Origin of the sequence: Micromonospora humidisoli (genome assembly GCF_016900955.1) — a bacterium.
Classification (GTDB): domain Bacteria; phylum Actinomycetota; class Actinomycetes; order Mycobacteriales; family Micromonosporaceae; genus Micromonospora; species Micromonospora wenchangensis.
On sequence record NZ_JAFEUO010000006.1, the window covers coordinates 286,150 to 513,696 of the forward strand.

Here is a 227,547-nt window from a genome sequence, read left to right on the forward strand (position 1 = left end):
TGGAGACCATCAACGGATTCCAGGGGTTCACCGCCGCCTTCGTGCTCAGCAACGGCACCGGCGGGCCGGTCGACTCCACCCTGATGTACACCCTGAAGCTCTACATCTCGGGCTTCACCGACCTGGAGATGGGCTACGCCTCCGCGATGGCCTGGGTGTTCCTGCTCGCGATCGGCCTGATCACCGTGGTCTTCTTCAGCACCGGGCGGTTCTGGGTGCACTACTCCGACGGGGAGAAGTGATGGCGGCGGTGACCTCGACGGCGCGGCGGCCCGGCCGTCGCCGGCAGGGCGGCCGGCAGGCCGTACGGCTGCTGGTGCTGATCGTGATCGTGGCGGTGGTGCTCTACCCGCTGCTGTGGATGCTGGGCACCTCGGTCAAGTCGCAGGAAGAGATCGTCAACAACATCGGCCTGCTGCCCGAGCGGTTCACCCCCGGCAACTACACCACCGGCTGGGGCAACTTCGACCTCAGCTTCGGCACGTTCTTCCTCAACAGCGCCATGGTCAGCCTGTTGACCGTGGTCGGCAACGCGGTCTCCTGCCTGCTCGCCGCGTACGCCCTGGCCCGGTTGCGGTTCCGGCTGCGGGGGGTCTGGTTCGCCGTCATGATCGGCACCCTGCTGCTCCCCGGCCACGTGCTGATCGTGCCGCAGTACATCCTGTTCCGCAGCCTCGGCCTGGTCGGCGGGGAATGGCCCTACCTGCCGCTGCTCATCCCGCAGTTCCTGGCCACCGAGGCGTTCTTCGTGTTCCTGATGGTGCAGTTCATGCGGGGCATCCCGCGCGAACTCGACGAGGCCGCCAAGATCGACGGGGCCAGCCCGTACGGCATCTTCCGGCACGTCATCCTGCCGCTGAGCCGCCCCGCGCTGGTCACCACCGCGATCTTCTCGTTCATCTGGACCTGGAACGACTTCTTCCGGCAACTGGTCTTCCTGTCCAGCCTGGACGACTACACCGTGCCCGTCGCGCTGACCCTGTTCATCGACTCCACCAGCCAGAGCGCGGTCGGCCCGATGTTCGCCATGTCGGTGCTGTCGCTGCTGCCGGTCTTCCTGTTCTTCCTGGCCTTCCAGCGGATGCTGGTCGAGGGCATCAACACCAGCGGACTGAAGGGATGACCGCCGCCCCGCTGGCACAGCAGGACGCCGTACCGGCCCGCCGGGACTGGCGCGACACCCTGCGCGACGCCACCGACCTGGCGCTGCTCGGGTTCGCCGTGACGCTGGCCGCGCTGCCGGTGCTCACCCTCGCGCCGGCCCTGGCCACCGCCAGCGCCGCCGTGCACGACCGGTTGACCCTCGGCGGCTGGCCGGACCTGCGTACCACGCTGTCCCGGTTCGGTCGGGCCCTGCCCGCCGGGCTGGCCGCCAGCGCCGCCGGGCTGGCCGTCGCCGCCGCGCTCGGCGTCGACCTGGTCGCGCTGGCCACCGGTCGGGTGCCCGGGGGCGGCGTCGCGCTGGCCGGCACCGCCGTGGTCACCGCCGCCCTGGCCGGGTACGCCGGGCTGACCGTGGTGGCGGTCGGTCGTACCGGCGGGCGGGGCTGGCGGGTCGCCGCCCGGGTCGCCGCCCGGACCGGCCTGGCGCGGCCGGGGACCTGGGCGGCGGCCGGCGGGGTCTGCGCGGTGGCCGCTCTGTTGGGGATACTGGTCACCCCGGTGGCGGTGCCGATCCTGGCCGGCTACGCGCTGGCCGCCCTGCACGCGGTCGCCGCCCGCCGGCCCACCGCCCGGATGGAGGCACCGTGACCGGTCACCCCCACCCCGCCCCGACCGGTCCCGGCCCGGCCCCGACCCGCGCCGCCCCGGACCCGGCCGGCGGCGATCCCCGGTCGCACGTCGACGGCGATCCCCGGCTGCACGTCGGCGACGTCGAGGTGGCCCGGTACGTGCTGCGTCCCGACCTGGACCCCCGGCACGGCCCCCGGCCCTACCTGCACCCGGTACGGACACTGGCCGGCACCCCGGTCACCGACGCCCTGCCCGCCGACCACGTCTGGCACCTCGGGGCGTCGCTCGCCGTGCAGGACGTCGACGGCACCAACCTGTGGGGCGGCCGGACGTACGTCCGGGACGCCGGCTACACCTGGCGCGACGACCACGGCGTCATCGCGCACACGCACTGGCGGGAGCGCGCACCGGACCGGCTGGCACACGCGTTGCAGTGGCGCGACCGCGACGGCGGGGTGCTGCTCACCGAGCACCGCCGGCTCGCCGCGACCCCGGTGACCGCGGACGCCTGGGCGCTCGACGTCGACTACACCCTCACCGCCCCGGCCGGGCGTGACGTCCACCTGGGCAGCCCCGCCACCAACGGTCGGCCCGGCGGGGCCGGCTACGGCGGCTTCTTCTGGCGGGCCGTCGCCGACGGCGAGCCGGTCACGTTCACCGCCGACGCCGACGGCGAGCAGGCCGCCAACGGCAGCGCCGCCCGCTGGGTCGCGCTCACCGGCGTCGCGCCGGGCGGTGGGGCGTACACCCTGGTCTTCACCGGGCTGGGGCTCGGCGACAGGTGGTTCGTGCGGACGGCGATGTACCCGGGTGTCTGCGTGGCCTTCGCCTTCGACCGGCCGGCGGTGGTGCCCGGCGACGGCCGGCGGACCGGCCGGCACCGGGTGCTGGTCGCCGACGGGGTACGCGACCGGGCCGGCGTCACCGCCCTGCTCGCCGCCGCGGAGCCGGGGTGACCGGCGCGACGCCGCCCGGCCCGGAGGTGGCCACCGTCGGCGAGTCGATGGTGGTGCTCGGCCCCGACCCGACGGGGCCGCTGGACCGGGCCGACCGGCTGGGTGTCTCGGTCGGCGGCGCGGAGTCCAACGTGGCCTGCGCGCTCGCCGCGCTCGGCCACCGGACGGCCTGGGTCAGCCGGGTCGGCGACGACCCGTTCGGCCGGCGGGTCCGGCGGCACGTCGCCGCCACCGGGGTGGACACCAGCCTGGTCACCGTCGACCCGGCCGCCCCGACCGGCGTCTACCTCAAGGACCCGACGCCCGACGGCACCGCCGTGCACTACTACCGCTCCGGGTCGGCGGCCTCCCGCCTGCACCCGGGGGTGCTGGACGAGCCGGCGCTGGCCGGGGTCCGGCTGCTGCACCTGTCCGGGGTGACCGCCGCCCTCTCGCCGTCCTGCGCGGCCCTGGTCCGCCGGGCGGTCACCGACCGGCCGCTGCCTGCCGCCCAGGTCACCTTCGACGTCAACCACCGGGCCCGGCTCTGGTCGGCGGCGACCGCCGCACCGGTGCTGCGCGGGCTCGCCGACGCCGCCGACGTGGTCCTGGTCGGCCTCGACGAGGCGCACACCCTGTGGGGTGTCACCGAGCCGGCCGCCGTGCGCGACCTGCTGCCCGGCCCGGAGTTGGTGGTGGTCAAGGACGCCGCCGTCGGGGCCACCGCGTTGCCCCGCGGCGCGGCGGCCGTCTTCGTACCGGCACTGCGGGTGCCGGTGCACGAGCCGGTCGGGGCCGGCGACGCCTTCGCCGCCGGCCTGCTGTCGGGGCTGCTGCGTGGCCTCGACCTGGACCGCTGCCTGCGGCTCGGGCATCTCTGCGCGGCCCCCGCCCTGACCGTCGCCGGGGACACCGCCCCGCCGCCGCGGCGGGCGGTGGCCGATCGGCTCCTCGCGCTGCCGGCGTCGGACTGGGCGAGCCTGGACCTGGTCGCCGCCGGCCTGCTCCCCACCCCCGCCACCGGAAGGAACGGTCGATGACCGCGCACGACTTCGCACCCCTGTTCGGCACCGCACGGGTGATGGTGATCCTGCGGGACCTGCCGCCGACGGAGACCGTCCGGCTCGCCGAACGGGCCTGGAACCTCGGCATCGACGTGGTCGAGGTGCCGATCCGCACCCCGGACGCCATCCTGTCCCTGCGGGCTGCGGTGGAGGCCGGCAAGGACCGGGGCCGCCGGGTCGGGGCCGGCACGGTGCGCACCCCGGCCCAGGTACGGCAGGCCGCCAGCGCCGGCGCGGCGTTCACCGTCGCCCCCGGGCTGGACCTGGCGGTGGCCGACGCGGCGGTCAGCTACGGCATCCCGCACCTGCCCGGGGTGGCCACCCCCACCGAGGCGCAGCTCGCGCTCGACCACGGGCTGATCTGGCTCAAGGCGTTCCCGGCGGTCAGTCTCGGTCCCCGGTGGTTCACGGCGATGGCCGGCCCGCTGCCGGAACTACGGTTCGTGGCGACCGGGGGGATCGACGCGGGCAACGCCGCCGACTTCCTCGCCGCCGGGGTGCGGGTGGTGGCGGTGGGGTCGGCGCTGTCCGACCCCCGGCAGATCGACCGGCTCGCCGAGCTGGCCGCCACGCCGGCCTGAGCTGCGGCGTGCCGGCCCTCGACCCGCGACGGGCCGCAGGGGCGACGAGGGCGCGACGTCGTGCCGGGGGCCGCCGGTCAGGCCGGGGCGGGGCCGAGGCTGTCCCGGACGACCAGGGTGGCCGGCAGCACCTCGACCCGGGACCGGTCGGCAGGCGGCCCCAGGGCCAGGGTCATCGCCCGCGCGCCCAGCTCCACCAGCGGCAGCCGGACGGTGGTCAGCGCGGGGGTGACGTCGGCGGCGACCGGCATGTCGTCGAAGCCCACCACCGAGACCTGGCCGGGGACCGACACGTCGCGGGCGCGCAGCAGGGTCAGCGCGCCGACGGCCATCGAGTCGTTCAACGCCACCAGGGCGGTCAGTCCGGGGACGGCGTCGAGCAGTTCACCGGCCGCGCGGGCACCCCCGTCACGGTCGAAGTCGGCGTAGCGGATCCGATCCTCGGGCAGCGGGTGGCCGCCCTCGGCGAGCGCGGCACGCAGCCCGTCGAGCCGGTCGGTGATCGTGGTCAGCACCTGCGGGCCGGCGACCACGCCGATCCGGGTGTGCCCCCGGCGCAGCAGTTCCGCGCCGAGCAGCCGGCCGCCCTCGGTGTTGGCCGGCATCACCGCGTCTCCGGGGTGCTCGTGCCGGCCGACGACCGCCACCCGGCCGCCGGTGGCCTCGTAGGCGGCCAGCTTCTCGGCGAGCCGGGCGGTGAAGGTGGCGTCGTGGTAGCCGGAGCCGGCCAGCACGATCGCGGCGACCTGCTGGGCGCGCAGCAGCTCCACGTACTCCAGCTCGCGTTCCGGGTCGCGGTAGCTGTTGCAGATGATGACCAGCCGGCCGTGGTCGGTGGCGACCCGTTGCAGCCCCCGGGTCAGCTCGGCGAAGTACGGGTCGGACACGTCGTGTACCACCACGCCGACGACGCTGCGCTGCGGCCGGGCCAGCAGTTGGGCGTGTGCGTTGGGCACGTAGCGCAGGTCGGCGACGGCCCGCAGCACCCGTTCGCGCAGCTCGTCGGCGACCGGCTTGCTGCTGCCGTTGATCACCCGGGAGGCGGTGGCGGGGGAGACCCCGGCGCGGCGGGCGACATCGGCCAGCGTCGCCATGGGCACCCCCGAAAGTGTCCGGGCCCGGTCGGGGCCGCGCGGTAGCGGACAGGTTACCGCAACGGGCGACGGCGGCCTCTTGCCCGTGGTGGAGCGGCCACCTAGGCTGCTAGGAAAGCGCTTACCTATGTGATGTGCAAAGGGGAAGGACGACCATGACCCGAAGGTCGATCGGCATCATCGTCAACGGCGTCACCGGTCGGATGGGCTACCGCCAGCACCTGGTCCGCTCCCTGCTCGCCCTGCGCGAACAGGGCGGCCTGGCGCTGGGCGACGGCACCCGGATCTGGCCCGAGCCGATCCTGGTCGGCCGGGACGAGACCCGGCTCCGGGCGGTCGCGGAACGGCACGGCCTCACCGACTGGACCACCGACCTCGCCGCCGCCCTCGCCCGCGAGGACGTGGAGATCTACTTCGACGCCCAGGTGACCCAGCAGCGGGAGAAGGCCATCCGCCAGGCCATCGACGCCGGCAAGCACATCTACACCGAGAAGCCGCTCGCCGAGTCCAGCGCCGCCGCGTGGGAACTGGTCCGCGCCGCCGACGCCGCAGGCATCCGCACCGGCGTCGTCCAGGACAAACTCTTCCTCCCCGGGCTGCGCAAACTCAAGCGGCTGATCGACGGCGGGTTCTTCGGCCGCATCCTGTCCGTGCGCGGCGAGTTCGGCTACTGGGTCTTCGAGGGGGACTGGCAGCCCGCCCAACGCCCCTCCTGGAACTACCGCGCCGAGGACGGCGGCGGCATCGTGATGGACATGTTCCCGCACTGGCAGTACGTGCTGGAGGAACTGTTCGCCCCGGTCCGGGCGGTCACCTGCGTGGCCGCCACGCACGTCCCGCAGCGCGTCGACGAGGCCGGCCGGCCCTACCCCGCCACCGCCGACGACGCCGCGTACGGGATCTTCGAACTCGACGGCGGGATCATCGCCGCGCTCAACTCGTCGTGGACCACCCGGGTGCACCGCGACGAACTGGTCGAGTTCCACGTCGACGGCACCGAGGGCAGCGCCGTCGCCGGCCTGCGCCGCTGCCGGATCCAACACCGGGCGGTCACCCCCAAACCGGTGTGGAACCCCGACCTGCCCGCCACCGAGGACTTCCGGGCCCAGTGGACCGAGGTGCCCGACAACGAGGAGTTCGACAACGGCTTCAAGGTGCAGTGGGAGGCGTTCCTGCGGCACGTCGTCACCGGCTCCCCGTTCAGCTGGGACTTCCTGGCCGGCGCACGCGGCGTGCAACTGGCCGAGCTGGGGCTGCGCTCGGCCCGGGAGGGCCGCCGGGTCGAGGTGCCGGAGTTGTCCCGGTGACCGCCGTCGTCCGGCTGCCCGACGGCGGCACCCACCGGCTGCGCGGGGGCGCGGGCCACGAGCGCCCCGCCGGCCCATCGACCACCCGGATGGCGTACGCCGCCGCGCACGTCGTCGCCGACCCGCGTGCGGAGAACGTCCCGGGCGCCCCGGCCGCCGTCGACTGGGACACCACCCTCGCCTTCCGCCGGCACCTCTGGTCGTATGGGCTGGGGGTGGCCGAGGCGATGGACACCGCCCAGCGCGGCGCGGGCCTGGACTACCCGGCCACCCGGGAGCTGATCCGGCGCAGCGCCGCCGAGGCCGGTGCGGTCGGCGGCCGGATCGTCGCCGGGGTCGCCACCGACCAGCTCCCACCCGGCCCGGCCACCGTGGACCAGGTGACCCGGGCGTACGCCGAACAGCTCGCCGACGTCACCGCCGCCGACGCCCGCCCGGTGCTGATGTGCAGCCGTCACCTGGCCGCCGCCGCCACCGGCCCCGACGACTACCTGCGGGTGTACGACGACCTGCTCACCGCCGCCGACCAGCCGGTGGTGCTGCACTGGCTCGGCGACATGTTCGACCCGGCGCTGGCCGGCTACTGGGGCTCGACCGACCTCGACGAGGCCACCGAGACGGTGCTGCACCTGATCAAACAGCACCAGCGCAGGGTCGACGGGATCAAGGTGTCCCTGCTCGACGCCGACCGGGAGGTCGCGCTGCGCCGCCGCCTGCCCGCCGGGGTACGCCTCTACACCGGCGACGACTTCCACTACCCGGAGCTGATCCGGGGCGACGGGCAGGGCCACTCCGACGCCCTGCTCGGGGTCTTCGCCGCCATCGCGCCGGCCGCCGCCGCCGCGCTCGCCGCCCTCGACGCCGGTGACCTGGACCGTTACGACGCGGCGTTCGCCCCGACCCTGCCGCTGGCCCGGCACCTGTTCGCCGCGCCGACCTGGTTCTACAAGACCGGCATCGTGTTCCTGGCCTGGCTGGCCGGGCACCAGGAGCACTTCACCATGCTGGCCGGGCAGCAGTCCGGCCGGTCCCCGGCCCACCTGGCCCGGCTGCTCGTCCTCGCCGACGCCGCCGGGCTGCTGCCCGACGCCGACCTGGCCGCCGCGCGGGCCCGGGCCTATTTCACCGTGGCCGGGGTGGCCCAGTGACCGCCGCCCGCACGCCGTCCGACGACCCGGCCCGGGTGGTGGTGACGCCGGGGTTGGAACGGTTCTCGTTCAACCAGGCCACCGCCCAGCACTGGCCGCTGCGGGAGGCCGTCGCCGGCTGCGTGGCGGCCGGGGTGCCCGGCATCGGCCTGTGGCGGGAACCCGTCCAGGAGTACGGGGTCGACCGGGCCGCCCGGCTGGTCCGCGCCGCCGGGCTGACCGTCACCTCACTGTGCCGGGGCGGGTTCTTCACCGCACCCGACTGGTGGGACGAGAACCGGCGGGCGATCGAGGAGGCGGCCACCCTCGGCACCCGCGAGCTGGTGCTGGTCTCCGGTGGGCTGCCGTCGGGCAGTCGTGACGTCGACGGGGCCCGCCGGCAGGTCGCCGACGCCGTCGCTGCGCTCGCCGACGAGGCCGCGGCGGCCGGGGTACGGCTCGCCATCGAACCGCTGCACCCGATGTTCAGCGCCGACAGGTGCGTCATCGCCACCCTCGGCCAGGCGCTCGACATCGCCGAACGGTTCGACCCCGCCGTGGTCGGCGTGGTGGTGGACACCTACCACGTCTGGTGGGACGACACGGTCTACGCACAGATCGCCCGCGCCGGCAAAAGGATCGCCGCGTTCCAGGCGGCGGACTGGGTGACCCCGCTGCCGGAGGGGGTGCTGCTCGGCCGGGCGCTGCCCGGGGCGGGCTGTGTGGAGCTGCGCCGGCTGCGCGAGGCGGTCGACGCCGCCGGGTACGCCGGGCCGGTCGAGGTCGAGGTGTTCCAGGCGGCGCTCTGGTCCCGCCCCGGCCCGGACATCCTCGCCGCCACCATCGACGCCTACCGGGGGCACGTGTCCTGAGCGGGCCCCCGGTGGACCCTGAGCGGGCCCGCCGTGGGGTCCCGTCGGCCTGCCGGACGGAGGGAAGGCGATACCGCGGTGGACTGATATGCCTGTCCGTCATGAATATGACGGACAGGCATATCAGTCGGTGGCACATCATGTCCCACCCCGCCGCAGCCCAGCGGCGCGACCAGCCGGCGGCCGGGCCGAGTCACCGGGCGGTGGCGGTGGCGCGGACGGCCTTGACGACGGAGGGGATGGAGCCGACCAGCAGGACCAGGCCCCAGACGAGGGCCACGACGGCGAAGACCAGCGCGCCGACGTCGTCGAGGATGCTGACCAGGATCACCGGGACCAGCCGGTGCAGGAACTCCAGCAGCACCGTGCAGACCAGGGTGGTCAGCGCCAGCAGGACGAGTCCCTTGTTCTGCAGGAACCGGGGCTGGGCGAGCAGCAGCAGCCCGGCCCAGACCAGCTTCAACGCCAGCACCAGGCCGAGCAGCAGGCTGGCCTCGCCGACCGGGAAGAATCCCCACAGCGCCAGGTAGGCCAGCGTGCCGAAGGGCACGGCCAGCAACAGCGACACCATCACCGTCAGCTCGACGAAGACGGTCACCAGCAGCACCAGCGACGCCAGGATCAGCAGGACGGCGAAGACCAGGGTGGCCACCCCCTGCACCCGGCCCTGCACCCGGTCGGAGAGCAGCAGGCTCAGGCAGAACAGGCCGGTCGTCCAGAGCGCCACCACGTCGACCAGCGCCAGATAGCCGGTGCCCCGGCCGGAGGGCTCACTGATCCGCCCCACCTCGCCGACGTCCACACCCAGGTCCGGGGCACCGCTGAGCAGCGCCCCGCCCGCGTCGCCGCCGCCGGTGAGCAGCGACGAACCCCACTCCAGTCCCACCACCAGCGTTATCGCCAGCAGCGCCAACAGCAGGAACGGTTTACGCAGCTCACCCATGCCGGGTCACCTCCCGGCCCGGCGTCACCGCGACCCGGGGCACCGACCGGCGTCGGGTCACGAGGTGGCGATGGTGACGGTGCACGAGACACCTCCCGGGCAGCCCAGGCCGACCTCGGTGGCCCGGTCGACGGCGATCGTCGCGACGGCGTCGCCCCCGTCGGCCGGCGTGACGTCGTCGCGGATGGTCAGGTCGGCGTCGCCCGGCGCGGGGGCGGTGACCGCGAAGGCCGCCCCGCTGCGCAGCACCAGGGTGCGCAGCCCGCCGGGGTCGTCCACCCGCAGCGCGCAGCCGCCGACGAAGGAGAGCACGTCGCCGGTACGGTCGCAGTCGGCCCGTACCGTCGCCGGGTCCACGGTGGCGCCGTTCCCACCGAGCCGGCCCAGCCAGCCCGGCGCACCGGGGTCGGCCGGATCACCGCGACCGGCGTGACCCAGCCCGAGCGCGCCGACGAACCCGGCGACCAGCAGTACGGCGACCATCACCAGCAGCAGTTTCTGCCGGCCGGTCACGGCCGGCCCGTCGGCTCGGGCAGCTCGGTGAACCGGACCCGGTCCACCCCGGCGAAGTACCGCTCGGTGCCCTGGGTCCGGCCGACCGCGATCAGGGTCAGGGTGTGCGTGCCCCGGCCGAGCCGTACCGTGCCGACCTCCTCGACGTCGCGCAGCGCGGGCTGCTTCGAGAAGCCGAGGAAGGTACCGCCCACCTGTATGCCGTCGATCTGCCAGATGGTGTTGGCGTAGTCCGCCGAGGTGGTCCGGGACGCGGCGAACGACCAGGTGGCGTCCACCGGCAGGGTGACGGTGAGACTGACCCGGTCACCCGCCGCCAGCCCCTGGAGGAACAGTTGCCGGCCACCGGAGAAGGCCAGCCCGCAGCAGTCGGGCTGCTCCACCACCTTCACCGCGGCGCCCGCCGGTGACTCCGTCTTCGCCCCGGCCAACAGGGTCTCCGCCTCCACCGTCACCACCCGGGCGGCGGCCGGTGGTGGGGCGGCGTCCGGCCGGCTGAGCAGGTAACCGACCACCGCGCCGACCAGCACCACCAGCGCCACCGCCGCCGCGATCCACGGCCACGGGGCCCGCCGGGGCGGGGCGACCGCCCTGACCTCGTACGTCACCCGGCCGCTGGCGCGGGAGCTCTCCTCCGGCGCGGTGTTCGCCGAGTAGGCGAAGCCGGTCATGTCGTACCGGCGGGGTGCGGTGCCGGCCGGGACCGCCAGGCGGACCAGGAACGACACCGAGTTCTGCCCCGGCACCACCCGTTGCGGTTCGGCCACCGTGAACCAGCCCCGTTGGCTGCCCTCGCCCGGCGCGACGTCGAAGACCACGGTGTCCGGCGCGCCGCCGGGATTGGAGACGGTGAAGGTCAGCTCGCCCCGGTTGGCCGGGTCGAGGGTGAACTGCTCGGCGGCGGCGACGACGGCCCATTCGGTGGTCATGACGGCTCCTCAGACGACGGTCCGGGCGGGGGAGGGGAACCCGGGGCGGAGCCGTCGGCGAGGACGACCTCGGCGGTCACCGCCGCCGGTTTCTCCGCCGCGACGATCCGGGTCACCACGGTCAGCAGCCCGGCCGCCGCCTGCGGCACCCGGACGACCAGGTGGAACGGCCGGTCGGCCGGCTCGTCCAGGACGAACCCGGTGACCCCGGTGGCCAGTTCCAGCGCGGTCCGCATCCCGTACGGGGTGCCCCGCCAGCGGGCCAGCAGCGCGCCGTGCGCGACCAGGTCGCGTAGCCGGCCCACGGGCAGCGGCGGCGGGGCGTCCGGCCGGGGCGGGCCGAGCACGTGGTCCATCGCCACCCAGCGGGTCAGGTAGCCGGCGAACCCGGCCGGCGTGCGGTACGGGTCGAACAGCACGTCCACGTCGGCGAGCAGCGCCTCGTCCGGGGCGTGCAGCGTCTCCATCACGTCCAGCAGGGCGGCCAGGACGCTGCCCGGCCCGGCGGCCCGCTGGTAGGCCGCCGGCAGCAGCCGTTCAATCGCGGCCCGGCGCATCGTGCCCCACCACCTCGATGTCGTGCCCGCCGGAGCAGAGCAGCCAGGTGTCGGGGACGGTCACCACGTCGGCGGTGGCCTGGTTGGCGCTGGGTGTCCAGTCGACGGCGTCGCCGCTGCGGTACACCCCGCGTTCGCCGCCGGCCAGGATCAACCGGGCGCCGCCGGTACCGGTGGCGCTGCCGGCGATCGCGTCCACCGGCACGAACCGGGTCCGGTCGCGCAGCGGCAGGCCGCAGTTGACCACCACCGGCTGCCACTGCGGCTGCGCGGCCAGGGTGTCGAGGCGGACCACCCCGCCGCTCTGCGTGGCCGCCACCGCCAGGGTGCCGACGAAGGCGAGGTCCCGGCAGGTGCCGCCGACCCAGCCGGCCTGCACCTGCTGCCACTTCACGTCGGACTCGAACAGCCGGGTACGGTGGCAGCCCTGCCCCGGTTTCTTCGGGTCCGGTTCGCCCGCGCCCGCCCACAGCAGGGTGGCCGGGCCGTCGTACTGCACGGCGAGCACCCGGTTGTCCACGTTGGCCAGGCCGACGTGGGTGAAGCTGCCGGGGCGGCCACCGGCGGTGGACAGGTAGACGCCGAAACCCGCCTGCGCCGCGACCGCCACCCCCGGCGCGCCCCGCTCCGAGACGAACGCGCGGACGGCGTAGAAGCCCCGGTCGGCGTCGGCCGGGTCGACCAGGATCTGCAACGGCACCGCCCCGGGCAGCAGCGACACCTCGTACAGGCCGGTGTCGGTGGCCAGCAGCAGCGCGCCCGCACCGTCCCGGTCGATCCAGGCCAGGTCGGTGATCCGGGAGTCCAGGCCGGTCAACGCCGACCAGGTCTCGCCGAGGTCGGTGCTCAGGTGCACCCGGGAGCCGCCTGCGGCCCGGGTGGTCACCACCGCCACCGCGCCGGGTCGGGCCAGCACCCCGGGACGCACCGGAGCCGGGGCGGGGGCGACCCGCAGCACCGTCTCGTCGTCGTCGAACCGGCCCGCCGGCTCCCAGCCCACCCCCGCGTTGGACGAGCGGAACAGCACCGGGCCCCGGCCGGCGTACCAGGTGCCGGGCTGGTACTGGTCGACGGCGACGGCGCGGACCTGCGCGTCGGGTGCCTCGTCCACCACGAACCGGACCGACTCGACGTAGCGCACCCCCGGCTCGGCGTGCTCCAGCATCCGGTACACGTTGGACGCGCGGAGCGGCTCACCGAACGCCCAGCCGGTCGGGTTCAGCGCGGTGGGCAGCGGGCTGAGCGTCTGGTGCAGCCGGTCGTGGATGCGCCGGCGGACCGCCTCGACGTCCTCCTCCGGCCGGACCACCACCCGGGCCCGGATCGACACCGCCTTGTAGCGGGCCCAGCCGGCCCGGCAGCTGGTGCCCAACGCCCGCCGTCGGTCCAGGTCCGCCTCCACCCGACGGCGGGACTCCTCCACCTCGTGCGCGCGCAGCACCGTCACCGGCAGCCGGCCACCCGGCCGGGCCTCGTCCGGCACGTACGGCACCAGCACCACCTCGACCTCACCGGGGCGGGCGAAGCTGTACACCGCCGACCGGGTGAACGCCCGCGCCCGGGACACCCCGCCGGAGCCGGCGGCGAGGATCTCGAAGTCCCGGGCGGTGACCGCGCGTTGCTGGGCGAAGAACTCGTACGGGCCCCGGACCAGCGCCGATTCGAGGCTCTCCAGCTCCCGTCCGCCACCTGCCGGTGCCGGGTTCTCCGCCCGTACCCCGGGCAGCGGGTCCCGCAGGGTGGTCAGGGTGCCGGCGGCGACGTTGCCGGTCCGGCCACCGCCGGCCCGGTACCACAGCCGTATCCGTGCGCCGGCCGGCGGCACCGCCGCGACGGTGACCGGCCCACCGCCCGCCCGTGTGCCGGCGGGCCCCGGGACGCCCGGTCCCACGTCGGCCGGTGCCGGGCCGGGCGGGTCGGCGGCGGGTGGGCGCAGGTCCAGCGCCGGGGCGAAGGTGACCAGCCCCGAGCAGCGGTCCACCAGGTAGACCTTGGCCTGCGGGCCGACCCCGGCGAAGCTGTCCACCGGCCGCCACACCTCGTACGTGGCCCCCTCGTGTTCCCGGGCCACCGCGCCCAGCTCCACCGAGCCGGCCGGCACCTCCACCCCGAGCAGCAGGTCCCGCGGTTCGGCGGTACGCGCCAGCGGCGACCGGGCGGCCCGCAGCGCCTGCCCCGGCTGGCCGGTGCCGACGCCCAGCAGTTCCGCCTCGACCGGTTCACAGTGGTGCATCCGGACGGTCACCTCGTCGGCGTCCGCCGGCAGCAGCGCCGGCTCGGTGGTGACGAAGACGACGGGCCTGGGGTCGACGCCCCGGGCCGCGGCGACCCGGGTGCCCGCCGGGATCCGCACCGCCGCCCGGTCACCGCCGGTCCGGACGAACCGGACGTCGGCCCAGGCCGCCGTCGGGGCGTGCCGGGTGACCCCGAGCAGGTTCAGGAACTGCACGTACGCCTTCTCCGGCAACTGGTTCAGCCGGAAGATCATCACCTCGGTGAGGTGCGCGAACGCCTCCACCAGGGCGATGCCCGGATCGTGTGCGGACAGGTCGGTCCAACCGGGGCAGGACTGCCGGATGCGGTCCCGGGCCTCGGTGACCAGATCGAGGAAGGTGCGGTCGTCGAGGTGCGGCACGGGCAGCGTCATGACCCGTCCCCCTCGGTCGGCCGACCGGCGGCCCGGTGCGCGGGCGGGTCGGCGTCGGCGGGGAGCAGGTCGACGGAGAGGACCAGCTGACCGGGGGAGAGGCTGGCCCGCACCCGGTAGTCCAACCTGATCACCAGCCGCCACGGGTCGTCCGGGTCGGGGCCGGCGTCCACGTCGATCACCTCGATCCGGGGCTCCCACCGGCGGATCGCCTGCCGTACGTAGTGGATGGCCAGCCCGGCGGTGGTCTCGTCGTTCGGCGCGAACACCAGCCGGTGCAGCCGGGAGCCGTACCCGGGGCGCATCAGCCGCTCGCCCGGCGTGGTGGACAGCAGCAGGTACAACGCCTGGCGTACCGTCTCGTCGCCGTCGGTCACGGCGAGCCCGCCGGTCGCGGTCAGTGCCAGGCCCCCGGCGCGGCCGGCGTCGAAGCCGGCCCCGACGAACCGCAACGCCCTCATCGGTCGGCCTCCACCAGGCGCTGCCGGGCGTCGTGCACGGTGTGCCGGACCAGGTTCGGCGGGGTGCCGTCGGTGAACCCGGCCAGGTGCGACAGCACGATCCGCCGCCCGTCGACCCGCAGCCAGCCGCTGTAGCCGACCCGCACCGCGAGGGTCTTCGCGCACGGTTTGACCGTCGGCCCGTAGTTGGGGCAGGCCACGATGTCCCGCCCCACCGGGTCGTCGTCGACCAGCACCGGCGTCCCGGCGACGGTCAGCCAGCCCTGCGACGCCCGGTTGGTGACCCGGCCGTCGTGGTCGCAGGCGATCAGCGAGTCAAGGGTGATCCAGCGCATCAGGCACCTCCGGAGTGGGCGCGGGCGAGCGTGCCGGCCTGTTGCCTGGCGGTCGCCGCGTCCTCGGTCGCGTCGGCGTGCAGGAAGTCGACGCTGCGGGCCCGCACCACCAGCGCCCGGCCCGGCGCGGAGAGCACCAGGTCGGTCGCGGCGTGCAGGGTGGTCAACTCGGGGGTCAGCTCCAGGAAACTGCCGACGTCGGTGGCCAGCCGCAGCGTGCGCGCCGCGTCGTCGACCACGATGGTCTGACCGCTGCCGGTCCGCACCGACCAGCGGCCCGCCCGTCCGTCGGCCACCCCCGCGTCGTACGGGGTGACGGTGCCGAACAGCGAGCCCAGCACCACCCCGGCGACCGGGTCACCACCCGGCAGGGCCAGCAGCACCGTGTCGTCCGGGTCGGGCAGTGCCACGATGCCCTTGTCCCGTCCGGCCCCCGGGCAGAGCACGGCCAGCCAGCCGGCGTCCAGGTCGCCGTACCCGGGCAGCCGCACCCGGACCCGGCCGAGCCGCTGCGGGTCGTCGACGGCGGTGACCACCCCGAGGGTGACCACCGCCCCGCCGGCCGTGACGTGCGGCGGGGAGGGCGGCGGGGCGGTGGCGAACCGGGTGAGGTGGCCGCTGCCGTCGACGGTGTGCACCACCTCGGTGAGGACGTACACCCCGGCCAGGTCGTCGGCCACCCCGCCCAGCGTGACCCGCCGGCCGGGACGCAACGCCGGGTCACCCGCGGCGACGCCCTCGGCGGTGACCAGCGCGGCCACCCGGTCGTCCAGGCCGGCCTGGGCGAGCGCGGCCAACTCGTCGTCGCTGCGGCCGGGCTGGTCCAGCAGGGTCCGTACGCCGTCCGCGCCGACCGCCGCCGGATCCGGGCGCAACGGCACCCGCCGGCCGCTGCGCGCGGCGTCGACCCGGTGGCCGAGCGGCTCGGCCCGCTGCGGATGCCAGCCCAGCGCGGCGCTGCCCCCGGCGGCCCGGTCCAGGTTGGCGGCCAACCGCACCGAGTGCAGCGTCCGGCCCAGGGTCAGCGGCACCGGCTCCCCGTGACCGTCCAACGTGACCAGCCGCATCCGGTCACCGTCGACGGCCAGGTGCAGACCGGCCCGGCCGGCCACCTCCCGCAGCAGCTCCAGGTCGCTGTGCCGGTGCTGGAGCAGCCGGTCCAGCACCGGCCCGTCGGCCTCGGCGTCGACGGCGAGGCCCACCGCGCCACACAGCTCCCGGGCCAGGTCGGCGGCGGTGACCGCCTCGAAGACCCGTAACTGCTGCCGCTTGCGCAGCCGGTGCAGCAGGTCGTAGCCGCGCCAACGGGACAGGGCGGTGCCGTCGGCGGCGTACTCCACCTCGACGCAGGTGACCTCCCCGGTGAACAGCAGGTCGTCGCCGAGCCGGACGGTGAGCGTCGCGCCGGTCGGCACCGCCGGCCCGGGACCGGGACCCCGCGCCCCCGGGCCCGGGTCGGCGGCGTACACCACCTCGCACTGGGTGGGCTGGTCGAGGCGGGCGGCCACCCGCACCGACCGGATCCGGCGGTCCGCCGCGCCGCCCAGCGGCACGCCGTCGAGGGACACCGACGGGCGGGCGCTCACCGCAGACCCCCGTCGGCCGGCGCCGGGCCGGTCCCGCCCGCGCCTGCCACCGCCGGTGCCGGGGCGGGCTGCGGCGCGGTGGGCGGGGGCACCGCGAGGGCGGTCCCGGCCGGCACACCGAACGGGTCGGTGATCCGGTTGTGCTCGGCGAGCAGCCGCCAGCGCAGCGGCGAGCCGAGCGCGTCGTGGGCGAGCAGGTCGAAGCGCACCCCGGAGTAGCCGGGCGTGGCCGTACCGTCCCCGGCCGCCACCACCGCCTGCCCGGGGGGTGTCCCGGGCGGGGTGGCGGCGGCCAACTCCTCGGCGAAGCCCTGCTGCGCCTCGTCGGCCGACTCGGCCACCCGCAGCAGCTTCATCCGCAGCCACGAGCGGCGGGGCGAACCGGTACGGGTGAACACGTCGAACCGTTCGGCGACGGCCACCACCACCCCGGGCACGTTCCACGTCTTGCCCCAGACCAGCCGGACCAGCGGCGGGCGCTGCCAGCCGTGTGCCACGGCGGAGTTCTCGGCCAGCATCCACAGTGGCCGGGTGAGGGTCCGCACGTCCCCGGGCCGGGTCGGCCCCTCCACCAGGTCGGTGTCGAAGAGCAGGTCCAGCACCAGTTCGGTACGACCGCCGCCGGTGAAGGCCAGTGGGTCGTCGGCCAGCCCGACCCCGGTGAGCCGCCCCTCGGCGCTGCCCTGCGGCCGTACCCCGGCGATCCGGGTGACCTGAACGGTCTGCGGGTTGAGCAGGCAGTCGATCCGTACACCTGAGTCGTCGACCAGGAAGGCGACCCGTTCCATCAGCACCCCCGCTGTTCGGCGTCGAGCCTGGCGTCCCGGGCGTCGTCCCGGGCGGTCCCCGTCGGCCGTCGCCACGGCCCGTCGTCGGGCAGGGCCGGCCACGGGTCACCGGCCGGGACCGGCACGTCCTGCGGCCACCGGGTCGCGGTGGTCCGCCGGGTCACGGTGCCGCGCCCGGTTGCGCCGCCGGCGGGGCCCGGGTGGGTCCCGCCACCGCGCCAGCCGCCGGTGACCGGGTCACCCGTCCGGCCGGGGTCCGGGCGGCCCCAGCCGGCCGGGCGGCCGAGTGCCGCGTCGCCGGCCGCCGCCACCGCGTCGGTCCGTCGACCGTCGACCGGCCGTCGCCCGGTGCTGGTTGCGGCCTCCGCCGCACGACCGGGTTCGGGGCGGTCCGGCCACCCCCGACCGGGGGCCGGCGACGGTACGTCCGGGGTCCGGTACCGCCCGCCGCCCGGTAGGGGCGTACCCCGGTCGACGTCGGAAGGCGGACGGTGCCCCGCCCACCCGCGTGGATCAGACGCCTGCGCCCCGGGTGCGGCGGCCCACCCCGGGTCGCGTCCCGTCCCCGACCTCGGGCCGATCTCCGTCACCGGCTGCGGACCGGCCCCCGTCGCCAGTTCCGCACCGGCCCCCGTCGTCGGCTCCGGGCGGGGTCGTGTCGTCGGGGGGCGGGGCGGGGTGGTCCGTCGCCGGCCGGGTCGGCGCAGCCACCCGAGCCCGGCACGTGCCGTCCACTCCGGACCGGGTGGCGTCGCCACCCCGGTGGGCCGCGCTTGCGGGCTTGGCCGGGCCGTCGCCGCCGGATCCGGGTCGTGCGCCGTCGCCGGGTCCGGGTCGTGCCCGGGAGGCTGATGCACAGGGTGCGCCGTCGTCGGATGCGCTGTCGCCGGATCCGGGTCGTGCACCATCGGCGGGTGCACGCGGTGGCCCGCCGATCCGGTGGTCGGGGTGGCCGCCGTCGGGCCGCCGGATCGGGGGAGGTGGGTGCCGGTCACCGGGCTCGGCACCGGCGACGACCCCCACGGCGCGGTGGGCGGGGCGGGAGCGGGCGGCGGCACCGCGACGGGCGGGTGTGCGGGGTGCCGGTCGGCGGTGGGGGCACCGGCGTCGGGCGGGGGCTCGGCGGACGCCGGGGTGGACTGTCCGCGTACCCCCGGATGGGACGCGGGCCACGGGCCGGCGGCCGACGGCGGGCCCGGCGGGTCGTCGGCGGCCGGCCCGACCAGGTCGTGCAGCAGGCCGGGGGCGTGCGCGGCGACCGTCCGCAGCCAGTGGTCCGGCGGCTGCCCCGGCCCGCGCGGCAACCAGTGGTCCGGTGGCCGGGCCGGCCCGCCCGGCACCGGGGCCGGCCCGGCCCACCGGGCGGCGGGGTCGGTGCCGGTGAACGGCGTGGCCGGGGCGGTCGGCTGGGCGGCCGGTGCGGGGGCCACCGCGTCGGCGGCGGCCCGCAGCCGGGTGGCCAGCCAGTCACGCGGTCGTGGACGCCGCGGCACTGCCGTCCTCCAACTCCAGCCCCTCGTACGCCAGGGTCAGCGCCACGATCGCGATCTCCTGGGACAGGGTGTGCAGGTGGGCACCCCGCCACCGCATCGGCCACGCGTTGATCAGGTTCCAGCGCAGCACCTCGGCGGTGCCGGCGGCGTCCAGCAGCACCACGGACACGTTGCGGCGGCTCACCGTCCCGGTCGCCGCGCCGTGCACCCAGTCCCACAGCTCACGCGAGGGGGTGAGGCCGAAGTGCAGGGTCACCGGCGCGTAGTCGACCTGCCCCGGGACCGACCGGACCCGGTCGTTGCCGGCCTCCCGGTAGGACAGCCGGCCGATCGTCATCTCCAGGCCGCTGACCTCGGTGAAGTGCCCGTTGGTGATGCCGTTGATGAGCAGTTTGAAGTGGTACGCCCGGTACGGGTCGACCGGGGCGCCGGGTTGCGGGGTGGCCGGGGTCGGCATGTCAGCCTCCGATCGTCTCGGTGTCGGTGCCGCCGGCCCACTGGCTCAGCTTGAACACCACGAACTCCGCCGGCTTGACCACCGCGATGCCGATGTGCGCGACCACCATCCCGGCGTCGCGGACGTCGACCGGGTTGGTCTCCTCGTCGCACTTGACGAAGAACGCCTCCTCGGGGGTACGCCCGAGCAGCGCCCCGTCGCGCCACACCCGGGTCAGGAACGCGCCGATGTCGCGGCGGATGGACCGCCACAGCGAGTAGTCGTTGGGCTCGAACACCATCCACCTGGTGCCGTTGGCGATCGCCTGCTCGATGGAGATCGACAACCTGCGGACGTTGAGGTAGCGCCACTCGCTGGCCTCGGCGGCCAGGGTCCGGGCCCCCCACACCCGGATGCCCTCCCCGGCGAAGTACCTGATCACGTTGACCCCCCTGGGATTGAGCACGTCGTGCTCCGCACGGGTGACCAGGTACTCCAGGTCGACCGCGCCGCGGACCGGCTCGTTGGCGGGGGCCTTGTGCACGCCGCGCAGCGCGTCGGTACGGGCCCAGATGCCGGCCATGTGACCGCTCGGCGGGGTGAGCACCAGCTCGCCGGTGAGCGGGTCACGCACCCGCAGCCAGGGGAAGTAGTAGGTGCCGTAGTCGGACTGCCGGGCCCGGTGGGCGGTGCCGGTGTCGGCGTCGGCCGGCTCGCCGGCCTTGCCGTCGGCCGGTTTTCCGTCGCCGGGCTTGCCGGCGCGCGCGGGGGTGGCCACCCGGGTCAGCGTCGAGATGTCCTCGATGCCGGGCGGCGGGTCGCAGATCGCCACCATGGTGCGCAACCGCTCGGCCATGCTCAGCAGCGCCTCGTGCGACACCGGGTCGTGGAAGCCGGGCGCGGCGAGGATGGCCACCTCGTCGATGGCCTCCACCAGTTGCAGCCCGGTGCGCCGCTGCCCGGTGCCGGTGAGTCGGCCGTCGACGCCGACGTTGACCACCCAGCAGCGGCTGCCGCCGTTGTCGAGGAAACCGAAGACCGCCCGGGCCAGCGGGGTGCTCTCCAGGTCGTCACCGGCGGCGTACAGCCGCACGAACTCCGACCAGCTGGTGACGGCCAGTGCCCGGTCGACGTGCGCGCCCCGGTCGGGAGCGACCCCGACGAACGCGGCGACGGCCATCCCGACCGGCCCGATCGGCCGGGCGGCGCTGGGCACCTCCTCGACGTAGATGCCGGGGGAGAAGTAGTGGGGCATCGGTCCTCCTGTACGCCGGGCCGGCTCAGCGGGCCGGGGGTTCGCAGACGATGACGATGTCCGCGTCGGCCGGGTCGACCTCGGCGGTGAGGGTGCGGCCCCGGCCGACCAGGCGCAGCCGGACCGGCTGGTCGGGGTGCTCCGGGTCGTGCGGGACCCCGGCGAGCCGGAACCGTCCGCCGGAGTCGGTGTGGGTGGCGTACGGGGTGCCGGCCAGTTCCACCCGCAGCGCCGCCAGGGGCTGCCGCTGCGGGCCGACCACCCGGCCGACGAGGTCACGCAGGGCCAGCCGGTGCAGCCGCAGCGGGTGCAGCACCGGTGGCGCGACCGGCGGCGTGGCGGTCACCTGGGCCGGCACGTCGACCAGCAGCGCCGGCCGGGGGGCGACGCCCAGCGTCACCCACAGCGCCGGGTCGCCGGCCTCCAGCACCAGTTCCGGTTCGCCGGCCGTGGCGGCGGCGGTCAGCACCCGGTCCAGCCCGGCCAGCGCGGCCGGGCCGGCGGCGGCGACCAGGTAGCGGATCGTGAACCGGTACGGCGCGGGCGTGCCGGTGCCCCGGGTCTGCCGGGCCGGCCGCAGGGCCAGCGGCCACAGGGTCAGCCCGACGCCCCCGTCGGCGGGCGGGCCGACCGGGACGTCCTGCCCGGCGGCCCCGGCCAGCCAGGCGGCCAGCTCGGCGGTGGCCGTCTCGACCGGCCCCGGCCCGTCGCCGGTCATCGCGGCGGCGTCCCCTGGACGCGGTACGCGATGGCCTCGTTCCACACGTGCGGGTAGACGCCGATCTCGAAGTACCTGGTGAACCGGTTGATCGGGGCGTTGGCGTGGTCGTGCCAGAGCAGCCACACCGGGGCGATGGTGAACAGCACGTAGTTGAGCGCGACCAGCGGCAGGTAGAGCGGGCCGAGCAGCCGGGCCTGCAGGATGTGCACGTCCTCGTGGCGTTGGATGCCGGGGCCGGAACCGGCGCAGACCGTGCCGATGGTGGTGGCGTACCGGGGGGACACTCCCTCGACCAGGTTGACCCGGCAGCTGTGCTGCGAGGTGGGCCGGTCCAACGAATGGCCGACGACCAGGTGCAGGGCGAGGTAGAGCGCCCCGGCGGCGGTGTTCGGCAGGCTCCAGGTGTGGTCGACGACGAACAGCGCCACCCCCCGGGCGTCCGGGCCGTACACCCGGGCGGCGGCGACCGACCAGCCGAACGGGACGCCGACCAGCAGGCCGACGACCGCGCCGACCAGCAGCCCCACCGGGCCACCGACGGCCAGCCCGAGCGCCGCCCCGCCCAGGACGTGGACGGCGGCGCTGACGATTCCGTAGACCATGACGCGCCTCCTCAGACCCAGGAACGGACGAAGCGGGGCTGCCGGCCCTGGGCGAGCTGGCCGCCGGTGGCCTGGGTGGGCTGCCGGTTGCCGGGCGGTAGCTGGTTGACGCCCAGCGCGGCGGAGAAGATGACCAGGCCGTTGAAGAACGCGATCAGCCACTTCTCGCCGCCCGCGTCGGTGGCGAACGCCGCGGTGGCGTACGACAGGAGCAGCGCCACGCCCAGGGCGATCCACTTGCGGGCCTTGTCGCTGTTCGGGCCGAGCAGGCCGCCGATGACGTTGGCGGTGAGCAGGGTGGCGGCGCTGGCACCGGCCACGGTGCCGAGGGCGGCCCAGCTGAAGAGATCGTTCACGGCGATCCCCCTTCGGGTGGTGCGGGACGGGTGGGGGCGGGCGGGGTGGCGGCGGTGCCGCCCCGACGGCGCAGCAGGACGGCGGTGACCCCGCCGGCCAGCAGGAGCAGGACCAGGACCCCCACGGACACCGGCAGCCACGGGAAGCCACCCGGGTCGTCCGTGCCGCCCGCGGCGGCCGGGCTGGCCGACGGGGTGGGGCGCGGCGGGGCCTCGGCGATCGCCCTCAGTTCGGCCGGTTTGGGCTCGTTGGCGACGACCTTCCAGGTGACCGAGCGCCCGGTGAGCGTGCCGTTGGAATCGATCACCCGACCGGGAAAGGTCACCGAGATCTCGAACGACATGAGATCCAGGAACCGCTGCTGGTTCTGGGGATCCTGTTCGGCCACCTTCCCGCCGTATTTCTTGGGGTCGAGTGGCAGGCTGAACCGGTAGAGATCGCCGTCGCGGCCGAGCTTCACGCTCTCGCTCGTGAAGCTTTTCAGCGGGGTGCGCCGATAAGTGATCTGGGCGCCGTAGAAACGATCGTCCTCGTAGACGGTCTCTTCGCCGGCGGGCAGGGCGGGGATGTTCTCCCGCAGTTCGGCGTAGGCGACCGCGAGGTTCTTGTTGCGGCTGCTGAGCACCGACTTTTCGGCGGTGAGCAGCAGCTGCCCGTCGACGGTGTCGTCGGCGTTGACGGTCAGCCCCAGGTTGAGCTGCATACATCCGGCGAGCAGGGTCAGCAGGGCCAGGCACACCGTGAGCCGTACCGCCCTGCCGTGTCCGCGTCCGGTTCTCATGGGCACATTGTGTGTGATCCACTTCACACCGGGCAGTCGGCGATCGGTCAGATGGCTGTCTCCGATCTTACCGATCCGCTTATCGGTCCGGCCGGTACGGAATGCGTCGACACTCGATATTCTGGACGGTCGGCGTCCATTGTCGACCATTGTTGACGTCTGTCACGTCCCATTTCCGGGCCCGCTAGATCTGCGTTAAATCTCGGCGGCGACGGAAAACGAACACGCCGGCGGCAGCCTGGGGACATGCATGCCGACGCCGAACAGGCAAGCCCGACCGAACGCAGCCGCCATGACCCACGATGGCCCGCTGCCACTCCCGCCCGACCCCGAGCCGCCGCCGACCGCACCCCCACCCCGGGTGCGACGCCGGGCATCCTCGCCACCGGTGCCTGCCTGCCCGAGCAGGTGGTGACCAACGCGTCGCTGGCCGCGGCGCTCGGCGTCACGGCCGACTGGATCGTCGACCGGACCGGGGTCCACGAACGGCGGGCCGCCGCGCCCGGGGAGGCCACCTCCGACCTGGCCACCCACGCCGCCCGGCAGGCCCTCGACCGGGCCGGCGTCGACGCCGCCGAGGTCGGCCTGATCATCCTGGGCACCTCCACCCCGGACCTGCCGCTGCCCGCCACCGCCTGCCGGGTGCAGGCCAACCTCGGCGCGTGGGGCGCGTACGCGATGGACCTGGACGCCGTCTGCACCGGCTTCGTCTACGCCCTGGACGTCGCCCACAAGATCATGCGGTGCGACCCGACCATCAGGTACGCCGTGGTGATCGGCGCGGACACCTACTCGCGCATCCTCGACTACACCGACCGGCGCACCTCGGTGCTCTTCGGCGACGGCGCGGGCGCGGTGGTGCTGGGCCGCTCGGCCGACGCCGCCGGCATCGCGTACACCCGGCTGGGCAGCGACGGCCGGCAGCACGACCTGGTCCGGATCCCCGCCGGTGGCAGCCGCGCCCCGGCCAGCACCGCCACCGTCGCCCACGGCGGGCACCACTTCACGATGGACGGCCGGGCGGTGCGCGCGTTCGCCGAACGCAAGCTGCCGGAACTCGTCGCCGACGCCACCGCCGCCTGCGGGCTGACCGTCGCCGACCTCGACCTGCTCGTCCCGCACCAGGCCAACGTGCGGCTGCTGCGCGAGGTGACCAAGGAACTCGGCTTCGTCGCCGACCAGGTGGCGATCAGCGGCACCCACTACGGCAACACCGGTGCCGCGTCCGTGCCGGTCACCCTCGACGCGGCGATCGACGCCGGCCGGGTCCGCCCCGGGGCCCGGGTCCTGCTCGCCGCCTTCGGCGGGGGGATGACCTGGGGCAGCGCCCTGATCACCTGGCCCGGCGGTACGGCCGGCCAGCCGACCCACGAGGAGCCACCGGCATGAGCATCCTGTCCGACTACGCCAAGCGCACCCCCGGCTCGAAGGAACACTTCGCCCGGGCCGGCGCGATGATCCCGGCCGGGGCGACCCGCAGCCTCAACTCCTGGCCGCCGTACCCGGTCTACCTGGACCGGGGGGTCGGCGGCACGGTCTGGGACGTCGACGGCAACGTCTACCGCGACTTCCTGGCCAACTACACCGGCCTGCCGCTGGGCTACGCCGACCCGGACGTCACCGCCGCCATCCGGGAGCAGCTGCCGCACGGCACCTCGCACTCGTTCTCCCGCACCCTGGAGGCCGAGCTGGCGGCGCTGCTGGTGGCGCGGGTGCCGAGCCTGGAGCGGGTCCGGTTCACCGGCTCCGGCACCGAGGCGGTGATGTTCGCGCTGCGCCTGGCGCGGGCGTTCACCGGCCGCCCGCTGGTCGCCAAGGCCGAGGGCGGCTACCACGGCACCACCGACGACGTGATGATCAGCGTACGGCCACCGGCCGACCTCGCCGGTGACGTCAGGTCACCCGCCTCCGTGCCGGAGATGCGCGGCATCCCCGCCTCCCGCACCCGGGAGACCCTGGTGGTGCCGTTCAACGACGTCACCGCGTCGCAGCAGGTCCTGCGCGCCCACGCCGACCGGGTGGCGGCGCTGGTGCTGGAACCGGTGCTCGGCGTCGGCGGGATGATCCCGGCCACCGCCGAGTACCTGACCGCGATGCGGGCCACCTGCGACGAACTGGGCATCCTGCTGGTCTTCGACGAGGTGATCACGCTGCGGCTGGCGTACGGCGGCGCGCAGCAGGCGTACGGCGTCACCCCCGACCTGACCACCATGGGCAAGATCATCGGCGGTGGTCTGCCGATCGGCGCGTACGGCGGCCGGGCCGACATCATGGGGCTGCTCGAACCCCAGGGCGGCACCGACGTGTACGACTCCCGCTCCGGCGGCCCGGCGCTCTACCAGGGCGGCACGTTCACCGGCAACGCGCTCAGCGTCGCCGCCGGCATCGTCACCCTCGGCAAGCTCGACGCGGCCACCATCGACGCGCTCAACCGCACCGGCGACCTGCTGCGCCGCGAACTGACCGGGGTGTTCGCCGATGCGTCGGTCGACGCCGTCGTCACCGGCGTCGGGTCCCTGTTCAACATCCACGTCGGCCCGCGCCGGGTCGAGGTGTTCCGGGACGTCCGCGCCGTCGACGCCGCCCGCCAGCAGGCCTTCTTCCTGGGCCTGCTCAACCACGGCGTGATCATCGCCCCCCGGGGCATGGGCTGCGTCACCACCTGCACCACCGGAGACGATGTCGCGGCCTTCACCGCCGCCGTCCGGCTCACCCTGCACGACATCACCGAGGCCGGCTGAGAGGGCACGACGATGCAGATCACCTGGACGCAGGAGCAACACGCCCGCCGGGAACGGTTCCGCCGCTTCGCCGCGACGACCGTCGCCCCCGGCACCGCCGAGCGCGACCGCGCCGGGGTCTTCGACACCAAGTCCTGGCAGGCGCTGGCCGACGAGGGATTCTGGACCGCCCACCTGCCCCGCGAGCACGGCGGCGACGGGGGCACCCTGTGGGACTTCCTGGCCGGCCTGGAAGGGCTCGCCCAGGGCGCCGACGACTCCGGTTTCGTACTGTCCGCCGTCGCCCACGCCGGCCTGCTGCACGTACTGTGCGAACACGGCACCCCCGAACAGCGCCGCCGGCTGCTCCCGGCGCTGGCCGGCGGCGCGGTGGGCGCCACCGCCGCCACCGAACCGGCCGGCGGCTCCCACGTCGCCGCCGTCGGCACCCGGGCCAGCGTGCACGGCGTCGACGACTGGCGGCTCACCGGGCACAAGGCACACATCACCAACGCGCCCGTCGCCGACCACCTGCTGATCGTCGGCCGGCTCGACGGCATCGGCAGCCGGGACATCACCCTGTTCGTGCTGGACCGCGACCGGCCCGGTGTCGACACCGGAGCAGCCGAGGACCTGCTCGGCCAGCGGACGAGCCCCACCGGGCCGATCATCCTGGACGGGGTGCCGGTCGGCCCGGCCGACGTCGTCGGGCCACCCGGCGACGGGCTCGCCACCCTCTACTCGTTCCTGGCCTTCGACCGTCTCATGTACGGCGTCGTGGTCGCCGCCCAACTGGAGGCGCTGCTCCCCGTGGTGCTGCGCCGCTGTGCCGAACGCCGGGCGTTCGGCGTCCCCATCGGCGAGCACGAGTTCATCCAGGACAAGGTCGTCGGCATCCGGACCACCATCGAGTCGGCCCGGCACCTCGCCTACGCCGCCGCCGACGCGCTGGTCCGCGGCGACGACTCCTACAGCGCGCTCGCCTCCTGCGCCAAGCTGGCCGCCTCCGAGGGCGCGGTCCGGTCCACCGTGGAACTGGTGCAGATCTTCGGGCACGCCGGCTACGACCGTACCGGCGGCATCGAGCGGCACCTGCGCGACGCCGTGGCCATCCGGATCGCCGGCGGCACCACCGAGATGCAGAAGAAGAACATCTACAAGGACGTGGTACGCCGCTACGCCGCCCCGCTCGACGTACCGGTGGTGCCGGCGTGACCGCCCCGACGGGCCCCGGCCGGGTGACCGGGCCCGACGCCGCTGGCGCGACGGGCGCTGCCGGTGCGGGGGAGGGGCGTCGGGTCGAGGGGGAGCGGACCCGGGTGGTCCGCGAGGAGGACTGCGCCACCCGGTGGGGCAACGAGGGCCTGCTGGTCCTGTCCACCCCGGCCATGCTGGGCCTGATGGAACAGACCTGCGTGGAGGTGCTCGCACCGGTGCTGGCGGCCGGCGAGATGACCGTGGGCGTCGGCGTGACCCTGACCCACGCGGCGGCGGCCGGCTGTGGCGAGCCGGTCACCTACCGGGTCGCCCTCACCGTCGCGGGCCGTGACGTCGACGTCGACTTCACCGTGGTCGGCCCGACCGGGACGGTCCTCGGTCACGGCTCCCACCGACGTCGGGTCGTCGACCGGGACGCCTTCCTCCGCCGACTGGCACCCCCCAACAGCTAGCCCCCGAGACCCAGGCGCGTCCCCACCGACCCCGCGCCCGTCCCCGCCCCCTTGCTCGCGTGATCAAGAGGTTTGCGTCACCGCCACGGCATTTCCTGACGTAAACCTCTTGATCACGCGGGCGGTTCGATCATGCGGGCGCGGGGGGGATGGTGGGGTAACGGAGGTGGTGGTGGTGACTACTGTTCGTCTCTGGTGGGCGGCGCTGTGGAAGGGCGGGTCGGTGGCGACGTCGCAGGTGGACCTCTCGGGTCGGGCCGGCACACCCCTGCGGGCGATCCTGCGTTCGCCGGGTTGGGTGGGCTGGGCGGTCGCCACCTTCGGGGCCCGGCTGCCGGTGGCGATGGCCCCGCTGGCGCTGGTCTTCGCCGGCCGGGCGCTCAGCGACGGCTACCTGCTCAGCGGCCTGCTGGTCGGCGCGCACACCATCGGTGAGGCGGTCGCGGCACCGGCTGCCGGGGCATTGATCGACAGGTGGGACCCGCGTCGCATCCTGGCCGGGTGCCTGGCCGCCGAGGCGCTGCTCTTCCTGGCCGCCGCCGTGGTGGTCGGCACCGGTGGCGGCACGGCGCTGCTGGTCGTCCTCGTCGCGTTGGCCGGTGCGGTGCCGGCCGGCGCCCCGGGCGGCCTGCGGTCGATGCTCACCCACCTGGTCGACGCGGCCGTGCTGCCCCGGGCGCTGTCCCTGGACACGGTGCTCAACCAGGTCTGCTGGGGACTCGGGCCGGTGCTGGTCGGGGTGACCGTCGCCGCCGTCTCGCCCGCCGCCGGTGTGGGCCTGACCGCGTTGCCCGCCGCGATCGCCGCCGGGGCGACCCTGCGCCTGCCCGACCCGACGTCGGCCCGGCCCGCCACCGGGCGCAGCCGGGTCCTGCCGGTGCTGCGCCTGCTGGCCCGCACCCTGGCGTTGACCGCCGCGCTGCGGGTCCTGCTCGGGGTGCTGACGGTCGCGGCAGTACCGCTGTTCAGCGGTAGCGGGCAGGCGTCGCTCGCCGGGCTGGCCCTCGCCGCGTACGCGATCGGGACCGGCCTCGGCAGCGTCCTCTACAGCCTGCGCGGCTGGCCGGGCGGGTACCAGCGGCAGGCCGACGTCGCCCTGCTGGTGCTGGGCCTGGTGGTCGCGCTCGCGGTGGTCGCGCGACCGCACGCCGTCGCGCTGCTGGCCCTGTACGCCGTCGCCGGGTTCTTCGAGGGGCCGACCGTGCTGGCCCGGTCGCTGCACCTGGAACGGGTCCTGCCGGCGGACCGCCGGGCCACCGGTTTCTCCCTCCAGTACGCGGCGATCGGTTGGGGTTTCGCCGTGGGCAGCATGCTGCTGGCGCCCCTGTTGACCCGCTGGGGTGCGGCGACGGTGGTCACCGGGGCAGGGTTGGCGGTGGCGGCGCTCGCCCTCGCGGCGACGCTGCTGCCGTCGCGCCCCGACCGGGGCCGGTGACCCCTTCACCGGTACGTCGACCCTTCACCGGTACGCCGACCCGGACCATCCGGCCACGGCGGACCGGCGGACCGGCGGCTCGCTGAGCGCCGGGTCGCCGTCGAGCACCTGCCGGTGCAGCCGCTGCAACTCCGGCCCCGGCTCGATGCCCACGCCGTCGGCCAGGGTCTGGCGCAGGTCGCGGTACACCGCGAGGGCGTCGGCCCGGCGGCCGACCTGGCACAGCGCCCGCATCTGCATGTCGCGCAGGCGTTCCCGCTCGGGGTGGAGGGTGACCAGCGCGGCCAACTCCTCGACGGCCTCGTCGTACCAGCCGAGACGCAGGTAGGCGTCGGCCCGCATCTCGATGGCGAGCAGCCGCCGCTCACCCAGCCGCCGGGTCTCGGCCAGGATCGAGGGGGACGGGTCGACGTCGGCGAGCGGGTCCCCCCGCCAGGCGGCCAACGCCTCCGACAGGGCCCGTACCGCCTCGTCGAGCCGGCCCGCCGCGAAGGCGGCACGACCCCGTACCACGTTGGCATCGAAGAGATGACTGTCGACGTCGCCGCGCGCCAACCGTAGTTTGTAGCCACCCGGGCCGGTGACGATGGCCCGCCCCACCGACGGGGGCAGACTGCGCCGGAGGCGGAAGACGTACTGCCGGATCAGATTGCTGGCCGAGGCGGGTGGTTCGTCGGGCCACACCTCCCGGGCCAGGCGTTCCACCGGGATGAGCACATTTCCGTTGACTGTCAGAACCGCCATCAGATTGCGTTGCTTGGGAGCATTTATGCAGTAGTTCTGCCCGGGAAGTATCACATATGTTCCGAGTATGCCGAACTTCACGAATCCCCCACGATGCGCATGCCCCCGTACCGTCATTCCCCGTTGGTAATTGAAGCTAGTCGATCAATAATGACGGTGCCGCGCCATCTCCGTTCGGCTGCGCCGCCGGGGTAAGGAGCACATCGCGCTTGTGGCCGTGACGAAAGCGGTGTGAGATCAGCGGTGGGACGTCCGGCCCGGACGGGACACACCGGGCCCGGGAAAACGGCCACACCAGGAAAGCGACCCCAGGGGAAGAGGACCACGCGCCGTGAACGCCGCCACCGAGAACCGAACCGTCGCACCCCGGGTGGTACGGGCCGCCCGTACCGGGGTCGCGGTGGTCTTCGCCCTCAACGGCCTCGCCGTGGCGACCTGGTTCTCCCGGGTCCCGGCGGTCCGCGACGCGCTCGGCCTCAGCGCCGGCCGGCTCGGCCTGCTGCTGCTGGCCATGTCCGGCGGCGCGGTGCTGGCGCTGACCAGCGCCGGCCTGGTGACCCAGCGGCTCGGCCCGGCCCGCACCGTCGTCGCCTCGACCGTGCTGGTGGCGGTGGGGCTGGCCGGGGTGGGGGTCGCCGCCCCGCTCGGCTCGCTGCCCGGCGTCGCGGTCGGCCTGTTCGCCCTCGGCTACGGCTCCGGCACCTGCGACGTGGGGATGAACGTCGAGGGCGCGGCGGTGGAGAAACGGCTCGGCCGCACCATCCTGCCCCGCTTCCACGCCGCCTGGAGCCTCGGTTCGGTGGCCGGTGCCGGGCTGGGCGCGGGCGCGGCCCGGCTCGGTGTGCCGATCACCGTACATCTGACGGTGCTGGCGGTGGTGGTGTTCGGCGGCACCGTGCTCGGTGCGCGCAACTTCCTGCCCACCCCGGCCGCCTCGACCGCCGACGGTGCCGCGTCGACCCGCCGGAGTGGCCTGCTCGCGGCCTGGCGGGAGCCGCGCACCCTGCTCATCGGCGCGCTGGTGCTGGTGATGGCATTCACCGAGGGCAGCGCCAACGACTGGCTGGCGGTCGCCTTCGTCGACGGTTACGGGGTCAGCGAGGCCGCCGGGGCCGCCGTCTTCGGGGTCTTCGTCGCCGGCATGACCATCGGCCGGACCGTCGGCACCGTGGCCATCGACCGCTGGGGCCGGGTGCCGGTGCTGATCGGCACGATCCTGCTGGCCGCCGCCGGCTCCCTGCTGGCGGTGCTGGCCGGCTCCGGTCCGCTCGCCGTCGTCGGGGTGGTCCTCTGGGGACTCGGCGCGTCGCTCGGCTTCCCGGTCGGGATGAGCGCCGCCGCCGACGACGAGGAACACGCCCCCGCCCGGGTCAGCGTCGTCGCGGTGCTCGGCTACACGTCGTTCCTGGCCAGCCCGCCGCTGCTCGGCCTGCTCGGCGACCACGTCGGCATCCTGCACGCGCTGCTGGTGGTGCCGCTGCTGCTGATCCCGACGCTAGCCCTGGTGCCGGCGACCCGTCCACCGGCCGGTGTCGGACCGTCGGCACCCACCGGTCCAGTACAGAAAAACTAACAGTCCCCGACCCGTTCCGGTATCGGGTGCGCGGCCGTTACGCCGGGCCGCCGCCGCTGGCTAGGGTCGCCGGATGCCAACCGAGATCACCGCCGCAGCGGCGGGCCGCTGGACCCTGGGCGACCGCACCGTGCACCGGATGGGCTTCGGCTCGATGCGGCTCACCGCCCACCCCGACCGGGAGCGGGCGCTGCGGGTGCTGCGCCGGGCCGTCGAGCTGGGGATCGACCACATCGACACCGCCGCCTTCTACGTCTCGCCGGGCGGCACCCTCAAGGTCGGCACCGGCCCCGCCCGGTACGCCACCGAGCTGATCCGCGCCGCCCTCGCCCCGTACCCGCAGGGGTTGGTCATCGCCACCAAGGTCGGCTTCCGGGACGACCCGACGACCGGGACACACGAGGAGGCCGGCCCGGCGCAGTTGCGCGCCCAGGTGGAGGAGAACCTGCGCCGGCTGGGTCGCGACCACCTCGACCTGGTCAACCTGCGGATCGTCAAACGACCCGCGCCGGACTCCGTGGCCGAACGCTTCGGCGCGCTGGCCGAGTTGCGCGACGCCGGCCTGATCCGGCACCTGGGTCTGTCCAACGTCCGCCTCGACCACCTCGACGAGGCGCAGACCATCGCCCCGGTGGTCTGCGTGCAGAACAACTACGCCCTGGACAACCGCGGCGACCAGGACGCCATGGTCCGCGAGTGCGCTGCCCGGGGGATCGCCTACGTGCCGTTCTTCTCCCTGACCGGTGGCAACCGCGAGGGCGGGGCCCGCACCGACCACGGTGCGGCGGTACGCGCCGTCGCCCGTGCCCACGACGCCACCCCGCAACAGGTACGCCTCGCCTGGACGCTGCACCAGGGCCCGCACGTGCTGGCCATCCCCGGCACCGGCGACCCGGCCCACCTGGCCGAGAACGTCGCCGCCGGGGCGCTGCGGCTCACCCCCGACGAGCTGGCCGCCCTCGACCGGGCGTGAACGGGCCGCTCAGCCGGCTGTCACCGGGTTCGCAGCGCCCTTCCAGGTGGGGGTGGTCCACTGGAGGGACGCCGAGGAGAGGAACGGGCAGATGGGCTGGTTCAGCCGACGGACCCGGGCTGACGAGGGCATCCCGACCAAGCTCGACCGGGAGGCCACCCGGGACGACCTGACCGCGTTGGCGGACTTCGTGGCCGCCCACCGGGGGGTGGAGTTCTATCTCGAACCCGAGACGACCGCCACCGACACCACCGTGGTGGCGATCGCGCACGACGGGGAGTGGATCCGCCGCCGCACCGGCTCCCCGCGGACGGCGGCGAAGCTGGCCCACCGGCACGCGGTGCCCCTGTACGAGGCGGCCAAGACCGGGTACCCGGAGCGGATGCGGGCCTGGAACCGGGCCCACCCCGAGCGCCGCCTGCGCTGACTGTCCACCAGCCGTGCGTGGGGTGCGGCGGGGTCGTGGGGGTGCTGCGGGTCCGTGGGGTGCGGCCAGGGTGGCGAAGGCGTGCGCTGGCCGCGTGCGCCGGCCTGCGGTCCGCCGGCCACTCGGTGTGGGTATGTCGATGCGGGTCCTTTCGAGCTGATGACGATGACGGATCGGGGCCTGCCGGGTGTGCCGACCCGCACCGCCGCGACGGGCTGGCCGGCGGTGTCGGGGCAGGGTGACCGGTGGCGTCGGGAAGGGATGACCGGCGCTGTCGGTGCGGGATGGTCGCAGGGACGGGAGGGAGTGACCGCAGGGTCGGGGCGGTGTCGGTGCGGGGTGCCGGAGGGCCGGGACGGGGGGGCGATCGCAGCGTCGGGACGGGGTGACCGGTGGCGTCGGAACGGCGCGGCCCGAGGCATCGGGCCGGGGCCGCGCTGCGGCGGCGGTGGGGTGGCCGGGGCTATCCGCCCGACCACCGTCCGGTCGGACCCGACCATGCCGGTCCGAGTCGTTGACGTCATCAGCTCGACAGCGTGTGAAAGAGGTATCCCGACCGCCAGGGGCCGACCAGCCACCGGGGACGATCCACCGGGGACGGGCCGTCTGGGTGCGGGCCGTCCGGGTGCGGGCCGCGCCCCGTTGGACGAGCGCGAACCATCGCCGTCGGCCTCACCATGGGGGCCGACCGGTGCCGTCGTGGGGCCGGTGGCCGCCGTTGACCTCGGGGTGAGGAGTGTGGCAGCATTCGCGGCCTGACGGCAGTGAAGGAAGTCGGTGCGATTCCGACGCGGTCCCGCCACTGTCACCGGGGAGCGATCCCCCCTCGTGGGTCACGACCGTGCGTGCACGGTTGGAAGGCCGGGGGTGAGCGTCGATCCGGGAGCCAGGATACTTCGGCCGTCGGAGAACCCCAGGGCGTGGACACCCGAGGAGGACCCGATGACGCGCAGCGTCACTGCCGACCCGATCACGGTCGGTGATTCCCGCATCACTGTCGAGCCCGCGCCGCCGCGTGCTCCCACCACTCCCACCGTCGCCGGCCGTCGCCGGGGCGGTCGGCCTGCCACGTACCGCTGACGGCCGGTCCGGGTGCCCCGCCGTCGGCGGGGTCGTCGACCTCCGCCGCCGCTGACCGGCGTCCCTCCCGCCCCGCTCGGCCCGGCCCCGTGGTCGAGCCGGACGTCACTCTCCGGAGCTGCACGTGCGCATCCTGCTGCTGTCCACCGCCGACACCGATCTGCTCGCCGCCCGCGCCAGTGCCGCCGACTACCGCCTCGCCAACCCCACCCGGGTCGACGTGGCCGCCGTACCGGCCCTGCTCGACGGGGTCGACCTGGCCGTCGTACGGCTGCTCGGCGGGCGGCAGGCGTGGCCGGACGGCCTCGCGGCGGTGCTCGGCTCAGGGGTCCCCACGATCGTGCTCGGCGGCGAGGCGGTGCCTGACGCGGAGCTGATGGCGGCGTCCACGGTGGCCTCCGGGGTGGCCACCGAAGCGCTGTCCTACCTGGTGGAGGGAGGCGCGGAGAACCTCGCCCAGCTGGCGCGGTTCCTGTCCGACACGGTCCTGCTCACCGGGGAGGGCTTCGACCCGCCCACCCCCACCCCGCCGTACGGCATCCTCGACCGGCGCCGCCCGACCGCCCACGCAGACCCGACCGCCCAGTCAGACCCGACCGACCAGGCGGATCAGGCGGCCGGACCGGACGGGCGGCAGGGCGGCGGTGGGCGGCCCACGGTGGGGATCGTGTTCTACCGGGCGCACGCGTTGGCCGGCAACACCGGTTTCGTGCAGACCCTGGCCGACGCGGTCGACACGGCCGGCGGCGAACCGCTGCCGATCTTCTGCGGCTCGCTGCGCGGGCTCACCCCGGGCGACGGGCCGCTGGACCTCTTCGCCCGCTGCGACGCGCTCGTCGTCACCGTCCTCGCCGCCGGCGGGACGGTCGCCGCCGACGCCTCCGGCGGGGGCGACGAGGACGCCTGGGACGTCGGCGCGCTCGCCGCCCTCGACGTGCCGGTGATCCAGGCGCTCTGCCTGACCAGCACCCGGGAGCAGTGGGCGGCCAGCGACGCCGGGCTGTCCCCGCTGGACGCGGCCATGCAGGTGGCCATCCCCGAGTTCGACGGCCGGATCGTCACCGTGCCGTTCTCGTTCAAACGCATCGACGCCGACGGGCTGTCGGTCTACGCCGCCGACGCCGAGCGGGCCGCCCGGGTCGCCGGGATCGCCGTCCGGCAGGCCCGGCTGCGCCACCTGCCCATCGCCGACAAGCGGGTGGCGATCGTGCTCAGCTCCTACCCGACGAAGCACTCCCGGGTCGGTAACGCCGTCGGCCTGGACACCCCCGCCTCGGCGGTCCGCCTGCTCGCCGCCCTCGCCGCCGAGGGGTACCACCTCGGCGACGCGCCACCACCCACCGACGGGGACGCGCTGATCCACGCGCTGATCGCCGCCGGGGGCCACGACGTCGAGTGGCTCACCCCGGAACAGTTGTCCGCGGCCGAGGCCCGGGTGCCGGGGGAGACCTACCGGCGCTGGTTCGACCAGGTGCCGGCCGACCTGCGGGACCGGATGCGGGAACACTGGGGTGAGCCACCCGGTCAGCTCTACACCGACGACGGGGACATCGTCCTGGCCGGGCTGCGGTTCGGCAACGTCACCCTGCTGATCCAGCCGCCGCGCGGCTTCGGCGAGAACCCGATCGCCATCTACCACGACCCCGACCTGCCGCCCAGCCACCACTATCTCGCCGCGTACCGGTGGCTGGCCGCGCCGGTCGACGACGGCGGCTTCGGCGCGGACGCGGTGGTGCACCTCGGCAAGCACGGCACCCTGGAGTGGCTGCCCGGCAAGGGCCTCGGCCTGGCTGCCGACTGCGCCCCCGACGCCGTCCTCGGTGACCTGCCGCTGGTCTACCCGTTCATCGTCAACGACCCCGGCGAGGGCACCCAGGCCAAGCGGCGGGCGCACGCCGTCGTCGTCGACCACCTGGTGCCCCCGATGGCCCGCGCCGAGACCTACGGCGAGCTGGCGAAACTCGAACAACTGCTGGACGAGTACGCCACCGTGCAGGCGCTCGACCCGGCGAAGGTGCCGGTGGTCCGGGGGCAGATCTGGGAGCTGGTGCGCGCCGCCGAACTCCACCACGACCTGCACACCGAGGCGATGCCGGCCGCCGACGACTTCGACGACTTCGTGCTGCACCTCGACGGCTACCTGTGCGAGGTCAAGGACGTGCAGATCCGCGACGGGCTGCACGTCCTGGCCGGGGTGCCCACCGGTGAGGCCCGGGTCAACCTCGTCCTGGCCGTGCTGCGCGCCCCGCAGGTGTGGGGCGGCAGCCGGGCCCTGCCCGGCCTGCGGCAGGCCCTCGCCGCCGGCTACGGCCTCGACGAGCAGGCGTTGCTCGCCGAGCCCGGGGCCCGGGTGGCGGTGCCGGCGGCGCTGACCGACGTCGTCGACGGGCCGGCGGTCACCGCCGCCGACGCGGTGGACCTGATCGAGGCGCTGGCCCGGCGGCTCGTCCTGGGCATGGAGACCCTCGGCTGGGACGCCGACCGGGCCGACGCGGTGGTCACCGAGGTGACCGGTGACGGCTGCCCCGACGCCGTCGAGGTGCTCCGGTTCGCCGCCCGCGAGGTGGTGCCCCGGCTGGACCGCACCACCGACGAGATCACCCACACCCTCGGCGCGCTCGCCGGCCGGTTCGTGCCGCCCGGACCGTCCGGGTCGCCCACCCGGGGCCTGGTCAACGTGCTGCCCACCGGCCGAAACTTCTACTCCGTCGACCCGAAGGCGATCCCCAGCCGCAACGCCTGGGACGTCGGGGTGGCGCTGGCCGACTCGCTGCTCGCCCGCTACCTCGCCGACACCGGCGAGTACCCGCGGTCGGTCGGGCTGACCGTGTGGGGCACCAGCGCCATGCGTACCCAGGGCGACGACATCGCCGAGGTGCTGGCTCTGCTCGGCTGCCGGCCGGTGTGGGACGACAGGTCGCGGCGGGTCACCGGCGTCGAGGTCGTGCCGGTGGCGGAACTGGGCCGGCCCCGGGTCGACGTCACGGTCCGCATCTCCGGCTTCTTCCGCGACGCGTTCCCGCACGTCGTCGCCCTCCTCGACGACGCGGTACGGCTGGTCGCCGCCCTCGACGAGCCGGCCGGGGACAACTATCTGCGCGCGCACGTGGCCGCCGACCTCGCCACCCACGGCGACGAGCGGCGGGCCACCGCCCGGATCTTCGGCTCCAAGCCCGGGGCGTACGGGGCGGGGCTGCTGCCACTGATCGACGCCCGCAACTGGCGCACCGACGCCGACCTCGCCGAGGTGTACGCCGTCTGGGGCGGCTACGCCTACGGCCGGGGCCTGGACGGGCGGGAGGCGCGGGCCGACATGGAACGCTCCTTCGCCCGGATCGCGGTGGCGGCGAAGAACCAGGACACCCGCGAGCACGACATCGTCGACTCCGACGACTACTTCCAGTACCACGGTGGGATGGTGGCGATGGTGCGGCACCTCACCGGGGCCGCTCCGGCCGCGTACGTGGGCGACTCGGCGATGCCGCACGACGTGCGTACCCGCACCCTCGGTGAGGAGACCCGGCGGGTGTTCCGGGCCCGGGTGGTCAACCCGAAGTGGATCGCGGCGATGCGCCGGCACGGCTACAAGGGCGCGTTCGAGCTGGCCGCCACCGTGGACTACCTGTTCGGCTACGACGCCACCGCCGGGGTCGTCGACGACTGGATGTACGAGCGCCTCGCCGAGGCGTACCTGTTCGACGGGCAGACCCGCGAGTTCCTGGAGCGGTCCAACCCGTGGGCGCTGCGCGGCATCACCGAACGGCTCCTGGAGGCCGCCGACCGGGGCCTGTGGGCGGCTCCCGAGCCCGCCACCCTGGACCGGCTGCGGGAGACGTACCTGGCCACCGAGGGCGACCTGGAGGAGCGACAGTGAGCGCGAGGAGTGAGCCGGGTCTGCGAGCCCCGCAGTCGCGAACCGAGGCCAGCTCAGTGAGCGGGTTTCCCTTCTCGGCCGTGCTCGGCATGGACGACATGCGGCTGGCGCTGCTGCTCAACGCGGTCAGCCCGGCGATCGGCGGGGTGCTGGTGCGGGGCGAGAAGGGCACCGCCAAGTCGACCGCCGTGCGGGCGTTGGCCGCGTTGCTCCCGCCGGTGGACCGGGTCGCCGGGTGCCGGTTCGGCTGCGACCCGGCCGCCCCCGACCCGACCTGCCCGGACGGCCCGCACCCGGGTGCGGGCGGGCACGAGGATCCGGCCGCCGGGCCGGTCGAGCGCCGCCCGGCCCGGCTGGTGGAACTGCCGGTCGGCGCCGCCGAGGACCGGGTGGTCGGCTCGCTCGACCTGGAGAAGGCCCTCGCCGAGGGGGTACGTGCCTTCGAGCCGGGCCTGCTCGCCGCCGCCCACCGGGGGGTGCTCTACGTCGACGAGGTGAACCTGCTCCACGACCACCTGGTCGACCTGCTCCTGGACGCCGCCGCGATGGGCCGCTGCCACGTCGAACGGGAGGGCGTCTCGGTCAGTCACGCCGCCCGCTTCCTCCTGGTGGGCACGATGAACCCGGAGGAGGGTGAGCTGCGTCCGCAGCTGCTCGACCGGTTCGGGCTGACCGTCGAGGTGGCGGCCAGCCGGGACCCGGCCGTCCGGGTGGAGGTGGTGCGCCGCCGGCTCGCCGCCGACGCCGACCCGGTCGGGTTCGCCGCCCGGTGGGCCGCCGCCGACGCCGAGGTCGCCGCCCGGGTGGCCGCCGCCCGGGGCCGGCTCGACGGGGTGCTGCTGCCCGACGCCGCGTTGCGGCAGATCGCCGAGGTCTGCGCCGCGTTCGACGTGGACGGGATGCGCGCCGACATCGTCACCGCCCGGACCGCCGTCGCGCACGCCGCCTGGCAGGGCCGGGACCGGGTGACCGCCGACGACGTCCGGGTCGCCGCCCGGCTCGCTCTGCCGCACCGCCGTCGCCGTGACCCGTTCGACACCCCGGGCCTGGACGAGAAGCGCCTCGATGAGGCGTTGCAGCGGGCCCGCGACGAGCATCCCGACGACGATCCGCCGGACACCGGGCCGGCCGGTCCGGGTGACCCGACCGGCGGGCCGGACGGTGCCGGCCCCGGTGGGTCGGGCGGCCCCTCGGCGGGCGGCCCCGGCGACGGGTCGGGCCCGCAGTCACCCGACGACGCCGGTGGGCCGCAGGATGACACCGGCGGGCCGCAGGACGCCGATGGTCCGCCGGGCCACGACGAGCATTCGCGCGCCCGGACCGGTCCGGCCTTCCCACAGTCCGGGGACGACCGGTGGCCGGACCGCATCGACGACGGCGGGCCGGACGACGACGGCGGGCCCCGCGCCGACGGCCGGTCGGGACGCCCCGACGACGGGTCGGCCGAGCACGCCGGCACCCGTCCCGGGCGACCCGACCAGGGCGGCACCACCAACCCGGGTGACCCGGCGGGCGTCGGCTCGGTGGCCGTACCGCAGCGGGGGTTGACGGCCCGGTTGTTCACCGCGCCGGGGGTGGGTGACGGGGTGCCCGGCCGGCGTTCCCGGGCCCGGACCGGGCGCGGGCGGACCACCGGGACCCGGGTGCCCACCGGTCGGCCGGCGGCGGTGCACCTGCCGGCGACCCTGCGCGCCGCCGCCCCGCACCAGGCCGGGCGGGGCCGGTGCGGCGGCCGGCTGCTGCTGCGCCCCGACGACCTGCGGGAGGCGGTCCGGGAGGGCCGCGAGGGCAACCTGGTGCTGTTCGTCGTCGACGCCAGCGGCTCGATGGGCGCGCGGCAGCGGATGTCGGCGGTCAAGGGTGCGGTGCTGGCCCTGCTCACCGACGCCTACCAGCGGCGGGACACGGTGGCGGTGGTCGCCTTCCGGGGTACCGGGGCGCAGGTGCTGCTGCCGGCGACCTCGTCGGTGCTGGCCGCGTCGGCCCGGCTGGCCGAGTTGCCCACCGGCGGGCGTACCCCGCTGGCGGAGGGGCTGCTCGCCGCCGCCGACCTGCTGCGGGTGCAGCGGCTGCGGGACCCGCGACGGCGTCCGCTGGTGCTGGTCGTCACCGACGGCCGGGCCACCGCCGGGCACCGGCCGCTGGACCGGTCGGCACGCGCGGCGGCCGTGCTCGCGGCCACCGGCGCGCCCTGCGTCGTGGTGGACTGTGAGTCCGGCCCGGTCCGGCTGCACCTGGCCCACCGGCTGGCCGGTCAGCTGGGCGCGGCCCACCACCGCCTGGACACGGTCACCGCCGACCCGTTGGCCGGGCTCGCCACCGTCGGAGCGAATCGGAGCGTGCGCTGATGCCGCAGGGAAAGCCGGAACACGTCCCCGCCGACGGGTTGACCACCCGGCAGCGACGGCACCGCCCGTTGACCATCGTGCACACCGGGCAGATGAAGGGGAAGTCGACGGCTGCGTTCGGGTTGGCGCTGCGGGCCTGGACGGCCGGGCTGCCGATCGGGGTGTTCCAGTTCGTCAAGAGCGCCAAGTGGCGGGTCGGCGAGGAGAACGCCTTCCGGGCCCTGGGCCAGGTGCACGCCGACACCGGGCAGGGTGCGCCGGTGGCCTGGCACAAGATGGGCGAGGGCTGGTCGTGGATCCAGCGCGGCGGCGACGCCGACCACGCCGCCGACGCCCTGGAGGGCTGGCGGCAGATCCAGCGCGACCTGGCCACCCAGCGCTACGGCTTGTACGTCCTGGACGAGTTCACCTACCCGATGAAGTGGGGCTGGGTGGACGTCGACGAGGTGGTCGACACCCTCACCCACCGGCCCGGCTTCCAACACGTGGTGATCACCGGCCGGGACGCCGACCCGCGGCTGGTCGAGGCGGCCGACCTGGTCGCCGAGCTGACCAAGGTCAAGCACCCGATGGACGCCGGCCAGAAGGGCCAGAAGGGCATCGAGTGGTGACCGGACCGAGCCGCCGCACCGACCAGCGCCGCCCGCCGGGCAACGCGCCGGCCGGTCATCCGGGTGGCACCGCGCCGGGCGTGCCGCCGTCGGCCCCACCGACCGGCCCGTGGGTGCTGCCCCGGCTGGTGGTCGCCGCCCCGGCCAGCGGGCACGGCAAGACCACGGTCGCCACCGGGCTGCTCGCCGCGCTGCGCCGTCGGGGTCTCACGGTCAGCCCGCACAAGGTCGGCCCCGACTACATCGACCCCGGCTACCATGCGCTCGCCGCCGGCCGTCCCGGCCGCAACCTCGACCCGTGGCTGGTCGGGGAAGAGCTGATCGCCCCGCTGCTGCGGCACGGCGCGAGCGTCCCCACCCCCGCCGACGTCGCCGTGGTGGAGGGGGTGATGGGGCTGCACGACGGGGCGGTCGGCCGGGGCGGCTACGCCTCCACGGCGCACGTCGCCACGCTGATCGACGCGCCGGTGCTGCTGGTCCTGGACACCACCGCGCAGGGCCGCTCGGCCGCCGCGCTGGTGCTCGGCATGCGCGCCTTCGACCCGGCGGTACGCGTCGGCGGGGTGATCCTCAACCGGGTCGGCTCGCCCCGGCACGAGTCCCTGTTGCGCGACGCGCTCGCCGAGGTGGGCGTACCGGTGCTGGGGGCGGTGACCCGGGCCGTCGAGGTGGCCGCGCCGGCCCGGCACCTGGGGCTGGTGCCGGTCGCCGAACGGGCACCGGAGTCACTGGCCGTCGTCGACGCGCTCGCCGGGCTCGTCGCGTCCACCGTCGACCTCGACGCGGTGGTCGACCTGGCCCGCAGCGCCCCACCGTTGACCGTGGACGCCTGGGACCCGGGCACCGCCGTCGGCGGCCCGGCCGGCGGGGGCCGTCCGGTCGTCGCGGTCGCCGCCGGAGCGGCCTTCACCTTCTCGTACGCCGAGACGGCCGAACTGCTCACCGCCGCCGGCGCGACCGTGGCCCCGTTCGACCCGCTGCGTGACCCGGCCCTGCCCGCCGGCACCCGGGCGGTGGTCATCGGTGGCGGCTTCCCCGAGGTGCACGTCGAGGCGTTGAGCGCCAACACCGGGCTCCGTGCCGAGCTGGCCGGCTTCACCGGGCCGGTGGTCGCCGAGTGCGCCGGGCTGCTCTACCTCGGCCGATCCCTGGACGGGGTGCCGATGTGCGGGCGGCTCGACCACCACGCCCGGATGTCCGGCCGGCTCACCCTCGGCTACCGCGACGCGGTCGCCGCCACCGACTCCCCGGTCCACGCCGCCGGCGACCGGGTACGCGGCCACGAGTTCCACCGCACCGTCACCGACCCCGGGCACGGCGACCGGCCCGCCTGGCACTGGGACGACACCGCCCACGGTTTCGTCACCGGGCAGGTGCACGCCTCCTACCTGCACACCCACTGGGCGGGTCACCCCCGGGCGGCCCGCCGGCTGGTCGAGGCGGCGGCCCGGTGACCGGCCTCGGTGCGGACCACCCGCCCGTCGCCGCCACGCTGACCGGGGTGGGGGTCGGACCGGGGGACCCGGAACTGCTCACCCTCAAGGCGGTGCGGGTGCTGGCCGAGGCCGACCTGGTGGTCGTACCGGTGCTGGACCGGCTGGCGGCGGACCCGGCGACGCCCCCCGGCCGGGCCGAGACGACGGTCCGCGCGCACGTGCCGGCGGACCGGCTGCGCCGACTGCCGTTCGCCCTGGAGGACCGGGGCGGGGTGACCGCGCGCCGGGAGGCCGCCTGGGACGCCGCCGCCCGCGCCGTCGTCGACGCGTTCGACGCCGGGGCCCGCTCGGTCGCGTTCGCCACCATCGGCGACCCCAACGTCTACTCCACCTTCACCTACCTGGCCGACGGGGTCCGGGCGCTGCGGCCGGCGGTGCGGCTGCGCACGGTGCCCGGGGTGACCGCCATGCAGGAGCTGGCCGCGCGCAGCGGCGTCCCGCTGTGCCAGGGGCGGGAGCCGCTGACCCTGCTGCCGGCCACCGCCGGCGCGGCACCGGTCGCCGACGCCCTCGCCGGGCCCGGCACCGTGGTGGTCTACAAGGGCTGGCGACGGCACCGGGAACTCGTCGACGAGCTGCGCCGGTACGACCGGCTCGACGACGCGGTGCTCGGCTGCGGCCTCGGCCTGCCCGACGAGCGGATCGGGCCGGTCGACCCGGACGACGAGCTGCCCTACCTGTCGACGCTGCTGGTCCCGGCCCGCCGGGACCGGCGGGGAGGAAAACTGTGACGTCCACCGGAAAGGTGTGGTTCGTGGGGGCCGGGCCCGGCGCCGCCGACCTGCTCACCCTGCGCGCCGCCCGGGTGATCGCCGACGCCGACGTGGTGATCTGGGCGGCCAGCCTGGTGCACGCCGACGTGCTGGCCCACGCCCGCCCCGACGCCGAGATCGTCGACTCGTCGCAGCTGCCCATCGAGGGGGTATTGCCGCTGTACCGGCGGGCCGCCGCCGACGGGCTCACCGTGGCCCGGATCCATTCGGGCGACCCGGCGCTGTGGGGTGCGGTGCAGGAGCAGCTCGACCTGTGCCGGGCCCTCGACCTGGCGGTGGAGATCGTCCCCGGGGTGTCCTCGTTCACCGCCGTCGCCGCCATCGTCGGCCGGGAACTGACCATCCCCGAGGTGGCCCAGTCGGTGATCCTCACCCGGCTGGAGGGCGGCAAGACGCCGATGCCGGCGGGGGAGCGGGTGCGCGACTTCGCCCGGCACGGCACCACCATGGCGCTGTTCCTGTCCGCCGCCCGCGCCGGGCAGGCCCAGACCGAACTGCTCGCCGGCGGCTACCCGGCCGACACTCCGGTCGTGGTGGCCTACCAGGCGACCTGGCCTGACGAACTGGTGGTGCGGTGCGCCCTCGGCGACCTGGCGGCCACCGTCAAGGAACACCGGTTGTGGAAGCACACCCTGTTCCTGGTCGGGCCGGCGCTGGCCGCCACCGGCACCCGGTCGCACCTCTACCACCCCGGGCACTTCCACACCTTCCGCCGGGCCGAGCCGGCCGCCCGCGCCGAGCTGCGCCGGTCCCGCGCCGCCGTGGAGGACGCCACCCCGTGACGTACGCCGAGCCGCCGCTGCGCGAGCCGGACCTGCCGCGTACCGCGAAGGTCCGGCCGGTGGCGTTGCGTACCGGCTGGACCACCGGCGCGTGCGCGACGGCGGCGGCGAAGGCGGCGGTGACCGCCCTGGTCACCGGCGTGCCCCCGACGGAGGTGGAGATCGGGCTGCCCGCCGGCCGGCGGGTGACCTTCGCGGTGGCCCGCTGCGACCTGACCGCCCGGCCCGAACCAGCGGCGGAGGCGGTGGTGGTCAAGGACGCCGGGGACGACCCGGACGTCACCCACGGCGCGCACCTCACCGCGACCGTCGGTTGGCGGCCCCGGCCCGGCCTGGAACTCGCCGGTGGGGACGGCGTCGGCACCGTCACCCGCCCCGGGCTCGGCCTCGCCGTCGGCGGGCCGGCCATCAACGACACCCCCCGCCGGATGATCGGCCAGGCCGTCGCCGAGGTGGTCGACCTGGCGGAGGTGGGTGTCCGGGTGGTGATCAGCGTGCCGGGCGGTGAGGTGATGGCCCGCAAGACCACCAACCGGCGGCTCGGCATCGTCGGCGGCATCTCGATCCTCGGCACCACCGGCGTCGTCAGGCCGTTCTCCACCGCCTCCTGGCGGGCCAGCGTGGTGCAGGCGGTGCACGTGATGGCCGCCCAGGGGCAGCGGACGGTGGTGCTGTGCACCGGCGGGCGCACCGAGCGGGCCGCCCGCGCGTTGCTGCCGGAGCTGCCCGAGGTGTGTTTCGTCGAGGTCGGCGACTTCACCGGCGCGGCCGTCACCGCCGCCGTGGGCGACGCGATGACCGGGGTGGTCTTCGTCGGGATGGCCGGCAAGCTGGCCAAACTCGCCGCCGGCATCCTGATGACCCACTACACCCGGTCGAAGGTGGACCTGTCGCTGCTCGGCGCGGTCACCGCCGAGGCCGGTGGCGACGCCGACCTGGTGGCGGCGGTGCTGGCGGCGAACACCGGCCGGCACGCCTACGAGCTGTGGGAGGCCGCCGGGCTGCTGCGTCCCGCCGGTGACCTGCTCTGCGCCCGGGTCCGCCAGGTGCTGCGCCGCTTCGCCGGGCCGACGCTCACCGTCGACGTGGCGATGGTCGACTTCACCGGCGAGCGCCTGGTCGCCTCCTCCGGCCGGTGGCCGGCGTGACGCGCCCGCAGCCGCTCCCCGGCCCGGCCCCGGTCGTCGGGGTGCCGGAGCCGGTCGTGGTGCTGGGGATGGACGCGGCCGGCCGGCCACTGCCGCCACCGGCGCTCGCCGCCCTGGCCGGGGCCGGGCTGGTCGTCGGGGCGGCCCGGCACCTGGCCGCCGTGCCGGTGCCGGCCGGCGTCGACACCGTCACCCTCGGCCCGCTCGCCCCGGCGCTGGCGCGACTCGCCGCCGCGCAGGCCGCCGGGGTTGCGGCCGTGGTGCTGGCCAGCGGCGACCCCGGCCTGTTCGGCGTGGTACGCCGGCTGCGCGCCGCCGGGCTGCCGGTCCGGGTGCTGCCGGCGGTGTCCAGCGTGGCCGCCGCGTTCGCCCGCGCCGGGCTCGACTGGGACGGCGCGGTGGTGGTGACCGCCCACGGCCGGGAGTTGGGCCCCGCGCTCAATGCCTGCCGGGCACTGCCCGCCGTCGCCGTGCTGACCGCGCCGGACGCCGGGGCCGCCGAGCTCGGGGCCGGGCTGGCCGGCTGGTCCCGCCACCTGCTGGTGGCCGAGCACCTCGGTACCCCCGCCGAGCGGGTCACCCGGGTCACCCCGGAGCAGGCCGCCGGCCGCCGCTGGGCCGACCCGCACGTCGTGCTCAGCCTCGCCGCTGCGGCCGACGACGCCGGTACGACGCCTGCCGGTGCGGCCGACGATCCCGGTGCGACGCCCGCCGGTGCGGGTGGTGCGGCCGGGTGCGGTGGCACTGTCGGGCCGGTGCGCCGCGACAACCAGCCGGCCGCCGCGCCCGCCGGGGGCTGGGCGCTGCCCGAGTCCGCGTACCGGCACCGGGACTCGATGATCACGAAGGCCGAGGTGCGGGCGCTGGCCGTCGCCCGGTTGCGGCCCCGGCTCGGTCGACTGGTCTGGGACGTCGGCGCGGGCAGCGGCTCGGTCGGCATCGAGTGCGCGCTGCTCGGCGCGGCGGTGATCGCCGTGGAGCGGGATCCCACCGCGCCGGTCGCCGGCAACGCCGCCCGGCACGGCGTCGACGTCCGGGTGGTGACCGGTGACGCGCCGGCCGTCCTGGCCGGGTTGCCCGATCCGGATGCCGTCTTCGTCGGCGGTGGCGGGACCGACGTGCTGACCGCCGTCACCGACCGCCACCCCGACCGGGTGGTGGTCACCCTGGCCGCCCTGGACCGGGTGGCCCCGGCCGTGCACCTGCTGCGCGCCGCCGGCTACACGGTGACCGGCAGCCAGCTCGCCGCCGCCCGCCTCGCCGACCTGCCCGGCGGGTCCGTCCGACTCGCGGCCACCAACCCGGTGGTCGTCCTCACCGGGGAGCGCCCGTGACCACCACCGCACCACACCGGCACCGGGACACCCCCGGCACCGGCCCGCACCGGGTCGGGCTCGTCGCGGCCACCGCCGCCGGCCGCCGGCACGCCCGTACCCTGGCCGCCGCCTGGCCGCACGCCCGGCTGGTCGAGGCCGACGGGGTCGCCGACGCGCTGCGGACCGCCTGGACGACGTGCGACGCGGTGGTGGCGTTCCTGGCCACCGGCGCGGTGGTCCGGGTGCTGGCGCCGCTGCTCGGCGACAAGCGCACCGATCCGGCGGTGGTGGTGGTCGACGAGGCCGCCCGGCACGCCGTCGCCCTGCTCGGCGGGCACGCCGGGGGCGCGAACCCGCTCGCCGCCGAGGTGGCCGCGCTGCTCGACGCCCGGCCGGTGGTCACCACCGCCACCGACGCGGTCGACCTGCCCGGCCTGGACGCCCTCGGCTGGCCGGTCGAGGGTGCGGTGGCCGCGGTGTCCCGGGCGATCCTCGACGGCGAGCCGGTCCGGCTGGTCGCCGACGCGGTGTGGCCGTTGCCCGCCCTGCCGCCCAACGTCCACCCCGGACCGCCCACCGGGGAACACCCGCAGGACGGGTACCGGGTGCTGGTGACCGACCGCATCGTGCCGGTCGACGACCGCACCGTCGTGCTGCGACCCCCGTCCCTGGTCGCCGGGGTCGGCTCCAGCCGGGGGGTGGCCGCCGCCGAGGTCGACGCGCTGCTGCACCGGGCGCTCGCCGACGCCGGGTTGAGCCCGGCCAGCCTGCGCTGCCTGGCCAGCGTCGACGTGAAGGCCGACGAGGAGGGCATCCGGGCCACCGCCGACGCGCTCGGCGTACCGCTGCGGACCTGGCCGGCGGCGGAGCTTTCGGCGGTGGACGTGCCGCACCCCAGCGAGGTGGTCCGGGCCGCCGTCGGCACGCCCAGCGTCGCCGAGGCGGCGGCGTTGCGCGACGGCGGCACCCTGCTGGTGCCCAAGACCGCCTCGGCGATGGCCACCGTCGCGGTCGCCCGGCACACCCCGCGCGGCCGGCTGGCGATCGTCGGCCTGGGCCCCGGGGCGGCCGACCTGCGCACCCCGCGCGCGGTGGCCGAGTTGCGCCGGGCCGCCGTGGTCGTCGGTCTCGACCAGTACGTCGACCAGGTCCGTGACCTGCTGCGGCCGGGCACCCGGGTGCTCGCCAGCGGGCTCGGCGCGGAGGAGGAACGGGCCCGTAGCGCCGTCGCCGAGGCCACCGCCGGGCACGCCGTCGCGCTGGTCGGTTCCGGCGACGCCGGGGTGTACGCGATGGCCAGCCCCGCCCTGGAGTACGCCGACGAGCGGATCGACGTGGTCGGGGTGCCCGGGGTGACCGCCGCGCTGGCCGCCGCCGCCCTGCTCGGTGCGCCGATCGGCCACGACCACGTCTACCTGAGCCTGTCCGACCTGCACACCCCGTGGGCGGTGATCGAACGGCGGGTCGCCGCCGCCGCCGAGGCGGACCTGGTGGCGCTGCTGTACAACCCGCGTAGCCGGGCCCGGGACTGGCAGCTCGGCGCGGTGCTGGCGACGTTCGCCGCGCACCGCCCGCCGCAGACCCCGGTCGGGGTGGTCCGCAACGCCAGCCGCCCCGACGAGCAGGTCCACCTGGCCACCCTGGCCACCTTCGACCCGACCGTGGTCGACATGTACGGGCTGGTGGTGGTGGGCAGCTCGCAGACCCGGCTGGTCGGTGGCCGGATGGTCACCCCCCGGGGCTACCGGTGGCGCGGATGACGCCCGCCGTGCCGGTGCCCGCCCCGGTCGGGGTGCCGCCGCCGGTGGTGATCGACGCCTGCCAGGGCTGCGGGGCCTGCCTGCTGACCTGCCCCACCCACGCGATCCGCCCGGTGCCCGGGGGCCTGACCGTCCGGTCCGACCGCTGCACCGGCTGCCTGGAGTGCCTGGAGATCTGCCCGGTGGACGCGATCCGGGTCACCACCGACCGTCGAGGAGCACCATGACCAGCATCCACCCGGCCCGCCGCCGGCCCACCCCGGGAGGTGCGCGGTGAGCCGGGTCGTCCACCCCATCGAGCGGGAGTCGTACCGGATCCTGCGGGAACGGGTCGACCTGGGCGGCCTGCCGCCGCTGACCCGGGCGGTCGTCGAGCGGGTGGTGCACGCCAGCGCCGACCTCGACTACGTCACCGACCTGGTCTGCGACGAGGCGGCGTTGGCCGGCGGGCTGGCCGCGCTGCGGGCCGGGGTGCCGATCGTCACCGACGTGGCGATGGTGGCCGCCGGGATCACCGGCGCCGGGCGGGAGATCGTCTGCCCGGTCGCCGAACCGGCCGCCGTCGCGCTGGCCCGGCAGACCGGTCTGACCCGGTCGGCGGCGGCGGTGCGGATCGCGCTGGACCGGGTCGGCCCGGGTGCGGTCTGGGTGGTCGGCTGCGCGCCGACGGCACTGGTCGAACTGATCGGCGTGGCCGCCGACCCGGCGCTGGTGGTCGGATTGCCGGTGGGCTTCGTCGGGGCCGCCGAGTCCAAGGCGGCGTTGCGGGCCAGTGGCCTGCCCGCCGTGTCCAACATCGGCGAGAAGGGTGGCTCGGCGGTCGCCGCCGCCGCCCTCAACGCCCTGCTCTACCTGGAGGAAACATGACCGCACTGGTCATCGTCGGGCACGGCACGCGCAGCGCGGCCGGGGTCGACCAGTTCGCCGCGCTCGTCGACCGGGTGCGGGACCGGGCGGGGGTCGCCGTCGGCGACGTCGAGGGCGGGTTCATCGAGCTGTCCCGCCCGCCGCTGACCGACGCGGTGACCGCGCTGGTCGCGAAGGGTCACCGGGCGCTTGTCGCGTTGCCGCTGGTGCTCACGGCCGCCGGTCACGGCAAGGGGGACATCCCGGCCGCGATGGCCCGCGAGCAGGAGCGCCACGCCGGCCTGACCTACCGGTACGGGCGACCGCTCGGCCCGCATCCGCTGCTGCACAGCGTGCTGGAGGAACGGATCGACGCGGCGTTGGCCGGGGCCGACCGGGCCGGCACCTGGGTGGCGCTGATCGGGCGGGGCGCGACCGACCCGGACGCCAACGCCGAGGTGGCGAAGGTGGCCCGGCTGCTGTGGGAGGGGCGCGGCTACGCCGGCGTGGAACCGGGGTTCATCTCGCTGGCCGAGCCCTCCGTGCCGGCGGTGCTCGACCGGTTGCGCCGGCTCGGCGCCCGCCGGATCGTGGTCGCCCCGTACTTCCTGTTCGCCGGGGTGCTGCCGGACCGGATCGTGGCCCAGTCGCAGGCGTACGCGGCCGACCATCCCGACCTCGACGTCCGGGTCGCCGACCTGATCGGCGACTGCGACGCCCTGGCCGACCTGGTGCTGGAGCGGCACGCCGAGGCGGTGCGGGGGGACATCCGGATGAACTGCGACACCTGCGCCTACCGGGTGCTGATGCCGGGCTTCGCCGACAAGGTGGGCCGCCCGCAGACCCCGCACGACCACCCCGACGACCCGGTCGACGGCCACGGCCACCACCATCACGGCCACCACGGCCACGGCCACCACGGCCACGGCGGCCACGGCCACGGCGGGCACGGCGGCCACGGCCACGGCGGGCACGGCGGCCACGGCCACGACGGCCACGACCACGACCACGTGCCCGGTCCGGGGCGGGCCGCGACCCCGGTCCGCTGAGGGGGCCGCCGGTCAGCCGGCCAGCGCGCGGGCCAGGGCGAAGCCGAGCGCCGCCGCGCCCAGCCCGGCGAGCACGCTGACCAGGACGTTGGCCAGCGCGTACCGGCGGTCGCCGGCCCGGGCCAGGCGTACCGTCTCGTAGCCGAAGGTGGACCAGGTGGTCAGCGCGCCGCAGAAGCCGGTGCCGACCAGCGCGGTCACCGTCGGTCCGGCGGGCACCCCGGCCACCGCGCCGAGCAGCAGCGACCCGGCGACGTTGACGGTCAGCGTCCCCCACGGGAACCGGGAGTCGTGCCGGGCCTGCACGGCCCGGTCGGTGAGGTAGCGCAGCGGCGCGCCCAGCGCCGCGCCGAGCGCGATCAGCAGCACGGTCACCGGGCCTCCCGCCGGCCGGTCCGCCCCGCCGCCGGGCCGCCCGGCCCGCCGCCGGGGCGGCGTCGGTCGGCGCGGTCCAGCAGCCGGCCCGCCAGGGCGTCACCGGCGGCGACGGCCGTGAGCCCACCGACCAGGGTGGCGGCCAGGTAGGCCAGCGCCGTCGTGGCGGCCCCGGCGGCCAGCGCCAGGTGCACGTCCATGGCGTACGCGGAGAAGGTGGTGAACCCGCCGAGCACGCCCACCCCGAGCAGCGGCCGGACCAGCGGGCCGGCCCGCCGTCGGCCGAGCACCGCCATCAGCGCCCCGATCAGCAGGCACCCGGTGACGTTGACGGTGAAGGTGGACCAGGGGAAACCGGTCGGGGAGTGCGGCAGGGCGGCCTGCACCCCGGCGCGGGCGAGCGCCCCGAGCGCCCCACCTGCGGCGACCACGCCCAGCACGGCGGCCGGGTGCGCGGCCAGCTCGCCCCGGTCGGCCGGGACCCGCAGGTCGACGTCGGGATCGACGCGCCGCGACGACGGTGACGTCACCGGGACCTCCCACCAGTTCGGGAGCACTGGCAGGGACCGTTGGCGCGTCCGCGCGGTTCTCCCGGTCGGGCCGGGACGGCGGGCCCCACCGCCGACTCGTCCGTGAGCATAGCCCGGCCGGCCCGGGTGCCGTGGCGGGTGCCCGCCGACGGCGTACGGTCGGCGGGGCGGCCGGTGGTCGTCGTGCCCCGACCGTCAGCGGCACGACGGTCGGCGTGCCCCGATCGTCAGCGTGCCCCGACCGTCTCAGGAGGAGCAGTGCCGGAGCGTAGCCCGTACCCCCGTGAAGCGGACCTCGCCGGGGGGACCGACGGCGCTGCGGTGCCGCCGGCCCGGACCGCGGCCCACGACATGTTCGACGCCGACGTGGCGTCCCGGGGGCTCGGCATCGAGTTGGTCCATGCCGCCGACGGCACGGCGGTGGCCCGGATGCGGGTGACCGCCGGGATGCTCAACGGTCACCGCATCGGCCACGGCGGGTTCGTCTTCCTGCTCGCCGACACCGCCTTCGCGCTGGCCTGCAACACGCACGGCCCGGCCACCGTCGCGGCCGGCGGCGAGATCAGCTTCCTGCGCCCGGTCCGCGAGGGCGATCTGCTGACCGCGTCCGCCACCGAACGCGTCAGCTACGGCCGCAGCGGCATCTACGACGTCACCGTCACCCGTGACGGCGAGGTGGTGGCCGAGTTCCGGGGGCGCAGCCGCACCCTCGCCCGCCCCGCGACGACTGACGGGGTTTGCCGGACGTCCGACGGGAAACAGGGTCGGTAGGGGACGGTCCGCTGTGCACCGTCCACGCACGACGGCCGACGATCGCAGTGATTTCCGGTATTTCGCCCTGCTTTGGCTGGGTTTTATTGACATCGCCCTGCCCGGCGGAGAAGACTCGCCCTTCTGATCTGCCAGGCGACGAAGGGTGACCGAGTCCATGACCAGATCGACGATCGTCGCGGCGGTGCTCGCCGTCGCCCTGACCGCGCTGGCCGGCTGCGACGCCGGTGAGAGCGTCGACGTCGACGGCGGGTCCACCGCCGGAGGATCGACGGGCGGCACGCTCACCGCCGCCATCGGCGGGGAACCCGACCAGCTCGACCCGCACAAGACGTCGGCCTACCACAGCTTCCAGGTGCTGGAGAACGTCTACGACACCCTGGTCGAGCCGGACGCCGACCTGAAGATGGGGCCCGCGCTGGCCACGAAGTGGACCACCAGCAGCGACCAGCTCACCTGGACGTTCACCCTCCGCGAGGGGGCCCGCTTCTCCGACGGCTCGCCGCTGACCGCACAGGACGTCGTCTACTCCTACCGGCGGATCATCGACGAGAAGCTGAACGCGGCGTACAAGTTCGCCACCGTCAAGACGGTGACCGCGCCCGACCCGGCCACGGTGGTGGTCACGCTGACCGCGCCCACCCCCAACCTGCTGGCCAACCTCGGCGGTTTCAAGGGCGTCGCGATAGTTCAGAAGGCCAACGTGGAGTCGGGCGCGATCACGACCCGGCCGGTGGGCAGCGGCCCGTTCGCCGTCGCCGCCTACACCTCCGGCGACACCATCAAACTGACCCGCAACGACGCCTACTGGGGGCCGAAACCGAAGCTCGACGGGGTCACCTTCACCTTCGTCAAGGACCCGACGGTGGCCCTGCAGAACCTGCGCGGCGGCGAGGCGCAGTGGACCGACAACCTGCCACCCCAGCAGGTGCCGACCCTCAAGGAGGACGGCTCGGTGACCGTCGCCACCACCCCCTCCACCGACTACTGGTACCTCGCCCTCAACGAGGCACGCAAGCCGTACGACGACGTGAACGTGCGCCGCGCCGTCGCGTTCGCCCTGGACCGGGAGGCGATCACCAAGGCCGCCAAGTTCGGCCAGGCCACCGCCAACCAGACCGCCATCCCCAAGGGCAGCTCCTGGTACTACGACTACGCGCCGTACCGGCACGACCCGCAGCAGGCCCGGCAACTGCTCGGCGGGGCCGGCGTCACCGGCCGCACCATGGACCTGATGGTCACCAGCGAGTACCCGGAGACGGTCACCGCCGCCCAGGTGATCGCCGCCCAGCTCGCCGAGGTCGGGATCAACGTCAAGATCCGTACCCTGGACTTCGCCCAGTGGCTCGACGAGCAGGGCAAGGGCAACTTCGACGCCTTCCTGCTCGGCTGGCTGGGCAACCTCGACCCGGACGAGTTCTACTACGCCCAGCACCGCACCGGCGGCACGTTCAACTTCCACAAATACAGCAACCCCGCCGTCGACACCCTGCTCGACCAGGGCCGCACCCAGACCGACGAGGCCGCCCGCAAGCAGACGTACGAGCGGGCCGCCAAGCAGATCGTCGACGACGCCAGCTACATCTACCTCTACAACCCGGACGTGGTGCAGGGCTGGTCCCCCAGGGTCACCGGCTACCAGGTCCGCTCCGACCGGGCGATCCGGTTCCGCGACGTCGCCCTGAACCGCTGAGGGGGCGAGGTGGGACGCTTCGTCCTGCGGCGGCTGCTCCAGTCGGTCGTCGTCCTGCTCGGGGTGACCCTGGTGGTCTTCCTGCTGCTGCAACTGGTCCCCGGCGACCCGGTCCGGGTCTCCCTGGGCACCCGCTTCGACCAGCAGACCTACGACGCGCTGCGGGAACGCTCCGGGCTGGACCGCCCGCTGGTCGTGCAGTACCTCAGCTACGTCGGCAACGCCCTCACCGGTGACCTCGGGGTGAGTTTCCGCAGTGGTCGGCCGGTCACCACGATCGTGCTGGAACGGCTGCCGGCCACCGGATCCCTGGCGGTGACCGCCGTGCTGCTCGCCCTGCTCGTCGCCTTCCCGCTCGGGGTGCTCTCCGCGGTGCGCAGCGGATCGTTCGTCGACCACGCCGCCCGGGTGTTCAGCCAGTTCGGCGTCTCCGTCCCCGACTTCTGGACGGGCATCATGGGCATCCTGCTCTTCGCCGGGGTGCTCGGCTGGCTGCCCCCGTCGGGGTACGTGCCGCTCACCGACGACCCGGTGGGCTGGGCCTCGCACGTGGCGTTGCCCGCCGCCGCCGTCGGCCTGGTCACCGCCTCCATCCTCACCCGGTTCATCCGGTCCTCGGTGCTGGAGGTGCTCGCCGAGGACTACGTCCGCACCGCCGAGGCCAAGGGGCTGCGCCCCCGGGTGGTGGTCGTGCGGCACGTGCTGCGCAACGCGCTGATCCCGGTGGTCACCGTGGTCGGGGTGCAGGTGGCCAGCCTGATCGGCGGGGTGATCGTGATCGAGGTGCTGTTCGCCTGGCCGGGCGTCGGCCGGCTCACCTACGACGCCGTCCAGGCCCGCGACTATCCGGTGCTGCAGGGCGCGGTGCTCTTCGTGGCCACCCTGTTCCTGCTGGTGAACCTGCTGGTGGATGTCCTCTACGCCCGCCTCGACCCGAGGATCACGCTGCGATGAGCGCCGGGGACCGGGCGTCGACCCCCGCCGCCCTGCCGCCTGTCGACCAGGTCGACGACCGCCCGTCGGCAGCGGCCGTCGAGGCGGGTGCGCTGCGCCGTGCGCTGGCCGCGCTGCGGCACGACCCGCCGGCCGTCGCCGGCACGGTGGTGCTGCTGGTCCTGCTGGTCGTCGGGCTGGCCGGGCAGTGGCTCGCGCCGGCCGGGATCAACGACGTGGACGTCGAGGAGATGCTGCGTCCACCCAGCGGCGCGCACCCGTTCGGCACCGACGAACTGGGTCGCGACGTGCTCAGCCGGGTGCTGGTGGCGGCCCGGGTGTCGTTGCAGGTGGGCCTGGTCAGCGTCGGCATCGCCCTGGCCGTCGGGGTCACCGTCGGCCTGCTCGCCGGCTGGTACGGCGGCTGGGCGGACAACGTCCTCATGCGCGCCATGGACGTGCTGTTCGCCTTCCCGGTGCTGCTGCTCGCCGTGGCGATCGTCGCGGTCCTCGGCCCGGGGCTGGTCACCGCGATGACCGCCATCGGGGTGGTCTACACCCCGATCTTCGCCCGGGTGACCCGGGGGAGCGTGCTGGCCGTACGGGAGCAGGTCTTCGTCCGGGCCGCCGTCTCCATCGGCACCTCCGACCTGCGCATCCTGCGCCGGCACGTGCTGCCCAACATCGCCGCCCCGCTGATCGTGCAGACCTCGCTGTCGTTGGCGTTCGCGATCCTGTCCGAGGCGGCGCTGTCCTTCCTCGGATTGGGCGTCCAGCCTCCCGCGCCGGCCTGGGGCCGGATGCTCTACGACGGGCGCGGGTTCGTCACCGACGCCTGGTGGCTGGGGTTCTTCCCCGGCGCGGCGATCTTCCTGACCGTGTTGGCGTTCAACCTGGTCGGGGACGCCCTGCGTGACGTGCTCGACCCCCGCCAGCTCACCGTCGGCGAAGCCCGCAGGAGCACCCGATGAGCGGAGGCGCCGTACCGTCGCCCCGGGTCGCCGGGGACACGCCGGTGCTGGAGATCAGCGACCTGACGGTCACCCTCGGCACCCGCAACGGCCCGGCCCGCGCGGTCGCGGGAGTCGACTGGTCGGTGGCCCCCGGCGAGACCCTCGCCCTGGTCGGGGAGTCCGGCAGCGGCAAGAGCATGACCGTGCTCGCCGCCACCGGGCTGGCCCCGCGTTCCGCCACCGTCACCGGCCGGGTCCGGCTGCTGGGCCGGGACCTGACCGACATGTCCGGGTCGGACCGTCGCCGGTGGCGGGGCCGGCACGTCGGTTTCGTCTTCCAGGACCCGATGACCACACTCAACCCGGTGCTGACCGTCGGCCGGCAGGTCGCCGAGGCGTGCGAGGAACACCTCGGGATGAGCCGGCGGCAGGCCCGTTCCCGCGCCGTCGAGCTGCTCGACCTGGTCGGTATCCCGGCACCCGGGCGGAGGGTGGACGCCCACCCGCACGAGTTCTCCGGCGGGATGCGGCAACGGGTCGTCATCGCGATGGCGCTGGCCTGCGAACCGGCCCTGCTCATCGCCGACGAGCCGACCACCGCGTTGGACGTCACCACCCAGGCGCAGATCGTGGAACTCGTCGCCGACCTGCGCCGCCGGCTCGGCACGGCGGTCGTCTGGATCACCCACGACCTCGGGGTCGTGGCGGGGATCGCCGACACGGTAGCGGTGATGTACGGGGGCCGGATCGTCGAGCAGGGCCCGGTCGACGCGGTCCTCGTCGCGCCGGGGCACCCGTACACCCGGGCCCTGCTGGCGGCCCGGCCCCGGCCCGGCGCGGCGGGGGAGGAACTGGCGGCGATCCCGGGTGCGCCGCCCAGCCCACTCGACCTGCCGCCCGGGTGCGCGTTCTGGCCCCGCTGCCCGGTACGCGGGGACGCCCGCTGCGCCCACGAGCTGCCCCCGCTGGTCCCGATCACCCCCGCCCACCTGGTGCGCACCTTCTGTCCCACAGTCGCCGGGGACGACCCGGACCAGGCCGTCCCGGAGGACCGATGAGCACGGGAACCATCGCCGAACTCGACGACCTCACCGTCTGGTTCCCCAATCCCGGTGGCCCGCCGGTGCGGGCGGTGGACGGGGTGTCGCTGACCGTACGGGCGGGCGAGACCCTGGGCCTGGTGGGGGAGTCCGGCAGCGGCAAGTCGACAACCGGCCTGGCGTTGCTGCGGCTGGTGGCCCCGACCGGCGGCCGGATCGTCGTCGGCGGCCAGGACGTCACCGACTGGTCGCGTCGCCGGCTGCGCGGGCTGCGTCGCCGGGTGGCCATGGTCTTCCAGGACCCGCAGGCGTCGCTGGACCCGCGCCGCACGGTCGGCGCGAGCATCGCCGAACCGTTGGTGGTGCACCGGCTGGCCCCCTCGGCGCAGGCCCGCCGGGACCGGGTCGCCGAACTGCTCGACCTGGTGGGCCTGCGACCGGAGACGGCCGGCCGGCACCCGCACGAGCTGTCCGGCGGGCAACGCCAGCGGGTCGGCATCGCCCGCGCGTTGGCCGGGGAACCCGACCTGATCGTCCTCGACGAACCGATCGCGTCGCTCGACCTGAGCGTGCAGGCGCAGATCATGAACCTGCTCCGGCGGTTGCAACGGGACCTCGGGCTCACCTACCTGTTCATCGCGCACGACCTGGCCGCCGTGGAACACCTCAGTGACCGGATCGCGGTGATGTACCTGGGCCGGATCGTGGAGACCGGCACCCCGGCGCAGCTGTGGCGGGAGCCGGCCCACCCCTACACGGCGGCGCTGCTGTCGGCGGTCCCGGTGGCCGACCCCCGGGTGGAACGGAACCGGCGGCGGATCATCCTCACCGGTGACCTGCCCAGCCCGACCGACCCGCCGAGCGGTTGCCGGTTCCGCACCCGCTGCCCGCAGACCCGTCCCGCCTGCGCCGACACCGACCCGCCCCCGGTCGAGGTGACCCCCGGCCACCGGGCCGCGTGCCTGTTCGCCGGGGAGGCGGTACGCGCCATGCGCGCCGACCCACCCGCCGACGGACCCCGGTAGCGGCGGGTCAGGCGGCGCGCGCCGGTAACGGCACGGCGGGCGGCGGCAATCCCTTCCCCCGTCGTCGCCGCCCGGTCGGCGGCCCCTGGACAGCGCGGACGCCTGCCGGTCGGGTCGGCAGCGGCACGACGACGGCCAGCCGTCGGGCGGCCCGCCCCGGCAGCGCCGTCGGTCGTCCGGCCCCGGCCGGCGTCCACGCCGGCCGCCCACCCTCGGCGTGCCCGGACCACAGGCGTGGCCCGTGACGCCTGGCGGTCCCGGCCCCGGCCGCTCGCGGCCGGGATTCCCGGTCGGGTCCGCCGCCAGCCGTGGCATGACCCGTGCCGACCCCCGTGGCCAGGCTGCGCGGGAGGTGCCCGGCCACCCCGGCCGCGGCCGCCGCCCGGCCCGCCCCGGGCCGCTGACCGGCGGACCCCGCGCGGTGGGCCCGGCCGGCGGACCCGGCCCGGCGGCCCGGTGCCGCCGCCCGGGTGGCCCCGGTCTGCTGGCCCGGTGCGGCCCGGTGCGCGGGCGTCACCCGCCCCGAGACCCCGACCCGCCAGGTCACTGCGACCCGTCCGGCGACGGTGCCGACCGGTCCGGCGGTCCCGGCCCGTGCGGTACCGGTGCCGGCCTGCCCGGCGGACGCGGCCCGGCGGGTGAAGTCGGCGCGGACCGAGCGGGGCAACCGGTCGGACGCGCAGCGCCGCAGGACCGGGTCGGCCACCACCAGCCCGCCCCGGGCCGAAGGCGTCAGGAGGCCGGCGTCGGTGAGCCGGCGCAGCGCCCCGGCGACCCGCTCCGGTGCCCAGCCGAGCAGCACGGCCACGGCCGGGGCGGTGACCGGCACGTCGAGCGTCGCGGCGGCCATCAGCACCGCCCGGTGGACGCCGTCGCACCGGTCCAACCGGGCGGCGGCGCGCCGACGCAGCGACTCGGGCAGCGCCGGCTCCACCACCGGGCCGGCCGGCGGACCACCGTCCGGGTGCGGGCGGGGCACCGCCTCGACGTAGGCGGCGGCGTGGCCGGGCCGGCCGGCGACCAGCGGCAGCAGGCGGGCGGCGGCCGCAGCCGGCCGGCCGGAGCCGACGAGCAGCCGGCGCAGCAACCGGCCGGTGTGCAGGGCGCCCAGCGGGGCCAGCGCGACCCGGTGCCGGCCGGCCGGCGCGGGCAGCGGGTCGGTGCGGTCCGGCCGGTGGGTGGCCAGCACCGCCAGCGGCAGGCCGCGGTCGGTCGCGGCGGCGAACAGCGCGTGCAGGAAATGTCCCAGCTGCGGGGCCGCCCGGTCCAGGTCGTCCACGCCGACCACCACCGGCCGGCGGGCAGCCAGGGCGAGCAGGATCCGGCGTACCGCCGCCGCCCCGGCGACCGCCGACCGGTCCGGTGCGTCCAACAGCGCGGCGAGCGCCGCCACGGTCGGCCCGACCTGGCCCGCCGGGACCAGCCCGTCGACCAGGGCGGCCAGCCGGGGGCGGACCGCGACCGGCGGGTCGCCGGCGGGCAGCCCCGCCAGGTCCCGCAGCAGCTGTGCGACCGGTCCGAACACCTGCTCCGGGTACGGCGGGCAGTGCGCCACCGCCCAGCGCACCGCCCGGCCGTCGACCTCGGGCAGCCGGTGGCGCAGCTCGGCCAGCAACCGGCTGCGGCCGATCCCGTCCGGGCCGGTGAGGGCCACCCACCGTGGACGATGCTCACGGACCGCCCGGGTGAGCTGGTCCAGGACGGTGGCGACCTCCCGGCGTCGACCGATCAGCGGGCCGTCGTGCCGGACCGGCAGGTGGCGGGTCGGCCGGGTGACCCGCCAGACGTCCACCGGCAGCGCCTTGCCGGTGAGGCTGGCCGGGGCGAGGGCGTGCTGGTCGACCAGGCCGGCGGTGGCCCGGTGGGTGGCCGCGCAGACGACGACACCGCCCGCCGGGGCGTACTCCTGGATGCGGGCGGCGGTGGTGAGGACCGCGCCGGAGGCCATGCCGTGCCCGCCGTCGCGGGCGGCGGCCAGGTCGACCACCGCCTCGCCGGTGGCGACCCCGACCCGGACCCGCAGCGTCACCCCGCCGGGCAGCGTCCGCCGGTCCAGCGCGGCCTGGATCTCCAGGGCCGCCCGCACCGCCCGGTAGCCGTCCAACCCGTCGGAGGTACGCGCACCGAACAATGCCATCACCGCGTCGCCCACGTACTTCTCCACCGTGCCCTGCCAGCGGCGCAGCACCCCGGCGACGGTGTCGAAATAGGCGAACTGCACCGCCCGGACGTCCTCCGGGTCGAGCCGTTCGGTCAACCCGGTCGACCCGACGATGTCGGCGAAGAGGACGGTCAGGGTACGCCGCTCCTGCGGCACCGGCCAGGGCGTCGCGGTGGCGTCTTCCCGACCGGTGCCGACCGTGGACAGTGGCATCACACCCACCCCTTTCCTGCGCGGTGCTGCTGATGACGACGATCGGAGACTGTCACCACCGGGCTGACGGGGGATCTGCCGAACGACGTATGTCTGCCGCTCGCCGCCTTTAGTCGCAATGTCGACGCGAGAGGTACCAATGCCGGATCAATCCCGTAGAACGGTGCGGGAACCTGTGACTAGGCTGCGGACATGGCCAGCGATGTGGACAGCGCACCGCTCGTCGGCCGCGCCGACCAGCTGGCGGTGCTGCGCGCCGCGCTCCACGACGAGATCGGCCCCGGGCAGACCGCCGCCGTCTTCGTCACCGGTGAGAGCGGGGTGGGCAAGACCCGGTTGCTCACCGAGGCTGCGGCGCGGCTGCGGGACGCGGGAGCGGTGGTGCTCACCGGCTCCTGCCTGGACATCGGCGACGCCTCCCCGCTGCACCCGGTGCTCCAGGCGTTACGCCGCTTCGACGCCGACCTCACCGCCGGCCAGGCCCGCACCTCGTCGGCGGTGCGGGGTCTGCTGCGGACGTTCGCCGCGGACAGCGGCGGCGCGGACAGCGCCGGGGCGCTGCTGGAACGGGTCTCCCGGGGGCTGAGCCTGATCGCCGAGGGCCGTCCGCTGGTGCTCGTCCTCGACGACCTGCAGTGGGTGGACCGGACCACCCGGCAACTCCTGCTCTATCTGCTCGCCGGCCTGGGCGAACTGCAACTGTCGGTGCTGGCGGCGGTCCGGGCCGAGTCGTTGCAGGGGGCCCACCCGCTGCGCCGGGTGCTCACCGAGCTACGTCGGTTGCGGTCGGTGCGGGTGCTCGACCTGGCCCCCCTCGACCGGACCGGCACCGACCTGCTGGCCGCCCGGATCGTCGGCGCGCCGCTCGCCCCGGAGGCCGCCGACCAGGTCTGGCAGCGCAGCGGCGGCAATCCGTTCGTGGTCGAGGAACTGGCCCGTGACCTGCGCGACGGCCGCGACGGGCTGTCCGACACGCTGCGCGAGATCTTCCTGTCCCGGGTGGACGCGCTGCCCCGGCACGCGCACGCCGCGGTGCACGCGGTGGCGGCGGGCGTCGAACCGGTCGAACACTGGCTGCTGGCCGAGGTGCTCGGCCTGCCCGAGGCCGAACTCATCGAGGCGCTGCGTGAGGCGGTCGCCCACCGGCTGCTCGTCGGCGCGGACGACGGCTACCGGCTGCGGCACCGGCTGGTCGCCGAGGTGCTCGCCCACGAGCTGCTCCCGGCGGAACGCGCCGGCCTGCACCGCCGTTACGCCGAGGCGCTCACCCGGGCTCCGGCGGAGCTGCACCAGGCCCGGCTGGCCCACCACTGGCGGCTGGCCGGTGAACCCGGTCGGGCCCTGCCGGCGGCGATGGCCGCCGCCCGGGAGGCCGAACGGCTGCACGGTTTCGCCGAGGCGCACCGACACTGGACGGCGGCGTTGCAGTTGGCCGCCACACCGGTCACCGGGCCGGCGGACGCCCCACCCGAGGTGGACCGGACGGCGCTGCTGGAGCGGGCCGCCGAGGCCGCCCACAAGAGCGGCGAGCACGCCCGCGCGCTGTCCCTGCTGGCTGAGCTGACCGGGGGTGAGCCGCTCGACCCGTCCTGCGCGGTACGTATCCAACGGGCCCGCTACCTGGCCGCCGCCGGCCGGTCCGCCCCCGCCGAGGCGGAGTACCGCAGCGTGCTGGAGTCCGTCGACTGCACCGCCCGGGAACGGGCTGCCGCCGCCGCCCAACTGGCCCACCTGCTGGTCCTGCAGGGCCGGTACGCCGATGCCGGACAGCGCGCCCGTACGGCGTTGGAGCTGGCCGCGTCCGTCGAGGGCAGCACCACGGAGGTGGTGCTGGCCAGCTCCGCGCTGGGCTTCAGCGAGGCGTTCCTGGAGGACCCGGACGCCGGCCTGGCCGTGGTGCGTCGGGCCCTGGAGACCGCCGAACGCTCCGGCGGCCCGGAGGACGTGGCCTGCGCGTACCTGCACCTGGCGGAGCTGCTGACCGGGCCGCTGAACATCCTCGAGGAGGGTGTGGTGGTGGCCCGCCGGGGTGCCGAGCGGGTCGCCGAGTTGGGCCTGGGCCGCACCTACGAGACCCGGCTGCTGGCCATCGCCACCAACGGGCTGTTCCGGGTCGGCCAGTGGGCGGAGGCGGAGAAGGTGGTCGCGGCGGCGCTGCGGCACCGCCCGTCCGGCGCCGACGCGGTCGAGCTGCTGCTGGCCCGCTGCCGGCTCTCCGTCGGGTACGGCGACGTCGCCGCGTCCGACCGGGACCTGGAGGCGGTGGCGACGATGCTGGCCGGCGGTGGCGCGCCCCGGCACGTCCTGCCGATGCTGATCCTGCGGGCCGGGTTGGCGATGTGGCAGGGCCGGCACGACGTGGCCCGGCAGGCCGTGCAGCGGGGCCTGACCGAGAGCCGCTCCGACGACGTGGTGCTGCTGGGCACGCTGGCCTGGCACGGGCTGCGCGCGGAGGCGGAGGCACACGCGAGCCGTACCGTGGCGGTCGACGAGACTGCCCTCCGCCGGCTGCGTGACGCGGTCGACCGGGTGGCGGCCAAGAGCGCGACGGCCGCCGGGCCGGTACGGGTCATCGCCGACGGCTTCCTGGCGTTGTGCATGGCCGAGCTGAGCCGCCTCGACGGCCGGGGCGACCCGGACGCCTGGGCCCGGTCGGCGGCCGAGTGGGACAGGCGCAACCACCCCTACCCGGCGGCCTACTCCCGGCTGCGGCAGGCCGAGGCGTTGCTGGCCCGGCGCAGCCGCAGCGGTGCGGCGAGCACCCTGCTGCGGCAGGCCCACGAGATGGCGTCGAGCCTGGGTGCGGTGCCGCTGACCAGCGAGATCCGGACGCTGGCCGGCCGGGCGCGGGTGGAACTGACCGGGCGGGTCCAGCCTGCGGGGCGGGTCCCGACGCCCCGCACGGGCGGCTCCCGGTCGCCGGGCGCGGGCCGCAGCCGTGCCGTCGCAGCGGGGGAGGCCGCCGTCCCGCCCGGGCCCGACGAGCTGGCCCTGCTGACCGCGCGGGAACGGGAGGTGCTTGCCGCGGTGGCCGAAGGGTTGACCAACAGGGAGATCGGCCAGCGGCTGTTCATCAGCGAACGCACCATCGGCGTGCACGTGTCGCACATCTTCGACAAGCTCCAGGTGCGGACCAGGGTCCAGGCCAGCGCCATCCACCTGCGTAACCGGGGCGAGTGAGCGTACGTCCGACGCGGGCGAATACGTCGTTCTACTGATCCCCGCTGCGGCCGGGGCTGACAGGCTGTCTCTCGGAAACGACGGCGCGGCGCTGCCCCGACCACTGTGGAGGAGACATGACGGAACCGGTCTGGGGGCCCGTCCACGCGGACATCGTCGATCTCCTCGCCGACCACCCGGAGGACGTCCCGGCGGTGGTCGACCACCTCACCAAGCTCCAGGACCTGCTGGTGCGGCTGCCGCCGCTGGAGCGCAGCTGCCCGCTCGCCGACTTCAACCGGCTGTACCTGACCATCACCAGCCGGGTGCTGGAGGGGCTCTACGACGACTACTTCGCCGACCCGGTGTTCCTGTCCCGGCTGGACGTGGAGTTCGCCGCCCGCTACTTCGACGCGATGCGGCTGTGGACCGAGTCCAGCCCGACCACCCCGCGCGCCTGGGCGTGCCTGTTCAAGCGGATGCGTGGCCCGGACGCCCGGCCGTTGCCGTCGGCGGCGGCGGGGGTGAACGCGCACATCAACTTCGACCTGCCGTTCGCCCTGGTGACCACGTTCGACCACCTGGAGTCCGAGCCGGTGGACGGCACCGAACAGCACCGCGACTACCTCAAGATCAACGACATTTTCGCCGACAAGATCCCGTCGCTGCGGCGGGGTTACCTGGAGCGGTGGCAACTGCTCCTGGACATGCTCAACGGCGACATCGACGACTGGTACCAGGGCGAACTGGTCGAATACACCAGGGACGTGGCCTGGCGCAACGCGCAGAAGATCTGGCGTTGCCGGCACGATCCGCAGGCCCGAGACGGCGAGCGCACCCGGCTGGACGACAATGCCGCTGCGCTCGGCCGGCTGCTGCTGTCACCGCTGGGGGCGTTCCTGCAGTAGCAGCCGGGACGGGGGGTCCCCGCGCCCCGGGAAACCGGGGCGCGGGGACGCGTCCGTTACGCCAGGATGACCGGATGCGCCCGACCGAGGAACCGCTGCCCGGCAACGTCACCACCGGCGTGGTGCGGGTCGGCGACACCGTCCGCCGGCCGGTCGGCCCGTGGACCGACGCCGTCGATGCCCTGCTGACCCACCTGCGCGCCGTCGGCTTCGACGGCGCGCCCCGGCCGCTGGGCCGCGACGAGCAGGGCCGGCAGGTGCTGGAGTACGTGCCGGGGGAGCCGGGCCACCCCTCGGGGCTCTACCCGACGGCGGACCTGCCCTCGATCGGCCGGCTGCTGGCCGACCTGCACCGTGCCACCGCCGGGTTCGTGCCCCCCGAACCGGCCCGCTGGCAGGTGCCGATCCGCCCCGACGGCACGGACCTGATCTGCCACCACGACCCCGCCCCCTGGAACCTGGTCCGCGCCCCCCGGGGCTGGGTGCTGATCGACTGGGACGGTGCCGGCCCCGGCACCCGCCGCTGGGAGTTGGCGTACGCCGCGCAGGCCATGGCGGGGATGCGCCCCGACCGGCCGGTGCCCGACTCGGCCCGCCGGCTGCGCGCCCTGATCGACGGGTACGACCTGCCGGCGGCGCACCGGCCCGCGCTCGCCGCGACCCTCGGCCCCCGGGCGCGGGCCATGTACGACCTGCTGTGCGACGGTGCCCGGCGTGGTGTGCAGCCCTGGGCCCGGATCCACGCCGAGGACGGCCCCTACTGGCGGGCCGTCGCCGAGCACCTGTCGGCCCACGTGGACGACTGGACCCGCGCCCTGACGTGACCCGGCCGGCCGGCGTGCGCCACCCCGGCCGGTCACGTCACCCGTGGGCGCGCGCCTCGGTCGCACGGCACCCGTGGGCCCGCCCCCGTCGCAGGGCACCCACGGGGCCGCCCCGGTCGCAGGGCAGCTGTGCGGTCGGCCCGAGGTCGCCGTGCCGGTTGGCGGCATCCGGGTGTCGGACGGCCCGCCCGGGGTACCCGTCGGTCATGCCCGCACACCGGTTCGCGTTCCGGTTCGATCCGCCGTTCCGGGTGCCGTTGGCGCTGCTCGGCATCCGGCCGCAGACCTGCGACGTGCTGCTCGACGATGCGGAACTGGTGATCCGGTTCGGCCGCTGGCGGCTGCGGACCGGCCGGGCGAACGTGGTCGACGCCCGGCGCGGCGGGCCGTACCGCTGGTGGCGGGCCGTCGGGCCGCACCTGTCCCTGGCCGACCGGGGGGTCACCTTCGGCACCGGCACCGCGGCCGGGGTGTGCCTGCGGTTCGGTACCCCGGTGCCGGCGCTGGCCCCCGGCCGGTGGCTGCGCCATCCGGCGGCCACCGTGACGGTGACCGACCCGGACGCCCTGCTGGCGGCCCTGCACGGCATCCCGGTCGACCGGCCCGGTCCCGCCTGACTGCCCGCCTTCCCCTGTTCCGGCCGGCCCGCCCGACCCCGGCTTCCCCTGTTCCGGCCGGCCGGACCGCCTCCAGCGCCTACCGTCGGGGAGAGGGGACACGAGGGCGGTCGGCGGATGGCGGACGGGCGGGACGGGACGCGGGGACGGCGGACCCGGGAACGACGGGGGAACGCGCCGCCACCGGGGCACGGGCGGGCGCTGCGCGAGGCCCGGGACGCCGGCCAGGGTGAGCGCACCCGACCCGGGCCGGTGGGCCTGCCGGAGTGCGTGAACAGTCACGCCCGGCCGGCCCGGCCCGGTGGCGCGCTGCGCCGGTGGCTGTTCGCGTACCGGGTGCAGCCGGTCGGCCCGGAGACCGAGGAGGGCAGCCAGCGCCGGCATCCCTGGTGGCAGGTGATGTGCCTGACCGGGGTCGACTACTTCTCGACCCTGTCCTACCTGCCGGGCATCGCGGCGCTGGCCGCCGGGGCGCTCTCCCCGCTGGCCACCCTGCTGATCGTGGCGCTGACCCTGCTCGGGATGCTGCCGATGTACCGGCGGGTCGCCCGGGAGAGCCCGCACGGGCAGGGCTCGGTGGCGATGCTGGAACGGCTGCTGCCGTTCTGGCGGGGCAAGATCTTCGTCCTGGTGCTGCTCGGGTTCGTCGCCACCTCATGGATCATCACGATCACCCTCTCCGCCGCCGACGCCACGGTGCACCTGCTGGAGAACCCGTACCTGCCGTCGTCGGCACCGCACGGCGAGGGGGTGGCCGTGCTGGTGACGGTGGCGCTGCTGCTCGTCCTCGGCGGGGTGTTCCTGCTCGGGTTCAGCGAGGCGGTGCTGGTGGCCGTACCCCTGGTGGTGGTCTTCCTCGGTCTCAACGCGGTGATCGTGGCCGACGGCCTGGCCGGGATCGCCGCCGACCCGGGCACCGTGCGGAACTGGACGGCCGCCCTGACCGCCGGGGGTTCCGGCGTGGGTGACCTGGTCGGCCCGGCGGTGCTGGCCTTCCCGCTGCTGGTCCTCGGCCTGTCCGGCTTCGAGACGGGGGTGAGCATGATGCCCCTGGTACGCGGGGCGGGCGAGGACCGTGGGCAGCGGCTGGCCGCGCGGATCCGCAACACCCGCCGGCTGCTCACCGCCGCCGCGCTGATCATGTCGGTGTACCTGCTGACCACCACGTTCGTCACCACCGTGCTGATCCCGCCCCGGGAGTTCCAGCCGGGCGGCGCGGCGAACGGCCGGGCGCTGGCCTGGCTGGCCCACGCCCGGCTCGGCGAGGGGTTCGGCACGCTCTACGACATCAGCAGCGTGCTGATCCTCTGGTTCGCCGGGGCGTCGGCGATGGCCGGCCTGATCAACATCGTGCCGCGCTACCTACCGTCGTACGGGATGGCGCCGGAGTGGGGGCGGGCGGTCCGGCCGGTGGTGCTGGTCTACACCCTGATCAGCATCGTCATCACCGTCGCCTTCCGGGCCGACGTCAACGCCCAGGCCGGCGCGTACGCCACCGGCATCCTGGCGATGATGGTCTCCGGCGCGGTGGCGGTGACCATCGCGACCGTCCGGGCCCGGCACCGGTTCGCCGCCGCCGGCTTCGCGCTGCTCACCGCCGTGCTGCTCTACGCGCTGACCGAGAACGTCATCGAGAAACCCGACGGGCTCGCCATCTCCGGCATGTTCATCGCCGGCATCGTGGTGGTGTCGCTGATCTCCCGGATCACCCGGACCACCGAGCTGCGCACCGAACGGATCGAGTTCGACGAGCCGGCCCGACGGTTCGTCGCCGAGTCGCTGGCCCACGACGGCCGGCTGCACCTGATCGCCCACAAACGCGACAGCGGCGCGCTCAAGGAGTACCGGGTCAAGGAGCGGGCACAGCGGGGGATGAACCCGGTGCCGGGCGCCTCCGACGTGCTCTTCCTGGAGATCGACGTGGTGGACCCGTCGGAGTTCAGCCAGGTGCTGTGGGTGCACGGGGTCGAGGTGGGCGGCTTCCGGGTGCTGCGGGCCAGCAGCCCGGCGGTGCCGAACGCGATCGCCGCCATCCTGCTGGCGCTGCGCGACGGCACGGGGGTCCGCCCGCACGCCCACTTCGAGTGGTCCGAGGGCAACCCCATCGCCCACCTGCTGCGCTACCTGATCCTCGGTCGGGGCGACACCCCACCCGTGGTCCGCGAGATCATCCGCAAGAGCGAACCCGACCCCTCCCGCCGCCCCGGCATCCACGTAGGCGCCTGACCCACACCCACCCCGTGCTCCCTCGCCCCGCCCGCCCCGCGCTGGCCCCGCCCCGCCCCGCCCCGCCCCCGCCCCGCCGCTGTGCCCCGCCCGCCCCCGGCTTTGCCCGGTGATCAAGAGGTTTGCGTCACCGGAGCACGCTTTTCTGACCGAAACCTCTTGATCACCGGTCCACAACCTCTTGATCACTGCATGACGGTTGTCGATGGAGGGGGGAGGGGCGGAGGGGTGGAGGGAGCTTGTGGGATGGGTTCCTAGGATGCTTAGGGGGTGTGGGGTGGCGGGCGTGGCTGGCGCGGGAGGGGGTGATCTGGAGCGGACATGACGCGGCCCGCGCCCCGAGGGGTGGGCGCGGGCCGGGAAGCTGCGGCTTACTTCGACGGCTCGGGGAGCTTGCAGTCGATCTTCGGGTTGGCGCCGATGTAGTTGAGCGGCCCGGCCACGATCGTCACCAGGATCGTGCCGGCCTCGGCACAGTTGGTGTCGTCGTTCCCGTAATAGCCCCGCTGACCAGCGGCGATAGCGCCGATGACCAGCCAGATGACGACGATGACTCCGAGGATCGACGTACCGCGCATGGGGGTGCCTCCCGGCTTGTGTGATGTTCGAGGTGACGCCCATGTACCCCATGGCCGGGACCGGGTAAACGGTATTCCGGAACGGTCAGCGCTATGGTGCACAATTCACCGACGGTGGCCACCGCGTACCGGACGACGGCGAGGGCTGGTGGACACGCCTCGCACGTGTCCACCAGCCCTCGCCGTCGGTTCGGCGGTCAGTCCTGGCTGTCGGTGCCGGTCGGCGTCGGCAGCACCCGCTCGGCCTCGGCACCCGCACCGGCCAGCACCTGTGCCTGCTGCGGCCAGGTGGCCAGGCTCGCGGTGGCGCGCAGCCCGGCGGCACGGATCGTCTCCCGCAGGCTCGTCTCGTCCAGCGCGGCGAGCTGCCGGTAGCTGCGGATGCCGGCAGCCTGGAGCGCTGCGGCCAGCTTCGGGCCGATCCCCTGGATACGCCGGAAGTCGTCCACCGGCTCGTCCTGCGCCGCCGCGACGTCGGCGACGGAGGCACCCGGTGAAACCGGGGCACCGTCCGAGGCGGGGGCACCGTCCGGAACCGGGGCTTGCTCCGGAACCGGGGTGCTGTCGGCGTCGGGGGTGCGTTGCGTCGGGATCACCGGCTCTGCGGCGACCGGGACGTCGTCCACGTCGGGCACTCGCGGGGAGGTGCGCTCGGACGCACCGGCCGGCTCGGCTTCCGCAACGCCGCCAGTCGGCTCGATCTCCGCAACGCCGGCCGGCTCCGCAACGCCGGCCGGCTCCGCAACGCCGGCCGGCTCCGCAACGCCGGCCGGGGTCGACGCGTCCACCGGCATCGGCTCACCGGCCGGGGTCGGCTCGTCAACCGGCGTCGGTTCATCAACCGGCGTCGACGCGACTGCCGGGGTCGGCTCACCGGCCGAGGCCGGCTCGTCAGCCGGGGCCGAGGTGTCATCCGGACCCGAGGTGTCATCCGGGCCCGAGGTGTCATCCGGGCCCGAAGCGTCATCCGGGCCCGAAGTGTCGGTCGGGGCCGAAGCGTCAGTCGGGGTGACGTCCGAGGCGGTGACCGGGGCCGCGGTGACCGGGGCCGTGGCGTCCGGCTCCGGGGCCACCGGGGCCGGCAGGTCGGCCGCCGCGCTGTCCGGGGTGTCCTCGACGGTGGTCCGGGGCGCGGGAACCGGCGCGGTGGTCTCATCGGTGACGCCGCTTCCGGGCGCGTCGTCACAGGTGGTGCGGCCGGTCAGGTCGATGGTGGTGGGTTCGTCCGCGAGGTCCGGCAGGGGGGCGGTCCGGTCGGTGGCGACCGTGCTGGAGGTGCCGTTGACGGCGGCGTCCTCGACGTCGGCGGTGGAGGGAGCGGCGGAGTCAGCGGCAGCGGAGGACTCGGCGGGGACGGCCGTGCCGGCAGCGGCGGCAGACCCGGTGGTGGTCGGGACGGGGTGGTCGGCGTCCGGCGCGACGCGCGGGGTGGGCTCGTCGACGACGGCGGCGGGTGCCGGGGAGGTGTCGAGGGTGGCGGCCGGGCGCGGGGCGTCGATCGTGGCGGCGGCCTTCTCCTCCGGGGAGAGCCCCACCACCGGGTCACCCTCCACGATGGGCGTGGCGGTGGTCGGCTTCTGCCGCCCCCACAGCGCCCAGCCTCCGGCCAGGCCCACCAGCAGAGCCAAGATCACGACGAGCCACTGCCCGACAGTTGACGGCACGGCTACCTCCCTATCGCGTATGTCGTTGAGATCGCGAGGAAAACGCGAAAACCCGCCGCAGCTTTGCATACGCGAATGTCGGACGACAGGGAGGACCACACCTCGTTGCGCAGGTGGAATGCCCGGTGTCGGGTGGTATCGACGTCACGACAGGGCGTCGACGTCGGGAGGGCTCCGCGCCCCGGCGGCGGTTCAGCGCAGCGGCTCCGGACTGGGCGCGTCGGAGACGTCCCAGCTGTAGAAGCAGCCGGCCGGCGCGTCCCGGGGCGACCGCCAGGTCGGCAGGTACGCCGACGTGTGGGCCGACAACCGTTCGTTGGTCCGCTGGTACAGCGGGTGCCGGCGGGCGGTGACCAGGGTGTCGACGTCCACCTCGGTGGTTTCCATCAGGTGTACGCACAGGTCGTGCAGGCGGTACAGGGAGCGGTGGCGCAGCCCGGTGAGTCCGGGTAGTTCGGTCGCGTCGGCTTCGGCGAAGATCTGGGCGACCCGCCCCTCCGCGCCGGGAATGATCCTGCTGACGATCACCAGACGGCTCATCGGACCCCTCTCGCCGGTGGCGCGCCCCGATCGGTCCAGGGCTCACGGTGGGTCCACCCTGGCGGTGGGGCTGTCACCTCGTCGTCACGCCGTCCGGCCGGATCGTGACGGCGGGCGGCCGGGGTGCGGCGGGTGGCCTGCCGGATCGGGGCGAGGGTCTCGTCGACCAGGGCGCACATCGCGGGGGACGGTTCCAGGCGCAGTTCCCGCATGAGCAGGTCCCGGTAGACGTAGAAGGCGTGCACCGCCTCGAACGCGTTGCCCTCGGCGAGGTGGATGCGCACCACCAGGCGGTGCGGGGTCTCGCGGAGCGGTTCGGCGGCCATCGCCTCCAGGGCGGCCTGTAACGCCTCGCCGTGCCGTCCGGCGTCGAGGTGGTCGACGGCGAGCTGTTCCAGCATGTGCAGCCGGAGCTGGCGCAGCCGTTCCCGGTCCAGCAGGACCCAGTCGTCGTACCAGCCGGGGAGCAGGTCGCGGCTGCCGGCGGCGAGCGCGTCGGCGGCGGCGCGCGGGTCACCCCCGTCGCGGACCCGGGCGGCGGTGGCGACCAGGTCGTCCACGTCGAGCCGGACGGCCGGATCGAGGCGGACGGTGTCCCCGCTGACCAGCAGCGGGCAGCAGGGGTCCTGGCGTAGCCGCCACAGGGCGGTGCGCAGGGACGACAACGCCCGTTCCTCGGGCACCTCGGGCCAGAGCAGCCCGGCGAGGTTGCTGCGGGTGGCGCCGGGGCGCAGCCCGATCAGGGCGATCACCCGTTGCAGCCCCCGGGGGACCACCACGGGGGTGTCGCCGTGCAGCAGCCGGAAACCGCCGAGCAGGTGCAGGCGTACCGGAGCGCCGTTGGTCGGCGTGCTGGCATGACCGGTCACGGGCGCACCCCCTGCACGGAAACCTGGGTCCAGATCGTCCGGTGTCCCGACGGGGTCCCCCGCGACGCCGTGGCCGGTTCCCTGCGCGGCCGGGCCGGGCCGGCCGGCACGAACACTACCAATATGATTACTCTCGGTCAACGAAAGTGTAGGCATGGTGACCGGGCCGCATTGCCCCTGATCTGCGAACCTCCATCACAATGGACAGCTCGCGCATAGCCGGTACACAGCATGCGTCAACGCACCGTCACCATCGTGCGGAGGTGTCGGGGGCCGCTGGGTGACGCCGGGGTGACGGGTCCGGCCGCAGGGTGGCGGCTACCGGGGTGAGTCGCCCGGTGGAGGAGGACCCGAGATGACCGTCACCCACGGCCGACCGCTGACCAGCGAGATCACCGAGATCCTGGTGACCCGCTGCGGTCTCGACGCCGATGCCGCTGCCCGCGCGCCCGCCGCCAGCCTGGAGGAGCTGGGCATGGACTCGCTGGCGTTGCTGGAACTGTCCGCCGTGGTCGCCGACCGCTGGCGGGTACGCATCCCCGAACAGGCCGGGCAGCTGAGCATCGCCGGCGTCGCCGACCTGGTGGCCGACGCCGGACCGGCCGGGCACACCGAGAACAGCATCCTCATCGCCGCCCCGTTGGCGCTGGTCTGGGAGATCACCAACGACGTGGCCCGCTGGACGGACCTGTTCACCGAGTACGCGGTGGTGGAGATCCTGCACCGGGAGGGGGACACGGTCCGGTTCCGGCTGACCATGCACCCCGACGAGAACGGCATCGCATGGAGCTGGGTCAGCGAACGTACCGCCGACCCGGCGACCTGGCAGGTGCGGGCCCGGCGGGTGGAGACCGGACCGTTCGAGTACATGCGCATCCACTGGTACTACGACACGGAACCGGCGGGCACCCGGATGACCTGGGTGCAGGACTTCGCGATGAAGCCGACCGCGCCGGTGGACGACGTGGCGATGACCGAGCGGATCAACACCAACAGCCGGGTGCAACTGGCCGTGATCAAGGAACGGATCGAGCGGGTGTACGCGGGAGGCGGCGATGAGTGAGGTCACCACCGGTCTGGTCGCTGCCCGGGACGTGCCGGCCGACCGGCGACGCGGCGGGGAGCTGCGGGTGCTGCTCGGCCCGCGTACCGTCGGCAGCACCTCGGGGTTCATGGGGGTGGTGACGGTGGCCCCCGGTGACCGGGTGGCCGAGCACTACCACCCGTACAGCGAGGAGTTCCTGTACCTGGTGCGCGGCGCGATCACCGTGGACCTGGACGACGAGCCGGTGCCGCTGGCCGCCGGAGAGGCGCTGTTCGTGCCGCGTAACGTGCGGCACCGGTTGCGCAACACCGGTGACGCCCCCGCCGAGGTGGTGTTCCACCTCGGCCCGCTCGCCCCCCGCCCGGAACTCGGCCACGTCGACACCGAACTGGTGGAGCAGCGGGGTCCGTCGTGACCGGGCGGCGTGCCGTGGTGACCGGGGTCGGGGTGGTCGCCCCGGGCGGGGTGACCCGGGACCGGTTCTGGAAGACCCTCACCGAGGGGCGGACGGCCACCAGGCGGATCAGCTTCTTCGACCCGTCGCCGTACCGGTCGCAGATCGCCGCCGAGTGTGACTTCGACCCGGACGCCGCCGGGTTGACCCCGGCGCAGCGGCAACGCTCCGACCGGTACGTGCAGTTCGCCCTGGCCTGCGCGGCGGAGGCGCTGGCCGACAGCGGCCTGGAGTTGACCGACGCCGAGCGGGACGTCGCCGGGGTGGTGCTGGGCACCGCCGTCGGCGGCACCACCGCGCTGGAGCAGGAGTACGTCCGGGTCAGCGACGCCGGCCGGCACTGGCTGGTCGACCACGCCCTCGGTGGGCCGTACCTCTACCAGGCGTTGGTGCCGAGCAGCCTCGCCGCCGACGTGGCCTGCCGGCACGGGCTGCACGGCCCGGCGCAGGTGGTCTCCACCGGCTGCACCTCGGGCATCGACGCCATCGGGTACGCCCACCAACTCGTCGTCGACGGGGAGGCGGACATCGTGCTGGCCGGCGCGGCGGACTCGCCGATCTCCCCGGTCACCGTGGCCTCGTTCGACGCGATCCGGGCGACCAGCCCGGACAACGACGACCCGGGGCACGCCAGCCGCCCGTTCGACGCCCACCGGCAGGGTTTCGTGCTCGCCGAGGGGGCCGCGGTGCTGGTGCTGGAGGAGTGGGAGCACGCCCGGCGGCGCGGCGCGCACGTCTACTGCGAGGTGGCCGGCTACGCCGGGCGCAGCAACGGTTTCCACATGACCGGGTTGCGGCCCGACGGGGTGGAGATGGGGCTGGCCATCGCGGCGGCGCTACGGGAGGCCCGGCTGGACCCGTCGGCGGTCTCCTACGTCAGCGCGCACGGCTCCGGCACCCGGCAGAACGACAGGCACGAGACGGCGGCGTTCAAGCGGGCGCTGGGCCCTACGGCGTACCAGGTGCCGGTGAGTTCGATCAAGTCGATGGTCGGGCACTCGCTGGGCGCGATCGGCGCCATCGAGATGGCCGCCTGCGCCCTGGCCATCGAGTACGGGGTGGTGCCGCCGACGGCCAACTGGACCACCCGGGACCCGGAGTGCGACCTGGACTACGTGCCGAACGTGGCCCGGGAGACCCCGGTCGACGTGGCCCTGTCGGTGGGCAGCGGGTTCGGGGGTTTCCAGTCCGCGATGCTGTTCCGCCGGCTGGCGGTGGCGCGGTGACGCTCCCCGCCCCCGCCGTCACCCCGGCCCCCGGGGAGCGGGCGCGGGCGGTGGTGACCGGGATCGGGGTGGTCGCGCCCAGCGGCATCGGCGTCGACGCGCACTGGCGGACGGTGACCTCGGGGGTCCGACGGACCGGGCCGATCACCCTGTTCGACCCGACCGGCTATCCCACCCGGGTCGGTGGCGAGGTGCCCGGCTTCCAGCCGGCCGCGTACGTCGACACCCGGCAGCTCGTGCAGACCGACAGGTGGACCCAGCTCGGCTTCGCCGCGACGGCGTTGGCGCTCGCCGACGCCGGGTTGCCCGCCCGCGCCCCGGACCCGTACGCCTGGGCGGTCACCCTGGCCAGTTCGTCGGGGGGGAACCTGTTCGGCCAGCGGGAGCTGCAACGGCTCTGGGGCGGGCCGAGCCGCACCGTCGGGGCGTACCAGTCGATCGCCTGGTTCTATGCGGCCAGCGTCGGGCAGTTGTCCATCCACCACCAGTTCAAGGGGCCGTCGGGGGTGCTGGTCGCCGAGACGGCCGGTGGGCTGGACAGCCTGGCGCACGCGGTGCGCACCATCCGGCGGGGCACGTCGGTGGTGGTCGCCGGGGCGACCGAGTGCCCGCTGAGCCCGTACGCGCTGGCCTGCCAGCTCCGTTCCGGGCTGCTCAGTGCCGTCGACGAGCCGGCGGCGGCGTACCTGCCGTTCGACCGGGCAGCCGGCGGGTACGTGCCCGCCGAGGGGGGTGCGGTCTTCGTGGTGGAGGAGCGGGGGCACGCGCTGGCCCGGGGCGCCCGGATCTACGGGGAGGTGACCGGTTGGGCGGCCACCCACGACGCGGTGCACACCGGCCCGGACACCGCAGGCGACCCGACGGCGTACGCGCGGGCGATGCGGCTGGCGCTGGACCGGGCCGGCTGCCCGCCCGACGAGGTGGACCTGGTCGTGCCCGACGCGCTCGGGGTGCCCCGCTACGACCGCAGCGAGGCGACGGCGCTGCGGACGGTCTTCGCTGACCGGCCGCCGCCGGTGAGCACGCACAAGTCGTTGACCGGCCGGGCCCACCAGGGTGGGTCGGCCCTGGACGTGGCGACCGCGCTGCTCGCCTTCCACCACGACATGCTGCCCGCCTCGGCCGGTCCGGTCGATCCGGCTCCGGGCTGCGAGTTGGGTTTCCTGCGTGCCCCGCGCCGGCCCGAGCGTCGGGTGGCGCTGGTCTGCGCGCGCGGCTTCGACGGCTTCAACAGCGCCCTGGTGCTCCGGGGCGTCGCGCCGACGCCGAGGAGCGCGACCGACTGATCACTGTGCGTGGCGCCTGAGGGTGTGCCCGGCCGGCGGAAGTCCGCCTGCCGGGCACACCCCTGTCCGGGTCCGGCGTGGACACTGCGCCGGGTCGTCGACGGTCCACGGTGACCGGTGCTGACCAGGGGGTGCCGTCGGATCGGCCGGATGCCGGCCGGAGCGTCGGGCACGGCGAGGCCGCCGGTGGTGTCGCGGGCCGGCGTACGCGCCCGATCCTGCCCGGCCGATCGAGCGGCGGCAATCCGGCCGGCCGCCTTTTATGATCTAGCCATTCGCACCTAGTAATGCTCTTCCGGGCTGTCGTAGGGTGCCGTGAGCACGACAAGAGGCATCATCTTTGGGCGCTTTCGCCCCATTCTATGCTGGACGGTGGCCGGCGGTGACCATGTATCGCCCGACGGAAGATCCTGCGGCGCTAGACCCCGGTTGGGTGGACGACGTGTTGTTCGCCGGCCCGCCGACCGACATTTGTCTCCGGCTGCCCGAGCCGGTGGACCGGGGCACTCTGCACCGCCTGGTCGTCGCGGCACAGGACCGGCTGCGCGAGGCGGGGCTGCGTCCCGGCGGGGCCGTCGCACTGCGCCTGCCACCGTCGGTGTCCTATGTGGTCAACCTGTTGGCGACCTGGCGCAGCGGCGGGCAGGCGGTGCTGCTCGACCACCGGCTCACCGACCACGAGGTCGACCGGGCGCTGCGCCGGCTCACCCCGCAGGTGGTCGTCGCGCCGGCCCGTACCGGTCCTGGCGCGCTGAAGGTCTTCCTCGACGTCACCGAGAGCGTCACCGGATACGCCGACCGTCAGGCGGTCAGCGGACACGCCGTGATCCAGCTCAGCTCCGGCTCGACCGGACCGTCCAAGGTGATCGGACGCACCGCCGCCGACCTGGTCGCCGAGGTGCACCGCTACACCCGCATCGACGGGGTCGCGCTGCCCGGCGAACGGATCATCCTGCTACCGTCCATGGTGCACGTACTCGGCCTGGTCGGTGGCCTGCTCTACGGCCTGCACGCCCACGTCGAGCTGGTCCCGCCGCAACGGCTCAGCGGCGACGCCGTGCTGGCCGCGATCGCCGCCCAGGACACCCCGGCCACCGTGCTCGGCGTGCCGTTCCACATCGGTCTGCTCGCCTTCACCCGCCCGGACGGGCCGCTGCCCCAGTTCAGGCGGATGACCACCGGTGGGGAACTGGTCCCGCCGGCCGTCGTGCAGGCGTTCACCGACCGGCACGGCGTGCCCCTGGGCAACATGTACGGGATGACCGAGGTCGGCGTCATCGGCACCGACCTGCACGGCAGCCACCGGCCCGCCATCGCCCCCGCCCCCGGCATCGAGGTCCGCGAGTCCGACGGTGAGCTGCTGATCAGCTGCCCCGCCTCGCCGTACGTCGGGCTCAGCGACCCGAGCCGCTGGGCGGACGGCTGGCTGCGCACCCGCGACGCCGGCACCGTCGACCCGGACACCGGCCTGGTCACCGTGCGGGGGCGGCTCGACTCGCAGGTCTCCGTGGGGGGTCTCAAGGTCGACCTCACCGAGGTCGAGGCCACCCTCACCGGCCTGCCCGGGGTGGCCGCCGCGGTGGTCGCCTACGACGACGGGATCACCGCGTACGTGCAGCCCGACGGCCCACTGTCCGAGGAGGAGCTGGACAAGCTCCTCGCGGAGCGGCTGGCCGGCTACAAGCGGCCCCGCACCCTGCACCTGGTGGCGCAGCTGCCGCGTACCACCACCGGCAAACTGGTCCGCTCACTGGACGTGCTGCGGACGGCGGTGCCGTGACCGGTCCGCTGCACCCCGCCCCCCGGACGGCCCCCGTGGACCGTCGCCGGGGCGTCCCCACCGCGTCCCCACCGGCCGACCGTCGGTGGCACGCCCGAACCACCCCCGCACGGTGCCCCGACCGGGCCCCGGCGACCCGCCCATCGAGAGAGGTAACCGTCATGCGAGACGAGGTCCGCACCTTCGTCATCGAGCAGCTCCAGGACATGAACTACGACGTCGACGGGATCGACGACGACACCACCCTCGGCCCGTCCGGGGTGGACCTGGAGTCGCTCGCCCTGTCCGACCTGTCCGTCCGGGTGGAGGACCGCTACGGGCTGCGGTTCGCCGACGACGACTCGGAGAAGCTGGCCCTGATGACGGTGGGGGAGTTCACCACCATGGTCGCCGACCGGGTCGCCCGGGCGACCACCGACAACCGCTGATGTCCGGTCAGCCCGACCTGGGGCGAGCTGACCTGGTGAGCATGCTCGCCGAACTGACCGGCAAACCCGTCGACCAGGTACCGCACCGGGTCGGCTCGATGGAACTGGCCTGGCTGGTGCACCTCGTCGAACAGCGCTACGACACCCGGATGGAGCTCACCGACGACCAGCTCGCCGGCATCCGCACCCTCGACGACGCCCTGGCCGTTTTCCACACCTGCCTGACCGCCTCCGCTGATGGTTGACCGGGGCACCGTCACGATCTCCGCCACCCACGCGGTCAGCGCCTTCGGCAGGGGCGTGGACGCCCTGCTGGCCGGGGTCCTGTCCGGGGTGCCGGCGTTCCGACCGGTCCGCCGGTTCGACACCACCGGCCGCCGGGTGGCCGTCGCGGCCACCCGCCCCGACGTGGCGACCCTGCCGCAGGAACTGGCCGACGCGGTCGACGCCGCCTGCCACGCGGCCGGGCTCGACCAGGCGCAGCGTCGGGCGTCCGCGCTGCTGCTGGCCACCCACGGCGGGCCGGCGACCCTGCCCGGCCCGTACGCCGACGACAGGCCGGTCGCCGACACCGACGACCCGTGGTGGGCCGGCGGCGAGCGCGACGGCGACGGCCCGGCCTGGCCGGAACTGCCCACCCTGGCCGGCCGGTTGGCCCGGCGCTGCGGGCTCGGCGGACCGACCCGGGTCTACACCACCGCCTGCGTCTCGGCCAGCAACGCGGTCGCCGACGCCGCCGCCATGATCCGCCGGGGGGACACCGACCGGGTCGTGGTGGCCGCCGGCTACCTGGTGGAACCGGACCAGTTCGCGCTCTTCGACGCCGGCCGGGCGCTCGCCGCCGACGGGGCGGTCCGCCCGTTCAGCATCGGACGGCAGGGCCTGCTGCTCGGCGACGGGGTGGCCGCGGTGGTGCTGGAGTCCGCGGCCACGCTGCACGACCGGGGCGCGACGCCGGTGGCGACGCTGGCCGGGTGGGGCCGGGCCGGCGACGCCCACCACCCCTGCCAACCCGATCCGCAGGGGGGCGGGCTGGCCCGGGCGATCGGCGCGGCGCTGGGCCGCGCCGGCCTGCCCGCCGGGGCGGTCGGCTACGTCAACGCCAACGCCACCGGCACCGGGTTCAGCGACGCCTCCGAGGCGGCGGCGCTGCGGCTGGCCCTGGGCGAGCGGGCCGGGCAGGTGCCGGTCAGCTCCACCAAAGCGCTGCACGGGCACGCGCTGGAGGCGTCCGGCCTGCTCGAACTGGTGGTCACCGTGGCGGCGCTGGGGCACGGGAAGCTGCCGGTCAACGCCGGCTGGCTCGGCCCCGACCCGGCCTGCCCGCTGGACGTGGTCACCGCCGCGCCCCGCCCGGTGACCAGCCGGTACGCGCTCAGCCTCAACGCCGCCTTCGGCGGCGCGAACACCGCCCTGCTGGTGGGTGCGCCGTGACCGGCACGCGCGGCCCGGGACCCGGGATCGTCCCGGGCCGTCCGGCCGGTCACGGCGCACCGCGGGTGCTGGCGCAGGCGCGCTGGCCGGAACCGGGCGACGGGCCGCCACCGCCGCTGCCCGGGTTCCTGCACTCGCCGTTCGCGCCGCTGGTCGCCGCGGTGGCCGGGCGCTGCCTGGACCGCCGGCCGGGTGGCCCGGCGGCGGCCGGCACCCGGTGCGCGGTGGTGCTGGTCAGCGCCGCCGGTGACCGGCCCAGCGCCACGCACGTCCGGTCGACCGTCGCCGCCGGGGGGCGGGTCGGTCCACTGTTCTTCTTCCAGTCGGTGCCCAACAGCGTCGCCGGGCAGGTCGCCGCCCGCTTCGGGCTGACCGGGCCGGTGGTGTGCCTGAGCCCGACCGGCGACCCACGGGCCGACGCCACCGCCGAGGGGGAACTGCTGCTGTACGACGGCGACGCCGACGAGGCGTTGCTGGTCCTGATCGACGAGGCACCCGACGCGACGCCCACCGGTGCGGTCGCGGTGCTGCTGGGGGGAGGAGACAGTCAATGAGGACGAAGGGACTGCGGGGGGTGCTCGCCGCCGATCCGCAGCTCGGCGCGGGGAACGTGCTGGCCCGGGTGCTGGCCCACGGCGCGGACCCGCAGGGGCCGGGGCTGACCTTCGACACCCCGGTCGACGGGCACCCCGCCGGGCAGCCGCTCACCCTGGGCCAGCTCGACGAGCGGGTCGCCGCGCGGGCGGCGTGGCTGCACGACCGGGGGGTGCGGCCCCGCGACCCGGTGGCCGTCTGGGCCACCGCCGCCGCCGACATGGTGCTGAGCTTCCTGGCGCTGGCCCGGCTCGGCGCGATCCCCGCGCTGATGAACGGCAAGCTGCGCCCCGAGATCGCCGCCGAGTACATCCGTCGGCTGCGCGGTGCCGGGGTGCTCGCCGACGCCGCGCACACCGAGTTGCTGGCCGGGCACGACCTGGGCGTGCCGCTGCTGGGCACCCCGCAGGGGGCCGGCACCGGCGACCCGGCGCAGGCCCCGGCCGACTACCGGCACCACCCCGACGACCCGATCGTCATCACCCACACGTCCGGCACCACCGGGGTGCCCAAGGCGGTGCTGCACTCGCACGCCAGCCTCTTCGCCGCCACCCGGCACCTGCTGTCCATGCCGCAGGCGCAGGGCACCCGCCGCATCCTCAACGCGCTGCCCGCCCCGCACACCGCGACCGTGCTGATGGTCAACCAGGCGCTGGGCAACCGGGCGGAGATGTTCCTGCTGTCCGAGCAGGGCGGCGAACGGGTCCTCGACGCCATCCAGCGGTGGCGGCCCGACGGGGTCTTCGGCTTCTCGATGACCTGGGCCGAGCTGGCCCGCTTCGACCTCAGCGGGTACGACCTGGACTCGGTGCGGCTGTGGTTCAACACCGGCGACTGCTCGCACGAGCCGCACGTCCGCCGACTCGTGGCGGTCGGCTCCCGCGACGTGGTCACCCGGCAGGGCGTCACCCGCGTCCCCGGTTCGATGTTCATCGACGGCCTCGGCTCCAGCGAGATGGGCCACTCGATGTTCCACATCACGCACACCACCGACACCGACCGGTACGGCCGCTGCGTGGGCCGGCCCTACCGGTTCGCGAAGGTGGCCGTCCTCGACGCCGAGGGCAACGAGCTGCCCCCCGGCCAGGTGGGTTTCCTCGGCATCGACTCGCCGTCGCTGTTCCGCGGCTACTGGAACGACTCGGTCACCAGCTACCGGTTCCGGCTGCGCGGCTGGTACCTCACCGGTGACCTGGTCCACGCCGACGCCGACGGCCGCTACTACCACCTGGACCGGGCGGTCGACTCGGTGACGCTGCCCGACGGGCGGCGCTACTTCACCGCGCTGTCCGAGGAGCGCGTCCTCGCCGCCTGCCCCGACGTCACCGACTGCACCGTGCTGATCGTCGCCGACGGTGACGCGGTCACCACCGACGTGCTGCTGGAACTGGCCGCCGGAGCCGACCCGACGGTCGACCGAACCGACACGATCCGGGCCGCCCTCGGGGCGGACGTGGGGGCGACCCTGCGCCGGGTGGTGCCGGTGAGCGCCGACGACATCCCGGTCACCGTCACCGGCAAGGTCCGCAAGGTGGCGCTGCGGGAACGCTTCCTCGCCGAGTCGTCGTCATGACCGTCGTCATCACCGGCATGGGCCTGTTCAGCCCGGTCGGGCGGGGGGTGGAGGACACCTTCGCCGCGTTGACCACCGGCCGGTCCGGGTTGAGCCGACCGCCCGAGGGACATCCGGCCCGGGAGTCGCTGGAGGTCGCCGGGGTGCTCCCGCCGATCGACCCGCGTACGGTCGCCACCGGCCCGGAGACCAAGGTGCTCGACCGGGTGGTGCTGTTCGCCCTGCTCACCGCCGCCGACGCGCTCGCCGACGCGGGCATCGAGGTGGGCCGGGACGTCGACCCGGCGCGGATCGGCGTCGTGGTCGGCGGGGTCGGTGGCATGTCCACCCTGGAACAGCAGGTGATCGCCCGCACCGAACGCGGCCGGGCGGCGGTCAGCCCGTACCTGCTGACCGGCATCCTGCCCAACATGGCCTCGGCGCGGATCGCCATCGCCCACGGCATCCGCGGCTACAGCTCCTCGGTCGGCACCGCCTGTGCCTCCGGAGCCCAGGCGGTCGCCGACGCGGCCCGGCTGATCCGGGCCGGCGAGGCCGACGTGGTGCTCTGCGGGGCCAGCGAGGCGCCGCTCTTCCCGACCTTCGCCGACACCTTCGGCAACGCCCGCGCGCTCGCCCGGGGCTTCGCCGACCCGACCGAGGCGAGCCGTCCGTTCGACAGGCGACGCAACGGGTTCGTGCTCGCCGAGGGGGCCGCCCTGCTGGTGCTGGAACGGGCCGCCCACGCCGCCGCCCGGGGCGCCCGCACCTACGCGGAGGTGGCCGGCTACGGCAGCACCACCGACGCGCACCACCCGACGATGCCCCGGCCCGACGGCGAGGGTGCGGCCGACTGCATGCGCGCCGCCCTGGCCCGGGCCGACGTCCCACCGGCCGAGGTCGGCTACGTCAACGCCCACGGCACCGGCACCAAGCTCGGGGACATCGCCGAGAGCACCGCGCTGGGCAAGGTCTTCGGCGTCGGCGGGGTGCCGGTCAGCTCCACCAAGGCGCTCACCGGGCACCTGCTGGGCGCGTCCGGGGTGGTGGAGACGGCGGCCTGCGCGCTGGCGCTGCGTGCCGGCCTGCTGCCGCCGACGTACCACCTGGACGACCCGGACCCGGACTGCCCGGCGGACCACGTCCGCGACGTGCCCCGGGCGAGCCGGGCCGAATTCGCGCTCACCAACTCCTTCGGATTCGGCGGGCAGAACGTGAGCCTGCTGCTGCGGCGTACCACCGGGGCTGGCGCCCGGCCTGCCGAGCCGGGGAGGTGATCGACGCTGCGACCCGGGCCGCACGTGCCCGGACGGCAGTCACGGGGGGACATGGGGAAGGGCTGGAGAGATGGACATTCGCGGAATAGATCACATCGAACTGTACGTGGGAGACGCCCGACAGGCGGCCTTCTACTTCGGTACCGCCGTCGGTTTCACCCTGCTCGGGCAGGGCGGGCCGGAGACCGGGCTGGTCGGGCAGCGGTCCCTGCTGCTGGGGCAGGCCGACATCCGGATGGTGCTGACCACCGGCCTGACCGCCGACCATCCCGCCTCGGGGTACGTCACCAGGCACGGTGACGGGATCGCGGTGGTGGCGGTGGAGGTCGGCGACGCCGCCGGGGCGTACGCGGAGCTGGTGGCCCGGGGTGCGACGCCGGTGACCCCGCCGCGCACCTGGACCGGCGCGGACGCCGAGGTGGTGACCGCCGAGGTGGGCGGCTTCGGTGACGTGTTGCACCGGCTGGTGGAACGCCGGGGCGACCGGGCCGACTTCCTGCCCGGCGCGATCGAGGCGACCCCGGCCGGCGGGACCGACGAGCGGCTGCTCGCCGAGATCGACCACCTGGCGGTGTGCGTGCCGCCCGGCCAGCTCGACGACACCGTCGCGCACTACGAGCGGGTCTTCGGGTTCGCGCAGATCTTCGAGGAGCACATCGAGGTCGCCGGTCAGGCGATGAACTCCAAGGTGGTGCAGGACGCCTCCGGGCGGGTCACCCTGGTGCTGCTGGAACCGGACGCCGGACGGCGTCCCGGCCAGATCGACGCGTTCCTCACCGAGCACCACGGGGCCGGGGTGCAGCACCTGGGGCTGCGCACCGACGACATCGTCGGCGCGGTCGGCGCGCTCGGGGCCCGCGGGGTGCGCTTCGCCGGCACCCCGGCGGCCTACTACGACACCCTGGAGCAGCGGGTCGGCAAGGTCGACGCGCCGCTGGACCGGCTGCGGGACCTCAGCATCCTGGTCGACGCCGACCACGGCGGACAGCTGTTGCAGATCTTCACCGAGTCGATGCACGTGCGGCGCACCCTCTTCCTCGAACTCATCGAGCGGCGCGGGGCGCGGACCTTCGGCAGCGGCAACATCCGGGCCCTCTACGAGGCCAAGGAACGGGAGCTGGCCGTGGCGGGGGCGACCCCCGCCGTCGCGGCCGGCACGGCACGAGGAGCAGGTGCATGACCACGACACATCCGACGTTGACCGCCGAGGAGGAGGCGCTGCTCCCGTCCGACGAGGACGTGCGCCACTACGCCGAGCACGGCTGGTACCTGTCCAAGAAGCTGCTCACCGACGACGAGGTGGACGCGCTGACCGCGGCCACCGACCGCTACTACGACGGCGAACGGGACCGCGCCCTGCCGGTGCGCCCGCCGAAGCTCGCCTACTGGGACCCGTCGAAGGGCCCGGTGCAGCGGCACAACGACTACGTCCACTACGAACACGACGGGATCGCCGCGATCCTGCGCAAGCCGCTGATCGGCGCGGTCGCCGCCCGGCTGGCCCAGGCCGACGAGATCCGGGTCTTCCAGTCCACGCTGATCTACAAGCCGCCGATCTCGGGTGAGCCGTCGAACATCGTGCCCTGGCACTTCGACAAGCACTACTGGTCGTCGTCGTCGTCGGAGAAGATGCTGACCGCGTTCATCCCGTTCCACGACTGCGGTGAGGAGATGGGCACGATCACCATGGTCGACGGTTCGCACCGGTGGTCGGAGACCGGCGCGGACGACACCGTCGTGCGGCACTTCGCCGAGCGGGACCGCGACCAGCTGGAGGAGATGCTGGCCGAGAACGCGGCGCACAACGGCGCGCAGATCCGCAAGATTCCGATGGTGATCCCCAAGGGGCACATGAGTTTCCACCACTGCCGCACCTACCACGGCAGCGGCGCCAACGTCAGCGGACGCCCGCGCCGGGCGATCTCGCTGCACCTTCAGGACGGCGACAACGCCTACCAGGAGTTCCCGCTCTCCGACGGCAGCCTCGCCGCGTACAACCACGACGTGCTGGTCCGCCGCACCCACTCCGGCCGGCCGGACTACGCGGACCCCGACTACTGCCCGGTCATCTGGCGCGAACGCGCCCAGCAGGGAGGCTGAACATGTCACGGTACGACTGGGGTAAGACACATCCGGGCATCGAGCGGTTGGAGAAGGCGGTGACCGACCGCCGCGACGTGGTGGTCAAGCACCCGCTCTACGCCAACCTGGACACCCACGAGTCGCTTGTCACCTTCATGGAGCACCACGTCTTCGCGGTCTGGGACTTCATGTCCCTGCTGAAGTCGTTGCAGCGGCAGCTCACCTGCGTGACCGTGCCGTGGATCCCCACCGGGCCCACCGGCAGCCGGCGGCTGATCAACGACATCGTCATGGTCGAGGAGAGCGACGAGCTCGGCGAGGGTTACATCAGCCACTTCGAGCTGTACGTGCGGGGGATGGGGGAGGCGGGCGCGGACACCACCGCCGTCGACCGGCTGGTCGACCTGCTGCGCGGCGGCACGTCGGTGACCGACGCGCTGGTCGAGGCCGGGGTGCCCGAGGCGTCGCGGGCCTTCGCCGCCACCACCTGGAAGATCATCGAGTCGACTCCGGTGCACTGCCAGGCCGCCGCGTTCGCGTTCGGCCGGGAGGACCTGATCCCCGACATGTTCACCCAGGTCGTCGCGGTCAACGAGCGCAGCAACCGGCTGCACACCTTCGTCGACTACCTGGAGCGGCACATCGAGGTCGACGGCGAGCAGCACACCCCGATGGCGATGCAGATGCTCGCCGACCTGTGCGGCGACGACGACGCCAAGTGGCAGGAGTGCGCCGACACGGTCAACCTGGCGCTGACCGCCCGTGCCCAGCTCTGGGACGACATCCTCGCCGCCGTCAAGGAGGGCCGCGACAGGTGACCGACGCCGACCCGGCCCGGCTCTACCGCACCGTACGGCTGATCCGCCGGTTCGAGGAGCGGGCCATCGCCCTGGTCCGCTCCGGGCACATCGTCGGCGGCATCCACCCCTACCTCGGTCAGGAGGGGATCGCCGCCGGCGTGTGCGCCGCGCTCGCCGCGGGGGACCTGGTCACCGGCACCCACCGTGGGCACGGTCACGTGCTCGCCAAGGGTGCCGACCCGGCCCGGATGATGGCCGAACTGTGCGGCCGGGAAACCGGACTGAACCGGGGCCGGGGCGGCTCGATGCACGCCGCGGACCTGTCCATCGGGGTGCTCGGCGCCAACGCGATCGTCGGGGCGTCCCCGGCGATCCTCACCGGCGCGGTGTGGGCGCACCGGCAGCGCGGCAACGCGGTGGTCGGGGCGAGCTTCTTCGGTGACGGCGCGGTCAACGAGGGGATGCTGCTGGAGGCGTTCAACCTGGCCGCGCTCTGGCGGGTGCCGGTCCTGCTGGTCTGCGAGAACAACGGATACGCCACCACCATGCCGGTGGCCGGCGCGGTCGCCGGCACCATCACCGGTCGGGCCGAGGCGTTCGGCATCCGGGCCACCGTCGTCGACGGTCAGGACCCGGAGGCGGTCCGGCAGGTCACCGCCGCCGCCGTCGCGCGGATGCGCGACGGCGGCGGGCCGGAACTGGTCGAGGCCCGTACCTACCGGTTCGACGCCCACCACACCTTCGAACACGCGGTACGCCTGCAGTACCGCACGCCGCAGGAGGTGGCCGACGGCCGTTCCCGGGACCCGGTGACGATCCAGGGGGAGCGGTTGTCGACGGCCGACCGGGAGGCGGTCGACGCCGAGGTGGAGGCGACCCTCGACGCGGCCGTCGCGTTCGCCCTGGCCGGCCCCGAACCGGACCCGGCGGGTGCGCTGGACCACCTCTACGCCAGTGGGCTGACCGCCCGGGGAGGCTCCTGAGATGCCACGGCTGTCGTACCGCAAGGCGCTGACCCGGGCGCTCACCGACGAGATGACCCGGGACGAGGCGGTGTTCCTGCTCGGCGAGGACATCCGGGTGGGCGCGGCCAACGTCACCCCGGGCCTGCTCAAACGGTTCGGGCCGGACCGGGTGCTGGACACCCCGCTGTCGGAGCAGGCGTTCACCAGTTTCGCCACCGGGGCGGCGCTGGCCGGGCTGCGGCCGGTGGTGGAGTTCCAGATCCCGTCGCTGCTGTTCCTGGTGTTCGAGCAGATCGTCAACCACGCGCACAAGTTCCCGATGATGACCGGCGGGCAGTGCGCGGTGCCGGTCACCTACCTGGTGCCCGGCTCCGGTTCCCGCACCGGCTGGGCGGGGCAGCACTCCGACCACCCGTACTCGCTGTTCGCCCACGTCGGGATCGTCACCGTGGTGCCGGCCACCCCGGCCGACGCGTACGGGCTGCTGGCGTCGGCGATCCGGCACGACGACCCGGTGGTGGTCTTCGCCCCGGCCGCCGCGATGGAGGTCCGCGACGACGTCGACTTCGCCACCCTCGCGCCGGTGCCGCTCGGGCGCGGGGTGGTCCGCCGGGCCGGCGACGACGTCACCGTGGTCGCCATCGGGCACCTGGTGCACGACGCGCTCGCCGTCGCCGAGGAACTCGCCGACCAGGTGTCGGTGGAGGTGTTCGACCCGCGCACGATCTACCCGTTCGACCTCGACGGCCTGCTCGACTCGGTGTCCCGCACCGGCCGGCTGGTGGTCGTCGACGACTCCAACCGGTCCTGCGGCATCGCTGCCGAGATCATCACCTCGGTGCTGGAACGGGTGCCGCTGGTCGCGCCGCCGCGCCGGGTCACCCGGCCGGACGGAGCGGTGCTGCCCTTCGCGCCGGTGCTCGACCGGGCCGTGCAGCCGGGCCGCGAGCAACTCACCGCCGCCATCCACATGACCATGAAGGACAGATGATGACCGATCCGAACTACCGCTGGCCCGAGCCCGGTCAGGCGTGGCGCGAGCTGCCGGAGCCGGCCCGTACGGCGATGGTGGCCAGCGGGGCCGCCGCCTGGCGGGAGATCTTCTACGGCTGTGCGACGTACAACAAGCAGTGGCGGTTGGCCCGACCCCCGGTCATGCCGGCGGACGCGTTCCGCGAGCTGAACGAGGTCTGCGACCGGATCGCCCAGCTCATCCTGGACGCCTGCCGGCGGCGGGCCCGCACCGCCGGGGAGTTGCAGCGGCTGCTCGGGGTGCCCGCAGGGGCGACCCGGCTGCTCGACGAGTCCGAGGAACTGTCCGAGGACCTGCTCGCCGCGTACCGGCCCGACGTGCTGATCTCCGGCGGCGTGCCGAGGATCGTCGAGTACAACATCGACAGCAGCCTGGGCGGCGGGTTCGACGCCGACACGGTGGTCCGCCGGTACGCGGCGCTCTACCAGGAGCAGGGCATCCTCGACGGGCTGCCGGTGCGGCCGGCACCGTCCCTGCTCGACCAGCGGTTCGTGGCGATCCGCGACGGACTGTCCCTGCCCGACGGGGCCCGGGTGGCGCTGCTGCTCGACTTCGACGCCGACTACCCCGGCCTGGAGACCCCTGACGACTTCATCAAGATCCTCTCTCCGCTGGTCGACCAGGCCCGCCGGTTCGGCATCGACCTGGTGATCGCCCCGGTCGGCACGGCCACCCTGGACGACGCGAAGCGGCTGGTCGTCGGCGGTGCACCTGTCGACGCGCTGTTCCGCCTCTTCGTGCCCAACCGGGTCACCCCGAGCGCCGGCCTGGATGCGGTGGCCGGCGCGCTCGATGCCGGCACCCTGCCGATGTTCGTCAGCACCGCCGCCTGGCTGCTCGGCAACAAAGTCAACTTCGCCTGGCTCTACGAGGACCTGGACCTGCTCTCCGCCGACGACCAGGCCCTGATCCGCCGGTACGTCCCGCACACCGTGGCGTTCACCGCCGCCGAACTGGAGCGGGCCCTGGCCGACCGGGAGAACCTGGTGGTCAAGCCGGCCGACGGCTCGGCCGGCCACGGGGTGCTCATCGGCCGGGAGTTGAGCGACGCGGACTGGGCCGAGGGCCTGCGCGTCGCCCTCGACCGGGGCGGCGACATCCTGCAGCGGTACTGGCCCGCCGACCGGGTGGAGATGGACTTCGTCCAGATCGAGACCGGCGAGACGGTCACCGCCGAGGTTCCCTACAGCATCGCCCCGTACCTGTTCGGGCGGACCGGCTCCGGTGCCCTGGCCCGGGTCGGCTTCCCCGGCTGCGACGAGGTCCTCAACCTGGCCCGGGGCGTCCTGCTCACCGGCATCCTGCTCACCGACTGACGACCCGCCCTGTCCCTACCGCTCCCACCCCGTCCAACATCCCACCCCGCTTCGTCCCCGCCTCCACGTGCCTCCACCCGGCCCGGCTCGGCCCCTGCTCCGCCTCCGCCCCTGCTCCCGCCGCGTCGATCAAGAGGTTTGCGTGTCGATCAAGAGGTTCGCGTCATCCGGGGCCGATGTCCTGACGTAAACCTCTTGATCGACACTGCCGGGCGGGGCAGGGCGGGCAGGGCGGGGCGGGTGGGGCGGGGCGGGTGGTGCAGGGTGGGGCGGGTGGTCAGGGGTGGGTGCCCAGGTGGGTGCCGAGGCGGCGGATGGTTTCGGCGGCGGCGATGGCGTCGCTGCGGGCGCTGCCGTGCCGGCCGTCGCTGCTGTACATCGACGGATCGGTGCCGGCCGGATGATCGGTCAGGTGCACGTGCAGCGCCCCCAACCGGTCGGCCAGCCGCCTGGTACGCGAGGAGAGCAGCCGCATCCGGGCGCCCAGGCCGGGCCGCAGCGCCGCCGGGACCGCCGGACTGTGCGACACGTCGAACATGCCCACCGTGATCACGTCCACCCCGGCGTCGCGCAGCGCCCCGACGATCGCGGTCAACTCGGTGTCCACCGCGTCCGGGTCGAACGCCGTCCGGAAGGCGTCGTTACCGCCGCAGACCACCAGCGCCAGGTCGGGGGAGAAGGCCAACGCCCGGTCCAGCTGACCCGCGCGCACCTGCTGCGCCCGCAGCCCGCGCCGACCCAGGTTCAGGTACGCCATCCCGGGGCGTACCGCCGACAGTTCGGCGGCGACCCGGTCGGCCCACTGCACGTCCGGGTACCCCTCGACCGGCTCGCACATGCCCTCGGCGACGCTGTCGCCGAGCACCACGAACCGGTGCCACGGATGGTCGCGCAGCAGCGCGGCGCTCTCCCCCTCGCGCAGGCAGTACGGATCGGTGGCCTCGGTCAACATCGATGACATGGCCGGGAATGTAGCCGACCGGACCGGTGCCGTCGATCACACCGACCGCCCGGATCGCCTGATGGTCGTCCCGGTGCGCCAACCAGCGCCGGCCCCGGCCCGGTCTCCCGACCCCGGCCCGCCTGGTCCCCGGCCCGTCCCGGCCGGTCCGGCGGTTGTGTCGGTCGTCGCGGGTAGGTTGTCGGCGTCGGGCGGTGCGGGCGGCCGGGTGGACCCGTCGGGCGTCAGCCCGGTTCGACGGCCGCCGGCGGGGGTGCCGGCCGGCCCATCCGCAGCGGCCCGGCGAACAGCGGCAGCACGGTCAGCACCGCGCACACCACCGCCATCACCAGCAGTGCCGGCCGCAGCCCGAGCACCGTCACCGACCAGCCGCCGAGCAGTGCTCCCACCGGCAGCCCGACGAACGCCAGCGAACCGGAGATCCCCAGCACCCGGGTCTGCAACGCGTCCGGCACCCGTTCGTAGAGGGCCGCGCCGAGCAGCGGGTTGACCGCCGCGATGCCGATCCCGGACAGGAACGTCACCACCAGCACCACCACCAGGTGGTCGGTCAGCGCCAGCGCCAGCAGGCGGGGCGCGCCGCTCAACGCCGCCCCGGCCGCGAAGACCAGGCTCCGGGGCAGCCGGGGGCCGAGCATGGTGAAGACCACGTTGCCGAGCAGCGCGCCACCGCCGAACACCCCGAGCACCAGCCCGAACCCGGCCGGGTCGCCGAGTTCGTCGCGGACCCACAGCGGCACCCAGACGGCCGTGTTGGCGGCGGCGAACATGTTCAGGGCGGAGACCACCACCAGCATGGTCAGCAGCACCCGGTCGGTGCGCAGATAGCCGAAGCCGGTGCGCAACGCCTGGAAGTAGCCCTCCCGGGGCGCGACGGGCGCGTCGCTTACGGGCGGGCGCACCAGCACCCCGACCAGTAGTGCGCAGACCGCGAAGGTGCCCGCGTCGATCCAGATCGCCCGGGTCACCCCGACCCAGTCGATGAGCAGACCGCCGATGACCGTGCCGAACAGCGCCACCCCGCGCGCCAGCCCGTCGTAGGCGGAGGTGAGCCGGATCAGCTCCACCCCGGCCCGCTGCGCGGCCGGCCGGAACATGACGTGCTTGACCCGGTCACCGATGCCGCGCAGGCCGCCGGCCACCGCGACGAGGGCGACGAGCGCCCCGAAACCGAGCCACGGGGCGAGCGCGACCACCGCGATCACGGCCGCGCTCGCCGCGTCCACCGTGATGGAGGTACGTCGTACCCCGAACCGGTCCGCCCACGGCGTCGCCAACGAGCTGGATAGCATGTACGGCAGGAACTCGGCCGCCGCGACGATGCCCATCTTGGCCGGGCTGCCGGTGGTGGTGAGCACCAGCCAGGGGATCGCGATCACCGAGATCCGGCTGCCCAGGTTGGAGATGAGATCGGCGGCGACCAGGGTGACCAGTTCCCGCCGGGCGGCCCGCCGCGCGGGACCCGGCGGTGCGGCGAGCGATCCGGCGTCGCCCGCCCCGGCCCTACCCGCCCCGACGCCGTCCGCTCCGGTGTCGTCCTGACCGGGGGTCGGTCCGGGACCGGTCGGGCCGTCGGCCGGTCGCAGGCCGGATGCCCCGCCGGGAGCCCCGGCGTCGGCCGGCCACGGGTCGCCGTCGGTGGTGGTACGCGGGCCGGTGTCGGCGTCGGCGGTCACGACGGGCTGCCGACCGCGGCGGGCACGCCGGCGGCGTACCGTCCGCGTAGCGCCCGCTTGTCCACCTTGGCCGACCGGTTCAGGGGCAGCGCGTCGACGAATTCCACCGCACCCGGCGCCCAGGTGTCACTCAGTTCGGTGGTGACCAGACCGATCAGTTCCGCTCCGGTCACCGTCGCCCCCGGCGCGCGCACCACGTACGCGTACGGCAGCTCCCCGGCGACCGGGTCGGGCACCCCGATCACCGCCGCCGCGCGCACCTCCGGATGCCCGGCCAGGACGTCCTCGATCGGTCGGGAGTAGATCGGCCAACTGCGCTGCCGGGTGAGGATGCGGTCCTGCAACCGGTCGACCAGGTAGAGGAACCCGTCGTCGTCGAGGTGGCCGATGTCGCGGGTGCGTACCCAGCCGTCGACGAGCGTCTCGGCGGTCAGCTCGGGCTGGCCGTGGTAGCCGTGGAAGCTGAGTTTCGTGCGCACCCACACCTCGCCGTCCGTGCCGGCCGGCAGCACCCGCCCGTCGGCGTCGCGGATCTCCACCGTGACGTCCCCGTACGGCCGGCCGCAGGAACCCAACCGCTCCGGGTGGGCCGGGTCCTCCGTCAGGCCGGGCTGGGCGCAGATCACCACCGCCTCGCTGAGGCCGTACACGATGCGCAGGCACGGGCCGAACCGGGCGATGGCCTGGCGCAGCCGGGCGGGCGCGGCCGGCCCGGCACCCACGTTGAACATGAACATGGCGGAGAAGTCCGCGTCGGGCAGGGCCGGATGGTCGAGCACCTCGTAGAGCATCGGCGGGGTGACGAAGGTGGAGGTGAGCCGTTCGGCGTCGACGGTGGCGATGAACGCGGCCGGATCCCACTGCTGGCGCAGGAAGAGCACGCCGCCGGTGAACAGGTTGAACAGGGTGGTGATCTGGCCGCTGGCGAGCCACATCGGGGAGTGCGACAGGTGCCGCAGCAGCGGGAAACCGGCGGCGCGGAAATCCGCCGCCAGGGCCAGCACCTGCCGGTAGAAGCTCTCCCGGTGGTGCACCAGCTTGGGGGTGCCGGTGGTGCCGCTGGTCTGTAGGAACGACTCCGGGGTCGGCACCCGCGCGGGCAGCTCGACCGGCGGGGCGTCGGCGGTCAACTCGACGCCCAGCCGCAGCACCGGCACCCCGGACAGCGAGGCGGCGATCTGGTCGCCCAGCCCGTCCGGGGCCTGCGCGTGGTGCACGAACACGTCGGGACGGGCCAGCCGGACGAACTCGTCGATCTCCCGCCGGGAGGTGACCGGGGCGATCCACATGCTGCGGCAGCCGAGCAGGTGCAGGGCGAGCTGGAGCAGCGGACCCTCTACCGCGTTGCCGAGCATCACCAGCACCGCCGCGCCGGGGCGTACCCCGTGGCCGGTCAGGGCGTACGCCAGACCGCGTACCTCGGCGGCGACCTGCGGGTAGGTCAGCCGCCTGCCGTCGCCGACCAGCGCCTCCCGGTCGCCGAAGCCGGCGAACAGCTCCAGCGCGTCGTGCACGTAGGTGGTGGATCGGTCGGCCCCGTCGGTCATCGCACAGCCCCCAGGTCGATGCGGCGGGTCGCCGGCGGCCCGGTGGGACCCGCCGTGGCGACCGGCCGGGTTGGCGGCCGGGCAGGTCCCCGCCCGGCCCGCGACGGGGGTGCGCGCCATGGGCGGGCGCACCGCCGCCGGTAGCGAGCCTAGGCCGGTGGCCTCGCCCGGTGACAGAGCCGAACGGCGATGAGCTGCCCACCATGGACAATTGATCATGTCTATCGGGTTGATTGACGCCTGTCAGACGTCACGGCTAGGTTTCTGGACCATCGTCCGGGCGGTGCCGTCAATGGACGCCGGCCCTGGGCGGCCCAACATGGAGGTTCAATGTCGACCCCGAAGAGATGGCAGGTCATAGCGTCCGCGGCCGCGTTGCTGGTCGTGAGCGCCCCGGCGGTGGTGGCCAGCGCCGGTCCGTCCGACTCGGACACCGCCGCGGCAGCCGCCCGGCCGCAGTGGGCGGGTACGTGGGCCGCGGCGGTCACCCGCGGCAACACCGTCGGGCTGACGAACACCGGCCTGAACAACCAGAGCATCCGGATGACCGTGCGCACCACCGTGGGTGGCGAGCGGCTGCGGGTCCGGCTGAGCAACCTCTACGGCGAGCAGGCCGTGCAGGTGGGACACGCCACCGTCGCCCGCCCGAACACCGCCACCCTGACCGACAGGTCGGACATCCTGCCCGGCACCGTGCGGGAGCTGAAGTTCGGCGGGTCCACCTCGGCGACCATGAACAAGGGTGCCGAACTGCTCAGCGACCCGTTGACCTACGCGGTCGGCGAGCAGGAGGACCTGGTGGTCACCCTGCACTTCCCGGTGCTCACCGGGCCGGTCACGTTCCACGGCCAGTCCAAGGTCACCACCTTCATCGGGGCGAACGACCTGACCACCGCCGCCGACGGCGCCGGCTTCACCATCCGCCCGGACTGCTGCTGGATGTTCCTGTCCGGCATCGACGTGCTGCGCCCGGCGAGCCCGGGTGCGGTGGTGGTGCTCAGCGACTCGATCGGGGACGCCAACGGCAGCACCGTGAATGCCAACAAGCGCTGGCCGGAACTGCTCGCCGGGCGGCTGGTCGCCGCACGGCCCGAGGTGCGCACCCCCGGGGTGCTCAACCTGAGCCTGGCCGGTAACCGGCTCAACCACGAGGGCACCGAGCCCGGCGCGGGCGGCTTCCCCGGCTACTACGAGCTGGGTCCGAACGCGCTGGCCCGGCTCAACGAGGACGTCTTCCCGCAGACCGGCGTGAAGACCCTGGTGACCCACCTCGGCATCAACGACATCTGGATGTCCGACGACTCCGCCGACCGGATCATCACCTCGCTGCGGCAGATCAACAAGCAGGCCAAGGCGCGCGGCCTGCGCAGCCTCGCGGTCACCCTCACCCCGTACGAGGGGCACGGCAACCCGGGGGTGTGGACGCCCGAGAAGGACGCCACCCGGCAGGCGGTGAACACCTGGCTGCGGGGGCCGGGAGCGGCGGAGTTCGACGGGCTGCTCGACTTCGATGCGGTGCTGCGTGACCCGGCCCAGCCGAGCCGGCTGCTGCCCGCGTACGACGCCGGTGACCACATCCACCCGAACGACGCCGGCAACCAGGCGTTGGCGGACGCCGTACCCCTTCGACTGCTCGGTCTGTGACACCGGTGGGGCGGCGGGGGTGACCCGTCGCCCCCCGGTCATTTCCTGGGGAGGAAGCACCATCGTGGACGTCGACGAGATCCTGTCCGGTCTGTACAGCGAGGCCGGCCGGCAGAACCCCTATCCGTGGTACGCGGCCCTGCACGAACACGGGCCGATCAGCGTCATCCCGAACCGTCCGGAGCACAGCACGGTCAGCGCCGTGGCCGTCGGCTACGACCTGGTCGACCAGGTGCTGCGTGATCCGGAGTGGTACAAGCAACCCCCGCCGGGCTGGGAGGAGCAGGAGATCCTGCGGACCTTCCAGTCGTCGATGATGTTCGTCAACCCGCCCGACCACGGCCGGATGCGGGGCGTGTTCTCCCGTACCTTCACCCCGCGCCGGCTCGGCGCGCTGGAACCGGTGATCGTCCGGGTGGTCGACACCCTGCTGGACCGGATGGCCGACACCGGCTCCGACGGCTCCGAGGTCGACTTCGTCGCGGACTTCGCCTATCCGGTGCCGGCGTTGGTGATGGCCGAGTTCATCGGCCTGCCCGAGAGCGAGCTGGCCTGGTACCGGCAGCGGGTCGACTGGATCGACGAGTTCCTCGACGTGGCCGGCAAGACCCCGCAGCGGCTGGCCCTGGCCAACCAGGCCGCCGAGGAGTTGCGGGCGCTCTACCGGGACCTGATCGGGCACCGTCGCCGCCAGCCGGGTGAGGACCTGATCTCCGGGCTGGTCGAGGCGCTGGACTCCGGCGAGGTCGACCTGACCGAGGAGGAGTTGATCAGCAACCTGATCGTGCTGTTCAACGCCAGCTTCGTCACCACCGTCTACATGTTCAGCAACGGCCTGCCGGTGCTGCTGGAGCACCCCGACACGGTGGCCGCGCTGCCCGGCGACGAGACGCTGGCCCAGGGCTGCGTCGACGAGGTGCTGCGGCTGCAGAGCCCGGTGCACTTCCTGGCCCGCGCCGCGCCCCGGGACACCGTGCTGGGTGGCGTGCCGGTCGCCCGGGACGAGAACGTCCTACTGATCATCGCCGGGGCCAACCGGGACCCGCACCGCTTCCCCGGGCCGGACCGGTTCGACCCGCGCCGCGACGGCCCCCCGTCGCTGGCCTTCGGCGTCGGCCCGCACTTCTGCCTCGGCGCGGCGGTGTCCCGCCTGGAGGGCCGGCTCGGCCTGCCCCGGCTCTTCGCGCGGTTCCCCCGGCTCGCGGTCAGCCAGCCGGCCGACTACAGCGGGAGCCTGTTCCTGCGCGGCATCGACAAGCTCTTCGTCACCACCGGCGGATAGGAGCCGATCCCATGTCCTTCGACCCCCAGGTGGTGGCGTACCGGGCCGCGCGGGCCGCCGCCGGCGTCGCGCCGCTGTACACCCAGACCCTCGCCGAGGCCCGCGCCGCCGACCTCGCCGCGATCCGGGCCGGCGGCGGCGATGTCGAGCCGGTCCACGAGGTACGCGACACGACCGTCCCCGGCCCCGACGGGGACCTGCGGGTCCGCGTGCACCGGCCGGCCGGTGACGGGCCGCTGCCCACCCTGGTCTACTTCTTCGGTGGCGGCTGGACGTTGGGCAGTGTGGAGACCGCCGACGGGATCTGCCGCCGGCTGGCCAACGCCACCGGCTGCCAGGTGGTGACGGTCGGTTACCGGCTTGCCCCGGAGCACCCGTTCCCGGCGGCCGTGCTGGACTGCCACGCCGCCACCCGGTGGCTGGCTGAGCACGCCGCCGAGCTGCGGGTGGACCCGGACCGGCTGGCGGTGGGCGGGGACAGCGCCGGGGGCAACCTGGCGGCGGCGGTGACCCTGCTGGCCCGCGCCGAGGGTGGCCCCCGGCTGGCCGGGCAACTGCTGGTCTATCCGAACACCGACCAGCGGGCCGACCGCCCGCGCCCCGCCACCGACCAGGATGACGCCGACGCCCGGGGCACCGGCGACGAGCAGGACCCGTTGCTGTTCAACAGGCACTCCGTCGACTGGTACCGGGGGCACTACCTGGCCGACCCGGCGGACGCGGCCGATCCGCTGGCCTCGCCGCTGCTCGCCGACGACCTGTCCGGCCTGCCGCCGGCCCTGGTGGTCACCGCCGAACACGACCCGCTGCGGGACGAGGGGGAGCGGTACGCGCAACGACTGCGGGAGGCCGGCGTGCCGGTGCGGGCCACCTGCTATCCCGGGATGATCCACGGGTTCTTCGCCATGCCCGGGGTCTTCGACGCCGGTCGGCGCGCCCAGGACGAGGCCGCCGCCTTCCTCCGGGAGGTCTTCGGGCTGCCCACCCCGCCGGCCGGCGGGGTGGCCACCGCCACGGCGGGGGACGGGCGGTGACCGTCGGGGAGGTCGACCGGCAGCCGGTCAGCCTGGCCGACTTCGCCGAGCTGGCCCGGCGGGCGCTCCCGGCCGGGGTCTGGGACTTCGTCGGCGGGGGCAGCGGGGTGGAGACCACGCTGGCCGCCAACCGGGCCGCCCTGGACCGGGTCGCCGTGCTGCCCCGGGTGCTGACCGGGGTGGAACGTCCGCGCACCGACGCAGTGCTGCTCGGCCGGGAGCAGGCGATGCCGGTGGCGGTCGCGCCGATGGCGTACCAGCGGTTGCTGCACCCGGACGGTGAGCCGGCGCTCGCGGCGGCGGCCGGTGCGGCCGGCGTGCCCTACGTGCTGAGCACGTTGAGCAGCACCCCGGTCGAGCAGGTCACCGCCGCCACCGAGGGACCGGTCTGGTTCCAGCTCTACTGGCTGCGCGACCGGGGGCTGGTCGCCGACCTGCTCGACCGGGCGCACGCCGCCGGCTGCGCCGCGTTGATGGTCACCGTCGACGTGCCGGTGCTCGGCCGGCGGCTGCGCGACGTGCGCAACGGCTTCGCGTTGCCGCCGGAGGTGACCGCCGCCAACCTGCCCGCCGGCCGCGACGACCTGGCCCACGCCGGCACCCCCGGCGTGTCGGCCATCGCCGCACACACCGAGGCCGCCTTCGCCCCCGCGCTGACCTGGGCGGATCTGGCCTGGCTGCGGGAACGCACCCGGTTGCCGCTGCTGGTCAAGGGGGTGCTCGACCCGCGCGACGCGGTCCGCGCCGCCGACGTCGGGGTGGACGCCGTGGTGGTCTCCAACCACGGCGGCCGGCAGCTCGACGGGGCGCCGGCCACCGCCACCATGCTGCCCGAGGTGGTCGCGGCCGTCGGCGGGCGGATCGAGGTGCTGCTGGACAGCGGGGTACGGTCCGGCACGGACGTGCTGCGCGCGCTCGCCCTCGGTGCGACCGGGGTGCTGTTGGGCCGCCCGATGCTGTGGGCGCTGGCGGCCGGCGGGCGCGCCGGGGCACGGGCCGCCCTCGACCTGCTCGCCGTGGAGTTGCGCGACGCGTTGACCCTGACCGGCTGTGCCGACCCGGCGCAGGCCCGGCGGCTGCGTACCCTGACCGGAGGCTGACCCGTTGGAGCATCTGGTGGACCTGGACCTGGCGACCCTGCACCCGGCGGTCGACGACCCGGTGCTGAACTCGATGAACTTCCTCAACGAGGTGTCCCAGCACTGGCCCGACGCGGTGTCGCTGGCGGCCGGGCGGCCGTACGAGGAGTTCTTCGACGACGACGCGCCGGGGCGCTGGCTGGACCGGTTCCGCCGGCACCTCGCCGACGACCTCGGGCAGAGCCCTGACCAGGTCCGCCGCACCCTGTTCCAGTACGGCCGGACAAAGGGGATCATCCATCACCTGATCGCCCGTAACCTCGCCGTCGACGAGGACGTCCACGTCGACGACGAGGCGGTGGTGGTGACCGTCGGCTGCCAGGAGGCGATGCTGCTGGTGCTGCGGGCGTTACGGGCCGGCCCGACCGACGTGCTGCTCGCCGTCGCCCCGACGTACGTGGGGTTGACCGGGGCGGCCCGGCTGGTGGACCTGCCGGTGCGGCCGGTGGCCGGTGGCCCGGCCGGGGTGGACCTGGCGGACCTGCGGGCGCAGGCGCACCGGGCCCGGGACGAGGGGCTGCGCCCCCGGGCCTGCTACGTGATGCCCGACTTCGCCAACCCCTCCGGCACCAGCATCGGGTTGGCCGACCGGCAGCGGCTGCTGGACCTGGCCGCCGAGGAGGACCTGCTGCTGATCGAGGACAATCCATACGGTCTGTTCCCGGCCGGGGACGCCGACCGGGTGCCGACGCTCAAGGCGCTCGACACCCGACGGCGGGTGGTCTATCTCGGCTCGTTCGCCAAGACGGTGCTGCCCGGGGCGCGGATCGGCTACCTGGTGGCCGACCAGCGGGTCGGTGGGGTCGGCGGCGGGGTGGGCTTGTTCGCCGACCAGCTCGCCAAGATCAAGAGTATGGTCTCGGTGAACACGTCGCCGCTGGCCCAGGCCGTGATCGGCGGGGCCCTGCTGGAACACGGCTGCTCGCTGGTCGCCGCGAACCGGCGGGAACGGGAGGCGTACACCCGCAACCGGGACCATCTCCTCGCCGGCCTGCGGCGGCGTTTCCCGGCCGGCTCGCCGGTGCGTTGGAACACCCCGGCCGGGGGCTTCTTCGTCGTGGTCACCGTCCCGTTCCCGGTGGACGACGCGCTGCTGCGCCGTTCCGCCGAGCGGTACGGGGTGCTCTGGACCCCGATGGCGCACTTCTACGACGACGGCCGTCCGGTCGACGCGTTGCGGCTGTCGGTCAGCGCCGTCACCCCGGCGCAGATCGACCTCGGCCTGGACCGGCTGGCCGCGCTGATCACCGACGAGCTGACCCGCGCCGCGATCCCGGCCGGCTGAGCCGACCCCCACCCGGTGTCGTCGAACCGCCACCCCCCGTGCTGTGCAGCGGGCGTGGCGGTGGCCATAATGGACGCATGATCGCTTGGGAGTACGCCCTGTTGGTCCGCCGCTACCAGGGACAGGGACGCCAGTTCCACGTCTCGTTCGTCTGGTACGGCCCGGACGGCTCACGCACCGACGTCACGGCGTACGGCGACACCGCGATCGCCCACCTCAACCGGGTCGGCCGGGAGGGCTGGGAGTTGGTCTCCGCCGCCGAGGACGTCAACAACATCCAGGGCAGCACCGAGGTCCACCGCTACCACCTCAAGCGCCCCCTCGGCTGACCCCCGCCGGCTGTCACCCAGCCACCCCGCCACCCGGTCGTTCGGGTGATCAAGAGGTTTCGGTCACCAGAACGACCTCCCCTGACCAGAACCTCTTGATCACCCCGCCAACCCGCCCCACCCGATGCCTCCGGCCGGGGTTCGGTCGGGTTGGCGGGGGAGGGGCGGGCAGGCGCGGGGGCGGGGCGTGGTCAGTCGAGGGCGACGGTGGGATAGAGGGGGAAGCCGGCGAGCAGGTCGGTGGCCTGCTTGCCGACCGAGTCGGCGACCGCCGGGTCGAGCACGTACTTGGCCTTCGACGGGGTGCCGTCGGCGTTGGCCCCCGGCGTGGTCTGGCTGAGCACGGTGTGGATCAGCTCGGCGGTGGCGTCCATCTCGGCGGTGCCGAGGCCCCGCGTGGTCAGCGCCGGGGTGCCGATCCGGATGCCGGAGGTGTACCAGGCGCCGTTGCGGTCCTGCGGGACGGCGTTGCGGTTGGTGACGATGCCCGAGTCGAGCAACGCCTGCTCGGCCTGCCGGCCGGTGAGGCCGTAGCCGGAGACGTCGAGCAGCACCAGGTGGTTGTCGGTGCCGCCGGTGACCAGGGTGGTGCCCCGGCGCAGCAACCCCTCGGCGAGCGCCTGCGCGTTGTCGACGATCCGCTGCGCGTAGTCGGCGAAGTCGGGCCGCCGGGCCTCGGCCAGCGCGACCGCCTTGGCCGCCATCACGTGCGGCAGCGGGCCGCCGAGCACCATCGGGCAGCCCCGGTCGACCTGGTCGGCGAGCTCCGGGCCGCAGAGCACCATGCCGCCGCGCGGGCCGCGCAGCGACTTGTGGGTGGTGGTGGTGACGATGTGCGCGTGCGGCACCGGGTCGAAGTCGCCGGTGAAGACCTTCCCGGCGACCAGGCCGGCGAAGTGCGCCATGTCGACCATGAAGGTCGCGCCGACCGAGTCGGCGATCTCCCGCATGATCCGGAAGTTCACCTTCCGGGGGTACGCCGAGTAGCCGGCGACCAGGATCAGCGGCTTGAAGTCCCGGGCGGCCTCGGCGACCCGGTCGTAGTCGATCAGGCCGGTGGCCGGGTCGGTGCCGTAGCTGCGCTGGTCGAACATCTTGCCGGAGATGTTCGGCCGGAAACCGTGGGTGAGGTGGCCGCCGGCGTCCAGCGACATGCCCAGCATCCGCTGGTTGCCCAGCTCGCGGCGCAGCGCGAACCAGTCCGCCTCGGTCAGGTCGTTGACCTGGCGTACCTGGGCCTTCTTCAGAGCCGGAGACTCGACCCGGTCGGCCAGGATCGCCCAGAACGCGACCAGGTTCGCGTCGATGCCCGAGTGCGGCTGCACGTACGCGTGGGCGGCCCCGAACAGCTCCTTGGCGTGCTCGGCGGCGAGCGCCTCGACGGTGTCGACGTTCTGGCAGCCGGCGTAGAAGCGGCGGCCGACGGTGCCCTCGGCGTACTTGTCGCTGAACCAGTTGCCCATGGTCAGCAGGGTCGCCGGGGAGGCGTAGTTCTCGCTGGCGATCAGCTTCAACGACTCACGCTGGTCGGCCAGCTCCGCGCCGATGGCGTCGGCCACCCGGGGCTCGACCGCCCGGATCACCTCGAGCGCGCTGCGGAAAGCGGTGGACTCGGCGTTGCGCGACATGCGACCTCCAGGTGACGTGCGGAAGGCCCAGGCGCTCGGCGTGCGTCCTCATGACGGGGCCGCTTCCCGATGGTGCTCCATCCCCACGCGCCAGTCACGGCCCGCCGACGATCCTACCGGGTGGCCGGTGGACCCTCCGGAGCACCTCCGGAGCACCTCGTCGGTCGCGGCCACGCTGCCCGGCCCGACCGGGACGCAGTTCTTCGATCGTGCCGAGATGGGCGACCGGATCGTCGGCGCGGAGGGCAGGGCCGACCCGGCGACCGTGGCCGCGCCGGGCTCCACAGCGACGATGAGGGGCGAGGACAGGGTGGCCGGGCCCGGCTCCGCCGACCGACCCCGGCCGAGGGGTGCTCCCGCGTGCCGCACGCCGGGGAGCCGTCTGCGTACGATCGGCGGATGCTGGGGGAGGACATCGAGGGCAGTCTGGTCGCGATCAGCGACCTGCACGTCGGGTACGCGGAGAATCGTGCCCTGGTCGAGGCGCTACGCCCCGCCTCGCCACGGGACTGGCTGATCGTCGCCGGTGACGTGGCGGAGACCGTCGCCGACATCGAGTGGACGCTCGGCACGCTCGCCGAACGCTTCGACACCGTCATCTGGGCGCCGGGCAACCACGAACTGTGGACCCCGCCGGCCGACCCGGTGACCCTGCGCGGGGTGGAGCGTTACGAGCTGCTGGTCCGGCGGTGCCGGGAACTGGGCGTGGTCACCCCCGAGGACGACTACCGGGTGTGGCGGGGGCCCGGCGGTCCGGCGCTGGTCGCCCCCCTGTTCCTGCTCTACGACTACAGCTGGCGGCCCCCGGGTTTCGACACCCGGGAGGCGGCGCTGGCCGAGGCGTACCGGACCGGGATCGTCTGCACCGACGAGTTCATGCTGCACCCCGACCCGTACCCGAGCCGGCAGGCGTGGTGTGAAGCCCGGCTGGCGCAGACCGCCAGTCGGTTGGAAGCCCGCGACCCGGATCTGCCCACCGTGCTGATCAACCACTGGCCGCTGGACCGCCACCCGACCGAGGTGCTGCGCTACCCGATCTTCGCCCAGTGGTGCGGCACGGAGGCCACCGCCGACTGGCACCGTCGGTTCGCCGCCACCACCGTGGTCTACGGGCACCTGCACATCCCCCGTACCACCTGGAAGGACGGGGTGCGGTTCGAGGAGGTCTCGGTGGGCTACCCCCGGGAGTGGCGACAGCGCAGCGTGCCCCCCGGCCGGGTACGGCAGATCCTGCCCGCGCCCACGGGCGCACCGGTGACCCTGTGGTGAGCCACCGGTTCAGCCGGGGTGCAGGCGGGTGAGCAGCGCGCCGGTCACCGCCCCGAGACGCCGGGCGGTGGCCGGATCGAGCGTCCCGGTCGACGGTGGCACGGGTCGGCCCCGGTCGTTGGCGGTCAGCGCCTCCGACGGCGGGTTCTCGATCCACTCCACGACAGGGCGGACCGACTTTCCGACCGGCCTGGCGAAGACCGACGCCGCCCGGATCACCCCACGGACCGCCGCCGGCATGGTCGACAGGTCGCCGCTGCGGGTGAAGCCGGGGTGGTAGAGCACGTACCGGGCCCGCGCGCCGGAGCGTGCCGCGAAGTCCACCCCGAGCAGGTCGTTCGCCCGGCCGGCCTGCAACTGGGCGTCCACCATGCCGTACCTGCGGGTGAGTTGGAGGTCGTCCCAGTGGATCGAACCCCTGGTGCTGCCGACGCCTGCCACGTTGATGATCACCGGCCGCTCGGCGGCGTCGAGCTGGTCGCGCAGGCCGTGGCTGAGCAGGTAACGGCTCAGGTAGTACAGCGCGAAGGTCTGCTCCAGGCCCTCGTCGGTGACCACCCGCCGGGGTGACTGCCGGTTGGCGCACAGCACCAGGGCGTCCACCGTCGGCCACCGGTCGCGGATGACGTCGATGACCCGGCGGGTCGCCGCCACCGAGCGCAGATCCGCCCGGAGGAAGTGCACCCGGTCGGAGAGCGCCTGTACGGACCGCCCCTTCGCGGGGTTGCTGCCGATGGCGACGACCTCGTCCCCGCGTCGGAGCCGGGCTTCGAGGGTGCCCCGACCCATGCCGTCGGTGCCGCCGCTGATGACGGTGACCCGCATACCACCCCTTCCCGTCGCCCGGTGGCCCCCGTTCGGCACCGGACGTCAACCTCGGCACAATCCTGTTCGGAGGCCGACGGCGGCGGAAGAAGGCAGTTTCATGTCCCCAGCGCACACGGATGTTCCTTCCCTGGTGGGCGCGGCGCTGCCGACGCCCGTTCCGGCCGACGAGTACGACGGCTGCCCGGTCACCGGCCTTTTGCGGCTGCTCAGCGACAAGTGGTCGATGCTGGTGCTGGTCCTGCTGGGCCGTCAGCCGTACCGCTTCAACGAGCTGCACCGGGCCATCGGCGGGATCAGCCAACGCATGTTGACCCGCACCCTGCGTGGTCTGGAGGCGGCCGGCCTGGTGCTGCGCGAGGTCCATCCCACCGTCCCGCCCAGCGTCGAATACCGGCTCACCCCGCTCGGGCAGAGCCTGCTCGGCCCGCTGTCCGCCCTCGCCGACTGGGCGGTCAGCAACGAGGCCGCCCTCGTCGCCGGCCGGCACCGGGCCGCCGCTGCGGCATCGAGCGGCCCATCCTGACCGGCCCCACGCGGGGTGTGGCCGTGGGCCTTCTTTCCGACCGCGCCCACCATGCCACGAGGGGCCCGACCGGACGGTCGGGCCCCTCGTGGCATGGTGCGGGTCGCACGTGGTTCAGGCGGTGGTGGCGTGCCGGGCGCTCCTGACCGCCTTCGGGTCGCTGGGGGAGCGGGGGGCGTCCGGCCGCAGCGCGATCATCCGCTCGCCGATCTCCTGGAGCTGGTTGCGGCCGAGCGCCTCCCGCACCTTCGGGAACCACTCCTGCTCCTCCTCCTCGACGTGGTGCTCGACGTTCTCGATCAGCACCGTGGTCTTGGCGACGAAGTGGTCGTCGGCGGCGTCCATCGCGGCCAGCTCGGCGCAGAGCACGTCCGCGACGTGGTGCTCCTCGTACGACTCCAGGATGTCGTCCTCCAGGTCCGGAAGGAGCTTGCGGACCTCCGGGTACATCACCTCGTTCTCCAGGTAGGTGTGCGTGGTGAGGGCGGCCACGATCTCGTCGACCAGCTTCCGGCGGCGGCTGGCCGGGCCCTCCTGCGCCTTCTCGAACTCGCGGAAGAGGCGGCGCATCTCCTTGTGGTCCTCTTTGAGCAGGACGATGGCATCGGTGGACACCGGCAGACCTCCTTGATCGGCGACGGCAATCCCGGTACCCCGGGACGAACTGCGGAAACGGATCGTGCCCGGCGAACGTCCGGCACCGGCGGACGGCGGCGATGGTGTCGCGGTCCCGGTGCGGCCGGAAACCGCCGTTTCGTCGACCTGGAGTCGATCACGCGGGCGGTCGGCGGTCCGGGGGGCGGGGCCGAGTGGTGAGTGGGTACCCTGCCGGCGTGGACGGTGGGGCGGACGGTGAACGGTTGGCGGCATCGCTCACCTGCTGGCTGGACCGGCTCGAATTCGTCGACCTGGGCACCGACGAGGTGACCGCACGGATCGTGGAGGCGGTGTCGGCCTGGGCCGCCGAGCAGGGCTGGCGGTCCTACCGTCGGGCGGCGAGCGTGCTGCCGTTGCCCCCGCCGATGACCGACCGGCACTCGGTGCTGGACGTGGCGTGTGCCCGCCGCGACGGGCCACCCGTGGTCGTCGAGGTCGACCACACCGACCGGCGGCGTACCTGGGAGAAGCTGACGGCCGAGGCGGCCGCCGGCCGGGTCGCCCTCTGGGTGCGCTGGGGTCCGGGGCGGTTCGCCGTGCCGCCGGCCCCGATCCACCTGGTCACCTGCGAGGTGTCCCGACACTCCGGGCCGCCGGGTGCGGGCCGCCGGCACAGCCGGACGACGGGTCCCGCCCGGCCGGCACCCGTGCACTCCGCCCGTGACGTCGATCCGGTCGTGGAGCCGCTGCCGCTTCCGCCGGCGGACCCCGGTGCGCCCTGACCGGAGGTGGCTACTCGAAGCGGGTCGGGTCGCCCGCGCCGTATCTGACGATCTCCGGTTCGTCCTGCGAGAAGTCGATCACGGTGGTGGGCAGGGTGCCGCACTCGCCGGAGTCGATGACCGCGTCGACGGCGTGGTCGAGCCGTTCCTTGATCTCCCAGCCCTGGGTCATCGGTTCGGTCTCCCCGGGCAGCAGCAGGGTGCTCGACACCAGCGGCTCGCCCAGTGCGGCGAGCAGCGCCTGGGCGACCGGGTGGTCGGGGATGCGTACCCCGACGGTCTTCTTCCTGGGGTGCAGCAGCCGGCGCGGCACCTCCTTGGTGGCGGGCAGGATGAAGGTGTAGCTGCCCGGGGTGGCCGCCTTCAGCGACCGGAACACCGCGTTGTTGATGTGCACGAACTGCCCGAGCTGCGCGAAGTCCCGGCACACCAGGGTGAAGTGGTGCCTGCTGTCCAGCTGCCGGATCTCCCGGATCCGGTCGAGACCGTCCCGGTTGCCCAGCTGGCAGCCGAGCGCGAAGCACGAGTCGGTCGGGTAGGCGACCAGGCCGTCGCCGCGCAGCAGGTCGACCACCCGGGCGACCGTCCGTGGCTGCGGGTTCTCCGGGTGTACGTCGAGATAGATCGCCATGGCGGGGAGCCTAGTGGGGGACCGGCGGCGGTCGCCGGTGAGCCCGCAGCACGTCGCGGGCCCAGGTCAGCATGTGGCAGCCGCCGTCGCGGCACTGGAAGCACCGGCGCAGGGGCGGCGGCCCGTCCGGTGCCTCGTGGTGCTGCGCCAGCACCCGCTGCGCGGTCCAGACGACCAGGGCGGGCGTGACCGGTCCGTCGTCCATCGGCATGGGACCCCTCCCGGGTACGGGCAGATCCGGGCACCGATCCCCGATCAGGTACCCGGACCGCTACCGGCAGCCCAGATGACTGATCGTCACGAGCTGCCACTTACGGTAGTGATGTACAAGCATGAACGTCTAGAGACGTAGCTAAAGAACCTGCCTCGTCTTGGCTCGATTAGTTTCTTGCCATGATCGATCCAGACGGCCCGGTGCCGGTCTACCGCCAGGTGGCAAACATCTTGGCTGGTCGGATCAGCAACGGTGACCTCGCGGCGCATCGACCGATTCCGAGCGAAGCGGCGATCGTTCAGGAGTTCGGGGTGGCCCGGGGGACCGCCCGGCGTGCCGTCGCGGAGCTTCGCGAGCGTGGGCTGGTCTACACCGTGCCGCAGCGCGGCACCTACGTCGGGCAACCCGAGGCGTAGCCCGCCGCGTATCGCTGCGATCCGGTGAGCCGGCTCCGGGTGTCGGGGGTGGCCGTTACCGTGTGAGCGTGGCGACGGCGGCCGAGGAGATCCAGGTGGGGGAGCGGCTGGTCCGTATCTCCAGCCCCGACAAGCCCTACTTTCCGGAGCGCGGGCTGACCAAGCGGGACGTGGTCGGCTACTTCCTGGCCGTCGGTGACGGCATCCTGCGCGCCCTGCGGGACCGGCCTACGATGCTGGAGCGCTGGCCGCGCGGCGTGTTCGCGGGGGCGAAGATCGGCACCCGGCAGGACAACCGGGGTGACGCCTTCTATCAGAAGCGGCTCCCGGCCGGCGCGCCCGACTGGGTGCGCACCGCACACCTCACGTTCCCCAGCGGCCGGACCGCCGACGAGGTCGCGCCGGGCGAACTGGCGGTGGTGATCTGGGCGGCCAACCTCGGCACCCTGCGGTTCCATCCCTGGCCGGTGACGGCGGCCGACGTGGAGCGCCCCGACCAGCTCCGGATCGACCTGGACCCGATGCCGGGGGTCGGCTTCGACCGGGTGGTGCCGGTGGCGCACGAGGTCCGGGCGTTCCTCGCCGAGCTGGGCATGGTCGGCTACCCCAAGACCACCGGCGGGCGTGGCCTGCACGTCTACCTGTCCATCGAGCCCCGGTGGAGCTTCGGGGAGTGCCGGCGCGCGGTGCTCGCCCTCGGTCACGAGCTGGCGCGGCGGCTGCCCGACCTGGTCACCACCACCTGGTGGCGGGAGCAGCGGGACCGGCCGGTCTTCATCGACTACAACCAGATGGCCCGCGACCACACGGTGACCTCGGCGTACTCGATCCGGCCCACCCCGGCGGCGCTGGTGTCGGCCCCGCTGGACTGGGCGGAGCTGGACGACGCCCGCCCGGAGGACTTCGACGTGCTGAGCATGCCGTCCCGGTTCGCCGAGCGCGGCGACCCGCACGCCGGCCTGGACGGCGACCGCTTCTCCCTGGAGCCGCTGCTGGCGCTGGCCGACCGCGCCGGCCTGGCCGCCCCACCGGAGCGCTGACCGGCCGCCCTACTGCCCCGCCGTAACGCTGACCGACCGGGTGCCGGCTCGTCGCCGGGCTGACCGGCCGGGCCGCCACTCAGGCCCAGGGGCTGGCGGCCCCGTCGAACTCGTCGAAGACCAGCCAGGTACGGGTGGACAGCACGCCGGCGATGCCCTGCACCCGGCTGAGCACCACGTCCCGCAGGGTGGCGTTGTCCGGCGCGCGGACCAGGGCCAACACGTCGTGCTCCCCGCTGAGCAGCGCCACGTGCTCGATGTAGCGCACCCGGGCCAACTCCGCTGACACCTCCCGCCAGGTGTTCTGCTGGATGGTCAGCGAGATGTACGCCGAGGTGCCCAGCCCGGCCGGCTCGGGTGCCACCCGGGCCCGGAACCCGGTGATCACCCCCTCGCGCAGCAGCCGCTCCACCCGGGCGTACGCGTTGGTGCGCGACACGTGCACCCGCTCGGCGAGCGTACGCATGGACAGCCGGCCGTCCCGGGTCAGCTCGTCGAGGACCCGTCGGTCCACCTCGTCCAGCGGCGTGACCGAACGTCCCGTTGCGCCCGGTGGGCCCGGCGGCGGGGTGGTCTGCTGGCTCATCAGATACTCCTCGGTAGGCCAATCGTCCCGCGTTCACCGGGAATGTTGAGTCAATCATCCAACGGCTGGAGCATAGGGCCACCACACGTCCAGGAGGTCCCCGCCGTGACGACCACACCCCAGGCGGTCCGCAGGGCATCCCCGCGTACCCGTCGACCGGCCACCCCGGTCGCCCCCGACCCGACGACCGGCCTGCTCCCGCAGGCCGAACCGGTCCGGCTGCTCGACCCCGACGGCACCCCGCTGCCACCCCGCGCCGACCTGCCCGCACCGCCTGTCGAGACGCTGCGCGAGATGTACCGCCGGATGGTCGTCGGCCGTCGCTTCGACGCGCAGTCCACCGCCCTGACCAAACAGGGCCGGCTCGCCGTCTACCCGTCCTCGCGCGGCCAGGAGGCCTGCCAGGTCGGCGCGGTGCTGGCGCTGCGCGACGACGACTGGGTCTTCCCCACCTACCGGGAGTCGATGGCGCTGACCGCCCGGGGCATCGACCCGGTCGAGGTGCTCACCCTGCTGCGCGGCGACTGGCACTGCGGGTACGACCCGACCGTGGTCCGCACCGCGCCGCAGTGCACCCCGCTGGCGACCCAGTGCGTGCACGCCGCCGGTCTTGCCTATGGGGAGTCCTACCAGGGGCGGGACACCGTCGCGCTGGCCTTCATCGGCGACGGCGCGACCAGCGAGGGCGACTTCCACGAGGGGCTGAACTTCGCGGCCGTGTTCAAGGCCCCGGTCGTCTACTTCGTGCAGAACAACAAGTACGCGATCAGTGTGCCGCTGTCCCGGCAGACGGCCGCGCCGAGCCTGGCCTACAAGGGCGTCGGCTACGGGGTGCCCAGCGAGCAGGTCGACGGCAACGACCCCGTCGCCGTCCTGGCGGTGCTCACCCGGGCGGTGGCGCACGCCCGCGCCGGGCACGGGCCGTACCTGGTCGAGGCGCACACCTACCGGATGGAGGCGCACACCAACGCCGACGACGCCAGCCGCTACCGGGACCCCGACGAGGTGGAGGCGTGGCGGGACCGCGACCCGGTGGCCCGGCTGGAGGCGTACCTGCGCAGCCGGGGCGAGTTGGACGACGCGGCGGTGGCGCAGGTCGCCGCCGAGGCCGAGGCGTACGCCGCCGACCTGCGGGAGCGGATGCACGCCCAGCCGGTCGTCGACCCGTTGAGCCTGTTCGAGCACGTCTACGCCGAGCCGACCCCGCAGCTGGTCGAGCAGCGCGAGATGGTCCGGGCCGAGCTGGCCGCCGACGCGGAGGGGGACGCCTGATGGCCACCATGACCATGGCGAAGGCGCTCAACGCCGCGCTCGCCGACGCGATGCTCGACGACGAGCGGGTGCTCGTCTTCGGCGAGGACGTCGGGCAGCTCGGCGGGGTCTTCCGGATCACCGACGGGTTGCAGGCCCGGTTCGGCGACAAGCGCTGCTTCGACACCCCGCTGGCCGAGGCCGGCATCGTCGGGTTCGCCGTCGGGCTGGCCATGTCCGGGCTGCGGCCGGTGGTGGAGATGCAGTTCGACGCGTTCGCCTACCCGGCGTTCGAGCAGATCGCCTCGCACGTGGCGAAGCTGCGCAACCGCACCCGGGGCGCGCTGAGCGTGCCGATGGTCATCCGGGTGCCGTACGCCGGTGGCATCGGCGGGGTGGAGCACCACTGCGACTCGTCGGAGGCGTACTACGCGCACACCCCCGGCCTGAAGGTGGTCACCCCGGCGACCGTCGAGGACGCGTACTCGCTGCTGCGGGAGGCGATCGCCGACCCGGACCCGGTGGTGTTCCTGGAGCCGAAGAAGCTCTACTTCGCCAGCGGCGAGGCCGCGCTGCCGGCCCGGACCGCCCCGTTCGGCCGGGCCGTGGTGCGCCGTCGCGGCACCGACGCCACCCTGGTCGCGTACGGCCCGGCGGTGCCGGTGGCGCTGGAGGCCGCCGAGGCCGCCCGGGAGGACGGCTGGGACCTGGAGGTCGTCGACGTGCGCACCATCGTGCCGTTCGACGACGCCACGGTCACCGCCTCGGTCCGCCGCACCGGCAGGTGCCTGGTGATCACCGAGGCGCAGGGCTTCGCCGGGGTCGGCGCGGAGATCGCCGCGCGGGTGCAGGAACGTTGCTTCCACGCCCTGCACGCCCCGGTGCTGCGGGTGTCCGGGCTGGACATCCCCTACCCGGCGCCGATGCTGGAGCACACCCACCTGCCCGGGGTGGACCGGGTCCTCGACACCGTGGCCCGCCTCCAGTGGGACGACCGGCCCGACCCGCGCTGGCTGGCCCAGGGGAGCGCGGCGTGAGCGCCCGCACCGCCACCGGCACCCGGGTGTTCCTCCTGCCCGACCTGGGTGAGGGGCTGAGCGAGGCCGAGATCGTCGAGTGGAAGGTCGCCGTCGGTGACCTGGTCACCGTGGACCAGAGCGTGGTGGAGGTGGAGACCGCCAAGGCCGTGGTCGACGTGCCCTGCCCGTACGCCGGGCGGGTCGTCGCGCTGCACGGCGCGGCCGGCGAGACGCGCCCGGTCGGCCAGCCGCTGATCACCGTCGCGCCGGCCGACGGCGGCGACGAGCCCGCCGGGCACGCCACCTACCGCGAGGAGGAGCGGGCCGGCTCCGGCAACGTCCTGATCGGGTACGGCACCGGCCACGGCGGCTCCGCCCGCCGCCGGCGTCGCCCCCGGCTGACACTGGCTCCGGAGCCGGTCGCCGGTGGTGCTGCCGCAGCCGTCGCGGAGCGTGCCCCCGAGCCCGCCACCGGCCCGCCGTCCGCGCCGAGGGGCCCGGCCGGCGCGGGTGTGGACGCTGCGGCCTCCGCCGGGGTGGCCGCCGGCGGTGCCGTCGGGCCGGTGGGGGGCGGCACCGCCCCGACCGGCGAGACGGCCGTCCTGGTCATCTCCCCGATCGTGCGTCGGCTCGCCCGCGACCACGGGGTGGACCTGGGCAGCCTGCGCGGCACCGGTCCGGGTGGTGTGATCCGTCGCTGTGACGTGGAGGCCGCCCTGGCCACCCCGCCGCAGCGGCCCGCCGGCCGCGCCGCCGCGCGTGACCAGCACAGCGCAGACCCGGCCCCGCCCGGCCCGGGGCGGCCCGCCGCCGTCGCGGAGCCGGCCCCGGCGCACGTCGGGCTCGCTCCGGCCGACGCGTCCGACGTCGTCATCCCGCTCACCGGCATCCGTCGGGTGATCGCCGACAAGCTCTCCCGCAGCCGTCGGGAGATCCCCGAGGTCACCATCTGGGTGGACGCGGACGCCACCGCGCTGCTGGCCACCCGGGCGGCGATCAACGCGGCCACCCCGGACGCGCCGGTCAGCGTGCTGGCCCTGCTGGCCCGGATCTGCCTCAGCGGCCTGCGCCGGTTCCCGCAGCTCAACGCCCACGTCGACACCGAGGGGCAGCGCATCGTCCAGTCGGCCGGGGTGCACCTGGGCATCGCCGCGCAGACCGACCGGGGCCTGCTCGTGCCGGTGCTGCGCGACGCCCAGCGGCTGACCACCAGGGAGTTGGCCGCCGCGTTGGCGCAGACCACCGCCGACGCCCGCGCCGGCACCCTGCCACCGGCCCGGCTCACCGGCGGCACCTTCACCCTCAACAACTACGGCGTGTTCGGGGTGGACGGTTCCACCCCGATCATCAACCACCCGGAGGCGGCGCTGCTCGGGGTGGGGCGGATCGTGGACAAGCCGTGGGTGGTCGACGGGCAGCTGGCCGTCCGCAAGGTGACCCAGCTCAGCCTCACCTTCGACCACCGGGTCTGCGACGGCGGGGTGGCCGGCGGGTTCCTGCGCCACGTCGCCGACTGCGTCGAACAACCGGCGCTGCTGGTGGCGAACGTCTGACCGGTACGCCCGGAGCCGGTCACCCTGGGCGGGGTGGCCGGCTCCGTCGTGCGGCCCGGCGTTCGTCCGGTTCGCCGGGCAGCACCGGTGGGCGGTCGGGTTTTCCGCCCGACGGGCCGGGAAACCGGCGCAGGTCGCGCGGATGCGCCGCACCGTCGGGTGGGCGTACGCCGGCGGCTGCCGCCCTGCGCGCGCCCGGTCGCGGCCCTGCCGTGTCGGTCGTGGACGTACCGCCGAGAGGAGCCACCCGTGCCGTACCAGGGTCTGCCCGTCGCCGTCCGGGACCGCCGTCCCCCCGTCGCCGGTGCGCCGCTGTGGTGCAACGCCCACGACTACGGGTTGACCGGCGACGGGGTGACCAACGACCAACCCGCGCTGGCGGCCCTGGTGGACCGGCTCGGTGACGGCTACGCGGCCGACGGGCGGGCCCGGGTGATCTGGTGCCCGCCGGGTATCTACTCCATCCGCGACGCCGGCACGGTGTGGCGCAGCGGGGTGTCGCTGATCGGCGCCGGCCCGGCCGCCACCCGGTTCCTGCTCAGCAACGAGGGCAACCGCAGTGACCCGACGCCGCTGGCGTTCTGGACGGTGCTCCAGCACGGCGCGGACCGGGACCGGCACATCGCCGACTGCACCTTCGCCGACTTCGAGATCGACGGCTCCGGGGTGGCCATGGCCGAGTACAACTACCTGGCCAAGGGCCTCGGGTTGCAGTACGTGGTGCGCGGGGTGTTCCGCAACCTCTACATCCACCACACGGCGGCCAGCGGCCTGGGCTGCGACTTCCTCCAGGACACCCTGGTCGACGGGGTGGTGGTGGTCGGCTGCGGCCGGCTGGACAACGGCGAGCAGATGGGCGGCGCGGGCATCGGCATCGGCATCGGCGGCTGGGGCGACATGGAGCGGCTCACCATCGCCAACTGCACCGCCCTGGCCAACGGCACCAACGGCATCTTCCTGGAACTCCAGAAGGACTACTGGACGCCGCCGCGCGGGTACCGGATCGTCGGCTGCCACAGCCAGGGCAACCGGTTCGGCATCTCCGACTGGGGGGCCGACGGGCTGATCGTCACCGGCTGCACGATGACCGGCAACCTGGAGGCCGGCTTCGACGTGTCGGGCAACGGCACCTCCGGGGTCGCCGGCCGCGGTGGTCTGCTCACCGACTGCGTCATCGACGGCAACGTGGGCGACGGGATCAGCGTGGGCAACACCCCGGGCCCGTACACGGTGCGGGGTAACCGGATCAGCGGCAACGGCGGCTACGGCTACCACCAGCACGACCTGGGGCGGGGCTATCCGCACCCGGCGCAGGACGTGGTGGTGGAGAGCAACGAGTTCTGGGGCAACGGCCTGGACGCGATCCGGGTGGACCGCCCGATGACCGACGCGATGGTGCTCGACAACCGGATCCGCAACAACGGCCGGCGGTGCGCCGACGCGTCCCACGGTGGCGGCGAGTCGGTCCGCTACAGCGAACGGTCCCTGGTCGACCGCTCGGCGACCTGGGCGCAGGACAGCCACCGGGGCACGGTGTTGCGGGTCGGCCGGCGGGTCGCCGTGGTCGCCACGAACACCGCCACCGAACTGCACCTCGCCCCGGTACGTCCCGACGCCTACAGCGGGTGGAGCGGGGACACCCCGCTGCCGGGCACCCCGTACGAGTTGCCGGCCGCGCCGCCGACCCGGGCCGGCATCGCGATCAACGCGGCGTTCGACTCGGCGACGGTGCGCGGCAACCGGATCTGGGACAACCACGACGACCGCACCCAGACCCACGGGATGTGGATCACCCCCCGGGGCAGTTGCGTCGACTGCCGGGTCGAGGACAACGACCTGGCCGGCAACGCGGTGGCGGCCCTGCGACTGGACACCCCGCCGGTCGGTGGGCGGTGGCACCGCAACCACGGCGACCAGGACTGGGACTGACCGGTCGGGGTGTCCCGGCACGGCCGATCCCGGACATCGGCGGCACCGTGGCCCCCGGTGGCCCGGCCGGGTCGATAAGCCCGGCCCCGCGCGTCCGGTTCCCCGGAAAGCCCGGCCCGGCCCGAGAAACGCTGTACAGAATGTGGCCAACGGGACTGGAAACGGGGGATGGAATATGGACGTGAGGCGGCGATTGACGCTCATGGCGGTGACCATCGCAGCCACACCGTTGGTCCTCGGCGGGTGTACCGCCGAGCGCAAGCCGTCGGCCGGGGCGGCACCTGGCGCGGCGGCGGCCCCCACGGTGACGGTGACCCCCGCCGACCGGGCGAAGGACGTCCCGGTCAGCGCGGAGGTCGGTGCCACCGTGAGCAACGGCCGGGTGACCAGCGTCAAGCTCACCGACGACAAGGGCCGGGTGGTGGCCGGGGAGCCGCGGGAGGACGGGTCGAGCTGGGTGCCGGCGGCCCCGCTGGGCAGCGGCCGGACCTACACCGCGGAGGTCACCGCGACCGGCGACGCCGGCCGGACGACCGTCGGGCGCACCACGTTCACGACGGCCGCGACGAATACGAACCGGTCGGCGCTGACCAGCGTGCTCTATTTCGCCGGGAACCAGACGTACGGCACGGCGATGCCGGTCACGGTGGCATTCGAACCGGCCGTTCCGAAAGAGGCCAGGGCGGCCGTGCAGCGACGATTGTTCGTGAGGACCGATCCGCCCCAGCCGGGCACCTGGTCATGGCTGGAGGACGGCAGCCAGGTCTACTACCGGGCCCCCGACTTCTGGCGTCCCGGGACGACGATCAGCGTCCGGTCGGCGCTTGCGGGGCTGCCCATCGGCAAGGAGTACGTCGGTGACGCCGACCGGCGGTCCACCTCGAAGATCGGCCGGCAGGTCGCCCTGGACATCGACAACGCCACCAAGCAGATGTCGGTCTTCCAGGACGGTCGGCTGGTCCGCCGGATCCCGGTCAGCCTCGGCAAGCCGAGCACCCCGAGTTCCAGCGGCAAAATGGTGATCATGGAGAAGCACCAGCAGACCCGCTTCGACACCCGGGGGGAGCCCGACGGCGGCTACGTGGTCGACGTCGAGGACGCCCAGCGCCTCACCTGGGGCGGCGAGTTCATCCACGCCGCCCCCTGGTCGGAGGGGGACCAGGGCTACACCAACGTCTCGCACGGCTGCGCCAACGTCTCCTCGGCCGCCGCCGACTGGCTGATGGGCATCACCCAGGTCGGTGACCTGGTCACCGTGAAGGGCACCGAGGTGCCGCTGCGGCCCGGCAACGGCTGGACCGCCTGGAACACGAGCTGGGCCGAGTTCGCCCGGGGCAGCGCGCTGCCCGTACCGCCGGGGTTGAAGCCGGCGCCCGCCACCGCCGCGCCGCACCCGGGGGCGGTCGCCGGTGGCTCGTCGCCGGCCCCCGCGCCGTCGGCCAGCGGCGGCTGACGCAGAAGACCGCACCTGCGACGACCGGCCGTCGGAACGGCCGGTCGTCGCAGGTGCGACTCCACCCTGAGAAGGACTCGGGGTCGGCTCCGGGGCGACCCTGGGACTACCCCGAAACCCGCCCTGGGCAGGGCGGAAACGTCAGAGGTGGGGGCTAGATTCGGGGCATGACGCAGGATGAGGAGCGGTTCCACGTGCGGCTGCGGGTGGCCGACGACGTGGTCGAGGTGCGCGCGGCCGGTGAGATCGACATCGCCACCGTCGGCGCGTTCCGGGCCGCCCTCTGGGCCGCGCCGGCCCGCCCGCTGCTCCGGCTGGATCTCTCCGGGGTCCGGTTGCTGTCCGCCGCCGGGGTGCGGGCGCTGGTCGCCGCCCACCTGCGGGTCCGGGCCCGGGGCGGTGAGCTGGTGGTGGTCGACCCCGATCCGGTGGTCGCCCGGGTGCTGCGGGTCGGCGGCCTGCACCGCGTCATCGCCGTCCGGCACGGCGACGTCCCGGTCGCGACCGGGTCCCGCCCGCTGGCCGCCTGCGCCTGACCGCAGGCCCGGCGACACCCGGCGGTGCCTGGAGCGGCAGGCGACCGGGGCAGCACCGGAGCCCGGCCGGGGCCGCGCCACCGGGTGCGGCGATCAGGCCGTGCGGCGGGGTGCGGCGATCAGGCCGTGCGGCGGCGGGGCCGCCGGGCGGTGCCGGCGGCCCCGACCGGCGTCAGCGCACGCCGAGCAGGTCGACCACGAAGACCAGGGTCTCGTTCGGCTTGATCACGCCGCCCGCGCCCCGGCTGCCGTAGCCCAGGTGCGGCGGGATGGTGAGCCGACGGCGACCGCCGACCTTCATCCCCACCACGCCCTGGTCCCAGCCGGCGATGACCTGACCGCCGCCGAGCGGGAACTCGAACGCCTCGCCCCGGTTCCAGGACGCGTCGAACTCGCGGCCGGTGGAGTGGGCCACCCCCACGTAGTGCACGTTGGCGAGCTGGCCGGGACGCGCCTCCGGGCCCTCCCCGACGGTGATGTCCTCGATCACCAGGTCGGCCGGGGCCGCCCCCTCGATCGGGCCGATCTCCGGCTTGCCTGCCTGGGGCGTGTTCATCTGCTGTTCTCCTCTGTCGTCACCCGGTCGTCCGGACGGTGTCGATCCTGCCCGATCGGGGCACCCCGGCTGCCGTGGGCCCCGCCGACCGGGCCCGCGCGTCGCAGGACCGACGCGCGTCGCGGGCCGCGCGCGACGTGGGACCCGGCACGCGCGCAAGACCCCGCACGTGCGGGGTCCTACGCGCACACGGCAGGGGCGTCACCGTGGCGGTGACGCCCCTGCCGGTCGGTCGACCACCCGGGCTGGGTGGGACCGGTCACCTGAGCCAGCCGAACCGGCGGACCAGCGGGAGGGTGGCCCAGATCCGGCCGAGGCCGAGGGTGTTCCCCGCGCCGACCAGGGCGAGGCCGGCCAGCACCGCGGCGTAGATCAGGTGGTCGTCCATGAAGGGGTTGTTCTCCGGAGGAAGGACGGCGGTCCACATCAGCACCATGAGCAGACCCCCGGCGACGGCGGCGATCCGCATCCCGATGCCGAGCAGCAGGGCCACCCCGATCCCGGCCAGACCGATCATGAACAGCCAGTCGGCCCAGGCCGCCCCGGCGATGTCCTGGTAGAGCCCCTGGAACGGGCCCTTCGCGCCGAAGGCGAGGAAACCCTTGGTCGGGCTGCCGCCGTTGATCCAGGCGTTCTTCGCGGCGGTCTCGTGGCCGAGGCCGAACAGCTTGTCCAGGAACGCCCAGACGAAGATCCAGCCGAGGGCCAGCCGGGTTCCGGCCCAGACGTACCGGGCGGCCCGCTGGCGGGTGGTCTCGGTTCCGGCCACCGGTGCGATGGTCCTGGCGGTGGTGTTCCGCTCGATCGTCGCGGTCATGGTCTCCACGTCCCTTCTCTGCCTGGCACCGCACTTCCCGGTGGCAGTTACATTCCACGCCGCTCGGCGCGGTCCCGGCAGGGCCGACCGGTCCGTGCCGGGCCGGGACCTAAGTCCCCTGGTACGGGCGTCCGGACGGGACCTTCGACCTCGGTGTCACCGGTCCACCCGCCCCTGTACCGGCCGGTCGGCGCGGCCCTAGCGTCGGACGGGAGAACCGGGCGAGGAGGTCGTGATGAGGACGTGGCAGGTGGACGACGTGATGACCCGGGAGGTCGCCACGGTGGGGGAGGAGACCCCGTACCGGGTGATCGTCGACATGCTGATCCGCCGGGGCGTCAGCGCGGTGCCCGTGGTGGACGACTTCCGTCGGGTGCTGGGGGTGGTGTCCGAGGCGGACCTGCTGCACAAGGTGGAGCACTCCGGGGCGCAGGAGGAACGTCGGGTGTTCACCGGGCGGCGGCGTCGGGCGTCCCGGGAGAAGGCCGGGGCGCTGCTGGCGAAGGAGCTGATGACCGCGCCGGCCGTCACCACCTTCCCGGGGGCGTCGCTGCCGGCAGCGGCCCGGCTGATGGACCGGGAGGCGGTCAAGCGGCTGCCCGTCCTGGACGACCTGGGCCGGCTGGTCGGCATCGTCACCCGCAGCGACCTGCTGCGGGTGCACCTACGCACCGACGCCGAGATCCGTGAGGACGTGGTGCAGGAGGTGCTGCGCCGGGTGCTGGCCGTGCGGGACGGGCTGGTCACCGTGCAGGTCCGCGACGGCGCGGTGCGGTTGGACGGCCGGCTCGACCGGCGGACCGCCGCCGAGCTGGCGGAGAAACTCGCCGGCCAGGTCAGCGGCGTGGTCCAGGTCACCAGCACCATCGGGTACGACGTGGACGACGCCGGCCTGGTGGAGCGGGGCATCACCCCGGTGGCCTGACCCGCCTCCCGGCCGCCGGGGTCAGACCGGGGTGGCGAGTTGGGCGGCGAGCAGGGCCGGCGCCTCGGCCAGCGACGGGCCGTACCAGGTGAGGTGGCGGCCGGAGACCAGCGCGCAGCGGACACCGGGGAAGGCGTCCGGCCCGTCGTCGGCGGTGAACGCGTAGGGCTCGTCGGGGAGGACCACCAGGTCGGGCCGGCGGGCCCGCAGCGCGTCGAGGTCGGGACGCGGATACCGGTCCGGGTCGTCGTCGTACACGTTGACCACGCCGAGGCGGCGCAGCACGTCCCCGGCGAAGGTGTCCCCGCCGAGCACCACCCACGGCCGCCGCCACACCGGGACCACCGCCCGCCGGGGGCGGTCGGGGACGGCGGGCGCGGCCCACGCCCGGCGGGCGTCGAGCAGCCAGCCGGGCTCCCCGGTCACCCCCAGCGCGGCGAGCACCCCGGCCAGCTCGTCGAGGGCCTGCGGCACGGTCCGGGGATAGGTGACCAGCACCGGCACCCCGGCCGCGGTGAGGGTGTCCGCGTCGACGCGGCGGTTCTCCTCCACGTTGAGCAGCACCAGGTCAGGCCGCAGCGCCCGGACCCGGTCCAGGTCGGGGTACTTGCTGCCGCCGACCCGGGCGACGTCCAGCCCCGCCGGGTGCACGCACCAGTCGGTCGCGCCGACCAGCAGCTCCGGCGCGGTCACCGCCACCGCCTCGGTCAGCGACGGCACCAGCGAGACCACCCGCACGTCGTCCCCCCGTCCTCAGTGGGCGGCGCTGGCGACGGTCTCCCGGGCCACCGTGGCCACCGGCACGCCCTCCCGGGCCGCCCACTGCACGGCGTGCCGCACCTCGGCCACCGGCAACGGCCGCCGGTCGGTCACGGTGACCGCCGTGTGCACCGCGAAGGACACGAACGGGTACGACCTGGCCAGCCCGGCCACGCAGTCGTGCACCTGACCGGCCACCGCCAGCGCCTCCTCGCGGGTCAACGCCGGCAGCACCAGCAGGTACTCGTCGGGGGTGAGGCGGACGGCCCGGTCGACCGGGCGCAGCGGGGCGGTCAGCGCGGCGATCAGGGCCTGCGCCTCGCGTGCCGCGCTGCGGCGTCCGAACCGTTCCGGGGCGCCGGCCGGCTCACCGACGCGCACCCCGATCAGGGCCACCGGCAGGGTGCCGGTGGCGGTGATCCCGTCCATCCCGGTCCAGCGGCGCAGCGTCGGCTCGTCCACCAGCCCCGACGGGCCGTCCTCCGGCTCGGCGTGCCGGCCCGGCCCGTTGTGGTGGGCCCGCTCGGCGCGGTCGGCCATCAGCCGCAACGCCGCCTCGGCCCGGCTCTCCCCGGGGGTCGCCGGCAGGTCCCGGACCCGGTGCAGCACCTGGTCGACGGCGGTCAAGGCGGCCGGGGGGAGCCGGTCGCCGAGCTGCGCGCGCAGCCGGATCACCTCGTGCAACGCCTCGTCGCGGCGGAACCCCCAGCGGCCGGCGAAGAGCCGCCCCTGCTCCAGGGTGTCGGCCGGCACCACCTCCCGGCGGTCCCGGGCCACCAGGCTCGCCCCGAACCGGGGGGTCAGCGCCACCACGCTCCACTCCCGGGCCAGCTCCTCGGTGTCGTCGATCGTCACCGGGTACGCCCCGGCGGGCAGCTCCGGCGGTGTCTGCCCGACCAGCCCGACCACGGTGACCGCCGCGCCGGCCGCGATCCGGGCGTAGCGTTCCCGCTCCCGCTGGAAGTACGGCATCCGCTGGAACAGGGCGATCACCACCAGCGGGCCGTCCTCGGCGGTGGCCAGCGCCGACCGCTCGATGGCGTGGGAGACCGTGACGAGACTCCGCTTGGTCATCAGTTCCGGGGCCGGTCCGTCGTGCAGCACCCCGTGAGCGTAGAGATCGCGCCCGGGGCGCACCAACCGCCTGGTGCCGGGTCCGTCGTCCGAACCGGCGGGGTGGTGATCGCCCTCGACGTCCTAGACTCGGCCGGTCACCCTCGCCTGCCACGGACGGACCGACCGCACGATGACGCGTACCGCCACCGACGACGACGCCCGGCTACGGCCGGTGCCGACCGGTGCCGCGCCGCTGTTCGTCCGGGCCGGTCAGGCCGTGTACGCCGCCCGCCGGCTCGGCGACCTGGTGACGCGCCGGCCGGCCGGGGTCACCGGGCACCAGTGGAGTTCCGCCCTGCGCGAGGAGTTCGACCACGTCGTCTGCGCGGCCGACACCGGTGTGCCGCTGTTCGCCCTGACCGTCGGACCGACCGCGCCCCCCGGGTCGGCCGGGCAGCGGGCCGGGCGGATGGCCGCCGCGGTGTGCGCCGCCGTGGGCCTGCCGGTGCTGCGGATCGGCTCGCCGACGCTGCGGGCCGCCGGGCACGGCCGGCGCATCGTCACGTACGTCATCGACGCGCGCGCCTACGCCGCCGGGGCTGCCCCGGACGGGTCGGACGACGCCCCGGTGGACTTCCGGGACATCGTCGGGCGGCTGCCGGACGGACGTACCGGGCCGGTCAACGACCTCGGCGCGTTGTCCCGGGCGGCGGCCGTCGAGGCGTACGTGTCGCGGCGGCTCAGCGACCCGATCGTGCGCGGGTTGCACGTGCGCTGGGGCGACGGGACGGCCGAGGGGTGGAGCTGGGTCGAGGTGCGTCCCGGCCGGTGCCTGGTGGAGCGGGTCACGGTGCACGAGGCGCGGCTGCGCTGCGGGGTGGACCCGGGCCGGCTGGCCGAGGATCTCGCCGCGGTGGCGGTGGGCGACCGGCTGGCCGGGGCGCAGGACGAGGAACCGGCCCTGCTCGACCGGGACGACCTGCGTCGGCAGATCCGCGCGTTGCGGGACCAGCGCGACGAGTTGGCCGCCCCGTTCGCGTTCGATCACCTCTGCGTGGACTGACCGCCGTCGAAACGCCCCGCCGCCGAACGACCGGCCGTCATTTTCCGGCGACGGTTGGTGACATTGCGGCCGGCCCGGAAAACGGTCCGGGATTCCTCGATCCGCGTTGAACCTTCGCCGATGCCGGCCCGTACCTAAGCGGGAATGGACAGGATCTTCCCAGCCGCGCCACCCGACGCGGCGGACGGTGCGGAAAGGCATCGTCGGCCATCGACGTGCGACCGGAACGTCGCAGCGTCTCCGGCGGGGGTGACCGACCCGGAAAGGGTCTCCTCGTCGGGGGCGCGAGTCAGGTACCGGATCGAGAAGGAGAGCAATTCGATGCGCAGGTCCACAGGGGCACGCCGGTCATCCGGTAACGCGCGGAGCAAGCGGCTGCTGGCGGCGGTCGGTGCGCTCGTCGTCTTCGGCGGTATCGCCGCCGTCACCCAGATCTCCTCGGCCGGGGACAAGCCGAGGCAGCAGACCCGCAACGTCTCGTCGGCCTGCGTCGCACCGAGCCCCGGTGCCACCTCGCCGAGCGGGCGCGGCAGCACCACCCAGACGTGGCAGAACGGCAGGTGGGTCCGTAACCACTGGGGTGACGGCCAGATGTCCGTCGCCGAGTGCCAGGCGGTCAAGGCCGGCAACGCGCCGGTGACCACGCTGGCCTCGACGGTGGCCTGCCCGGAGGTGACCCCCCGGCTGCCGCAGATCCCGGCCCAGGCCAAGGCCGAGGTGGACAAGGAACTCGCCCTGCTCAAGACCCAGATCGACGACGCCAACAAGCGGTTGGCGGCCGAGGGGCGCAACGGTAAGGCGTTCATCGACAACGCCATCCTCGGCCCGCTGGCCGACAAGCGCCGGTCGGCGCTGAACCGGATCGCCACCGCGATCGGCCGCTTCGCCCAGCGTCCGCAGGGTCTGGAGCAGCTCGCCGGCTGCCAGGTGGCCGCCGCGGCCAACAACGGCGGCAACAACAACGGCCAGAACGGCAACAACGGCGGCCAGAACAACAACGGCGGCAACAACGGCGGCCAGAACGGCAACAACAACGGCCAGAACGGCAACAACGGCAACAACGGCAACAACGGCAACGCCCTGGGCGTGCTGGCCAAGGACTGCGCCAACAGCCGGTTGCAGCCGCACGACGGCTTCCAGAACGGCAACCGGTGCGTCAGCACCGCGTTCGGCGAGGTGGGCGCGGCGGCCAACAACCCGTCGCTGCTGATCACCCAGTTCCCCAACCAGGTGCAGCGCAACCAGGCCTTCACCCTGAAGGTCTCCACCCGCAACCTGGTCCGTGACCGGTTCCTGGCGGCCGGCCAGGGTGGCTACTACCTGGAGAGTTCGGTGCTCAACGGTCAGGGCCTGACCCGCGGTCACTTCCACACCGCCTGCCGGATGCTCCAGAACACCAACCAGGCCCCCTCGAACCCGCAGGACGTGCCGGCGTTCTTCGTGGCCACCGAGGACGGCAAGGGCGGCAACCAGGCCGACGACGTGACCATCCAGATCCCGGGCCTGCCGCAGTCGGGTACGGCGCAGTGCGCGGTCTGGGCCGGTGACGGCTCGCACCGGGTGCCGATGATGGAGCGGGCCAACCAGACCCCCGCCTTCGACGTGGTGCGTATCCGGGTCAACTGACCCGACGGGCGACGACTGCGGGCCATCCCGGAAACCTCCGGGATGGCCCGCAGTTCCGTTCCCGCCGGGTGCGCCGGCGGGCCGGGCAGCCTACCGGCAGATGTTTTCGGTGTGGGGTCGCCGGGTGGAAAATGTGGACACGGCAAAAACGCCGGGGTCACGCTGATATCCCAGCGTGACCCCGGCGTGTCCGTTCGTGGTCCGGCTCGTCGTCAGCGGCTCTTCCACGCCTCCACGACCGAGACCGGGATGCGCCCGCGCTCGGAGATTTCGTGTCCGTTCTTGGTGGCCCATTCCCGGATGGCACGGTTCTGCTCGCGATCCATTCCCGAGACGCCGGGGCGGGCCGGGCGGCGGGCCGGGCGACCGGCCTCGACGGCGCCCCGGCCCATTCGACGGCCAGCGGTGATGTAGGCGTCGAGGGCCTTGCGCAGCACCCCCGCGTTCTCGTCGGAGAGGTCGATGGTGTACGCCGCCCCATCCAGGCTGAACTCGACGGTCCGATCGGCCTTTCCGCCGTCGAGGTCGTCGGTCAGAACGGTGATTACTTTCCTTGCCATCGCCATTACTCCCTGTGGTGATCGGGGTGTGCTAAGAGTTTGACGTATCTGGCGGCAAATCCGCAACAATATGCCTTGCTTTCATTTGGCGGGTCGCGTCAATCCTGGGAAATCCGGGTGCGGCCAATGCTGGCCGGCGGTGGCGGTACGGCTGGGATGTGTCCTGGGTCACAGGTCGGAACACGGGGCACGGTTTGTGACTTGAGTGAGACACGCTCAACCTCAAGTGATGGCAGGTGTCCGATGGCAACCCTTCCGGTACTTCCCCTGACCGACGTCGTCCTGCTGCCCGGCATGGTCATCCCGGTGACCCTCGACCCGACCACCCAGGCCGCCGTCGACGCCGCCCGGGCCAGTGGCGACAAGACCCTGCTCGCCGTACCCCGCATCGACGGCGAGTACGGCCCCGTCGGCACGATCGCCACCATCGAGAAGGTGGGCCGCCTGCCCGACGGTGAGCCCGCCGCCGTGGTGCGCGGCCTCGCCCGCGCCCGGATCGGCTCCGGCGTCCCCGGACCCGGCGCGGCCCTCTGGGTGGAGGCCACCCGGCTCGACGAACCCGCCCCCGCCGGCCGCGCCCGCGACCTGGCCCGCGAGTACCGCGCCCTGATGACCTCGGTGCTCCAGCAGCGGGGCGCCTGGCAGGTCATCGACGCGATGGAGCGGATGACCGACCTGTCCGAACTGGCCGACGCGGCCGGCTACGCGCCGTGGCTCAGCCTGGCGCAGAAGACCGAACTGCTCGCCGCGCCGGACGTCACCGCCCGGCTGGAACTGCTCGTCGGCTGGGTGAAGGACCACCTGGCCGAGCAGGAGGTCACCGAACAGATCAACAGCGACGTCCGGGAGGGGCTGGAGAAGTCCCAGCGGGAGTTCCTGCTCCGCCAGCAACTCGCCGCGATCCGCAAGGAACTCGGCGAGGACGAGCCGGACGGCTCCGCCGACTACCGCTCCCGGGTCGAGTCGGCCGACCTGCCGGACAGGGTCCGCGAGGCGGCGCTGCGCGAGGTCGGCAAGCTGGAGCGGGCCAGCGACGCCTCACCCGAGGCGGGCTGGATCCGCACCTGGCTGGACACGGTGCTGGAGATGCCGTGGAACACGCGCACCGAGGACAACACCGACCTGACGGCGGCGCGGGCGGTGCTCGACGCCGACCACGCCGGCCTGGCCGACGTCAAGGACCGCATCCTGGAGTACCTCGCGGTGCGTAACCGTCGCGCCGAGCGCAACCTCGGCGTGGTCGGCGGACGCGGCTCCGGCGCGGTGCTCGCCCTCGCCGGCCCGCCCGGTGTCGGCAAGACCAGCCTCGGCGAGTCGGTGGCCCGCGCGCTGGGCCGCAACTTCGTCCGGGTCTCCCTGGGCGGCGTCCGCGACGAGGCCGAGATCCGTGGGCACCGGCGCACCTACGTCGGCGCGCTGCCCGGCCGGATCGTCAGGGCGCTGCGGGAGGCTGGCTCGATGAACCCGGTGGTGCTCCTCGACGAGGTCGACAAGCTGGCCGTCGGATACGCCGGTGACCCGGCCGCCGCGTTGCTGGAGGTGCTCGACCCGGCCCAGAACCACACCTTCCGCGACCACTACCTCGAGGTCGACCTCGACCTGTCCGACGTGCTCTTCCTGGCCACCGCCAACGTGGTGGAGACCATCCCCGGCCCACTGCTGGACCGGATGGAACTGGTCACCCTGGACGGGTACACCGAGGACGAGAAGGTCGCCATCGCCCGCGACCACCTGCTGCCCCGGCAGCTCCAGCGGGCCGGCCTGACCGCCGACGAGGTGACCGTCACCGACGAGGTGCTGGCGCTGATCGCGGGGGAGTACACCCGGGAGGCGGGCGTCCGGCAGCTCGAACGGGCCCTGGCGAAGATCCTGCGCAAGGTCGCCGTGGCCCTGGCCACCGACCCGGCCCCGGTCCGGGTCGACACCGACACCCTGGCCCGCTACCTGGGCCGGCCGAAGTTCACCCCGGAGTCGGCCGAACGGACGGCGGTGCCCGGCGTGGCCACCGGCCTGGCCGTCACCGGTGCCGGCGGCGACGTGCTCTTCATCGAGGCCACCGGCATGGACGGTGAGCCCGGGTTGACCCTCACCGGGCAGCTCGGCGACGTGATGAAGGAGTCCGCCCACATCGCGCTGTCCTACCTGCGCGCCAACGGGCGGCGCTACGGCCTCGACCCGAACGTCCTGGCCGGACGCCGGATCCACCTGCACGTGCCGGCGGGCGCGGTGCCCAAGGACGGCCCGAGCGCCGGCATCACCATGGTCACCGCGCTGGCCTCCCTGGTGACCGGCCGACCGGTACGGCCCGAGTTCGGGATGACCGGCGAGGTGACGCTGTCCGGGCGGGTACTGCCCATCGGCGGGGTGAAGCAGAAGCTGCTCGCCGCGCACCGGGCCGGCCTGACCGAGGTGATCATCCCGGCCCGCAACGAGCCGGACCTCGACGACCTGCCCACCGAGGTGCGCGCGGCGCTGACCGTGCACACCCTGGCCGACGTGGCCGACGTGCTCGCCCTGGCGTTGCGCCCGGCCGAGATCGACGCGGACACGCTCGGCGGTCGACCGGTCGGCGCCGCCTGACCGGAACCCACCGCACGGCCCCCGACGTCGCGCCCGGCGTCGGGGGCCGCTGCGGGCCCGTAGCCTGGACCTCTCCCGTTTCCCGCATCCGCCACCGTCCGGTGGCACCCCCCGGAGGCGACCACCCGTGAACGTGTTCCTGTGGATCGTGCAGATCCTGCTCGCCGCGCTCTTCGCCGGCGCAGGCTTGACCAAGCTCACCCAGCCCAGGGAGAAGCTGCTCGACCGGATGGGGTGGGTGCGGAACACCCCGCCGCTTCAGGTCAAGGCGCTCGGCGCGGCCGAGCTGCTGGCCGCGCTGGGGCTGGTCCTGCCCGGCCTCACCGGCATCGCCACGGTGCTCACCCCGCTGGCCGCCGTCGGACTGGTCATCGTGATGGCCGGCGCGATCGTGGTGCACGCCCGCGCCAAGGAACTCCCCGGCACCGTGGTGACCGTGGCGCTGCTGGTCCTGGCGGCACTCGTCGCCTGGGGCCGGTTCGGGCCGTACCCGCTCTGAGCCGCCGCGACCGGCCCGCATCCCGCGTGGGGAGGCGGGCCGGTGTCGCGTCCGGGTCAGCGCCCGTCGACGCCGCGGTCGCGCCGTACGGTCGCCTTGCGGCCCTTGATGGTGCTGTTGCGCAGCCCGGCGATCACCTCGTCGGCGACGCCCTGCGGCACCTCCACCAGCGAGAACCGGTCGGCGATCTCGATCGAGCCGATGTCCCGGCCGCTCACCCGGGTCTCACCGGTGATCGCGCCGACCAGGTCCTGCGGGCGTACCCCGGCCCGGCGGCCCAGGCCGATGAAGACCTGCGCGGTGCCGCCCGTGCGGGGCCGGCCGCCGCCGCGCCGGTCCCCACCCCGGCTGTCGAACCCGGGGCGGGGCTCCCGAGCCGGGCGGACCGGCACCTGCGGGATCTCCTCCTCGTCGTCGGAGCCCGGCAGGGCCGCCTCGTGGGCCAGCTTGACCGCGGCCAGCGCCACCTCCATCAGGTCGAACTCGTCCGACAGCGACTCGACGATCACCCGGAACGGGTCCAGGTCGTCCTCCAGCAGGCTCTCCCGCAGCGCCGCCTGGGTCAGCGCCAGCCGCCGGGTGCGCAGGTCGGCCACCGTCGGGATCTTGTCGATGGTGATCCGCTGGCCGGTGACCCGCTCGATGGTCTTGAGCATCCGGTGCTCCCGGGGCTCGGCCAGGGTGATCGCCACCCCCTCCCGGCCGGCCCGGCCCACCCGGCCGATCCGGTGCACGTACGACTCCGGTGCGGACGGCACGTCGTAGTTGACCACGTGGGTGAGCTGCTCGACGTCCAGCCCCCGGGCCGCCACGTCGGTGGCCACCAGCAGGTCGGCGGTGCCGGCGCGCAGCCGACCCATCACCCGGTCCCGCTGCTCCTGGCTCATCCCGCCGTGCAGCGCCTCGGCCCGGTAGCCGCGTCCGTTCATCGTCTCGGTGAGCCGGTCGACCTCCTCCCGGCTGCGGCAGAAGACGATCGCCGCCGTCGGGGACTCCACGTCCAGCACCCGGCCCAGCAGCGCCGGCTTGTGCGCCCGGGAGACGATGTAGGCGCTCTGCCGGACCCGGGGGGCCTCACCGGCCACCGGCTGCTCCCGCCCGATCTGGATGCGCTCCGGGTCGGTCAGGTGCTGGCGGGCGAGCCCGTCGATCCGGGCCGGCATGGTGGCCGAGAAGAGCACCGTCTGCCGCTGCGCGGGCGCGTGCTCCAGGATCGCCTCGATGTCCTCGGCGAAGCCCATGTCGAGCATCTCGTCGGCCTCGTCCAGCACGACCGTGGCCAGCGAACCCAACCGCAGGGTGCCCCGGGCGATGTGGTCCAGCGCCCGGCCCGGGGTCGCCACCACCACGTCCACGCCCAGGTCCAGGGCACGTAGCTGGCGGCCGATCGGCTGGCCGCCGTAGATCGGCAGCACCCGGGCGCCCAGGTCCTTGCCGTAGCGGTGGAACGCCTCGGAGACCTGCACGGCCAACTCCCGGGTGGGCACCAGCACCAGCGACACCGGGTCGCCGCCCTGGCGGTTCTGCGGCATCCGCTGCAACAGCGGCAGGGCGAACGCGGCGGTCTTGCCCGTACCGGTGGCCGCCTGCCCGAGCAGGTCCCGTCCCGACAGCAGCAGGGGGATCGCCTCCCGCTGGATGGGGGTCGGCTCCTCGTAGCCGAGCGCGGCGAGGGCGCCCAGCAACTCGGCGCGCAGCCCGAGATCCACGAAGGCGGGCCCGCCGTCGGAGTCGCCGGGAGCGGAGAGGTCGGTCGGTGTGGGTGCGGAACTCATGGGCAAAGTTTTCCATCACCCCGGTCGGGCCGTGCCGCCGACCGGCCCCACCGTGCCGACCGGCACAGCCGAGCCCGCCCGCCGGTTAGCCTGACGGGCGTGCGTACGGTGGAACTGCTCTGCTGCCCGGCGCTGGAGCGGACGGTGCGGACCGCCTGGGACCGGCTGGCCGAGGCGGGGCTGCCCAGCCTCGCCCGGCACGGCCATCCGACGAACCGGCCGCACCTGACACTGGCCGCCGTCGAGGCGTTCCCGCCCGGTGTCGCCGACCGGCTCGCCGTCCTGTTCGCCACCGCGTTGCCGCTGCCGGTCGCCCTGGAGCGGGTGACGGTGCTCGACGGCAGCGCCCCGCTGGTGTGGCTGGTCCGGCCCGACCCGGCGCTGACCGCCCTGCACGAGGCCGTCTGGGAGGCGCTGCACGGCGTTCCCGGGCAGCGGCCCTGGCACGCCCCGGGGACCTGGGTGCCGCACCTGAGCCTCGCGCTGCGCTTCCGCGACCGGGATCGGCGGCTGGCCCGCGCCGTGGTCGGCGGCGGGCGGCCGGCGGGCGCGCTCGTGGCGGCGCGCAGCTACGACGGCGACACCCGGACCGTCCAGCCGTTGGGCGGTGACTTTCCGGCGGACTGACGGTGGTCTATGGTGGGCGGAGCGCTCCCGTCGACGGTCCATCCGACCGCCCGGCGGGTCAATGCTGCGTCGGTCCGGTCGGATGGTCACTGCCATCCCCACCGGAAGAGGCCCCATGCCCCAGCATTCCCGACGGCGTCCGGTCGCGCTCGCGGCTGCCGCCTTGCTCGCCCTCGGCGGGCTCGCGGCCGTGCCGCAGCTCGCCTCAGCCGCCCCCGACCCCGGCTCACCGGTCAAGGTCAACCAGGTCGCCTACGTGCCAGGGCTGCCCAAGCAGGCGACCGTCGTGAACTCCGCGAACTCCCCGCTCGGCTGGACGCTGCGCAACGCCGGCGGCGCCACGGTCGCCTCCGGGCAGACCACGGTACGGGGCACCGACGCGCTCTCCGGCGACCCGGTGCACATCGCGGACTTCTCGGCCTACGACACCCCCGGCACCGGCTACGTGCTGTCGGTCGGCGGGAGCAACAGCTACCCGTTCGACATCTCTGCCGACGCGGTACGCCGGCTGCGCGGGGACTCGCTGGCGTTCTTCTACCACCAGCGCAGCGGCACCCCGATCGACGCCCAGTACGTCGGTTCCCGCTACGCCCGCCCGGCCGGGCACGTCAACGTCGCCCCCAACCGGGGGGACAACAACGTGCCCTGCCGCACCTCCTGCGGTTACACCCTGGACGTGCGCGGTGGCTGGTACGACGCCGGTGACCAGGGCAAGTACGTGGTGAACGGTGGCCTGGCCACCTGGCAGCTGCAGAACATCTACGAGCGGACCCTGCACGTCGCCGGGGCCGACAAGTCGGCCGTCGCCGACGGCACGCTGGCCATCCCCGAGCGGTCCAACGGGGTGCCGGACGTGCTCGACGAGGCCCGCTGGGAGCTGGAGTTCCTGCTCAAGATGCAGGTGCCGGACGGCCGGACCAACGCCGGCATGGTGCACCACAAGATCCACGACCAGAACTGGACCGCTCTGCCCACCCGCCCCGAGCTGGACAGCGAGGCGCGGCTGCTCTCCCCGGTGAGCACCGCCGCCACGCTCAACATGGCCGCCGTGGCCGCCCAGGCGTCCCGGCTGTGGCGCCCGTTCGACGCCGCGTTCGCCTCCCGGGCCCTGGCCGCCGCCGAGAAGGCGTACGCCGCGGCGAAGGCCAACCCGAACCGGCTCGCCCCCGCCACCGACAACACCGGCGGCGGCGCGTACGAGGACAACACCGTCACCGACGAGTTCTACTGGGCGGCGGCGGAGCTGTACGCCACCACCGGCACCACCGGCTACCGCAACGACCTCAGCAGCTCCCCGCACGCCCGGGGCACGAGCTTCACCCGGGGCGCGTACGACTGGAGCTGGACGGCCGGGCTGGGTGACACCACCCTGGCGCTGGTGCCGACCGGCCTGGCCAGCGGCGACGTGAGCGCGATCCGGGCGGCGATCGTCTCCTTCGCCGACCGGATGCTCGCCCAGATCGCCAACCAGGGCTATCCGGCGCCGGGCAGCGGCAACGGCACGTACTACTGGGGTTCCAACGGCGCGGTCGCCAACAACGCCAACGCGCTCGCCGTGGCCTACGACCTGACCCGCACCACGAAGTACCGCAACGGTGCCTTCGCCGCCTACGACTACCTGCTCGGCCGTAACCCGCTCAACCAGTCCTACGTGGCCGGCTACGGGGACAAGCCGGTGCGCAACGTGCACCACCGGTTCTGGGCCAACCAGAACGACGGCTCGCTGCCCACCGCGCCGCCCGGCTCGCTCTCCGGCGGACCGAACAGCGAGTTGCAGGACCCGGTCGTGCAGGCCCAGCTCGGTGGCTGCAAGCCGCAGAAGTGCTACGTCGACGACATCGGGGCGTACTCGGTCAACGAGGTGGCGATCAACTGGAACTCGGCGCTGGCGTGGCTGGTGCACTGGGCGGCCGAACAGGCCGGCACCGGCACCGGTCCGGACCCGACGCCGACCCCCACGGTGACGCCGCCGCCGACCACCACGCCGCCCCCGCCGACCACCACGCCCCCGCCCACCACCACGCCCCCGCCGACCACCACCCCGCCCGCGGGTGGCGGGTGCGCGGTGACCTACTCGGCGAACAGTTGGAGCACCGGCTTCACCGGCAGCGTCACGCTGACCAACACCGGCGCGGCGGCCTGGTCGTCGTGGCGGTTGACCTTCCGGTTCACCGGTAACCAGCAGATCAGCCAGGGCTGGTCGGGCCGGTTCAGCCAGAGCGGCAGCGAGGTCACGGTGACCAACGAGAGCTACAACGGCGCGGTCGCGCCGAACGGCTCGGTCAACCTCGGCTTCAACGCCTCCTACACCGGCACGAACGCGACCCCGACCGGGTTCGCCGTGAACGGGACGGCCTGCACGCTGCGCTGACCCGTCCGCCCCGGGCCGTCCGTCGCGCGTCGGCGGGCGGCCCGGTCGCGGTCGGCCACCGGCCCCGGCCGGTGTGGGACCTGGCGACACCGCCGGCACGTGTCGCCCTTTGGGGGTCATGGGAGGAATGCTCGGTCTCCACCGGTTCACCACGGTTACGGTGCCCTCAGGTTCATCCGCACCGTGTCGCACCGGGAGAGGACCGACCATGCGCGTGCCCAGCCGAAGCCCCGGCCCCCAACCCGGCGTCACCCCGCCCGCCCCGGCCCGGCGGACGCCCACCCCGACCCGGTGCGTGCGGCCGGCCGCCCCCGACCTCGACGCGTACCGGCAGGCGGTCGCCGAACTGCTGGTCGAGGTCGGCGCGCTCGCCGGCACCGCCGGCACCGCCGCCCGTCAGGTGCTGCTCGACGAGCGGCTGCGCGAGCCAGCCATCGCCGACGTGCTCGACGCCACCGGGCAGGGGGTGCTGGGCGCCCGGGAGACCCTCCTGCTGGAACTGGCCCGGCACCAGCCCGACCGGCCCGACGCCGGCCCCGACCTGACCGCGCTGGTCCGGATCTACCTGCTCTCCCGCATCGACCTGATGTGGTGGCGGGACACCACCGTCCTGGCGACCGACGAGCAGGTCGACACGCACCCCGACCTGATCGACCTGGAATGGCTGCGCCGCCGGGGTCTGCTCGGCTTCCGCTACCGGGAACAGCCGGCCGGCGTCCTGGGTCGGGGCGTGCGCGCCCTCCGGGGCCGGCTGCGGCCGGAGGCCGCCCCGCCGACCGTCGGAGTGGCGTTCCGCCGGACCCGCCGGGAGGTCGTCGCGCTCCTCAACGACCTGTCCCGGGAGTTTGCCCGGTCCGCCCCGGCGCAGACCCCACCGCTGTGGGTGACCAGCCTGGCCCACAGCACCGAACACCAGTACCGGCTGCGCCGGCTCGGCCGGCCGGCCATGCTGCCCAGCGGTCACTGCCTCGGTTGGGCGGTGGACGTGGAACTGGCCTGGTACGACCGGTTCGGCGCGCGGGACGTGCTGGCCGAGATCCTGCTGGCCCGGCAGGCCGCCGGTGAACTGAACGTCATCGACGAGGGACCCGCCTGGCACGTCTGCCTGGCCCCGTCCGCCCGCGCCCGGCTGCGCTCGGCGTACGAGGCCGAGATGGGGATCTGACGACCCCGCCAGCGGGTCAGCCGGCGACCAGCAGGGCGAGCACCGCGGCGAGGGTACCGAGGACCGCGACCACCGCGCTGGTCGCCACGAACCGGCCCAGCGGCACGGCCACCCCGGCGGCCCGGCACCGCTCGAACCACAGCAGGGTCGCCAGCGACGCCCACGGCACCGCCAGCGGGCCCACGTTGGTGCCGATCAGCAACGCCAACAGCCGGGTCTCGTCACCGGTCGGGAGCACCGCCTCCCCGGCCAGGTAGGCGGGCAGGTTGTTGACCAGGTTGGCCAGCAACGCCCCGGTGCCCCCGGCGCGCAGCGCCCCCGCCGTGCCCCCGGCGTCCCCGAGCAGCACGGACACCAGGTCGTCCAGCCCGTGCCGGCCGAGGGTCTGCACCACCAGGAACAGGCCGGTCACGAAGACCAGCAGCCGCCAGGGCAGCAGCGCCGGGCGCAGGGTCCGCCGGGACCGGACCGCGAAGCCGGCCACCACCAGCCCGGCGGCGACGGCGGCGGCCACGCCGATCTCCACCCCGACCAGGATGCCGGCGACGAGCAGCAGACAGCCGGCGACCGCCGTGCCGAACAGCAGCCGGTCGGCCACCCGGTGCGGCGGGGGAGGGGTGAACCGGTCGACGTCGCGCCGCCCCCGCCGCCAGTACCACAGCCACAACCCGGCCATGGTCACTCCGATCGCCGCGACCTGCGGCAACGCCATCCGGGCCGCGTACGCCGCCGGGGCCAGCGCGATCCGGTCGGCGGCGAGCAGGTTGGTCAGGTTCGACACGGGCAGCAGCAGGCTGGCGGTGTTGGCCAGCCAGACGGTGGTCATCGCCAGCGGACCCGGGGCGACGTCCAACCTCCGGGCCAGCGCGATCATCACCGGGGTGAGCAGCACCGCGGTGGTGTCCAGGTTGAGGGCGATGGTGGTGAGCGAGGCGAACCCGACGCAGAGCAGGAACAGGGCGGCGAAGCTGCCCCGGGCGGTGATCGCCAGCCGGCTGGCCAGCACGTCGAACACCCCGGCGACGGCGGTCAGTTCGGCGAGCACCACCACCGCGCCGAGGAAGAGCAGCAGCGGCAGGATGCGGTGCAGGGTGGCCTCGGCGTCGGCCCGGGGGAGCAGGCCGGTGACCACCGCGCCGAGCCCCAGCAGGGCCAGCCCGATCGCCACCTGGTCCAGCGGGTGCAGCCGCAACCTGCGGGGCCGCTCGGTCGGTACGGGCGGTGTCCCGCCGGCAGGTGTCACGGCGCACGATCCTCGCACAGCCGGCCCGGCGGCGCGGCCGGTTGGCCGCAACTGCCCGCCGGGACCCCCGTACCGACCGGCCCGGCATCGACGTCCGCGGTTACCGCCACGGTGGACATCCCGGCACCGCTGCCCTAGCGTTCAGGAGATATGCGCAGGATGCTGCTGGGGGCCGGACTGGCCCTGTCGCTCGTCGCCGCCGGCTGTGCCTCGGCCACCCCGACGGATCGGGCCACCCCGACCGGCCCGGCGTCGGCGAGCCCGCCGCTCGCCTCCCGGCAGGACCCGGAGCAGGCCCGCCGGACGCTGGACAGCCTGCGCAAGGTCGACGACCTGCCGCTCTACGAGATGACCTACGTCGGCGGCTACGACCCGACGGTGGGCACCGACGCCCGGCCGGACACCGGCCCGTTCGGCTGCTCCCTGTTCGCCGCCTCCGGTGACCCGGCCCGGCCGTTGTTCGCCCGCAACTTCGACTGGGACGCCAACCCGGCGATGGTGCTGCGCACCGATCCCCCCGAGGGGTACGCCTCGGTCTCCCTGGTCGACCTGTCCTACCTGGGGGTGGGCCCGGACCCGACCGGCGACCGCCGGCTGCTCGACGCGCCGCTGCTGCCCTTCGACGGGATGAACGAGCGGGGGCTGGCCGTCGGCCTGGCCGCCGACGACACCGCGACGGCGAAGCCGGTGCCCGGCCGGCCCACCGTCGGGTCGGTGCGCATCCTGCGGCTGGTGCTGGACCGGGCGGCCACGGTGGACGAGGCGGTGGCGCTGTTCGGCCGGCACAACCTCGACTTCGACGGCGGGCCGCCGCTGCACTACCTGCTCGCCGACGCGGGCGGCCGGTCGGCGGTGGTCGAGTTCGTCGACGGGACGATGCGGGTGCAGCGGGGGCAGGGGCGGTGGCAGGCGCTGACCAACGTGCCGGTGGTCGACGTACCCGAGCAGCAGCGTCGCCGTGACCACCGCTACGGCGTCCTCGCGGCGGCGCTGGACGCGGCCGACGGCCGGGTCGACCCGGCGGCGGCGCTGCGGCTGCTGGACCAGGTCCGGCAGGGCCACACCCGCTGGTCGGTGACGTACGGGCTGCGTGACGGTGAGGTCCGGCTGGTCACCGTGGCCGGTGGGGGGCAGGAACGCCGCTACCGGTTGCCGATCAGCTGACCCCTCGCAGGACGGACGGTCCGGCCCCCCGACGCGCGGGGGCCGGGCCGTCCGTCGTTGTGGTGCCGGCTACCAGCTCAGGTAGCCGGCCTGGGTCTGCACGTTCAGCTCGGGCACCCGGACCAGGTCGGCCGTCCAGGTCCGCCAGTCGCTGAGCTTGAGCACGTCCAGGCCCTTCTGGATGTCGCTGGAGTAGATGTACCCGTTGTAGTAGTACGTCGACCAGGCGCCACCTGTACTGAGCTGGGTGTCCGACAGCGGCCCGCGCTCCCAGAAGCCGATCTCCTTCGGCCGGGTCGAGTCGGTGAAGTCCCAGACCGAGACCCCGCCCTGGTACCAGGCCTGCACCATGACGTCCTTGCCGAGCACGGGGATCAGCGAGCCGTTGTGGGCCACGCAGTTCTCGGTGTCGGCGTTGGTCCGGGGGATCTTGTAGTAGCTGCGGAAGACCATCGTGCGGGCGTCGCCCCGGCCGGTGATGTCGTAGACGGCGTCCGCGCCCCGGTTCGGGCCGACGATCTCGTTGCAGGTAGCCGCGCCGCCGCCGCCGAGTTCGTCGGTGAACACCACCTTGGTCCCGGCGTTGTTGAACGTCGCCGAGTGCCAGAACGCGAAGTTGACGGTGTCCCGGACCCGGTTGATCACCCGGGGCGCCTCGCGGTCGCGGATGTCCAGCAGGACGCCGTCACCCATGCAGGCGCCGGCGGCCAGGTCCTTGGTCGGGTAGGCGGTGATGTCGTGGCAGCCGGTGGTGGCCGAGGTCTGCCCGGGGATGCCCTCGTAGCCGCCGTCGGGGAAGAGGTTCGGGGTGGCGACCACGGCCGCGTCGGTGGGCTTGTGCACCGGGACCTTGACGATCGAGATGGAGTCGTGCGGTGGCTGGCAGTCGGGGAAGTCCGCCCGGGGGCTGTACGACGACACGTACAGGTAGACGGTCCTGCGGTCCTTGCCGGGGACGAGGGTGTGGGTGTGCGAGCCGCAGGCGGTCTCCACCGACTTGATGTAGCGCGGGTTGGCCTTGTCGCTGATGTCGAAGACCTTGATGCCCTCCCAGGACTCCTTCACCGTCGCCGGTTGGCTCGCGCTGGCGCACGAGTCGTCGGTGCGGGACGAGTCGGTGGACACGAAGAGCAGGTCACCGTAGACGGAAATGTCGTTCTGCGAGCCGGGGCAGAGCACCTGCGACACGATCTTCGGGGCGTCGGGCCGGGCGATGTCGTAGACGACGAAGCCGTTGTAGTTGCCGACGAAGGCGTACCGGCCCTGGAAGGCCATGTCGGTGCCGAACGCGCTGGTGGTGTCGAACGGCGCCTGTTTGGGCAGGTTGGCGACCTGGCGCAGGTTGGGGCTGCTGGAGATCTCGTCGACGGCGAGGCCCGGGGCTGTCGGCGTCCCGCCCGGCGTCGCGGTGGCGGGTGCGGCGTTGCCCGCCGGGCTGGTGGCGACGCTCGCCACCAGCAGGCCGGCGGCGACCACGCTGACGATCTTCAGGTGCCGTGGCCGGGGCAGGGAGAACCTGATCATCGGCGGAACCCTTCGAAAGGGGGAGATACGTATCAGGCACCTTACCGGCCAGTGATGAGAGTTGATGTGAACTGCGTCACATCAATCAGCCGCAGTGAATGGATACGATCGCGACGACCTCGACCGGAGAGGGAGGCGCATGACCGGCCGACGTGGACGCATCCTGCTCGCCGTCACAGTCGCCGCCGCCGTCGCGGTGCCGGTCGGGCTGGCGCTGCGCCCCGACGGCCCGCCGACCCCGACGGCGGCCACCCCCACGACGACGTCGACCACGGCCGGGCCGACCGACGCCCCCGCGGTGATCGTGCCCGGCCGGCCGGGGGAACCCGCCGCGACCCGGCCCGCCCAGGAGGTCCGCGCCCCCGGCACACCCCGGTACAACACCCCCGACGTCTGGTTCGTGCGGATGATGATCCCGCATCACCAACAGGCCCTCCAGATGGCCGAGCTGGCCCCCGACCGGGCCGCCAGTGCCCAGGTCAAGGCGATCGCCGCCCGGATCCGGGGCACCCAGGCGCCCGAGATCGGGCTGCTGCGCGGCTGGCTCGACGCCCGGGGCCTGGCCGCCGGGGAGCCCGGCCACGACCACGGCCTGATGCCGGGCATGCAGACCCCCGAGGCGATCCGGCAGCTCACCGACGCCCGCGGCGCCACCTTCGACCGGCTCTTCGTACGCCTGATGACCGCCCACCACACCGGCGCGGTGGAAATGGCCACCCAGCTGCTCTCCGCCGGCGTCGACCAGCAGCTCAACGAGTTCGCCAACGCGGTGGCGACCGAACAGACCGTCGAGATCGCCCGGCTGCGCGAGCTGGTCTGAGCCCCGGTCGACCCACGGGCCCGCATCGACCCCGAACGGGGCACTACGCTCGGTCACCGTGAGCCGTACCCTCTTCGGTCGCCCGCTGCGCAGCGTCGCCTTCGACGTCTGCGTCAGCGCGCTGGTGGTGCTCTTCACACTGGTCACGGCGGCGGCCCAGCCCGGCCTGTCGGCCCAACCAGGGGGCTGGCCGTCCGCGCTGGTCGGCCTGGGCATGGCGGTGGCCCTGCTGTTCCGGCGCGGCCACCCGTCGCTGGTCGCGACGGTCGTCGCCGGGCTGGCGTTGATCCAGGTGGTCGCGGGCTGGGGGCCGCTGGCCTACGACGTCGCCGTGCTCATCGCCCTCTACAGCGTGGTCAAGTACGCCGACCGGCTGCGCGACGGCATGCTGGCCGGGGTCGTCGCCGCCGTCGGGGTGCTGCTGGCCGCCTCGCAGGCCCGGACCGCCGTCGCCTGGTGGGGCCCGGCGATCTACTTCGGCCTGATCACCGGCGGGGTGTGGCTGGCCGCGCTGAACGTCCGCACCCGCCGCCTCTACGTGCTCAGCCTGGAGGAGCGGGCGGCCACCCTGGAACGGGAACGCGAGGCCGAGGCCCGCGCGGCGGTGGTCGGGGAACGCGCCCGGATCGCCCGCGAGCTGCATGACGTGGTGGCGCACAGCATGGCGGTGATGATCGTGCAGGCCGACGGGGCCCGGCTGATGTTCGACCGGGACCCGGACACCGCCAGGAACGCGGTCAAGGTGGTGGCCGACACCGGCCGACAGGCCCTGGAGGAGATGCGCCGGCTCGTCGACGTGCTGCGCGAGCCCGACCCGCCGGAGTCGACGACCGGCCCCGGCGCGGACACCCCCGGCACCGAACCGGAACGCCGCCGCGCCACCGTCGCCGAACTGCCCGCGTTGGTGGGCCGGTTCCGCGACGCCGGCCTCAGCGTCGGCTACCGGGCCGAGGAGGTGCCGGCCGCCCTGCCACCCGGGCTCGACCTGACCGTCTACCGGGTGGTGCAGGAGGCCCTGACCAACACCCTCAAGCACGCCGGGGTCGGCGCGCACGCCACGGTCCTGCTCGGCGTCGACGACGGGCTGGTGGTCCGGGTGACCGACGACGGGCGTGGCCGGCCACCGGCCCGGCCGGCCCCCTCCGGCGGGCACGGCCTGGTCGGCATGCGCGAGCGGGTCGGCGTGTACGACGGCCGCCTCACCGCCGGCCCCCGAACCGGTGGCGGGTGGCAGGTCGAGGTACGGCTGCCGCTACCGTCGACCCCGGAGGCGGAGGTGATCGCGGCATGACCGTACGAGTGGTGATCGTGGACGACCAGGCGCTGGTCCGGGCCGGCTTCCGGATGGTGCTCGACTCCCAACCCGACCTGGCCGTGGTCGGCGAGGCGATCGACGGGGCGGACGCGCTGCGGGTGCTGGGCCGGGTCGAGGCCGACGTGGTGGTGATGGACCTGCGGATGCCGACCATGGACGGGGTGGAGGCGACCCGCCGGATCTGTGCCGCCTCCACCGACGGCCGGCCCCGGGTGCTGGTTCTCACCACGTTCGACACCGAGGCGGACGCGTTCGCCGCGCTGCGCGCCGGGGCCAGCGGGTTCCTGCTCAAGAACGTGCCGCCGGAGGAACTGCTGGCGGCCATCCGGGTGGTCGCCGAGGGCGACTCGGTGGTCGCCCCGTCGATCACCCGTCGGCTGCTCGACCGGTTCGCCGACCGGCTCGGCCCGGCACCCGCGCAGGACCCGCGACTGGCCCAGCTCACCGACCGGGAACGGGAGATCCTGCTGCTGGTCGCGCAGGGGCTGGCCAACGCCGAGATCGCCGCCCGGGTGCACGTCGCCGAGGCGACCGTGAAGACCCACGTCGGGCGGATCCTGGCCAAGCTCCAGCTCCGTGACCGGGTCCAGGTGGTGGTGCTGGCGTACGAGAGCGGCCTGGTCACCCCGGGCGGCTGAGGCCGGGTACGACCTGGGTCGTACGGGTCACCCCGGTCGGGGTCGACCTGTGGCGCAGCCGGGTCGCGCGTGCGGGTGGACGCGGGCCGCCGGGGCGCTGCCTAGCGTCGGAGGAGACCCGTACCACGCCGACCGGGAGTCCCCATGTCCGTCCTTGCCGCGCCCCGCCCACCCCGCCGTCCCGCAGCTTCCCGGGCCGGCCGCCGCCGGTGGGGGCGGTGACCGGCATGTGGCGGCTGACCCTGCGTACGCTGCGCGCCGACGCGCTGCGCCTGCTGCTCTCCTCGGTGGCGATCGTGCTCGGCGTCGCCTTCGTCGCCGGCACGCTCATGCTCACCGACGGCATGCAGGCCGGGGCGTACGCGCGGGCCGGCGCCTTCGACAGGCACACCGACCTGGGCGTCTACCCCGACCGGGCCACCCTGCCGCCGTCCCTGGTCGACCGGGTGCGCACGGTCGACGGGGTGGCCGAGGCCGCCGGGGAACTGACCGCCCTGGTCGGGGTGGTCGGCGTCGACGGCCGGCCGGTGCTCGGCGTCGGGTTGCTCGCCGCGATCCCCACCGGACCCGCGTTGCGCTCCTACGACGTGGTCGCCGGCCGGCTGCCCGACCGCCCCGGCGAGGTGGTCCTCGACGCGCCCACGGTCGCCGCGCAGGGGTTCACCCTCGGTAGCCCGGTCGGCGTCGGCGGCGCGACCGGCGCGGCCCGCCCGTACACCCTGGTCGGCACGGTCGACGTGGCCGACAGCACGCGTGACGTCGGCGGCCCGTTCGTCGGGCTGGTCGGCGCGGACGCGCTGGCCGTCGGCGGGAGACCGGGCTACGACCGGATCATGGTGGCCGCCGCCCCGGGGACCGCCGGGCCGGCCCTGGCCGACCGGGTGGCCGCCGTGGTCGGCGGGGACGCCACGGTCAAGTCGCGGCAGCGCATCCTCGACGAGGCCGTCGAGGACGGGGTGCGCGACCTCGACCAGTTCCGCCTGGTACTGCTCATCTTCGCCGGGGTGGCGGTGGTGGTGGCCGGGTTCGTCATCGCCAACACCTTCGCCATCGTGCTCGCCCAGCGGACCCGGCGGACCGCGCTGCTGCGGCTGGTGGGGGCCCGGCGGGGGCAGGTCTTCGGGGCCGCCGTGCTGGAGGCGGCGGTGCTCGGACTGGCCGGCTCGGCCCTCGGGATCGGGCTCGGGGCCGGGCTCGCCGCCGGGGCGGCGGTCCTGGTCCCCCGGCTCGACCTGCCGCTGACCGTCGCCGGCCTGACGGTGACCGGCCGGACGGTCGGGCTCAGCCTGCTGCTCGGCACCCTGGTCACCGTCGGGTCCGCGCTGCTGCCCGCCTGGCAGGGCACCCGGGTGCCGCCGGTGGCCGCCCTCACCGCCGCCGCCGGGCAGCCGGCCCGGGGCGTCGGGCGGGTCCGGCTGACCCTCGGCGCGCTGGTCGGCCTGGCCGGCATCGCCGCGCTGGCCGGGGCCGCCGCCGTCGGGCAGATCGTCCTGGTCGCCGTGGGCGGGGTGCTGTCCTTCTTCGGGATCGTCCTGTTCGGTCCGCTGCTGGTGCCGGTGCTGGTCCGGCTGTTCGGCAGGCCGTTGCGGCAGGTGTTCGGGGCCACCGCGGCGCTCGCCGTGGCCAACGCGGGCCGCAACCCGCGCCGGGTGTCGGCGACCGCCACCGCCCTGGTGATCGGCATCGGGCTGGTCTCGGCGTTCGTGGTCGGCGCGGGCAGCGTCAAGGTGGGCATCGAGCGGGCGGTCGACGCCCGCGTCGGCGTCGACTTCGTGGTCACCGGCGTCGGTGTCGAGCTGCCCGCCCCGCTCGCCGCTGAGCTGGCCGCCCGACCCGAGGTGGGAGTGGTGCACGAGCACCGCAACCGGGTCGTCGACGGTGTCGAGCTGCGCTCGGCCCACCCGGCGCTGGCCCGGCGTACCCTCGACGCGGTCGACGCCGGGGACGTCGCGGACCTGGGGCCGGGGTCGGTGCTGGTGCACCGCGAGCTGGCCGCCGCCCGGGGCTGGCGGGTGGGGTCGACGGTCACCTTCGCCGGGCGTCCGTTCCGGGTGGCCGCCGTGGTCGCCGCCGACGGCCCGACGTCGCAGGGGGTGCCCGCCGGGCACGTGGTCGACCTGGCCGACAGCGACTTCACCGCGCTCTACCCGAACGAACGCGGCCAACTGGCCGAGGTCGAACCGGCCGACGGGGTGCCCGCCGAACGGGCCCGCGCCGCCATCGAGGCGGTGGCCGCCCGGTACCCGACGGTGAACCTGATGGACCAGGCGGCCTACAAGAGGATGCTCACCGGCACGGTGGACATGCTGCTCGCCTTCGTCACCGCGCTGCTCGGCCTGGCCGTGGTGATCGCCCTGGTCGGCGTCGCGAACACGCTCAGCCTCTCGGTGGTGGAACGCACCCGGGAACACGCCGTGCTGCGCGCCGTGGGGCTGTCCCGAAGGCGGATGCGGCTGCTGCTGGCCCTGGAGGCGGTGCTGACCGCCCTGGTCGGGGCGGTGCTCGGCACCGCGCTGGGGGTCGCGGTCAGCGCCGGCGCGGTGGCCTTCGTGGCCCGCCTCGGTGGCGGCTTCACGCTGGTGCTGCCCTGGGGCCGGCTCGGGCTGATCCTCGCCGTGGCGGTGCTCGCCGCGCTGGCCGCCTCGGTGCTGCCGGCCCGGCGTGCCCTGGCCCGCCCGGTGGTCGAGGCACTCGGCGGGCAGTGACCGCCGGCCGTCGCCCCGTCGGTCGGCGGGGCGACGGTCAGAGCCGTTCCACCATCGCGCCCCGGCACCGGTCCCGGGTGTCGAAGACGTACCGGGCGTGCCGGGTGACCAGGTCGTAGTCGAAGCTGTCGTGGTCGGTCACCAGGACCACCGCGTCGGCCGCCGCGACCTCCCGCGCGGTCAGGTCGACCACCACCACCCCGCCCGGGATGTGCTGCGGCTCGGCGTACGGCTCCACCGCGTGCACGTCCGCGCCGAGCGCCTGCAACCGGCGGGCCACGTCGACCGCCGGCGAGTCGCGCATGTCACCCGTGTTCTTCTTGTACGCCAGCCCGAGCAGCAGCAGCCGGGCGCCGTTGACCGGCCGGCCGATCCGGTTCAACCCGGCCATCACCCGCTGGGCCACGTGCTCGGGCATCTGGTGGTTGATGTCGTCGGCCAGCTCGATGAACCGGAAGGGCCGGCCCAGGGTGCGCTTGACCTGCCAGGACAGGTAGCACGGGTCGATCGGCAGGCAGTGCCCACCGACCCCCGGGCCGGGCCGGAACGGCATGAACCCGAACGGCTTGGACGAGGCGGCCTCGATGGCCTGCCAGGCGTCGATGCCCAGCTGGTGGGAGGCCATCGCCAGCTCGTTGATCAACGCGATGTTGACCTGGCGGAAGGTGTTCTCGATCAGCTTGGTCAGCTCGGCCACCCGGGTGGAGTCCACCGGCACGGTCCGCTCGACCAGCCGCCGGTAGAAGCCGTCCACCCGCTCCAGCGACGCCGCGTCCACCCCGGACACCACCTTCGGGGTGTTCTCCAGCCGCCACGTCGGGTTGCCCGGGTCGATCCGCTCCGGGCTGTAACCGAGGTGGAAGTCACCAGGGCTACGCAGCCCGCTCGCCGCCTCCAGCAGCGGCCGGAGCAGGTCCTCGGTGGTCCCCGGGTAGGTGGTCGACTCCAGCACCACCGTGCAGCCGGGCCGGACGTACGGGCCGACGGCGGTGCCGGCCTGCTCGACGAAGCTCAGATCGGGGACCCCGTCGCGTAGCGGGGTGGGTACGGTGATCACGCAGATGTCGAAGCCCTCGGCGTCCGGGTACTCGGTGCTCGGCCGGTACCGCCCACTGGCCAGGGCCCGGCCCAGCCGGTCGGCCGGAATGTCCTCGACGAAGGACTCGCCGGAGGCGAGCCGCTTGACCCGGTCGGCGTCCACGTCCAACCCGACCACGTCCAGCCCGGCCTCGACGGCGCGCATGGCCAACGGCAGTCCGACGTATCCCTGACCGATGACGACCAGCTTCTGTGCGTTCACCCGGTGCTCCCTGCAAGCGTGTCCTTGCAGGGAGCCTAGATGGGGATATGGCGATCTACGTCCGTTTTGGTGTTCCTGGGTCCTGGGTGTTCCGGGTGTCCCGCGACGACCGGTCAGACACCGGGGGGCACCTGGTTGGTGCCGCCCCCGCCGCCCGCCTCGGTCGGGGTCGCCGTCGGGTCGCTTCCGGGCGGCCCGGTGGTGGGCGGGTCCGACGGGGCGGGCTCGCTGGTGACCGGGTCCGTCGGGGCGGGTGTCGCGGACTTCGTCGGCAGCGGCGGGGACGAGCCGTCCGGCAGCGGCGTCGGGCTGACCGAGACCGACGGGGACGGCTTCTCGTACTGGTTGGTCGGCCGGGGCGGACGCGGTGACTCGTCGGAGCCGGTCTCCTCGACCAGCGCCGGGACCTCCGTCCGTTCGGTGGGCGCCACGGCCGGCCCGGTGCTGCGGATGTTCGGCACCCCGTTGTCGAGCGACTTCGCGGCACCCAACGCCGCGCCGAGCGCCGTCAACGCCACCAGCACCGCGGCCAGCGCGCCGACCAGTGAGCCCCGCCGGCCCCGCCGCGGCCCCGAGCCGACCACGGTCCGCTGGTCGGCCACCGCACCGACGCGGACGTCGTCGGCCCCCGACGGGTCGCGCAACGGCGGCGTCACCAGCGCGGTCGTGCCGGCGGTGTCGTCACCGGCGGCGACGCGGGCGGCGGTGGCCATTGCGGCGCCGGTGGCGAAGCGGTCCGCCGGGTCCTTCTCCAGGGCCCGTGCCACCAGGGCCCGGACCGCCGCCGGGATGTCCGCGGGCAGCTCCGGCGGCTCGTCGTCGAGGTGCCGCACGGCCACCTGGAGGGGGTTGTCCCCGGTGAACGGCGGTTGCCCGGTCAGGCAGCAGTAGGCCACCGCGCCGAGGGCGTAGATGTCGGTCGCGGCCGAGACGGGCCGGCCGGACGCCTGCTCGGGCGCCATGTAGAGGGCGGTGCCCGGCACCGCGTTCGTGCTGGTGATGCTCGTCACATTGGTGGAGCGGGCGACGCCGAAGTCGACGAGCACCACCGTGCCGTCCTCCTGCACCAGCAGGTTGCTCGGCTTGACGTCGCGGTGGACGATGCCGCCGGCGTGCGCGGCGTGCAGGGCCTGGGCGGCCTGGGCGACGACCGACATCGTCTCGGCCACGTCCAGGTGGCCGGCGGACTCGATCCGCCGCGACAGCGGTTCGCCCTCGACGAACTCCATGACCAGGTAGTCGGCCCGGCTGCCGTCGGCGAGCCGGTCCTCACCGCAGTCGAAGACCTGCACGATGCCGGGGTGGCGCAGCGCCGCCATGATCCGCGCCTCGGCGCGGAACCGGGCGATGAAGTCGGGGTCCGAGACGAGCGCCGGCAGCAGCACCTTCACCGCGACCTGGCGACCGAGAACCAGGTCGGTGGCCCGCCACACATCGCCCATGCCGCCGGTGGCGACACGTTCGTCCAGGCGGTAGCGACCGCTGAGCACGACCTCGGATGACAACACCCCCATACCGTACCCAGGGTGCTCCCGTCCGGCAGACGCCGATATCCCTTCCGGTTTTTCGGGGGACGACCCGTCCAGGTTCCGGCGGGGACCGATCTGACGGGCGGTCACCGGCAACTGACGGGTGGTCACCGGCAGCGCGTCGTGACCTCGCGGCCGGTCCGACCGACGTCACGGGTGGGCGTCCGGACGGTGATCGGTGTTACTCCGACGCGCCGCCAGCGAGATTGATCTATCTCACCCTTTCCGCCCCGTTGACCGCTTGCCTGCGCCCCGCTCCGCCTCCTAGTGTTGCCCCCTCTGGCGCGTCCCGGTGCCGGTACCGCGCCCAGACCCGACGCCGTACTCTCCCGGCGGCGTGCCCGACGGGTCACCCGACCTCCGGTGTCGGGTGCGAGCGGGGCAGCGGGGGGCTGAAGGTGCGCGAAGGGGTCCGCTGGTCGGGCCGGGGTGGCGGCATGTCCGCCGACCGCCGGCCCGGGTCGGTCGGCGGGGCGGCCCGGCCGTGACCGACGACCTGTCCGGGGCGGTCGCGGCGGCGCAGGCCGGCGACGAGGAGTCGTTCCGGGTCCTCTACCGCAGCATCCAGCCGGGCCTGCTGCGCTACCTCACCGCGCTCGTCGGCCCGGACGCCGAGGACGTGGCCTCCGAGACCTGGTTGCAGATCGCCCGGGACCTGTCCCGGTTCACCGGCGGGGAGTTCCGCGCCTGGGCGGTGACCATTGCCCGGAACCGGGCCATGGACCACCTGCGCCGGCAGCGTCGTCGCCCGTCCCTGCCGGTGCCCGTCCAGGACCTCAGCGACCTGGCCGGCGACGCCGACACCGCCGAGCGGGCCGGCGAGACGATCGGCACCGAGTCCGCGCTGGCGTTGATCGCCACCCTGCCGCCCCGGGAGGCGGAGGCGGTGCTGCTGCGGGCGGTGATCGGGCTGGACGCCGAGAGCGCCGGCCGGGTGCTCGGCCGGCGGGCGGGCGCGGTCCGCACCGCCGCCCACCGGGGGCTGCGCCGGCTGGCCGCGATGCTGGAACGCGGCGACGCCCCCCGGTCGTCCGACGACGAGCGGGTCACCCCGCCCCGCCCCCGGCCGACGCCGCACGCGTCGCGGGCCGAGCCGGCGGACGGCTGACATGAGGGGAGACTGGATGAACATCCGCCGGTCGGCCCGCTCCGGCCGGCGGGTGAGCCGGGCCGAGGCCGAGCGGCTGCTCGGCCCGACCGCGCCCGGGGTCGCGCCGTCCACCGACGATCCGCTCACCCGGTTGCTGGCCGCAGCCGCCGCACCGGCGCGACCCGACGAGTTCGCCGGTGAGCAGGCGGCGCTGGCGGCGTTCCGGGCCGCGCGGGGCGCGCCGGCACCCGGGCCCGACCCGGCCGGCCGGCGGCGTCCCCGGCTGACCACCGGCGTGGTGGCCTGGATCGCCGGCCTGGCCGCCACCGCCACCGCCGGGGTGGCCTTCGCCACCGTGGCCCTCGACCGTCCCGCCGAGCGGACACCCGGACCCGTCCCGTCCGTCACCGGGACCGGATCGGTCCGGCCGTCCCCGTTCCTGTCCGAGCCGTCCCGGCAGACCCCGTCGCGGCGGCCCGGCGGCACCGCGCCCGGCGGCGGCCCCTCGGCCCCACCCGCGCCACCCGGCCCGCCCGCTCCGGGCGGGCCGGCGAACGCCGGCAGGCTGGTCGGGCAGTGCCGGGCGTACCTGGCCAAGCCGCCCGCGCAGCGGGCGAAGGCGTTGACCAGGCCCGGCTTTGCCGACCTGGTGGCCGCCGCAGGTGGGCCCGACCGGGTGGAGGCGTACTGCCGCGCCCTCGTCCCGCAGCGCCCAACGTCCGCTGCGCCCGGCGGTGCGGGCGGCCCGCACGCCACCACCGGTCCACCCGCCACCAGCGGCGGTCCGGCCGGCACCGGCGGCGGGCCCGGCCCCAAGAACTAGTCGAAAAGGCTTCACAATTATTTCTTCCCGTCAGGTCTGCGGGATCGGCCCCCGAGACAGAAGATGGAGGACGGGAGGGCCCACGGCGGCCGTGCCCACCGGCCGGCACGGCCGGACCCTGCGTCGGGAGGAAACCGTCTCGTGGTGACGTCGCCGGGGCTGGACCGGTCGACCGTGCTCGGCGAGGTTGCCGGGGCGGCCGGGCATCTGGCCCGCATCTGCTTCAAGACCGGGCCACCCACCCTCACCGGCGTCGAACTGGAATGGACCGTCCACGACGCCGCCGACCCCGCCCGACCACTGGACCGGGCGCGGCTGCGAGCGGCACTCGGGCCACACAGCCCACCCACCCTGGACGACACCGGCCCGGCCCGCCCCCTGCGGCACGGCAGCACCGTGACCGTCGAGCCGGGCGGCCAGGTGGAGGTGTCCACCCCGCCGCGATCCTCGGTCGCCGCGCTGGTCTCGGCCACCCAGGCCGACATCGACGAACTTGACGCCCTGCTCGCCCGTGCCGGACTGGTGCGCGGGCAGACCGGCATCGACCCGTGGCGGGCCCCCCGCCCGGTGGTCGACACCCCGCGCTACCGCGCGATGCGCTGCGTCTTCGACCGGCGTGGCCCGGCCGGGCAGACCATGATGTACAGCACCGCCGGCCTCCAGGTCTGCCTCGACGTCGGCCCGGCCGCCGGCCTGGCCGAGCGCTGGGCGGCGGTGCACGCGATCGGGCCACCACTGGTGGCCGCCTTCGCCACCGCCGACCGGCACGCCGGCCGGCCCACCGGATGGGCGTCCGCCCGGATGGCCGCCTGGCTGGACATCGACCCGGCCCGCACCGGGCCGGTCTGGTCGGTACACCAGCCGGACCGGGACCCGGTCGCCGCCTGGACGGAGTACGTCCTCGCGGCGCCACTGCTCTGCCTGCGCCACGCCGGCCCGGACTGGACACCCCCGCCCGGGGTCACGTTCGCCGACTGGATCGCCGGGGCGCTGCCCGACCCGCCCACCACCGACGACCTGGACTACCACGTCAGCACCCTTTTCCCACCGGTGCGTCCGCGCGGCTACCTGGAGGTCCGCTACCTCGACGCCCAACCCGGCCGGGACTGGACGCTTCCGCTGGCCGTGCTGACCGCGCTGCTGCGCGACGACCGGACGGTGCGGGCGGCCCGCACGATCGCCGCGCCGGTGGCCGACCGCTGGCGCACCGCCGCCCGGCAGGGGCTGGCCGACCCGGCCCTGGCCAGAGCCGCCGCGGCCCTGCTCGACCTGGCCCGGGAGACGCTGTCGACGTCGGACCTGCCGACCGAGACCCACGACGAGATCGACCGCGGGATCCGCCGACGGATCGCCGCTGCGGAGAGGGGAGAGCGGTGACCACCACCGAACGACCGGACGCGCAGGCCGAGCCGCTGCGCAGCCGGATCGTCGCCGAACTGGCCCGGACCCGGGCCCGTACCGACGCCCTGACCGGCGCGGTCGACGACGACGACCTGGTCCGGCAGCACTCGACGCTGATGTCCCCCCTGGTCTGGGACCTCGCTCACGTGGGCAACCAGGAGGAACTGTGGCTGGTCCGCGATGTCGGCGGGCGGGAGCCGGTACGCCGCGACATCGACGACCTGTACGACGCGTTCAAACAGCCCCGCAAGGACCGCCCCGCCCTGCCGCTGCTGCCCCCGGCCGAGGCGCGGGCCTACGTGGCGACCGTGCGGGACAAGGTGCACGACCTGCTCGACGGGATCCGGTTCACCGACCGGCCGCTGGTCGCCGACGGTTTCGTCTTCGGCATGATCGTGCAGCACGAGCAGCAGCACGACGAGACCATGCTCGCCACCCACCAACTGCGCTCCGGGCCACCGGTGCTCGACGCGCCCCCACCTCCCGAGCCCCGGGCCCGGGTCGCCGCCGAGGTGCTGGTGCCGGCGGGGCCGTTCACCATGGGCACCTCGACCGACCCGTGGGCGTTGGACAACGAACGTCCGGCGCACACCGTCGACCTGCCCGCGTACGTCATCGACGCCGCGCCGGTCACCAACGGGGCGTACCGGCAGTTCCTCGCCGACGGCGGGTACGACGACCCGCGCTGGTGGAGCGCGGCCGGCTGGCGGCACCGCACCGAGGCCGGGCTGACCGCGCCGATGCACTGGCGGCGCGACGGCGACGGCTGGGCGTACCAGCGGTTCGGCCGGTGGGCCCCGGTACGCGACGACGAGCCGGTGGTGCACGTCTGCTGGCACGAGGCGCAGGCGTACGCGCGGTGGGCGGGCAAACGGCTGCCCACCGAGGCGGAGTGGGAGAAGGCGGCCCGCTGGGACCCGGCGACCGGCCGGTCCCGGCGCTGGCCGTGGGGTGACGACGAGCCGACCGCCGAGCACGCCAACCTGGGGCAGCGGCACCTGTGGCCGGCGCCGGTCGGAGCCTACCCGGCGGGTGCCTCGCCGCTCGGCGTACACCAGCTGATCGGCGATGTCTGGGAGTGGACGGCGAGCCCCTTCCACGGCCATCCCGGCTTCGCCGTCTTCCCCTACCGGGAGTACTCCGAGGTGTTCTTCGGCGGCGACTACCGGGTGCTGCGCGGCGGCTCGTTCGGCACCGACCGGGCGGCCTGCCGGGGCACCTTCCGCAACTGGGACCACCCGATCCGGCGGCAGATCTTCAGCGGTTTCCGCTGCGCCCGTGACGCCCACCCCGAGGAGGCCCACGGGTGAGAGGCGGTGTCGCCTGATGTGCCGGCACCTGGCGTACCTCGGCCCCCCGGTGACCCTGCGGTCACTGCTGTACGAGCCGCCGCACTCGCTGGTCCGGCAGTCCTGGGCCCCCCGGGACATGCGTGGTGGTGGGACGGTCAACGCCGACGGCTTCGGCGTCGGCTGGTATCCCGACGGGACGGCCGCTGGCGACGCCGGCGGCACCCGGAACCCGGTGCGGTACCGCCGGGCCGGCCCGATCTGGTCCGACCCGACGCTGCCCGAGCTGGCCGCGGTGACCCGCTCCGGCGCGGTGCTGGCGGCGGTGCGTTCCGGCACCGTCGGTATGCCGGTGCAGGAGAGCGCCGCCGCGCCCTTCGCCGAGGGACGGTGGCTGTTCAGCCACAACGGGGTGGTGCGCGGCTGGCCGGACGCGGTGCTCGGGCCGGCCGGCGGCTTGCCGGTGCGGGACCTGCTCACCCTCGACGCGCCGACCGATTCGGCGCTGCTGTGGGCGCTGGTGCGGCACCGGCTGCGGGCCGGCGCGTCGCCGACCGAGGCGGTCACCGCGACCGTCCGGGAGGTGGCCGCCGCGGCCCCGGGATCACGGCTGAACCTGCTGCTCACCGACGGCGTGTCGGTGGTGGCGAGCGTGTGGGGGCACGCGTTGTCGGTGCGCGCCGACGACCGCACGGCGCTGCTGGCCTCCGAACCGGTGGACGACACGCCCGGCTGGCGGGAGGTGCCCGACCGGCGGTGGGTCCGGGCGGGACCGGACGGCGTGCACGTCGGCGAGCTGGATTGACCCGACCCAACAGCACCTTCGCGATGCAGGGAGAGGACGACATGAGCGCGGAACCGCTGGAGATCTACCTTCAGGAACGGGACCTCGACCGGGCGCTGCGGTCCGACGTGCGGACCGGGCTGGCCGCCGACCCCAAGTGGCTGCCCCCGAAGTGGTTCTACGACGCCCGGGGCAGCGAGTTGTTCGAGGAGATCACCCGGCTGCCGGAGTACTACCCGACAAGGGCGGAACGGACGGTGCTGGCCGTCCGGGCACCCGACATCGCGGCGTCGACCGGGGCGAAGACCCTGATCGAGCTGGGCTCCGGTTCGTCGGAGAAGACCCGGCTGCTGCTCGACGCGTTCACCAGGCACGGTGGGCTGGGCACCTTCGTGCCGCTGGACGTGTCGGTGAGCGCGCTGCGGCAGTCCACCGCGCAGATCGCCACCGACTATCCGCAGCTGCGGGTACGCGGCATCGTCGGCGACTTCACCAGGCACCTCGACCGGCTGCCGACCGGTGGCCGCCGGTTGGTGGTCTTCCTGGGCGGCACCATCGGCAACCTGGTGCCGGCCGAGCGGGCCGACTTCCTGGCGGCCATGCGCGCCGCCCTGGAGCCGGGCGACCATCTGCTCATCGGCACCGACCTGGTCAAGGACCCGGCGGTGATCGTCCCGGCGTACGACGACGCGGCCGGGGTCACCGCCGAGTTCAACCGCAACGTGCTGCGGGTGATCAACCGGGAGTTGGCCGCCGACTTCGACCCGGACGCGTTCGCCCACGTCGCCCACTGGGACCCGACGCAGGAGTGGATCGAGATGCGGCTACGGGCCCGACGCCCGATGCGGGTCCGCGTCGACGCGCTCGACCTGACCGTCGACTTCGCCGCCGACGAGGAGCTGCGCACGGAGGTGTCGGCGAAGTTCCGGCCGGCGGGGATCGGCGCGGAGCTGACGGCGGCCGGGTTCCTGCCGACGGAGTTCTGGACCGATCCGGCCGGCCTGTTCGGGGTGACCCTGGCCCGCGCCGCCTGACCGTCGGCGGTCAGGCCGGCCGGTCCGCCGCCGACCGGGCCCGACCGTCGGTGACGACACCGCCGGCCCGGTGCGTCGGGGCGTCGATGGGCACCCTCCGGGGTGACGTGACGCACCCGGCACACCGGCCGGTCGGGGCGGTCGGTTAGGCTGACCGCGCGAAGGGGAGTAGCCCCCAATGTCGTGGTCGACACACTGGTGCGTTCCGCACCCGGCCACGCGGCCCCACCAACGGTGGGGCGGGCGAGACCTTCGACTCGGGCTGTCAACACAGCCGGGTCGAGGTCGCCCCGTCACCTCCTCCCGGCCTGATCGGGAAGGTTACTCATGGACGGTTTCCTCGTCGCGCTGGTCGTCAGCTTCGGCGTCATCTTCGTCGCCGAACTGGGGGACAAGTCCCAGCTCATGGCGCTCACGTTCGCCACCCGCTTCAAGACGGTCCCGGTGCTGATCGGCATCACCGTCGCCACCGCGATCGTGCACCTGGCCTCGGTGGCGATCGGGGTCGGCCTGAACGCGGCCCTGCCCACCGGGTGGATCTCGCTGGTCGCCGGCCTGGCGTTCCTCGGCTTCGGCGTCTGGACGCTGCGCGGGGACAAGCTCACCGAGGAGGAGAAGCGCAAGGCGGAGAAGACCGGCAAGTCCGCCATCGTCGCCGTCGGTGTCGCGTTCTTCCTGGCCGAGCTGGGCGACAAGACGATGCTCGCCACCATCACCCTGGCCACCAAGTACGGCTGGTTCGGCACCTGGCTCGGCTCGACGCTGGGCATGGTGGCTGCCGACGCGCTGGCCATCCTGGTCGGCCGGCTGCTCGGCCGGCACCTGCCGGAGCGGACCATCCGGTACGGCGCGGCGGTGCTCTTCGCCATCTGCGGCCTGTGGCTGATCCTGGAGGCGGTACGGGAGCTGTCCTGACTAGCCGCGGTGCGGGCGGGTAACGCCACCCGGTGGGGGTCGACGAACTGCTGCGCCACGGCGACGCGGTCGTGGTGGGGGTCGTGGAGACCATCGGCGCGGCCGTCATCGTCGTCGGCGCGCTCTGGGCGGCGCTGCGGATCGTGGTCGAGGGGCTGCGGCACCGCAGCGCCGCCGTGTTCACCCCGATCCGGCTCTCCCTCGGCCGCTTCCTCACCCTCGGCCTGGAGTTCCAGCTCGCGGCGGACATCCTGCGGACCGCGGTCTCACCGACCTTCGCCCAGCTCGGTCAGCTGGCGGCGATCGCCACCATCCGGACCGCGCTGAACGTGGTGCTGCGCCGGGAGATCGCCCAGGAGAAACGGCAGGTGGAAGCCGGTGACGGGCCGCGCCCCGACCCACAGCCGGCGTCGGGCGGCAGTGGCGGGACCCCCGGATGACCGACCTCGCGGTGCTGCTCGCCACGGTGGTGAGCACGCTCGCCCTCGGCGTCGGCGGTGTGGTGCTGCTGACCGTCGGATCCTGGCGGACCGCCCTGCGGGTCCTGCTGGACCTGCTGGTCGCGGCGGGCCTGCTACGGCTGGCCGGCGGGCCGGGCTGGACGGCGCTGGCGTCGGCGGTCGCGGTCGTCGTGCTGCGCCGGATGCTCTGGTCCGGCCTCGCCCCGGCGTCGCCGGCCGCGCCGCCGACTACCGACCCCCCGCCGTGGGTAAGCCGAGCACATCCCCACCGGGGGCAGCAGGGCACGAACCGGATGTGACGGAAGGATTCCGCTATGAGCCGGCACGACGAGCCGAACGAGTACGGCTTCGCGGGCGGGGCGACCGCTCCGCAACCCCCGCCGGGTGGACGCCCCGACGAGCAGGACCGGGCCGAGGCGGTCGCGGTGCCGGGTGACGACCTGACCGGGTCGGCCACCGAGGCGCTGGAGGCGACCGAACCGGACGAGCGGGACGACGCGGCCCGGCGACGCCGCTGACCGGCCGGCCACCGTCCGCCCGGCGGCACACACCGGGCGGACGGTGGGTTCAGCGTGGTGAGGGCAGGGTGGACAACCGGGGGGTGTCGTCGACCCGGGCGAGCTGCCCGTCGCAGCATGCCGCGAGTCGTTTGACCAGTTCGTCCGGGTCGCCGTACGGGTCGAGCCCGGCCAGTCCGGCCGGGTCGAGCGCGGGGACCCGGACGTGGGAGATGAGCGGGTGCAGCGGCCGGCTGTCGATCTCGTCGACGCCGAACAGGTCCTCGTGCAGCTTCTCCCCGGGCCGCAGACCGGTGTAGACGATCTCGGGGGGCTGGGCCGCCTCGGCCGCCAGCCGCTGGGCCACCTCGGCGATGCGTACCGGCTCGCCCATGTCGAGCACCAGCGCCTCCCCGCCCCGGCCGACGACGGCTGCCTGGAGCACCAGGTGCACCGCTTCCTGCACGGTCATGAAGTAGCGGGTCACGTCCGGGTGGGTGACGGTGATCGGCAGCCCGGCCCGGACCTGGGCCTGGAAGGCGGTGAGCACCGAACCCCGGCTGCTGAGCACGTTGCCGAACCGGACGCTGAGGAACGCCGCGCCGTACCGCTCGGCGTAGTGTGCGGTCAGCCGCTCGGTGATCCGCTTGGAGTAGCCCAGGACGCTGATCGGGTTGGCGGCCTTGTCGGTGGAGATGTTCACGAACTCGGCGACGTCGCGGCACGCCTCCAGCACGTTCAGCGTGCCCTGGACGTTGGTCTTGACCGCCTCGCCCGGGTGCCGCTGCAACAGGGTGAGGTGTTTGAGGGCGGCGGCGTGGAAGACGATGTCGGGCCGCCGTTCGGCGATGATCCGGGCGATCCGGTCGGCGTCGCGCAGGTCGGCGAGGATCAGTTCCGGCCCGTCCAGCAGCGCCCGGCCGTGCAGCGACATCTGTAGCGCGTGCAGCGCCGACTCGTCGCGGTCGAGCATCATCAGCTCGCCGGGGTCGCAGCGGGCGATCTGCCGGCACAGCTCGGAGCCGATCGAGCCGCCCGCGCCGGTGACCAGGACCCGGCGTCCGGCGAGCCCGTTGCGCTCCACCGGCAGGTCGGCCACCCGCTGGGCGCGTCCGAGCAGGTCGGTGAGTTGCAGGTCGCGCACGGCGTGCGCGGTGACCGGGCGGTCCAGCAGTTCGCGTACGGGCGGCAGCACCTTGAACGCGGCACCGGCCTGCAGGGTGCGGCTGCGGACGTCGCGCATCAGCTCGGCGTCCGAGCCGTTGATCGAGAAGATCACCGTGCCGGCCCGGGTGCTGCGGACGGCCTGGATCAGTTGCTCCCGGCCGCCGAGTACCCGTAGCCCGGCCACCCGCAGTCCCTGCCGTTCGGGGTCGTCGTCGAGCAGTCCCACCGGCAGGTATCCGCTGGTCGGGTCGCCGAGCAGCACCCGGACGAGGCGTTCGCTGGCCGCGTCGACCCCGTAGATCAGGGTCCGGTCGGCCGAGCGGGCGGGTCGGGCGTCGCGGTCGCGCCGCCACCGGTAGGTGACCCGGCCGGCCCCCATCAGCAGCAACGCCACGGCGGCGCCGAGGATCGGCACGCTGGCCGGGATGGGCCGTTCGGCCATCGGCAGCAGCGCGGCCAGCGCCACGGCGGCGGCCAGCACGACGGTCCCGCCCAGGTCGCGGGCCTCGCCGACGCTGCCGACCGGGTGCCGGCCCCGGGCGGTGAACCGGACCTGTTCGAGCGCCGCGTGGATCACCGCGCACACGCCGGCGGCGCCGAGGGCCAGGGCGCACTGCCGGGGGGTGATGCCGAACTCGTACCGGGCCCAGGAGGCGACCAGGAAACCCGCGCACCAGGAAGCGGTGTCGAGCGTTAGCAAGGACAGGGCCTTCGCGCGTCGCGTGACCCAGTCGCGCCGCTGGCTGGGGTCGTCGTCGGGCCGGGGGTCTACGTGGTTCATTGGCGTCCTCTGCGTTTTGTTCCGTGATTGCGAGGATTCGGCACTGACAAGCGGTTTGTATCGTATACGTTGTTTTTGCAACTTAAGGGACTACTCGCTGCGTTTAGATACTCTCACGCCGTTATAGGAACCTAGGGAGACTTCGTGCTTTTTCACCAGCTGGCCGTTCCGCCGGAACGGAGGGCGTGATGGACGTCCGCACCTGCCTGCGCCTGGTCCGCCGACACTGGTGGATCGTCCTGGTCACGCTGATGCTGACGGTCGGCTCGGCGGCGCTGGTCACGGTCCGCACGGCGCCCCGGTACGTGGCTTCGGTGACCTTCTTCGTCACCGCCCCCAACCAGGGCGTGAGCAACGCCTACCAGGGCGAACTCTTCCTCCAGCAGCGGGTCAAGTCGTATGCCGACCTGCTGCGCAGCGACCGTCTGGCGCAGGCCGTGGTCGCCGACTCCGGCCTCGGCCTCACCGCCGACGACATCCAACGCCGGGTCGCCACCTCGACCGAGCCGGGCACCGTGCTGCTGCGGGCCAGCGTCACCGACACCGACCAGACCCGGGCCATGAAGGTCACCGAGGCGCTGTCGGCCAAGTTCGTCGAGCTGGTCTCGAAGATCGAGACCACCTCGGACGGCAAGGCCGGACCGACCCGGATCGAGGTGGTGGGCGGCCCCCGGGTCAGCGCCAGCCCGGTCTCCCCGCAGCCCAACCGCAACCTCGCCCTCGGCGTCCTGGTCGGGCTCCTGCTCGGCGTGGCGCTCGCCGTGCTGCGCGGCATGGTCGACGTCCGGCTGCGTGACGCCGCCGGCCTGCAACGCGCGACCGGCAGTCCGCTGCTCGGCGACATCCCGTTCGACCAGGGGGCCAAGGCGGCGCCACTGATCGTCGGCGAGGCGGCGACCTCGGCCCGGGCGGAGGCGGTCCGCAAGCTGCGGACCAACCTGCGCTTCGTGGACGTGCACGAGCCGGCCCGGGTGATCGCGGTGACCAGCGCGTTGCAGGGGGAGGGGAAGACCACCCTGTCGTGCAACCTGGCGATCGCGCTGGCCGAGGCGGGCTGGCGGGTGCTGCTGGTCGACGCCGACCTGCGTCGTCCCAAGGTCGCCGACTACCTCGGCGTCGACGGCGGCGTCGGGCTCACCGACGTGCTCGTCGGCGACGTCCAGGTCGGTGACGTGGTGCAGCGCTGGGGCGACAAGTCCCTGCTGGTGCTGCCCAGCGGCTCGACCCCGCCGAACCCGAGCGAGCTGTTGGGGTCCAAGTCGATGGCCGACCTGCTCCTGTCGTTGCGTGAGTCCGCCGACATCGTGGTGATCGACACCGCGCCTCTGCTGGCCGTCACCGACGGCGTGGTGGTGGCCGTGCAGGCCGACGGCGCGTTGCTCGTCACCCAGCAGGGGCGTACCTCGCGCGCCCAGGCCGCCGCGGCGGCCCGGTCCCTGCACTCGGTGTCGGTGCGACTGCTCGGGTGTGTGCTCAACATGGCCAAGGTGGCCCGTGCGGACGCCTACCAGTACGAGGCGTACCGGATCGCCACCGCGTCGTCGGCGTCGGTGCCTGCCGACCGGGCCACCGCTGCCCACCGCGACGACCAGGGGCTGCACCCGGCCGCAGACCGGACGCAGGAACTCACCCGGCTGCCGCGATGAGTGCCGCCGCCGGGCCGGCCGGGTCGCCTGCGGGTGGGGCGACGCGCGGACCCCGCGGGTCGGGGGCGACGGTCCGCCGTCGCCCCCCGGCCCGGGGCCGCGCCGGCCGGCCGGCCGGTCACCACCGCCTCGCTGGTACGCAGGGGGGAGCGCGGCGATGAGGGTCGGAATCCTGTCGTACCACTTCCCGCCGGAACCGGCCTTCATCCCCGGCAGTCTCGCCGAGGAGCTGGCCCGGCGCGGACACGAGGTGCGGGTGCTGACCGGCTTCCCGGACTATCCCGGCGGCCACGTCTATCCCGGGTGGCGGCAGCGTTGGCGGCATCTGACCCACAGTGAGCGGCTGACGGTGCGGCGGGTGCCCCGCTATGCCGGCGGCGACGCCTCGCCCACCGCCCGGATGGCCGGCTACCTCTCGTTCGCCGGCAGCGCGGCGCTCGCCGGACGGCGTTACCTGGCCGGCGTCGACGTGCTCTACGTCTTCCAGTTCCCCGCGACCAGCTTCGCCGTGGCCGGGCTGCTGCGGCTGCTCGGCCGGGTGCCCACCGTGCTGCACGTGCAGGATCTCTGGACCGGGGAGGCCGCGGCCGAACCGCAGCGACCCGGGCGGATCACCACCACCATGCGCCGGGTGCTGCGGGCGGCCGACGCGGTGGCGGTCACCGCCCCCTCGATGCGGGACCTGGTGCTCGCCGACGGGGTCGCCGAAGACCGGGTGCGTACCGTGCCCAACTGGACCGACGAGCGGATCTTCCAACCGGTGCGTGCCGGCCGGGCCGCCCAGGCGCTGGTCCGTGGGGACGCGCGCTGCGTCGTCATGCACGCCGGCACGATCGGTGAACGGCAGGGCCTGGAGACGGCGGTCCGGGCGGCCGCGGCGCTGCCCGACCGGATGGATCTGGTGCTGGTCGGCTCCGGGACGCAGGAGCGGCGGGTCCGGGGGCTGGCCGGCGACCTCGGGGCCGGCAACGTGCGGTTCCTCGACCGGCGGTCGCCGTGGGAGATGCCCGAGTTGTACGCCGCCGCCGACTACCAGCTGGTGACTCTGCGGGATATGCCGGAACTGAACGGGACGGTGCCGAGCAAGGTGCAGTCCGCACTGGCCTGTGCCGCCCCGCTGGTCGCCTCGGCCGGGGGTGACACCGCGGCGCTGGTGGAGCGGGCCCGGGCCGGGCTGTCCTGCCCGCCCGAGGACTGGGCCGCGCTGGCCGACCGGTTCTGGCTGGCCAGCACGATCCCACCGCCCGCGCGGGCGGAGATGGGGCGGCGGGGGCGGGAGACCTACCTGCGGGAGATGTCGCTGCGGGCCGGGGTGGACCGGATCGAGTCGTTGCTGCGGGACGTGGCGTCCCCCCGGGTGCCTGCCGGGAAAACCCTGGCGTAGTGACCCAAGTACGAAAATTCGGTAACAGCATGACAGCGGTATTTTTCGTGCTACAAAGCTCATGAATGGTCATATCGCCCGAAAGTGAGAGCGGGGCAACGGGTGGCGGAGAGCGGTAGGCCGCGCAGCGGCCGACGGAGACTACGGCGGCGGACCCGGCGACGGGTCCGCCGGGCCCTGCTGGTCTGCCTGGTCGTCGGGTCGGTGCTGCTCGGTGCCGCCGGTTGGGTGGGGTTCCGCGGCTGGCAGGCACGCGCCCACCTGGTCAACGCGGCCGGGCTCGCCCGGGAGCTGAGCACCCAGGTGGTCGGTGGTGACCTCGACCGGGCCCGGCGTACGTTGGCGGCGTTGCAGGAGCAGGCCGGGGCGGCCCGGACCGCCACCGGGGACCCCGGCTGGCAGCTCGCCCGGCACACCCCGTACGCCGGGGACGACGTGGCGGCCGTCCGGACCATCGCGGTGGCCATCGACGACCTGGCCCGGGAGGCGTTTCCGGCGCTGCTGCGCACCGACCTGACCACGTTGGTGCCGACCGAGGGACGGCTGGACCTGGCCCGGCTGCGGGCCGCCTCGGCGGACCTGACCGCCGCCGACGCCGCCGTGCGCCGGTCCCGGGCCGGCCTCGACGCGGTACCCGCCGAGGACCTGGTCAGTCAGCTCGGCACGGCGCTGACCGAGCTGCGGGCGGAGATCGACAGACTGGCCGGGCTGACCGGCGCGGCGGACCGGGGCGCCCGGGTGCTGCCCGCCCTGCTCGGCGCGGACGGTCCCCGCAGCTACCTGCTGCTCTCGCAGAACCTCGCCGAGCTGCGCGCCACCGGCGGGATGTTCGGCGCGTACGCGGTGATCCACGCCGACGACGGGCGGATCCGGATGCGCGAGCAGGGCACCAGCGCCCAGTTCGGGCGGTTCACCCCCGCGCTGCGGGTGGACGACGAGGTGCGCCGGCTCTACACCGACCTGCCGGGCATCTATCCGGCCGACGTCAACCTGAGTCCGAACTTCCCGGCCGCCGCGAAGCTCTACCGCGAGATGTACCGACGGCACAGCGGGGTGACCGTCGACGGGGTGCTGACCGTCGACCCGGTGATGCTGTCCTACCTGCTCCAGGCCACCGGCCCGGTGCAGGTGCCCGGCGACGCCACCCTGGTCAGCACCCAGGTGGTGCGCACCCTGCTCAGCGATGCCTACCAGGGCCGCGACGACACCGGGCAGGACGCCTTCTTCGCCGCCTCGGCCTCTGCGGTGTTCGATGCCTTCCTCACGAAGAAGGTCAACCCAAGAGTGCTTTTGTCGGCTTTAGACCGCTCCATCACGGAAAGACGGATACTGTTCTGGAGTGCCCGATCCACGGAACAGCGGACGTTCGCCGACACCCGGCTCGCCGGTGCGCTTCCCGAACAGGAGAGCACCCCGACCGTCGGGGTCTTCCTCAACGACGGCAGCGGCGCGAAGCTCGGCTACTACCTGCGGCCGACGGCGATCCTCACCGCCGGTGACTGTGCCGACGAGGGGCGGCGGCAGCTCAAGCTGCGCTTCACCCTGCACTCCTCGGCCCCCGACTCGGGTCTGGCCAAGTCCGTGCTCGGCCTCGGCATGGCCGGTGACCCGTACACGGCCCGGACCCTGATCTCCATCTACAGCCCGGCGGGCGGCACGGTGCTCAGCGCCCGGGTCGACGGAAAACCGACCTCGCTGGGCAGTGGGATCGAGCGTCGGCGGCAGGTGGTCATCGCCACCGTCGACGTCGCCCCCGGCGCCACCCGGACCCTCGACGTGGACCTGCTCACCGGCAGGAACACCACCGGCACCCCCGAACTGTGGCACACACCGACCGCCACCCCATGGACCACCCAAGTAGTTCCCGCACCTAGCTGCAAACAGTAGGAGGAGACCATCATGCGGCTATCCCGCATTCTCATGGCGCTGACGGTCGGTCTGGCCATCGTGGCCGTGCCGACCGCCGCGGGGGCTGCTCAGCCGCAGCCACCCGCCGACAGCACGCCGCAGCCGCCACCGTATCCGCCCGTCACGCCCTCGCTGACGGCCAACCCGACGACCATCTTCCTCGGTGAGACGGTGGTGCTCACCGGCACCGGCTTCGGGCCGAACGAGATCGTCGACATCGACGTCACCGTGGCGCCCCTCGCCGCGGCCGTTCCGGGGCAGGCCCCGGCCCGACGCAGCGACGGCACCACCGTCGCGATGGTGAAGGTCGACTATTCGCAGCCGCAGCCCGCGCCGCGGCACTTCACGGCGCAGACCGACGCGAACGGCAACTTCACCGTGAGCTACCGGCCGAGCGACGTCGGGCGGATCACCTTCACGGCGACGGGGCGCACCTCGGGCCGTACGGCCAGCACGACGATCACCGTGCTGCCGAAGAAGAAGCCGCACCCGCACCTGCCGGTGACCGGTGACAACCTGAGCACACCGCTGAAGGTCGGCGGCGGGCTGGTCGGCGCCGGTGTGGTGCTGATGCTCACCGCGTTCGGCTGGCGGCGTCGCCAACGGTTCGGCATGACCCGCTGACCCGGAACCGCTGCGGTACCCGGTGCCCGTCGGACCATCCGGTCCGGCGGGCACCGTCCGTCCCGGGTGTGCCGTGACCGCCCCCACGCATGGACCGTCACCCCCGTCCGGTTCACTGGACGGGTGGACGAGGTGATCTGGAACGCGGCCCGTGCCGCCCGCGCCTGGCTGGACGCCGCGAACGGCACCGACCAGACGGAGCTGACCTGCCGCATCCTCAAGCTCGGCGAGGAGGTCGGGGAGGCGGCCGGCGCGTGGATCGGCGCGCTCGGCCAGAACCCCCGCAAGGGGGTCACCCACAGCCACGAGGAGGTGGCCGCCGAGTTGGCCGACGTGGTCTTCACCGCTCTGGTCGCCATCGAGAGCCTGGGCCTGGACGCCCGGTCGGTGGTGGCCGCCTGCGCCGCGAAGGTCGAGTCCCGGATCACCCCGTGACGACCCGCCCGTCCCGGGTGGGCGGTACGCCCCCGGGTGCCGGTGCGACCGTTGTCCGGTATCAACCGGTCCGGCCCCGGTCGCCGTGACCGGCGGCGCCCCCGGGCCGGAATCCCGACCGGGCCCCCGGCGTTACACCATCCGTACGACCGCAGCAGCACCCCCGGGCCGCCCGACGCCCCGGCCGCCGGCGGAATGACCCGGCACCGACGGTCGTTACACCTCGGTACGACCGCAGCAGCACCCCGGCCCACCCCGCACCAGCTGCGGGAATGACCCCGGAACCCCGGTCGTTACCACTGACCCCGGCACGAGCGGCAACCACCCCGGCCGGGAACCCCTGAACCTCCCTTCCCCCGCACGAGCGGCCCCCGACGTGGTGCCCACGCCCCAACACCGCCCGTCCCCCACGGGCACACCCGGCCTCCACCGGCCGGACGGGGCGTCTACCCCCGAAGGAGCTTCCCCCATGAACACCACCATCCTGCGTAAGAGTGTTCTCGGTATCGCCGGTCTCGCCGTCGCCGGTGGCCTGGCCGCCGGCCCGCTCAACCACGACACCCCCACCATCGACACCCGCCCCGTCGCCGCCGTCCAAACCGACAAGCCCGCCGTCGACACCGCCAAGCTGATCCCGCACGGTGTGCAGGGCGACCAGTCCCGCATCGACCTCAACGACGAGCAGACCGGCAACGCCAAGGCCATCATCGCCGCGACGAAGAAGGCCGGCATGGACGAGCGTGCCGCGGTCGTGTCGATCGCCACCGCCCTGCAGGAGTCGAAGCTGGAGAACCTCGGCCACCTCGGCGACCGCAACGACCACGACTCCCAGGGCCTGTTCCAACAGCGCCCCTCCTCCGGCTGGGGCACGGTGGAGCAGATCACCGACCCCGAGTACGCCACCCTGGCCTTCCTCAAGGGCCTCAAGCAGGTCGACGGCTGGCAGGACATGCCCCTGACCAAGGCCGCCCAGACGGTGCAGGTGTCGGCGTACCCGGACCACTACGCCCAGTGGGAACAGCAGGCCGCCGACCTCGTCGCCGAGCACTGGAACAGCTGACCCCACGTACGACACGATGGCCGGCACCCCGCCCGGGGTGCCGGCCATCGGCACGTTCACCGCGGCGGTTCGGCGGGCCGCCGGTGACGGGGGTCACTGGAGGGTGGGGAAGGAGTAGGTGGGGTGCCGCGTTGTGCAGGGCGTCGGTGTGTTCGGTGTCCCCGGGCCTCACCTGAAATAGCCGTCGCGGAGTTCCGTTCGGCTGGAGCCGCGTCGCGCCACGCGCCGAGAGGCGACCCGCACACCGACCACGCGCCGCCCCCGACCGAACCGGCCGGGGGCGGCGCGCTGTGTGCGTAACGGGCAGAATCACGGGGGTGGACTGGTCCAGTTCGGTCGGTGTGATCACCCTGCCCAGCGGCGCGACGGTACGCGGCCGGCGGGTGGCCGACGCCGTGTCCCCGGCCGACTTCGCCCTGATCCTGGCCCCGGGCCCGACCCCGCTCTGGGCGCACCGGCGCATCCGGTGGCCCGACTTCTGGGTGCCGACCGACCGCGCCGACGCCCTGGACGCGTTCCGTGAGGCGCTGCGCCGCGCCCACGCCGGCGACCGGGTCGAGGCGGCCTGCCGGGGTGGGATCGGCCGGACCGGCACCACCCTCGCCGCGCTGGCGATCCTCGACGGGGTGCCGGCCCACGACGCCGTCCGGTGGGTCCGCGAGCGTTACCACCCGAAGGCCGTCGAGACCCCCTGGCAGCGCGCCTGGCTGCGGCGGCTCCCCAGCCACTGACCGCACGCCACGGCGGCTGACCCACCGCCCCGCTCAGCGCGGGGCGACGTACTCGCGCAGGTGTCGGGCGGTACGGGTGTCACCGCGGGCGACCAGGTCGGCGGGGGTGCCGGTGAAGACGATCCGGCCGCCGTCGTGGCCGGCGCCGGGGCCCAGGTCGACGATCCAGTCCGCGTGCGCCATCACCGCCTGGTGGTGCTCGATGACGATCACCGTGTTGCCGGCGTCGACCAGCCGGTCCAGCAGGGCCAGCAGTTGGTCCACGTCGGCCAGGTGCAGGCCGGTGGTCGGCTCGTCCAGCACGTAGGTGGCCGCCTTCTCCGCCATGTGCACGGCCAGTTTGAGCCGTTGGCGTTCCCCGCCGGACAGGGTGGTCAGTGGCTGCCCGAGGGTCAGGTAGCCGAGGCCCACCTCGCTCAGCCGGTCCAGCACCACCCGGGCCGGGCCGGACGGGAAGAACTCCCGCGCCTCGGTCACCGACATGCCGAGCACCTCGCTGATGTTCCTACCGCGCAACGTGTAGGCCAGCACCTCGGGGGTGTACCGCCGTCCCTCGCACGCCTCGCAGACACTGGCGACGGCCGCCATCGTCGCCAGGTCGGTGTAGACCAGCCCGATCCCCTTGCAGGTCGGGCAGGCGCCCTCGGAGTTGGCGCTGAACAGCGCGGCCTTCACCCCGTTGGCGCGGGCGAACGCGGTGCGGATCGGGTCGAGCAGGCCCGTCCAGGTCGCCGGGTTGCTGCGCCGGGAGCCCCGGATGGGGGACTGGTCGACGACCACGACGCCGTCGCGGCGGGGCAGCGAACCGTGGATCAGTGAACTCTTGCCCGAGCCGGCCACGCCGGTGACCACGGTGAGCACCCCCAGCGGCAGGTCGACGTCGACGTCGCGCAGGTTGTGCAGGTCGGCTCCCCGGATCGCCAGGTGGCCGGTGGGCCGGCGGAACGTCGTACGCAGGGTGGCCCGGTGGTCGAGGTGCCGGCCGGTCAGGGTGTCGGAACGGCGCAGCCCGGCGACGTCGCCGGTGTAGCAGATCCGCCCGCCGGCCGAGCCCGCGCCCGGACCCAGGTCGACGACGTGGTCGGCGATGGCGATCGTCTCCGGCTTGTGCTCGACGACCAGCACCGTGTTGCCCTTGTCGCGCAGCCGCAGCAGCAGGCCGTTCATCCGGGCGATGTCGTGCGGGTGCAGCCCCACCGTCGGCTCGTCGAAGACGTATGTCACGTCGGAGAGGCTGGACCCGAGGTGACGGACCATCTTGACCCGCTGCGCCTCGCCGCCGGACAGGGTGCCGGACTCGCGGTCCAGGCTGAGGTAGCCCAGGCCGATCTCCACCATCGAGTCCAGGGTGTCGCGCAGGTCGGCCACCAGTGGGGCCACCGACGGCGCGTCGATCCCGCCGACGAACTCGGCCAGGTCGCTGACCTGCATGGCCGCGCACTCGGCGATGTTCCGGCCGGCGATCGTCGAGGACAGTGCCGCCGGGTTGAGCCGGGCCCCGCCGCAGGCGGCGCAGGTGGCGAAGGCGACCGCCCGGTCCACGAAGGCGCGGATGTGCGCCTGCATGGAATCGCGGTCCTTGGCCAGGTAGAGCCGGCGGACCTTCACCGCCAGCCCCTCGTACGTCCAGCTGTTGGCCCCGATCTTGATCTTCGTGGCGGGTTTGTGCAGGAAGTCCGCCCACTGCTGCGGGGTGAAGTCCTGGAGTTTGACGTCCGGGTCGAACAGGCCGGACCCGACGATCGTCTGCCAGTACCAGGAATCCACGGCGAAGTTCGGCACCAGGATCGCCCCGTCGTTGAGCGAGCGTTCCACGTCCACCATGGCCGACACGTCGAGGTCGGAGACACGGCCCAGCCCCTCGCAGGTCGGGCACATGCCCTCGGCGAGGTTGAAGCTGAACGCCCCGGCCCCGCCGACGTGCGGCTCGCCGAGCCGGCTGAACAGGATCCGCAGCAGCGCGTACGCGTCGGTCGCGGTGCCGACGGTGGAGCGGGAGTTCGCGCCCATCCGTTCCTGGTCGACCACGATCGCCGGGGTCAGGTTCCGCAGCGAGTCGACGTCGGGGCGGGACAGGTTCGGCATGAACGACTGGAGGAAGGCACTGTAGGTCTCGTTGATCAGGCGGCGGGACTCGGCGGCGACGGTGCCGAACACCAGGGAGGACTTCCCCGACCCGGAGACGCCGGTGAAGACGGTGAGCCGTCGCTTGGGTATGTCGACGGAGACTCCGGTGAGGTTGTTCTCCCGGGCCCCCCGTACCTCGATCACGTCGTGCTGGTCGGCGGCGGACTGCGCTGGTTGCTCCATACCTTCGATTTTCTCATTCGTGCTCCTGTAGCGACTTTTTCCGCATCTGGGGCGTCGATGACATGGTTATCGGGCGAGAAGTCTCAAACCACGTGACAACCACTAGGGTGGGCGGGAGCGCGAGCGGTGGGGAGGGCCGGGTGACGGGGCAGCGACGGTGGCGGTTGGTCGACGTCGCGGCCAGTGCCGGCATCTCCGCCCAGCAGGTGCGCAACTATCTGGCCGACGGGCTGCTACCGCCGACCGACCGCACCCCGAGCGGCTACCGGATCTTCACCGACCGCCACGTCCGGGCCCTGTCGGTGGCCCGCCGGATGGCCGAGGGGCACGGCTGGGCGCGTACCCGGGAGGTGCTGGCGGCGGTGCACCGGGGCGAGCTGCCGGCGGCGCTCGCCGCGCTCGACGCCGGGCACGCCGAGCTGGACCGCGAGCGGGCCGAGATCGCCCGGGTGCTGGGTGCCTTCGAGACGGTGCTGGCCGGTCGGCCGGCCGGCGTGCCGCGTCGGGACGCCCGGATCGGCGAGGTGGCGGCCCAGGTGGGCGTGCGGACCTCACAGCTGCGCCTGTGGGAGCAGCGTGGCCTGCTCCGCCCGCACCGGCAGCGGGGCACCGGCTACCGGGTGTACGACGCGGCCGAGGGGCGGGCGGCGCAGGTGGTGGCGCTGTTGCGCCGGGGCGGCTATCCGTTCGAGATCATCACTGCGGTGCTCGACGAGCTGCGCAGCACCGGCCGGCCGGACCGGGTCCGGGCCGAACTCGCCAGGCGGGAGCAGGAGCTGAACCGGCGTAGCCTGCGCCGGCTGCGGGCCTCCGCAGCCCTGCACGACTACCTGGACGCCACCGGCAGCTGAACCGGCCGGCGGCGTCAACCCCGCTGCGCAGGCCGTGCACAGCCGGACGGCCCGGCGGAATCATCCGCCGGGCCGTCGGTGCGCGAAGGGTCAGTTCAGGCCGCAGGCGGCGAAGCTGTCGAGGTTGGGGCGCTGTGCGCCGACGCGGTTGAAGGCGATCTCGATGCGGTCGAGGGCGGCCTGGCGCTTGTCCTTCAGTGGGCCGAGGATGGCGTTGTTGATGAAGTTCGCGCCGCCCTGGGGGTTGGCGGCCTGCTGGGCGAGGCGGGCGTTGGCCTCGTTGATCTGCTTGTCGAGGTTGGCCAGTTCGGCCTGGACGTTCGCGGCGGCCTGGGCCGGCACGGCGGGGATCTGCGGCGTCGGACAGTTCACCGTCCGGGCGGCACCGGCGTTGCCGTTGCCCGCATTGCCGTTGCCCGCATTCCCGTTCCCGGCGTTGCCGTTGCCCGCGTTGCCGTTCCCGGCACCGGCGTTGCCGTTGCCGGCGTTGCCCGCACCCGCGCCGTTGAGCCCGCAGGCGGCGAAGCTGTCGAGGTTGGGGCGCTGTGCGCCGACGCGGTTGAAGGCGATCTCGATGCGGTCGAGGGCGGCCTGGCGCTTGTCCTTCAGCGGGCCGAGGATGGCGTTGTTGATGAAGTTCGCGCCGCCCTGGGGGTTGGCGGCCTGCTGGGCGAGGCGGGCGTTGGCCTCGTTGATCTGCTTGTCGAGGTTGGCCAGTTCGGCCTGGACGTTCGCGGCGGCCTGGGCCGGCACGGCGGGGATCTGCGGCGTCGGGCAGTTCACCGTCTGGGCGGCGGCAGTGGTGTTGTTCCCGCCGGTGGCGGCGTTGCCGGCCTTGACCGAGCTGTTCAGCGCGCTGGCCACACCCGGAGCGTTCAGGCCGCAGGTGGCCAGGGCGTCCAGGTTGGGCCGCTGGGCGCCGGCCCGGTTGAAGTTGATCTCGATGCGGTCCAGCACCGCGACCCGCTTGCTCTTCAACGGGCCGAGGATCGCGTTGTTGATGAAGTTCGCGCCGCCCTGCGGGTTGGCCGCCTGCTGCGCCAACCGCTCGTTCTGCCTGGCGATCTCCTCGTCCAGGTTGGCCAGTTCCCGCTCCACCCCGGCCGCGGCCGACGCGGGGATCGCCGGCAGCTTGTCCCGTACCGTCGGGCAGTTGACGGTCTGCGCGGCGGTGCTGCCGGTGTTCTCGCCGGCGGAGGCGAGTTGCAGACCGCCACCCAGGAGCAGCACCGCCAGGGCGCCCACTCCGCCGAGCTTGAGGACGGCATTCTTCCGCATTGGCCTGGCCATGTACCTCTCCTCTGATCTCCGGCGGGTCGTCGACGGCATCGCGTCCGTTGGCCCGACGGTGGCTGGGGTCAAGGCGGACCGGATGTCCGACGCCCGGCACTGGCGTCCACCCCGATCCGTCCTTGCGGCGATGGATACGGGGACCGGTCGAAGATCGTTCAAGAATTCCGGTGAGCTTCTGATAGCTCTGCGTAGCTGATGAAGAAATCCCAGCTCAAGGGGGCTGGGAGCGGTTCCGGGGCGACCCCGGGAAGCCGATTCCGGCTACCTGGGGTGATCGCATGGTCATCGAAGGTCAGGTCCGGGCGGCCCGCGCCCCCTGGGGAACCCGGTTCCCGCCTCGGTAGGGTGCCTCACCATGAGAGCCCGGGTCCTGGCCGCCGGTGTCGCGGCCGTACTCCTCACCGGTGTGCCGGCCGTCCCCGCCGCCGCGGGGGCCACGGCCCGCGCCGGGTCGGCCGCCGCCGTCGTGCCGTGCCCGAAAACGCCGACGCCGAAGGTGACCCGACCGCCCCGGCCCACCCCGCCCCCGGCGGTGCCCGAGCAGCAGCGGGTGGGCGGCGAGGCGCTGGCCACCCCCGGGCTGACCGTGCCGCCGGGGGTGCCCGCGCCGCCGCCGGTCACCGCGACGTCCTGGCTCGTCGCCGACCTGGACACCGGGGCGGTGCTCGGCGGCTGCGGCCCGCACGAGTACGGCACCCCGGCCAGCGTGCAGAAGCTGCTGCTGGCCGCCACCATGCTGCCGAAGCTGAACCCGAAGCAGGTGGCCACGGTCACCCGTGCCGACCTGGACATCGAGCCGGGCAGTTCCGCCGTCGGCCTGCTCGACGGCGGTCGCTACCCGGTCGAGACCGCCTGGCTCGGCCTGCTGCTCCAGTCCGGCAACGACGCGGCGAACCTGCTGGCCCGCCTCGGCGCGGGCAGCGCCGCCGCCGGGGTGCGCGAGATGAACGCCGAGGCACGCCGGCTCGGGGCGTGGCAGACCCACGCGGTGACCCCGTCCGGGCTGGACGGGCCCGGCCAGTTCACCAGCGCCTACGACCTGGCGCTGATCGCCCGGGTCTGCTTCGCCGACCCCACCTTCCGCCGGTACGCCCTGACCGAACGGACCCAGATCCCGGCCCAGCCGGCGCTGCGCAAACCCGGCTTCCAGATCCAGAACGAGAACCAGCTGATCTACCGGTACCCGGGGGCGCTGGGCGGGAAGACCGGCTACACCGACCTCGCCCGGCACACCTACGTCGGGGCCGCCGAGCGCGGTGGTCGACGACTCGTGGTGACCCTGCTCGGTGCGGAGGCCCGCCCGGTACGCGGCTGGGAACAGGGGGCGCGGCTGCTCGACTGGGGCTTCGGCCTGCCCCGGGACACCTCGGTGGGGCGGCTGGTCGAACCCGGCGAGCCGATCGCCACCAGCCCGTCGGCGACGCCGTCCGCCCGGGTGGCCGCCGTACCGGCCGCCTCCCGGCCGACGCCCGGCGCGCCGCAGTGGCTCGGCGGGGCGGTGGTCGGTGGGGCGGCCGGGCTGGTCGGCCTGCTGGCCGTCCTGCTCGCGGTCGGCCGTCGGCGGCGCTCCCGCCGCCGGGTCCGGCGGCGGGTCGCCTGGGACTGACGGGGACCGCCTGCGCCGGGGGTACCTCCGGTCACGCCGCGCCGGGACCGGCCGGCGTCGACAACCGGTGGCAGCCTCCATAGACTCCGGTCGTTCCGGTACCCGCCGTCTCTCCGGTATCACGAGTCCCAGGAGGACCATCAGTGTCGAGTGAACCCCGACCGTCCGCCGCCGGGTCGCGCCCCCACGGCCGGCTGGCCCGCCTCGTCGGGGCGGCCCTGGCCTCGGCCGCGCTGGTCGTCGCCGGTGGCACCGCCGCCGTCGCCGCGCCCGCCGACGGGCCGGCCGCCGCCCGGACCACGAAGGGGCCGTGCGCGTACACGTCCACGCCCGACGAGCCGCCGGCCCGGCCGGTGCCGCTGCCGCCGGACCCGCGCCGGACGCCCGACCAGGGCACGGTCCGGGTCACCCTGCGCACCAGCCAGGGACCGATCGGGCTGACCCTGGACCGCGAGCAGGCCCCGTGCACCGTGCAGAGCTTCCTGCACCTGGCGAAGCACCGGTTCTACGACTGGACGCCCTGCCACCGGCTGACCGCCTACCCGACGTTGCAGGTGCTCCAGTGCGGCGACCCGTCCGGCACCGGTGAGGGCGGGCCGGGCTACCGCTACCGCGACGAGCTGCCCACCGACCTGCCGCCCGCGCCGACCGACCCCACCGGGGTGCGCCGGCTCTACGCCCGGGGCACGCTCGCCATGGCCAACGCCGGCCCGGACACCAACGGCAGCCAGTTCTTCCTGGTCCAGTCGGACTCGGCGCTGCGCCCCAACTACACCGTGTTCGGCAGCATCGACGCGGCCGGGCTGAAGACCCTGGACAAGATCGCCGCCGGTGGCATCGCGCCCACGCCTGAGGACCCGGCGCCGGTGGACGGTGCCCCGGCCCTGCCGGTGCAGATCCACCGCGCGATCCGGGGCCACTGAGCCGCGCGATCCGGCCGCGGGTCGCTGAGCCCCGCGACCCGAGGCCGTCGGGCAAGGCCGGCCGGCCCGTCGACGGGCCGGCCGGGTAGTACCCCGCCGGGCGGGGGCGGTCACCCGCCCCCGCCCGATGGTCAGCTCTGTTCGCCTGCCGCCCGGGCCCGGTCGGCGTCCGCGCCGACCGGCACGCCGTCGCCGTCGCGGGTGGCGTCGGACAGGTCCACGTCCGCGCCGGCCCGGGCGGCGTCGGCGCGGGCGTCGTCCGCACCCACCACGGGACGGGTGTCGACGTCGTCGACGTCGACCAGGTCACCACCGGCCGCGAGGCCGATCGGGGCGTAACGGGGGTCGGTCATGGTCTCCTCCTTCACCGGGGTCTACCCTCCGCTACCCCCATCCACCCCCGTCGACACCTCCCGTCGGCCGGCGGCATGCTAGCGGCCGGTCCGCACCCACCGGGTGGGATTCGCCGGATCGCCGGACCGGCGGGGCGGGCGTCACTACCTTCGTCAGCGTGAGAGTTCGGGGACGTACCGCCGCCGTCATCGCCGCCCTGCTGCTGTCGCCGGTCGTCGCGCCCGCCGGTGCGGCGGACGCCGCCGGGGCGGTCACCACCGGCCCGTGCGCGCCGGTGCCGGCGGTGTCCCGGCCACCCCGACCGGTCCCACCCCACACCGACCCCGCCACCCGCGCGGTCGGCGGCCCCGCCCTGGCCACCACGGGGCAGGTCCGACCGGCCGGGACATCCCGGCCGCCCGCCGTGCCGGCCACCTCCTGGCTGGTCGCCGACCTGGACAGCGGCGACGTGCTCGGCGGCTGCGGCCCGCACGAGTACGGCACCCCGGCCAGTGTGCAGAAGCTGCTGCTCGCCGCGACCGTGCTGCCGAAGCTCGACCCCCGCCAGACGGTCACCCTTACCCCCGGCGACCTCGACATCGAGCCGGGCAGTTCCGCCGTGGGCTTCGCCGAGGGCGGCCGGTACCGGATCGAGACCCTCTGGTTGGGTCTGCTGCTCAAATCCGGCAACGAGGCGGCCAACGCGCTGGCCCGCCTCGGCGGCGGCCCCGACGGGCTGCCCGGTGGGCTACGGGCGATGAACGAGCACGCCCGGCAGCTCGGCGCGTTGCAGACCCACGCGGTGACCGCGTCCGGGCTGGACGGGCCGGGCCAGTTCACCAGCGCCTACGACCTGGCGCTGATCGCCCGCGCCTGCTTCGCCGACGCCACCTTCCGCCGCTACGACACCACCCGGGAAACGATGATCCCCGCCCAGCCGGCGCTCGGCGAGAAGGCGTTCCCGATCGAGAACGACAACCAGCTGCTCTACCGCTACCCGGGAGCACTGGGTGGCAAGACCGGCTACACCGACCTGGCCCGGCACACCTACGTCGGGGCCGCCGAGCGCAACGGCCGGCGGCTGGTGGTCACCCTGCTCGGCGCGGAGGTGCTCGACAAACGGGGCTGGGAACAGGGCGCGGCCCTGCTCGACTGGGGGTTCGGGGTGCCCCGGGGCGCGGCGGTCGGCCGGCTGGTCAACCCGGGCGAGCTGACCGCCGGCCCGTCCGCGTCCGCCACCGCCACCCCGCCCGCACTGGCCGCCGCCGGGGGACCGGGCCGGCTCGCCCCGGGCGGTCACCCCTGGTCGCGTCCGCTGCTCGCGGTCTCCCTGGCCGCCGTGGTGGCCGGGCTCGCCGGGCTGTTGCTCGCCCTGCGCCACCGACCCCACCACGGACGCCGACAGCGGTGAGAGCCGGCGCGGACCACGCCCGGTGGCTGCCGCTGCGGTTGCTGCTCGCGGTGGTGGTGCTGGCGACGGCGGGCTGTGGCCGGCCGCCGCAGCCCGCGCCGGTGCCGGGCCTCGCCGTGCCCACCCCGAGCGGGCCGCGCGCCCCCGTCGACGTGGTGCTGCTGTCCGAGGTCGACCCGAGCATCGTCGTCGACATCCGCTACGCCGGTCCGCACAACTTCGTCGGCCGCCCGGTGGACGGCTACGACGAGCCGCTGTGCCTGCTCACCCGGCCCGCCGCCGAGGCGCTGCGCCGGGTGCAGGACGCCGCCCGCGCCCAACGGCTGAGCCTGCGGGTGTACGACTGCTACCGGCCGCAGCGCGCCGCCGACGAGTTCGTCCGCTGGGCGAAGGACCCCGCCGCGCAGCAGACGAAGGCGGAGTTCTATCCCCGGGTGGCCAAGTCGAGGCTGTTCGCCGACGGCTACCTGGGCGCGCCCACCGCGCACAGCCGGGGCAGCACCCTCGACCTGACCCTGGAGCCCCGCCCGGCCCCGCCCCGCGCCTCGTACGCCCCGGGTCAGCCGCTGGTGGCCTGCACCGACCCGGCCGACCGGCGGTTCGCCGACGGCAGCCTCGACATGGGCACCGGATTCGACTGCTTCGACCCGCTGGCGCACACCGCCGACACCCGGGTCACCGGTGCTGCCCGGACCAACCGGCAGCTGCTGGAACGCCTGATGACGCAGGAGGGTTTCGTCAACTACGACCGGGAGTGGTGGCACTACCGGTACGCCGACGAGCCCTACCCCGACACCTACTTCGACTTCCCGGTGGCCCGCGCGTCCCTGCCCCGCTGACCGGCCCGGTCGCCGCCTCCGGGGCGGTCCACCGCCGGCCGGTGAAACTCCGGTGGGTCGGCGGCAGCGGACCGCTAGGCTGCCCGACGGCTCCCGGCCGGCCCACCCCGGGCGGCCCCGTCCCCGGAGGACCTTCGACATGACCACCGAACGGATCGGCCCGCCGCTGCGCGCGGGGGAACGGGAGACGCTGCGTGCCTTCCTCGACTTCCACCGGGCCACCCTCGCGATGAAGTGCGAGGGGCTGACCGACGACGAGTTGCGCCAGCGGGCGGTGCCGACGTCCGACCTGACCCTGCTCGGCCTGCTGCGGCACCTCGCCGAGGTGGAGCGTGCCTGGTTCCGGCGGGTGATCGACGCGCAGGACGTCCCGCTGCTCTGGTCGGCGGACGGCGACTACCAGCAGGCGTACGACCCGAGCGGGTCGACCGGGGCGGAGGCGTTCGCGGCGTGGCAGCGGGAGGTGGAGCACTCCCGGCGGATCGAGCGGGCGGCGGCCTCGCTCGACGTCACCGGCCACCAGGCGCGTTGGGGCGAGGACGTGTCGCTGCGCCTGGTGATGCTGCACATGATGCACGAGTACGCCCGGCACAACGGCCACGCCGACCTGCTGCGGGAGGCCGTCGACGGCAGCGTGGGCGTCTGACCCGCCGACCCGGCCGTGCCCGCCCCGGCCGCTCAGCCGGCGGCCGGCCGGGTACGCAGCGGCAGCCAGGCCAGCACGTCGCGGATCGTGGCGTCCCAGTACGGCCAGTCGTGGTCGCCGGGGGAGAAGTCCACGGTCACCGGCACGCCCCGGTCCCGGGCGGCGGCGACGAAGCGCACGTTGTCGTCGTAGAGGAAGTCCTCGGTGCCGCAGGCGACGTAGAGCGGGGGAGTGTCGGGCCCGGCCCGGCCGACCAGCGCCACGGTGTCGTCGTCGGGGCCGGCGGTCGGGGCGTCGCCCCAGACGGTGTGCCAGACGTCCGGGTCGAGCGGACGGTCCGGGGCGTGCCGGCGGTGGGCGACGTTGAGCGCCCCGGACAGGCTGGCCGCGGCGGCGAACCGTTCCGGCTGCCGCAGCGCCCACTTCACCGCGCCGTAGCCGCCCATCGACAGCCCGGCGACGAAGGTGTCCTCCCGGCGGTCGGAGAGCCGGAAGAACGACCGGCAGACCCGGGGCAGTTCGTCGGTGAGGAACGTCCAGTACCGGTTGCCGTGCTTCTCGTCGGCATAGAAGCTGCGTCCCGCCTGGGGCATCACCACGGCCAGACCCAGGGCCGACACGTAGCGTTCGATGGAGGTCTGACGGGTCCAGGCGGTGTCGTCGTCGCTGAGCCCGTGCAGCAGGTAGAGCACCGGCGGGTCGGCGTCAACCGGCTCGGCCGGGTCGGGTTGCGGCAGGATCACCGTCATCGACGTGCTCATGCCCAGCGCCTCGGAGTCGAAGTCGCACCGCATCAATGCCATGTCCATGGACCGTACCGTGTGACGGCCGGAGCGGACACGCCTGCGCCGCCGGGGGAAACCCTAGGCTGTCGCCATGTCCGCCGACGATGCCGTGATCGACCTGGACGCGCACCGGCACGAATCCGCCGGGCCGACCACCGGCCCCGCCCGGCACACCGTCCGACCCCGGATCATCCTCGGTCTGGTGGCCGCCTTCGCGGCCGGTGCCGTGCTGGGCGGTTGGGGCGTCGACCGGGCACAGGAGGCACGCGCCCGACAGGAGCGGGACGCGGCGGTCGCGCTGGTGGCCATTCCCGCCGGAACGGAGGGCGGCGGCACGAACTCCGACGGCCGGGCCCGGATCGAGGGGTCGCTGGCCGTGGTCAACGCCGGGCCGGCCCTGGTCACGGTCCGGTCGGTCCGGGCGGAGAGTCCCACCGTGCTCGTCCGGGATCTCGGCCGGACCTGGCTGATCCGGCCCGGCGGCACCGGCTGGATCGGCGTGGTGGTGCTGTTCCAGTGCGGGGAGGCACCCGCAGCGGAGCCGCTGCCGGTCCGGTTCTCCGTGCAGACCGCCGACGGGCAGGTCAGGGAGGCCCGCTACCCGGTCGCCATCGTGGGCAGCACCTGGCTCGACGTGCTGTCCACCATGTGCGAGCCCCGATAGCCGGACCGTCAGGGGCCGGATATCCGTTTGCGGCGGTGCGGGCATCCGCCTAGGTTCGACGTCGACGCCAACACCGACCAACCGGGGAGCACACCGTGTCGCCGTACCTCAGCACATTGACCACGCGGTTCACGCCGCGCGGCGGCGTGCTGTTGCCAGCCGGCGAACAGGCCCGGGGGTGTCGGTGGCGATCGGGGTGGCGGCGCGGATAGCGCCAGCGCGACGTGCGCAGCCGCCCACCCCACCAGGGGACCGGGCGGCTTTTTCGATCCCCGACACCCGCCGAGGGGTGTAGCTCAACGGGTAGAGCACCGGATTCCAAACCCGACGGTCGCAGGTTCGAATCCTGTCACCCCTGCTCCCACGAACGAGGAGAACGACCATGGCATTCACCCCGCTGCCGGGCACCAAGGCGCCGGTACGGGTCTGGACCGACCCGTACGGCATCGAGCCGCAGGCCGCGCAGCAGTTGCGCAACATCGGCGCGCTGCCCTGGGTGCAGGGCGTCGCCGTGATGCCGGACGTGCACTTCGGCAAGGGCGCCACGGTCGGCTCGGTGATCGCGATGCGGCAGGCCGTCTCGCCGGCCGCCGTCGGGGTGGACATCGGCTGCGGGATGAGCGCGGTACGGACCTCGCTCACCGCCGCCGACCTGCCCGACGACCTCGCGCCGCTGCGGTCGGCGATCGAGGCGGTGGTGCCGGTCGGCTTCGCCAAGCGGGACGACCCGGTCGACCCGCGTCGGGTCCGGGGTCTGGAGCAGCGCGGCTGGGACGACTTCTGGGCCCGGTTCGCCACCCTGGACCGCCGGGTGGCGCAGCTGGAGAGCCGGGCCCGGCACCAGCTCGGCACCCTCGGCGGTGGCAACCACTTCATCGAGGTCTGCGTCGAGCAGGACGGCCCGGACGCCGGTCAGGTCTGGTTGATGCTGCACTCCGGTTCCCGCAACATCGGCAAGGAGCTGGCCGAGCGGCACATCGGGGTGGCCCGTGCCCTGCCGCACAACGCCGACCTGCCCGACCGGGACCTGGCGGTGTTCCTCGCCGGCACCCCGGAGATGGACGCCTACCGGCGGGACCTGTGGTGGGCGCAGGAGTACGCGCGGCGCAACCGGGCGGTCATGCTGGCCCTGCTCTGCGGCGTGGTGCGGGACGCCTTCCCGCAGGTCAGCTACGGGGAGCCGATCTCCTGCCACCACAACTACGTGGCCGAGGAGCAGTACGACGGGGTGGACGTGCTGGTGACCCGCAAGGGGGCGATCCGGGCCGGCCGGGGGGACCTGGGCATCATCCCGGGGTCGATGGGCACCGGGTCGTACATCGTGCGGGGCCGGGGGAACCCGGACGCGTACTGCTCGGCGTCGCACGGGGCCGGCCGGCGGATGTCGCGGGCGCAGGCGAAGCGGACGTACGACACGGCCGACCTGGTGCGGCAGACCGCCGGGGTGGAGTGCCGCAAGGACGCCGGGGTGGTCGACGAGATCCCCGGCGCGTACAAGGACATCACCGCGGTGATGGCGCAGCAGGACGACCTGGTCGAGGTGGTGGCCCACCTCAAGCAGGTGGTCTGTGTGAAGGGTTAGACCGGTCGACGCCCCCGGGTCATTTGCGTCGTCGGGTTTATGCTGGTCACTGCGGCGATGAGGTCGTGTCAAGGTGTTGTGCAGGGTGGCGAGGACAGCAGGTCCGGTGCCGGTACGGGCTTGATGAAGGTTCTCACGAAAAGTGACGCCCCGACACGCCGCGGGCCTTCTCCAATGGCGACAAGTCGCTCGGTCATCTGCCATTGGAGAAGGCCCGCTCGGGTCAAGGGTGTAATACCGGAACAAGATATCTGTCGACGGACACCGGTCAGTGAGTGGCGGTGAAGTTGTACAGATCCGACGCGGTGTCGTCGAAATAGGGCGACCACCACAAGGTCGGTGCCGCGTACGAGTTGAGTGTGCTGTTGACCCCGTTGAGGTAGCCCCAGTTCCCATCCCAGTTGATCAACCACGGGCCGCCGCTGGCACCTGCGGTCAGGTCGCAGTTGATGCGGATCCGCGCCCCGGACTGGGTCGAGTTGCCGCTGCACCTCAACAGGTTGCCGCCGTCGAACGGCGCGTCGCTCGGGTAGCCGAAGTTGTTGATGCCGACCGCGAAGCCCTGCTGCGTACGGAAGCCGTGGCCCCCGAACTGGTTGACGATGTGGACGCCGTTCCGGGTGTTCATGATGGCCACGGCCATGTCGGCCTCCCAGTTGGAGCTGTCGATCCAACTGCTCCAGGTCCACAGCTCGCGGGCCGTCCAGGTGCCGTGCGGCCGGGGGTCGGCTAGGTCATCGTCGTACGCCGGGACGAACGACCAGTTGGTGGCGAGACTGCTGCCGGGGCCGCCGTGGATGCAGTGGCCAGCCGTCCACACGGTATTGAAGCCAACCGAGTTGATGACCGCGCCGGAGCAGACCCACGATCCGCCGTCCATGTTGAAGAAGACCTTGCCGTTGGACCGGGCGGTCGGGTGGTTGGAGCCGAGGTTCGGGTTGATGACCTGCGTGGACATGCCCGGGGTACCCATCAGGCCCGCCACCGGAGGCACATCCACCGGTGCGGACCGGTTCGTCGGCGCGGCGGACGAGGTCCCTCCACTCTGGGCAAAACGCCGTGCGGCGGCCTTGTACGAGGGAGACTCCTCGACGGGCCTGGCATTGCGCATCCGCTCGGGCGTCCAGTACGCCTCGATCGCCGCGTCGGCAGTCACCTGCGCGCCGTACCGCTGCCTGCCGGCCGCCCACGCCTCGGCGCTGACGGTCGTGCCCACCTGACGGATGCTGTCACCGTCGGCGTGCGGAGCCGCCTGCGCCGGCTGGCCGACGGTCAGCAGCGGCAGGGCCAGAGCCAGAGCCAGGGCGGGGTGCCTTCGGCGCCGACCAACGAATGTTCCTGCTCTCATCGAAAATCCCTCTTCTCGGGCCGCATGACATACCGGGGATTTCCCCGGTCGATTTCGATATTCGGTCCTCTGCGGCTGGTCATGCGGCCATTCTGGACCGGGTCAAACATCGTTGGAGTGCCGCTGTCGAGAAAAAGACAGACGTATGTCGATCAGTGCGATCCAAAATTGCCGATCAGTCGTCGTTGTCGTGGCTCCGCCCGGCGGGCCCGATGCCAACGAGCCCAGGTTCGAATCCTGGTCGGGGCACTCCCCGCCTCCTGTCACCGCGCGGGCGCGATGGCAGGGGGCGGAATAGCCTTCATGCCATGAGTGGTACGCATCAGGGCTCCCGGGACCAGGCGAATCCCCTGCGCCAGCTTCGGCTGGACCAGCTGCGGCGACGGACGAGCGTCAAGTGGCGGGAGTACCCGGAGGACGTGCTGCCGCTCTGGGTGGCGGAGATGGACGTGCCGCTCGCCGAGCCGGTCGCGCGGGCGATCACCGACGCCGTCGCGCTCGGCGACACCGGCTACACCGCCGGCACGGCGTACCCGGAGGCACTGGCGGAGTTCGCCCGGCGTCGCTGGGGCTGGGACGGGCTGGCCGTGGAGCGGACCGCGCTGGTGCCCGACGTGATGCACGGCGTGGTCGAGGCGTTGCGGCTGCTGACCGGGCCCGGTGACGCGGTGGTCGTCAACTGCCCGGTCTACCCACCGTTCTACGGTTTCGTCGGGTACGCCGGCCGCCGGATCGTGGAGGCACCGCTCGGCGACGACCTGCGGATCGACCTCGGCACCCTGGACGAGGCGTTCCGGGTGGCCCGCTCCGGCGGGCGGCCGGCGGCGTACCTGCTCTGCAACCCGCACAACCCGACCGGCGTCCTGCACACCGCCGACGAGTTGACCGCCGTCGCCGCGCTGGCCGGGCGGTACGGCGTGCGGGTGGTCGCCGACGAGATCCACGCCCCGCTGGTCGGCGCGGGAGCACGCTTCGTGCCGTACCTCTCGGTGCCCGGCGCGGAGCACGGCCTGTCGCTGATGTCCGCCTCCAAGGGGTGGAACCTGGCCGGTCTGCGGGGTGGGCTGCTCGTCGCCGGTCCGGCCGCCGCCGGGGACCTCGCCCGGGTTCCCTTCGAGGTCAGCGTCGGCACCAGCCACCTCGGGGTGATCGCCCACACCGCCGCGTTCCGGGACGGGGGTGACTGGCTCGACGCCCTGCTGACCGGCCTGGACGACAACCGTCGGTTCCTCGCCGCGCTGCTCGCCGAGCACCTGCCGGCCGTCCGGTACCGACCCGGCCAGGCCACCTACCTCGCCTGGCTCGACTGTCGGGGGCTGGGCCTCGGCGACGATCCCGCCGCCGTCTTCCTCGACCGGGGCCGGGTGGCGCTCAACTCCGGCCTGGACTTCGGCACCGGCGGCGCCGGTCACGTCCGGCTGAACCTGGCCACCTCCCCGGAGCTGCTCACCGAGGCGGTACGCCGGATGGCCACCGCCGTCACCTGAGCGCGGCGGGTCACGCCGCGTCGAGTTTGTAGCCGACCCCGCGTACGGTGCGGACCAGCCGGGACGCGGTCGGGTCGTGGTCGACCTTGGCGCGCAACCGTTGCACCGCCACGTCGACCAGGCGGGAGTCGCCGAGGTGGGAGTGCCGCCACACCCGGTCCAGCAGCACCTCCCGGGTGAACACCTGACCGGGCCGGCGGGCCAACTCGGTCAGCAGCCGGAACTCGGTGGCGGTGAGCGTCAGTTCCCGCCCGTCGCGGCGGGCCACGAAGCGGGCCGGGTCGACCTCCAGCGGCCCGACGGTCAGCACGGGTTCGGTGGGCACGGCGTGGCCCCGGCGCAGCGCCGCCCGGACCCGGGCCACCAGTTCCGACAGGTCGAACGGCTTGCGCAGGCAGTCGTCCGCGCCGCACTCCAGGCCGACCACCACGTCGACGGTGTCGGTGCTCGCGGTCAACAGCAGGATCGGCACCTGGCTGCTGCGCCGGATCTCCCGGCAGACCTCGAGGCCGTCCAGACCGGGCAGCAGCGTGTCCAGAATGATCAGGTCGGTCAGCCCGGCCCGCCAGGCGGCGAGCGCGGCCCGCCCGTCGGCGGCGGTGCTGACCCGGAACCCGGCCCGGCGCAGACCGAGGGCGGTGACCTCCCGAATGGAGGCATCGTCCTCGACCAGCAGCACCCGGCCGTCCATGGTGTTCCCAGGGTAGTCCCGGGGTGGCCCGTCCCGACCCGGCGCAACGGCCGGTGCCGGGAGCCGATCGACGTCGGTCCCCGGCCCGCCGGGCGGTCACCGCCGCCGTCACTCCTGCCACTGGTGCGCCACGTCGAGCACGATCCGACTGTGCGTGCCGGGGCCGGCGAGCAGCAGCACCCGGAACGGCAACTGCGCCCGGACGCCGACGGCGAAGGTGCTGTAGCCCTCGAAGGTGCCGCCGTAGACGACGTCACGCAGGGTGCGGTAGCCGAGCACGGTCGCCACGTGGTCGCCGGCCCGGTACGGGTAGCCGACCGCCGGCTCCCGCAACTGCACCCGCAGCACCGCCCCGCCCGCCGTGTACGGCGACATCGCCAACCCCTGCCCCTCGGTGAACACCTCGCCGTAGCCGACCGAGTAGCCGTCGGCGGACCCGTCGAACTCGAAGACCAGTCGGTCGTAGCATTCCTGCTGGCCGGTGCGGGTGGTCAGCAGCGGGGCCGGGTTCAGGTCGCCCCCGGTCTTCCCGGCGCTGCCCCAGGTGATCCCGCAGTAGGGTGTGGCGGCGGTGCGGAGCCGGCCGGCGGCGGTCGCCGTACCGACGGTGGTGAGCAGCACGGCCAGCACGGCCGTGACCGCCGTCAGGGTCCTGGTGGAACGCATGGTGACCTCCCGCTCGACGGTGTCCGGCCACGGTGGCCGGTCGAGTCGACGGTGCGCCACCCGTGCCACGGTGCCCGCACCATGACGTAACAGCGGGGCAACAACCGCGCCAGGCTCCCTGTCGCGATTTCTAGCCGAGGTCGTGTACCTCCAGCCCTCGCATGATCAGCATCTGCATCGAGCCGAACCCGTGGAGATCCGCGTCGGATGACAGGTTCGCCACCTCGCGCAGCACCGGTTCGACGTCGATGGCGCACTCGCGGGCTCGGTTGCACAGCGACCAGATCGTCATCAGCTCGTCGCGCGGATCGGCACCCTGATCCATCGCGGAGACATGGACGAGTCGTCGGCGGAACTCCCCGACCGAATCCCACACCACCGGTAGGTGGGCGGCCCAGCGGAAGGACGGGTAAGCCCGAAAGATGTCTCGGACCTCCGCACGGGCCGGCGCTGCGCCGGTCTCGTACGCATCCAACAACGCATCGAGCGCGGCGGACGCCTCGGCCACCACCCCGGCTTCTTCCAGCGGCGGCGGCGCTTGCCGGAGCCCGGCCATCCAGTTCGGATCGTTGAGGTCGATCGGGCGCTCGGCGATGTACCGCAACAGATCGTCGATCACGGCGACATCCGCACGGACCGCGGCAAGATTCATGCCGTCATTGTGCTGCCCTACAGGAGATCCATGGCTGGTCCGGCCACCGGGTGCACAGGTCAGGGGCGGGTCAAGCCGATGGTGGCGGCGAGGCGGGTGACGTCGGCCGGGGTGGGGCCGGCGCGGAGCACGGCGGTCAGGGCGACCCGGGCGGCGGGGCGGGCGCGGACTTCGGCGGGGGCGATGTGGTCGGCGGTGACCAGGGCCCGCCCGGCGGCGTCGTGGTCACCGAGGTCGAGGTGGGCCCGGGTGATGTCGATGAGGTGGGCGGCGCGGTGTTCGGCGGGGAGCCGCCGCCAACCCTCCTGGTCGGTGGCCCGGCGGTGCAGGGCGACGGCCCGATGGTGGTCGCCGAGGCGGGTCGCGGTCAGGGCACGGGCGAGGTCGACGCTGGTGGGGCCGAACGTCGCGCCGTCCTGGTCGTACCGTTCGTGGTCGGCGGCGAGGTGGGCGGCGCGTTCGGTCAGGTCGTGGGCGGTGACGGCGTCGCCGCTACCGGCGGCGGCGAGGGCGGCTTCGACGAGTAGCGTCCCGGTCAGGGCCCGTGCCGGCGGGTGGCCGTCCGCCGCCGCCGGATCGAGTTGGCGTACGGCGGTGAGCGCGGCGGTCGTGGCCAGCCGACCCCGCCGCAGCGCGCGGAGCACCTGCGCGAGCGAGACCGCCGCGAGCCCGATCCGCATCGGGTCACCGCGGGTGGCGGCCATCATGGCCCGGTCGGCGGCCAGCCAGGCCAGGTGCGCGTCGCCGAGCTTGACCAGGGTCTGGGCGGTGAGCCGGTAGACCCGCACCAGCAGAGCGAGCACGGGCGGGTCCACCAGGCTGACGTGGCAGGCGTGGCGGCTGTCGGCGAGCAGGTCGGGCAGCATCCGCAATACCTGGGGGTGCTGCCCGTTGCGGTACGCCGTCCACGCGTAGCCCGCCTGGTCGTCGAGCTGCCGCACCGCCGTCCCGACCGGGGCGGACGCCGGAGCGTCGTGCCGGGCCAGGGCGGCCCGGACCCGTTCCACGGCAGCACCGACGTCGGTGGCCGGTGCCGGTGGGTGCCGACCGGTGAGCAGGAGCTGCGGCGCGACGCCGAGCGCACCGGCCACCGTCTCGATGACGGAGAGCCGATCGAGGGTACGCACCCCCCGCTCGACCTTGTCGACCCAGCTCTTCGACTTGCCGATCCGGTCGGCGAAGACCTGTTGGCTCATGCCCCGGCGAGCCCGTAACTCGGCCATCCGCCGTCCGATCGGCGGCTCACTGCCGGTGCGCTGCCGGCCGGGGCCGGTCACCTGTCGTGCCCCGGCACCGGCACGGTGTGGGTGGACCCACCGCAGCGGGGACACCACCGGGACTTGACCCGGAAGGCGAGCAACCCGAGCAGGAAGCCCGGCACCAACCCCCCGAACACCATCGACAGGACGTTGGAGATCACGAGCGCCCCCGCTCTCCGGCCCCGGCGGCGGGACTGCCTGCCTGGGTGTGGTGATGGGACCAGGGGGTTACGACAGACTCCTGCTGCATCGGGCTGTTCCTCCGTGGGGTCGATCCCGGGTGTGAACTGTCGGCAGGCCGGTCGGGTCGGGTGTCGTCCGAGGTCGTGCGGCCCGGTGGTGCTACTACCGGTCGCCTTCAGCTGGCACGGTTGCGGCACGTCGCTGCTGTACTTCTCGCGGCTGTCTGGTCCAGCCGATGAAGCGGCGGTGCAGGGGGCCGGCAGGTGCCCAGGGCATGTCCTCGGCCGCTTGGACGAAGGAGGCCCCGAGGTAGAGGGCCAGCGACACCGGCGCGTCGGCGTACTCGGCGCGCAGTTCCTGCCGGCGGGTCTGACACGGCCAGGGCCGGTCGCATCTGACGCAGCTCCAGATCGGCAGTACCGGGCCGTGGCTGGTCACTGCACACCGCCAGGGAACAGAGCGACGCGCACCCGGCCCTGCCGGCTGGTCACCCAGTCCGCCTGCCAACACGGGTACACCGACAGCCGCGCCAACCACACTCGACAACCGACACACAAACCGTCGAGTCCGCGAAGCTGGACCGCGAGGATCGTCTGCTCCGCGCCGCTGGTCACCGTCATGTGGCTGCCCCCCGTCCTCAGAGCACGGGGGGCACCTGCTGACGTGCCTCGTTCCGCGCCCGGCTTCACTGAGGTCCAGCGTCACGCCAGGCAGGCCACCGATCCAGAGGGTGAACGTCCGCTAACCGAGTGTCCTGTCCGCTGCTGGCTACCACCCAGGTGCGTACTCCATGCACGCGTCACGCAGTGTCGCTGCCTCTGGTGCTCCCGACTGCTCCACCTTCGCCAGCAACTCAGCAGCCCGCCACCAGTTCGAGGGCACCACCCGGCCGGACGTCACCGCCTGCGCCCCCAGCGCAACCGCCTCGTCCGGCTGACCGGCGGCGACCAGGGCGAGACCGAGGTCGAGGCGGGCCGACGCGGACCGGCGGGGCCGTGCTCCACCGTCGCCGTCCGGGTCCAACTCGGTCAGCACCGCCCGTGCCACCTGCTCGGCACCGGGGTCACCCGCCCACGCCAAAGTCGTGGCTGCATAGGCAACGGCCTTGGTGGGGTCGTAGCGATAGTGGTGCTCGGCCCGTTCCGGAACGGGCAGATTCGCCGTCAGCTGCTCCACCCGGTCCAACGCCCGCCGGGTCGCACCGACGTCCCCGATCCGCGCCCACGCGCGGGCCTCCTGAGCAGTCGCCTGAATGCGGGCGGAACTCCCCTTCGGAGCGACCCGCTGCGCTTGTCGGGAGAGATCGAGTGCTGCCCGGTAATCACCTTGGGTCAACACGTCCCAGGCCCGGGTTTCGAGACACCACGCCTGGATCTCGCCATGCTCGGCATGTTCGGCAAGATCACGAGCAGCTCGCAGGTGAGCGACCGCAGCAGTCCGCTGCCGCAGATCGATGTGAACCGTCGCTCGTAGCACCGCCAGCCAGCCACCGGCAACCAGCAACCGCCGCTGCTGCGTGAGCGTCACCCGTCCGTCCAGCAGCCGCCCCACGTACGAAAGATGCCTCCGCACCAACGGCAAGAGATCCGCCGGGGCCATTGTCGGATAGGAACTGGCCAGATCGTCGACGCCCTGCTCTATCCGATCGAGCACGTCCCCGCTGACATCGCTGGCGGCAACTCTCGCTCGCAGCTCACCGGCCTCGGCCGCGTGGTCGACTGGCGCATCCGCCAACCGAGCAAGCGCACCTCCCGCTTCGAGAACCCGGTCGAGGTGACGCGCAGTGTCGACCGTCGGAGCCTTGAGCGCCGCCTCCAACTCGTGCAGATGGCTCTTGCTCCGATGAGCAAGCTGTCCCAGGAGGCGAAGTGACAACCCTCGCCGCTGCCGAAACTCACGGAGAGCTGCGCCGAAACGCGGATCGACGGACGAGGCCATAGCGCCACTCCAAGATCACGAGATCCAGGCAACCGAACCGGCCGCCACCTCGTCGGACGGTACCCCGACATGCCGCGCGCCGAGTCCCCCCTCGCCTGTAACTTCCGGATGTTCCGTTGGGGTCCGTCCACGGACATCACTTGAAGTCGAGATGATCTACTCGGCCCGTCGAGTGCGCCGCACCCGATCGGCGTTGACCGCTGCATGGGGCACGCTGCGAGCACGGCTGGCTGAGTGCTTACGCTGATGCCCATGGAGGGCATCGGGGCTGTGGCCATGTTGCTGTGTGGCGCGGTGAGTTGCCTGTTCGTCTGCCTCATGCTTTGCGCCGCCGCTGCGGCTTGGGCCACTCGGCCCGAACGTGGGCGCTGACCCCACGGATCGACCTTCGCATCCCGAACGAATGATCCGGATCGATCAAGAGGAACTGTGCAAGCAGCTGAAGAACCAACCTCTATCGTCTACAGCCTGCGGGCAGACGGAGTCACCGGCACAGGGACGGGCAGATGAACGACGACCACGACGCCGCCGGAGTCATGCGCTTCGTCTTCGAGGCCGGCGTTCTCAAGCGCGCTGCCCGCACCGGTTGGTGGTTCGCCGGCGTCAAGGACCCCGAATCCATCGCCGACCACTCGTTCCGGACCGCGCTGATCGGGATGATGCTCGCCGCCATGGAGGGTGCCGACCCGGCCCGGGTGTCGATGCTGTGCGTCCTGCACGACACCCAGGAAACCCGGATCACCGATATCCCGCACATCGCCAGGCGCTATCTCACCGTCGCGCCCAACACCACGGTCACCGCCGACCAGGTCGCCGCCTGCCCGCCGGCCGTCGCCGACCTGATCAACGCCGCCGTCGCCGAGTACGAAGCGGGCGAGACGCCGGAGGCCATCGTCGCCCGCGACGCCGACAAGCTGGAATGCCTCGTCCAGGCGGTCGAATACCGCCACCAGGGCATCGGCGACGTCCAACGCTGGATCGACAGCTCACGTGCGGCACTGAAGACCGCCGGCGCGCACCGCCTGGCGGAAGCCGCCCTCAGCGGAGAACCCCTCGGCTGGCTCACCCCGCCCCCGGTGTAGCCCACCAGGCGTCAGCTACGGGACGTGGTCGCGCAGCACGTGCTTTCGTCGTCGGTTGCGGGCGGGGTCGGCGCGGAGGTGCCGTACTGGTCGGAGTCGCCCTTGACCACGTACACCTCCCAGCGTTCGTCGCCGGGGCCACGGACCCAGACCTTGTCCTGGACGGCGTAGCAGCAGGAGGTGTCGTTCTCGGTCAAGGTGATCAGCCCGGCCTCGGTGAGCCGGTCGGTGGCGGCGGTGACCTGTGCGCCGTCGAACACCTCGACTCCGAGGTGGTCGAGCGCGGTGGCCTGGTCCGGGTCGCCTTCGAGCAGGACCAGCTTGAGCGGGGGCTGCTCGATGGCGAAGTTGGCGTAGCCGGGTCGCCGCTTGGCCGGCTCGGTGCCGAACAGCTTCGAGTAGAACGCGATCGACCCTTCCAGGTCGGCGACGCGCAGGGCGAGCTGGACGCGGGACATCCCACACCTCCTGTTGTTTAGATAACTGTCTAGGCAGAGAATTGCACTCTGGTTCGATGCTTGTCAAACTAGACGGGTGTCGAGACAAGAGCTGCCAGTCCTCGCCGACCCGTCGGCCTGCTGCACGCCGATGGTCACCGAGGCCCTGACGGAGGACGCCGCCGCCGGTCTGGCGCGCGGCTTCAAGGCCCTCGGTGATCCGGTACGGCTGCGGCTGCTGTCCCTGATCGCCGCGCGGGCCGGCGGCGAGGTGTGCGTGTGCGAGCTGACCGACGCGTTCACCCTGACCGGCCCGACGATCTCCCACCACCTGAAGGTGCTGCGTGAGGCCGGGTTGATCGACTGCCAGCGCCGGGGCACCTGGGTCTACTACTGGATCGTCCCGGCCCGTCTCGCCGTCCTGTCCCAGCTCCTGGACGTGTCGGCCGCCGCCGCGTCGACCGGGCCGACCCGGTGACGCCCGACCCGCCGCACGCCGTGCTGCGTCGGGCGTCGGCGGAACTGGTCGGCACCGGCCTGCTCGTCACCGCCGTGGTCGGCTCCGGGATCGCCGCCACCCGCCTGTCGCCGGGCGACGTGGGGCTGCAACTGCTGGAGAACAGCATCGCCACCGCATTCGCCCTCGGCGCGTTGATCCTCATCTTCGGCCCGGTGTCCGGTGCCCACCTCAACCCCGTCGTGTCGCTCGCCGACTGGTGGCAGGCCCGCCGTACGGGAGCCGGTCTGTCGACCCGTGACCTCGGCGCGTACGTCGTGGCGCAGGCGCTCGGTGCGGTCGGCGGCACGGTCCTCGCGCACCTGATGTTCGGGTTGCCCGCCGTCACGGTCTCCACCCACCGGCGGGACGGGAGCGGACTGTGGTTGGCCGAGGTCGTCGCGACCGCCGGGCTCCTGCTGCTGATCGCCGCCCTCACCCGTTCCCGCCGGACCGCGGTCGCCCCGGCGGCGGTCGGGGCGTGGATCGGCGGCGCGTACTGGTTCACCGCCTCCACCTCGTTCGCCAACCCGGCCGTCACGATCGGCCGCATGTTCACCGACACGTTCGCCGGCATCGCCCCCACCTCGGCGGCCGGGTTCGTCGCCGCGCAGCTCGCCGCCGTCGGGGTCGCGCTCGCCGCGACCACCTGGTGGTATCCGACCGTCCGACAGCGGGACGGGGCGGCGGTCGAGCTGGCACCGGCGCAGCCGGAACGGGCCGCCTCATGACCGGCGTCCGGTCGCCCCGACCCGATCTCGTGCCGATGACCGACGAGCACGCCCCGGCGGTGCTCGACATCTACCGGCACGGGATCGCCACCGGCGACGCCACCTTCGAGACCGAACCACCCACCTGGGCCCGGTTCACCGCCACCCGCCTGCCCGGACACCGCTGGGTCGCCGTCGACCACACGGCTGCCGGCCGCGTGCTCGGCTGGGTCGCGTGCACCCCGGTGTCCGACCGGTGCGTGTACGCCGGGGTCGTGGAGCACTCCGTCTACGTCCACCCCGACGCCCGGGGCCGAGGCGTCGGCCGGCTCCTGCTGCACCGGCTGATCGACTCCACCGAGCAGGCGGGCATCTGGACCATCCAGTCCGGGGTCTTTCCCGAGAACACCGCCAGCCTCGCCCTGCACCATTCCTGCGGCTTCCGCACCATCGGCGTCCGCGAACGCCTCGGCCGCCACCACGACCGGTGGCGCGACGTCGTCCTCATCGAACGCCGCAGCCCCACCGTCACCTGACCGCCGCAGCACCGAAAAGAGGCCCACCACCCATGAGCACCCCCACCCGGGACACCACGCCGTCGGTGCTGTTCGTCTGCGTCCACAACGCCGGCCGTTCCCAGATGGCCGCCGGCTGGCTGCGCCACCTCGCCGGGAACACCGTCGAGGTCCGCTCCGCCGGCTCCGCACCCGCCGAACACGTCAACCCCGTCGCGGTCGAAGCCATGCGCGAGGTCGGCATCGACATCGCGGGTGAACAGCCGAAGATCCTCGACTGGGACACCGCCGAGGCCAGCGACGTGATCGTCACCATGGGCTGCGGCGACACCTGCCCCGTCTTCCCCGGCACACGCTACGAGGACTGGAAGCTCACCGACCCCGCCGGCCAGCCGCTGTCCGTCGTCCGCGAGGTCCGCGACGAGATCCGCCAGCACGTCGCCCGGCTCCTCGACGACCTGACCTGAGTGTTCAACCTGATCGATCTCGTTCACCGGCCCTAAATGGTTTGCCGGTGGTCGGCCGGCGTTGGGATGCTGCGGCCGACCGGGAGCGGGGGAGGGGCCAGCATGCCGTCGGAGTCCGAGCCGGAAGTCCGTACCGTGTCAGGTGTCCTGCGCGGCTGCCGGGAGGCGGGCCGGGCGGTGTTCCGGGGCATCCGGTACGCCGAACCGCCCGTCGGTGCCCTCCGGTTCGCCGCGCCGCATCCGGTACGCGGCTGGGACGGCGTACGTCAGGCGTTCGCCTTCGGTCCGCCGCCCCCGCAGCCCGGCGCGTTCGGGACCGCCCCGCAGGCCGCCGGCGACGACTGGCTGACGCTCAACGTCTGGACGCCGGAGCCGGACCCGGCGGCCGGGTTGCCGGTCCTGGTGTGGATTCCCGGCGGCGGCTACCTCGTCGGCTGTTCCGGCCTCCCGGAGTACGACGGCGGGCACCTCGCCGCCGGCGGCACCGTCGTGGTGACGCTCAACTACCGCCTCGGCTTCGAGGGTTTCGGGCAGCTCGACGGCGCGCCGGCCAACCGGGGGCTGCTCGACCAGGTCGCGGCCCTGGAGTGGGTGCGGGACAACATCCGCGCCTTCGGCGGCGACCCGGACCGGGTGACGGTCGTCGGGCAGTCGGCCGGCGGCGGCTCGGTCGCCGCGCTGCTGGCGATGCCGCGCGCCGCCGGGCTGTTCCGGCGGGCGGTCGCGCAGAGCGTCCCGGGGACGTTCTTCTCACCCGACCTGGCCGCCGACGTCACCGCCGCCTGCGCCGCCGAGCTGGGGGTACGACCGACCCTGGCCGACCTGTCGGCGGTGCCGCCGGATCGGCTGCCGGCCGTGGGCCAGGCGATCTCGGCCAAGATTCTCCAGTGGCGGGAGCGGTGGGGTCAGATCACCCACCGGCCGATCCCGTTCGCGCCGGTCGTCGACGGCGACGTGCTGCCGGCGACCCCGTGGCGGGCGCTGGCCGACGGTGCCGCGCGGGACGTCGACCTGCTCGTCGGGCACACCCGCGACGAGCACCGGCTGTTCAGCCTGCTCGACGGCGTGCTCGGCCAGGTCACGCCGGAGCAGACCGGGACGGCGCTGCGGATGCTGGCCCCCGGCCCGGACGGTGCCCGCCGCTACCGGGAGGCGTTCCCGGCCGCCACCGACGAGCAGCTCTACGAGCTGGTCAACGCCGACTGGCTGTTCCGGATGCCGAGCCTGCACCTGGCCGATGCACACCTGGCCGGGGGCGGCCGGGCGTACCTCTACGAGCTGACCTGGCCGGCCCCGGGCCTGGGCGGTGACCTCGGTGCCTGTCACGGTCTCGACGTGCCGCTGGTCTTCGGCAACCTGACCAGCGGGCAGCCCGCCATGCTGATCGGTGATCCGCCTCCGCCGGCGGCGCACGAGCTGTCCGGGCAGCTCCGCGAAGCGTGGACGACGTTCGCCGCGACCGGCGACCCCGGCTGGCCGTCGTACGACGCGGGTCGCCGTACCCGGATCTTCGACGGGCGGTCGACGGTGGCCGCGTATCCGGAGGACGCCTCCCGGCTGCTGTGGCGGGACCACACCTTCGGCGCGCTCCCGCTGCTCGCCTGACCGCGCCGGGGCGTCCGCGGAACCCGGCCGCGTCACCGCGCGGCACCACCACCGGTGGCGGTGCGGGTGAACCGGTCGGCGAGCAGCGCGAACGCCTCGGTGAGGGCCGGCGGGCCGACGACGGTGATGCCGGTGTCGTACCGGGCGACGGCGGCGGCCAGGCTCACCCAGGACCACGACCCGAGGGTGAGCCGGCACCGGTCGGGGGCGATCTCCTCGACGAGGCCGTCGCGGGTGTGCCGGGCCACGGTCGTCGCAGGCAGGTCGAGGAGCACCGTGCCCCGGCAGGGCCAGTCCGCCGACCCGCCGCCCGAGCCCCGGAAGACCCCGGTGAGGTACGTCGCGACGTCCCCGCCGGGCAGCGGCCTCGGGGTGAAGCGTGGCCCGTGCGGCGGGCGCAGGGTGATCCGGTCGACGCGGAAGGTCCGCCAGTCGGCCCGCTCGAGGTCCCAGGCGACGAGGTACCACCGGCCGTCCCAGGTGACGACGTGGTGCGGCTCGGCGTGCCGGGCCGGCCCGGCGGTCCGGTCGGTGCCGTAGTCGAAGCGCAGGATCTCGCGGGCGTGCACGGCGGTGCCGAGCGCCAGCAGCACCTCGACGTCGACCGGTTCGGCCGCCGTGGTGGCGGGTCGCGCGACGGCGGTCACGCTGAGCGTCCCGACCCGCTGCCGCAGCCGGGCAGGCAGCACCTGTCGTACGGTGTGCAGCGCCCGCGCGGCGGCGTCCGCGAGTGCCCCGTCGGCGCCGGTCGCCGCGACCTGGAGCGCGACGGTCAGGGCGACGGCCTGTTCGTCGTCGAACAGCAGCGGGGGCAGCTCGGTGCCGGCGTCGAGCCGGTAACCACCGTCGGGGCCCTTGACGGCGGCGACGGGGTAGCCGAGTTCCCGCAGCCGGTCGACGTCGCGGCGCACCGTACGCAGGCTGATGCCCAGCCGTTCGGCCAGCACCCCGCCGGGCCAGTCCCGCCGGCTCTGCAACAGCGACAGCAGGGCGAGCAGGCGGGCGGACGTGGTCGGCATGAGGGGAGATTCTGCCAGCAGTAGGTGCCACAACCTGTCACCTACTGCTGCGAATCTTCCTCCTGACCAGCCCACTTACGGGCGTCGAGCACCATCAGCAAGGAGTCGACCATGGCCATCTCCGCCACCACGCACCTCAACTTCCGGGGTGACGCCCGCGCGGCGCTGGAGTTCTACCGGTCCGTGTTCGGTGGCCGCAGCACCGTCGTCAGCTACGGCGACCTGGGCATGCCGAAGGACCTGCCGGACGCCGACCGGGTCGTCTTCGGCCAGGTCACCGCCGACAACGGCTTCGCCGTCATGGCCTACGACGTGCCCGCCGGGGCACCCGCCGCAGCCGCGCCGACCGCCACCACCCGTGAGAACGGGACGACGCTGACCGGCGAGCGGTTCTTCGTCTCCGTCCGGGGTGACAGCGCCGAGGAGGTCGGCGTGCTCTGGCACCGGCTCGCCGAGGACGCCCAGGTGATCGAGGAGTACGGCCCGTCGCCGTGGGCCCCGGGGTTCGGCATGCTCACCGACCGGTTCGGCGTGACGTGGGTCCTCGACGTCGTCACCCCGTACGCTGGCTGACCGCCCGGTCCGGGTCGGCACCCGCCGCCGACCCGGACCGGCGGGTCATTCGGTACGCAGCCCGTCGGCGCGGGTGAGCCGCCACAGCAGGGGCAGGCTCAGCCCGGTGATCGCCAGGACGGTCAGCGCGCCGAGCCCGACGGAGAAGCCGACCACCGGCCAGGCGACCGTGACCGGGGCCTGCACCATCCGCAGCAGGGCCGCGCCGAGGCCGAGCCCGAAGCCGGCGGCCAGCACCAGCCCGACCCCGACCGGCAGGGCGGTCTGCCACAGCACCGACCAGCCGAGGGTGCTGCGTCGGGTGCCCACCGCCACCAGCATCGCCAGCAGGCGGCGGCGTTCCCGCAGCTGCTCCAGCGTGCCGACCAGCATGCTGGTGGCGATCAGCAGCAGCGTGACGACCGTGCCGATGGCCAGGCCACGCTGGATGTCGGCGAACCGGGGCGACACGATCGTCGAGGACAGCACGGACACGGGGGTGGTCAGGTCGATCGCGGCGGCGGCGTTGCGCACGTGTTCGACCGCGTCGGGGGCGGCCGGGTCGAGCTGGAGGTAGACGGTCGAGCGCAACGGACCGAGGGTCCGCGAGCCGACCGCGCCGGGGGTGACCAGCACCGCGTTCTGCATCCAGCCGGCCGGGTCGGGCCGGGCCTGTGCGGGCCGCGCCGTCGCCGGCACCCGCCACCGTGACCCGTCCTCGACGGTCAGCGTCGTGCCGGCGGGGACGACCGCCGGGTCGCGCGGATCGGACACCAGGAACGTGTCCCCGTCCACGCACCTGTCGAGATGGGCGAACTCGGCCAGTGCGGCGCAGTCGCCGATCCGGACGTCCACCGGCAGGCCGTCCGGCGCGCCGGCGTTGGCCCCGACGCTGAGGGTGCCGGTGGCGGCGCTCACCCCAGCCGCCCCGCCGAGCTGGCGCAGCACCCGGGCCAGGTCCGGCTGGTCGCGGAACTGCACCTGCACCTGCGCCCGGGAGGTGTCCTGCCCGCTGGCGGTGGTGAAGTCCCCGGCGATCCCGGCGAAGAGCATCTGCAGGCCGATGGTGCCGGCGACGGCGACCGCGATGCCGTTGACCAGCCGGACGGAGGTGGCGCTGTCCAGCTGCACCCGACGGACCGCGAGCTGCCAGGACACCGGGCCGCCGCGCAGCCGCCGGACCAGCAGGTCGGTCAGCCAGGGCAGCAGGGTGACCGTGCCGATCAGCAGCAGCACCGCCCCGGCCGGCACCACCCACCTGGTGATCCCGCCGTCGCCGTCGCGCAGACCGGCCACGGGCAGCAGCAGGGCCAGGCCGGCGGCGGGCAGCACCAGCCGCCACCAGAGCCGACGACGCGCCGGGGTGCCGCGCCGGGCCACTCCGAGTGGCTCGACCACGACCGCGCGCAGCGCCAGCATCGCCACCAGCACGGCCAGCGCCGGCACGGCCAGCACGACGGCCAGCAGCAACGCGGTGGGCGGCCGGATGTCGGCGGCGTACACGCTGATGTCGTAGAGGGTGACCAGCGGGACGAGCTGGCGACCGGCGAGCAGGAGTCCGATGCCGACGGCGACCCCGAGCAGGGCGCCGGCGGCGGCCTCTCCGGCGGCGATCCGCCGGACCATGGTGGTGTCCGCGCCGACCAGGCGCAGCGCGGCGAGCCGCCGGTCGCGTCGTTCCCCGCCGTAGCGCACGGCGGAGCCGAGGAACACCGCGATGGGCAGCAGCAGCACCACGAAGATGACCGCCACCAGCAGCATCAGCACCGGGCCGAGCCCCTCGCCGGGCAGCCCGCCGCCGAAGCGGTCCAGCCGGGTCGCCCCGGACGTGTCGGTCAACCGGTCGTCGCCCTGGTAATAGGCCAGTTCGTTGGGGCCGGCGAGGCCCTCGTCGGCGATCGTCCCGGTGACCCGCGCGCCGCCCAGCCGGGGGGCGAACAGCGGGCCGTCGGGGGAGTCGAGCAACCGGCGCAGGGCGGGGGAGACGACCACCTCGCCGGGGGCGGGCAGGGCGGTCAACCCCGGCGGGACGGGCGCGGCCGGTCCCTCCGGCCGCAGCAGCCGCCCCCGCACCGGCCGGCCCCGGAACTCGGTGTCCAGCGCGTGGACCAGCAGGGTGCCGGGACCGGCCGCGACCTGTTCGCCGAACCGCAGGTCGTCGCGGGCGTCGCCGCGCGCCTGCCGGGCGTCGAGCGCCCCGGGCACGGCGGTGGCCAGCAGCAGCATGGCCACCCCGATCCCGACACCGACGGCGGTGAGCAGGGCCCGGATCCAGCCCTCCCGGCCGCCCGTGACGGCCATCCGGGCACCCATCGCCAGGTCCGCGAGCGCGCCCCGATCGGTCACGCCGCCACCTCCAGATTCCGGGTACGCCCGTCGCGCACCACGACCTCCCGGTCGGAGTACGCGGCCACCCGTGCCTCGTGGGTGACCAGGACCACCGCCGCCCCGGTGTCCCGGGCGGCCTCGGTGAGCAGCCGCATGACCCGTTCGCCGTTGAGCGAGTCCAGGGCGCCGGTGGGCTCGTCGGCGAAGATCACCCGGGGGCGGGTGACCAGTGCACGGGCCACCGCGACGCGCTGCCCCTGACCGCCGGAGACCTCGCCGGGGCGCTTGCCGGCCACCTCGGTGACCTCCAGCCGTTCCAGCCACTGCCCGGCCCGCTGCTCGGCCTCGCGGCGGGGGACGCGGGCCAGCCGCAGCGGCAGCGCGACGTTCTCCAGGCAGGTCAGTTCGGGCACCAGCTGCCCGAACTGGAAGACGAAGCCGAACTGCTCCCGGCGCAGGGCGCTGCGCTGGGCGTCGCTCATCGTCACCAGGTCCCGGCCGTCGAAGACGACCCGGCCCCGGTCGGGGCGGACGATCCCGGCCAGACAGTGCAGCAGGGTGGACTTGCCGGAGCCGGACGAGCCGAGCACCGCGACCACCTCGCCCTCGTCGATGCGTAGCCCGGCGTCGACCAGCGCGACGGTCTCGCCGAAGCTGCGGTGCAGACCCTCGGCGACCAGCAGCGGGGCGCTCATGCGCGCACCCGCGCGGCCAACTCGTCGAGCCGGGCGGTGGTCAGTTCCAGCCAGCGCAGATCGGCCTCCAGGTGGAACAGGGCGTGGTCGCAGATCAACTGCTCGGCGAGGTCGCCACCGCGCTTGCGTCGGGTCAGCTCCCGCATGAGCCGCAGGTGCTCGGCGCGCTGCACGTCGAGCAGTTCGGCCGCCTCGCGGCCGGTGAGCAGGGCGAGCACGACCTTGGTGTAGAGGACGCTCTGCAGGTAGGGCTCTGGTTGTTCCGGGCGGGCCAGCCACTGCGCCACGTCGGCGACGCCGGCCTCGGTGATGGCGTACCGCTTGCGGTCGGGGCCCTCGCCGGGCTCCACCGCCTCCACCTCGACCAGGCCGCCGCGCAGCAGCCGGGACAGGGTCGCGTAGACCTGGCCGTAGGCGACCGGGCGGGAGTGGCCGAAGTGTTCGTCGTAGCGCCGTTTGATGTCGTAGCCGTGCCGGGGGGTCGCCTCCAGCAGGCCGAGAAAGGTCTGGCCGATGGACATGCGGGCGACTATACACATCGCGTATACGCGCGTTGTCTACACCCAGCGCTGAGATCATCGTGGCCGGGTCCCGGGCCCCCTCCCGGCGTCGTCCGGGAATGTGACACCGTCCGACGGATTGACCCGCAGATTGATACATGTCAGTGTTTGCTTCCCCGGCGTCTCCCCCGCGACCCCACCCCCGGGTCGCGGGTTCCCGTGCACCCCCATGCCGACCCCGGCACACGGGACGGTGACGCCCGCGCGGACCCCCGCCGACCCCCGTGAGGAGCTCGCATGAAGCGCAGAACCCTGGCGATCGCCGCCGTCACCGCGGTGACGCTCGCCCTGGCCGCGCCACCGGCCTCGGCCACCCCGACCGCCCGCCCGGCCACCGCCGCGCCGGCCGTCGCCGCGCTCGCCGCACCGGACGTTTCGGTCAGCAACGTCCAGGCGCACCTGGCCCAGTTCCAGAGCATCGCCACCAGCAACGGCGGCAACCGGCGGGCCGGCTCGGCCGGCTACACCGCCTCGGTCGCCTACGTGAAGTCGAAGCTCCAGGCCGCCGGCTACACGGTCACCGAGCAGACCTGCACCACCTGCACCTACCGGGGCAACAACGTGATCGCCGAGTGGCCGCAGGGCCCCGCCGACGACGTGGTCATGTTCGGCGCGCACCTCGACGGCGTCGCCGCCGGACCGGGCATCAACGACAACGGCTCCGGCTCGTCGGTGCTGCTGGAGAACGCCCTGGTGCTGGCCCAGCAGAGCCCGGCCATGAGCAAGCGGGTCCGGTTCGCCTGGTGGAACGGCGAGGAGCAGGGCCTACAGGGCTCCAAGTTCTACGTCAACTCGCTGACCACCGCCCAGAAGGGCTACATCAAGGGCTACTACAACTTCGACATGGTCGCCTCGACCAACGGCGGCTACTTCATCAACCGGGTCACCTCCAGCACCGCCGCGCCGCTCAAGGCGTACTGGGACTCGCTCGGGCTGTCGCCGGAGGAGAACACCGAGGGTCAGGGCCGCTCCGACGACTACTCGTTCCAGCAGGCCGGCATCCCCACCTCCGGTTACGCCATGGGGGCCAGCGCCCGCAAGACCAGCTCCCAGGCCAGCAAGTGGGGCGGCACCGCGAACGCCGCGTACGACCCGTGCTACCACTCCTCCTGCGACACCACCAGCAACATCAACGCCACCGGCCTCAACCGCAGCGCCGACGGCGTCGCGTACGCCATCTGGGACCTCGCGGTCGGCGGCGGCACCCCGACCAACGACTTCTCCGTCGCGGTCAGCCCGACCGCCGGCGGCGTGGTCCGGGGCGGCTCCACCACAGCCACGGTCAGCACCGCCACCACCAGCGGCAGCGCCCAGACCGTCGCCCTGTCCGCCTCCGGTGCGCCCAGCGGCGTGAGCGTCTCGTTCAGCCCGTCGTCGGTCACCTCCGGCGGCTCGTCCACCATGACCGTCAGCGCGTCGTCGAGCGCCGCCCTCGGCACCTTCACGCTGACCGTGACCGGCACCGGCTCGGCCACCCGGACGGCCAGCTACACCGTCACCGTCGCCGGCACCGGCAGCTGCACCGGCGGCCAGGTCGTCGGCAACGGCGGCTTCGAGTCGGGCACCAGCCCGTGGACGGCCACCACCGGCGTCATCACCAACTCGTCCAGCCAGCCGGCCCGCACCGGCTCCTACAAGGCGTGGCTCAACGGCAACGGCAGCACCAGCACCGACACGCTGTCCCAGTCGGTGACCGTGCCGGCCGGCTGCTCCTCCTACACCCTCGCCTTCTACCTGCACATCGACACCACCGAGCGGACCACCACCGTCGCGTACGACAAACTGGTGGTCCAGGTCGGCAGCACCACGCTGGCGACGTACTCGAACCTCAACAAGGCCACCGGCTACACGCTGCGCTCGTTCGACGTCGGCGCGTACGCCGGGCAGACGGTGACCCTGAAGTTCACCGGCACCGAGGACGCCTCGTTGCAGACCAGCTTCGTCATCGACGACGTGACGTTGCAGGCGAGCTGACCGACCCGGGTGGGGTGGACGCCTGGTCCACCCCACCCGGACCGTCATGGCGCCTCCACCGGGACGGTCATGGCGTCCCCACCCGGACCGTCATGGCGATAAATGTCATACCCCGGTCGGACCATGGGGACATGGCTGCCCCCGCGCTGTCCCACCACAGTGGTCAACCCCGATCCGTGCCGCTGCGCGAGCTGCGTACCCGGCTGACCCAGCTGATCGCGATGGCCGAGCTGACCGACACGGTCACCCTGGTCACCCGCGACGGCGACACCCGGCCGGTCGCCGCGATCGTGCCGGCCCCCGCCGCCCGCAGCGCCGCCCAGGCCCGCGCCGACGGTGACCGCCTCGCCACGGTGACCGCCGGCTGGGCCCGTCGGCTGGAGGAGTCGCACCGGCAGGGCGCCCTGCGGCACGCCGCCGAGCTGCGGGCCGTGACCGACGCCCTCGCCGAGGTCTGGGCCGAGCTGGACCGGCACGTCCCACCCGGCACCGACCCGGCCGTCGACCGTCTCCGCGCCGCCCACACCGACCTGCGCCGCGACTGACCTCTGGCGTGGCCTGCCTCCGGCCCGACGCCCGGGTCGGCCCCCACCCGCATCGCGCCGGCACGCCCGCCGCCAGACGCACCGTGCCCTGCCACCTCACCGTGCCTTGGCCCCATCCCACCCCCGCCCCATCCCATCCTTGCCCTGCCCCGGTCCACCTCGCCCCGGTGATCAAGAAGTTTGCGTCAATTGATCAAGAGGTTTGCGTCAACTTCGATCTTCAAGTTGACGCAAACCTCTTGATCACCGGGAACCGGGAACGCGAACGGGGCGGGGGGCCGGGGCGGGGCGGGGGTTGGTTAGCTGACCGGTGTGGGGGTTTGTGCCTGGTGGTTGGGGGTGTTCGGGCGGTCGAGTGTGCGCCATGGGCCGCCGAGTAGCGGGGTGAGCACCACCAGCAGGTAGCAGCCGCCCACGGTGACCAGGACGGGTGTGCTGCCGAAGCCGTCGACGGCCACCCCGGCGGCGAACGCGCCCAGCGGCATGCCGGCCCAGCAGCCCGCCCCGATCACCCCGAACACCCGGGCCCGCAGGTGGGCCGGCACCCGTTCCAGCTCCACCGCGCCGAGCAGCGGGTTGATCGCGCCGGCGGCGAAGCCGGACAGGGTGAAGACCGCGATGATCCAGGGCAGCGGCGGCGCGGCGGCCAGCGCCCAGAAGGGCGGCGTACCGGCCAGGGCGAACGCGGTGACGAGGGTGGCCCGGCGGGGCAGCCGGTGGCCGACCGCGCTGAACAGCAGCGACCCGGCCAGCGCGCCGCCACCCATCGCGCCGACCAGCAGGCCGAACGCCGTCGCTCCGCCGAGTTCCCGGTCGGCCACCACCGGCAGCAGCACGCTGCTCTTGGTCGCGTCGAGGAAGTTGGTCACCAGCACCAGCAGCACCACCGCGCGCAGCAGCGGCTCCCGGGTCAGGAACCGCACCCCGGCCGCGAATTCCCGCCAGTAGCCGCCGCCGGTCGGGTCAGCCGGCATGGCCGGGCGCAGCGATCGGGGCACCAGCACCGTCACGACCAGCGCGGAGACCGCGAAGGTGACGGCGTCCAGGGCCAGCACGGGGAGCGCGCCGAGGCCGGCGACGAGCAGACCGGCAATCGGGGCGCCGATCAGCCGGGCGCCCCGCTCGCTGGCCTCGTACCAGCCGACGGCCCGTTCCAGCGGCACCCTGGCGGCGGTGGCCGCCTCCGGCAGCAGGGCGTTGCGGGCGGTCTGCCCGGGGGTGTCGAGCAGGCCGCTGGCGAAGACCAGCCCGAGCAGCGCCCAGAACGGCAGGCCGACCGTGGCGTCGAGCAGTGGCACCGCGGCGACCGTCAGCGCCGACACCACGTCGGCCAGGACGCTGGCCCGGCGGTAGCCGATCCGGTCCACCAGCACCCCGCCGAGCGCGCCGCCGAGCACCATCGGTACGGCGGCGACCGCGCCGGTGAGGCCGGTGGCGGCGGGCGAGCCGGTCTCGGCGAGCACATAGAGCGGCAGCGCGATCAGGGTGAGCATGTTGCCGGTGAGCGAGACCGTGTGACCGACCAGCAGGCCGACCAGCGGGCCACGGCGAGGCGGCGTCACCGCTGGTCCCGGAAGGCGTGGTACATCAGCGACACCGTCTCGGCCCCCGGCCGGGCGGGATCGCTTCGGGCCTGCCAGCGGGCGGCCAGCGCCTCCAGCTCGGCCCGCAGTTCGATCAGCTCGTCGCTGGTCAGGTGCAGCCAGGAGTCGGCGCTGGCGGTGCCGCGCACCCACTGCGGGTCGAGGGTCGCCTCGACGTCGAGGTAGTGGCCGAGGCGTTCCGCGTACCGGTCGAGCACGGCGCGGCGCAGCAGGTCGGAGGCGGCCCGGCGTTCTGGGTCGGCGAGCACCTCGACCGGTTCCCAGGACGTTCGGGCGTGGGTCGCCCGCCACCAGCGTTCCCGACGGTCCCGGGCGTGCTCGGGGGCCTCCTCGACGAAGCCGTGCTCGGCCAGCTTGCCCAGGTGGTAGCTGACCGAGCCGACCGCCTCGTCGATGGCGTCGCTGAGCATGCCGACGCTCTGCGGGCCCCGGACCCGCAGCTCGCCGAGCAGTCTCAACCGGGTCGGGTGGGCCAGCGCGCGCATCGCCCGGGGATCGGTCAGGTGCCGGGTGGGTTCCTCGGTCATGCACCCACCATAGAAGTACAAGACATGAAGTACAAGAAGTCTCGTGGAATGGCGGTGCGCGTCGGGTCGGCGACGCGCTGCGGGGCGCGGACGCGCCGGGGACAATGCGACGGAGCGACGGCTGACGCGGACCGGCCGGGATCAGAAACCGGGAACACCGGGACCAGGAACAGAGGCGGTGCCGATGACCGAGCCGGCGGTGACCACAGCAGCCGGGCCGCTGGCATCCACCGGCCCGGAAACAGGAGCCGCAGACTGGCCAGAAGCCGGGGCCGGGGCCGGGCCGGGAGCCGTAGCCGCAGCCAGGCCGGGAGTCGGGGGCGGGCCGTGACGGCCGGCCTGGCGCTGACCTTCGCGCTCGGCGCGGCGTTCGGCTACGGCGTCGGCTCGGTCCTGCAGGCCGTCGGGGCCCGGCGCGGCGCGAGCACCCTGCGTGCCCTCGGGCACCCGCTCTACCTCGCCGGTCTGGCCTGCGACACGCTGGCCTGGCTCGCCTCCCTGGTCGCCCTCCAGAAGCTGCCCGTGTACGCGGTCCAGTCGGTCACCGCCGGCTCCCTCGCCGTCACCGTGGTCGTCGCCCGGATCGTGCTCGGCGCGCGGCTGCGCCGCCGGGACACCGGGGCGATCCTGCTCACCGTCGCCGCCCTCACCGTCATCTCGCTGGCCGCCGGCCCCGAACCACCGGTCACCGCGTCGACGGCGCTACGGGTCGGCCTGGCCGGCGCGGCGGTGCTGACCGCGATCGCCGGCCTCGCCGCGCTGCGGGTCGCCCGGCCGGTCGTCGCCGCCACCCTGGCCGGGCTGGCCTGGGGGATCACCGCGCTGTGCGCGCGGGCGCTCACCCCGCCACCCGACCCGCTGGGCCACCCCGGCACGGCGGCCTGGGACCTGCTGCGGGAGCCGGTCAGCTGGGGACTGGTCATCTCCGGGGTGACCGGGACGATCCTCTACGCGCACGCGCTGCGGCACGGGCCGGTCGGGCCGGTCACCGCCGTGCTCTGGGCGGTCGAGATCGTCGTCCCCTCGGTCGCCGGGGTGCTGCTGCTCGGTGACGGGGTACGCCCCGGCTGGTTGCCGTGGGCGGTCCTGGCCACCCTGACCACCGTGGCTGCGGCGATCGTGCTGGCCAGCGCGCCGGGCACCGCGGACACCGCCGGGGCGGACGACCGCGCCCCCGGCTGAGCCCGCAGGGCACTCCGGGAGAAGGTCAGCCCGGCCGATGGCCCTCGCCGGCCGGTCGCCGACCCTTGAGCCGGCGGCCCAACTCCCTGGCGATCTCCCGGTTCGCGTCGCGTTCGGCGAGCACCTGCCGCTTGTCGTACGAGCGGCGGCCCCGGGCCAGCCCGATCTCCACCTTGGCCCAGCCGTTGCTGAAGTACATCGACAGCGGCACCAGGGTCACCCCGGGGTCACGTAGCTTCTCCAGGATCCGGGCGATCTCCACCCGGTGCAGCAGCAGCTTGCGGGTCCGCCGGGGCTGGTGGTTGGTCCAGGTGCCGTAGCCGTACTCGGCGATGTGCAGGCCGTACAGCATGATCTCGCCGTCGCGTTCCTGGGCGAACGCGTCGACCAACGACACCCGCCCCTCGCGCAGCGACTTGACCTCGGTGCCGGCCAGCACGATGCCCGCCTCGTAGGTCTTCAGCACGGTGTAGTCGTGCCGGGCCTTCTTGTTGACGGCGACGGGCCGGCGCTCCGCGTCCCGCGACACCACGACCACCCCCACCCGGATCTGCCAGCGGCGTACACCCTACCGCCGACGCCGGCCCGGCACCCGCGTGGCAGGATCGCCGCATGTCGGAGTGGGCGGCGATCACGCCGGAGGACCGGGACTGGACCTTCGTCATCGACGACGGGTGCGCCGAGTGCGGCTTCGTGCCGCAGCGGGCCGACGCCACCGGGGACCGGCTGCGCGCCACCGTCCCGGTCTGGCGGGAGGCGCTGTCCCGGCCCGACGCGACCCGGCGGCCCGCGCCGACCGTCTGGTCGCCGACGGAGTACGCCTGCCACGTGCGGGACACCTGCCGGATCTTCCGGGGCCGGCTGGCGCTGATGCTCGACGAGGACGACCCGGTCTTCCCCAACTGGGACCAGGACGCCACCGCCGTCGAGGACGACTACTTCCACCAGTCCCCGGCCCGGGTGGCCGGGGAACTCGCCGCCCAGGCCAAGGCGACCGCCGCCGCGTTCGACGCCATCACGCCCGCGCAGTGGGACCGGCCGGGCCGGCGCAGCAACGGTTCGGTGTTCACCGTCGGTCGCTTCGCCGTCTACCTTCTGCACGACGTGGATCACCACGTGTACGACGTCACCCGCCCGGCGACCCCCAGCTGACCCGGAGGCGACGTCGCCGGCGGGCCGGCGTCGGGGTGGGTCCGGGCGGTGTGGCGCAGCCCCGGGAAAGGCCGCCCGGCCGGTAGGGTCCGCGGCCGTGACCGACGCCGACTTCCTCGCCGAGACCCGCGCCTCCTACGACACCATGGCCGCCGGGTACGCCACCCGGTTCCGGGCTGAGCTCGCCGCCCGCCCGGTCGACCGGGGCATGCTCGCCGCGTTCGCCGAGACCGTCCTGGCCGGTGGCGGTGGCCCGGTGCTCGACGTCGGCTGCGGCCCCGGCCGGATCACCGGCCATCTGCGCGCCCTCGATCTGACCGTCACCGGGCTCGACCTGTCCCCCGGGATGCTGGCGCAGGGCCGGCTCGCCCACCCCGACCTGCGCCTCGTCGAGGGGTCCATGCTGGACCTGCCGGTGGCCGACGGCGTGCTGGCCGGGCTGGTCGCCTGGTACAGCGTCATCCACGTGCCCGACGAGTGGCTGCCCCGGGTGTTCGCCGAGTTCCGCCGGGTCCTCGCCCCCGGCGGGCACGCCCTGCTCGCCTTCCAGGTCGGTGACGAGACGGTCCGCTACACCGAGGCGTGGGGCGAGCCGGTCTCGCTGGCGTTCCGTCGCCGCCACCCGGACCAGGTGGCCGCGTTGCTGCACGCCGCCGGGTTGGCGGAGCAGGCCCGGATGTGCCGGGCGCCGCAGGAGTTCGCCGGGGCGATGGAGCGTACCCCGCAGGCCTGCCTGCTGGTCCGTCGGGACGACGACCGGGCGTGACCGGGCCGCCACGGCACCTCGTATCCTGTTGCGCGGATCTGGCCCGCCCGTACGAGGAGGTTGGTGTGAGCAGTCGGACCGAGACGCTGGAGTTCCAGGCGGAGACACGCCAGCTGCTGCAACTGATGGTGCATTCCATCTATTCGCACAAGGACGTCTTCCTACGTGAGCTGATCTCCAACGCTTCCGACGCGTTGGACAAGCTGCGGTTGGAGTCGCTGGTCGACTCCGACCTCGACGTCGACACCTCCGACCTGCACATCGAGCTGGTGACCGACCCGCAGGCCCGGACCCTCACCGTGCGGGACAACGGCATCGGCATGTCCCGCGAGGACGTCGTGTCGCTGATCGGCACGATCGCCCGCTCCGGCACCGCCGAGCTGCTGCGTAAGCTCAAGGAGTCCAAGGAGACGGCCGGTGGTGAGCTGATCGGCCAGTTCGGTGTCGGGTTCTACTCGACGTTCATGGTCGCCGACCGGGTCACCCTGCTCACCCGGCGGGCCGGGCAGACCGAGGGCACCCGCTGGGAGTCCACCGGCGAGGGCACGTACGTGGTGGAGACCGTGGACGACGCCCCGCAGGGCACCTCGGTCACCGTGCACCTCAAGCCCGCCGACGACGAGGACAACCTGCACGACTACGCCGACCTCGCCACGGTCCGGCAGATCGTGAAGCGGTACTCGGACTTCATCGCCTGGCCGATCCGCACCACCGTGCCGGGCGTCGACGGCGGCGAACCCACCGAGGAGACCCTCAACTCCCGCAAGGCGCTCTGGGCGCGCTCGCGCGACGAGGTCGCCGAGGAGGAGTACCGGGACTTCTACCGGCACGTCAGCCACGACTGGACCGACCCGCTGGAGACCATCCACATGCGCGGGGAGGGCACCTTCGAGTACGAGGCGCTGCTGTTCCTGCCCGCGCACGCGCCGTACGACCTCTACCAGGCCGACGGCCGGCGCGGGGTGCAGCTGTACGTCAAGCGGGTCTTCGTGATGGACGACTGCGCCGCGCTGATGCCGAACTACCTGCGCTTCGTCAAGGGTGTGGTGGACGCGCACGACCTGTCGCTGAACATCTCCCGGGAGATCCTCCAGCAGGACCGGCAGATCCAGATCGTGCGCCGCCGGCTGGTCCGCAAGGTGCTCGCCACGGTCAAGGAGATGCGCACCGCCGACCCGGAGAAGTTCACCACCTTCTGGGGCGAGTTCGGCCGGGTGGTCAAGGAGGGTCTGCTGGAGGACCCGGACAACACCGAGACCCTCCTCGACCTGCTGTCGGTGGCCTCCACCCACCACGACACCGAGCCCACCACCCTGGGCGGGTACGTGGAGCGGATGAAGGACGGCCAGACCGAGATCTACTACGCCACCGGCGAGAACCGCACCATGCTGGAGAACTCGCCGCACCTGGAGGCGTTCCGGGCCAGGGGCTACGAGGTGCTGCTGCTCACCGACCCGGTCGACGAGGTGTGGGTGGAGCGGGTCGGCCAGTTCGACGGCAAGCCGCTGCGGTCCATCGCCAAGGGCCAGGTCGACCTGGAGACCGAGCAGGAACGCAAGGACACCGAGGTCGCCCGGGAGCAGCAGAACAAGGAGTACGCCGAGCTGCTCACCTTCCTCGGCGGGGCGCTCGCCGACACGGTCAAGGAGGTCCGGCTCTCCTCCCGGCTGACCACCTCGCCCGCGTGCATCGTCGGCGATGCGCACGACATCACCCCGACGCTGGAGAAGATGTACCGGGCGATGGGGCAGGAACTGCCCCCGGTCAAGCGGATCCTCGAACTCAACCCGACCCACCCGCTGGTCACCGGCCTGCGCGTCGCCCACCAGCGGGGCGACGACAGCGCGGCGCTGACCGAGACCGCCGAGTTGCTCTACGGCACGGCGTTGCTCGCCGAGGGCGGCGACCTGGCCGACCCGGCCCGGTTCGCCCGGCTGCTCGCCGACCGGCTGGCCCGTACCCTCTGATCCGCCTCCCCTCCCGGCCGGGCAACGGCCCGGCCGGGAGCACCAGGGTTCGGCGGCCGGGGTGCCGGGTACACCGGCCGGCGTCGCAGCGGCGGCGGGTCGCCGCAGCGGATAGGGTTGGTCCAGGTGTGCCGGGAAGTCTGGTCGGCGGTGGATGACGCGACCCCTGCCGACGAGGAGTTCCTGTGACCAACGCCACCCGGCGACGCTCCAGCCTGTTCGCCCGCCGCTCCTGGGGCGAGACCAGTCGGATCTCGGCCATCCTGCGCCGGGAGACCGTCGGCGGGGCGCTCCTGCTCGGCGGGGCGCTCGTCGCGTTGGTCTGGTCCAATTCCCCCTGGTCGGGGTCGTACCAGGCGCTGCGGGACGTCACCGTCGGCCCGGCCGCGCTGCACCTGGATCTCAGCGTGGCGACCTGGGCCGCCGACGGTCTGCTGGCGGTGTTCTTCTTCGTCGCCGGCCTGGAGCTCAAACGTGAGTTCGTGGCCGGTGACCTGCGCGACCCCCGGCGGGCGGCGGTGCCGGTGGCGGCGGCCGTCGGCGGGGTGGTCGTGCCCGCCGTGCTGTACGCCCTGATCGCCGCCGGGGCGGGTGACGGCGCGGGCCGGGGCTGGGCCATCCCGACCGCCACCGACATCGCGTTCGCCCTGGCGGTGCTCGCCGTGGTGGGTCGTTTCCTGCCGTCGGCGCTGCGGACCTTCCTGCTCACCCTGGCGGTGGTCGACGACCTGCTCGCCATCATGATCATCGCGGTTTTCTACACCGCCGATCTGTCCGTCGTCCCGCTGGTGGGCGCGCTGTTGCCGCTCGCCGCGTTCGGGGTGCTGGTGCAGCGCCGGGTCCGGTCGTGGTGGCTGCTGCTGCCGTTCGCCGTCCTCACCTGGGTGCTGGTGCACGAGTCGGGGGTGCACGCCACCGTGGCCGGCGTTCTGCTCGCCTTCACCGTGCCGGTGCTGCGCAGCGCGGCGGCCGGCGGCCCGGACGCCGGGCCGGGCCTGGCCGAGCACTTCGAGCACCGGGTCCGGCCGGTTTCCGCCGGCATCGCCGTCCCGGTGTTCGCCTTCCTCTCCGCCGGGGTCACCGTGGGAGGGCTCGCCGGGCTGGCCACCGCGTTGACCGACCGGGTCGCGGTGGGCATCGCCGTCGGCCTGATCGTCGGCAAGCCGATCGGCATCCTGGCCGCGACCTGGTTGGTGTCCCGGTTCACCCGGGCCGACCTTGACGAGGGCCTCAACTGGCTCGACGTGCTCGGGCTGGCGCTGCTCGGCGGGATCGGCTTCACCGTCTCGCTGCTGATCGGGGAGTTGGCCTTCGGGCTGGGCAGCGCCCGCGACGACCACGCCAAGGTGGCGGTGCTCGCCGGTTCGCTGGTGTCGGCCCTGCTGGCCAGCGTCATCCTGCGTGCCCGCAGCCGGGTCTACCGGCGGGTGCACGAGGCCGAGCAGGTCGATCTGGACCGCGACGGGGTGCCGGACGTGTTCCAGCCGACGCCATCTGTCCCCGCCCCCGCCCCCGCCGCCGACGACGGCCCGCCCGGCCCGGGGTGACCGCCGCCCCCGGGCGTCAGGGCCCGACCGGGTACGCCCGGGTGTCGCCGGCCGCCACGCTCGCCCAGACCTGCTGCCCGGGCAGCAGCCGCAGTCCGGCGGCGACGGCGGGGGTGACGTCGGCGACGGTGCTGACCGGCCCGGCGAGCTGCACCCGCAGGTGGTCGCCGTGCCGGTGCACCCCGGCGACGGTGGCCGGCCAGGTGTGCGGAGCGTCGCTGCCGGGTCGGTCCGGGTGCAGGGTGACGGCGGTCGGTGGGAAGACCACGAAGGCGTCGCCGTCGAGCCGGTCGGCGGTCGGCACGGCGAACCCGTCGGCGAGGTGGACGAGATGCCCGTCGGCCCGACCTCGGAGCAGGTTCAGGCCGACCAGTCGGGCCACGTAGTCGGTGCGCGGCCGGGCGGTGACCGTGGCCGGGTCGCCCTCCTGGACCACCCGGCCGTCCTCGACGATGACCAGCCGGTCGGCCAACGCCAGGGCGTCGAGCGGGTCGTGGGTGACCAGCACGGCCGCCCCGGCGTGGTCGGTGAGGTGGCGGTGCAGTTCGGCGCGGGTGTCCAGCCGGGTCCGGGCGTCGAGCGCGGCCAACGGCTCGTCGAGCAGCAGCAGGGTCGGGTGGACGGCGAGCGCGCGGGCCAGCGCGACCCGCTGGGCCTGCCCGCCGGAGAGTTCCCGGGGCCGCCGTCCGGCGTATCCGGCCAGCCCCACCCGGTCCAGCCAGCGGTCGGCCCGCGCCCGGGCGGCCCGCCGGGGCAGGCCCTGCCGGCGCGGGCCGAACGCGACGTTGTCCCGGGCGGTCAGGTGTGGGAAGAGCAGGTAGTCCTGGAACACCACGCCGACCGGTCGCCGCTCCGGCCGGACGAACCGCCGCGCGTCCGGCTGGTCCAGCACCGTCGAGTCGAGGCGCAGCCGGCCGGCGTCGAGCGGATGCAGCCCGGCGAGGGCACGCAGCGCGGTGGTCTTGCCGGCGCCGTTGGGCCCGAGCAGTGCGACCACCTCTCCGGCGGCGACGTGCAGCCGGACATCCAGCCGGAACCCGGCCCGGTCGACGACCAGGTGCCCGTCGAGCAGCGGCGGTGTCACGGGCCGCCGATCCACCTGTCGCGGAGCCCGGCGAGGATCACCACCGAGACGGTGAGCAGCACCAGGCTGAGCACCACGGCGGCCTCCAGGTCGGTCTCCAGGGCCAGGTAGACCGCGAGCGGCATGGTCTGGGTCCGGCCCGGGTAGTTGCCGGCGAAGGTGATGGTCGCGCCGAACTCGCCGAGCGCGCGGGCCCAGCACAGTACCGCCCCGGCGGCGACGCCGGGGGCGACCAGCGGCAGGGTGACCCGGGTGAAGGTGGTCCACCGGCGGGCGCCCAGGGTGGCGGCGGCCTCCTCGTAGCGGTGGTCGACGCCGCGCAGCGCCCCCTCCACCGCGATGATCAGGAACGGCATCGCCACGAACGCCTCGGCGAGCACCACGCCGGTGGTGGTGAACGGCAGCGTGACGCCGAAGGTGGCGTCCAGCCAGCCGCCGACCGGCCCGCGTCGGCCGAAGACCAGCAGCAGCGCCACCCCGCCGACCACCGGCGGCAGCACCAGCGGCACGGTGACCAGCGCCCGGACCAGCCGCCGGCCGGGGAACTCCACCCGGGCCAACAGCCACGCCAGGGGTACGCCCAGCGCCAGGCAGAGCAGCGTGGCCAGGGTGGCGCACTGCACCGACAGCCGCAGCGCGGTGAGCACCCCGGGTGCGGTGAGGCGCGGTCCCAGCGACGTCCACGGGGTGCGCAGCAGCAGCCCGCCCAGTGGCAGCAGCAGGAACAGCAACCCCAGGGCGGCCGGTACGAGCAGCGCGACCGGCACCCGTTGACCGGTGCCGCGACGGCGGGTGGACGCGGTCACGGGCCTGCCGGTGGCTGGAATCCGGCGTCGGTGAGGACGGCCTGCCCGGCTGTGGACCGGACCAGCGCGACGAAGGCGCGGGCGGCGGTGGGGTTCGGCGCGTCGGCCAGCACCACGATCGGGTAGTCGTTGCCGGCACGGGCGGACTCCGCGAACTCGATGCCGTCGACCTCCCGGTCGGCTGCGCGGGCGTCGGTGCGGTAGACCAGCGCCGCGTCGACCTCGCCGAGTTTCACCTTGGCCAGCGCGCCCTTGACGTCCTGTTCGAGGGTGACCGGGGTGACCCGTACGCCGGCCGCGTCCAGCGCGGTGGTCGCCGCCGCCCCGCACGGCACCTGGGCGGCGCACAGCGCGACCTTCAACCCCGGCCGGGTCAGGTCGGCCAGCCCGGCGAGGCGCTGCGGGTTGCCCTGCGGCACGGCGATGACGAGCTGGTTGCGGGCGAAGACGGTGGGGGTGCCGGCGGCGTGACCGGCGTCGGTGACGGTGGTCATGTTCGTCGGGGCGGCCGAGGCGAACACGTCGGCGGGGGCGCCCTGGGTGATCTGGGTGGCCAGGGCGGAGCTGCCGGCGAAGTTGAAGGTGACGGTGGTGCCCGGGTATTCGGCCTCGAACCGCCGGCCGAGGGTAGTGAACGACTCGGTCAGCGACGCGGCGGCGAAGACGGTGAGGGTGCCGCGCGGCCCGCCGTCGGCGGCCGGCGCGGTGGTGCCGCCCCCGCATCCGGCCAGGGCGGGGACGGCCACCACGAGGGCGGCGACGACGACCCGGATCCGCTGGCGCACCGGACGGCTGCCGCCGCGCTGTCGGGCGGCCGTGGTGGTGCCGGTCACGGGTCGGTCCTTGCCCTGGCCTGCCCGGTGGGCGCGGGCCGCTCCACCACGACGGTAGTCGACTTGATCACGGCGACGGCCACCGAGCCGACCCGCAGGTCCAGCTCGTCGACGGCCTCGCGGCTCATCAGCGAGACGATCCGGAACGGCCCGGCCTGGATGTCGACCTGGGCCATCACGGTGTCCCGGACGACGGCGGTGACGATCCCGCGCAGCCGGTTGCGGGCCGAGGAGAACTCGGCCCCCTCGTCGGGGGCGGCGGACTGGGCGCGGACGAAGCCGGCCAGGTCCACGCCGTCGACGATGCGGTGGCCGTGGGTGTCCCGCCGGGCGGGCAGCCGGCCGGCGTCCACCCAGCGCCGCACGGTGTCGGCGCTGACCCCGAGCAGCTCGGCGGCCTCACTGATCCGGAACACGCTCACCCGGTCACCCTACCGGCCTGCATCTGCCCACCGGAAGCGGGATTCCACCTCGCGGACGCGATCCTCTATGCCTCTTTCAGCTCGCAGGCACCGGTTGGCGGGAGACTGGCCGGCGGAGGGACGTGGCCGGGAGCAGGCGGGGGCGGGGGAGCGGGTGGGGCGGACACGCCGACGGCCGGCCGTCGCGGGTGCGACGACCGGCCGCTGCCGGCGGTGGGCGGGTCAGCTCAGGGTGAGCGCGGTGTCGTCCACCACGAAGGACGTCTGGAGGCTGCTGTCCTCCACCCCGCTGAACGAGATGGTGACGGTGCTGCCCGCCAGCGCGGACACGTCGAAGCTGCGCTGCACGTAGCCGCTGGCGGCGTTGACGTTGGAGTACGTCGCCAGCGTGGTGCTGCCGGCCTTGACGGTCAGCTTGTCGTACGCCGTGCTGCCCGACTCGGCCGTGTCGATGTGCAGCCAGAAGGACAGCGTGGCCCGGCAACCGGCCGGGATGCTCACCGACTGGGTGAGGGTGTCGGTGTGGGTCGAGCCGTACCCGTTGAGCCACGCCTTGTACGAGCCGCCGTGCGCGGCCTGGCTGGCCGACGCGGTGATCACGCCCGAGGTGGCGGTCCAGCCGGTGGCGCCGGACTCGAAGCCCGGGTTGGTCAGCTTCTGGCCCGAGCAGCCGCCCGAGGTCGGGGTGGGCGTCGGGGTGGAGGTCGCGGTCGGGGTGGGCGTCGGGGTGCCGCCGGTGCAGGTCGGGTCAGCGGACTGGGCGGGCACGCTCACCGCGTCCCAGGCGGCCTTGACCGTGTTGAACTCGGTGCAGCTGCCCGGGTAGAGGGTCTTGGCGGCCTGCAACGTCCAGGTGCGGTACTTCAGGTACGACGAGGTGGTCGTCTTGAGCAGCATCGCGTTGTACATGATCTTGATGGCCTTCTGGATGCCGAGGCCGGTCACGGTGCTGCTGTTGCAGGTCGGGCTGGTCGGCTGCCCGTTGGTCGGGTTGCTGCCCATGGCCAGCAGGTAGAACCAGTGGTTGCCCGGACCGGCCGCCGCGTGCACCTCCTGGCTCGGGATGCTGCTGGAGTAGCAGTTCGCGTCACCGAGCGCGGAGGGGTTGTACATGTTGCGGATCGGGCCGCTGCCGACCAGGTTGATCTTCTCGCCGACGAGGAAGTCCGGCGCGTCGTAGGTGGACGGCTCGTTGGCGAACCACTCGGTGGCCGCGCCGAACGTGTCGGCGACGAACTCCTGGGTGTTGCCCCGGGAGATGCCACCGGGGGTGGTGTCGTCGATGCCGTGGCCGATCTCGTGGGCCACCACGTCGAGCGAGCCGATCCACTGCCCGGCGGTGTTCTTGCCGATCTGCACCTGGCTGCCGTCGTAGTAGGCGTTCTGGTCGTTGAGGCCGACCCGGATGGGCCACGCGCCACCACTGCCGTTCGCGCCGTTGCGGCCCAGCCACTGCGACAGCATCTTGTGCTCGGTCTGCGCCGAGAACAGCGCGTCGACGCAGCCGGTCTCCTTGTTGGTGCCGGTGCCGTTGCCCCAGACGTCGTCCGAGCCGGAGAAGGTGGTGTTGTTCGCGGCGTCCTGGCAGCTCAGGTTGGTGGTGCTCGGGTCCTTCAGCGAGTAGGTGCTGCCCGACTGGGTGGTGCTCAGGGTGACCGGCCCGTTCCACGCGCCGGTGCCGGTGCCCCGTACGACGTGCTCCTGGGTGTCCAGCACCGCGCCGGTTGCGGCGTCCACGGCGACGGTCAACCGGCTGGGGCCGTCCGCGCCGGTGCCGGTGACGGTGGTCTCCCAGGCCAGCGTGGGCCGCGCGCCGAGGGTGTGCACGACCAGCGCGGTGCCCTCGACGCCGGCGACCGTGCGCAGTTGGGCGCGGGCGGTCCGCTCGGCCGCGGCGGCGGTGAGCTTCGGGGTGGTGGACAGGTTTCCGATGCTCTGCTGCTGGGCGACGGAGGCGTAGGTGACCTCGCCGGTGGCGGTGGTCGCCAGGACGAAGTCACCGCCGACCACACGCAGGCCCCGGTAGGTGCGTTCGTAGGGCACGTACTGGATGCCCTCGGAGGAGATGACCGGCCGTTGTACGAACGCTTCGTCGGCGCTGGCGTGCAGGTAGGCGGGGCGGCTGGCGACCAGCGAGCTGGCCGCGTCGACGGCGGCGGCCCGGGCCTGGGCCGGGTCGGGTACGGGGTGGGACGGCGCGGCCTGGACCGCTGCGGCGGTGCCCGCGGCGATCAGGCCGGCCGCGACCGCGCCGGAGAGCGCGACGAGGCGGGGTGAGAGCGTCAAGGGGGGTGCTCCTGTTCTCGGGCGGCGTCGCGGTGCCCGGTGGGGTCGCGCGCCGGTGCTGCGTGAGGCATGGCCGCGACGGGCGGTCTCCGGGCTGCCGGCGGGCCCGGTGGGGGTGACTGTCCGTCGCGAGTCGCCGGGGGTTGGCGACTGCTGGAGGCACGATCACACGGGCAGGCACCCATATCAATGGGTTGACCCGGGCAACCATGCCCCCCGCCTGCCGAAACCCCTGTTGCCAGGTGATGAACGGCAGTCGTTCGCCCTGGTCTGAACAGGTGATCCCGGTGGATCTCGGCTGGCCGGCCGCCCCAGTTGCGGGTTTTCGCCGGAACGCGCGCCGGATGCGCATACACCCGGTCGACCAGCAGTACGACAACGTCGTCATGTCCGTCGTGCTCGTCCCGGCGGGCACGAGTCGGATGGGCGTCGGTCGCCTACCATGCGGCTGTGCCGGACATCGACGCGTCCCTCGCCGCCGGGCAGGTCTGGCGGGGGCAGGGAGACTGGTCGCGGGCCGCCCGACGGGCCAAGCGACGGATCACCACCGGGCGACGGGCGGTCGCCGCGCTGACCGCCACCGCTGCGGTCGCCGGCACCGCGGCGGCCCGGCTGGCCGCGCCAGCGCCCGCCGCCGGCCGGGTACTGGCGCTCGTCGCCGCCGTGTCGCTGCTGCTGGTGCCGGTGCTCGGCCGGCGCGCGTCCCGGGAGGCGGTGGCCGCCTGGACCCGGCTGCGGGCGGTCTCCGAGGCGTCGAAGGCGGAGCTGTACCGCTACCTCGCCCACGTCGCCCCCTACGCCGGCGTCGACGCCGACGCCGTCCTGCTGCACCGCTACGGGCAGCTCGTGGACGGCGTCGGCGACCTGGTCGGGCACACCCTCGACGGCACCCCCGTCGACCGTCCACTGCCGCCGGTCACCGACCTGCCGAGCTACCTCGCCGGACGGGTGCAGCGGCAGGTCGACAGCTACTACCTGCCGGCGGCCCGGCAGGCCGGCCGCGCGGCCACCCGGATCGGCCGGGCGGCGACCGCGTTGACCGTCCTGGCCGCCGTGCTCTCCGCCGTCGCCGGGGTGTTCGGCGACGTGCTCGGCCTGACCGCGTGGGTGGGGGTGGTCGCGACGGTCACCACCGCGCTGGTCGGCTACGGCGCGGCCGAACGCTACGAGCAACAGCACCTGGAGTACGCCCGCACGGCCGACCAGTTGACCCGGCTGCGGCTGACCCGGGAGGCCGGCCTGGGCTGGACCGACGACGAGGCGTTCGTCGCCGAGGCCGAGCGGATCATCGCCCAGTCCAACACGGCCTGGATGGCCCGGATGATCGAGGACGATGGCGCTATGCAGCAGTGACATCACGGGCCGTGGCAGCTAGCATCGTCGATATCCGTGATTGTCGTCGACGTGGACGGACGCCCGTCCACCTCCGACACAGATGGGGGCCCGACGTGGACCGCACCCAACGCCCGTCCGATCCGTTCCCGACGCCGATGAGCGACGTACGCCGGACGCCACTCGGCCAGATCCCGGTCGAGCGCGCCCTCGCCGTGGCGCGCATCGACGACCGCCGGGCCACCCACCCGACCCGGGTCGATGTCGCATCCTTCGGCTCGCACGTCTGACCCGGCCACCGCGCCCCGCGCCCCGGTCGCCCCGCTCAGCCAGTACGTCCTCAAGCTGACCAGCCGGTGCGACCTGGCGTGCGACCACTGCTACGTCTACGAACACCCCGACCAGTCGTGGCGTCGTCAACCCCGGCTGATGACGCCCGACACGGTCGAGGCCACCGCCCGGCGGATCGCCGAACACGCCGCCACCCACCGGCTCGGCGTGGTGCGGGTCGTCCTGCACGGCGGGGAACCGCTGCTGGCCGGCGCGGCCCGGCTCGCCACCACCGCCGCCACCCTGCGCCGGGTGATCGCCCCGGTGACCCGGCTCGACCTGCGGATGCAGACCAACGGCGTGCTGCTCACCCCCGAGATCGCCGACGTCCTCGTCGCCCACGACGTGGCGGTGGGCGTCTCCCTGGACGGTGACCGGTCGGCCAACGACCGGCACCGCCGGTACGCCAACGGCGCGAGCAGCCACGACCAGGTGCGCCGGGCGCTGGCCCTGCTGCGCCGCCCGGCGTACCGCAGCTCCTACGCCGGGCTGCTGTGCACCGTCGACCTGGCCAACGACCCGCTGCGGGTCTACCAGGCGCTGCTCGCCGAGCAACCGCCCCGGATCGACTTCCTGCTGCCGCACGCCAACTGGGACCGGCCACCCGCCCGCCCCGACGGGGCCACCACCCCGTACGCGGACTGGCTGCTGACCATCCACCGGCGCTGGCTGGCCGACGGCCGGCCGGTGCCGATCCGGCTGCTGGAGTCCCTGCTGGCCACAGCCACCGGCGGCAGCACCGGCACCGAGGCGGTCGGGCTCGCCCCGGCGGATCTCGTGGTGGTGGAGACCGACGGCAGCTTCGAGCAGGTCGACTCGCTCAAGTCCGCCTTCCACGGCGCCGCCGCCACCGGCCTGGATGTGTTCCGGCACACCGTCGACGAGGCGGCGGCCCACCCCGGCATCGCCGTCCGCCAGTCCGGACTGGCCGGCCTCTGCGCCACCTGCCGTTCCTGCCCGCTGGTACGCCGCTGCGGCGGTGGCCTGTTCGCCCACCGGTACCGCTCGGGCACCGGTTTCGCCAACCCGTCGGCCTACTGCACGGACCTGGCCGCGTTGATCCGGGCCACCGCCGTCCCCGCCGGGTCGCCGTCACAGCAGCCGGCCGACACGTTGCCCCCCGCTGTCCTGACCGACCTCGGCTCCGGGCGGGGCGGCCCCGGACCGGTGGGTCAGCTCGCCGCCGTCCACCACGGCATCGCCCGGGCGCTGACGGTCGCGCTCAGCCCCGCCGCCACCGCCGACCCGGTCGCGGCGGCCGGCTGGCACCTCCTGGTCGCACTGGACGTGTCCGCACCCGACGCCGTCGACCACGTGCTCACCCACCCGTTCGTCAGGCGGTGGGCGCAGCGCTGCCGGGCCGGCGCGGCAGGCGACCTGTCGCACCTCGCCGCCGTCGCCGCCGCGGCAGCGGTCCGGGCCGGCGTCGACGCCGAACTCGCGCTGCCGGTGCGGGCCGGCGCGGTGCACCTGCCGACGCTCGGCGCGATCATGGTGGACACCGACGCCGCCACGGTGCCCGTCACCATCTCCACCGGCGGTGTCACGCTGCGGGCCGGCCGGCGACGGGTCCGGGTCCGGCCGGCCGGACCCGGACCCCACCCGGACCGGTGGCGACCCACCCGGGCGGCCCACACCGGCGACGGGACCGTCCTGCTGGAGGACACCGACCCGTACCGGGACTGCTTCGACCTGCCGGTGGCGGCCCGGCTCGCCCCGGCGGTCGCCGACCGCTGGACGCGGCAGGTGCGCCGGGCGGTCGACCGCCTCGACGGCGAGGCCGCCGGCTACGCCGTCGGCGTCCGTGCCCTGCTGCGCGCCGTGGTGCCGCTGCGCCCCGACCCGTCAGGCCGTTCCCGCAGCGCCGCCGCCCGGTCCGCGTTCGGCGCGGTCGCCGTCACCCCGGTCGCCGACGACGCCGCGCTGGCGGTGCTGCTCGTGCACGAGGTGCAACATCTCAAGCTGGACGCGGTGCTCGACGTCTGCGAGCTGTTCGACCCCGCCGACGCCAGGCGGCTGCGGGTGCCCTGGCGCGACGACCCCCGCCCGGTGGAGGGCGCGCTGCACGGGGTCTACGCCCACCTCGCCGTCGCCGACGTGTGGCGGCACCGCCCGGGAGCCGAGGCCGCGGCGCACCACCGACGCTACCGGGAGTGGACCGACACGACGGTCGACGCGCTGCTCGACCTCGGCAGCCTCACCGCCGACGGTGAGCGTTTCGTCGGACGGATGCGCGCCACTCTGGACGGCTGGCGGTGAACGACCGGGCCGGCCTCGCCGCCGACCTGCGGGCGATCGGACTACCAGCCGGCGCGACCGTGCTGGTGCACTGCGCGCTGTCCCGGGTGCGACCCGACCCGGCCGGGCCGGGCACCCTCCTGGCGGCGTTGCGCGACACCCTCGGCGACGACGGCACGGTGGTCGTGCCGACGCAGACCGCCGGCAACTCGGTGACCTCACCGGCGTTCCGGGCCGCCACGGCGGGGATGACCCCGGCCCAGGCCGCCGCCGTCGAGGCGACCATCGCGCCGTTCGATCCGGTGCACAGCCCGGCGCAGGGGATGGGGGCGTTCGCCGAACACGTCCGCCGGCAGGTCGATGCCCGACGCAGCGCCCACCCGCAGACCTCCTTCGCCGCTCTCGGCCCGGCCGCCGCCGCCCTGACCGCCCGGCACGACCTGGACTGCCACCTCGGCGACCGGTCCCCGCTGGGCGCGCTGTACGCCGCCGACGCGCTGGTGCTGCTGCTCGGCGTCGACTGGTCGGTGTGCACCGCGTTCCACCTCGCCGAGTACCGGTGCGCCCGGCCCGCCCCGCACCGGGCGTACCGCTGCTACCTGCGCGACCCGCAGGGCCGCCGGGTCCGCCGGGACTTCCGTGCCCCGCACCTGGACGACGGTGACTTCCCACGGATCGGGGCGGCCGTGGAGGCCGACGGGGCGGTCCGCTCCGGCCCGGTGGGCGCCGCCGACGGTCACTGCGTACGGCTGCGCCCCGCCGTCGATCTCGCCGTCAGGTGGATTGATGAGCACCGGCTGGCGTGAAGCGGACAGCGCGGGGTTGGCCACTGTCGATACTGTGGTCGGCCGGGAGCGGCGACGCCGGGCGGGAGCGTTAGGTGGCGGAGGAACAGTTCAGGGAGGACGAGCGAGCCCCCGTGTTCTTCCTCAGCTATGCCCGCACCCGCACCCGGGTGGCGGCGCCCCCACGGGACACCAACCAGAAGGTCTTCCAGCTCTTCGTCGACCTCTCCGACCATGTCGTCGAGCTGCTCGGCCTCGGCCCGGGCCGGACGGCCGGGTTCATGGACCGGATGCTCGACGGAGGGCAGCTGTGGACCGACGAGCTCGCCTCCGCCGTCGGCCACTGCCAGGTCTTCATCCCGCTCATCTCCCCGCACTACCTGCGCAGCCAGTGGTGCGCCAGGGAGTGGGACGCGTTCACCAGGCGGCAGGTCGTACCCCGCCCGGACGCCGAGCTGTCGGCGGGGGAGACGCCGGTGATCCCGGTCAACTGGTCGGTGGTGGAGCGCCGACGGATGCCCGAGGCCGTGTCGCGGTGGCAGATGTTCTCCCCCACCCGGTTACCCTCGGACATCGCCCCGCAGTACCACGAGGAGGGCATCTACGGCCTGCTCAGCCTCGGCAGCAACGGCAAGGACGCCTACGACGCGGTGGTCTGGCGGCTGGCCCAGCGGATCGCCCGCGCGTACCGCACGCACTGGGTCGAGCCGGCGGTGCCGACCGACCTGCGGCAGCTGCGCGACCGGTTCGAGGAGGACGGGCATGACCTGGTCTGACACCTCCCCGGTCGGGCTCCCCGGGCAGGAGACCTACTTCTACCTCAGCTACGCGCACTCCGTCCCGCTGTCCGACGCCGCCCGGCCGGACACCGACTACTGGGTCGGCAAGTTCTTCCAGGATCTCGCCACGGCCGTCCGGGACCATCCCCGACGCACCGTCGAGATCGGGGCGGGCTTCTTCGACGGCCAGGTCAGTCCCGGCGTCGACCTGCGTCGTACGCTCACCGACGCGCTCAGCGTCGCGCACGTGTTCGTGCCGCTGTACTCGCCGAACTACTTCCGCAACGGCTGGGCGCTCGGTGAACGGGACTCGTTCCGCAGCCGGCTGACCCGGCTGCCGGCGGGACAGGCCGACCGGCACCTGCTGCCGGTGCTCTGGATGCCGTTACCGTCCTGGGAGGACCGTCCCGAGATCGTCCAGGCGCTGACGTTGACCGACGACCCCGACGACCGCGCCGTCTACGCCGAGAACGGGCTGCGCGCGCTGTGCAAGCTCAGCGCCTACGGCCGGCAGTACCGGCGGCTGCGCGACGCGCTGGCCGACCGGATCGTCCGGGTGACCGAGCAGCAACCCCTCGCCCGGTCCCGGGCGACGACCGTGACCAGCCGGCCGGTCCCCGACGGTCCGGGCGCCACGCTGGTGGTCACCACCCTCGCCGCCGACCGGGCCCGCTGGCGGCCCTACGGCGACCAGCACCAGCTGGCGGTGGCCGACTACGTGGCGGCGACCGCCGAGCGGCTCGGTCTGCCCACCCGGGTGGTCGGGTTGGCCGAGGCCCGCGACCAGGCCCCGCACAGTCCGGCGGTGGTGCTGGTGGACGCCGGGGTCGGGGCCGACGCCGCCCGGGTCGCACTCGACGGGCTGCCGCAGTGGGTGGTCCCGCTCGTCATCGCCGCCGACCATGCGCGTGGCGAGCCGACACCCGAGGAGATCGCCGGTACCTTGCAGGACGCCCGGTTTCCCCGGGTGCTGCCGGTGCGCACCATCGACGAGTTCGAGCGCTGCGCGCCGCTGCTGGTCACCGAGGCGCGCAAACAGTTCCTCCGGCACGGGCCGGTCGATCCGCCGGAGGGCCCGCACGATCCGAAGCCGAGCCTGGGGCCGGTCGGACCGTTCGACGTACGGCGAGGGAAGGCAGAACGATGACTCCACCCCGCGACGGCCAGGTCGTCACCTTCTACTCGTACAAGGGTGGCACCGGTCGCACGATGGCGCTGGCGAACACCGCCTGGATCCTCGCCGCGAACGGCCACCGGGTGCTCGCCGCCGACTGGGACCTGGAATCCCCCGGCCTGCACCGGTTCTTCGCCCCGTTCCTCGACCCGGAGCAGGTCGCCTCCACCGGCGGCGTGATGGACCTGATCCTCGACTACGAGTGGGAGAACGCCCGCCGTCGGCGCGAGGGCGAGGACACCCGCCCCGGCGACTGGCACCGCCAGTACGCCCGGGTCCACAAGCACGCCTTCTCGGTCAGCTGGGAGTTCCCCGGCGGCGGCATCCTGGACCTGCTGCTCGCCGGCCGGCACAACCCCGACTACGCCACCAGCGTCACCGGGCTCAACTGGGACAACTTCTACAACCGGCTCGGCGGGGCGCAGTTCTTCGACGCGTTGCGGGCCGACATGAAGCGGCACTACGACTACACCCTGATCGACAGCCGCACCGGCATCAGCGACGTCGCCGAGATCTGCACCATCCACCTGCCCGACGTGCTGGTCGACTGCTTCACCCTCAGCGACCAGGGCATCGAGGGCGCCGCCTCGGTCGCCACCCGGGTCCGCGACTACGAGGGCCGCCGCGCCCGCCGGGTGCTGCCGGTGCCGATGCGGGTCGACGAGGGGGAGAAGACCAAAACCGACGCCGGTCGGGCGCTGGCCATGCAGCGGTTCACCGGCCTGCCCAGCGGCATGACCGAGCTGGAACGGCAGGACTACTGGCTCTCCGTCGAGGTCCCCTACCGGGCCTACTACGCCTACGAGGAGACCCTGGCCACGTTCGGCGACGTGCCGGGCAGCCGGGGGTTGTTGTCGGCGTACGAGGCGCTGACCCGGCACATCACCAACGGCATGGTCGCCGGGCTGCCCCGGATGGACGAAGGGCTGCGCCGGCAGACCTTCCAACGCTTCGAACGCAAGCCGGTGATCGTCGACGAGCTGATCGTGCTGCGCTACGTGCCGGAGGACCAGGCATGGGCGGAGTGGGTGCAGTCCGCGCTGCACGCCGCCGACCTGCGGGTGCTGGCCACCCCGCTGGGCGTCCAGACGACGGTGCCGGCCGGCACGGCCTCCCGCGAGCTGCACCTGGTCTCCCGCTCCTACCTCGCCGCCCGCCGGGCCCTCGGCAGCGCCGCCGGGCCCCCGCTGCTCGCGCTGCACCTCGACGACACCACCCCGTCGGTGGACACCCCGCCCGGCAGTTGGGCGACCGTCCACGAGCGCAGCGCCGCGGCCGCCGCCGAGCAGGTGTGGGAACTGGTCGGCCGGCCCGGCGACGGCCGGGACCGCCCGACGCCGGCCACCCGCTACCCGGGCATCGAACCGCTGGTCTTCTACGCCCCGGCGCGCAACGTACGGTTCACCGGGCGGGACCGGTTGCTGCTGAACCTGCGCGAGGAGCTGAAGGCGGCGGCCCGGGAACGGGTGCCGGTGGCGCTGCGCGGCGGGGCCGGCATCGGCAAGACCCAGCTCGCCGCCGAGTACGCCTACCGCTTCCACGGCGCGTACGACGTGGTCTGGTGGGTGGACGCCGACCCGGTGCAGTTCATCGACGTCCGTTTCGCCGACCTGGGCCGCCGGCTCGGCCTGCCCGACCTGCAGAACGTGCCGGACAACACCCGGGCGGTGCGGGACTGGCTCAGCCACGGCGGCGGCCGGGGGGTCGACGGGCCACCGCTGCGCTGGCTGATCGTCTTCGACAACGTCGACCAGTACGAGCACGTCCGGGAGTTCCTTCCCCAGGGTGAGGGGCACGTGCTGGTGACCACCCGCAACCCGGACTGGGCCGACCTGGCCCGCGCGGTCGACGTGGACGCCTTCCAGCGCGGCGAGAGCGTCAGTCACCTGATCAGCCGGACCAGCCGCCGGGGCATGACGGTGGCCGAGGCGCAGCAGGTCGCCGAGGCGGTGGAGGACGTGCCGATCCTGGTGGCGCTGGCCGGCGCGTGGCTGGCGGAGAGCCCCGACTCGGTCGCCACCTACCTGGCCGGGCTGGCCCGCACCGGCCCCGACAGCGACGTGTGGGGCCGTTCGCTGGCCGGCCTGCGGGAGCAGTCCCCGGGCGCCTACCGGCTGCTCCAGCTCGGTTCGGTGCTCGCCCCCGACATCGCCCTCGACCTGCTCTACGGCGACCAGGTGGCGAAGGTCATCGCCCCGCACGACCCGCTGGTCGCCGCGCAGGTCACCGACCGGGTCTCCGAACGGGACATCGCCGCGGCGCTGGTCCAGCGGATCAACCGGCTCGCCCTGATCAAGGTGGACCTGCTCGCCCAGCGGGTACAGATCCACCGGCTGCTCCAGGCGGCGCTGCGCTCCCGGATGTCCGAGCGGGAACTGGCCGAGGTCAAGCACGACGTGCACCGCATCCTCGCCGGTTCCCGCCCCTCCGGCGAGGTGGACGACCCGGCCTTCCAGTCCGGTTACCGGCACCTGTGGCCCCACCTGGATGGTTCCGAGGCGGTGTCCTGCCACGACGACACGGTCCGGCAGTTGGTCATCGACCGGGTCCGGTACATCTTCCTCAACGGCGGTTTCGAGCAGGGCGCGCAGTACGCCCGGGAGGCCGACAAGACCTGGACGACCATGCTGGAGGGGTTGTCCCCGGACACCGGCGCCCACCGTTCGCTGCGGGTGCAACTGCTCAACCTGCGCTTCAACCTGGCCAACCTGCTGCGCAGCCTCGGCCGGTTCGAGCAGGCCCGGACCCTCGACGAGGAGACCCTGCGCCAGCAGCAGGACCTGATCGGCGAGAGCCACCCGTACACCCTGATGACCGCCGGGGGGTACGCGGCGGACCTGCGGGCCCTGGGCCGCTACCAGGACGCGCTGGAGCAGGACCTGCTGACCCACGGGGCGTCCGTGGAGGTGTTCGGGGAGGACCACCGGCGCACCCTGAACGCGGCCAACAACCTCGCCGCCTCCTTCCGGCTCTCCGGGGACTTCACCCGGGCGCTCGACACCGACCAGACCACCCACCGCCGGCTGCGCGTCGTGCTCGGCCCCGACCACCCGCGGACCCTGCTGTCGGCCAGCAACCTCGCCCGCGACCTACGGGAGACCGGCGACTACCAGGGCTCGGTGGCGTTGCTGGAGGAGGTGATCGAGGGTTACCGCCGGCTCTTCGGCGACCAGTTCCGCGAGTTGCTGATCAACCAGGCCAACCTGGCCGCGTCACTGCGCAGCACCGGCCGGATCGCCGAGGCGGGCCGGCTGCTCGACGACGCCTACCTCCAGCTGCGCGCCACGGTGGGGCCGACCAACCCGGACACCCTGCTGTGCCGGTTGAGCCGGACGGCCAACCTGATGCTCCAGGACCAGGCGGCGCAGGCCCGGTCGGAGCTGGAGGAAATGCAGCGGACGCTCACCCAGGTGTTCGGGGCACGGCATCCCTACACGCTGGTGTGTGAACTCAACCAGGGGGTGGCGCTGTGGGACACCGGGACGCAGGATGAGTCGTACGCGATCACCATGGCCGCGGCCGACGGGCTGCGCGAGGTGCTCGGACCGGAGCATCCGTTCAGCATGGGCGCTGACAACAACGCCGCCGTCTTCACCCTCCTCAGCGGGCAGCCCGAGGAGGGCTTGACCCGGTTGCAGGCCGTGGTGGCCCGGCTGACCGCGGTGCTCGGGGCCGACCATCCGGACACGTTGCGTAGCCTCGGTAACGTGGAGACGGCGCGGCAGGCGGCCAGCGGGGGGAAGGTCAGCATCGGGCGGATACGGCTGGCGGACCGGCTCGCCGACCGGATCGGGCAGGAACACCCGAGTGTGGTGGTGCTGCGCGACGGGCGGTACGTGCGGCGGGTCCTCGACCCGCACCCCTACTGACCGGGCCGGGCACCGATGAGCACGTCGGTGCCCGTCGGCACCTGCCCTTCGCCGAGCCACCGCAGGATGCGGGGGAGTTGCCCCATGGCGTCGAAGTGGGCCGCGCCGGGCTGCACCTCGATCTCCGCCCCGGGAATCCGGGCGGCCAGCCAGCGGCCGTGGCTGGCCGGGGCGAAGGTGTCATCCGCACCGTGCCACAGCCGTACCGGGGTGGCCACGGTGTCGATCGCGTCGAGGTCGAACTTCCAGTCGCGGCGCAACGCCAGCACGTCGTCGATCCAGCCGTACGGGCCGGCCCGTAGCGCCTCCTGGTAGGTGTCGAAGATGATCCCGCGCAGCGCCGCGTCGTTGATCGCCCGACGGTCGGGGGGACCCATCTGCGCCATCAGGTCCCGCAGCAGGAACCGGGGGTCCTCGGCGGCCCGGGCGGCCCGCTGCCGGATCTCCTCGACGACGATCTCGGTGTCCGGGCGGCCGTTGCCGAAGCCGCGCTGGTTGTCGCCGTTCATCCCCTCGAACCAGTCCAGCCCGATGGCCTCCGAGGGGGCGAAGCTCACCAGCACCGCGACCCGGCTCACCCGGCCGCGCAGGCGTTCGTCGGCGGCGCAGGCCAGCGCGTGCGGCCCGCCACCGGAGCGGCCGGCGACCGCGAACCGGTCCAGTCGGAGCTGGTCGGCGATGGCTTCCACGTCGCGCGCGGCGTCGGCCACGTCCCGGCCCTCGAACCGGTCGGAGTCGCCGTAACCGGGGCGGTCGTAGGCGATCAACCGGATGCCCATCCGGTAGAGCACGATGCCCCGGGGTTTCGGCCCCCGGCGGCTGCCGGGTGTGCCGTGCATCAGGAAGACGGGGAACCCGTCGGGAGCACCGGTCTCCTCGTACGCCACCCGCTTGTTGTCCGCGCGGTGGGCGTATCGCGGCCCAGGCTCACCTTCTCGGGTCACTGTAGCCTGCCTTCCAGTGCCACTACCAGCCAATACTCGCAACCCGCATCGAGCGAAAACGATGTTTTCGTCGGCCCCGTTCAGCCTTTGAGCCTAACGGTCGGGCCCGGCACACCGCTATGCCGAGCCCGAACAACCGGCCGGATCTGTCGGAAACGACACCTGTCGGCCCGTCCGGTGGGAACGTCCGGCCGAACCGTCAACGGCGTTCAGCAGGCAAGGGGTCGGATATCCGATGGCGCGTCGACCAGGGCGGCGCGTGGATCGGCGTAGCGCCACTCCACCCGGTACTGCGCCCGCAACCGGGGCCGCGGCACCACCCACTCGTACGCGATCCGCCCCTGCCGCTCCCGACCGTCCGGGCGCACCTCGGCGCTGCTCTCGGCGGTGAACGAGGTCTCGTTGCCCCAGACCGTCGGACCCGTCTCGGCCGGGAAGTCGAGCCGGATCACCAGATTGCGGGTGGGCAGCCGGATGTCCCGCTGCAACCAGTCGCCGAACTTCCACGCCGGCACCCGGTAGGCGTAGTCCACCACGGTGCGCTGGCCGGGATAGAGCGGCATCGGGGTGCCCCCACCGTCGAGCAACAGCACGATCTTGAGGAAGGCGTCCCGGCTGCGCCCGACCCGCCACCGCATCGGCTCCGGCTGGTCGACGCCGATGCTCGCCCGGAAGTCGACCTCGTCGATGGTGAGCGGATGGCGACCGTGGAAGACCGTCGACCGGGCCGGATCGTCGGGGAACCGGTCGATGTCGATCTGCACCGTGTGCCTGGTGATCGGCTCGGTTCCCACGCTGTGCAGCACCCGCCGGAACCGGCACTCGTACACCCCGTCGACGAGGGAGAGGCTGGCCTGCTCGTCCTCGATCACCAGATGCGACCCGGCCGGGGGCGGAACCGCGGTCGGGCCGAGCGGGGAACGGCGTCCCCCCGGGCCCCGCCGGTCGGCGAAGGCCACGTACTGCTGCCAGATCCGGTTACCGCTGTCCAGCACCAGCTCCACCCGCCTGGCGAACTCCTCGGTGGGCTGGTGCCGGCCGTTCTCGATGTGGCTGACGTACGACGGGTCGAAACCGGTGCGTTCGGCCAGTTCCTTCTTGGACATGCCCCGCTGGTGACGCCAGTGGGTCAGTTCCCGAACGAATTCCGCCGCCGCATCGTCCTGTGTGGAGCCTGCCATGCCCCCGTCCTCGCTGTCGGGCCTCAAGTCTGTCCCACCCGTGGCGTCCGCGCCAGGGGTGCCCCCACCCGACTCCACCCGACGGGCCGGAGCCCGGGCCGCCGGACCCGCTCCACGACAGCCACCGGCGCTGCCGGCAGGATGGCCGGCATGGACCCCGCCGTACGCCGCTACCTCGCCGACCTGCTCGGCGTCGCCCGCGACCTGCTCGGGTCGGAACTGGTGGGCGGCTACGCCGCCGGGTCGGTGGCGCTGCACGCGTACCAGCCCGGCCGCAGCGACGTGGACGTGGCGCTGGTCTGCCGGGACGCGCTACCCCGACCGACCCGGCAGGAACTGGTCACCCGACTGCGACACGAGGCGCTGCCCTGCCCGGCACGCGGCCTCGAACTGGTCGTCTACACCCGTTCGGTCGCCGGCTCGGGCACCTGCGAACCGGGTTTCGAGGTGGAACTGAACACCGGAGCGGCGATGCCGACGCGGGTCACCCTCGACCCGGCCGAGCGGCCCGCCGCCGACGGCCGCTTCTGGTACGCCCTGGACCGCAGCATCCTGCACCAACGGGGCCACCCGTTGACCGGCCCACCGGCCGCAGCGGTCTTCGCCGACCCGTCCCCGGACGACCTGCGCACGCTGATGGTGGCGGCGCTGCGCTGGTGGCTGGCCCGCCCCGCCCCGCCCGGAGACGCCCCGGCCCCCGGCGCGGAGGACGCCGTGCTGAACGCCTGCCGCGCTCTGGTCCGGCTCCGCGACGGCGACTGGCTGTCCAAGACCGCCGCCGGCCACCGGGTGATCACCCTCGGCCGCGACCCCGGGCTGGTGCGCCGCTGCGTCGACGCCCGCACCGGCGGCCCGCCCCCGTCCGCCGCCGCGGCCCGCGCCTTCCAACAGCGGGTGCTGGACGAGATCACCGCCGACTGACCACGCGACCCCCCGGCGTCGCCGTGACCGGCCCGCACGGGGCGGCCCGAGGCCGGGCCGCACCGTGCCGGCTCAGCGTCGGAGCAGGGCGAACGCACCCCAGCCCAGGTATTCCCGCCGGTACCTGACGTGCCGCAACGGGTCCTCGGTCAGCTCCTGCCGCAGCGACCCGGCGAGAGTATCGTCGGGATGGGCGTCCAACCAGCGGCGCAGGGTCAGCCAGTGCGCAGCGGCGTACCGGTCCCAACTGTCCTGGTCGGCGAGGACCATCTCGACCACGTCCCAGCCGTGCCCCTGCATCCGGCCGATCAGCCCGGGAAGGTCGTCGAAGTCGTCCCGCACGGTGGCGTGGCAACCGGCGACGGTTTCCCGGTCCGGCGGCTCCCGCCGCCAGTAGGGCTCCCCGACCAGCAGCATCCCGCCCGGACGCAGCGCCCGCGCCAGCAGGTCGATGGTGCCGGTGACACCCCCGCCGATCCAGGTCGCACCGAGACAGACAGCCACGTCGACCGGCCCGGGGTGGACGTACCCGGCGGCGTCGTCGTGGACGAAACGGACCCGGTCGGCCACCCCGAGGGCGGCCGCGCGATGTCGGGCGGCGGTGGTGAACGCGGTGCTGATGTCGACACCGGTGCCCCGGACCCCGTGCGCGCGGGCCCAGGTGCAGAGCAGCTCACCCTTGCCGCTGCACAGGTCGAGCAGGGCGTCGTCGGGGCGCAGCCGGATCACCCGCCCCAGGGTGGCCAGCTTGTCGGCGTCGAACGGGTTGAGGATGCGAAGGTCGCCTTCGCGGATGACGAAACTACGGTCGAGATCCATGTCGATGACTCCGGAGGTGCGTGGACGGACGCGGAAAGCGGACGGTCGGCACACGGAGCACGGGCACGGGACACACCTCGTTCGCTGGTCGTGGTGACGGGGCCGTCAGGCTACGTCCCACCGGCCCGGGGCGACAGCGAATTCGCCCCGGGCCGTACCCGTTCGTCAGGCGTTGGTCGGCACCTTGCCGGCGGGCGGTTCGGTGGACGCCCCGACCGGCGGCTCGGCGGGCTGTCGGGCCGCCACCGTCGGGTACTCGGCGGTCTCCCCACCCCCGGCGGCGGCCGCCATCACGGCGGCGGCGGCCAGGTCGGCGACCCGCTTCGCCTCCCGCTGCACCCGGGCCCGCACGTCCTTGGCGTGCCGCTCCACGCTCTCGGCGGCCTGCCGGGCCTCCTCCAACCGTCGGTTCTCGGCGGTCAGGTCGCGACGCACCTCCTCCAGCAGCTGCCGGGAACGCGCCAACTCCCGCTCGGTGGTGTCACCCTCCTGCTGGATCTCGGCCAGCTGCGCGCGGGCCGTCTCCAGCTCGCCCTGCACCTCGGCGAGGGTCTTCTGCCGGTCGGCGATCTCCCGCTGCACCGTGGTCAGCTGCTCCTGGTGGCTGCTGGTCTGCTCGTCGGCCCGCTGACGGACCTCGGTGGCGTACTGCTGCGCCTCGGCGATCAACGCGGCGATCTGCTGCTCGGCGGCGCTGTGCTGGTTGGTCAGCTCCCGCTCCGCCGCCGCCCGCTGCTCGGCCAGCTCCTGCTCGGCCGCGGCCCGCCGCTCGCCGACCTCCCGCTCCACCGTGGCCTGCCACTGGGCCAGCTCCTGCTGGCTCTGCGTCCGGGCCGCCTGGATCTCCTGCTGGATCTGGGTCCGGGCCGCCTTGGTCAACGCCTCGGCGGCGGCCCTGGTCTGGGTGATCTGCTTCGCTGTCTGCTCGCTGATCCGCTTGGCCTCCTGCTGGGCCCGCTCGTGGGCGGCCTCCCCCTCGGCCCGCAGCTTCTCCGCCCGCTCCCGGATCTCGGCCAGCTCGGCGTCGGCCGTCGCCCGGCGTTCCTCGTACGCCTTCTCCTGTTCCTCGCGGCGGGTGGCGAGTTCCTCGTCCAGGTCCCGCAGCGCCTGCGCGGTCCGGTCCCGCGCCTCGACAAGCGTCTTCTCCGCCTCACCCTGGAGCTGGTTGGCCCGCTGGGTGGCCGAGTCGGTGATCAGCGCGGCCTGCTTCTCGGCCAGGGCGAGAATCTGGTCCACCATCGGGCCGAGGTCGCGGAAGGACGCCCGGTCCACCTGGGCGGGGCGCTGGCGCAACTCGGTCAGCTCCGCCTGCAACCGCTGGATGTGCGCGGTCAGGCCCTGGATCTGACCGGTCGCCTGGGCCCGTTCGGCGGTCAACGTCGACAGCGCGCCGTCCATGTGTTCGACGTACCGGTCCACCTGCCGCTTGTCGTAGCCCCGCAGTGCGAGCTCGAAGCTCGGCCGTGCCGACCCGTCGTCACGCGACGCGTACGAATCCTCCCCGGTGGACATATGGCGCCAGCCTCCGTACTCCTCGGTGATCCAGGTCCGCACGGGCGCCCCCACGGCCCGCGATGGGGCGAAACACTACCGGCGACCGATGTTCCGGGTGACCGGGCCCCGGTGGGGTCCACCCACCGATCCGGGCCGGCCAGCGGGTCCGCCGCACCCGGTCCGGATCGGCGCGCGTCAGTGCGGTCGTCGGTCCCGCCTCTGCGGCGCCTGGCGGTACTTCGTCCGGTCAGCCCGGCGGCGGGCCCGGGCTGACAGCAGCGTGCGACGGCGAGCCCTTCCCGGCGGTGACGGACCGGAGCTGAGGTCCGCTGTGCCGCAGTGCAGCCGGGGCGTCGAGGAGGGGACGTGGTCGCCGACCGTGGTCGCAGGTTCTGACCGTTCGGCCACCCGGCCCTCACCCCAGTGGTCTTTGCGCAGTTCAGCGACGGTCGCCGCCCGGGGGGCGTCAGCCGGTCCGGGGCTACCGGCACGGTGTGTGACCGGGGACGCCCGCTGCCGATTTGACGATCAACTCGGCGGGCGCGTAACTTTCTCTCTGCCAGCGCGGAACGGACGAAACAGGGCGAAAGACCTGGAGGCCGGAGCGCGGTATCTGATCTCGGGTGGTGCTTCCGGATCGGCCAGGGGTCGATGCGACGGGGCGAAACCGACCGGGTAGTGTGTGACGTCGGCAGGGAACCGGGCGAGCGTGTGGGAGACCGCACCGGCCGGCCTGGCGCAAATCATGAGGGCTTCCGGTGTGAGCCGGGTGTGTTCGTGGTGTGTGGGAAATGTGGTGGAAGTGGTGCGGATCGCTACAGAGCGGTTTGACACGGCGGATACCACCGGGTAACGTAGTAAAAGTGCCCAGCGTGGGAGCGCGGGGCGCAGTGAACGAAATGCCCCGGTCGGGTGGCTGCTGATGCGGTTGTCTGGTTGGTGTGTGGTTGTTCTTTGAGAACTCAACAGGGTGCTTGTAAAGCCAGTGCCAATTGTTTTATACCCCGGGTCGGCTGAATCTTCGGGTTTGGTTGGCTGGGATTCCTTTGGCAACATTTGTTTGTTGTCGGGATTGCTGTTCAACACAGTTTTTGTTGGAGAGTTTGATCCTGGCTCAGGACGAACGCTGGCGGCGTGCTTAACACATGCAAGTCGAGCGG

General features: G+C 74.1%; 206 protein-coding genes, 1 tRNA gene, 1 rRNA gene, 2 pseudogenes and 2 riboswitches (1 of these 212 only partly in view). Of the genes and pseudogenes, 137 read left to right on the top strand and 73 right to left on the bottom strand.

Features of this window, described 5'->3' with window-relative positions:
• The 6 genes in view from JQN84_RS22770 to JQN84_RS22795 are tightly spaced (each overlapping or abutting the next) and all read left to right on the top strand, a layout consistent with a single transcriptional unit that may run on beyond the window.
• A protein-coding gene (locus JQN84_RS22770; protein WP_204960556.1) for a carbohydrate ABC transporter permease crosses the window boundary here: on the top strand, window positions 1-242 show its 3' end. 736 nt of this gene lie to the left of the window's left edge; only the last 242 of its 978 coding nucleotides appear in the window; its start codon lies off the left edge, out of view; its stop codon occupies window positions 240-242.
• Window positions 242-1,123 (top strand): carbohydrate ABC transporter permease, encoded by an 882-nt coding sequence (locus tag JQN84_RS22775; protein ID WP_239485956.1) that lies wholly within the window; start codon window positions 242-244, stop codon window positions 1,121-1,123. The genes JQN84_RS22770 and JQN84_RS22775 overlap by 1 nt, the downstream gene beginning before the upstream one ends.
• Window positions 1,120-1,752 carry a hypothetical protein gene (locus JQN84_RS22780; RefSeq protein WP_204960557.1) on the top strand — a complete coding sequence of 211 codons (633 nt, stop codon included), beginning with the start codon at window positions 1,120-1,122 and terminating at the stop codon, window positions 1,750-1,752. The genes JQN84_RS22775 and JQN84_RS22780 overlap by 4 nt, the downstream gene beginning before the upstream one ends.
• Entirely contained in the window at window positions 1,749-2,690 is a 942-nt protein-coding gene (locus tag JQN84_RS22785) for a DUF6807 domain-containing protein (protein ID WP_204960558.1), read from the top strand. The genes JQN84_RS22780 and JQN84_RS22785 overlap by 4 nt, the downstream gene beginning before the upstream one ends.
• Window positions 2,687-3,709 carry a sugar kinase gene (locus tag JQN84_RS22790; protein WP_307821399.1) on the top strand — a complete coding sequence of 341 codons (1,023 nt, stop codon included), beginning with the start codon at window positions 2,687-2,689 and terminating at the stop codon, window positions 3,707-3,709. The genes JQN84_RS22785 and JQN84_RS22790 overlap by 4 nt, the downstream gene beginning before the upstream one ends.
• A complete protein-coding gene (locus JQN84_RS22795) occupies window positions 3,706-4,314 on the top strand; it encodes a bifunctional 4-hydroxy-2-oxoglutarate aldolase/2-dehydro-3-deoxy-phosphogluconate aldolase (protein ID WP_204960559.1) in 609 nt (202 codons plus the stop codon). The genes JQN84_RS22790 and JQN84_RS22795 overlap by 4 nt, the downstream gene beginning before the upstream one ends.
• A 77-nt stretch (window positions 4,315-4,391) precedes the next feature.
• On the opposite strand, the gene JQN84_RS22800 is transcribed toward JQN84_RS22795, so the two are convergent.
• Complete coding sequence (locus JQN84_RS22800; RefSeq protein WP_204960755.1) at window positions 4,392-5,408, bottom strand: LacI family DNA-binding transcriptional regulator; 1,017 nt, start codon at window positions 5,406-5,408, stop codon at window positions 4,392-4,394.
• 155 nt (window positions 5,409-5,563) lie between these two features.
• Here JQN84_RS22800 and JQN84_RS22805 point away from each other — a divergent pair, with 155 nt between their 5' ends.
• Genes JQN84_RS22805 through JQN84_RS22815 form a run of 3 tightly spaced genes read left to right on the top strand, consistent with a single transcriptional unit; the run spans window position 5,564 to window position 8,714 of the window.
• On the top strand, window positions 5,564-6,715 hold the full coding sequence (locus JQN84_RS22805; protein WP_204960560.1) for a Gfo/Idh/MocA family protein: 1,152 nt from the start codon (window positions 5,564-5,566) through the stop codon (window positions 6,713-6,715).
• Window positions 6,712-7,863, top strand: coding sequence for a dihydrodipicolinate synthase family protein (locus JQN84_RS22810; RefSeq protein WP_204960561.1), 1,152 nt, complete (start codon window positions 6,712-6,714; stop codon window positions 7,861-7,863). Before JQN84_RS22805 ends, JQN84_RS22810 begins: the two co-directional genes overlap by 4 nt.
• A 53-nt stretch (window positions 7,864-7,916) precedes the next feature.
• Entirely contained in the window at window positions 7,917-8,714 is a 798-nt protein-coding gene (locus tag JQN84_RS22815) for a sugar phosphate isomerase/epimerase family protein (RefSeq protein WP_204960756.1), read from the top strand.
• A gap of 193 nt (window positions 8,715-8,907) precedes the next feature.
• Here the strand turns inward: JQN84_RS22815 and JQN84_RS22820 are convergent, their stop codons facing one another.
• The 16 genes from JQN84_RS22820 to JQN84_RS22895 are packed head-to-tail and all read right to left on the bottom strand — an operon-like array spanning window position 8,908 to window position 23,118.
• Window positions 8,908-9,657, bottom strand: coding sequence for a hypothetical protein (locus JQN84_RS22820; RefSeq protein ID WP_204960562.1), 750 nt, complete (start codon window positions 9,655-9,657; stop codon window positions 8,908-8,910).
• 57 nt (window positions 9,658-9,714) lie between these two features.
• On the bottom strand, window positions 9,715-10,170 hold the full coding sequence (locus tag JQN84_RS22825) for a hypothetical protein (protein ID WP_204960563.1): 456 nt from the start codon (window positions 10,168-10,170) through the stop codon (window positions 9,715-9,717).
• On the bottom strand, window positions 10,167-11,099 hold the full coding sequence (locus JQN84_RS22830) for a hypothetical protein (RefSeq protein ID WP_204960564.1): 933 nt from the start codon (window positions 11,097-11,099) through the stop codon (window positions 10,167-10,169). Before JQN84_RS22830 ends, JQN84_RS22825 begins: the two co-directional genes overlap by 4 nt.
• Complete coding sequence (locus JQN84_RS22835) at window positions 11,096-11,656, bottom strand: phage tail protein (protein WP_204960565.1); 561 nt, start codon at window positions 11,654-11,656, stop codon at window positions 11,096-11,098. The genes JQN84_RS22830 and JQN84_RS22835 overlap by 4 nt, the downstream gene beginning before the upstream one ends.
• Window positions 11,637-14,303, bottom strand: coding sequence for a putative baseplate assembly protein (locus tag JQN84_RS22840; RefSeq protein WP_204960566.1), 2,667 nt, complete (start codon window positions 14,301-14,303; stop codon window positions 11,637-11,639). The genes JQN84_RS22835 and JQN84_RS22840 overlap by 20 nt, the downstream gene beginning before the upstream one ends.
• Window positions 14,300-14,764 carry a GPW/gp25 family protein gene (locus JQN84_RS22845; protein ID WP_204960567.1) on the bottom strand — a complete coding sequence of 155 codons (465 nt, stop codon included), beginning with the start codon at window positions 14,762-14,764 and terminating at the stop codon, window positions 14,300-14,302. The genes JQN84_RS22840 and JQN84_RS22845 overlap by 4 nt, the downstream gene beginning before the upstream one ends.
• The gene (locus JQN84_RS22850) at window positions 14,761-15,099 is read right to left on the bottom strand and encodes a hypothetical protein (protein ID WP_204960568.1); all 339 of its coding nucleotides are present in this window, start codon (window positions 15,097-15,099) and stop codon (window positions 14,761-14,763) included. Before JQN84_RS22850 ends, JQN84_RS22845 begins: the two co-directional genes overlap by 4 nt.
• Window positions 15,099-16,685, bottom strand: coding sequence for a phage baseplate assembly protein V (locus tag JQN84_RS22855; RefSeq protein WP_204960569.1), 1,587 nt, complete (start codon window positions 16,683-16,685; stop codon window positions 15,099-15,101). Before JQN84_RS22855 ends, JQN84_RS22850 begins: the two co-directional genes overlap by 1 nt.
• A complete protein-coding gene (locus JQN84_RS22860; protein ID WP_239485957.1) occupies window positions 16,682-17,473 on the bottom strand; it encodes a CIS tube protein in 792 nt (263 codons plus the stop codon). The genes JQN84_RS22855 and JQN84_RS22860 overlap by 4 nt, the downstream gene beginning before the upstream one ends.
• Window positions 17,473-18,966, bottom strand: coding sequence for a hypothetical protein (locus JQN84_RS32120; RefSeq protein ID WP_204960570.1), 1,494 nt, complete (start codon window positions 18,964-18,966; stop codon window positions 17,473-17,475). The genes JQN84_RS22860 and JQN84_RS32120 overlap by 1 nt, the downstream gene beginning before the upstream one ends.
• A complete protein-coding gene (locus tag JQN84_RS22870) occupies window positions 18,941-19,423 on the bottom strand; it encodes a phage tail protein (protein ID WP_204960571.1) in 483 nt (160 codons plus the stop codon). The genes JQN84_RS32120 and JQN84_RS22870 overlap by 26 nt, the downstream gene beginning before the upstream one ends.
• A 1-nt stretch (window position 19,424) precedes the next feature.
• On the bottom strand, window positions 19,425-20,657 hold the full coding sequence (locus tag JQN84_RS22875) for a phage tail sheath family protein (protein ID WP_204960572.1): 1,233 nt from the start codon (window positions 20,655-20,657) through the stop codon (window positions 19,425-19,427).
• Window positions 20,658-20,682: 25 nt separating this feature from the next.
• The gene (locus JQN84_RS22880) at window positions 20,683-21,375 is read right to left on the bottom strand and encodes a carboxypeptidase regulatory-like domain-containing protein (protein WP_204960573.1); all 693 of its coding nucleotides are present in this window, start codon (window positions 21,373-21,375) and stop codon (window positions 20,683-20,685) included.
• Entirely contained in the window at window positions 21,372-21,980 is a 609-nt protein-coding gene (locus JQN84_RS22885; RefSeq protein WP_204960574.1) for a glycine zipper family protein, read from the bottom strand. The genes JQN84_RS22880 and JQN84_RS22885 overlap by 4 nt, the downstream gene beginning before the upstream one ends.
• 11 nt (window positions 21,981-21,991) lie before the next feature.
• A complete protein-coding gene (locus JQN84_RS22890; protein WP_204960575.1) occupies window positions 21,992-22,336 on the bottom strand; it encodes a hypothetical protein in 345 nt (114 codons plus the stop codon).
• Window positions 22,333-23,118: an LppM family (lipo)protein gene (locus JQN84_RS22895; protein ID WP_239485958.1), complete on the bottom strand. Its 786-nt coding sequence runs from the start codon at window positions 23,116-23,118 to the stop codon at window positions 22,333-22,335. The genes JQN84_RS22890 and JQN84_RS22895 overlap by 4 nt, the downstream gene beginning before the upstream one ends.
• A 246-nt stretch (window positions 23,119-23,364) precedes the next feature.
• Here JQN84_RS22895 and JQN84_RS22900 point away from each other — a divergent pair, with 246 nt between their 5' ends.
• From JQN84_RS22900 to JQN84_RS22920, 5 genes are all read left to right on the top strand, one after another.
• Complete coding sequence (locus tag JQN84_RS22900) at window positions 23,365-24,507, top strand: 3-oxoacyl-ACP synthase III family protein (protein ID WP_204960576.1); 1,143 nt, start codon at window positions 23,365-23,367, stop codon at window positions 24,505-24,507.
• Complete coding sequence (locus JQN84_RS22905) at window positions 24,504-25,859, top strand: aspartate aminotransferase family protein (RefSeq protein ID WP_204960577.1); 1,356 nt, start codon at window positions 24,504-24,506, stop codon at window positions 25,857-25,859. The genes JQN84_RS22900 and JQN84_RS22905 overlap by 4 nt, the downstream gene beginning before the upstream one ends.
• Before the next feature lie 12 nt (window positions 25,860-25,871).
• Window positions 25,872-27,053: an acyl-CoA dehydrogenase family protein gene (locus JQN84_RS32125; protein WP_204960578.1), complete on the top strand. Its 1,182-nt coding sequence runs from the start codon at window positions 25,872-25,874 to the stop codon at window positions 27,051-27,053.
• Window positions 27,050-27,508, top strand: a complete 459-nt coding sequence (locus JQN84_RS22915) for a thioesterase family protein (protein ID WP_204960579.1) — start codon at window positions 27,050-27,052, stop codon at window positions 27,506-27,508. Before JQN84_RS32125 ends, JQN84_RS22915 begins: the two co-directional genes overlap by 4 nt.
• 175 nt (window positions 27,509-27,683) lie before the next feature.
• Window positions 27,684-28,943 carry an MFS transporter gene (locus JQN84_RS22920; protein WP_204960580.1) on the top strand — a complete coding sequence of 420 codons (1,260 nt, stop codon included), beginning with the start codon at window positions 27,684-27,686 and terminating at the stop codon, window positions 28,941-28,943.
• 24 nt (window positions 28,944-28,967) lie between these two features.
• Here the strand turns inward: JQN84_RS22920 and JQN84_RS22925 are convergent, their stop codons facing one another.
• Window positions 28,968-29,804 carry an AfsR/SARP family transcriptional regulator gene (locus tag JQN84_RS22925; RefSeq protein ID WP_255554024.1) on the bottom strand — a complete coding sequence of 279 codons (837 nt, stop codon included), beginning with the start codon at window positions 29,802-29,804 and terminating at the stop codon, window positions 28,968-28,970.
• Between the two features lie 214 nt (window positions 29,805-30,018).
• Between JQN84_RS22925 and JQN84_RS22930 the strand changes: the two genes are divergently transcribed.
• The 15 genes and pseudogenes from JQN84_RS22930 to JQN84_RS23000 form a co-directional block, all read left to right on the top strand.
• Entirely contained in the window at window positions 30,019-31,260 is a 1,242-nt protein-coding gene (locus JQN84_RS22930; RefSeq protein WP_204960582.1) for an MFS transporter, read from the top strand.
• A gap of 73 nt (window positions 31,261-31,333) precedes the next feature.
• Window positions 31,334-32,233: an aldo/keto reductase gene (locus JQN84_RS22935; protein WP_204960583.1), complete on the top strand. Its 900-nt coding sequence runs from the start codon at window positions 31,334-31,336 to the stop codon at window positions 32,231-32,233.
• A 91-nt stretch (window positions 32,234-32,324) separates the two neighbouring features.
• Window positions 32,325-32,660: a hypothetical protein gene (locus JQN84_RS22940; RefSeq protein WP_088646738.1), complete on the top strand. Its 336-nt coding sequence runs from the start codon at window positions 32,325-32,327 to the stop codon at window positions 32,658-32,660.
• 767 nt (window positions 32,661-33,427) lie between these two features.
• Window positions 33,428-33,557: riboswitch (cobalamin riboswitch) on the top strand.
• 307 nt (window positions 33,558-33,864) lie between these two features.
• On the top strand, window positions 33,865-37,614 hold the full coding sequence (gene cobN, locus JQN84_RS22945; protein ID WP_204960584.1) for a cobaltochelatase subunit CobN: 3,750 nt from the start codon (window positions 33,865-33,867) through the stop codon (window positions 37,612-37,614).
• Window positions 37,611-39,962 (top strand): VWA domain-containing protein, encoded by a 2,352-nt coding sequence (locus JQN84_RS22950; RefSeq protein WP_204960585.1) that lies wholly within the window; start codon window positions 37,611-37,613, stop codon window positions 39,960-39,962. Before cobN ends, JQN84_RS22950 begins: the two co-directional genes overlap by 4 nt.
• Window positions 39,962-40,573, top strand: coding sequence for a cob(I)yrinic acid a,c-diamide adenosyltransferase (cobO, locus tag JQN84_RS22955; protein ID WP_204960586.1), 612 nt, complete (start codon window positions 39,962-39,964; stop codon window positions 40,571-40,573). Before JQN84_RS22950 ends, cobO begins: the two co-directional genes overlap by 1 nt.
• A gap of 80 nt (window positions 40,574-40,653) precedes the next feature.
• Window positions 40,654-42,027 (top strand): cobyrinic acid a,c-diamide synthase CobB, encoded by a 1,374-nt coding sequence (locus tag JQN84_RS22960; RefSeq protein WP_204960758.1) that lies wholly within the window; start codon window positions 40,654-40,656, stop codon window positions 42,025-42,027.
• Window positions 42,024-42,800: a precorrin-2 C(20)-methyltransferase gene (cobI, locus tag JQN84_RS22965; protein WP_204960587.1), complete on the top strand. Its 777-nt coding sequence runs from the start codon at window positions 42,024-42,026 to the stop codon at window positions 42,798-42,800. The genes JQN84_RS22960 and cobI overlap by 4 nt, the downstream gene beginning before the upstream one ends.
• Window positions 42,797-43,624, top strand: coding sequence for a precorrin-4 C(11)-methyltransferase (gene cobM / locus JQN84_RS22970; protein WP_088646742.1), 828 nt, complete (start codon window positions 42,797-42,799; stop codon window positions 43,622-43,624). The genes cobI and cobM overlap by 4 nt, the downstream gene beginning before the upstream one ends.
• On the top strand, window positions 43,621-44,772 hold the full coding sequence (locus tag JQN84_RS22975) for a cobalt-precorrin-5B (C(1))-methyltransferase (protein ID WP_204960588.1): 1,152 nt from the start codon (window positions 43,621-43,623) through the stop codon (window positions 44,770-44,772). The genes cobM and JQN84_RS22975 overlap by 4 nt, the downstream gene beginning before the upstream one ends.
• Window positions 44,769-46,106: a precorrin-6y C5,15-methyltransferase (decarboxylating) subunit CbiE gene (cbiE, locus tag JQN84_RS22980; protein ID WP_307821401.1), complete on the top strand. Its 1,338-nt coding sequence runs from the start codon at window positions 44,769-44,771 to the stop codon at window positions 46,104-46,106. The genes JQN84_RS22975 and cbiE overlap by 4 nt, the downstream gene beginning before the upstream one ends.
• The gene (gene cobJ, locus JQN84_RS22985; protein WP_204960589.1) at window positions 46,103-47,848 is read left to right on the top strand and encodes a precorrin-3B C(17)-methyltransferase; all 1,746 of its coding nucleotides are present in this window, start codon (window positions 46,103-46,105) and stop codon (window positions 47,846-47,848) included. The genes cbiE and cobJ overlap by 4 nt, the downstream gene beginning before the upstream one ends.
• Complete coding sequence (locus tag JQN84_RS22990; RefSeq protein ID WP_204960590.1) at window positions 47,845-48,075, top strand: 4Fe-4S binding protein; 231 nt, start codon at window positions 47,845-47,847, stop codon at window positions 48,073-48,075. The genes cobJ and JQN84_RS22990 overlap by 4 nt, the downstream gene beginning before the upstream one ends.
• A gap of 46 nt (window positions 48,076-48,121) precedes the next feature.
• The gene (locus JQN84_RS22995) at window positions 48,122-48,715 is read left to right on the top strand and encodes a precorrin-8X methylmutase (protein WP_204960591.1); all 594 of its coding nucleotides are present in this window, start codon (window positions 48,122-48,124) and stop codon (window positions 48,713-48,715) included.
• Window positions 48,712-49,596 (top strand): annotated as a pseudogene (locus JQN84_RS23000) (sirohydrochlorin chelatase); the annotation flags it as partial. The gene JQN84_RS22995 and the pseudogene JQN84_RS23000, both read left to right, overlap by 4 nt.
• A 159-nt stretch (window positions 49,597-49,755) precedes the next feature.
• On the opposite strand, the gene crcB reads toward JQN84_RS23000, so the two are convergent.
• Both crcB and JQN84_RS23010 read right to left on the bottom strand, forming a co-directional pair.
• Entirely contained in the window at window positions 49,756-50,118 is a 363-nt protein-coding gene (gene crcB / locus JQN84_RS23005) for a fluoride efflux transporter CrcB (RefSeq protein ID WP_204960592.1), read from the bottom strand.
• Window positions 50,115-50,648 (bottom strand): FluC/FEX family fluoride channel, encoded by a 534-nt coding sequence (locus JQN84_RS23010; protein ID WP_204960593.1) that lies wholly within the window; start codon window positions 50,646-50,648, stop codon window positions 50,115-50,117. The genes crcB and JQN84_RS23010 overlap by 4 nt, the downstream gene beginning before the upstream one ends.
• Window positions 50,649-50,906: 258 nt before the next feature.
• Here JQN84_RS23010 and paaI point away from each other — a divergent pair, with 258 nt between their 5' ends.
• From paaI to JQN84_RS23040, 6 genes are all read left to right on the top strand, one after another.
• Complete coding sequence (paaI, locus tag JQN84_RS23015; protein WP_372446009.1) at window positions 50,907-51,419, top strand: hydroxyphenylacetyl-CoA thioesterase PaaI; 513 nt, start codon at window positions 50,907-50,909, stop codon at window positions 51,417-51,419.
• A gap of 157 nt (window positions 51,420-51,576) precedes the next feature.
• Window positions 51,577-53,112, top strand: coding sequence for an ABC transporter substrate-binding protein (locus JQN84_RS23020; RefSeq protein WP_204960594.1), 1,536 nt, complete (start codon window positions 51,577-51,579; stop codon window positions 53,110-53,112).
• A 9-nt stretch (window positions 53,113-53,121) separates the two neighbouring features.
• A complete protein-coding gene (locus JQN84_RS23025; protein ID WP_204960595.1) occupies window positions 53,122-54,066 on the top strand; it encodes an ABC transporter permease in 945 nt (314 codons plus the stop codon).
• Window positions 54,063-55,016, top strand: a complete 954-nt coding sequence (locus JQN84_RS23030; protein ID WP_239485959.1) for an ABC transporter permease — start codon at window positions 54,063-54,065, stop codon at window positions 55,014-55,016. The genes JQN84_RS23025 and JQN84_RS23030 overlap by 4 nt, the downstream gene beginning before the upstream one ends.
• The gene (locus tag JQN84_RS23035; RefSeq protein WP_204960596.1) at window positions 55,013-56,056 is read left to right on the top strand and encodes an ABC transporter ATP-binding protein; all 1,044 of its coding nucleotides are present in this window, start codon (window positions 55,013-55,015) and stop codon (window positions 56,054-56,056) included. Before JQN84_RS23030 ends, JQN84_RS23035 begins: the two co-directional genes overlap by 4 nt.
• A complete protein-coding gene (locus JQN84_RS23040; RefSeq protein WP_204960597.1) occupies window positions 56,053-57,063 on the top strand; it encodes an ABC transporter ATP-binding protein in 1,011 nt (336 codons plus the stop codon). The genes JQN84_RS23035 and JQN84_RS23040 overlap by 4 nt, the downstream gene beginning before the upstream one ends.
• Before the next feature lie 7 nt (window positions 57,064-57,070).
• Here the strand turns inward: JQN84_RS23040 and JQN84_RS23045 are convergent, their stop codons facing one another.
• Window positions 57,071-59,437, bottom strand: a complete 2,367-nt coding sequence (locus JQN84_RS23045) for an AAA family ATPase (protein ID WP_204960598.1) — start codon at window positions 59,435-59,437, stop codon at window positions 57,071-57,073.
• A 192-nt stretch (window positions 59,438-59,629) separates the two neighbouring features.
• On the opposite strand from JQN84_RS23045, the gene JQN84_RS23050 reads away from it, so the two are divergent.
• From JQN84_RS23050 to JQN84_RS23070, 5 genes are all read left to right on the top strand, one after another.
• Window positions 59,630-62,617, top strand: a complete 2,988-nt coding sequence (locus tag JQN84_RS23050; RefSeq protein WP_204960599.1) for a helix-turn-helix transcriptional regulator — start codon at window positions 59,630-59,632, stop codon at window positions 62,615-62,617.
• 116 nt (window positions 62,618-62,733) lie between these two features.
• Window positions 62,734-63,504: a DUF5995 family protein gene (locus JQN84_RS23055; RefSeq protein WP_204960600.1), complete on the top strand. Its 771-nt coding sequence runs from the start codon at window positions 62,734-62,736 to the stop codon at window positions 63,502-63,504.
• 74 nt (window positions 63,505-63,578) lie between these two features.
• Window positions 63,579-64,328 carry a phosphotransferase gene (locus tag JQN84_RS23060; protein WP_204960601.1) on the top strand — a complete coding sequence of 250 codons (750 nt, stop codon included), beginning with the start codon at window positions 63,579-63,581 and terminating at the stop codon, window positions 64,326-64,328.
• A gap of 206 nt (window positions 64,329-64,534) precedes the next feature.
• Entirely contained in the window at window positions 64,535-64,945 is a 411-nt protein-coding gene (locus JQN84_RS23065; protein ID WP_204960602.1) for a hypothetical protein, read from the top strand.
• A 117-nt stretch (window positions 64,946-65,062) separates the two neighbouring features.
• Window positions 65,063-67,171, top strand: coding sequence for an APC family permease (locus JQN84_RS23070; protein WP_239485960.1), 2,109 nt, complete (start codon window positions 65,063-65,065; stop codon window positions 67,169-67,171).
• A gap of 371 nt (window positions 67,172-67,542) precedes the next feature.
• Here the strand turns inward: JQN84_RS23070 and JQN84_RS23075 are convergent, their stop codons facing one another.
• The 4 genes from JQN84_RS23075 to JQN84_RS23090 all read right to left on the bottom strand — a co-directional run bounded on the left by JQN84_RS23075 (window position 67,543) and on the right by JQN84_RS23090 (window position 70,978).
• Window positions 67,543-67,749, bottom strand: a complete 207-nt coding sequence (locus JQN84_RS23075; protein WP_204960603.1) for a hypothetical protein — start codon at window positions 67,747-67,749, stop codon at window positions 67,543-67,545.
• A 197-nt stretch (window positions 67,750-67,946) separates the two neighbouring features.
• Window positions 67,947-69,413 carry a helix-hairpin-helix domain-containing protein gene (locus JQN84_RS31610; protein ID WP_239485961.1) on the bottom strand — a complete coding sequence of 489 codons (1,467 nt, stop codon included), beginning with the start codon at window positions 69,411-69,413 and terminating at the stop codon, window positions 67,947-67,949.
• Between the two features lie 192 nt (window positions 69,414-69,605).
• Window positions 69,606-69,953, bottom strand: coding sequence for a TcmI family type II polyketide cyclase (locus JQN84_RS23085; RefSeq protein WP_204960604.1), 348 nt, complete (start codon window positions 69,951-69,953; stop codon window positions 69,606-69,608).
• On the bottom strand, window positions 69,950-70,978 hold the full coding sequence (locus tag JQN84_RS23090; RefSeq protein WP_239485962.1) for an AfsR/SARP family transcriptional regulator: 1,029 nt from the start codon (window positions 70,976-70,978) through the stop codon (window positions 69,950-69,952). The genes JQN84_RS23085 and JQN84_RS23090 overlap by 4 nt, the downstream gene beginning before the upstream one ends.
• A 199-nt stretch (window positions 70,979-71,177) precedes the next feature.
• Here JQN84_RS23090 and JQN84_RS23095 point away from each other — a divergent pair, with 199 nt between their 5' ends.
• The 17 genes from JQN84_RS23095 to JQN84_RS23175 all read left to right on the top strand — a co-directional run bounded on the left by JQN84_RS23095 (window position 71,178) and on the right by JQN84_RS23175 (window position 88,094).
• The gene (locus JQN84_RS23095; protein WP_204960606.1) at window positions 71,178-71,885 is read left to right on the top strand and encodes an SRPBCC family protein; all 708 of its coding nucleotides are present in this window, start codon (window positions 71,178-71,180) and stop codon (window positions 71,883-71,885) included.
• Window positions 71,878-72,282 (top strand): cupin domain-containing protein, encoded by a 405-nt coding sequence (locus tag JQN84_RS23100; protein ID WP_088647536.1) that lies wholly within the window; start codon window positions 71,878-71,880, stop codon window positions 72,280-72,282. The genes JQN84_RS23095 and JQN84_RS23100 overlap by 8 nt, the downstream gene beginning before the upstream one ends.
• Complete coding sequence (locus tag JQN84_RS23105) at window positions 72,279-73,547, top strand: beta-ketoacyl-[acyl-carrier-protein] synthase family protein (protein ID WP_204960607.1); 1,269 nt, start codon at window positions 72,279-72,281, stop codon at window positions 73,545-73,547. Before JQN84_RS23100 ends, JQN84_RS23105 begins: the two co-directional genes overlap by 4 nt.
• Window positions 73,544-74,833, top strand: coding sequence for a beta-ketoacyl synthase N-terminal-like domain-containing protein (locus JQN84_RS23110; RefSeq protein WP_204960608.1), 1,290 nt, complete (start codon window positions 73,544-73,546; stop codon window positions 74,831-74,833). The genes JQN84_RS23105 and JQN84_RS23110 overlap by 4 nt, the downstream gene beginning before the upstream one ends.
• A 388-nt stretch (window positions 74,834-75,221) precedes the next feature.
• Window positions 75,222-76,613, top strand: coding sequence for a class I adenylate-forming enzyme family protein (locus JQN84_RS23115; protein ID WP_204960763.1), 1,392 nt, complete (start codon window positions 75,222-75,224; stop codon window positions 76,611-76,613).
• Window positions 76,614-76,774: 161 nt separating this feature from the next.
• Entirely contained in the window at window positions 76,775-77,041 is a 267-nt protein-coding gene (locus JQN84_RS23120; RefSeq protein ID WP_204960609.1) for an acyl carrier protein, read from the top strand.
• Window positions 77,041-77,286, top strand: coding sequence for an acyl carrier protein (locus tag JQN84_RS23125; protein ID WP_204960610.1), 246 nt, complete (start codon window positions 77,041-77,043; stop codon window positions 77,284-77,286). The genes JQN84_RS23120 and JQN84_RS23125 overlap by 1 nt, the downstream gene beginning before the upstream one ends.
• The gene (locus tag JQN84_RS23130) at window positions 77,279-78,475 is read left to right on the top strand and encodes a beta-ketoacyl-[acyl-carrier-protein] synthase family protein (RefSeq protein ID WP_204960611.1); all 1,197 of its coding nucleotides are present in this window, start codon (window positions 77,279-77,281) and stop codon (window positions 78,473-78,475) included. Before JQN84_RS23125 ends, JQN84_RS23130 begins: the two co-directional genes overlap by 8 nt.
• 65 nt (window positions 78,476-78,540) lie before the next feature.
• Window positions 78,541-79,029, top strand: a complete 489-nt coding sequence (locus JQN84_RS23135) for a beta-ketoacyl synthase chain length factor (RefSeq protein ID WP_204960612.1) — start codon at window positions 78,541-78,543, stop codon at window positions 79,027-79,029.
• Window positions 79,026-80,642 (top strand): class I adenylate-forming enzyme family protein, encoded by a 1,617-nt coding sequence (locus JQN84_RS23140; RefSeq protein WP_204960613.1) that lies wholly within the window; start codon window positions 79,026-79,028, stop codon window positions 80,640-80,642. Before JQN84_RS23135 ends, JQN84_RS23140 begins: the two co-directional genes overlap by 4 nt.
• Entirely contained in the window at window positions 80,639-81,898 is a 1,260-nt protein-coding gene (locus JQN84_RS23145) for a beta-ketoacyl-[acyl-carrier-protein] synthase family protein (protein WP_204960614.1), read from the top strand. The genes JQN84_RS23140 and JQN84_RS23145 overlap by 4 nt, the downstream gene beginning before the upstream one ends.
• Window positions 81,899-81,968: 70 nt before the next feature.
• The gene (gene hppD, locus JQN84_RS23150; protein ID WP_204960615.1) at window positions 81,969-83,078 is read left to right on the top strand and encodes a 4-hydroxyphenylpyruvate dioxygenase; all 1,110 of its coding nucleotides are present in this window, start codon (window positions 81,969-81,971) and stop codon (window positions 83,076-83,078) included.
• Window positions 83,075-83,998 (top strand): phytanoyl-CoA dioxygenase family protein, encoded by a 924-nt coding sequence (locus tag JQN84_RS23155; protein ID WP_204960616.1) that lies wholly within the window; start codon window positions 83,075-83,077, stop codon window positions 83,996-83,998. The genes hppD and JQN84_RS23155 overlap by 4 nt, the downstream gene beginning before the upstream one ends.
• Before the next feature lie 2 nt (window positions 83,999-84,000).
• Window positions 84,001-84,798, top strand: coding sequence for a DUF3050 domain-containing protein (locus JQN84_RS23160; RefSeq protein WP_204960617.1), 798 nt, complete (start codon window positions 84,001-84,003; stop codon window positions 84,796-84,798).
• Window positions 84,795-85,763, top strand: coding sequence for a thiamine pyrophosphate-dependent dehydrogenase E1 component subunit alpha (locus JQN84_RS23165; RefSeq protein ID WP_204960618.1), 969 nt, complete (start codon window positions 84,795-84,797; stop codon window positions 85,761-85,763). Before JQN84_RS23160 ends, JQN84_RS23165 begins: the two co-directional genes overlap by 4 nt.
• A gap of 1 nt (window position 85,764) precedes the next feature.
• Window positions 85,765-86,736: an alpha-ketoacid dehydrogenase subunit beta gene (locus JQN84_RS23170; protein ID WP_204960619.1), complete on the top strand. Its 972-nt coding sequence runs from the start codon at window positions 85,765-85,767 to the stop codon at window positions 86,734-86,736.
• The gene (locus tag JQN84_RS23175; protein WP_204960620.1) at window positions 86,736-88,094 is read left to right on the top strand and encodes an ATP-grasp domain-containing protein; all 1,359 of its coding nucleotides are present in this window, start codon (window positions 86,736-86,738) and stop codon (window positions 88,092-88,094) included. Before JQN84_RS23170 ends, JQN84_RS23175 begins: the two co-directional genes overlap by 1 nt.
• Window positions 88,095-88,371: 277 nt before the next feature.
• Here JQN84_RS23175 and JQN84_RS23180 read toward each other — a convergent pair whose 3' ends face one another.
• From JQN84_RS23180 to JQN84_RS23190, 3 genes are all read right to left on the bottom strand, one after another.
• Entirely contained in the window at window positions 88,372-89,055 is a 684-nt protein-coding gene (locus JQN84_RS23180; protein WP_204960621.1) for an SGNH/GDSL hydrolase family protein, read from the bottom strand.
• A 224-nt stretch (window positions 89,056-89,279) separates the two neighbouring features.
• Complete coding sequence (locus JQN84_RS23185) at window positions 89,280-90,488, bottom strand: MFS transporter (protein WP_204960764.1); 1,209 nt, start codon at window positions 90,486-90,488, stop codon at window positions 89,280-89,282.
• A gap of 239 nt (window positions 90,489-90,727) precedes the next feature.
• Window positions 90,728-92,278 (bottom strand): class I adenylate-forming enzyme family protein, encoded by a 1,551-nt coding sequence (locus tag JQN84_RS23190; protein ID WP_204960622.1) that lies wholly within the window; start codon window positions 92,276-92,278, stop codon window positions 90,728-90,730.
• Between the two features lie 357 nt (window positions 92,279-92,635).
• On the opposite strand from JQN84_RS23190, the gene JQN84_RS23195 reads away from it, so the two are divergent.
• The 6 genes from JQN84_RS23195 (at window position 92,636) to JQN84_RS23220 (ending at window position 98,991) form a co-directional block, all read left to right on the top strand.
• A complete protein-coding gene (locus tag JQN84_RS23195; protein ID WP_204960765.1) occupies window positions 92,636-93,922 on the top strand; it encodes an SGNH/GDSL hydrolase family protein in 1,287 nt (428 codons plus the stop codon).
• 61 nt (window positions 93,923-93,983) lie between these two features.
• The gene (locus tag JQN84_RS23200; RefSeq protein ID WP_204960766.1) at window positions 93,984-95,204 is read left to right on the top strand and encodes a cytochrome P450; all 1,221 of its coding nucleotides are present in this window, start codon (window positions 93,984-93,986) and stop codon (window positions 95,202-95,204) included.
• A gap of 11 nt (window positions 95,205-95,215) precedes the next feature.
• Window positions 95,216-96,238: a LipP1 family hormone-sensitive lipase gene (lipP1, locus tag JQN84_RS23205; RefSeq protein WP_204960623.1), complete on the top strand. Its 1,023-nt coding sequence runs from the start codon at window positions 95,216-95,218 to the stop codon at window positions 96,236-96,238.
• Window positions 96,235-97,338, top strand: coding sequence for an alpha-hydroxy acid oxidase (locus tag JQN84_RS23210; RefSeq protein ID WP_204960624.1), 1,104 nt, complete (start codon window positions 96,235-96,237; stop codon window positions 97,336-97,338). The genes lipP1 and JQN84_RS23210 overlap by 4 nt, the downstream gene beginning before the upstream one ends.
• Window positions 97,339-97,342: 4 nt before the next feature.
• The gene (locus JQN84_RS23215; RefSeq protein ID WP_239485964.1) at window positions 97,343-98,662 is read left to right on the top strand and encodes an aminotransferase-like domain-containing protein; all 1,320 of its coding nucleotides are present in this window, start codon (window positions 97,343-97,345) and stop codon (window positions 98,660-98,662) included.
• Between the two features lie 77 nt (window positions 98,663-98,739).
• Window positions 98,740-98,991, top strand: coding sequence for a hypothetical protein (locus JQN84_RS23220; protein ID WP_204960625.1), 252 nt, complete (start codon window positions 98,740-98,742; stop codon window positions 98,989-98,991).
• 191 nt (window positions 98,992-99,182) lie between these two features.
• Here JQN84_RS23220 and JQN84_RS23225 read toward each other — a convergent pair whose 3' ends face one another.
• Complete coding sequence (locus tag JQN84_RS23225) at window positions 99,183-100,619, bottom strand: glycine hydroxymethyltransferase (RefSeq protein ID WP_204960626.1); 1,437 nt, start codon at window positions 100,617-100,619, stop codon at window positions 99,183-99,185.
• 18 nt (window positions 100,620-100,637) lie between these two features.
• Window positions 100,638-100,727, bottom strand: a riboswitch (ZMP/ZTP riboswitch).
• 291 nt (window positions 100,728-101,018) lie between these two features.
• Here JQN84_RS23225 and JQN84_RS23230 point away from each other — a divergent pair.
• Entirely contained in the window at window positions 101,019-101,888 is an 870-nt protein-coding gene (locus JQN84_RS23230; RefSeq protein WP_204960627.1) for a metallophosphoesterase family protein, read from the top strand.
• A 9-nt stretch (window positions 101,889-101,897) separates the two neighbouring features.
• On the opposite strand, the gene JQN84_RS23235 is transcribed toward JQN84_RS23230, so the two are convergent.
• A complete protein-coding gene (locus JQN84_RS23235; protein WP_204960628.1) occupies window positions 101,898-102,713 on the bottom strand; it encodes an SDR family NAD(P)-dependent oxidoreductase in 816 nt (271 codons plus the stop codon).
• Window positions 102,714-102,813: 100 nt separating this feature from the next.
• On the opposite strand from JQN84_RS23235, the gene JQN84_RS32130 reads away from it, so the two are divergent.
• Window positions 102,814-103,239: a winged helix-turn-helix transcriptional regulator gene (locus JQN84_RS32130; protein ID WP_204960629.1), complete on the top strand. Its 426-nt coding sequence runs from the start codon at window positions 102,814-102,816 to the stop codon at window positions 103,237-103,239.
• Between the two features lie 114 nt (window positions 103,240-103,353).
• Here JQN84_RS32130 and JQN84_RS23245 read toward each other — a convergent pair whose 3' ends face one another.
• On the bottom strand, window positions 103,354-103,854 hold the full coding sequence (locus JQN84_RS23245) for a hemerythrin domain-containing protein (RefSeq protein ID WP_204960630.1): 501 nt from the start codon (window positions 103,852-103,854) through the stop codon (window positions 103,354-103,356).
• Between the two features lie 218 nt (window positions 103,855-104,072).
• On the opposite strand from JQN84_RS23245, the gene JQN84_RS23250 reads away from it, so the two are divergent.
• Window positions 104,073-104,618: a hypothetical protein gene (locus tag JQN84_RS23250; protein WP_204960631.1), complete on the top strand. Its 546-nt coding sequence runs from the start codon at window positions 104,073-104,075 to the stop codon at window positions 104,616-104,618.
• Between the two features lie 10 nt (window positions 104,619-104,628).
• Here the strand turns inward: JQN84_RS23250 and JQN84_RS23255 are convergent, their stop codons facing one another.
• Window positions 104,629-105,249, bottom strand: coding sequence for an L-threonylcarbamoyladenylate synthase (locus JQN84_RS23255; RefSeq protein WP_204960632.1), 621 nt, complete (start codon window positions 105,247-105,249; stop codon window positions 104,629-104,631).
• 10 nt (window positions 105,250-105,259) lie between these two features.
• Window positions 105,260-105,454, bottom strand: a complete 195-nt coding sequence (locus JQN84_RS23260; protein ID WP_204960633.1) for a hypothetical protein — start codon at window positions 105,452-105,454, stop codon at window positions 105,260-105,262.
• 188 nt (window positions 105,455-105,642) lie between these two features.
• Here JQN84_RS23260 and JQN84_RS23265 point away from each other — a divergent pair, with 188 nt between their 5' ends.
• Window positions 105,643-105,879 (top strand): GntR family transcriptional regulator, encoded by a 237-nt coding sequence (locus JQN84_RS23265; protein WP_204922898.1) that lies wholly within the window; start codon window positions 105,643-105,645, stop codon window positions 105,877-105,879.
• A 68-nt stretch (window positions 105,880-105,947) separates the two neighbouring features.
• Window positions 105,948-106,919, top strand: coding sequence for a DNA polymerase domain-containing protein (locus JQN84_RS23270; protein WP_204960634.1), 972 nt, complete (start codon window positions 105,948-105,950; stop codon window positions 106,917-106,919).
• Between the two features lie 79 nt (window positions 106,920-106,998).
• Here the strand turns inward: JQN84_RS23270 and JQN84_RS23275 are convergent, their stop codons facing one another.
• The gene (locus tag JQN84_RS23275) at window positions 106,999-107,505 is read right to left on the bottom strand and encodes an Lrp/AsnC family transcriptional regulator (protein ID WP_204960635.1); all 507 of its coding nucleotides are present in this window, start codon (window positions 107,503-107,505) and stop codon (window positions 106,999-107,001) included.
• Window positions 107,506-107,577: 72 nt separating this feature from the next.
• Here JQN84_RS23275 and pdhA point away from each other — a divergent pair, with 72 nt between their 5' ends.
• The 6 genes from pdhA to JQN84_RS23305 all read left to right on the top strand — a co-directional run bounded on the left by pdhA (window position 107,578) and on the right by JQN84_RS23305 (window position 115,246).
• The gene (pdhA, locus tag JQN84_RS23280) at window positions 107,578-108,777 is read left to right on the top strand and encodes a pyruvate dehydrogenase (acetyl-transferring) E1 component subunit alpha (RefSeq protein ID WP_204960768.1); all 1,200 of its coding nucleotides are present in this window, start codon (window positions 107,578-107,580) and stop codon (window positions 108,775-108,777) included.
• Window positions 108,777-109,793, top strand: a complete 1,017-nt coding sequence (locus tag JQN84_RS23285) for an alpha-ketoacid dehydrogenase subunit beta (protein WP_204960636.1) — start codon at window positions 108,777-108,779, stop codon at window positions 109,791-109,793. Before pdhA ends, JQN84_RS23285 begins: the two co-directional genes overlap by 1 nt.
• On the top strand, window positions 109,790-111,328 hold the full coding sequence (locus JQN84_RS23290) for a dihydrolipoamide acetyltransferase family protein (RefSeq protein WP_204960637.1): 1,539 nt from the start codon (window positions 109,790-109,792) through the stop codon (window positions 111,326-111,328). Before JQN84_RS23285 ends, JQN84_RS23290 begins: the two co-directional genes overlap by 4 nt.
• Window positions 111,329-111,577: 249 nt before the next feature.
• Window positions 111,578-113,257 carry a right-handed parallel beta-helix repeat-containing protein gene (locus JQN84_RS23295; RefSeq protein WP_204960638.1) on the top strand — a complete coding sequence of 560 codons (1,680 nt, stop codon included), beginning with the start codon at window positions 111,578-111,580 and terminating at the stop codon, window positions 113,255-113,257.
• Between the two features lie 175 nt (window positions 113,258-113,432).
• Entirely contained in the window at window positions 113,433-114,710 is a 1,278-nt protein-coding gene (locus JQN84_RS23300) for a L,D-transpeptidase (RefSeq protein WP_204960639.1), read from the top strand.
• Window positions 114,711-114,877: 167 nt separating this feature from the next.
• Window positions 114,878-115,246, top strand: a complete 369-nt coding sequence (locus JQN84_RS23305; RefSeq protein WP_204960640.1) for an STAS domain-containing protein — start codon at window positions 114,878-114,880, stop codon at window positions 115,244-115,246.
• Window positions 115,247-115,418: 172 nt separating this feature from the next.
• Here the strand turns inward: JQN84_RS23305 and JQN84_RS23310 are convergent, their stop codons facing one another.
• Window positions 115,419-115,802: an FKBP-type peptidyl-prolyl cis-trans isomerase gene (locus JQN84_RS23310; RefSeq protein ID WP_204960641.1), complete on the bottom strand. Its 384-nt coding sequence runs from the start codon at window positions 115,800-115,802 to the stop codon at window positions 115,419-115,421.
• Between the two features lie 259 nt (window positions 115,803-116,061).
• Entirely contained in the window at window positions 116,062-116,628 is a 567-nt protein-coding gene (locus JQN84_RS23315) for a DoxX family protein (protein ID WP_204960642.1), read from the bottom strand.
• 226 nt (window positions 116,629-116,854) lie between these two features.
• On the opposite strand from JQN84_RS23315, the gene JQN84_RS23320 reads away from it, so the two are divergent.
• Window positions 116,855-117,544 carry a CBS domain-containing protein gene (locus JQN84_RS23320; RefSeq protein WP_204960643.1) on the top strand — a complete coding sequence of 230 codons (690 nt, stop codon included), beginning with the start codon at window positions 116,855-116,857 and terminating at the stop codon, window positions 117,542-117,544.
• Between the two features lie 21 nt (window positions 117,545-117,565).
• Here the strand turns inward: JQN84_RS23320 and JQN84_RS23325 are convergent, their stop codons facing one another.
• Both JQN84_RS23325 and JQN84_RS23330 read right to left on the bottom strand, forming a co-directional pair.
• Window positions 117,566-118,282 carry a helical backbone metal receptor gene (locus JQN84_RS23325; RefSeq protein ID WP_204960644.1) on the bottom strand — a complete coding sequence of 239 codons (717 nt, stop codon included), beginning with the start codon at window positions 118,280-118,282 and terminating at the stop codon, window positions 117,566-117,568.
• Window positions 118,283-118,297: 15 nt separating this feature from the next.
• Window positions 118,298-119,407, bottom strand: coding sequence for a DICT sensory domain-containing protein (locus JQN84_RS23330; RefSeq protein WP_281897186.1), 1,110 nt, complete (start codon window positions 119,405-119,407; stop codon window positions 118,298-118,300).
• A 142-nt stretch (window positions 119,408-119,549) separates the two neighbouring features.
• On the opposite strand from JQN84_RS23330, the gene JQN84_RS23335 reads away from it, so the two are divergent.
• Window positions 119,550-120,422, top strand: coding sequence for a hypothetical protein (locus tag JQN84_RS23335; protein WP_204960645.1), 873 nt, complete (start codon window positions 119,550-119,552; stop codon window positions 120,420-120,422).
• Between the two features lie 321 nt (window positions 120,423-120,743).
• The gene (locus JQN84_RS23340; RefSeq protein ID WP_204960646.1) at window positions 120,744-122,048 is read left to right on the top strand and encodes a hypothetical protein; all 1,305 of its coding nucleotides are present in this window, start codon (window positions 120,744-120,746) and stop codon (window positions 122,046-122,048) included.
• A gap of 212 nt (window positions 122,049-122,260) precedes the next feature.
• On the opposite strand, the gene JQN84_RS23345 is transcribed toward JQN84_RS23340, so the two are convergent.
• Entirely contained in the window at window positions 122,261-122,608 is a 348-nt protein-coding gene (locus JQN84_RS23345) for a histone-like nucleoid-structuring protein Lsr2 (protein WP_204960647.1), read from the bottom strand.
• A gap of 243 nt (window positions 122,609-122,851) precedes the next feature.
• Between JQN84_RS23345 and lon the strand changes: the two genes are divergently transcribed.
• Both lon and JQN84_RS23355 read left to right on the top strand, forming a co-directional pair.
• Window positions 122,852-125,188 carry an endopeptidase La gene (gene lon / locus JQN84_RS23350; RefSeq protein WP_204960648.1) on the top strand — a complete coding sequence of 779 codons (2,337 nt, stop codon included), beginning with the start codon at window positions 122,852-122,854 and terminating at the stop codon, window positions 125,186-125,188.
• A gap of 127 nt (window positions 125,189-125,315) precedes the next feature.
• Window positions 125,316-125,687 (top strand): DoxX family protein, encoded by a 372-nt coding sequence (locus tag JQN84_RS23355; RefSeq protein ID WP_204960649.1) that lies wholly within the window; start codon window positions 125,316-125,318, stop codon window positions 125,685-125,687.
• A gap of 56 nt (window positions 125,688-125,743) precedes the next feature.
• On the opposite strand, the gene JQN84_RS23360 is transcribed toward JQN84_RS23355, so the two are convergent.
• On the bottom strand, window positions 125,744-127,462 hold the full coding sequence (locus tag JQN84_RS23360) for a DEAD/DEAH box helicase (RefSeq protein WP_204960650.1): 1,719 nt from the start codon (window positions 127,460-127,462) through the stop codon (window positions 125,744-125,746).
• A gap of 99 nt (window positions 127,463-127,561) precedes the next feature.
• Here JQN84_RS23360 and JQN84_RS23365 point away from each other — a divergent pair, with 99 nt between their 5' ends.
• The 3 genes from JQN84_RS23365 (at window position 127,562) to JQN84_RS23375 (ending at window position 131,625) form a co-directional block, all read left to right on the top strand.
• Window positions 127,562-128,089, top strand: coding sequence for a 2'-5' RNA ligase family protein (locus JQN84_RS23365; RefSeq protein ID WP_204960651.1), 528 nt, complete (start codon window positions 127,562-127,564; stop codon window positions 128,087-128,089).
• Between the two features lie 115 nt (window positions 128,090-128,204).
• Window positions 128,205-130,460 carry a glycoside hydrolase family 9 protein gene (locus JQN84_RS23370; RefSeq protein ID WP_204960652.1) on the top strand — a complete coding sequence of 752 codons (2,256 nt, stop codon included), beginning with the start codon at window positions 128,205-128,207 and terminating at the stop codon, window positions 130,458-130,460.
• Between the two features lie 208 nt (window positions 130,461-130,668).
• Window positions 130,669-131,625, top strand: coding sequence for a hypothetical protein (locus JQN84_RS23375; RefSeq protein WP_204960653.1), 957 nt, complete (start codon window positions 130,669-130,671; stop codon window positions 131,623-131,625).
• A 16-nt stretch (window positions 131,626-131,641) separates the two neighbouring features.
• Here JQN84_RS23375 and JQN84_RS23380 read toward each other — a convergent pair whose 3' ends face one another.
• Window positions 131,642-132,868 carry an SLC13 family permease gene (locus JQN84_RS23380; RefSeq protein WP_281897199.1) on the bottom strand — a complete coding sequence of 409 codons (1,227 nt, stop codon included), beginning with the start codon at window positions 132,866-132,868 and terminating at the stop codon, window positions 131,642-131,644.
• A gap of 150 nt (window positions 132,869-133,018) precedes the next feature.
• On the opposite strand from JQN84_RS23380, the gene JQN84_RS23385 reads away from it, so the two are divergent.
• A complete protein-coding gene (locus JQN84_RS23385; RefSeq protein ID WP_204960654.1) occupies window positions 133,019-134,032 on the top strand; it encodes a linear amide C-N hydrolase in 1,014 nt (337 codons plus the stop codon).
• A 69-nt stretch (window positions 134,033-134,101) separates the two neighbouring features.
• On the opposite strand, the gene JQN84_RS23390 is transcribed toward JQN84_RS23385, so the two are convergent.
• Window positions 134,102-135,556 (bottom strand): LVIVD repeat-containing protein, encoded by a 1,455-nt coding sequence (locus JQN84_RS23390; protein ID WP_204960655.1) that lies wholly within the window; start codon window positions 135,554-135,556, stop codon window positions 134,102-134,104.
• Between the two features lie 139 nt (window positions 135,557-135,695).
• On the opposite strand from JQN84_RS23390, the gene JQN84_RS23395 reads away from it, so the two are divergent.
• From JQN84_RS23395 to JQN84_RS23410, 4 genes are all read left to right on the top strand, one after another.
• Window positions 135,696-136,376 (top strand): DUF305 domain-containing protein, encoded by a 681-nt coding sequence (locus tag JQN84_RS23395; protein WP_204960656.1) that lies wholly within the window; start codon window positions 135,696-135,698, stop codon window positions 136,374-136,376.
• A 58-nt stretch (window positions 136,377-136,434) separates the two neighbouring features.
• Window positions 136,435-137,667, top strand: a complete 1,233-nt coding sequence (locus tag JQN84_RS23400) for a sensor histidine kinase (RefSeq protein ID WP_204960657.1) — start codon at window positions 136,435-136,437, stop codon at window positions 137,665-137,667.
• Window positions 137,664-138,329 carry a response regulator gene (locus JQN84_RS23405; RefSeq protein ID WP_204960658.1) on the top strand — a complete coding sequence of 222 codons (666 nt, stop codon included), beginning with the start codon at window positions 137,664-137,666 and terminating at the stop codon, window positions 138,327-138,329. Before JQN84_RS23400 ends, JQN84_RS23405 begins: the two co-directional genes overlap by 4 nt.
• A gap of 227 nt (window positions 138,330-138,556) precedes the next feature.
• Window positions 138,557-141,034: an FtsX-like permease family protein gene (locus JQN84_RS23410; protein WP_204960771.1), complete on the top strand. Its 2,478-nt coding sequence runs from the start codon at window positions 138,557-138,559 to the stop codon at window positions 141,032-141,034.
• Between the two features lie 37 nt (window positions 141,035-141,071).
• Here the strand turns inward: JQN84_RS23410 and JQN84_RS23415 are convergent, their stop codons facing one another.
• Together JQN84_RS23415 and JQN84_RS23420 are read right to left on the bottom strand one after the other, a co-directional pair.
• The gene (locus JQN84_RS23415) at window positions 141,072-142,334 is read right to left on the bottom strand and encodes a nucleotide sugar dehydrogenase (RefSeq protein ID WP_204960659.1); all 1,263 of its coding nucleotides are present in this window, start codon (window positions 142,332-142,334) and stop codon (window positions 141,072-141,074) included.
• 113 nt (window positions 142,335-142,447) lie between these two features.
• Window positions 142,448-143,848: a serine/threonine-protein kinase gene (locus JQN84_RS23420; protein ID WP_204960660.1), complete on the bottom strand. Its 1,401-nt coding sequence runs from the start codon at window positions 143,846-143,848 to the stop codon at window positions 142,448-142,450.
• Between the two features lie 499 nt (window positions 143,849-144,347).
• Here JQN84_RS23420 and JQN84_RS23425 point away from each other — a divergent pair, with 499 nt between their 5' ends.
• The 10 genes from JQN84_RS23425 (at window position 144,348) to JQN84_RS23470 (ending at window position 152,178) form a co-directional block, all read left to right on the top strand.
• A complete protein-coding gene (locus tag JQN84_RS23425; protein ID WP_204960661.1) occupies window positions 144,348-144,971 on the top strand; it encodes an RNA polymerase sigma factor in 624 nt (207 codons plus the stop codon).
• A gap of 16 nt (window positions 144,972-144,987) precedes the next feature.
• Window positions 144,988-145,776, top strand: a complete 789-nt coding sequence (locus tag JQN84_RS23430; protein ID WP_204960662.1) for a hypothetical protein — start codon at window positions 144,988-144,990, stop codon at window positions 145,774-145,776.
• 141 nt (window positions 145,777-145,917) lie between these two features.
• Window positions 145,918-147,153: an ergothioneine biosynthesis glutamate--cysteine ligase EgtA gene (gene egtA / locus JQN84_RS23435; protein ID WP_204960663.1), complete on the top strand. Its 1,236-nt coding sequence runs from the start codon at window positions 145,918-145,920 to the stop codon at window positions 147,151-147,153.
• Entirely contained in the window at window positions 147,150-148,487 is a 1,338-nt protein-coding gene (gene egtB / locus JQN84_RS23440; protein WP_204960664.1) for an ergothioneine biosynthesis protein EgtB, read from the top strand. The genes egtA and egtB overlap by 4 nt, the downstream gene beginning before the upstream one ends.
• 16 nt (window positions 148,488-148,503) lie before the next feature.
• A complete protein-coding gene (gene egtC / locus JQN84_RS23445) occupies window positions 148,504-149,271 on the top strand; it encodes an ergothioneine biosynthesis protein EgtC (RefSeq protein ID WP_204960665.1) in 768 nt (255 codons plus the stop codon).
• 41 nt (window positions 149,272-149,312) lie between these two features.
• Window positions 149,313-150,284, top strand: a complete 972-nt coding sequence (egtD, locus tag JQN84_RS23450; RefSeq protein ID WP_204960666.1) for an L-histidine N(alpha)-methyltransferase — start codon at window positions 149,313-149,315, stop codon at window positions 150,282-150,284.
• A gap of 327 nt (window positions 150,285-150,611) precedes the next feature.
• Window positions 150,612-151,199 carry a TMEM165/GDT1 family protein gene (locus JQN84_RS23455; RefSeq protein WP_204960667.1) on the top strand — a complete coding sequence of 196 codons (588 nt, stop codon included), beginning with the start codon at window positions 150,612-150,614 and terminating at the stop codon, window positions 151,197-151,199.
• 32 nt (window positions 151,200-151,231) lie between these two features.
• Complete coding sequence (locus JQN84_RS23460) at window positions 151,232-151,639, top strand: DUF1622 domain-containing protein (protein ID WP_204960668.1); 408 nt, start codon at window positions 151,232-151,234, stop codon at window positions 151,637-151,639.
• On the top strand, window positions 151,636-151,959 hold the full coding sequence (locus tag JQN84_RS23465) for a hypothetical protein (protein WP_204960669.1): 324 nt from the start codon (window positions 151,636-151,638) through the stop codon (window positions 151,957-151,959). Before JQN84_RS23460 ends, JQN84_RS23465 begins: the two co-directional genes overlap by 4 nt.
• A 15-nt stretch (window positions 151,960-151,974) precedes the next feature.
• Window positions 151,975-152,178: a hypothetical protein gene (locus tag JQN84_RS23470; RefSeq protein ID WP_204960670.1), complete on the top strand. Its 204-nt coding sequence runs from the start codon at window positions 151,975-151,977 to the stop codon at window positions 152,176-152,178.
• Between the two features lie 49 nt (window positions 152,179-152,227).
• On the opposite strand, the gene JQN84_RS23475 is transcribed toward JQN84_RS23470, so the two are convergent.
• Window positions 152,228-154,105 (bottom strand): nucleoside-diphosphate sugar epimerase/dehydratase, encoded by a 1,878-nt coding sequence (locus JQN84_RS23475; protein ID WP_204960671.1) that lies wholly within the window; start codon window positions 154,103-154,105, stop codon window positions 152,228-152,230.
• Window positions 154,106-154,293: 188 nt separating this feature from the next.
• On the opposite strand from JQN84_RS23475, the gene JQN84_RS23480 reads away from it, so the two are divergent.
• The 7 genes from JQN84_RS23480 to JQN84_RS23510 all read left to right on the top strand — a co-directional run bounded on the left by JQN84_RS23480 (window position 154,294) and on the right by JQN84_RS23510 (window position 161,893).
• Entirely contained in the window at window positions 154,294-155,751 is a 1,458-nt protein-coding gene (locus JQN84_RS23480; RefSeq protein ID WP_204960672.1) for a tyrosine-protein kinase domain-containing protein, read from the top strand.
• A 157-nt stretch (window positions 155,752-155,908) separates the two neighbouring features.
• On the top strand, window positions 155,909-157,135 hold the full coding sequence (locus JQN84_RS23485) for a glycosyltransferase family 4 protein (protein WP_204960673.1): 1,227 nt from the start codon (window positions 155,909-155,911) through the stop codon (window positions 157,133-157,135).
• A gap of 84 nt (window positions 157,136-157,219) precedes the next feature.
• Entirely contained in the window at window positions 157,220-159,022 is a 1,803-nt protein-coding gene (locus JQN84_RS23490; RefSeq protein WP_307821404.1) for a DUF4012 domain-containing protein, read from the top strand.
• A gap of 12 nt (window positions 159,023-159,034) precedes the next feature.
• Window positions 159,035-159,667 (top strand): hypothetical protein, encoded by a 633-nt coding sequence (locus JQN84_RS23495; RefSeq protein ID WP_204960674.1) that lies wholly within the window; start codon window positions 159,035-159,037, stop codon window positions 159,665-159,667.
• Window positions 159,668-159,790: 123 nt separating this feature from the next.
• A complete protein-coding gene (locus JQN84_RS23500) occupies window positions 159,791-160,102 on the top strand; it encodes a MazG-like family protein (protein ID WP_204960675.1) in 312 nt (103 codons plus the stop codon).
• A gap of 469 nt (window positions 160,103-160,571) precedes the next feature.
• Window positions 160,572-161,162: a hypothetical protein gene (locus JQN84_RS23505; RefSeq protein ID WP_204960676.1), complete on the top strand. Its 591-nt coding sequence runs from the start codon at window positions 160,572-160,574 to the stop codon at window positions 161,160-161,162.
• Window positions 161,163-161,479: 317 nt separating this feature from the next.
• Window positions 161,480-161,893, top strand: a complete 414-nt coding sequence (locus tag JQN84_RS23510; protein WP_307821405.1) for a protein-tyrosine phosphatase family protein — start codon at window positions 161,480-161,482, stop codon at window positions 161,891-161,893.
• Between the two features lie 33 nt (window positions 161,894-161,926).
• On the opposite strand, the gene JQN84_RS23515 is transcribed toward JQN84_RS23510, so the two are convergent.
• Window positions 161,927-164,203, bottom strand: a complete 2,277-nt coding sequence (locus JQN84_RS23515; protein ID WP_204960677.1) for an ATP-binding cassette domain-containing protein — start codon at window positions 164,201-164,203, stop codon at window positions 161,927-161,929.
• Between the two features lie 140 nt (window positions 164,204-164,343).
• Here JQN84_RS23515 and JQN84_RS23520 point away from each other — a divergent pair, with 140 nt between their 5' ends.
• Window positions 164,344-165,054 carry a MerR family transcriptional regulator gene (locus tag JQN84_RS23520; RefSeq protein ID WP_204960678.1) on the top strand — a complete coding sequence of 237 codons (711 nt, stop codon included), beginning with the start codon at window positions 164,344-164,346 and terminating at the stop codon, window positions 165,052-165,054.
• A 90-nt stretch (window positions 165,055-165,144) separates the two neighbouring features.
• Here the strand turns inward: JQN84_RS23520 and JQN84_RS23525 are convergent, their stop codons facing one another.
• Window positions 165,145-166,344, bottom strand: coding sequence for a hypothetical protein (locus JQN84_RS23525; protein WP_204960679.1), 1,200 nt, complete (start codon window positions 166,342-166,344; stop codon window positions 165,145-165,147).
• A gap of 358 nt (window positions 166,345-166,702) precedes the next feature.
• Here JQN84_RS23525 and JQN84_RS23530 point away from each other — a divergent pair, with 358 nt between their 5' ends.
• Together JQN84_RS23530 and JQN84_RS23535 are read left to right on the top strand one after the other, a co-directional pair.
• Window positions 166,703-167,953 (top strand): D-alanyl-D-alanine carboxypeptidase family protein, encoded by a 1,251-nt coding sequence (locus JQN84_RS23530; RefSeq protein ID WP_204960680.1) that lies wholly within the window; start codon window positions 166,703-166,705, stop codon window positions 167,951-167,953.
• Between the two features lie 143 nt (window positions 167,954-168,096).
• Window positions 168,097-168,876 carry a peptidylprolyl isomerase gene (locus JQN84_RS23535; RefSeq protein ID WP_307821408.1) on the top strand — a complete coding sequence of 260 codons (780 nt, stop codon included), beginning with the start codon at window positions 168,097-168,099 and terminating at the stop codon, window positions 168,874-168,876.
• A 131-nt stretch (window positions 168,877-169,007) separates the two neighbouring features.
• On the opposite strand, the gene JQN84_RS23540 is transcribed toward JQN84_RS23535, so the two are convergent.
• Entirely contained in the window at window positions 169,008-169,229 is a 222-nt protein-coding gene (locus tag JQN84_RS23540; protein ID WP_204960681.1) for a hypothetical protein, read from the bottom strand.
• A 158-nt stretch (window positions 169,230-169,387) separates the two neighbouring features.
• Between JQN84_RS23540 and JQN84_RS23545 the strand changes: the two genes are divergently transcribed.
• The 3 genes from JQN84_RS23545 to JQN84_RS23555 all read left to right on the top strand — a co-directional run bounded on the left by JQN84_RS23545 (window position 169,388) and on the right by JQN84_RS23555 (window position 172,105).
• The gene (locus JQN84_RS23545) at window positions 169,388-170,620 is read left to right on the top strand and encodes a D-alanyl-D-alanine carboxypeptidase family protein (protein ID WP_307821409.1); all 1,233 of its coding nucleotides are present in this window, start codon (window positions 169,388-169,390) and stop codon (window positions 170,618-170,620) included.
• The gene (locus JQN84_RS23550) at window positions 170,617-171,459 is read left to right on the top strand and encodes a M15 family metallopeptidase (protein ID WP_307821410.1); all 843 of its coding nucleotides are present in this window, start codon (window positions 170,617-170,619) and stop codon (window positions 171,457-171,459) included. Before JQN84_RS23545 ends, JQN84_RS23550 begins: the two co-directional genes overlap by 4 nt.
• Before the next feature lie 139 nt (window positions 171,460-171,598).
• Window positions 171,599-172,105 (top strand): DinB family protein, encoded by a 507-nt coding sequence (locus JQN84_RS23555; protein WP_204960682.1) that lies wholly within the window; start codon window positions 171,599-171,601, stop codon window positions 172,103-172,105.
• Window positions 172,106-172,137: 32 nt separating this feature from the next.
• Here the strand turns inward: JQN84_RS23555 and JQN84_RS23560 are convergent, their stop codons facing one another.
• Window positions 172,138-172,908 (bottom strand): alpha/beta hydrolase, encoded by a 771-nt coding sequence (locus tag JQN84_RS23560; RefSeq protein ID WP_204960683.1) that lies wholly within the window; start codon window positions 172,906-172,908, stop codon window positions 172,138-172,140.
• Between the two features lie 73 nt (window positions 172,909-172,981).
• Between JQN84_RS23560 and JQN84_RS23565 the strand changes: the two genes are divergently transcribed.
• From JQN84_RS23565 to JQN84_RS23575, 3 genes are all read left to right on the top strand, one after another.
• Window positions 172,982-173,554, top strand: coding sequence for a hypothetical protein (locus JQN84_RS23565; protein WP_204960684.1), 573 nt, complete (start codon window positions 172,982-172,984; stop codon window positions 173,552-173,554).
• 285 nt (window positions 173,555-173,839) lie between these two features.
• A tRNA-Trp gene (locus JQN84_RS23570) sits at window positions 173,840-173,912 on the top strand.
• Window positions 173,913-173,936: 24 nt separating this feature from the next.
• Window positions 173,937-175,136, top strand: coding sequence for an RtcB family protein (locus JQN84_RS23575; RefSeq protein WP_204960685.1), 1,200 nt, complete (start codon window positions 173,937-173,939; stop codon window positions 175,134-175,136).
• A gap of 268 nt (window positions 175,137-175,404) precedes the next feature.
• Here JQN84_RS23575 and JQN84_RS23580 read toward each other — a convergent pair whose 3' ends face one another.
• Window positions 175,405-176,292 (bottom strand): trypsin-like serine peptidase, encoded by an 888-nt coding sequence (locus JQN84_RS23580; protein WP_204960686.1) that lies wholly within the window; start codon window positions 176,290-176,292, stop codon window positions 175,405-175,407.
• Between the two features lie 500 nt (window positions 176,293-176,792).
• On the opposite strand from JQN84_RS23580, the gene JQN84_RS23585 reads away from it, so the two are divergent.
• Window positions 176,793-177,971 carry a MalY/PatB family protein gene (locus JQN84_RS23585; protein ID WP_204960687.1) on the top strand — a complete coding sequence of 393 codons (1,179 nt, stop codon included), beginning with the start codon at window positions 176,793-176,795 and terminating at the stop codon, window positions 177,969-177,971.
• 10 nt (window positions 177,972-177,981) lie between these two features.
• On the opposite strand, the gene JQN84_RS23590 is transcribed toward JQN84_RS23585, so the two are convergent.
• The 6 genes from JQN84_RS23590 to JQN84_RS23615 all read right to left on the bottom strand — a co-directional run bounded on the left by JQN84_RS23590 (window position 177,982) and on the right by JQN84_RS23615 (window position 183,360).
• Window positions 177,982-178,662 (bottom strand): response regulator, encoded by a 681-nt coding sequence (locus JQN84_RS23590; protein ID WP_204960688.1) that lies wholly within the window; start codon window positions 178,660-178,662, stop codon window positions 177,982-177,984.
• A gap of 108 nt (window positions 178,663-178,770) precedes the next feature.
• Complete coding sequence (locus JQN84_RS23595) at window positions 178,771-179,388, bottom strand: AMIN-like domain-containing (lipo)protein (RefSeq protein ID WP_307821411.1); 618 nt, start codon at window positions 179,386-179,388, stop codon at window positions 178,771-178,773.
• Window positions 179,389-179,458: 70 nt separating this feature from the next.
• Window positions 179,459-179,980 (bottom strand): hypothetical protein, encoded by a 522-nt coding sequence (locus tag JQN84_RS23600; protein WP_204960689.1) that lies wholly within the window; start codon window positions 179,978-179,980, stop codon window positions 179,459-179,461.
• Between the two features lie 59 nt (window positions 179,981-180,039).
• The gene (locus JQN84_RS23605; RefSeq protein WP_204960778.1) at window positions 180,040-181,203 is read right to left on the bottom strand and encodes a helix-turn-helix domain-containing protein; all 1,164 of its coding nucleotides are present in this window, start codon (window positions 181,201-181,203) and stop codon (window positions 180,040-180,042) included.
• 50 nt (window positions 181,204-181,253) lie between these two features.
• Entirely contained in the window at window positions 181,254-181,400 is a 147-nt protein-coding gene (locus JQN84_RS23610) for a hypothetical protein (protein WP_204960782.1), read from the bottom strand.
• A gap of 790 nt (window positions 181,401-182,190) precedes the next feature.
• Window positions 182,191-183,360 (bottom strand): helix-turn-helix domain-containing protein, encoded by a 1,170-nt coding sequence (locus tag JQN84_RS23615; RefSeq protein WP_204960690.1) that lies wholly within the window; start codon window positions 183,358-183,360, stop codon window positions 182,191-182,193.
• A 506-nt stretch (window positions 183,361-183,866) separates the two neighbouring features.
• Between JQN84_RS23615 and JQN84_RS23620 the strand changes: the two genes are divergently transcribed.
• The gene (locus JQN84_RS23620; RefSeq protein ID WP_204960691.1) at window positions 183,867-184,442 is read left to right on the top strand and encodes an HD domain-containing protein; all 576 of its coding nucleotides are present in this window, start codon (window positions 183,867-183,869) and stop codon (window positions 184,440-184,442) included.
• Between the two features lie 11 nt (window positions 184,443-184,453).
• Here the strand turns inward: JQN84_RS23620 and JQN84_RS23625 are convergent, their stop codons facing one another.
• The gene (locus JQN84_RS23625; RefSeq protein ID WP_204960692.1) at window positions 184,454-184,900 is read right to left on the bottom strand and encodes an ArsI/CadI family heavy metal resistance metalloenzyme; all 447 of its coding nucleotides are present in this window, start codon (window positions 184,898-184,900) and stop codon (window positions 184,454-184,456) included.
• A gap of 76 nt (window positions 184,901-184,976) precedes the next feature.
• Between JQN84_RS23625 and JQN84_RS23630 the strand changes: the two genes are divergently transcribed.
• The 5 genes and pseudogenes from JQN84_RS23630 (at window position 184,977) to JQN84_RS23650 (ending at window position 188,672) form a co-directional block, all read left to right on the top strand.
• The gene (locus tag JQN84_RS23630) at window positions 184,977-185,357 is read left to right on the top strand and encodes an ArsR/SmtB family transcription factor (RefSeq protein WP_372446010.1); all 381 of its coding nucleotides are present in this window, start codon (window positions 184,977-184,979) and stop codon (window positions 185,355-185,357) included.
• Window positions 185,354-186,088: pseudogene (locus JQN84_RS23635) on the top strand (aquaporin); the annotation flags it as partial. The gene JQN84_RS23630 and the pseudogene JQN84_RS23635, both read left to right, overlap by 4 nt.
• Before the next feature lie 53 nt (window positions 186,089-186,141).
• Window positions 186,142-186,621, top strand: a complete 480-nt coding sequence (locus tag JQN84_RS23640) for a GNAT family N-acetyltransferase (RefSeq protein ID WP_204960694.1) — start codon at window positions 186,142-186,144, stop codon at window positions 186,619-186,621.
• Between the two features lie 32 nt (window positions 186,622-186,653).
• Window positions 186,654-187,067, top strand: a complete 414-nt coding sequence (locus JQN84_RS23645; protein ID WP_204960695.1) for an arsenate reductase ArsC — start codon at window positions 186,654-186,656, stop codon at window positions 187,065-187,067.
• Window positions 187,068-187,169: 102 nt separating this feature from the next.
• A complete protein-coding gene (locus JQN84_RS23650) occupies window positions 187,170-188,672 on the top strand; it encodes a carboxylesterase/lipase family protein (protein WP_204960696.1) in 1,503 nt (500 codons plus the stop codon).
• Between the two features lie 32 nt (window positions 188,673-188,704).
• On the opposite strand, the gene JQN84_RS23655 is transcribed toward JQN84_RS23650, so the two are convergent.
• The gene (locus tag JQN84_RS23655; RefSeq protein WP_204960697.1) at window positions 188,705-189,691 is read right to left on the bottom strand and encodes a helix-turn-helix transcriptional regulator; all 987 of its coding nucleotides are present in this window, start codon (window positions 189,689-189,691) and stop codon (window positions 188,705-188,707) included.
• 111 nt (window positions 189,692-189,802) lie between these two features.
• On the opposite strand from JQN84_RS23655, the gene JQN84_RS23660 reads away from it, so the two are divergent.
• Entirely contained in the window at window positions 189,803-190,264 is a 462-nt protein-coding gene (locus JQN84_RS23660) for a VOC family protein (RefSeq protein WP_204960698.1), read from the top strand.
• Window positions 190,265-190,309: 45 nt separating this feature from the next.
• Here JQN84_RS23660 and JQN84_RS23665 read toward each other — a convergent pair whose 3' ends face one another.
• From JQN84_RS23665 to JQN84_RS23675, 3 genes are read right to left on the bottom strand one after another with little or no spacing between them, the layout of a single operon-like run.
• Window positions 190,310-192,589, bottom strand: a complete 2,280-nt coding sequence (locus JQN84_RS23665) for an FtsX-like permease family protein (RefSeq protein WP_204960699.1) — start codon at window positions 192,587-192,589, stop codon at window positions 190,310-190,312.
• Window positions 192,586-193,266, bottom strand: a complete 681-nt coding sequence (locus JQN84_RS23670; RefSeq protein WP_204960700.1) for an ABC transporter ATP-binding protein — start codon at window positions 193,264-193,266, stop codon at window positions 192,586-192,588. Before JQN84_RS23670 ends, JQN84_RS23665 begins: the two co-directional genes overlap by 4 nt.
• Window positions 193,263-193,787 carry a PadR family transcriptional regulator gene (locus JQN84_RS23675; RefSeq protein ID WP_088646373.1) on the bottom strand — a complete coding sequence of 175 codons (525 nt, stop codon included), beginning with the start codon at window positions 193,785-193,787 and terminating at the stop codon, window positions 193,263-193,265. Before JQN84_RS23675 ends, JQN84_RS23670 begins: the two co-directional genes overlap by 4 nt.
• A gap of 276 nt (window positions 193,788-194,063) precedes the next feature.
• Here JQN84_RS23675 and JQN84_RS23680 point away from each other — a divergent pair, with 276 nt between their 5' ends.
• Window positions 194,064-195,800: a M28 family peptidase gene (locus JQN84_RS23680; RefSeq protein ID WP_204960701.1), complete on the top strand. Its 1,737-nt coding sequence runs from the start codon at window positions 194,064-194,066 to the stop codon at window positions 195,798-195,800.
• 131 nt (window positions 195,801-195,931) lie between these two features.
• Window positions 195,932-196,345, top strand: coding sequence for a type II toxin-antitoxin system Phd/YefM family antitoxin (locus JQN84_RS23685; protein ID WP_204960702.1), 414 nt, complete (start codon window positions 195,932-195,934; stop codon window positions 196,343-196,345).
• 299 nt (window positions 196,346-196,644) lie between these two features.
• On the opposite strand, the gene JQN84_RS23690 is transcribed toward JQN84_RS23685, so the two are convergent.
• Both JQN84_RS23690 and JQN84_RS23695 read right to left on the bottom strand, forming a co-directional pair.
• Window positions 196,645-197,907, bottom strand: a complete 1,263-nt coding sequence (locus tag JQN84_RS23690) for an MFS transporter (protein ID WP_204960703.1) — start codon at window positions 197,905-197,907, stop codon at window positions 196,645-196,647.
• Complete coding sequence (locus JQN84_RS23695; RefSeq protein WP_204960704.1) at window positions 197,904-198,476, bottom strand: winged helix-turn-helix domain-containing protein; 573 nt, start codon at window positions 198,474-198,476, stop codon at window positions 197,904-197,906. The genes JQN84_RS23690 and JQN84_RS23695 overlap by 4 nt, the downstream gene beginning before the upstream one ends.
• 327 nt (window positions 198,477-198,803) lie before the next feature.
• Here JQN84_RS23695 and JQN84_RS23700 point away from each other — a divergent pair, with 327 nt between their 5' ends.
• Window positions 198,804-199,658 carry a DMT family protein gene (locus JQN84_RS23700; protein WP_204960705.1) on the top strand — a complete coding sequence of 285 codons (855 nt, stop codon included), beginning with the start codon at window positions 198,804-198,806 and terminating at the stop codon, window positions 199,656-199,658.
• Window positions 199,659-199,683: 25 nt separating this feature from the next.
• On the opposite strand, the gene smpB is transcribed toward JQN84_RS23700, so the two are convergent.
• Complete coding sequence (gene smpB, locus JQN84_RS23705) at window positions 199,684-200,187, bottom strand: SsrA-binding protein SmpB (protein ID WP_204960706.1); 504 nt, start codon at window positions 200,185-200,187, stop codon at window positions 199,684-199,686.
• An 83-nt stretch (window positions 200,188-200,270) separates the two neighbouring features.
• On the opposite strand from smpB, the gene JQN84_RS23710 reads away from it, so the two are divergent.
• From JQN84_RS23710 to nhaA, 4 genes are all read left to right on the top strand, one after another.
• Window positions 200,271-200,810: a DinB family protein gene (locus tag JQN84_RS23710; protein ID WP_204960707.1), complete on the top strand. Its 540-nt coding sequence runs from the start codon at window positions 200,271-200,273 to the stop codon at window positions 200,808-200,810.
• A 97-nt stretch (window positions 200,811-200,907) separates the two neighbouring features.
• On the top strand, window positions 200,908-201,576 hold the full coding sequence (locus tag JQN84_RS23715) for a class I SAM-dependent DNA methyltransferase (RefSeq protein WP_204960708.1): 669 nt from the start codon (window positions 200,908-200,910) through the stop codon (window positions 201,574-201,576).
• A gap of 65 nt (window positions 201,577-201,641) precedes the next feature.
• On the top strand, window positions 201,642-203,543 hold the full coding sequence (gene htpG / locus JQN84_RS23720) for a molecular chaperone HtpG (protein ID WP_204960709.1): 1,902 nt from the start codon (window positions 201,642-201,644) through the stop codon (window positions 203,541-203,543).
• Window positions 203,544-203,728: 185 nt separating this feature from the next.
• A complete protein-coding gene (nhaA, locus tag JQN84_RS23725) occupies window positions 203,729-205,090 on the top strand; it encodes a Na+/H+ antiporter NhaA (protein ID WP_204960710.1) in 1,362 nt (453 codons plus the stop codon).
• Between the two features lie 16 nt (window positions 205,091-205,106).
• Here the strand turns inward: nhaA and JQN84_RS23730 are convergent, their stop codons facing one another.
• From JQN84_RS23730 to JQN84_RS23750, 5 genes are all read right to left on the bottom strand, one after another.
• On the bottom strand, window positions 205,107-206,189 hold the full coding sequence (locus JQN84_RS23730) for an ABC transporter ATP-binding protein (protein WP_204960711.1): 1,083 nt from the start codon (window positions 206,187-206,189) through the stop codon (window positions 205,107-205,109).
• Window positions 206,171-207,001, bottom strand: a complete 831-nt coding sequence (gene modB / locus JQN84_RS23735; protein ID WP_204960780.1) for a molybdate ABC transporter permease subunit — start codon at window positions 206,999-207,001, stop codon at window positions 206,171-206,173. The genes JQN84_RS23730 and modB overlap by 19 nt, the downstream gene beginning before the upstream one ends.
• Entirely contained in the window at window positions 206,977-207,765 is a 789-nt protein-coding gene (gene modA, locus JQN84_RS23740; RefSeq protein ID WP_204960781.1) for a molybdate ABC transporter substrate-binding protein, read from the bottom strand. Before modA ends, modB begins: the two co-directional genes overlap by 25 nt.
• A gap of 44 nt (window positions 207,766-207,809) precedes the next feature.
• Window positions 207,810-208,235, bottom strand: a complete 426-nt coding sequence (locus JQN84_RS23745) for a TOBE domain-containing protein (protein ID WP_204960712.1) — start codon at window positions 208,233-208,235, stop codon at window positions 207,810-207,812.
• Window positions 208,236-208,457: 222 nt separating this feature from the next.
• Window positions 208,458-210,521 carry a M4 family metallopeptidase gene (locus JQN84_RS23750; RefSeq protein ID WP_204960713.1) on the bottom strand — a complete coding sequence of 688 codons (2,064 nt, stop codon included), beginning with the start codon at window positions 210,519-210,521 and terminating at the stop codon, window positions 208,458-208,460.
• A 450-nt stretch (window positions 210,522-210,971) separates the two neighbouring features.
• Here JQN84_RS23750 and JQN84_RS23755 point away from each other — a divergent pair, with 450 nt between their 5' ends.
• The 7 genes from JQN84_RS23755 to fxsT all read left to right on the top strand — a co-directional run bounded on the left by JQN84_RS23755 (window position 210,972) and on the right by fxsT (window position 221,028).
• Window positions 210,972-211,874 (top strand): DUF4231 domain-containing protein, encoded by a 903-nt coding sequence (locus JQN84_RS23755; RefSeq protein WP_204960714.1) that lies wholly within the window; start codon window positions 210,972-210,974, stop codon window positions 211,872-211,874.
• 137 nt (window positions 211,875-212,011) lie between these two features.
• The gene (locus JQN84_RS31965) at window positions 212,012-212,143 is read left to right on the top strand and encodes a hypothetical protein (RefSeq protein ID WP_255554030.1); all 132 of its coding nucleotides are present in this window, start codon (window positions 212,012-212,014) and stop codon (window positions 212,141-212,143) included.
• Window positions 212,115-214,442: an FxsB family cyclophane-forming radical SAM/SPASM peptide maturase gene (locus JQN84_RS23760; RefSeq protein WP_204960715.1), complete on the top strand. Its 2,328-nt coding sequence runs from the start codon at window positions 212,115-212,117 to the stop codon at window positions 214,440-214,442. Before JQN84_RS31965 ends, JQN84_RS23760 begins: the two co-directional genes overlap by 29 nt.
• Entirely contained in the window at window positions 214,439-215,227 is a 789-nt protein-coding gene (locus tag JQN84_RS23765) for an AAC(3) family N-acetyltransferase (RefSeq protein ID WP_204960716.1), read from the top strand. The genes JQN84_RS23760 and JQN84_RS23765 overlap by 4 nt, the downstream gene beginning before the upstream one ends.
• Before the next feature lie 74 nt (window positions 215,228-215,301).
• Window positions 215,302-215,982, top strand: coding sequence for a TIR-like protein FxsC (locus JQN84_RS23770; protein ID WP_204960717.1), 681 nt, complete (start codon window positions 215,302-215,304; stop codon window positions 215,980-215,982).
• Window positions 215,969-217,132 (top strand): TIR-like protein FxsC, encoded by a 1,164-nt coding sequence (locus JQN84_RS23775; protein WP_204960718.1) that lies wholly within the window; start codon window positions 215,969-215,971, stop codon window positions 217,130-217,132. Before JQN84_RS23770 ends, JQN84_RS23775 begins: the two co-directional genes overlap by 14 nt.
• Window positions 217,129-221,028 (top strand): FxSxx-COOH system tetratricopeptide repeat protein, encoded by a 3,900-nt coding sequence (gene fxsT / locus JQN84_RS23780; RefSeq protein ID WP_204960719.1) that lies wholly within the window; start codon window positions 217,129-217,131, stop codon window positions 221,026-221,028. The genes JQN84_RS23775 and fxsT overlap by 4 nt, the downstream gene beginning before the upstream one ends.
• Here the strand turns inward: fxsT and JQN84_RS23785 are convergent.
• Together JQN84_RS23785 and JQN84_RS23790 are read right to left on the bottom strand one after the other, a co-directional pair.
• The gene (locus tag JQN84_RS23785; protein ID WP_204960720.1) at window positions 221,022-221,972 is read right to left on the bottom strand and encodes an alpha/beta fold hydrolase; all 951 of its coding nucleotides are present in this window, start codon (window positions 221,970-221,972) and stop codon (window positions 221,022-221,024) included. The genes fxsT and JQN84_RS23785 overlap by 7 nt on opposite strands.
• 209 nt (window positions 221,973-222,181) lie before the next feature.
• The gene (locus tag JQN84_RS23790; RefSeq protein WP_204960721.1) at window positions 222,182-223,153 is read right to left on the bottom strand and encodes a helix-turn-helix domain-containing protein; all 972 of its coding nucleotides are present in this window, start codon (window positions 223,151-223,153) and stop codon (window positions 222,182-222,184) included.
• 150 nt (window positions 223,154-223,303) lie between these two features.
• Here JQN84_RS23790 and JQN84_RS23795 point away from each other — a divergent pair, with 150 nt between their 5' ends.
• Entirely contained in the window at window positions 223,304-224,074 is a 771-nt protein-coding gene (locus JQN84_RS23795; protein WP_204960722.1) for a nucleotidyltransferase domain-containing protein, read from the top strand.
• A gap of 72 nt (window positions 224,075-224,146) precedes the next feature.
• Here the strand turns inward: JQN84_RS23795 and JQN84_RS23800 are convergent, their stop codons facing one another.
• Both JQN84_RS23800 and JQN84_RS23805 read right to left on the bottom strand, forming a co-directional pair.
• Window positions 224,147-224,893, bottom strand: coding sequence for an SAM-dependent methyltransferase (locus JQN84_RS23800; protein WP_204960723.1), 747 nt, complete (start codon window positions 224,891-224,893; stop codon window positions 224,147-224,149).
• A gap of 165 nt (window positions 224,894-225,058) precedes the next feature.
• Window positions 225,059-226,405 (bottom strand): DivIVA domain-containing protein, encoded by a 1,347-nt coding sequence (locus JQN84_RS23805; protein ID WP_204960724.1) that lies wholly within the window; start codon window positions 226,403-226,405, stop codon window positions 225,059-225,061.
• A 1,073-nt stretch (window positions 226,406-227,478) separates the two neighbouring features.
• Here JQN84_RS23805 and JQN84_RS23810 point away from each other — a divergent pair.
• Window positions 227,479-227,547: ribosomal RNA gene (locus tag JQN84_RS23810) — 16S ribosomal RNA — on the top strand; the annotation flags it as partial.

Bases quoted from the DNA above. Each gene is read 5' to 3' on its own strand.
- JQN84_RS22775 (WP_239485956.1), top strand. From the start codon at position 242: ATGGCGGCGGTGACCTCGACGGCGCGGCGGCCCGGCCGTCGCCGGCAG.
- JQN84_RS22780 (WP_204960557.1), top strand. From the start codon at position 1,120: ATGACCGCCGCCCCGCTGGCACAGCAGGACGCCGTACCGGCCCGCCGG.
- JQN84_RS22795 (WP_204960559.1), top strand. From the start codon at position 3,706: ATGACCGCGCACGACTTCGCACCCCTGTTCGGCACCGCACGGGTGATG.
- JQN84_RS22800 (WP_204960755.1), bottom strand. From the start codon at position 5,408: ATGGCGACGCTGGCCGATGTCGCCCGCCGCGCCGGGGTCTCCCCCGCC.
- JQN84_RS22805 (WP_204960560.1), top strand. From the start codon at position 5,564: ATGACCCGAAGGTCGATCGGCATCATCGTCAACGGCGTCACCGGTCGG.
- JQN84_RS22820 (WP_204960562.1), bottom strand. From the start codon at position 9,657: ATGGGTGAGCTGCGTAAACCGTTCCTGCTGTTGGCGCTGCTGGCGATA.
- JQN84_RS22830 (WP_204960564.1), bottom strand. From the start codon at position 11,099: ATGACCACCGAATGGGCCGTCGTCGCCGCCGCCGAGCAGTTCACCCTC.
- JQN84_RS22835 (WP_204960565.1), bottom strand. From the start codon at position 11,656: ATGCGCCGGGCCGCGATTGAACGGCTGCTGCCGGCGGCCTACCAGCGG.
- JQN84_RS22840 (WP_204960566.1), bottom strand. From the start codon at position 14,303: ATGACGCTGCCCGTGCCGCACCTCGACGACCGCACCTTCCTCGATCTG.
- JQN84_RS22845 (WP_204960567.1), bottom strand. From the start codon at position 14,764: ATGAGGGCGTTGCGGTTCGTCGGGGCCGGCTTCGACGCCGGCCGCGCC.
- JQN84_RS22850 (WP_204960568.1), bottom strand. From the start codon at position 15,099: ATGCGCTGGATCACCCTTGACTCGCTGATCGCCTGCGACCACGACGGC.
- JQN84_RS22860 (WP_239485957.1), bottom strand. From the start codon at position 17,473: ATGGAACGGGTCGCCTTCCTGGTCGACGACTCAGGTGTACGGATCGAC.
- JQN84_RS22870 (WP_204960571.1), bottom strand. From the start codon at position 19,423: ATGCCGACCCCGGCCACCCCGCAACCCGGCGCCCCGGTCGACCCGTAC.
- JQN84_RS22875 (WP_204960572.1), bottom strand. From the start codon at position 20,657: ATGCCCCACTACTTCTCCCCCGGCATCTACGTCGAGGAGGTGCCCAGC.
- JQN84_RS22880 (WP_204960573.1), bottom strand. From the start codon at position 21,375: ATGACCGGCGACGGGCCGGGGCCGGTCGAGACGGCCACCGCCGAGCTG.
- JQN84_RS22885 (WP_204960574.1), bottom strand. From the start codon at position 21,980: ATGGTCTACGGAATCGTCAGCGCCGCCGTCCACGTCCTGGGCGGGGCG.
- JQN84_RS22895 (WP_239485958.1), bottom strand. From the start codon at position 23,118: ATGAGAACCGGACGCGGACACGGCAGGGCGGTACGGCTCACGGTGTGC.
- JQN84_RS22900 (WP_204960576.1), top strand. From the start codon at position 23,365: ATGCATGCCGACGCCGAACAGGCAAGCCCGACCGAACGCAGCCGCCAT.
- JQN84_RS22905 (WP_204960577.1), top strand. From the start codon at position 24,504: ATGAGCATCCTGTCCGACTACGCCAAGCGCACCCCCGGCTCGAAGGAA.
- JQN84_RS32125 (WP_204960578.1), top strand. From the start codon at position 25,872: ATGCAGATCACCTGGACGCAGGAGCAACACGCCCGCCGGGAACGGTTC.
- JQN84_RS22925 (WP_255554024.1), bottom strand. From the start codon at position 29,804: ATGACGGTACGGGGGCATGCGCATCGTGGGGGATTCGTGAAGTTCGGC.
- JQN84_RS22935 (WP_204960583.1), top strand. From the start codon at position 31,334: ATGCCAACCGAGATCACCGCCGCAGCGGCGGGCCGCTGGACCCTGGGC.
- JQN84_RS22940 (WP_088646738.1), top strand. From the start codon at position 32,325: ATGGGCTGGTTCAGCCGACGGACCCGGGCTGACGAGGGCATCCCGACC.
- cobO (WP_204960586.1), top strand. From the start codon at position 39,962: ATGCCGCAGGGAAAGCCGGAACACGTCCCCGCCGACGGGTTGACCACC.
- JQN84_RS22990 (WP_204960590.1), top strand. From the start codon at position 47,845: ATGACGCCCGCCGTGCCGGTGCCCGCCCCGGTCGGGGTGCCGCCGCCG.
- JQN84_RS23020 (WP_204960594.1), top strand. From the start codon at position 51,577: ATGACCAGATCGACGATCGTCGCGGCGGTGCTCGCCGTCGCCCTGACC.
- JQN84_RS23030 (WP_239485959.1), top strand. From the start codon at position 54,063: ATGAGCGCCGGGGACCGGGCGTCGACCCCCGCCGCCCTGCCGCCTGTC.
- JQN84_RS23035 (WP_204960596.1), top strand. From the start codon at position 55,013: ATGAGCGGAGGCGCCGTACCGTCGCCCCGGGTCGCCGGGGACACGCCG.
- JQN84_RS23040 (WP_204960597.1), top strand. From the start codon at position 56,053: ATGAGCACGGGAACCATCGCCGAACTCGACGACCTCACCGTCTGGTTC.
- JQN84_RS23045 (WP_204960598.1), bottom strand. From the start codon at position 59,437: ATGCCACTGTCCACGGTCGGCACCGGTCGGGAAGACGCCACCGCGACG.
- JQN84_RS23050 (WP_204960599.1), top strand. From the start codon at position 59,630: ATGGCCAGCGATGTGGACAGCGCACCGCTCGTCGGCCGCGCCGACCAG.
- JQN84_RS23055 (WP_204960600.1), top strand. From the start codon at position 62,734: ATGACGGAACCGGTCTGGGGGCCCGTCCACGCGGACATCGTCGATCTC.
- JQN84_RS23060 (WP_204960601.1), top strand. From the start codon at position 63,579: ATGCGCCCGACCGAGGAACCGCTGCCCGGCAACGTCACCACCGGCGTG.
- JQN84_RS23065 (WP_204960602.1), top strand. From the start codon at position 64,535: ATGCCCGCACACCGGTTCGCGTTCCGGTTCGATCCGCCGTTCCGGGTG.
- JQN84_RS23070 (WP_239485960.1), top strand. From the start codon at position 65,063: ATGGCGGACGGGCGGGACGGGACGCGGGGACGGCGGACCCGGGAACGA.
- JQN84_RS23075 (WP_204960603.1), bottom strand. From the start codon at position 67,749: ATGCGCGGTACGTCGATCCTCGGAGTCATCGTCGTCATCTGGCTGGTC.
- JQN84_RS23085 (WP_204960604.1), bottom strand. From the start codon at position 69,953: ATGAGCCGTCTGGTGATCGTCAGCAGGATCATTCCCGGCGCGGAGGGG.
- JQN84_RS23090 (WP_239485962.1), bottom strand. From the start codon at position 70,978: ATGCCTACACTTTCGTTGACCGAGAGTAATCATATTGGTAGTGTTCGT.
- JQN84_RS23095 (WP_204960606.1), top strand. From the start codon at position 71,178: ATGACCGTCACCCACGGCCGACCGCTGACCAGCGAGATCACCGAGATC.
- JQN84_RS23100 (WP_088647536.1), top strand. From the start codon at position 71,878: ATGAGTGAGGTCACCACCGGTCTGGTCGCTGCCCGGGACGTGCCGGCC.
- JQN84_RS23115 (WP_204960763.1), top strand. From the start codon at position 75,222: ATGTATCGCCCGACGGAAGATCCTGCGGCGCTAGACCCCGGTTGGGTG.
- JQN84_RS23120 (WP_204960609.1), top strand. From the start codon at position 76,775: ATGCGAGACGAGGTCCGCACCTTCGTCATCGAGCAGCTCCAGGACATG.
- JQN84_RS23125 (WP_204960610.1), top strand. From the start codon at position 77,041: ATGTCCGGTCAGCCCGACCTGGGGCGAGCTGACCTGGTGAGCATGCTC.
- JQN84_RS23130 (WP_204960611.1), top strand. From the start codon at position 77,279: ATGGTTGACCGGGGCACCGTCACGATCTCCGCCACCCACGCGGTCAGC.
- JQN84_RS23140 (WP_204960613.1), top strand. From the start codon at position 79,026: ATGAGGACGAAGGGACTGCGGGGGGTGCTCGCCGCCGATCCGCAGCTC.
- JQN84_RS23145 (WP_204960614.1), top strand. From the start codon at position 80,639: ATGACCGTCGTCATCACCGGCATGGGCCTGTTCAGCCCGGTCGGGCGG.
- hppD (WP_204960615.1), top strand. From the start codon at position 81,969: ATGGACATTCGCGGAATAGATCACATCGAACTGTACGTGGGAGACGCC.
- JQN84_RS23155 (WP_204960616.1), top strand. From the start codon at position 83,075: ATGACCACGACACATCCGACGTTGACCGCCGAGGAGGAGGCGCTGCTC.
- JQN84_RS23160 (WP_204960617.1), top strand. From the start codon at position 84,001: ATGTCACGGTACGACTGGGGTAAGACACATCCGGGCATCGAGCGGTTG.
- JQN84_RS23170 (WP_204960619.1), top strand. From the start codon at position 85,765: ATGCCACGGCTGTCGTACCGCAAGGCGCTGACCCGGGCGCTCACCGAC.
- JQN84_RS23175 (WP_204960620.1), top strand. From the start codon at position 86,736: ATGACCGATCCGAACTACCGCTGGCCCGAGCCCGGTCAGGCGTGGCGC.
- JQN84_RS23180 (WP_204960621.1), bottom strand. From the start codon at position 89,055: ATGTCATCGATGTTGACCGAGGCCACCGATCCGTACTGCCTGCGCGAG.
- JQN84_RS23190 (WP_204960622.1), bottom strand. From the start codon at position 92,278: ATGACCGACGGGGCCGACCGATCCACCACCTACGTGCACGACGCGCTG.
- lipP1 (WP_204960623.1), top strand. From the start codon at position 95,216: ATGTCCTTCGACCCCCAGGTGGTGGCGTACCGGGCCGCGCGGGCCGCC.
- JQN84_RS23220 (WP_204960625.1), top strand. From the start codon at position 98,740: ATGATCGCTTGGGAGTACGCCCTGTTGGTCCGCCGCTACCAGGGACAG.
- JQN84_RS23225 (WP_204960626.1), bottom strand. From the start codon at position 100,619: ATGTCGCGCAACGCCGAGTCCACCGCTTTCCGCAGCGCGCTCGAGGTG.
- JQN84_RS23230 (WP_204960627.1), top strand. From the start codon at position 101,019: ATGCTGGGGGAGGACATCGAGGGCAGTCTGGTCGCGATCAGCGACCTG.
- JQN84_RS23235 (WP_204960628.1), bottom strand. From the start codon at position 102,713: ATGCGGGTCACCGTCATCAGCGGCGGCACCGACGGCATGGGTCGGGGC.
- JQN84_RS32130 (WP_204960629.1), top strand. From the start codon at position 102,814: ATGTCCCCAGCGCACACGGATGTTCCTTCCCTGGTGGGCGCGGCGCTG.
- JQN84_RS23255 (WP_204960632.1), bottom strand. From the start codon at position 105,249: ATGGCGATCTATCTCGACGTACACCCGGAGAACCCGCAGCCACGGACG.
- JQN84_RS23260 (WP_204960633.1), bottom strand. From the start codon at position 105,454: ATGGACGACGGACCGGTCACGCCCGCCCTGGTCGTCTGGACCGCGCAG.
- JQN84_RS23265 (WP_204922898.1), top strand. From the start codon at position 105,643: ATGATCGATCCAGACGGCCCGGTGCCGGTCTACCGCCAGGTGGCAAAC.
- JQN84_RS23275 (WP_204960635.1), bottom strand. From the start codon at position 107,505: ATGAGCCAGCAGACCACCCCGCCGCCGGGCCCACCGGGCGCAACGGGA.
- JQN84_RS23285 (WP_204960636.1), top strand. From the start codon at position 108,777: ATGGCCACCATGACCATGGCGAAGGCGCTCAACGCCGCGCTCGCCGAC.
- JQN84_RS23300 (WP_204960639.1), top strand. From the start codon at position 113,433: ATGGACGTGAGGCGGCGATTGACGCTCATGGCGGTGACCATCGCAGCC.
- JQN84_RS23305 (WP_204960640.1), top strand. From the start codon at position 114,878: ATGACGCAGGATGAGGAGCGGTTCCACGTGCGGCTGCGGGTGGCCGAC.
- JQN84_RS23310 (WP_204960641.1), bottom strand. From the start codon at position 115,802: ATGAACACGCCCCAGGCAGGCAAGCCGGAGATCGGCCCGATCGAGGGG.
- JQN84_RS23320 (WP_204960643.1), top strand. From the start codon at position 116,855: ATGAGGACGTGGCAGGTGGACGACGTGATGACCCGGGAGGTCGCCACG.
- JQN84_RS23335 (WP_204960645.1), top strand. From the start codon at position 119,550: ATGACGCGTACCGCCACCGACGACGACGCCCGGCTACGGCCGGTGCCG.
- JQN84_RS23340 (WP_204960646.1), top strand. From the start codon at position 120,744: ATGCGCAGGTCCACAGGGGCACGCCGGTCATCCGGTAACGCGCGGAGC.
- JQN84_RS23345 (WP_204960647.1), bottom strand. From the start codon at position 122,608: ATGGCAAGGAAAGTAATCACCGTTCTGACCGACGACCTCGACGGCGGA.
- lon (WP_204960648.1), top strand. From the start codon at position 122,852: ATGGCAACCCTTCCGGTACTTCCCCTGACCGACGTCGTCCTGCTGCCC.
- JQN84_RS23360 (WP_204960650.1), bottom strand. From the start codon at position 127,462: ATGAGTTCCGCACCCACACCGACCGACCTCTCCGCTCCCGGCGACTCC.
- JQN84_RS23370 (WP_204960652.1), top strand. From the start codon at position 128,205: ATGCCCCAGCATTCCCGACGGCGTCCGGTCGCGCTCGCGGCTGCCGCC.
- JQN84_RS23375 (WP_204960653.1), top strand. From the start codon at position 130,669: ATGCGCGTGCCCAGCCGAAGCCCCGGCCCCCAACCCGGCGTCACCCCG.
- JQN84_RS23385 (WP_204960654.1), top strand. From the start codon at position 133,019: ATGCGCAGGATGCTGCTGGGGGCCGGACTGGCCCTGTCGCTCGTCGCC.
- JQN84_RS23390 (WP_204960655.1), bottom strand. From the start codon at position 135,556: ATGATCAGGTTCTCCCTGCCCCGGCCACGGCACCTGAAGATCGTCAGC.
- JQN84_RS23395 (WP_204960656.1), top strand. From the start codon at position 135,696: ATGACCGGCCGACGTGGACGCATCCTGCTCGCCGTCACAGTCGCCGCC.
- JQN84_RS23405 (WP_204960658.1), top strand. From the start codon at position 137,664: ATGACCGTACGAGTGGTGATCGTGGACGACCAGGCGCTGGTCCGGGCC.
- JQN84_RS23410 (WP_204960771.1), top strand. From the start codon at position 138,557: ATGTGGCGGCTGACCCTGCGTACGCTGCGCGCCGACGCGCTGCGCCTG.
- JQN84_RS23420 (WP_204960660.1), bottom strand. From the start codon at position 143,848: ATGGGGGTGTTGTCATCCGAGGTCGTGCTCAGCGGTCGCTACCGCCTG.
- JQN84_RS23430 (WP_204960662.1), top strand. From the start codon at position 144,988: ATGAACATCCGCCGGTCGGCCCGCTCCGGCCGGCGGGTGAGCCGGGCC.
- egtC (WP_204960665.1), top strand. From the start codon at position 148,504: ATGTGCCGGCACCTGGCGTACCTCGGCCCCCCGGTGACCCTGCGGTCA.
- egtD (WP_204960666.1), top strand. From the start codon at position 149,313: ATGAGCGCGGAACCGCTGGAGATCTACCTTCAGGAACGGGACCTCGAC.
- JQN84_RS23455 (WP_204960667.1), top strand. From the start codon at position 150,612: ATGGACGGTTTCCTCGTCGCGCTGGTCGTCAGCTTCGGCGTCATCTTC.
- JQN84_RS23465 (WP_204960669.1), top strand. From the start codon at position 151,636: ATGACCGACCTCGCGGTGCTGCTCGCCACGGTGGTGAGCACGCTCGCC.
- JQN84_RS23470 (WP_204960670.1), top strand. From the start codon at position 151,975: ATGAGCCGGCACGACGAGCCGAACGAGTACGGCTTCGCGGGCGGGGCG.
- JQN84_RS23475 (WP_204960671.1), bottom strand. From the start codon at position 154,105: ATGAACCACGTAGACCCCCGGCCCGACGACGACCCCAGCCAGCGGCGC.
- JQN84_RS23480 (WP_204960672.1), top strand. From the start codon at position 154,294: ATGGACGTCCGCACCTGCCTGCGCCTGGTCCGCCGACACTGGTGGATC.
- JQN84_RS23485 (WP_204960673.1), top strand. From the start codon at position 155,909: ATGAGGGTCGGAATCCTGTCGTACCACTTCCCGCCGGAACCGGCCTTC.
- JQN84_RS23495 (WP_204960674.1), top strand. From the start codon at position 159,035: ATGCGGCTATCCCGCATTCTCATGGCGCTGACGGTCGGTCTGGCCATC.
- JQN84_RS23505 (WP_204960676.1), top strand. From the start codon at position 160,572: ATGAACACCACCATCCTGCGTAAGAGTGTTCTCGGTATCGCCGGTCTC.
- JQN84_RS23515 (WP_204960677.1), bottom strand. From the start codon at position 164,203: ATGGAGCAACCAGCGCAGTCCGCCGCCGACCAGCACGACGTGATCGAG.
- JQN84_RS23525 (WP_204960679.1), bottom strand. From the start codon at position 166,344: ATGGCCAGGCCAATGCGGAAGAATGCCGTCCTCAAGCTCGGCGGAGTG.
- JQN84_RS23530 (WP_204960680.1), top strand. From the start codon at position 166,703: ATGAGAGCCCGGGTCCTGGCCGCCGGTGTCGCGGCCGTACTCCTCACC.
- JQN84_RS23540 (WP_204960681.1), bottom strand. From the start codon at position 169,229: ATGACCGACCCCCGTTACGCCCCGATCGGCCTCGCGGCCGGTGGTGAC.
- JQN84_RS23555 (WP_204960682.1), top strand. From the start codon at position 171,599: ATGACCACCGAACGGATCGGCCCGCCGCTGCGCGCGGGGGAACGGGAG.
- JQN84_RS23560 (WP_204960683.1), bottom strand. From the start codon at position 172,908: ATGGCATTGATGCGGTGCGACTTCGACTCCGAGGCGCTGGGCATGAGC.
- JQN84_RS23565 (WP_204960684.1), top strand. From the start codon at position 172,982: ATGTCCGCCGACGATGCCGTGATCGACCTGGACGCGCACCGGCACGAA.
- JQN84_RS23575 (WP_204960685.1), top strand. From the start codon at position 173,937: ATGGCATTCACCCCGCTGCCGGGCACCAAGGCGCCGGTACGGGTCTGG.
- JQN84_RS23585 (WP_204960687.1), top strand. From the start codon at position 176,793: ATGAGTGGTACGCATCAGGGCTCCCGGGACCAGGCGAATCCCCTGCGC.
- JQN84_RS23590 (WP_204960688.1), bottom strand. From the start codon at position 178,662: ATGGACGGCCGGGTGCTGCTGGTCGAGGACGATGCCTCCATTCGGGAG.
- JQN84_RS23600 (WP_204960689.1), bottom strand. From the start codon at position 179,980: ATGAATCTTGCCGCGGTCCGTGCGGATGTCGCCGTGATCGACGATCTG.
- JQN84_RS23605 (WP_204960778.1), bottom strand. From the start codon at position 181,203: ATGGCCGAGTTACGGGCTCGCCGGGGCATGAGCCAACAGGTCTTCGCC.
- JQN84_RS23615 (WP_204960690.1), bottom strand. From the start codon at position 183,360: ATGGCCTCGTCCGTCGATCCGCGTTTCGGCGCAGCTCTCCGTGAGTTT.
- JQN84_RS23620 (WP_204960691.1), top strand. From the start codon at position 183,867: ATGAACGACGACCACGACGCCGCCGGAGTCATGCGCTTCGTCTTCGAG.
- JQN84_RS23625 (WP_204960692.1), bottom strand. From the start codon at position 184,900: ATGTCCCGCGTCCAGCTCGCCCTGCGCGTCGCCGACCTGGAAGGGTCG.
- JQN84_RS23640 (WP_204960694.1), top strand. From the start codon at position 186,142: ATGACCGACGAGCACGCCCCGGCGGTGCTCGACATCTACCGGCACGGG.
- JQN84_RS23645 (WP_204960695.1), top strand. From the start codon at position 186,654: ATGAGCACCCCCACCCGGGACACCACGCCGTCGGTGCTGTTCGTCTGC.
- JQN84_RS23650 (WP_204960696.1), top strand. From the start codon at position 187,170: ATGCCGTCGGAGTCCGAGCCGGAAGTCCGTACCGTGTCAGGTGTCCTG.
- JQN84_RS23655 (WP_204960697.1), bottom strand. From the start codon at position 189,691: ATGCCGACCACGTCCGCCCGCCTGCTCGCCCTGCTGTCGCTGTTGCAG.
- JQN84_RS23660 (WP_204960698.1), top strand. From the start codon at position 189,803: ATGGCCATCTCCGCCACCACGCACCTCAACTTCCGGGGTGACGCCCGC.
- JQN84_RS23670 (WP_204960700.1), bottom strand. From the start codon at position 193,266: ATGAGCGCCCCGCTGCTGGTCGCCGAGGGTCTGCACCGCAGCTTCGGC.
- JQN84_RS23675 (WP_088646373.1), bottom strand. From the start codon at position 193,787: ATGTCCATCGGCCAGACCTTTCTCGGCCTGCTGGAGGCGACCCCCCGG.
- JQN84_RS23680 (WP_204960701.1), top strand. From the start codon at position 194,064: ATGAAGCGCAGAACCCTGGCGATCGCCGCCGTCACCGCGGTGACGCTC.
- JQN84_RS23685 (WP_204960702.1), top strand. From the start codon at position 195,932: ATGGCTGCCCCCGCGCTGTCCCACCACAGTGGTCAACCCCGATCCGTG.
- JQN84_RS23695 (WP_204960704.1), bottom strand. From the start codon at position 198,476: ATGACCGAGGAACCCACCCGGCACCTGACCGATCCCCGGGCGATGCGC.
- JQN84_RS23710 (WP_204960707.1), top strand. From the start codon at position 200,271: ATGTCGGAGTGGGCGGCGATCACGCCGGAGGACCGGGACTGGACCTTC.
- JQN84_RS31965 (WP_255554030.1), top strand. From the start codon at position 212,012: ATGAGCGACGTACGCCGGACGCCACTCGGCCAGATCCCGGTCGAGCGC.
- JQN84_RS23760 (WP_204960715.1), top strand. From the start codon at position 212,115: ATGTCGCATCCTTCGGCTCGCACGTCTGACCCGGCCACCGCGCCCCGC.
- JQN84_RS23775 (WP_204960718.1), top strand. From the start codon at position 215,969: ATGACCTGGTCTGACACCTCCCCGGTCGGGCTCCCCGGGCAGGAGACC.
- fxsT (WP_204960719.1), top strand. From the start codon at position 217,129: ATGACTCCACCCCGCGACGGCCAGGTCGTCACCTTCTACTCGTACAAG.
- JQN84_RS23790 (WP_204960721.1), bottom strand. From the start codon at position 223,153: ATGGCAGGCTCCACACAGGACGATGCGGCGGCGGAATTCGTTCGGGAA.
- JQN84_RS23795 (WP_204960722.1), top strand. From the start codon at position 223,304: ATGGACCCCGCCGTACGCCGCTACCTCGCCGACCTGCTCGGCGTCGCC.
- JQN84_RS23800 (WP_204960723.1), bottom strand. From the start codon at position 224,893: ATGGATCTCGACCGTAGTTTCGTCATCCGCGAAGGCGACCTTCGCATC.
- JQN84_RS23805 (WP_204960724.1), bottom strand. From the start codon at position 226,405: ATGTCCACCGGGGAGGATTCGTACGCGTCGCGTGACGACGGGTCGGCA.